At 42.2% G+C, this 229,783-nt stretch carries 230 protein-coding genes and 1 pseudogene (2 of these 231 running past the window's edge); 152 read left to right on the plus strand and 79 right to left on the minus strand.

Annotation, left to right across the window (positions count from 1 at the left end; translation table 11 throughout):
• Positions 1–288, minus strand: partial view of an OmpA family protein gene (locus tag V6R21_RS10825; protein ID WP_334243587.1) — the 5' portion only. It extends 1,767 nt beyond the left edge of the window; 288 of the gene's 2,055 nt are visible here — the first part of the coding sequence; the start codon lies at positions 286–288; its stop codon lies beyond the left edge, outside the window.
• Positions 289–298: 10 nt separating this feature from the next.
• Complete coding sequence (locus tag V6R21_RS10830; protein ID WP_334243588.1) at positions 299–1,426, minus strand: tetratricopeptide repeat protein; 1,128 nt, start codon at positions 1,424–1,426, stop codon at positions 299–301.
• Between the two features lie 210 nt (positions 1,427–1,636).
• Here V6R21_RS10830 and V6R21_RS10835 point away from each other — a divergent pair, with 210 nt between their 5' ends.
• Both V6R21_RS10835 and V6R21_RS10840 read left to right on the plus strand, forming a co-directional pair.
• Positions 1,637–1,975 carry a CidA/LrgA family protein gene (locus V6R21_RS10835; RefSeq protein ID WP_334243590.1) on the plus strand — a complete coding sequence of 113 codons (339 nt, stop codon included), beginning with the start codon at positions 1,637–1,639 and terminating at the stop codon, positions 1,973–1,975.
• A 4-nt stretch (positions 1,976–1,979) separates the two neighbouring features.
• Positions 1,980–2,672, plus strand: coding sequence for an LrgB family protein (locus tag V6R21_RS10840; RefSeq protein ID WP_334243592.1), 693 nt, complete (start codon positions 1,980–1,982; stop codon positions 2,670–2,672).
• Between the two features lie 219 nt (positions 2,673–2,891).
• On the opposite strand, the gene V6R21_RS10845 is transcribed toward V6R21_RS10840, so the two are convergent.
• A complete protein-coding gene (locus V6R21_RS10845; protein WP_334243594.1) occupies positions 2,892–4,265 on the minus strand; it encodes an N-acetylmuramoyl-L-alanine amidase family protein in 1,374 nt (457 codons plus the stop codon).
• A gap of 628 nt (positions 4,266–4,893) precedes the next feature.
• Here V6R21_RS10845 and V6R21_RS10850 point away from each other — a divergent pair.
• From V6R21_RS10850 to V6R21_RS10860, 3 genes are all read left to right on the plus strand, one after another.
• Positions 4,894–5,694, plus strand: coding sequence for a sulfite exporter TauE/SafE family protein (locus V6R21_RS10850; RefSeq protein ID WP_334243596.1), 801 nt, complete (start codon positions 4,894–4,896; stop codon positions 5,692–5,694).
• Between the two features lie 43 nt (positions 5,695–5,737).
• Entirely contained in the window at positions 5,738–7,144 is a 1,407-nt protein-coding gene (locus V6R21_RS10855) for an MBL fold metallo-hydrolase (protein ID WP_334243598.1), read from the plus strand.
• Between the two features lie 131 nt (positions 7,145–7,275).
• Positions 7,276–8,337 carry a flavin monoamine oxidase family protein gene (locus V6R21_RS10860; protein ID WP_334243601.1) on the plus strand — a complete coding sequence of 354 codons (1,062 nt, stop codon included), beginning with the start codon at positions 7,276–7,278 and terminating at the stop codon, positions 8,335–8,337.
• A 55-nt stretch (positions 8,338–8,392) separates the two neighbouring features.
• On the opposite strand, the gene V6R21_RS10865 is transcribed toward V6R21_RS10860, so the two are convergent.
• Together V6R21_RS10865 and V6R21_RS10870 are read right to left on the minus strand one after the other, a co-directional pair.
• Complete coding sequence (locus V6R21_RS10865; protein ID WP_334243602.1) at positions 8,393–9,226, minus strand: thymidylate synthase; 834 nt, start codon at positions 9,224–9,226, stop codon at positions 8,393–8,395.
• Between the two features lie 209 nt (positions 9,227–9,435).
• Positions 9,436–10,542: an IS4 family transposase gene (locus V6R21_RS10870; RefSeq protein WP_334243604.1), complete on the minus strand. Its 1,107-nt coding sequence runs from the start codon at positions 10,540–10,542 to the stop codon at positions 9,436–9,438.
• 169 nt (positions 10,543–10,711) lie between these two features.
• Between V6R21_RS10870 and V6R21_RS10875 the strand changes: the two are divergent.
• The 4 genes and pseudogenes from V6R21_RS10875 to V6R21_RS10890 form a co-directional block, all read left to right on the plus strand.
• Positions 10,712–10,774 (plus strand): annotated as a pseudogene (locus tag V6R21_RS10875) ((4Fe-4S)-binding protein); the annotation flags it as partial.
• Between the two features lie 169 nt (positions 10,775–10,943).
• Positions 10,944–11,027, plus strand: a complete 84-nt coding sequence (locus V6R21_RS10880) for a CDGSH iron-sulfur domain-containing protein (RefSeq protein ID WP_334244922.1) — start codon at positions 10,944–10,946, stop codon at positions 11,025–11,027.
• A gap of 51 nt (positions 11,028–11,078) precedes the next feature.
• The gene (locus V6R21_RS10885) at positions 11,079–11,960 is read left to right on the plus strand and encodes an NAD(P)-dependent oxidoreductase (RefSeq protein ID WP_334244923.1); all 882 of its coding nucleotides are present in this window, start codon (positions 11,079–11,081) and stop codon (positions 11,958–11,960) included.
• A 92-nt stretch (positions 11,961–12,052) separates the two neighbouring features.
• A complete protein-coding gene (locus V6R21_RS10890; RefSeq protein WP_334243606.1) occupies positions 12,053–12,520 on the plus strand; it encodes a hypothetical protein in 468 nt (155 codons plus the stop codon).
• Between the two features lie 167 nt (positions 12,521–12,687).
• Here the strand turns inward: V6R21_RS10890 and V6R21_RS10895 are convergent, their stop codons facing one another.
• From V6R21_RS10895 to V6R21_RS10905, 3 genes are all read right to left on the minus strand, one after another.
• Positions 12,688–13,200 carry a DinB family protein gene (locus V6R21_RS10895; protein WP_334243608.1) on the minus strand — a complete coding sequence of 171 codons (513 nt, stop codon included), beginning with the start codon at positions 13,198–13,200 and terminating at the stop codon, positions 12,688–12,690.
• A gap of 93 nt (positions 13,201–13,293) precedes the next feature.
• Positions 13,294–13,989, minus strand: a complete 696-nt coding sequence (locus tag V6R21_RS10900; protein ID WP_334243610.1) for a LytR/AlgR family response regulator transcription factor — start codon at positions 13,987–13,989, stop codon at positions 13,294–13,296.
• Positions 13,986–14,819, minus strand: a complete 834-nt coding sequence (locus V6R21_RS10905; protein ID WP_334243612.1) for a sensor histidine kinase — start codon at positions 14,817–14,819, stop codon at positions 13,986–13,988. Before V6R21_RS10905 ends, V6R21_RS10900 begins: the two co-directional genes overlap by 4 nt.
• A gap of 222 nt (positions 14,820–15,041) precedes the next feature.
• Here V6R21_RS10905 and V6R21_RS10910 point away from each other — a divergent pair, with 222 nt between their 5' ends.
• Together V6R21_RS10910 and V6R21_RS10915 are read left to right on the plus strand one after the other, a co-directional pair.
• Positions 15,042–16,214, plus strand: a complete 1,173-nt coding sequence (locus V6R21_RS10910) for a metallophosphoesterase (RefSeq protein WP_334243614.1) — start codon at positions 15,042–15,044, stop codon at positions 16,212–16,214.
• Positions 16,215–16,865: 651 nt separating this feature from the next.
• Positions 16,866–17,777, plus strand: coding sequence for a phospholipase A (locus V6R21_RS10915; protein ID WP_334243616.1), 912 nt, complete (start codon positions 16,866–16,868; stop codon positions 17,775–17,777).
• Between the two features lie 62 nt (positions 17,778–17,839).
• Here the strand turns inward: V6R21_RS10915 and V6R21_RS10920 are convergent, their stop codons facing one another.
• The gene (locus V6R21_RS10920; RefSeq protein ID WP_334243619.1) at positions 17,840–18,463 is read right to left on the minus strand and encodes an FEKKY domain-containing protein; all 624 of its coding nucleotides are present in this window, start codon (positions 18,461–18,463) and stop codon (positions 17,840–17,842) included.
• A 1,272-nt stretch (positions 18,464–19,735) separates the two neighbouring features.
• Between V6R21_RS10920 and V6R21_RS10925 the strand changes: the two genes are divergently transcribed.
• Positions 19,736–20,746, plus strand: coding sequence for a radical SAM/SPASM domain-containing protein (locus V6R21_RS10925; protein ID WP_334243621.1), 1,011 nt, complete (start codon positions 19,736–19,738; stop codon positions 20,744–20,746).
• Between the two features lie 2 nt (positions 20,747–20,748).
• On the opposite strand, the gene V6R21_RS10930 is transcribed toward V6R21_RS10925, so the two are convergent.
• The 5 genes from V6R21_RS10930 to V6R21_RS10950 form a co-directional block, all read right to left on the minus strand.
• Positions 20,749–21,387, minus strand: coding sequence for a YceI family protein (locus V6R21_RS10930; protein WP_334243624.1), 639 nt, complete (start codon positions 21,385–21,387; stop codon positions 20,749–20,751).
• Between the two features lie 117 nt (positions 21,388–21,504).
• Positions 21,505–22,782 carry a hypothetical protein gene (locus V6R21_RS10935; RefSeq protein ID WP_334243626.1) on the minus strand — a complete coding sequence of 426 codons (1,278 nt, stop codon included), beginning with the start codon at positions 22,780–22,782 and terminating at the stop codon, positions 21,505–21,507.
• A 163-nt stretch (positions 22,783–22,945) separates the two neighbouring features.
• Positions 22,946–23,497, minus strand: coding sequence for a YceI family protein (locus tag V6R21_RS10940; protein ID WP_334243628.1), 552 nt, complete (start codon positions 23,495–23,497; stop codon positions 22,946–22,948).
• Between the two features lie 181 nt (positions 23,498–23,678).
• Positions 23,679–24,299, minus strand: a complete 621-nt coding sequence (locus V6R21_RS10945; RefSeq protein ID WP_334243630.1) for a transglutaminase-like domain-containing protein — start codon at positions 24,297–24,299, stop codon at positions 23,679–23,681.
• A gap of 113 nt (positions 24,300–24,412) precedes the next feature.
• Complete coding sequence (locus V6R21_RS10950; RefSeq protein WP_334243632.1) at positions 24,413–24,985, minus strand: hypothetical protein; 573 nt, start codon at positions 24,983–24,985, stop codon at positions 24,413–24,415.
• Here V6R21_RS10950 and V6R21_RS10955 point away from each other — a divergent pair.
• Both V6R21_RS10955 and V6R21_RS10960 read left to right on the plus strand, forming a co-directional pair.
• A complete protein-coding gene (locus V6R21_RS10955; RefSeq protein ID WP_334243634.1) occupies positions 24,976–25,293 on the plus strand; it encodes a hypothetical protein in 318 nt (105 codons plus the stop codon). The two genes, V6R21_RS10950 and V6R21_RS10955, sit on opposite strands and share 10 nt — an antisense overlap.
• 16 nt (positions 25,294–25,309) lie before the next feature.
• Positions 25,310–25,510 carry a hypothetical protein gene (locus tag V6R21_RS10960; protein ID WP_334243636.1) on the plus strand — a complete coding sequence of 67 codons (201 nt, stop codon included), beginning with the start codon at positions 25,310–25,312 and terminating at the stop codon, positions 25,508–25,510.
• 491 nt (positions 25,511–26,001) lie between these two features.
• Here V6R21_RS10960 and V6R21_RS10965 read toward each other — a convergent pair whose 3' ends face one another.
• On the minus strand, positions 26,002–26,538 hold the full coding sequence (locus V6R21_RS10965) for a helix-turn-helix domain-containing protein (RefSeq protein WP_334243638.1): 537 nt from the start codon (positions 26,536–26,538) through the stop codon (positions 26,002–26,004).
• A gap of 98 nt (positions 26,539–26,636) precedes the next feature.
• On the opposite strand from V6R21_RS10965, the gene V6R21_RS10970 reads away from it, so the two are divergent.
• The 13 genes from V6R21_RS10970 (at position 26,637) to V6R21_RS11030 (ending at position 34,276) form a co-directional block, all read left to right on the plus strand.
• On the plus strand, positions 26,637–26,885 hold the full coding sequence (locus V6R21_RS10970; RefSeq protein WP_334243640.1) for a hypothetical protein: 249 nt from the start codon (positions 26,637–26,639) through the stop codon (positions 26,883–26,885).
• A 61-nt stretch (positions 26,886–26,946) separates the two neighbouring features.
• The gene (locus tag V6R21_RS10975) at positions 26,947–29,184 is read left to right on the plus strand and encodes a transposase family protein (protein WP_334243643.1); all 2,238 of its coding nucleotides are present in this window, start codon (positions 26,947–26,949) and stop codon (positions 29,182–29,184) included.
• Positions 29,185–29,255: 71 nt separating this feature from the next.
• A complete protein-coding gene (locus V6R21_RS10980) occupies positions 29,256–30,185 on the plus strand; it encodes an ATP-binding protein (RefSeq protein ID WP_334243645.1) in 930 nt (309 codons plus the stop codon).
• A 49-nt stretch (positions 30,186–30,234) separates the two neighbouring features.
• On the plus strand, positions 30,235–30,645 hold the full coding sequence (locus V6R21_RS10985) for a host-nuclease inhibitor Gam family protein (protein ID WP_334243647.1): 411 nt from the start codon (positions 30,235–30,237) through the stop codon (positions 30,643–30,645).
• Positions 30,646–30,697: 52 nt separating this feature from the next.
• Positions 30,698–31,156: a hypothetical protein gene (locus V6R21_RS10990; protein WP_334243649.1), complete on the plus strand. Its 459-nt coding sequence runs from the start codon at positions 30,698–30,700 to the stop codon at positions 31,154–31,156.
• Entirely contained in the window at positions 31,153–31,494 is a 342-nt protein-coding gene (locus V6R21_RS10995) for a hypothetical protein (RefSeq protein WP_334243651.1), read from the plus strand. Before V6R21_RS10990 ends, V6R21_RS10995 begins: the two co-directional genes overlap by 4 nt.
• A 5-nt stretch (positions 31,495–31,499) precedes the next feature.
• Entirely contained in the window at positions 31,500–31,985 is a 486-nt protein-coding gene (locus V6R21_RS11000) for a BRO-N domain-containing protein (protein ID WP_334243654.1), read from the plus strand.
• Between the two features lie 12 nt (positions 31,986–31,997).
• A complete protein-coding gene (locus V6R21_RS11005) occupies positions 31,998–32,276 on the plus strand; it encodes a hypothetical protein (RefSeq protein WP_334243656.1) in 279 nt (92 codons plus the stop codon).
• 105 nt (positions 32,277–32,381) lie between these two features.
• Positions 32,382–32,885: a hypothetical protein gene (locus tag V6R21_RS11010; protein ID WP_334243658.1), complete on the plus strand. Its 504-nt coding sequence runs from the start codon at positions 32,382–32,384 to the stop codon at positions 32,883–32,885.
• Complete coding sequence (locus V6R21_RS11015) at positions 32,879–33,292, plus strand: hypothetical protein (protein ID WP_334243659.1); 414 nt, start codon at positions 32,879–32,881, stop codon at positions 33,290–33,292. The genes V6R21_RS11010 and V6R21_RS11015 overlap by 7 nt, the downstream gene beginning before the upstream one ends.
• A gap of 12 nt (positions 33,293–33,304) precedes the next feature.
• Positions 33,305–33,523 (plus strand): hypothetical protein, encoded by a 219-nt coding sequence (locus V6R21_RS11020; RefSeq protein WP_334243660.1) that lies wholly within the window; start codon positions 33,305–33,307, stop codon positions 33,521–33,523.
• The gene (locus V6R21_RS11025) at positions 33,504–33,881 is read left to right on the plus strand and encodes a hypothetical protein (protein ID WP_334243661.1); all 378 of its coding nucleotides are present in this window, start codon (positions 33,504–33,506) and stop codon (positions 33,879–33,881) included. Before V6R21_RS11020 ends, V6R21_RS11025 begins: the two co-directional genes overlap by 20 nt.
• A gap of 155 nt (positions 33,882–34,036) precedes the next feature.
• Complete coding sequence (locus tag V6R21_RS11030) at positions 34,037–34,276, plus strand: hypothetical protein (RefSeq protein WP_334243662.1); 240 nt, start codon at positions 34,037–34,039, stop codon at positions 34,274–34,276.
• A gap of 74 nt (positions 34,277–34,350) precedes the next feature.
• Here V6R21_RS11030 and V6R21_RS11035 read toward each other — a convergent pair whose 3' ends face one another.
• From V6R21_RS11035 to V6R21_RS11045, 3 genes are read right to left on the minus strand one after another with little or no spacing between them, the layout of a single operon-like run.
• Complete coding sequence (locus V6R21_RS11035) at positions 34,351–34,893, minus strand: hypothetical protein (RefSeq protein ID WP_334243663.1); 543 nt, start codon at positions 34,891–34,893, stop codon at positions 34,351–34,353.
• Positions 34,894–35,424 (minus strand): phage virion morphogenesis protein, encoded by a 531-nt coding sequence (locus V6R21_RS11040; protein WP_334243664.1) that lies wholly within the window; start codon positions 35,422–35,424, stop codon positions 34,894–34,896.
• On the minus strand, positions 35,425–37,317 hold the full coding sequence (locus tag V6R21_RS11045) for a phage tail tape measure protein (protein ID WP_334243665.1): 1,893 nt from the start codon (positions 37,315–37,317) through the stop codon (positions 35,425–35,427).
• A 108-nt stretch (positions 37,318–37,425) separates the two neighbouring features.
• On the opposite strand from V6R21_RS11045, the gene V6R21_RS11050 reads away from it, so the two are divergent.
• Positions 37,426–37,611, plus strand: a complete 186-nt coding sequence (locus tag V6R21_RS11050) for a hypothetical protein (protein WP_334243666.1) — start codon at positions 37,426–37,428, stop codon at positions 37,609–37,611.
• Here the strand turns inward: V6R21_RS11050 and V6R21_RS11055 are convergent.
• The 5 genes from V6R21_RS11055 to V6R21_RS11075 form a co-directional block, all read right to left on the minus strand.
• Positions 37,608–39,545: a phage portal protein family protein gene (locus tag V6R21_RS11055; protein ID WP_334243667.1), complete on the minus strand. Its 1,938-nt coding sequence runs from the start codon at positions 39,543–39,545 to the stop codon at positions 37,608–37,610. The genes V6R21_RS11050 and V6R21_RS11055 overlap by 4 nt on opposite strands.
• Positions 39,546–39,682: 137 nt before the next feature.
• Entirely contained in the window at positions 39,683–40,243 is a 561-nt protein-coding gene (locus V6R21_RS11060; protein WP_334243668.1) for a hypothetical protein, read from the minus strand.
• Positions 40,240–40,539, minus strand: coding sequence for a hypothetical protein (locus V6R21_RS11065; RefSeq protein ID WP_334243669.1), 300 nt, complete (start codon positions 40,537–40,539; stop codon positions 40,240–40,242). The genes V6R21_RS11060 and V6R21_RS11065 overlap by 4 nt, the downstream gene beginning before the upstream one ends.
• Positions 40,540–40,543: 4 nt before the next feature.
• Entirely contained in the window at positions 40,544–42,040 is a 1,497-nt protein-coding gene (gene terL / locus V6R21_RS11070) for a phage terminase large subunit (protein ID WP_334243670.1), read from the minus strand.
• The gene (locus V6R21_RS11075) at positions 42,037–42,480 is read right to left on the minus strand and encodes a hypothetical protein (RefSeq protein ID WP_334243671.1); all 444 of its coding nucleotides are present in this window, start codon (positions 42,478–42,480) and stop codon (positions 42,037–42,039) included. The genes terL and V6R21_RS11075 overlap by 4 nt, the downstream gene beginning before the upstream one ends.
• A gap of 166 nt (positions 42,481–42,646) precedes the next feature.
• On the opposite strand from V6R21_RS11075, the gene V6R21_RS11080 reads away from it, so the two are divergent.
• The 18 genes from V6R21_RS11080 (at position 42,647) to V6R21_RS11165 (ending at position 55,380) form a co-directional block, all read left to right on the plus strand.
• Entirely contained in the window at positions 42,647–43,747 is a 1,101-nt protein-coding gene (locus V6R21_RS11080) for a head maturation protease, ClpP-related (RefSeq protein ID WP_334243672.1), read from the plus strand.
• A 4-nt stretch (positions 43,748–43,751) separates the two neighbouring features.
• Entirely contained in the window at positions 43,752–44,657 is a 906-nt protein-coding gene (locus V6R21_RS11085; RefSeq protein WP_334243673.1) for a phage capsid protein, read from the plus strand.
• Positions 44,657–44,896, plus strand: a complete 240-nt coding sequence (locus V6R21_RS11090) for a hypothetical protein (RefSeq protein WP_334243674.1) — start codon at positions 44,657–44,659, stop codon at positions 44,894–44,896. Before V6R21_RS11085 ends, V6R21_RS11090 begins: the two co-directional genes overlap by 1 nt.
• Positions 44,893–46,134 carry a DUF2586 family protein gene (locus V6R21_RS11095; protein ID WP_334243675.1) on the plus strand — a complete coding sequence of 414 codons (1,242 nt, stop codon included), beginning with the start codon at positions 44,893–44,895 and terminating at the stop codon, positions 46,132–46,134. The genes V6R21_RS11090 and V6R21_RS11095 overlap by 4 nt, the downstream gene beginning before the upstream one ends.
• Positions 46,124–46,552 (plus strand): hypothetical protein, encoded by a 429-nt coding sequence (locus V6R21_RS11100; RefSeq protein ID WP_334243676.1) that lies wholly within the window; start codon positions 46,124–46,126, stop codon positions 46,550–46,552. Before V6R21_RS11095 ends, V6R21_RS11100 begins: the two co-directional genes overlap by 11 nt.
• A 25-nt stretch (positions 46,553–46,577) precedes the next feature.
• Positions 46,578–47,336 carry a DUF6848 family protein gene (locus tag V6R21_RS11105; protein WP_334243677.1) on the plus strand — a complete coding sequence of 253 codons (759 nt, stop codon included), beginning with the start codon at positions 46,578–46,580 and terminating at the stop codon, positions 47,334–47,336.
• A 35-nt stretch (positions 47,337–47,371) separates the two neighbouring features.
• A complete protein-coding gene (locus V6R21_RS11110; RefSeq protein WP_334243678.1) occupies positions 47,372–47,539 on the plus strand; it encodes a hypothetical protein in 168 nt (55 codons plus the stop codon).
• Positions 47,463–48,038 carry a DUF6046 domain-containing protein gene (locus V6R21_RS11115; protein WP_334244924.1) on the plus strand — a complete coding sequence of 192 codons (576 nt, stop codon included), beginning with the start codon at positions 47,463–47,465 and terminating at the stop codon, positions 48,036–48,038. Before V6R21_RS11110 ends, V6R21_RS11115 begins: the two co-directional genes overlap by 77 nt.
• Complete coding sequence (locus tag V6R21_RS11120) at positions 48,035–49,003, plus strand: hypothetical protein (protein WP_334243679.1); 969 nt, start codon at positions 48,035–48,037, stop codon at positions 49,001–49,003. The genes V6R21_RS11115 and V6R21_RS11120 overlap by 4 nt, the downstream gene beginning before the upstream one ends.
• A complete protein-coding gene (locus V6R21_RS11125) occupies positions 49,000–49,509 on the plus strand; it encodes a hypothetical protein (RefSeq protein ID WP_334243680.1) in 510 nt (169 codons plus the stop codon). Before V6R21_RS11120 ends, V6R21_RS11125 begins: the two co-directional genes overlap by 4 nt.
• Complete coding sequence (locus tag V6R21_RS11130; RefSeq protein WP_334243681.1) at positions 49,502–49,804, plus strand: hypothetical protein; 303 nt, start codon at positions 49,502–49,504, stop codon at positions 49,802–49,804. Before V6R21_RS11125 ends, V6R21_RS11130 begins: the two co-directional genes overlap by 8 nt.
• The gene (locus V6R21_RS11135; RefSeq protein WP_334243682.1) at positions 49,791–50,099 is read left to right on the plus strand and encodes a hypothetical protein; all 309 of its coding nucleotides are present in this window, start codon (positions 49,791–49,793) and stop codon (positions 50,097–50,099) included. Before V6R21_RS11130 ends, V6R21_RS11135 begins: the two co-directional genes overlap by 14 nt.
• 32 nt (positions 50,100–50,131) lie before the next feature.
• Positions 50,132–50,452, plus strand: a complete 321-nt coding sequence (locus V6R21_RS11140) for a hypothetical protein (RefSeq protein ID WP_334243683.1) — start codon at positions 50,132–50,134, stop codon at positions 50,450–50,452.
• Positions 50,453–50,528: 76 nt separating this feature from the next.
• Positions 50,529–50,948, plus strand: a complete 420-nt coding sequence (locus V6R21_RS11145) for a DUF5675 family protein (protein ID WP_334243684.1) — start codon at positions 50,529–50,531, stop codon at positions 50,946–50,948.
• Between the two features lie 2 nt (positions 50,949–50,950).
• On the plus strand, positions 50,951–51,778 hold the full coding sequence (locus tag V6R21_RS11150) for a hypothetical protein (RefSeq protein WP_334243685.1): 828 nt from the start codon (positions 50,951–50,953) through the stop codon (positions 51,776–51,778).
• Positions 51,771–52,247: a hypothetical protein gene (locus V6R21_RS11155; protein ID WP_334243686.1), complete on the plus strand. Its 477-nt coding sequence runs from the start codon at positions 51,771–51,773 to the stop codon at positions 52,245–52,247. The genes V6R21_RS11150 and V6R21_RS11155 overlap by 8 nt, the downstream gene beginning before the upstream one ends.
• Entirely contained in the window at positions 52,247–53,236 is a 990-nt protein-coding gene (locus tag V6R21_RS11160; RefSeq protein WP_334243687.1) for a phage tail protein, read from the plus strand. The genes V6R21_RS11155 and V6R21_RS11160 overlap by 1 nt, the downstream gene beginning before the upstream one ends.
• Positions 53,233–55,380 (plus strand): fibronectin type III domain-containing protein, encoded by a 2,148-nt coding sequence (locus tag V6R21_RS11165; protein ID WP_334243688.1) that lies wholly within the window; start codon positions 53,233–53,235, stop codon positions 55,378–55,380. Before V6R21_RS11160 ends, V6R21_RS11165 begins: the two co-directional genes overlap by 4 nt.
• 102 nt (positions 55,381–55,482) lie before the next feature.
• On the opposite strand, the gene V6R21_RS11170 is transcribed toward V6R21_RS11165, so the two are convergent.
• The 13 genes from V6R21_RS11170 to V6R21_RS11230 form a co-directional block, all read right to left on the minus strand.
• Complete coding sequence (locus V6R21_RS11170) at positions 55,483–55,623, minus strand: hypothetical protein (protein ID WP_334243689.1); 141 nt, start codon at positions 55,621–55,623, stop codon at positions 55,483–55,485.
• Positions 55,624–55,694: 71 nt separating this feature from the next.
• Positions 55,695–56,432 carry a helix-turn-helix domain-containing protein gene (locus V6R21_RS11175; RefSeq protein ID WP_334243690.1) on the minus strand — a complete coding sequence of 246 codons (738 nt, stop codon included), beginning with the start codon at positions 56,430–56,432 and terminating at the stop codon, positions 55,695–55,697.
• Positions 56,422–57,687, minus strand: coding sequence for a glycosyltransferase (locus tag V6R21_RS11180; protein WP_334243691.1), 1,266 nt, complete (start codon positions 57,685–57,687; stop codon positions 56,422–56,424). Before V6R21_RS11180 ends, V6R21_RS11175 begins: the two co-directional genes overlap by 11 nt.
• 176 nt (positions 57,688–57,863) lie before the next feature.
• Entirely contained in the window at positions 57,864–58,355 is a 492-nt protein-coding gene (locus tag V6R21_RS11185; RefSeq protein ID WP_334243692.1) for a group I truncated hemoglobin, read from the minus strand.
• Complete coding sequence (locus tag V6R21_RS11190; protein WP_334243693.1) at positions 58,315–58,959, minus strand: OmpA family protein; 645 nt, start codon at positions 58,957–58,959, stop codon at positions 58,315–58,317. The genes V6R21_RS11185 and V6R21_RS11190 overlap by 41 nt, the downstream gene beginning before the upstream one ends.
• Before the next feature lie 45 nt (positions 58,960–59,004).
• Entirely contained in the window at positions 59,005–59,838 is an 834-nt protein-coding gene (locus V6R21_RS11195; RefSeq protein WP_334243694.1) for a tetratricopeptide repeat protein, read from the minus strand.
• A 119-nt stretch (positions 59,839–59,957) separates the two neighbouring features.
• Positions 59,958–60,452 carry an STM3941 family protein gene (locus V6R21_RS11200; protein WP_334243695.1) on the minus strand — a complete coding sequence of 165 codons (495 nt, stop codon included), beginning with the start codon at positions 60,450–60,452 and terminating at the stop codon, positions 59,958–59,960.
• Positions 60,453–60,455: 3 nt separating this feature from the next.
• Complete coding sequence (locus V6R21_RS11205; protein WP_334243696.1) at positions 60,456–61,160, minus strand: hypothetical protein; 705 nt, start codon at positions 61,158–61,160, stop codon at positions 60,456–60,458.
• A gap of 130 nt (positions 61,161–61,290) precedes the next feature.
• Positions 61,291–61,545, minus strand: coding sequence for a hypothetical protein (locus V6R21_RS11210; RefSeq protein ID WP_334243697.1), 255 nt, complete (start codon positions 61,543–61,545; stop codon positions 61,291–61,293).
• 130 nt (positions 61,546–61,675) lie between these two features.
• Positions 61,676–62,167: a hypothetical protein gene (locus V6R21_RS11215; RefSeq protein ID WP_334243698.1), complete on the minus strand. Its 492-nt coding sequence runs from the start codon at positions 62,165–62,167 to the stop codon at positions 61,676–61,678.
• Between the two features lie 87 nt (positions 62,168–62,254).
• A complete protein-coding gene (locus tag V6R21_RS11220; protein WP_334243699.1) occupies positions 62,255–62,932 on the minus strand; it encodes an MBL fold metallo-hydrolase in 678 nt (225 codons plus the stop codon).
• Between the two features lie 41 nt (positions 62,933–62,973).
• Positions 62,974–64,110, minus strand: a complete 1,137-nt coding sequence (locus V6R21_RS11225; RefSeq protein WP_334243700.1) for a hypothetical protein — start codon at positions 64,108–64,110, stop codon at positions 62,974–62,976.
• Positions 64,111–64,180: 70 nt separating this feature from the next.
• Positions 64,181–64,918 carry a DUF2490 domain-containing protein gene (locus tag V6R21_RS11230; RefSeq protein WP_334243701.1) on the minus strand — a complete coding sequence of 246 codons (738 nt, stop codon included), beginning with the start codon at positions 64,916–64,918 and terminating at the stop codon, positions 64,181–64,183.
• A gap of 310 nt (positions 64,919–65,228) precedes the next feature.
• On the opposite strand from V6R21_RS11230, the gene V6R21_RS11235 reads away from it, so the two are divergent.
• Positions 65,229–65,975 carry a class I SAM-dependent methyltransferase gene (locus V6R21_RS11235; protein ID WP_334243702.1) on the plus strand — a complete coding sequence of 249 codons (747 nt, stop codon included), beginning with the start codon at positions 65,229–65,231 and terminating at the stop codon, positions 65,973–65,975.
• 104 nt (positions 65,976–66,079) lie between these two features.
• Positions 66,080–67,780, plus strand: coding sequence for a DUF6909 family protein (locus V6R21_RS11240; protein WP_334243703.1), 1,701 nt, complete (start codon positions 66,080–66,082; stop codon positions 67,778–67,780).
• Positions 67,781–67,859: 79 nt separating this feature from the next.
• On the opposite strand, the gene V6R21_RS11245 is transcribed toward V6R21_RS11240, so the two are convergent.
• Positions 67,860–68,513: an ankyrin repeat domain-containing protein gene (locus V6R21_RS11245; RefSeq protein WP_334243704.1), complete on the minus strand. Its 654-nt coding sequence runs from the start codon at positions 68,511–68,513 to the stop codon at positions 67,860–67,862.
• A gap of 265 nt (positions 68,514–68,778) precedes the next feature.
• Between V6R21_RS11245 and V6R21_RS11250 the strand changes: the two genes are divergently transcribed.
• The 10 genes from V6R21_RS11250 (at position 68,779) to V6R21_RS11295 (ending at position 78,635) form a co-directional block, all read left to right on the plus strand.
• Positions 68,779–68,994, plus strand: coding sequence for a heavy-metal-associated domain-containing protein (locus V6R21_RS11250; protein WP_334243705.1), 216 nt, complete (start codon positions 68,779–68,781; stop codon positions 68,992–68,994).
• 88 nt (positions 68,995–69,082) lie between these two features.
• Positions 69,083–71,257 carry a heavy metal translocating P-type ATPase gene (locus V6R21_RS11255; RefSeq protein ID WP_334243706.1) on the plus strand — a complete coding sequence of 725 codons (2,175 nt, stop codon included), beginning with the start codon at positions 69,083–69,085 and terminating at the stop codon, positions 71,255–71,257.
• A 172-nt stretch (positions 71,258–71,429) separates the two neighbouring features.
• A complete protein-coding gene (locus V6R21_RS11260) occupies positions 71,430–71,591 on the plus strand; it encodes a hypothetical protein (protein WP_334243707.1) in 162 nt (53 codons plus the stop codon).
• 2 nt (positions 71,592–71,593) lie between these two features.
• Positions 71,594–72,295 (plus strand): hypothetical protein, encoded by a 702-nt coding sequence (locus V6R21_RS11265; RefSeq protein ID WP_334243708.1) that lies wholly within the window; start codon positions 71,594–71,596, stop codon positions 72,293–72,295.
• A gap of 1,008 nt (positions 72,296–73,303) precedes the next feature.
• On the plus strand, positions 73,304–73,870 hold the full coding sequence (locus V6R21_RS11270; protein ID WP_334243709.1) for a hypothetical protein: 567 nt from the start codon (positions 73,304–73,306) through the stop codon (positions 73,868–73,870).
• Between the two features lie 940 nt (positions 73,871–74,810).
• Positions 74,811–75,572 (plus strand): hypothetical protein, encoded by a 762-nt coding sequence (locus V6R21_RS11275; RefSeq protein ID WP_334243710.1) that lies wholly within the window; start codon positions 74,811–74,813, stop codon positions 75,570–75,572.
• A 699-nt stretch (positions 75,573–76,271) separates the two neighbouring features.
• Positions 76,272–76,433 (plus strand): hypothetical protein, encoded by a 162-nt coding sequence (locus V6R21_RS11280; protein ID WP_334243711.1) that lies wholly within the window; start codon positions 76,272–76,274, stop codon positions 76,431–76,433.
• A 1-nt stretch (position 76,434) separates the two neighbouring features.
• Positions 76,435–77,136, plus strand: coding sequence for a hypothetical protein (locus tag V6R21_RS11285; protein ID WP_334243712.1), 702 nt, complete (start codon positions 76,435–76,437; stop codon positions 77,134–77,136).
• 212 nt (positions 77,137–77,348) lie between these two features.
• Complete coding sequence (locus V6R21_RS11290; RefSeq protein ID WP_334243713.1) at positions 77,349–77,723, plus strand: winged helix-turn-helix transcriptional regulator; 375 nt, start codon at positions 77,349–77,351, stop codon at positions 77,721–77,723.
• 138 nt (positions 77,724–77,861) lie between these two features.
• Positions 77,862–78,635 carry an MBL fold metallo-hydrolase gene (locus tag V6R21_RS11295; RefSeq protein WP_334243714.1) on the plus strand — a complete coding sequence of 258 codons (774 nt, stop codon included), beginning with the start codon at positions 77,862–77,864 and terminating at the stop codon, positions 78,633–78,635.
• A 67-nt stretch (positions 78,636–78,702) separates the two neighbouring features.
• Here the strand turns inward: V6R21_RS11295 and V6R21_RS11300 are convergent, their stop codons facing one another.
• Both V6R21_RS11300 and V6R21_RS11305 read right to left on the minus strand, forming a co-directional pair.
• Entirely contained in the window at positions 78,703–79,212 is a 510-nt protein-coding gene (locus V6R21_RS11300) for a GNAT family N-acetyltransferase (protein WP_334243715.1), read from the minus strand.
• Between the two features lie 237 nt (positions 79,213–79,449).
• Positions 79,450–81,771, minus strand: a complete 2,322-nt coding sequence (locus V6R21_RS11305) for a glycoside hydrolase family 20 protein (RefSeq protein ID WP_334243716.1) — start codon at positions 81,769–81,771, stop codon at positions 79,450–79,452.
• Between the two features lie 168 nt (positions 81,772–81,939).
• Here V6R21_RS11305 and V6R21_RS11310 point away from each other — a divergent pair, with 168 nt between their 5' ends.
• Positions 81,940–82,092 (plus strand): hypothetical protein, encoded by a 153-nt coding sequence (locus V6R21_RS11310; protein ID WP_334243717.1) that lies wholly within the window; start codon positions 81,940–81,942, stop codon positions 82,090–82,092.
• Positions 82,093–82,116: 24 nt separating this feature from the next.
• Here the strand turns inward: V6R21_RS11310 and V6R21_RS11315 are convergent, their stop codons facing one another.
• Complete coding sequence (locus V6R21_RS11315; protein WP_334243718.1) at positions 82,117–82,743, minus strand: hypothetical protein; 627 nt, start codon at positions 82,741–82,743, stop codon at positions 82,117–82,119.
• Between the two features lie 204 nt (positions 82,744–82,947).
• Between V6R21_RS11315 and V6R21_RS11320 the strand changes: the two genes are divergently transcribed.
• Positions 82,948–83,379, plus strand: a complete 432-nt coding sequence (locus V6R21_RS11320; RefSeq protein ID WP_334243719.1) for a hypothetical protein — start codon at positions 82,948–82,950, stop codon at positions 83,377–83,379.
• A 22-nt stretch (positions 83,380–83,401) separates the two neighbouring features.
• On the opposite strand, the gene V6R21_RS11325 is transcribed toward V6R21_RS11320, so the two are convergent.
• Positions 83,402–85,456, minus strand: coding sequence for a sensor histidine kinase (locus tag V6R21_RS11325; RefSeq protein WP_334243720.1), 2,055 nt, complete (start codon positions 85,454–85,456; stop codon positions 83,402–83,404).
• 150 nt (positions 85,457–85,606) lie between these two features.
• Between V6R21_RS11325 and V6R21_RS11330 the strand changes: the two genes are divergently transcribed.
• The 9 genes from V6R21_RS11330 (at position 85,607) to V6R21_RS11370 (ending at position 98,152) form a co-directional block, all read left to right on the plus strand.
• On the plus strand, positions 85,607–86,347 hold the full coding sequence (locus tag V6R21_RS11330; RefSeq protein WP_334243721.1) for a LytR/AlgR family response regulator transcription factor: 741 nt from the start codon (positions 85,607–85,609) through the stop codon (positions 86,345–86,347).
• 296 nt (positions 86,348–86,643) lie between these two features.
• A complete protein-coding gene (locus V6R21_RS11335) occupies positions 86,644–88,176 on the plus strand; it encodes a sodium/pantothenate symporter (protein ID WP_334243722.1) in 1,533 nt (510 codons plus the stop codon).
• 18 nt (positions 88,177–88,194) lie between these two features.
• A complete protein-coding gene (locus V6R21_RS11340) occupies positions 88,195–89,181 on the plus strand; it encodes an alpha/beta fold hydrolase (RefSeq protein ID WP_334243723.1) in 987 nt (328 codons plus the stop codon).
• Between the two features lie 63 nt (positions 89,182–89,244).
• A complete protein-coding gene (locus V6R21_RS11345; RefSeq protein WP_334243724.1) occupies positions 89,245–91,704 on the plus strand; it encodes a TonB-dependent receptor in 2,460 nt (819 codons plus the stop codon).
• Positions 91,705–91,773: 69 nt separating this feature from the next.
• On the plus strand, positions 91,774–92,517 hold the full coding sequence (fabG, locus tag V6R21_RS11350; protein WP_334243725.1) for a 3-oxoacyl-ACP reductase FabG: 744 nt from the start codon (positions 91,774–91,776) through the stop codon (positions 92,515–92,517).
• A gap of 142 nt (positions 92,518–92,659) precedes the next feature.
• Positions 92,660–93,652 carry a 3-oxoacyl-ACP synthase III family protein gene (locus tag V6R21_RS11355; protein ID WP_334243726.1) on the plus strand — a complete coding sequence of 331 codons (993 nt, stop codon included), beginning with the start codon at positions 92,660–92,662 and terminating at the stop codon, positions 93,650–93,652.
• A gap of 86 nt (positions 93,653–93,738) precedes the next feature.
• Complete coding sequence (locus V6R21_RS11360; protein WP_334243727.1) at positions 93,739–95,259, plus strand: class I adenylate-forming enzyme family protein; 1,521 nt, start codon at positions 93,739–93,741, stop codon at positions 95,257–95,259.
• Complete coding sequence (locus V6R21_RS11365; RefSeq protein WP_334243728.1) at positions 95,252–96,094, plus strand: alpha/beta fold hydrolase; 843 nt, start codon at positions 95,252–95,254, stop codon at positions 96,092–96,094. Before V6R21_RS11360 ends, V6R21_RS11365 begins: the two co-directional genes overlap by 8 nt.
• 99 nt (positions 96,095–96,193) lie before the next feature.
• Positions 96,194–98,152 (plus strand): extracellular catalytic domain type 1 short-chain-length polyhydroxyalkanoate depolymerase, encoded by a 1,959-nt coding sequence (locus V6R21_RS11370; protein WP_334243729.1) that lies wholly within the window; start codon positions 96,194–96,196, stop codon positions 98,150–98,152.
• A gap of 68 nt (positions 98,153–98,220) precedes the next feature.
• Here the strand turns inward: V6R21_RS11370 and V6R21_RS11375 are convergent, their stop codons facing one another.
• Positions 98,221–99,024 (minus strand): DUF3298 and DUF4163 domain-containing protein, encoded by an 804-nt coding sequence (locus V6R21_RS11375; RefSeq protein WP_334243730.1) that lies wholly within the window; start codon positions 99,022–99,024, stop codon positions 98,221–98,223.
• 306 nt (positions 99,025–99,330) lie between these two features.
• Between V6R21_RS11375 and V6R21_RS11380 the strand changes: the two genes are divergently transcribed.
• The 3 genes from V6R21_RS11380 (at position 99,331) to V6R21_RS11390 (ending at position 101,391) form a co-directional block, all read left to right on the plus strand.
• A complete protein-coding gene (locus tag V6R21_RS11380) occupies positions 99,331–99,609 on the plus strand; it encodes an acylphosphatase (RefSeq protein ID WP_334243731.1) in 279 nt (92 codons plus the stop codon).
• Between the two features lie 172 nt (positions 99,610–99,781).
• Complete coding sequence (locus V6R21_RS11385) at positions 99,782–100,810, plus strand: helix-turn-helix transcriptional regulator (RefSeq protein ID WP_334243732.1); 1,029 nt, start codon at positions 99,782–99,784, stop codon at positions 100,808–100,810.
• Positions 100,807–101,391: an acyl carrier protein phosphodiesterase gene (locus V6R21_RS11390; RefSeq protein WP_334243733.1), complete on the plus strand. Its 585-nt coding sequence runs from the start codon at positions 100,807–100,809 to the stop codon at positions 101,389–101,391. Before V6R21_RS11385 ends, V6R21_RS11390 begins: the two co-directional genes overlap by 4 nt.
• 77 nt (positions 101,392–101,468) lie before the next feature.
• On the opposite strand, the gene V6R21_RS11395 is transcribed toward V6R21_RS11390, so the two are convergent.
• Both V6R21_RS11395 and tgt read right to left on the minus strand, forming a co-directional pair.
• On the minus strand, positions 101,469–104,843 hold the full coding sequence (locus V6R21_RS11395) for a hypothetical protein (protein WP_334243734.1): 3,375 nt from the start codon (positions 104,841–104,843) through the stop codon (positions 101,469–101,471).
• Between the two features lie 249 nt (positions 104,844–105,092).
• Entirely contained in the window at positions 105,093–106,223 is a 1,131-nt protein-coding gene (gene tgt / locus V6R21_RS11400; RefSeq protein WP_334243735.1) for a tRNA guanosine(34) transglycosylase Tgt, read from the minus strand.
• A gap of 255 nt (positions 106,224–106,478) precedes the next feature.
• Between tgt and V6R21_RS11405 the strand changes: the two genes are divergently transcribed.
• The gene (locus V6R21_RS11405) at positions 106,479–107,522 is read left to right on the plus strand and encodes a sensor histidine kinase (protein ID WP_334243736.1); all 1,044 of its coding nucleotides are present in this window, start codon (positions 106,479–106,481) and stop codon (positions 107,520–107,522) included.
• Positions 107,523–107,564: 42 nt separating this feature from the next.
• Here the strand turns inward: V6R21_RS11405 and V6R21_RS11410 are convergent, their stop codons facing one another.
• Positions 107,565–109,001 (minus strand): MATE family efflux transporter, encoded by a 1,437-nt coding sequence (locus V6R21_RS11410; RefSeq protein ID WP_334243737.1) that lies wholly within the window; start codon positions 108,999–109,001, stop codon positions 107,565–107,567.
• 185 nt (positions 109,002–109,186) lie between these two features.
• Here V6R21_RS11410 and V6R21_RS11415 point away from each other — a divergent pair, with 185 nt between their 5' ends.
• Positions 109,187–109,714 carry a DUF4385 domain-containing protein gene (locus V6R21_RS11415; RefSeq protein ID WP_334243738.1) on the plus strand — a complete coding sequence of 176 codons (528 nt, stop codon included), beginning with the start codon at positions 109,187–109,189 and terminating at the stop codon, positions 109,712–109,714.
• 48 nt (positions 109,715–109,762) lie between these two features.
• Here V6R21_RS11415 and V6R21_RS11420 read toward each other — a convergent pair whose 3' ends face one another.
• From V6R21_RS11420 to V6R21_RS11430, 3 genes are all read right to left on the minus strand, one after another.
• Positions 109,763–110,983, minus strand: a complete 1,221-nt coding sequence (locus tag V6R21_RS11420; protein WP_334243739.1) for an NAD(P)-dependent oxidoreductase — start codon at positions 110,981–110,983, stop codon at positions 109,763–109,765.
• Positions 110,984–111,052: 69 nt separating this feature from the next.
• Positions 111,053–111,697 carry a leucine-rich repeat domain-containing protein gene (locus V6R21_RS11425; protein WP_334243740.1) on the minus strand — a complete coding sequence of 215 codons (645 nt, stop codon included), beginning with the start codon at positions 111,695–111,697 and terminating at the stop codon, positions 111,053–111,055.
• A gap of 188 nt (positions 111,698–111,885) precedes the next feature.
• On the minus strand, positions 111,886–113,739 hold the full coding sequence (locus V6R21_RS11430; protein ID WP_334243741.1) for an AMP-dependent synthetase/ligase: 1,854 nt from the start codon (positions 113,737–113,739) through the stop codon (positions 111,886–111,888).
• Between the two features lie 863 nt (positions 113,740–114,602).
• On the opposite strand from V6R21_RS11430, the gene V6R21_RS11435 reads away from it, so the two are divergent.
• The 7 genes from V6R21_RS11435 to V6R21_RS11465 all read left to right on the plus strand — a co-directional run bounded on the left by V6R21_RS11435 (position 114,603) and on the right by V6R21_RS11465 (position 132,292).
• Positions 114,603–124,196: an Ig-like domain-containing protein gene (locus tag V6R21_RS11435; protein ID WP_334243742.1), complete on the plus strand. Its 9,594-nt coding sequence runs from the start codon at positions 114,603–114,605 to the stop codon at positions 124,194–124,196.
• 264 nt (positions 124,197–124,460) lie between these two features.
• Positions 124,461–127,499 (plus strand): amidohydrolase family protein, encoded by a 3,039-nt coding sequence (locus V6R21_RS11440; protein WP_334243743.1) that lies wholly within the window; start codon positions 124,461–124,463, stop codon positions 127,497–127,499.
• A gap of 51 nt (positions 127,500–127,550) precedes the next feature.
• Complete coding sequence (locus V6R21_RS11445; protein WP_334243744.1) at positions 127,551–128,867, plus strand: amidohydrolase family protein; 1,317 nt, start codon at positions 127,551–127,553, stop codon at positions 128,865–128,867.
• A gap of 69 nt (positions 128,868–128,936) precedes the next feature.
• A complete protein-coding gene (locus V6R21_RS11450; RefSeq protein ID WP_334243745.1) occupies positions 128,937–129,248 on the plus strand; it encodes a hypothetical protein in 312 nt (103 codons plus the stop codon).
• Between the two features lie 399 nt (positions 129,249–129,647).
• A complete protein-coding gene (locus tag V6R21_RS11455; RefSeq protein WP_334243746.1) occupies positions 129,648–130,013 on the plus strand; it encodes a hypothetical protein in 366 nt (121 codons plus the stop codon).
• A 15-nt stretch (positions 130,014–130,028) separates the two neighbouring features.
• Positions 130,029–130,562, plus strand: coding sequence for an immunity 49 family protein (locus tag V6R21_RS11460; RefSeq protein WP_334244925.1), 534 nt, complete (start codon positions 130,029–130,031; stop codon positions 130,560–130,562).
• Between the two features lie 623 nt (positions 130,563–131,185).
• Positions 131,186–132,292, plus strand: a complete 1,107-nt coding sequence (locus V6R21_RS11465) for a Gfo/Idh/MocA family protein (RefSeq protein WP_334243747.1) — start codon at positions 131,186–131,188, stop codon at positions 132,290–132,292.
• Positions 132,293–132,390: 98 nt separating this feature from the next.
• Here V6R21_RS11465 and V6R21_RS11470 read toward each other — a convergent pair whose 3' ends face one another.
• Positions 132,391–133,380, minus strand: a complete 990-nt coding sequence (locus V6R21_RS11470) for a hypothetical protein (protein WP_334243748.1) — start codon at positions 133,378–133,380, stop codon at positions 132,391–132,393.
• A gap of 477 nt (positions 133,381–133,857) precedes the next feature.
• Between V6R21_RS11470 and V6R21_RS11475 the strand changes: the two genes are divergently transcribed.
• Positions 133,858–135,291 (plus strand): SpoIIE family protein phosphatase, encoded by a 1,434-nt coding sequence (locus tag V6R21_RS11475; RefSeq protein WP_334243749.1) that lies wholly within the window; start codon positions 133,858–133,860, stop codon positions 135,289–135,291.
• A gap of 81 nt (positions 135,292–135,372) precedes the next feature.
• On the opposite strand, the gene V6R21_RS11480 is transcribed toward V6R21_RS11475, so the two are convergent.
• Positions 135,373–135,549: a hypothetical protein gene (locus V6R21_RS11480; RefSeq protein WP_334243750.1), complete on the minus strand. Its 177-nt coding sequence runs from the start codon at positions 135,547–135,549 to the stop codon at positions 135,373–135,375.
• Positions 135,550–135,937: 388 nt separating this feature from the next.
• On the opposite strand from V6R21_RS11480, the gene V6R21_RS11485 reads away from it, so the two are divergent.
• From V6R21_RS11485 to V6R21_RS11535, 11 genes are all read left to right on the plus strand, one after another.
• Positions 135,938–138,916, plus strand: a complete 2,979-nt coding sequence (locus tag V6R21_RS11485; protein WP_334243751.1) for a glycosyl hydrolase family 18 protein — start codon at positions 135,938–135,940, stop codon at positions 138,914–138,916.
• Positions 138,917–139,145: 229 nt separating this feature from the next.
• Complete coding sequence (locus V6R21_RS11490; RefSeq protein WP_334243752.1) at positions 139,146–140,135, plus strand: glucosaminidase domain-containing protein; 990 nt, start codon at positions 139,146–139,148, stop codon at positions 140,133–140,135.
• Positions 140,136–140,201: 66 nt separating this feature from the next.
• Entirely contained in the window at positions 140,202–142,562 is a 2,361-nt protein-coding gene (locus tag V6R21_RS11495; RefSeq protein ID WP_334243754.1) for a glycoside hydrolase family 2 TIM barrel-domain containing protein, read from the plus strand.
• Between the two features lie 463 nt (positions 142,563–143,025).
• Positions 143,026–145,923 (plus strand): SusC/RagA family TonB-linked outer membrane protein, encoded by a 2,898-nt coding sequence (locus tag V6R21_RS11500; protein WP_334243755.1) that lies wholly within the window; start codon positions 143,026–143,028, stop codon positions 145,921–145,923.
• 55 nt (positions 145,924–145,978) lie between these two features.
• Positions 145,979–147,304: a RagB/SusD family nutrient uptake outer membrane protein gene (locus tag V6R21_RS11505; protein ID WP_334243756.1), complete on the plus strand. Its 1,326-nt coding sequence runs from the start codon at positions 145,979–145,981 to the stop codon at positions 147,302–147,304.
• A gap of 432 nt (positions 147,305–147,736) precedes the next feature.
• On the plus strand, positions 147,737–148,789 hold the full coding sequence (locus tag V6R21_RS11510) for a tyrosine-type recombinase/integrase (RefSeq protein ID WP_334243757.1): 1,053 nt from the start codon (positions 147,737–147,739) through the stop codon (positions 148,787–148,789).
• Positions 148,790–148,999: 210 nt separating this feature from the next.
• Entirely contained in the window at positions 149,000–149,566 is a 567-nt protein-coding gene (locus tag V6R21_RS11515) for a hypothetical protein (protein ID WP_334243758.1), read from the plus strand.
• Positions 149,567–149,646: 80 nt separating this feature from the next.
• On the plus strand, positions 149,647–150,087 hold the full coding sequence (locus tag V6R21_RS11520; RefSeq protein WP_334243759.1) for a hypothetical protein: 441 nt from the start codon (positions 149,647–149,649) through the stop codon (positions 150,085–150,087).
• A 266-nt stretch (positions 150,088–150,353) separates the two neighbouring features.
• Positions 150,354–150,764, plus strand: coding sequence for a hypothetical protein (locus tag V6R21_RS11525; protein WP_334243760.1), 411 nt, complete (start codon positions 150,354–150,356; stop codon positions 150,762–150,764).
• A 138-nt stretch (positions 150,765–150,902) separates the two neighbouring features.
• The gene (locus V6R21_RS11530; protein WP_334243761.1) at positions 150,903–151,286 is read left to right on the plus strand and encodes a hypothetical protein; all 384 of its coding nucleotides are present in this window, start codon (positions 150,903–150,905) and stop codon (positions 151,284–151,286) included.
• Between the two features lie 110 nt (positions 151,287–151,396).
• Positions 151,397–152,023, plus strand: coding sequence for a hypothetical protein (locus tag V6R21_RS11535; protein WP_334243762.1), 627 nt, complete (start codon positions 151,397–151,399; stop codon positions 152,021–152,023).
• Between the two features lie 685 nt (positions 152,024–152,708).
• Here V6R21_RS11535 and V6R21_RS11540 read toward each other — a convergent pair.
• Entirely contained in the window at positions 152,709–152,852 is a 144-nt protein-coding gene (locus V6R21_RS11540) for a hypothetical protein (RefSeq protein WP_334243763.1), read from the minus strand.
• Between the two features lie 255 nt (positions 152,853–153,107).
• Here V6R21_RS11540 and V6R21_RS11545 point away from each other — a divergent pair, with 255 nt between their 5' ends.
• The 6 genes from V6R21_RS11545 to V6R21_RS11570 all read left to right on the plus strand — a co-directional run bounded on the left by V6R21_RS11545 (position 153,108) and on the right by V6R21_RS11570 (position 157,640).
• The gene (locus tag V6R21_RS11545; protein WP_334243764.1) at positions 153,108–153,860 is read left to right on the plus strand and encodes a DUF6985 domain-containing protein; all 753 of its coding nucleotides are present in this window, start codon (positions 153,108–153,110) and stop codon (positions 153,858–153,860) included.
• 181 nt (positions 153,861–154,041) lie between these two features.
• The gene (locus tag V6R21_RS11550; RefSeq protein WP_334243765.1) at positions 154,042–154,731 is read left to right on the plus strand and encodes a hypothetical protein; all 690 of its coding nucleotides are present in this window, start codon (positions 154,042–154,044) and stop codon (positions 154,729–154,731) included.
• 141 nt (positions 154,732–154,872) lie between these two features.
• Positions 154,873–155,475, plus strand: a complete 603-nt coding sequence (locus V6R21_RS11555) for a hypothetical protein (RefSeq protein ID WP_334243766.1) — start codon at positions 154,873–154,875, stop codon at positions 155,473–155,475.
• A gap of 78 nt (positions 155,476–155,553) precedes the next feature.
• Positions 155,554–156,045 (plus strand): hypothetical protein, encoded by a 492-nt coding sequence (locus V6R21_RS11560; RefSeq protein WP_334243767.1) that lies wholly within the window; start codon positions 155,554–155,556, stop codon positions 156,043–156,045.
• A 223-nt stretch (positions 156,046–156,268) separates the two neighbouring features.
• Positions 156,269–156,763 (plus strand): hypothetical protein, encoded by a 495-nt coding sequence (locus V6R21_RS11565; protein WP_334243768.1) that lies wholly within the window; start codon positions 156,269–156,271, stop codon positions 156,761–156,763.
• A 724-nt stretch (positions 156,764–157,487) separates the two neighbouring features.
• Positions 157,488–157,640: a hypothetical protein gene (locus V6R21_RS11570; RefSeq protein WP_334243769.1), complete on the plus strand. Its 153-nt coding sequence runs from the start codon at positions 157,488–157,490 to the stop codon at positions 157,638–157,640.
• Between the two features lie 70 nt (positions 157,641–157,710).
• On the opposite strand, the gene V6R21_RS11575 is transcribed toward V6R21_RS11570, so the two are convergent.
• Positions 157,711–158,214, minus strand: a complete 504-nt coding sequence (locus V6R21_RS11575; protein WP_334243770.1) for a hypothetical protein — start codon at positions 158,212–158,214, stop codon at positions 157,711–157,713.
• Positions 158,215–158,483: 269 nt separating this feature from the next.
• On the opposite strand from V6R21_RS11575, the gene V6R21_RS11580 reads away from it, so the two are divergent.
• The 14 genes from V6R21_RS11580 to V6R21_RS11645 all read left to right on the plus strand — a co-directional run bounded on the left by V6R21_RS11580 (position 158,484) and on the right by V6R21_RS11645 (position 166,295).
• Positions 158,484–158,687 (plus strand): hypothetical protein, encoded by a 204-nt coding sequence (locus tag V6R21_RS11580; RefSeq protein ID WP_334243771.1) that lies wholly within the window; start codon positions 158,484–158,486, stop codon positions 158,685–158,687.
• Entirely contained in the window at positions 158,684–158,935 is a 252-nt protein-coding gene (locus tag V6R21_RS11585) for a helix-turn-helix transcriptional regulator (RefSeq protein WP_334243772.1), read from the plus strand. The genes V6R21_RS11580 and V6R21_RS11585 overlap by 4 nt, the downstream gene beginning before the upstream one ends.
• A 24-nt stretch (positions 158,936–158,959) precedes the next feature.
• Positions 158,960–159,235: a hypothetical protein gene (locus V6R21_RS11590; protein ID WP_334243773.1), complete on the plus strand. Its 276-nt coding sequence runs from the start codon at positions 158,960–158,962 to the stop codon at positions 159,233–159,235.
• A gap of 25 nt (positions 159,236–159,260) precedes the next feature.
• The gene (locus tag V6R21_RS11595) at positions 159,261–159,917 is read left to right on the plus strand and encodes a hypothetical protein (RefSeq protein WP_334243774.1); all 657 of its coding nucleotides are present in this window, start codon (positions 159,261–159,263) and stop codon (positions 159,915–159,917) included.
• Positions 159,914–160,849 (plus strand): PD-(D/E)XK nuclease-like domain-containing protein, encoded by a 936-nt coding sequence (locus tag V6R21_RS11600; protein WP_334243775.1) that lies wholly within the window; start codon positions 159,914–159,916, stop codon positions 160,847–160,849. Before V6R21_RS11595 ends, V6R21_RS11600 begins: the two co-directional genes overlap by 4 nt.
• A gap of 143 nt (positions 160,850–160,992) precedes the next feature.
• A complete protein-coding gene (locus V6R21_RS11605; protein ID WP_334243776.1) occupies positions 160,993–161,901 on the plus strand; it encodes a hypothetical protein in 909 nt (302 codons plus the stop codon).
• A 106-nt stretch (positions 161,902–162,007) separates the two neighbouring features.
• On the plus strand, positions 162,008–162,478 hold the full coding sequence (locus V6R21_RS11610) for a P-loop NTPase family protein (protein WP_334244926.1): 471 nt from the start codon (positions 162,008–162,010) through the stop codon (positions 162,476–162,478).
• Positions 162,479–162,490: 12 nt separating this feature from the next.
• Complete coding sequence (locus V6R21_RS11615) at positions 162,491–162,757, plus strand: hypothetical protein (protein ID WP_334243777.1); 267 nt, start codon at positions 162,491–162,493, stop codon at positions 162,755–162,757.
• Positions 162,758–162,778: 21 nt separating this feature from the next.
• A complete protein-coding gene (locus tag V6R21_RS11620; RefSeq protein WP_334243778.1) occupies positions 162,779–163,477 on the plus strand; it encodes a phage regulatory protein/antirepressor Ant in 699 nt (232 codons plus the stop codon).
• A complete protein-coding gene (locus tag V6R21_RS11625; RefSeq protein ID WP_334243779.1) occupies positions 163,464–163,688 on the plus strand; it encodes a hypothetical protein in 225 nt (74 codons plus the stop codon). The genes V6R21_RS11620 and V6R21_RS11625 overlap by 14 nt, the downstream gene beginning before the upstream one ends.
• Positions 163,685–164,407 (plus strand): DNA cytosine methyltransferase, encoded by a 723-nt coding sequence (locus V6R21_RS11630; protein ID WP_334243780.1) that lies wholly within the window; start codon positions 163,685–163,687, stop codon positions 164,405–164,407. The genes V6R21_RS11625 and V6R21_RS11630 overlap by 4 nt, the downstream gene beginning before the upstream one ends.
• Positions 164,407–164,601 (plus strand): hypothetical protein, encoded by a 195-nt coding sequence (locus tag V6R21_RS11635; RefSeq protein WP_334243781.1) that lies wholly within the window; start codon positions 164,407–164,409, stop codon positions 164,599–164,601. Before V6R21_RS11630 ends, V6R21_RS11635 begins: the two co-directional genes overlap by 1 nt.
• Positions 164,602–165,139: 538 nt before the next feature.
• On the plus strand, positions 165,140–165,394 hold the full coding sequence (locus tag V6R21_RS11640; protein ID WP_334243782.1) for a hypothetical protein: 255 nt from the start codon (positions 165,140–165,142) through the stop codon (positions 165,392–165,394).
• A gap of 271 nt (positions 165,395–165,665) precedes the next feature.
• Positions 165,666–166,295 carry a hypothetical protein gene (locus V6R21_RS11645; protein WP_334243783.1) on the plus strand — a complete coding sequence of 210 codons (630 nt, stop codon included), beginning with the start codon at positions 165,666–165,668 and terminating at the stop codon, positions 166,293–166,295.
• 64 nt (positions 166,296–166,359) lie between these two features.
• Here the strand turns inward: V6R21_RS11645 and V6R21_RS11650 are convergent, their stop codons facing one another.
• The 3 genes from V6R21_RS11650 to V6R21_RS11660 form a co-directional block, all read right to left on the minus strand.
• On the minus strand, positions 166,360–166,590 hold the full coding sequence (locus V6R21_RS11650; protein ID WP_334243784.1) for a hypothetical protein: 231 nt from the start codon (positions 166,588–166,590) through the stop codon (positions 166,360–166,362).
• Positions 166,591–166,603: 13 nt separating this feature from the next.
• Positions 166,604–167,011 (minus strand): DUF5675 family protein, encoded by a 408-nt coding sequence (locus tag V6R21_RS11655; RefSeq protein ID WP_334243785.1) that lies wholly within the window; start codon positions 167,009–167,011, stop codon positions 166,604–166,606.
• Positions 167,012–167,190: 179 nt separating this feature from the next.
• On the minus strand, positions 167,191–167,436 hold the full coding sequence (locus tag V6R21_RS11660) for a hypothetical protein (protein WP_334243786.1): 246 nt from the start codon (positions 167,434–167,436) through the stop codon (positions 167,191–167,193).
• A 66-nt stretch (positions 167,437–167,502) separates the two neighbouring features.
• Here V6R21_RS11660 and V6R21_RS11665 point away from each other — a divergent pair, with 66 nt between their 5' ends.
• Positions 167,503–167,742: a hypothetical protein gene (locus V6R21_RS11665; protein WP_334243787.1), complete on the plus strand. Its 240-nt coding sequence runs from the start codon at positions 167,503–167,505 to the stop codon at positions 167,740–167,742.
• Here V6R21_RS11665 and V6R21_RS11670 read toward each other — a convergent pair.
• Genes V6R21_RS11670 through V6R21_RS11705 form a run of 8 tightly spaced genes read right to left on the minus strand, consistent with a single transcriptional unit; the run spans position 167,724 to position 173,908 of the window.
• Positions 167,724–168,161, minus strand: coding sequence for a hypothetical protein (locus V6R21_RS11670; RefSeq protein WP_334243788.1), 438 nt, complete (start codon positions 168,159–168,161; stop codon positions 167,724–167,726). The two genes, V6R21_RS11665 and V6R21_RS11670, sit on opposite strands and share 19 nt — an antisense overlap.
• Positions 168,158–168,718: a phage virion morphogenesis protein gene (locus V6R21_RS11675; RefSeq protein ID WP_334243789.1), complete on the minus strand. Its 561-nt coding sequence runs from the start codon at positions 168,716–168,718 to the stop codon at positions 168,158–168,160. The genes V6R21_RS11670 and V6R21_RS11675 overlap by 4 nt, the downstream gene beginning before the upstream one ends.
• A complete protein-coding gene (locus tag V6R21_RS11680) occupies positions 168,715–168,894 on the minus strand; it encodes a hypothetical protein (protein ID WP_334243790.1) in 180 nt (59 codons plus the stop codon). The genes V6R21_RS11675 and V6R21_RS11680 overlap by 4 nt, the downstream gene beginning before the upstream one ends.
• The gene (locus V6R21_RS11685) at positions 168,879–171,563 is read right to left on the minus strand and encodes a phage portal protein family protein (RefSeq protein ID WP_334243791.1); all 2,685 of its coding nucleotides are present in this window, start codon (positions 171,561–171,563) and stop codon (positions 168,879–168,881) included. Before V6R21_RS11685 ends, V6R21_RS11680 begins: the two co-directional genes overlap by 16 nt.
• The gene (locus tag V6R21_RS11690; protein WP_334243792.1) at positions 171,563–171,778 is read right to left on the minus strand and encodes a phage protein Gp36 family protein; all 216 of its coding nucleotides are present in this window, start codon (positions 171,776–171,778) and stop codon (positions 171,563–171,565) included. Before V6R21_RS11690 ends, V6R21_RS11685 begins: the two co-directional genes overlap by 1 nt.
• A 10-nt stretch (positions 171,779–171,788) precedes the next feature.
• Positions 171,789–171,977 (minus strand): hypothetical protein, encoded by a 189-nt coding sequence (locus tag V6R21_RS11695; RefSeq protein ID WP_334243793.1) that lies wholly within the window; start codon positions 171,975–171,977, stop codon positions 171,789–171,791.
• Positions 171,978–173,402 carry a PBSX family phage terminase large subunit gene (locus V6R21_RS11700; protein WP_334243794.1) on the minus strand — a complete coding sequence of 475 codons (1,425 nt, stop codon included), beginning with the start codon at positions 173,400–173,402 and terminating at the stop codon, positions 171,978–171,980.
• Positions 173,399–173,908: a terminase small subunit gene (locus V6R21_RS11705; RefSeq protein ID WP_334243795.1), complete on the minus strand. Its 510-nt coding sequence runs from the start codon at positions 173,906–173,908 to the stop codon at positions 173,399–173,401. Before V6R21_RS11705 ends, V6R21_RS11700 begins: the two co-directional genes overlap by 4 nt.
• A gap of 191 nt (positions 173,909–174,099) precedes the next feature.
• Here V6R21_RS11705 and V6R21_RS11710 point away from each other — a divergent pair, with 191 nt between their 5' ends.
• The 12 genes from V6R21_RS11710 (at position 174,100) to V6R21_RS11765 (ending at position 187,515) form a co-directional block, all read left to right on the plus strand.
• Positions 174,100–175,029 carry an HK97 family phage prohead protease gene (locus tag V6R21_RS11710; RefSeq protein WP_334243796.1) on the plus strand — a complete coding sequence of 310 codons (930 nt, stop codon included), beginning with the start codon at positions 174,100–174,102 and terminating at the stop codon, positions 175,027–175,029.
• A gap of 7 nt (positions 175,030–175,036) precedes the next feature.
• Positions 175,037–176,005, plus strand: a complete 969-nt coding sequence (locus V6R21_RS11715) for a hypothetical protein (protein ID WP_334243797.1) — start codon at positions 175,037–175,039, stop codon at positions 176,003–176,005.
• A gap of 82 nt (positions 176,006–176,087) precedes the next feature.
• Positions 176,088–176,426: a hypothetical protein gene (locus tag V6R21_RS11720; RefSeq protein ID WP_334243798.1), complete on the plus strand. Its 339-nt coding sequence runs from the start codon at positions 176,088–176,090 to the stop codon at positions 176,424–176,426.
• Complete coding sequence (locus V6R21_RS11725; protein ID WP_334243799.1) at positions 176,426–177,001, plus strand: hypothetical protein; 576 nt, start codon at positions 176,426–176,428, stop codon at positions 176,999–177,001. The genes V6R21_RS11720 and V6R21_RS11725 overlap by 1 nt, the downstream gene beginning before the upstream one ends.
• Before the next feature lie 111 nt (positions 177,002–177,112).
• Positions 177,113–179,767: a phage tail tape measure protein gene (locus V6R21_RS11730; RefSeq protein WP_334243800.1), complete on the plus strand. Its 2,655-nt coding sequence runs from the start codon at positions 177,113–177,115 to the stop codon at positions 179,765–179,767.
• Complete coding sequence (locus V6R21_RS11735; protein WP_334243801.1) at positions 179,764–181,632, plus strand: hypothetical protein; 1,869 nt, start codon at positions 179,764–179,766, stop codon at positions 181,630–181,632. Before V6R21_RS11730 ends, V6R21_RS11735 begins: the two co-directional genes overlap by 4 nt.
• Positions 181,629–182,423 carry a hypothetical protein gene (locus tag V6R21_RS11740; protein ID WP_334243802.1) on the plus strand — a complete coding sequence of 265 codons (795 nt, stop codon included), beginning with the start codon at positions 181,629–181,631 and terminating at the stop codon, positions 182,421–182,423. Before V6R21_RS11735 ends, V6R21_RS11740 begins: the two co-directional genes overlap by 4 nt.
• 19 nt (positions 182,424–182,442) lie before the next feature.
• Positions 182,443–183,291, plus strand: coding sequence for a fibronectin type III domain-containing protein (locus V6R21_RS11745; protein ID WP_334243803.1), 849 nt, complete (start codon positions 182,443–182,445; stop codon positions 183,289–183,291).
• A 77-nt stretch (positions 183,292–183,368) separates the two neighbouring features.
• Positions 183,369–184,334, plus strand: a complete 966-nt coding sequence (locus V6R21_RS11750; protein WP_334243804.1) for a hypothetical protein — start codon at positions 183,369–183,371, stop codon at positions 184,332–184,334.
• A 19-nt stretch (positions 184,335–184,353) separates the two neighbouring features.
• Positions 184,354–186,222, plus strand: coding sequence for a hypothetical protein (locus V6R21_RS11755; RefSeq protein WP_334243805.1), 1,869 nt, complete (start codon positions 184,354–184,356; stop codon positions 186,220–186,222).
• A gap of 231 nt (positions 186,223–186,453) precedes the next feature.
• The gene (locus V6R21_RS11760; RefSeq protein WP_334243806.1) at positions 186,454–186,996 is read left to right on the plus strand and encodes a 1-acyl-sn-glycerol-3-phosphate acyltransferase; all 543 of its coding nucleotides are present in this window, start codon (positions 186,454–186,456) and stop codon (positions 186,994–186,996) included.
• A gap of 321 nt (positions 186,997–187,317) precedes the next feature.
• Entirely contained in the window at positions 187,318–187,515 is a 198-nt protein-coding gene (locus V6R21_RS11765) for a hypothetical protein (RefSeq protein WP_334243807.1), read from the plus strand.
• Positions 187,516–187,585: 70 nt separating this feature from the next.
• Here the strand turns inward: V6R21_RS11765 and V6R21_RS11770 are convergent, their stop codons facing one another.
• The 3 genes from V6R21_RS11770 to V6R21_RS11780 form a co-directional block, all read right to left on the minus strand.
• Positions 187,586–188,290, minus strand: a complete 705-nt coding sequence (locus V6R21_RS11770; RefSeq protein ID WP_334243808.1) for an ATP-binding response regulator — start codon at positions 188,288–188,290, stop codon at positions 187,586–187,588.
• A 397-nt stretch (positions 188,291–188,687) separates the two neighbouring features.
• Positions 188,688–189,788 carry an AI-2E family transporter gene (locus V6R21_RS11775; RefSeq protein ID WP_334243809.1) on the minus strand — a complete coding sequence of 367 codons (1,101 nt, stop codon included), beginning with the start codon at positions 189,786–189,788 and terminating at the stop codon, positions 188,688–188,690.
• 283 nt (positions 189,789–190,071) lie between these two features.
• The gene (locus tag V6R21_RS11780) at positions 190,072–190,383 is read right to left on the minus strand and encodes a DUF3276 family protein (RefSeq protein WP_334243810.1); all 312 of its coding nucleotides are present in this window, start codon (positions 190,381–190,383) and stop codon (positions 190,072–190,074) included.
• Positions 190,384–190,742: 359 nt separating this feature from the next.
• On the opposite strand from V6R21_RS11780, the gene V6R21_RS11785 reads away from it, so the two are divergent.
• The 3 genes from V6R21_RS11785 (at position 190,743) to V6R21_RS11795 (ending at position 193,372) form a co-directional block, all read left to right on the plus strand.
• A complete protein-coding gene (locus tag V6R21_RS11785) occupies positions 190,743–191,510 on the plus strand; it encodes a septal ring lytic transglycosylase RlpA family protein (protein ID WP_334243811.1) in 768 nt (255 codons plus the stop codon).
• A 115-nt stretch (positions 191,511–191,625) separates the two neighbouring features.
• Entirely contained in the window at positions 191,626–192,372 is a 747-nt protein-coding gene (locus V6R21_RS11790) for a septal ring lytic transglycosylase RlpA family protein (protein WP_334243812.1), read from the plus strand.
• A gap of 97 nt (positions 192,373–192,469) precedes the next feature.
• A complete protein-coding gene (locus V6R21_RS11795; RefSeq protein ID WP_334243813.1) occupies positions 192,470–193,372 on the plus strand; it encodes a DUF58 domain-containing protein in 903 nt (300 codons plus the stop codon).
• Positions 193,373–193,417: 45 nt separating this feature from the next.
• Here V6R21_RS11795 and V6R21_RS11800 read toward each other — a convergent pair whose 3' ends face one another.
• Together V6R21_RS11800 and V6R21_RS11805 are read right to left on the minus strand one after the other, a co-directional pair.
• On the minus strand, positions 193,418–194,743 hold the full coding sequence (locus V6R21_RS11800; RefSeq protein ID WP_334243814.1) for an ABC1 kinase family protein: 1,326 nt from the start codon (positions 194,741–194,743) through the stop codon (positions 193,418–193,420).
• 37 nt (positions 194,744–194,780) lie between these two features.
• The gene (locus V6R21_RS11805) at positions 194,781–195,425 is read right to left on the minus strand and encodes a TetR family transcriptional regulator C-terminal domain-containing protein (protein ID WP_334243815.1); all 645 of its coding nucleotides are present in this window, start codon (positions 195,423–195,425) and stop codon (positions 194,781–194,783) included.
• Between the two features lie 542 nt (positions 195,426–195,967).
• On the opposite strand from V6R21_RS11805, the gene hemL reads away from it, so the two are divergent.
• Positions 195,968–197,275, plus strand: a complete 1,308-nt coding sequence (gene hemL / locus V6R21_RS11810) for a glutamate-1-semialdehyde 2,1-aminomutase (RefSeq protein WP_408612991.1) — start codon at positions 195,968–195,970, stop codon at positions 197,273–197,275.
• Positions 197,276–197,446: 171 nt separating this feature from the next.
• On the opposite strand, the gene V6R21_RS11815 is transcribed toward hemL, so the two are convergent.
• The 3 genes from V6R21_RS11815 to V6R21_RS11825 form a co-directional block, all read right to left on the minus strand.
• Complete coding sequence (locus V6R21_RS11815; RefSeq protein WP_456298559.1) at positions 197,447–198,268, minus strand: IS982 family transposase; 822 nt, start codon at positions 198,266–198,268, stop codon at positions 197,447–197,449.
• Positions 198,269–198,334: 66 nt separating this feature from the next.
• Positions 198,335–199,588 (minus strand): TRAP transporter large permease, encoded by a 1,254-nt coding sequence (locus V6R21_RS11820; RefSeq protein WP_334243817.1) that lies wholly within the window; start codon positions 199,586–199,588, stop codon positions 198,335–198,337.
• 39 nt (positions 199,589–199,627) lie between these two features.
• Positions 199,628–200,152 carry a TRAP transporter small permease subunit gene (locus tag V6R21_RS11825; protein ID WP_334243818.1) on the minus strand — a complete coding sequence of 175 codons (525 nt, stop codon included), beginning with the start codon at positions 200,150–200,152 and terminating at the stop codon, positions 199,628–199,630.
• 484 nt (positions 200,153–200,636) lie between these two features.
• Here V6R21_RS11825 and V6R21_RS11830 point away from each other — a divergent pair, with 484 nt between their 5' ends.
• The 9 genes from V6R21_RS11830 (at position 200,637) to V6R21_RS11870 (ending at position 209,275) form a co-directional block, all read left to right on the plus strand.
• A complete protein-coding gene (locus V6R21_RS11830; protein ID WP_334243819.1) occupies positions 200,637–201,374 on the plus strand; it encodes an isoprenyl transferase in 738 nt (245 codons plus the stop codon).
• 142 nt (positions 201,375–201,516) lie between these two features.
• The gene (gene bamA / locus V6R21_RS11835) at positions 201,517–204,093 is read left to right on the plus strand and encodes an outer membrane protein assembly factor BamA (RefSeq protein ID WP_334243820.1); all 2,577 of its coding nucleotides are present in this window, start codon (positions 201,517–201,519) and stop codon (positions 204,091–204,093) included.
• Between the two features lie 269 nt (positions 204,094–204,362).
• Entirely contained in the window at positions 204,363–204,896 is a 534-nt protein-coding gene (locus tag V6R21_RS11840; RefSeq protein ID WP_334243821.1) for an OmpH family outer membrane protein, read from the plus strand.
• A 138-nt stretch (positions 204,897–205,034) separates the two neighbouring features.
• Positions 205,035–205,547, plus strand: coding sequence for an OmpH family outer membrane protein (locus V6R21_RS11845; protein WP_334243822.1), 513 nt, complete (start codon positions 205,035–205,037; stop codon positions 205,545–205,547).
• Positions 205,548–205,595: 48 nt separating this feature from the next.
• Positions 205,596–206,120 carry an OmpH family outer membrane protein gene (locus V6R21_RS11850; protein WP_334243823.1) on the plus strand — a complete coding sequence of 175 codons (525 nt, stop codon included), beginning with the start codon at positions 205,596–205,598 and terminating at the stop codon, positions 206,118–206,120.
• A 100-nt stretch (positions 206,121–206,220) separates the two neighbouring features.
• A complete protein-coding gene (locus V6R21_RS11855; RefSeq protein WP_334243824.1) occupies positions 206,221–207,129 on the plus strand; it encodes a S66 peptidase family protein in 909 nt (302 codons plus the stop codon).
• A 216-nt stretch (positions 207,130–207,345) separates the two neighbouring features.
• Positions 207,346–207,576: a hypothetical protein gene (locus V6R21_RS11860; RefSeq protein WP_334243825.1), complete on the plus strand. Its 231-nt coding sequence runs from the start codon at positions 207,346–207,348 to the stop codon at positions 207,574–207,576.
• 75 nt (positions 207,577–207,651) lie between these two features.
• Positions 207,652–208,449, plus strand: coding sequence for a cyclase family protein (locus tag V6R21_RS11865; RefSeq protein WP_334243826.1), 798 nt, complete (start codon positions 207,652–207,654; stop codon positions 208,447–208,449).
• Between the two features lie 31 nt (positions 208,450–208,480).
• The gene (locus V6R21_RS11870; protein WP_334243827.1) at positions 208,481–209,275 is read left to right on the plus strand and encodes a class I SAM-dependent methyltransferase; all 795 of its coding nucleotides are present in this window, start codon (positions 208,481–208,483) and stop codon (positions 209,273–209,275) included.
• Between the two features lie 106 nt (positions 209,276–209,381).
• Here the strand turns inward: V6R21_RS11870 and V6R21_RS11875 are convergent, their stop codons facing one another.
• Together V6R21_RS11875 and V6R21_RS11880 are read right to left on the minus strand one after the other, a co-directional pair.
• Positions 209,382–209,804, minus strand: a complete 423-nt coding sequence (locus V6R21_RS11875) for an acyl-CoA thioesterase (RefSeq protein ID WP_334243828.1) — start codon at positions 209,802–209,804, stop codon at positions 209,382–209,384.
• A 356-nt stretch (positions 209,805–210,160) separates the two neighbouring features.
• Positions 210,161–211,885, minus strand: a complete 1,725-nt coding sequence (locus V6R21_RS11880) for a serine hydrolase domain-containing protein (protein WP_334243829.1) — start codon at positions 211,883–211,885, stop codon at positions 210,161–210,163.
• Positions 211,886–212,107: 222 nt separating this feature from the next.
• Between V6R21_RS11880 and V6R21_RS11885 the strand changes: the two genes are divergently transcribed.
• On the plus strand, positions 212,108–212,941 hold the full coding sequence (locus tag V6R21_RS11885; RefSeq protein WP_334243830.1) for a copper resistance protein NlpE N-terminal domain-containing protein: 834 nt from the start codon (positions 212,108–212,110) through the stop codon (positions 212,939–212,941).
• A gap of 73 nt (positions 212,942–213,014) precedes the next feature.
• On the opposite strand, the gene V6R21_RS11890 is transcribed toward V6R21_RS11885, so the two are convergent.
• Positions 213,015–213,242, minus strand: a complete 228-nt coding sequence (locus V6R21_RS11890; RefSeq protein WP_334243831.1) for a ferredoxin — start codon at positions 213,240–213,242, stop codon at positions 213,015–213,017.
• A 39-nt stretch (positions 213,243–213,281) separates the two neighbouring features.
• The gene (locus tag V6R21_RS11895; protein WP_334243832.1) at positions 213,282–214,538 is read right to left on the minus strand and encodes a peptidase U32 family protein; all 1,257 of its coding nucleotides are present in this window, start codon (positions 214,536–214,538) and stop codon (positions 213,282–213,284) included.
• Positions 214,539–214,562: 24 nt separating this feature from the next.
• Here V6R21_RS11895 and V6R21_RS11900 point away from each other — a divergent pair, with 24 nt between their 5' ends.
• Positions 214,563–214,709, plus strand: a complete 147-nt coding sequence (locus tag V6R21_RS11900; protein WP_334243833.1) for a hypothetical protein — start codon at positions 214,563–214,565, stop codon at positions 214,707–214,709.
• Between the two features lie 840 nt (positions 214,710–215,549).
• Here V6R21_RS11900 and tnpA read toward each other — a convergent pair.
• Entirely contained in the window at positions 215,550–215,996 is a 447-nt protein-coding gene (gene tnpA, locus V6R21_RS11905) for an IS200/IS605 family transposase (RefSeq protein WP_334243834.1), read from the minus strand.
• A 461-nt stretch (positions 215,997–216,457) separates the two neighbouring features.
• On the opposite strand from tnpA, the gene V6R21_RS11910 reads away from it, so the two are divergent.
• Positions 216,458–216,997, plus strand: coding sequence for a DUF1697 domain-containing protein (locus V6R21_RS11910; protein ID WP_334243835.1), 540 nt, complete (start codon positions 216,458–216,460; stop codon positions 216,995–216,997).
• 57 nt (positions 216,998–217,054) lie between these two features.
• Entirely contained in the window at positions 217,055–218,902 is a 1,848-nt protein-coding gene (locus V6R21_RS11915; RefSeq protein ID WP_334243836.1) for a glycoside hydrolase family 13 protein, read from the plus strand.
• A gap of 475 nt (positions 218,903–219,377) precedes the next feature.
• Here V6R21_RS11915 and V6R21_RS11920 read toward each other — a convergent pair whose 3' ends face one another.
• On the minus strand, positions 219,378–220,187 hold the full coding sequence (locus V6R21_RS11920) for a helix-turn-helix domain-containing protein (protein WP_334243837.1): 810 nt from the start codon (positions 220,185–220,187) through the stop codon (positions 219,378–219,380).
• Positions 220,188–220,392: 205 nt separating this feature from the next.
• Here V6R21_RS11920 and V6R21_RS11925 point away from each other — a divergent pair, with 205 nt between their 5' ends.
• The 8 genes from V6R21_RS11925 to V6R21_RS32415 all read left to right on the plus strand — a co-directional run bounded on the left by V6R21_RS11925 (position 220,393) and on the right by V6R21_RS32415 (position 225,561).
• A complete protein-coding gene (locus V6R21_RS11925) occupies positions 220,393–220,965 on the plus strand; it encodes an AbiU2 domain-containing protein (protein ID WP_334243838.1) in 573 nt (190 codons plus the stop codon).
• A 374-nt stretch (positions 220,966–221,339) separates the two neighbouring features.
• Positions 221,340–221,570, plus strand: coding sequence for a hypothetical protein (locus V6R21_RS11930; RefSeq protein ID WP_334243839.1), 231 nt, complete (start codon positions 221,340–221,342; stop codon positions 221,568–221,570).
• Positions 221,571–221,746: 176 nt separating this feature from the next.
• A complete protein-coding gene (locus V6R21_RS11935; protein ID WP_334243840.1) occupies positions 221,747–222,247 on the plus strand; it encodes a hypothetical protein in 501 nt (166 codons plus the stop codon).
• A gap of 275 nt (positions 222,248–222,522) precedes the next feature.
• Positions 222,523–223,209 (plus strand): hypothetical protein, encoded by a 687-nt coding sequence (locus V6R21_RS11940; protein WP_334243841.1) that lies wholly within the window; start codon positions 222,523–222,525, stop codon positions 223,207–223,209.
• A gap of 203 nt (positions 223,210–223,412) precedes the next feature.
• Positions 223,413–223,853 carry a hypothetical protein gene (locus V6R21_RS11945; RefSeq protein ID WP_334243842.1) on the plus strand — a complete coding sequence of 147 codons (441 nt, stop codon included), beginning with the start codon at positions 223,413–223,415 and terminating at the stop codon, positions 223,851–223,853.
• A gap of 11 nt (positions 223,854–223,864) precedes the next feature.
• Positions 223,865–224,341, plus strand: a complete 477-nt coding sequence (locus V6R21_RS11950; RefSeq protein WP_334243843.1) for a contact-dependent growth inhibition system immunity protein — start codon at positions 223,865–223,867, stop codon at positions 224,339–224,341.
• A 20-nt stretch (positions 224,342–224,361) separates the two neighbouring features.
• Entirely contained in the window at positions 224,362–225,177 is an 816-nt protein-coding gene (locus V6R21_RS11955) for an endonuclease/exonuclease/phosphatase family protein (protein ID WP_334243844.1), read from the plus strand.
• A gap of 174 nt (positions 225,178–225,351) precedes the next feature.
• Positions 225,352–225,561, plus strand: a complete 210-nt coding sequence (locus tag V6R21_RS32415) for a PLDc N-terminal domain-containing protein (RefSeq protein WP_408613016.1) — start codon at positions 225,352–225,354, stop codon at positions 225,559–225,561.
• Between the two features lie 263 nt (positions 225,562–225,824).
• Here the strand turns inward: V6R21_RS32415 and V6R21_RS11960 are convergent, their stop codons facing one another.
• A complete protein-coding gene (locus V6R21_RS11960; RefSeq protein ID WP_334243845.1) occupies positions 225,825–226,331 on the minus strand; it encodes a GNAT family N-acetyltransferase in 507 nt (168 codons plus the stop codon).
• Positions 226,332–226,468: 137 nt separating this feature from the next.
• Between V6R21_RS11960 and V6R21_RS11965 the strand changes: the two genes are divergently transcribed.
• Positions 226,469–229,375 (plus strand): WD40/YVTN/BNR-like repeat-containing protein, encoded by a 2,907-nt coding sequence (locus tag V6R21_RS11965; protein WP_334243846.1) that lies wholly within the window; start codon positions 226,469–226,471, stop codon positions 229,373–229,375.
• A 47-nt stretch (positions 229,376–229,422) separates the two neighbouring features.
• Here the strand turns inward: V6R21_RS11965 and V6R21_RS11970 are convergent, their stop codons facing one another.
• Positions 229,423–229,783 carry the 3' portion of a LexA family protein gene (locus V6R21_RS11970; RefSeq protein WP_334243847.1) on the minus strand. The gene runs 35 nt beyond the window's last position, so 361 of the gene's 396 nt are visible here — the last part of the coding sequence; the start codon falls outside the window, past its right edge; it ends in the stop codon at positions 229,423–229,425.

Raw genomic sequence — 229,783 nt, forward strand, 5'->3', positions numbered from 1 at the left:
GTCAGAAGGAGAAAGCATATAGTAACAAAACCCTAAGTTGAAATGGAGCTCACTGTTATTGGTATTGAACCTTTCTGCTTTTTTGAAATAGCGGATAGCCTCCTTATAGTTTTGCTCGATTTCTATAAGTCCTACAGCTATGTTGATGTTTTTTTGCGCTTCTTTCAGTTTTTCAGCATCCTCAGGGAAGTGGCTTTTGTCAAAGGGTACATTTTGCTGAGCACTTGCACTGCCAATTATGCACAATAAGCCAATAATATATATCAGTATCTGAAATGTCTTTCTCATGAATTGGATGTTAGTTTCCACAGCTTTCCTGTAAATAAATTTCTGCCAGCGTTTCACCTAGTTCTAACGCCTTTTGCCATGAAGTACAGGCTTCTGTCGGTTGTTTCATCAGTTCTTGAATAATACCTTTATTGAGGTAGGCTTTACCGGATTCAGGGGCTAACTGTATAGCTTTGTTAATGTCAGAAAAAGCCGCTTCTAGGTTTTGCAATTGCAAATGTGCAGAAGACCTGTTAAGGTAAAATGCCGCAATACCATCTTCGAGCTGAATTGCTTTTGAAAAGTCGGCTAAAGCAAGCTCATACTCACCTGTACGTTGGTAAGTGATTCCCCTTTGATTGTGTGCTAATGACGTTGCTTTAAGCGCTAATGACTTGTGATAGTCTGCTTGGGCACTGTCATATTGCGTCATGCCAAGAAGCAAATTCCCCCGACTGAGGTAATATTGGTATTGAGTGCTGTCTAGTAAGATAGCCTTTGAAAAATCCTTATAGGCAGTAGCTGAATCAATTAAGGATAAAGCCAATTTACCATGCTCATAATAAGCTGGTGCAAATGTAGAATCATAGGAAGAAGCCAAATCAAAATCTTTTAATGCTTTTGAATTATGGCCTTGTGAAGAATAAATAATACCACGTTGAAAATAAGCTTGGGTATTCTGAGGCGAAAGCATCAGTAAAGTATCCAAACTGGAGAGGGCTTTCTCATTCATACCTGCTTTCTGATATACCAATGCTTTTCCTTGCCAAGGCATAGGCAAAGTGCTATCCAGAGAGATGGCTTTCTCGAAGGCTGTTGAAGCCTTCTGAAGTTGATTGTTTCTAGCCAGTATAAGCCCTTTATTAGCAAAAGCCTCTGCTAGCTCAGGGTCAAGTTTTGTAGCAGAGTCGAGCATAGAAAAAGCGACACGGTCCTGCCCTTTCGTCATTGCAGATAACGATTCTGAAAATATAAGGACAGCTTGCTGCCTTTGGTAAGACTTTACGTACTCTTTGGTTTTATCATCAAGTTGCTCAAGTTTTTGGACTTTTCCGTTTAGCATGACCTGCCCGTCTTCGGTAAAGGTAGGCAGATTGTCCTGTCCAAAACTGATGTTCAGTGTTAAGCTGAAGAGCAGTATAGTAATCAGGTATCTCATATTCAATTGGTCAATCAAAGCTTAGATATAAAGCAAAAATATAATAAAAGCTGATAGAATAGGTCTTTGGGACAATCAAATCCCAATACACCCAGCTGAATGAATAACGAATGGATGGTAAGGGTAGGTATTGTCATGTTTTCCAATTCAAATAATACTTATAATTGACACTATAAATAAATAGCTGAACGCATTTGAATTATTGAATCTATGATCCGAGGGATACTCATTATACTAGCCTTTCTGGAATTAGGAAGTCTTCTCAATGAATGGATAGGAACGGCTGTTCCGGGAAGTGTAATAGGGATGCTACTATTGTTTGTAGCTTTACAAGTTCGGTTGGTTAAGCTGGAACATGTGAAACCAACCGCTGATATTCTGACCCAAAATATGGCGTTGTTTTTTGTGCCTGCTGGTGTAGGGCTGATGAATTACTTTGGTTTCATAGCCGACCATTGGATGGTCATTATTCTGGCATCAGTGATCAGTACAGTAATGGTGTTGGCTACAGTAGGTTTGATTCATCAGAAACTGGAAAAGAAGGATTAACGTTATGATAGAATTTTTTGATAACGAAGTACTGGTATTGGCACTTACCTTGGGTGTCTTTTATTTGTCTCAACAAGTTTATCAGAAACTTAAGTGGGCACTTTTCCACCCTGTTTTATTAAGTGTAGGTATCCTGATTGTAATACTGTTGTTGGCAGATGTGGATTATAGCCTTTACAAGGAGCATAGCCATATGATAGATTTCTTTTTGGCGCCATCTGTTGTGGCATTGGGAGTTGTCTTGTATGAGCAAGTGCACCATGTACGAAAGAATGTCTTGGCGATACTTGTCTCACTCTTTGTTGGCAGTTTTGTAGGGATACTCTCAGCATGCGGAGTTGCATGGTTGTTAGGAGCGGATCAGGTACTGATCGCAACACTTGCCCCTAAGTCTGTCACCACACCAATTGCGATGAGTGTCGTTGAGCAGATAGGTGGGATTCCTTCATTGGTTGCTGTAATTGTTATCGCAGTTGGGATATTGGGAGCCGCCATTGGACCATTTATTCTGAAACTTTTAAATGTTAACAGCAGAATGGCTATTGGACTCGCTTTAGGAGCCTCTGCACATGGTATCGGAACATCAAAAGCATTGGAGTTAGGGGCACTGGAAGGTGCCGTAGGTGGGTTAGCGATTGGTTTAATGGGGGTTATGACGTCTTTTTTGGTACCTCTAATTTATGGTTGGTTCATCTAGATTAAGTTCAACCATTTTCTAAAAAAAGTTAAGAAATTTTTAAACCGAGATTGTCTGTTAAGATTTATTTACTATATTTGTGTCATAGGGAAATCTTTAGCGCCTTGCACTAATTATTTCTTCTGACAATTAATTTTTCATAGCTGGTTGAAAGAATCACAATGGGCAGACTCTCGTCTGCCCTTGTGTTTTTATAACCATTTATATTTTAGGATAGAATTATTTAGCTCCCTCTTGCCCTTCTTTTGAATAACTATTCAGTTTGCCTTCTTGCTCAAAATACTGAAGAATCCCTTTGTAATATGAGTTAGCGACATCTACAATTCTTTTGCTGATGACCCCATTTTGAAGGTCGTTGTTCTTGAGAGCATGAAGCTCCTTTTCATTATCTTGAAGAAGTGGTTCTCCATAGCAAATAGGCGTGTTGATTAGTCTGCAAAGCCTTAGGTTACGGGCATAAACGCCGTCTTCCAGTCTGATGGCTAATTTTTGAAGGTAGAGAGGCTCTTCTGATGGGAGAACAGCAGGTACTTGAAGTTGCTTCTCGAACTGACGCATTACTAAAGCAGAGAGTTCAGCCGATTCTTTTACCTGTTCACTAATAAGGGTTCTTACAAAATCAAATCGGTCACGGGGAAGGCGCAGTTCATATTTTAAAAATGACCCCGGTACGAATACCATCCCAAAGTTACGCTGCGATGGTTTTTTCCATCCATAATTCTTGTCATCTGCATTGAAATGAATAATGACAGTCAGGTCAGGTTTAAAGTAGTTTATTTTTTCTGCCCTAGTCTCAAGGTCTTTGTGGAGAAAGTGATCACGGTATATCTTATACTCAGGAGATCTGCTGAACAGGTGTTTGATCTGGTCACCATTCATGCCTTTTTCTCTCAGTTCAAGCTTTAACTTGCTTTTCTTCCAGTTTTGATACGAAAGGCCATTGGCACCATGGTTAGGTCCATTTCTGGAAATAAACACTTCAGCTCCTTGTTTCTCCAGACTGTCTCTGAGTAGGTAAGCAGTTGAGAGTGTAAGGTCTCCTTCCATCAGTTGGATTTTTTCTCCCTTATGCTGCATTTCAATAAAACGACCTTCCGCTTTAGCCATTCCCATGTCTCCAGCTATATGACCAGGGTCAATAGCAATCCTAATTCCTGAAAGTGGTTTGTTTCGGCTGGTTGGAAGCAGTTGGTGGTTGCGTTTCAGAATCTTGATGGTACTCAGTACGGCAGGAGAAAGCGGAGTTGTCCCTTTCCGTTTGTAAATCTCAAACTGATAGTTGCGGTCTGCAAATTCCAAAAGCTCTTTGAATGCAGGGAGTTCTTCCCAAGACAAATAAAACTCGGGCTTCTGTGCTTCCTTATCCTTTGGAGATGCATACATGGTAATTCCCTCATTGCCGATATGAAAGTAGCCATTAAGTTGGTAGTCCTTTACCAAAAACCTTTTGGCTCTGTTATTATAAAGTTCGACAAGCCTTTCAGTTTCCGGTTGTGGAGGCTGAGCAAGCAGTGGCTTAGCACCGAGCAAATACAATAGTACTAGGCAAGCGGTACGAAGCAACAGAGAGTGTCCGGAGGATTGAACGCTCATTTTTGACATTAGGCTTAAATAAGTTAATTCAATGCAGGTTTAACAGTATTCACCACTATGTTGATACAGGTTAGGTGAATGAACATGATATAAGGATGAAATAATCAACTTCAGTAAAGTTAAAACAAGGCTTTACTTCTTAAAATACAACGTTTTAGCTAGGTATTTATTTGATTAGTACTATTAATAGCAAGATTGTACCAATGCGAATGCAATTATTCATCGAAAATCTCAGCAAGATAACATATCTGTATGATTCTATGGAAGATAAAGACAAAGAATTAAGTTAACTAATATTAATCAAAAGGTTTGCAGTGGCTGGAGCTGGAGTCTTCTTTCTCTTTTTTGTTCTGATAACACTTTGCGATTGCTTTTGATAGTTTACTCCCTGATTAGGTTATAGTTCTGAATTCAATTTGAAAATGAAATATTGGAAAATAAGCACAAATCCCTACTAAATAGCTAGAATATATATACTTAATAGGGTGTAAGTAGTTGTAAAACAAATATTTATATAAAATTGCTAACATGAATATTTGTACATATGTTTGCTTAAGTAGGAATTTTTTAGACGCCTTTAGTGGGTGGATTTTAATCGGAGACGAGCTATTAAAACTAAAAAGCAAGCATGGAAATTTTGGGTTATATAGGCGCCATGTTGATTGGTGTTTCATTGGGTTTGATCGGGGGAGGTGGTTCTATCCTGACAGTGCCTGTTTTGGTTTACCTGATGGGAGTAGATCCTGTATTGGCAACAGCTTATTCATTATTTGTAGTAGGAGGGGCTTCATTAATCGGCTCAATCAACTACATGAAAAAAGGGCTGGTAAGTTATAAAACCGCAATAGTATTTGGTCTGCCTTCGATGTTTGCTGTTTTATTGACAAGGAAGTATTTGGTGCCAGCAATTCCTGAACATATCCTGAAGATAGGTAGTTTTGATCTGAACAAACCAACCATGATGATGCTATTGTTTGCAGTCATGATGCTGTTGGCTTCTGTTTCCATGATACGTAAGTGTAAGCATTGTACTGAAGATGATAACAGAGGACCTATATCTTTCAATTATCCAATGATTTTGGGAGAAGGAGCATTGGTGGGTACGCTTACAGGACTGGTAGGTGCAGGAGGAGGTTTCCTGATTATCCCGGCATTGGTTGTTTTGGCAAGGTTACCAATGAAACTGGCAGTTGGTACCTCTCTGCTGATTATTGCCATCAAGTCACTAATCGGTTTTCTGGGAGACGTGTCGGAGCAAAACATCGAATGGAGCTTTTTGGGAATCTTCACAGCATTGGCAATTGGAGGTATTTTTATTGGTTCAAAGCTTTCATCGCATATCGCTGGAAATGAGCTGAAAAAGGGTTTTGGCTGGTTTGTTGTCCTGATGGGCGTTTGGGTACTGGTAAAAGAAATTGTTCTGAAATGATACCTTTGCAGTAGTTTACACTTGATACTAACATATACAAAAGATGAAACATACAGTAGAGCAACTTTATACAGGATGTCTGGCACAAGGAGCTTATTATATTGAATCAAATGGGGAAGTGGCAGTGATTGACCCGCTAAGGGAAACGGCTCCTTATATCAATATGGCAGAAGAGCGTGGGGCAAAGATCAAATACATCTTTGAGACACACTTTCATGCAGACTTTGTTTCGGGTCACGTTGACCTGGCAAAGAAAACAGGCGCTACCATCGTGTATGGTCCTACTGCAAATCCTGACTATGATGTTCATGTAGCCAAAGATGGTGAAGAATTCAAGGTTGGGGAGTTTACAATCACCGTTTTGCATACGCCGGGACATACACCTGAGTCTTCTACCTACCTGTTGACAGATGCAACGGGTAAGAAAGAAGCGATCTTTACAGGAGATACACTTTTCTTGGGAGATGTAGGGCGTCCGGATTTGGCAATCAAGTCTGACCTGACACAGGAAGATCTGGCAGGGATGCTTTATGATTCTTTGAGAAACAAGATTATGCCGTTGCCGGATGAAATCACGGTTTACCCGGGACACGGAGCAGGCTCTGCTTGCGGAAAAAATATGAGCAAGGATACGGTAGATACTTTGGGTAACCAAAAGAAAACCAACTACGCTTTGCAAGACATGACCAAGGAGCAGTTTATCAAGGAAGTTACAGAAGGTATTTTGCCTCCTCCTCAGTATTTCCCAAAAAATGCGCAACTGAACAAGCACGGTTACGAAAGTTTTGACGAAGTACTGGGCAGAGGTATGACAGCTTTAGCACCTGAAGCATTTGAAAAGACAATGGCTCAGGATAATGTTTTGGTACTGGATACAAGAGCGCCACAAGTTTTCAACAAAAGCTTCGTTCCTAATTCAGTGAATATTGGTTTGGACGGAAAATTTGCGGTTTGGGTGGGTACCCTTATCACAGACCTGAAAACACCAATCCTTCTGGTAACAGATGAAGGTCGTGAAGAGGAAACAGTAAAAAGATTGTCTCGCGTTGGTTACGACAATACGATCGGTTTCTTGAAAGGTGGTGTAGAAGCTTGGAAAGCAAGTGGAAGGTCAACTGAAGAGATTATCTCCATTTCTGCTGAGGAATTGGAAGAAAAAATCAAGGAAGGTGTATCCGTGGTGGATGTCAGAAACCCTAACGAGTTTTCATCATCACACATTGAAAATGCCCAGACTTATCCGCTGGATTACATCAACGATCACCTGAATGAATTGGATAAGGAGAAGACGATCTATCTGCACTGTGCAGGCGGATACCGCTCCATGATTGCGACATCCATTCTGAGAAAACAAGGATATAATAATATCATTGAAGTAGCGGGAGGCTTTGGAGCCATCAAAAAAACAGATATCAAATTGACTGACTTTGTTTGTCCTTCGGGAAAATAAATAAGAAACCTATGTAGGTTAGGATTCAACTAAATAATTGGTAAGACCGGTACAATCACATTTGTGATAGTATCGGTTTTTATCTTTAGGGAGTAGTGCTAATTATAACCATAGGCAAACATTGATATTAAATGCAAAAACTAATCATTATAGGAGCGGGTATCAGTGGACTTTCAGCAGGATATTTCTTGAAACAAAATGGCTTTGGAGATTTCCTGATACTGGAAGCTGCTGATCAAATAGGAGGCAGGGTGAAAACCATTTTCCATGAAGAACTGCCTATTGAGATGGGACCAACTTGGCTTGGATTAAAACACAAGGCATTGGTCAGTTTACTGGAAGTGTTGGAAGTTGATATTTTCCCACAATTTGAAGAGGGCATAGCACAATACGAAATGTCAGTCTCGGCACCCGTACAGTCATTTACACCACCTCCAAATTCTGAACCATCTTACCGGATTGGAGGAGGAACAAGTGGTTTGATTCATAAACTGGTTGAAAAGGTTGGACACGAAAAAATCAAAACTGGCGCAAAAGTGATCAGCATATCTGAGAAAGGGGAAGAGCTGATTTTGCAAACTGAAAAAGGGGAGAAATTTTCAGCTGCAAAAGTAATCGTTACCATTCCTCCACAATTGCTGGTAAATACCGTTAGTTTTGCCCCCGAAATACCTGCCAATACCCGAATGTTATTAGAAAACACCTACACATGGATGAGCCTCTACACAAAAGTGGCAGTAGTGTATGCGGCACCGTTCTGGAAAGCAAAAGGCTTCTCAGGCATGGCGTTCAGTCAGTCAGGACCCATGAATGAGTTGTATGACCATTCAGATGTAAATGGTAAAGGTTTTGCCTTGAAAGGATTCCTTTCTTTGGAGCAGCATTATAAAGAGATGTCCAAAGCAGCAAGGGAAGAGGCAGTCATTCGTCAGTTGGTGAAATTCTTTGGAGAAGAAGCAGCCAATTATACAGCCTATTATGAAATGGATTGGTCAGAAGTACCATTGACCTCGGTACTTGGAAAAGATATGCTGCCATCCAAACATTTGTATGGACACCCATTATATACCCATCCACTATTCAATGGAAAGCTGTTGCTTTCGGGAACAGAGACTGATGCTGAATATGGTGGTTATATGGATGGAGCCGTTCGTGCCGCTAAATTTTCTACAGATTGGTTCCTAAAAAAATAGAGACGCATTCAATACGTCTCTACTTTTTAAAATCTTTCGATTCAATTCTAACACCTTAAATAGAAATCGGTGCCTTAATCGCCGGATGGTGCTCATAACCCACCAACTCAAAATCCTCAAACTTGTAATCAAAAATGGATTCAGGTTTTCTCAGAATTTTCAGTTTTGGCAAAGTCTTCGGTTCTCTTGAAAGCTGCTCTTGTACTTGCTCAAAGTGATTTTTGTAGATGTGTACATCACCGCCAGACCAAATAAAATCACCCACTTCCAAATCACACTGCTGTGCAATCATATGTGTCATCAATGAATAACTCGCAATGTTGAAAGGCAAGCCTAAGAAAGTATCCACGCTGCGTTGTGTCAGCATGCATGACAGTTTGCCTTCCACCACATAAAACTGGATAAATGCGTGGCAAGGAGCCAAAGCCATCTTTCCATTTTTTGCATTGTCAACAGGAGAAACCCCTTCATCAGGCAAGTCTGCAACGTTCCAAGCCGAAACAATAATGCGGCGGCTGTTCGGGCGTGTCTTGATATCCTCAATTACTTTTGCAATCTGATCGATTTCATTTCCGTCAGGTGTTTTCCAATGTCTCCACTGTACGCCATATACAGGACCCAATTCGCCCTCTTCCGTAGCCCACTCATTCCAGATTTTTACCCCATTTTCCTGAAGGTAGCGAACGTTTGTTTCCCCGTTAAGGAACCAAAGCAGCTCATGCACCACAGATTTCCAGTGAATTTTTTTAGTCGTCACAATTGGGAAACCCTCCGAAAGATCGAAGCGCATCATAGCACCGAACAGTGAGCGTGTGCCTGTACCTGTTCTGTCGCCTTTGTCTACACCCGTTTCGTAAGTTTGCTTAAGTAAGTCCAGATATTGTTTCATGTATTTGTATCGTCTGATTTTTTGTCGGACAAAGTTAAATTGATTGAAAAGAATACGAAAAAAATAATCCTAAATTAAGATGGTATTGAATAATTAAAACCGTAACCCAAAAACTATCCGAATCATGAAAGAGTACTCAAACGGCGAGGTGACCATCTTATGGAAACCCGATGTATGCATACACTCAGGCCACTCTACGGTACACTTTTTTATAACCAACTAAAAACCAGTTTTTCAGATGGTGTTTTGGGACTAATTTCCCTCCAAAACTTCTTCCAAAGTCCTTTGATCTCATTACCTACTTGGCGGGATCTCGTACAGAAATGTTCCTGCAACAGATCTTTTCCCTTTCTGAAATAGCTGTTCTCCCTGTAACCGTGGTTCTTTACTTTTATGTTTTGTACTTTTTCATGGAAAGCCACGCCAAATAAGTGACAAACAGCAAAGGCCATACACACCACAGCAAAAAGTCTTTCAAGCCGATCCAATTTGGTCAGGTGAGTGGCTTCCAGGTTGAATCCCCGCCCTTTGAGCGACTGGAAGAACACCTCGATGCTCCACCGTTTTCTATAGCTTGACAGCAAGCCTCTTTTCATCAGGTTTGAGACTACGATCAGGTAGTCCTTTCGCCCGTTTTTATCCTTGGTCATCTGCATGGAAAGAGTCAGGTCCATTCCATAGATCGTTGCTCTTCGGTCAGTACAGCGAAAGCCTTCTTTGCTCCATACCTCTCCTGTTTTCTCCACACCATCGATGTTGATTTTGTGGTGTGATGGAATCCGAACGCAGAAGACAATCCCTTGCATGGTCATAAACCGAAGCCACTTTTTGCCGATAAACTCCCGGTCTGCAATCACTTTCCCGATCCGTTCGGGAGGCACAATCTGAAGTACTTCCTTCAGCAAATCAATACGCTCCTGCTGGTGGCTGTTTCCTTTTTTGTCCAGTAGCCGAAAAGCCAGTGGAAAACCCACGTCATGACTGTAGGCCGTCACTGCCAGAATATTCACTGCCTGCTTTCTGGACTGCCAGTTGGTTCGGTCAATGCAGAGGGTGATCTTTCCGGATGGCAGGCAGGAAAACAACCATGCCATCAGGGCCTGATAATTGAACACAGCTCCTGACATAAAGCGTTTGACTTGCTTGGTCCGAGAAGCTTTTTGTGCCTTGAATGGCAAGTTTTTGGCTATCTGATGAAATTGCACATTTTCATCTTCCACCAAGGCCGTAATTAGCTTGGCTAGTACCTGTTTGCTTGGTTTGCCTTTGACGATTTGGAAACCGCAGAGGATTTCAAGTATATTTGCAGTCAACATAAAGGTAAAGGTCTGGCTTGTGGTTTTGGCGAACGGCAAAGTTAGACCTTTGCTTTTTCTTGCCCCAATCAGCCACTTAAATGACCTGCAAATATCCTGTAATCCAGCATTACACCCTTAACTCACTTTGTTATTAAAACTGTACCGTAGAGTGCACTCAGGCATTTGTGTGAAAGGGCTTCCTAAAGTTTTCCGTCCGAAGGAAAAACCATGGATTGATGTAGAAGCAGCTTCAACTGAAGCATTGATAAGTCAGGTAAAGAAATGCCCTTCTGGCGCATTGTCATACTATTTGAATGATGAATCTGATTCAGAAAGTGAAAAAGAAAAATCATCTGGTGCAGCGATGAAAGTAGAAATGATGGAAAACGGTCCACTGATCGTAAGAGGTAAAAGAAAAAATGGCAGCCCTTTGCCGATGTGGAGCCTCAGGCAACAAGCCTTATTGTGATGGAAGCCATGCAAAAGTTGACTTTAAAGGATAAGCTTGCGTGACATCAATACCGTAATCTGATTTTTAAATTTGAATAATAGCAATAAAGAGAATGAAAGTAACATTTATTGGGCTGGGCATTATGGGAAGCCGCATGGCTGAAAACCTGTTGAAGTTTAAAGTAGACCTGACCGTTTTTAACCGTTCGGCAGCACCAGTCAAAAAGCTGGAAGAAAAAGGTGCCAAGGCAGCCACGTCATATCAGGAAGCTGTAAAAAATGCGGACATTGTATTTACCATGCTGGCAAGACCTGAAGCAGTAGAAGAAGTGATGCTGGAAGAAAATGGCGGATTGTCAAACATGAAAAAAAATGCGTTGTGGGTAGATTGTTCCACCGTGAATCCATCCTTTACAGAAAAGGCAGCAGCGATAGCCCACAAGAAAAATATCCGATTTCTGGATGCACCTGTAGCCGGAACAAAACCTACGGCAGCCAATGCTGAGCTTGTGTTTTTTGTAGGTGGAGCAGAAAAAGACCTGAAAGAAGCAGAATCGCTGCTCAATTTTATGGGCAAGAAAATTATGCACATAGGAGAAACGGGAAAAGGCTCCGCATTCAAGATGCTGGTCAATGCACAACTAGCCCAATCCATGCTGATCTTCGCAGAAACATTGTTGCTTGGTGAAAAAATGGGTATACAAAAAAACTTCCTGTTGGATACACTTCCCAATCTTGCCGTATCCGCACCATTTACCAAGATGAAAGCAGAACTGATTCGGGAGAATGATTATGAAGCACAGTTTCCTCTCGAACTGATGCATAAGGATTTGCACCTTGCCGCACTGACTGCCTATGAAAATGATCAGCCGCTTTATCTAGCTAACCTAGCCAAAGAACTTTTTGGTGATGCAAAAAATGCAGGATTGGGCAGATATGATTTTTCAGCGATCTATCATTTTCTGGAAGGGAAGAGTAAAAAGTAAATGCTCAAATATTTTGAAATTGTAGTGAGGTTAAAAAAATCATCTGGTAATTGACTAGATTAAAGCAATTATCTAATCTAACTCAATGTATAATGATGATAAATGACTTGATATTTTTTCTAATTAAAATCAGTATTATCAAGCCCTCAAAAAAACTTGTAGCTAAATTGAATTCACATGCTGATTTACATAAAATCAAATACTTATCTATAAAAGGGGTTTATGATATTAGATGTCAATGTATTAAGCAATTGGTTATTATAAATCCAGATAATTTATTAGAAGAGATAGCTGTATTTATAGATGATCCAATAATATCTGTTTCAATGATGGCAATTGAAACACTGGAAACTTTAGATGAGAATGGCATATATTCAACAAAAGTGTCAAGAAAAAAGAGATATTGGAAGAACCGATACAAAGTAGAAAAAGGGAAAGAGTCCAAAAGAAAGAACAGGGGGACTAATGAACATTTTAGAGATTATTCAACAGATAGGTTACAAACACGCCTTAATGATCAAATAGGATGGGCAAGCTCTTCAATATCTAATGGGTTCTAGAAATTGAATTATAAGTAGTGGCGTGCATTAAGTAACGTGAACTATGGATTACATCACCCTTTCAGGGATCAATAGTATGGTTTTCATTACGATGGGATTTATCTCATCAAACAATTCAACTAGCCGTAGCATTGTGTAATTAGCTACGGCTAGTAGAGAAAATCTAATTACAAATACCTTTCATTCAGGATATTGATATGATGGTTGATATGACCGATCATAATGTAGCCCAATGCCCTTGCCGTAAACGGATGCGTTACACCATCTCCGACAAACTTGCTTTGATCTTCAGTCAGGTTTTGAAACAGAAAGGCTGAATTTTTTCTTATCACCAGAAATTCTTCCACAAGGCTTTCCATTGTTCTACCTGATACAGCTGCATGGGTGGCATAAAGGTCTTCATCCATGCTGTGCAGAGGTGTTTTGTTGTCACCTCTTGCGCAAACCAATGTACGGTAAGCAAATACTCTTTCTGTATCCGTTATGTGCATCAACACCTCTTTGACCGTCCATTTGCCTGGAGCATATCGGTAATCGTGTTTGTCTGCAGGAATTTCACGGAAAAATTGGGCGGTCAGTTCTGTGTTGAGATCAAGAATGTCCAGATACGGCCCTTCGTCGACAAGATTAATGTAGTGTTGGAAATAAGGATTGTACTCTGACTGTTTTGGTCTGTTCATGAGTTGAGTTTTATAAGCGTATCAAAAAGTACATGGGGCTTGAGCAGAAATTTTTGCTGCCCGTTTTGTGTGATAAAGTTAATTGTAAATCTATTACCCAATCAAATGCATCACTTGTGATTTGTAAGTTTTTCCGATTGGGATTTCAATCTTGTCAACAAGAATGCGGTTACCCTCGATACTTTTGATCTGTTTTTTGGCTACTGCAAAAGATTTATGGATTTGAATCAGGTCAGGGTAGTTGAATGAACGCAATAGCTCAGATATTTTTTCTCTGATGGTAACAATTTCATCTTCCATTACAACCTTGGTGTAATTTCCCGCAGCTTCCACATATAGAATGGCTGACAGATTTACCTGTATATATTTTTTGTTGGTTTTTAACCAAATGGATTGCGTTTCATCTTTTACTTGAGTGTGAGCAATTGGAGTAGTATTGTGAGTCTCCGTAGCTTTGTTGACGGCTTTCAAAAAACGTTCGAACCCAAATGGCTTTAAGAGGTAGTCCACAATATTCAGTTCATATCCTTCCAATGCGTATTCTCTGTAAGCTGTCGTTACGATTATTTTTGGTGGTGCAGGAAGTGTCCTCAATAATTCAAAGCCTTTCAGTTTGGGCAAGTTCAAGTCCAGAAAAATCAGGTCAACACGTTGTTTGTTCAAAAATTCAAGCGCTTCGATGGCATCATAGCATTGCCCTCCCAGTTGCAGGTTGGGTAACATATCACAGTATCCTTTAATAATATCATGTGCCACAGGTTCATCATCGATGATAAGGTACTTGGTCATATAGCTTGCAGTGTCAGTTGAACTTTATAGGTCGAATCTGTTTGTGAAATAATAAATTGATGCCTGTTTGGGTACACCAATTCCAGTCGTCTTTGCAGGTTTTGTAACCCTACGCCTTCTTGCGAAGCGGGCATTTCAGGATCAACGTTGTTTTCAACTTCAAAGTAAACCTGATTGCCGTCGCTTTTGCAAATCATATGGATAAAGGCATCGTGCCTAAGTTGTTCGACACCATGCTTAAATGCATTTTCCACCAGAATAATAAAGAGTAATGGCGTAACCGGAAGATTTTCATTTTCAATGGAGGTTTCAAAAGTTACCTCAATTTTTTTGTGATAGCGTGCTTCGTTCAGCTGTATATAACTTTGAAGATAGGCGATTTCTTCTCCTATCGTAGCCAATTCCCGTTGCCCTTCATAAATGCTGTATCGCATCATTTCAGAAAGTTTGAGAATCATGGTTTTGGCTTTCATATTGTCTTTTTCAATTGAGCCATAAAGATTGTTGAGCACATTAAAGAAAAAGTGTGGGTTTACCTGACTTTGCAGGTGTACCAGTTCCATCCTCATTTTTTCATTCTTTAAATTGAGCAGCGACCGAATCTGTTTGATGAGCCAAGTGATGGAAAAGATGGGTACGAGTATAATCAGCGTAGCATAATAGGAGATCAGCAACATTCCATCTATGGAAAATGGATCGAACGCTATTACGACAGAGTCCTTGTTGGTGGTGATTACCAGAAAGAAAATAATGATGGCCGGTATAGCTAATGATAATATCGCAATTGTTGCCAGCAGTTTTTTGGTGTTTTTATTTAAAGCTAAAATCATATTGCAAGAATAAGGCTTCGTGAAATAGTCTCAAAATAAGTTGACAAACACCCTTGCAGCAGTGATAAAGGTGTTGGACTTTGTGACAAAATACCTTCGTATGCACTTCGTTGCCGTATGTCACAGCCTCTTGTATATGTATCCCAGTTAATTGATTGCTACACACGATCAGGAATACTTTAGCATCAAATAATTTTTCATTTCCCAAAAAATCTTATTTGTATGAAGACTAAAGTTTTAAGATACCTGAAACATATTTTCCTGACTTTACTGGTATTGGGTACAGTTACCATAATGGTAGGATTACAAATGGGTGCGGCAGTCAATTATGGTGATGATCCTGCAAGAATGCATCTTGATAAAGAAGGGCCGTATATTTTTTTTGAGGCAGACAGCCTTATTAGTGTCAATTATATCAAGGGAAATAAAGAAGCGGGCTTTTATGTAAATCGGAATGATTATGAAACCCATGCGATAATGGAAGCCACTTGTTTTTTTCCACTTGACTCCAGCTATTTCAATTTTTCAGTCAAGGCAGAAATTAAAATACCCGCAGCAGTTTATAATGATCACGAACCGATTATTGCCCTCTCTGATATAGAAGGAGGTTACAAAACTTTCCGTGATTTCCTTATTCATAACAAGGTGATTGACCATGATTTGAATTGGACTTTCGGAAAGGGACACCTCGTTTTGGTGGGAGATTTTGTTGACCGTGGCTGGTCAGTGACACAGGTGCTTTGGTTTATTTATAAGCTGGAAACTGCTGCGGAAAAGCATGGGGGAAAAGTGCATTATATTTTGGGTAACCATGAATTGAAAAATATGCAGGGAAGGTACGAAGCAGCATCGCCCAGGTATTTTGCAGCAGCTGCCATTCTAGGCAAGCAGCACCACCAGCTTTACGATTCCAATTCTTTTATTGGAAGATGGATGGCGAGTAAAAATGCCGTTGAAAAAATTAACGGTTACCTGTTTGTGCATGGAGGTATTCATCCAAATGTGGCAAAATATGAGATCAGCCTAGAGGAAATCAACCACAAAGTGAGAAAACACTATTACCATATTTTTTTCCCGAAACCTGAAGAGACAGTTGACCAGCTGCTTATCTCTGACAAAAAAGGTGTCAGCTGGTACAGGGGGTACTTTAAGGAAGACCTGACTACTCCTGAAATAGATAGCATTCTGAAAAGCTTCCATGCAAAATCCATTGTTGTGGGGCACACACTCCAGCCAGAAATAAAGACCTTTTTTGAAGGAAGGGTGGTGGGCATTGATGTCAAGCATCCAAAAGATTACCGAAAAACGTGGCCATTCCAAGATTCGGAAGGCTTGCTGATTGAAGGAAACAAACTTTACAGGTTGTTTAGTGATGGCAGTAGGCTGCCTTTGTAATTATCGGCAGAAATTTTTCCATAGCCCATTTAGGGCGAAAGTTTTATACCGATGTGCTTTTTCTATCGCTGGAAAATTTAGTTCGTATAGACATTTGCCCTGATACATTCGAACTTTGATGATATAACTTACAATAAAAGATGTCGCTCCTAACGGAGCTGAAAAAAAGATGGCAAATAATGACTGGCTACAAAGATGATACTTCTAACGGAGCAAAAAAATAAACAGCTCCATCGAAGCGCAACCTTTGTAGCGCGTCTTTCCTTGTGAAAAAAGCTCCGTAGGAGCGACACCTTCAGGATTCATGGAATGTCTATAAACAGTGACTTCGTTTTTATATCTTGTTTATTTGAAGAGCGTACACCTTATTTTTCAATAAATAATGCTAGAGAAGGATGAATGTAAACGGTTTAGGTTCGCTATTTTCAAGAATTTATCATTGATGATGATTTTTAAAAAGTGAAACCAATTTTCTTGAGAAGGAGTAGTCCTTTACCAAATAAAGTTTTTGAATAAAAAAGCCAAAGATATAAAACAATACTCAAGTAGGTGAAAACCTTGGTGTTGTACAGCTGTAGGAATAATTTAGCAGGAATTGCGTTTTATAAGTCGTCTATAGTAAACATCATACTTTTCAATAAACCATTCTAAATGAGTTATCCTATTGTTGCAAAGATTATCAGGTTAGTCTTTTGCATATTTTTTATTTTAATATCAAGACTTACAGTATTTGCTCAGTTTCAGGAGTTTGATAAGCCGATCTATTCCAGACCACTTAATGAACGGTGGGAGCTTGATTCTGCCAGCCGAAAAGGTGTATTCCGCATTACTTTTTACAAGCCTGTCTATGTTACGGCAGGGCGTTGGTCAAGCAAGCCAAACAGGCAGCCGAGAAGCTTGAATCCAAGCTATGCGCTAGATGAAGAAATCAATTATAAAAGGCTTGAGGCGAAGTTTCAGTTGAGTTTAAAGACAAAATTGCTGCAAGGAATTTTTGGAGACAAAGGCGACTTGTGGGCAGCCTATACACAAGTGGCGCACTGGCAACTTTATAATTCGGATATATCCCGTGCTTTTCGGGAACTGAATTATGAGCCTGAATTGATTTTCAACTATCCTGTTTCGCTGAGGCTTTTTGGTTTTGATATGAAAATGGCTGGCGTAGCCTTTAACCACCAATCAAATGGAAGGGACTTACCGAGGTCACGAAGCTGGAACAGAATTATTTTTCATGCAGCATTGCAAAGAGAAAACTGGCAGGTTTTGGTGCGCCCTTGGATACGGCTGAAAGATGAAGAAGATGAAAATCCTGAGATGGAGCGGTATATCGGAAATGGAGAATTTGTAGTGGCATACAGTAAAAATCACCATCAGGTTTATTCTGTGATCCGGCATCCTTTTGACCGTCTTGAGGGAGGCAGTGCTGAGTTGAATTTTGTTTTTCCAATTGAGGAGCAATTACGTTTCCATATACAATTTTTTGGCGGATACGGCGAAACCTTAATTGACTATAACCACAGGCAGTTTACCATCGGTATAGGGGTTACTTTTATTGATTGGTAGATTTTTTAGATAAAAAAAGCATTCCATAAAGCGAAATGGAATGCTTGATTGCTATTGCACGACTATTTTATGCCAAATGGTTTAATCGGTAAGTCCTTTTGCCATTCGTCTCCATATTTCCTGTTGAGGTAATCAAAGATAGTTTGATTGTTTTTTGAGGTCTCCTTAAGTGTAATGGGATCGATGATACAGTTTTTGATGGTGAAACCAATGCCATACTTTTCCTTGAAACGCTGATATTCCTGTGGGATGGTATTGTTCAGTCCATGTATAATAAAGTCGAGTTCATTGTTTTCAATCTTTTGCTCAATAGCTTTATCTGAAAGCGAATACTTTATAGGTGAGTTGAGAAAGCTATTTCTTCCCTTTTTTTCTATATCCTTCAGACGTATTGTAATTGTATTCTTGTGGGCGGTAATTCTCGCAGGGTAGTAAACATAAGAATCAAAGGTTTCTGAATAGAACCCAAACTGATATCTGCCGCTTTTTGGTAATGTAATGCTAAAACTTTTTTCAGAGGTGAGTTCAATTTTTTGATCAAGTCCAGTCACATAAAATTCTCCTTGTGTAAGTATTTTATCTGTCAGGTTTTCAAAAACAACATGTGCAGTTATTGCTTTATTATTCGCTTTTGCTGCAAAAGCGAATAAAGTAAGTAGAATGAAAGTGATACTTATTTTTTTCATGGATACTAAAGTTAATTTGACACTTTGGTTAAAATATAGAAAAATAATATGAGAAGAAATATTTATGTTTTAAGTCTTAATAAGTGATTTTTTCATTTATTAATGACTTAAAAAGATGTTACATCTTATCCGTTTCAGATTATGAAAATAAAAATGAGATTTTTGGTTACACGTCTTTTATTTATTGTGTTCTCGTTAAGTGCATGTCATAATAAGCAGGAGGTGTTGCTAGGGACATGGTGGGAAAGAGATTTGACAGATGCTAGCCCTCCTAGAGGTTATGAGGGTTTTAAAATCTATCATGATACAATTGAAAGCCTTTATCTTGAATATACTAAATGGATGACAACTTAGGAGGGAAGACAGTTTATTTTACTTAGGAAGAACGTGAACTATGAATTAGTTTCACGATTTATCACGCCCTTTCAGGACTTAAAAAAGTCCTCTCCTTTACGATGGGATAATCGCACTGTGTAACAGTCATTGCTGAAGTATTTAGCTCCCTTCGGGGCAGGTGTAAACCACTGAATAAAAAGTCAATCTTAATCCTTCTGTCGCTATCCCATAAAGCCTTTTCAATGCATAAGTCCCGAAGGGACGAAATATATTAGCGATGGGTAAAACCCATCGTTGGCAGACACTAATTTTTAAGTCCTGAAAGGGCGACATAATCCATCGTTTACATCACGAAATATTTATGATGTTTTCCATCAAATATGAGAGGGTTTGAAAATGAGGAATAAATATTTTACCCATAGAAGAAAAGGGAGCCAAAGATCCGTTTTCCATTCAATAACCACTCTTATTGTTCTGCTTATTAGCATTCTGTTATTCTTAACTAATCAAAGGCAGCAGGAACAAATATATCGTACATACTGTGCTGGGTTTGGATTTGGTGGTAAACAGCTCGTTCTGCTGAATGGAGGTGCCTTCAGGTTTACTTTTTATGGATGCTCTCAAAATGATGGAGTTATAAGTGGTGAATGGTTAATTAGGGATAATGTGCTTGAATTATTTCCTAAAGAGGCAATAGAATTGCTTGAATCCAGAAACTATCTTTCAGACAATAATCTTATACCTGACAATGGCTGTGACAGTTTAGACTCTTATGTAAGGTGCCATTGAATTGGGTTATAGTTGAGTCAGATGGTTCTTATAGATGTTATGATTTTTAGAGATAGTTAAATCACTGTAGTCTTGTAGTTTTACATCTTCATTTTCTCCCTTAACTTGCGTTTCTCTTTTTCACCTTGCTAAACTGAAAACCAAAGGATGAATGACCAACTGAACCTGCTTCGTAAATTGACTGCCCGAAAGCTGCTGAATGCTGCAAAGCTGTATGGCAGTTATTTTTTATCGAGATGGACCAAGAAGAATTTTCATTGGGGATTGCCATTCAGCTTGGCGTTGGAGCCTACTACTTCGTGCAATTTGCGTTGTCCTGAATGTCCGAGTGGGTTGCGTGCGTTTACCCGTCCGACGGGAATGTTGCAGGAAAAACTTTTTAGGGAAGCGATTGATGAGCTGTCTTCTACCTTGCTGTACCTTACTTTTTATTTTCAGGGTGAGCCGTTTCTTAACCCGTCTTTTCTGGAGATGGTGCAGTATGCTTCTTCAAAAAATATTTATACGGCTACTTCCACCAATGCGCATTACCTGAATGATGCGGTGGCTAAAAAAACTGTGGAGTCTGGATTGGATCGCCTGATTATTTCCATTGATGGAACTACGCAGGAGACTTATCAGTCGTACCGGATAGGAGGGAAGTTGGAGAAGGTGATTGAGGGAACAAAAAATATGGTGAAGTGGAAGCAAAAGCTGCAATCAGCTACGCCGCGCCTTGTGTTTCAGTTTTTGGTGGTCAAACCTAATGAGCACCAGCTGGAAGAGGCAAGGCAGTTGGCTAAAGATCTGGGTGTGGATGAAATCACTTTCAAGACAGCACAGATCTATGATTATGAAAATGGTTCGCCACTTATTCCGACGCTTGATAAGTATTCACGTTATGCGAAGCAGAGTGATGGCACTTACCGTATCAAGAACAAACTGGAAAACAGTTGCTGGAAAATGTGGCACTCTTGCGTGATTACCTGGGATGGTAATGTGGTGCCTTGTTGTTTTGATAAGGATGCACACTATCAGTTGGGCAATATGCAAAAGGGTGGTTTTGAGAAAGTATGGAGAAGTGCGCCTTACAACCGCTTCAGAAAGCAGCTGCTGAAAGCACGTAGTGAGATTGATATTTGTAAGAACTGCACAGAAGGGATGAAAATCTTTGGCTGATTTTATTTTGCCTTGAATGCCAACTGTATGTCAATATGTTTCCGAACTTTTACGGCACCAAGCATTTTGGTGGGAGGTGTCAGTCCAAAGTCTGTGATGTCTACAATGGTATGCCCCTTTATCAGTAACTCTGAGTTTCTGTCCTGAATCTTTACGGGTAGCCACACTTCTCTTGTTTGACCGGCAATAGTCAGGTTTGTTTTGAGTTTCCCATTGAACGCAATCTCAGCAGACTCATAGTTATTTTCAAACTTGAGCATTACAAGCTCCATAATCAGGTAGGGAAAATTGTCTGCATCCAGAAGGTCTCTCATATCATTGGTCATCATCTTGTTGTGGCAGTCCAACCTTTTGATTTCCACTTTCAGTTCTGAATCCTTAAAGTCCAGTAGGCCTGCATCCCTGTTGAAGGTGATGACTTCCTTATTATCAGAGGTAGGGTCAATATTATAATCACACTGAAAGTTGTTGACGTTTGTTTCTCCTTTTATATTCAAGTAACATTCATCATCAAAGTGTAGGTCCCAATGTCTTGAGGGAACTTCCTTGGCACTTTGACCACTGACGCTAAACGTGATTAACAATAGAAGTAGGCAGCAGTATTGGACTTTTAGGAAGCAGGCAAGGTGAAGATGTTTCATACTTATGGGATATTGCAAGGCATCAGAAGTAACAGTAAAGTAAATGAAAAAGTATGCAGCACCTCAAGGTGAGGTGCAAACATACTTTCCTACTAAACAGTTAGCTGGACAAAATAGTTAGAAGCCGATAGCTGCTTCAATCATTAACCCGTCAAATTCGCCTTCGCTGTAAAGAGACTCTTCAGGGAAATCCTTGTATTCTTGTTTCACATATTCCACTTTCATCAAGATATTTTTGCTGATGAACCAACCGATATCTGCCTGAACTCTATTGATACGTGTTTCAGGTGCATCATTGACATCGTTCCCCCATACAGTATTGTATCTGCCACCTACATAGAACTGTTCTGTGCCACCAAAACGGTAAATCAGTTCTCCAGCAAGCTGATCATAGCTACCGTCTTTGTCTCCGTCCGCTTTTTTACCGGAAGTGTGTTCATATGTTCCGAAAAACTCCAATCCTACAAATTCAATAAAAGGGTTGATCATGTAGGATGTTACCTCATTGAAACCAGGATTGAAACGTCCAGTAGTGAAATCACTGGCATCATTGGCTAGTACATGGTAATATCTTGCACCACTACGGTCACCACCGTACAAGGTATTTCGGTTGAGACTTGAGTTGTTGTAAATTGAACCTGTGATTCTCAATCTTATCTCATCATCATCATCGTCATTGGCAGGGTCGGTATCAAAACCCAACTTGCCATAGAAGGTAATGTTTTCCTCACTCTGCTTTAGAGCACTACCTCTAAGGCTACCACTGGTAACAGCCACCATTGCCAGAAAACCACTTTGACGGTAATAAACCTCACCACCGATTTCTGTTGTAAAACCATCCATGATCAGGTTACCTACAAATGGGTTGTACATGGCGTTGGCATTATCAGTTCTTCTGAAGTGCGCATCACCATAGTTGATCTCCATATGACCGACCTTAATGGTGATTACATCCATGATATCATCTATCAAACTACTATTTAGAAACTCCATGGCATCCACTTGCAGGTATCCACCTTTTACCCATGCTTCATTGTGGTGTCTAGAAGACAGGTAAGTAACCAAGTTCATACGAACACCCGGTAGGAGGGCTACGTCGAGGTTTAGATTGGCTGTAGCATTGTTAAAGTTGTCTCCAAGCTCAAGCAGCTCATTGACCACTACACCGTCCTGTTCAAAAGGCTTGTTCTCATGATCCAGAGACTGGTACTGAAGCGCAAAGTTACCACCAATTCTTACTCTCACTTTGTCAGGTAAATCATCGTCCTCTTTAGGAGGCTCAAATATATTGACACCGTTTTGGCTGTAAGGTCTGAAATTGCTGATTTGAGGCTGTTGGGCATATGCAGTGAGGGCTATAGTACAGAGCCATAGCAATGTAAATATTCGTTTCATAACTGTTTTGTTTTGAAAAATAGATATTCTGAATAGGTATATCGAGGGGGAGAGACAGCAGTCAAGTTTGCTGCCGCAGCGCATTATCCAGTTAATTGAATAAAATCCTAGATTCTAAAAAGAGAGGAAGACGTAGAAATAATGGTAAGAAAAATGAAATGGTTTATTTGAAAGTCACTTCAAACTGGAGCGTAATATCGTCACCTGTTTTGATGGTACCCATCATGGCTTTGGGAGGGTCTACTCCAAACTCAGTCATTTTGGTAACAAAACTGCCTGCAAAGGTATTTCCATTGACTTTTGAGGAGATTTTGACAGGTTGTGTTTTACCTGCAATAGTCAGGTTTCCACTGATTTCAGCCTGTCCGTTTGAGACCTCTACAGGGGAAGTTAACTCAAAAATGATATTGGGGTTTTTGGATTCCTTTAGTGCCTTGTACGTGTTGTCGTCCATTCCACTTTTACCACTTTTCAGTGACTTTACAGGGATGGTGGCAGTCAGGCTTTCGACAGTTTTAACTTGTCCGCTTTCCATACTACCTGTGGCTTTGATATCAAATTTTTCAGAAACACACTCCCAATCATGAAGTGTTGAAGTTCCTAGAACAGAAGCTTTAGTTTGTGTTACTTGTAAACTTTTAGCGGATTGTGCATGCGATGTTACAATAAAAGGTGCACAAAGAAAAAATAGCAGAATAAGTAATGAGTATTTCATACAGTAATATGCTAAAGTTTTGAAAAGGAAGGGTTATTGTATCAATTGAGGAACAATTCAATATTCAGATTCGTTCAGAATTACTTTCATGTTTTAACAAATGAGAAAATTGAATATCTGAAATAACTGAAAAGGGCAAAGACAGTACTGAAATTTACAATTTCAATACTGCCAAATAATTTTAGTATTGCTTATTTCTAATTGTATTTACATTGTTATTCATTAGGTGACGTATATACTTTTTAAATAGTATATTTTTTAATATTCCCATCTTTTGTTGATGTTTTGAATAAAATGTATCAGGGTTGTCAAATACACCAAAGTCCTGATGGATACCTTTTTCCTGAATAAAGGTATGGCTAAAGTTCCATTCCATTTCAGGGTTTTCGAACTTGTCTGTATAGATACCATAACCACAAAAAGTCGTTTTGCATTCAGGGTTTTGTTCTTGGAGTGCATTCAGGTAAGTCTTGTCTATAATCACACCTTCCAGAAAATACCATTCGTTTTCGATATAAACTTCTACCCAGCTGTGCAGGATATTCTGTGGAGATAACCTGTACCAAATGCCTGTAATAGCGCCTTTCTGCAAAGCCTTGTCTATGGTAAACCCATGTATCCTGTTTGGAATGCCGACTGCCCGTAGCAAAGCCATCAGCAGGGTGGATTTTGTATTGCACTGCCCGTATCCATCTTTCAAAACCTTGGAGGCAGGGATGTCATCCGAAGTATTGTAACCGAATTGTATATCATCTGTAAGGGGCAGAACGAAAGGTACAGGGTAAAATGGGGGAAGGCGCAACCAAAAACAAAGGTAGCCGGGAGCAGCCTCCCCACATTAGATCCACATGACCTTTTGAAATGAGGGGTGAAATTTCCACATCGCCCCTCATTTGATCCCCATTTAAATGATATTTAAAGATCCTTTAATTTATCCATGGCAAGTATAAGTCCAAGACCCTTGCCAGCGAAATCAAGAGCTTTCATATAGTCAAAGGAAACGTTCTTGATTTTTTGATAACAGGAATCAGCAATCCTTTTGGCTCTCTTGCGGTCCAGGCGTTGCATAGATTCTTCAGACAGGTAGTCTTTCATAAGCCTGTTATCTTCCTTATCAAGGAGTTGCATAGCAGCAATAGGATTGTCTGACTCTGAATTTAACACTTCCTCAAGACGATCCATAAACTTAAACTGGCACCACAATAAGGCATAATGAATAGGCGTAAAACGCTCTCCTAGTGCTATATCACCCTTTCTTATAGTGAAATCCCCATCCACAATCATAGGCTCCGTACTGAAGCTGTCCTGATCCTGAACCGCTGTAGCGTGCTGGTAAAGATATTCAACATAATTAGGGTTAAATTTATGACACTCCTCATAGAGGCTGTCTAGACTGGAGCCTATCGTATTCCCATCCTCCAGCTTGGCGACTTTCTCCAGGATATCAAAATATTGTGTTGAATCTAAAGTCTTGTTTAATGAATCCATACACTCAGGTTTTAGTAGTGACAGCAGCTTTTATACTGCTAGTGAAATTCGAGTTCTATTATGATGTAAAAAAAGGTGTTATTCATATCAACAACCTGCCAAGGCACTTATTATTAGCACCTTACTTATGGTTATTTGCCTATTTATTTGTCTTTGAGAGCCTGTTAGTGGGTGTTGTAATCGTTATATCCCTACTCTCAGAGGTTAAGGGAAAGCTGTATAGCAAGTATTGTGATGCGGCATCAGATGTATTGAGAGACCTGGTAATGGCTCTTTTCCTGTTAAAACACTTCCACACCTTACTATAAGCCATCATATTAGACCATGGAAAACATTAAAGTAATCAAAGAGGACAGTAAGTCCGTGATCGTAGAAATCAATAACATCGCTTCTTTGGAAGAGGTGCAGCGATTCTGGAGCCAACAGAAAGCCACCCAGAAGGGGACCGAAGACCTAGAGCAGGAACTTACTAATCTTCTAACAAGGGTTGTGAGAAACAGTATTCAATACCACAATGGTCAATAAACACCTGATCCTGAGTCTTTAATCCTTCTCTGATTTTATTATCAATACCATTTATATTATTGATAATGGTTTTTAAAGCTAAATCCCTAGCTGTATTCACATTATTGTGAAATAAGCTAGGGTTCTTTTTCCAAAGACCTATAGTACTGGCGGTGATAGTGTCTATAATACTTATTATAATTTCTGGGTAACTAACTGATCTGCCTAGTTCTTTACTGACTTTTTCTAAGGAATTCTGAAGTTCAATCATGATTAATTAATTGATTATTAGTTTAATAATTGAATTATAGTGGGCTTAACTTTACACACCTTACTATAAGCCCACACATTAGCCCGGTTAGGGGATACCGATACATTCTCATTTTAGTTTTAGCGAAAAGAAGCAGCTCCCAGGAGCTGCTTTTTTATTAAAGTGTTAACTAAATCTGTACCTTTTGTTTTCTAAATACAATTAACACTTTAGTTAACACTTTTCTTAACACTTTTGACCCCTACTTTTGAAGCATTGATTTTAGCAATTCGATCATCTCATCTTTAGCCTTTAATTGGTTATTACAAGACTCCTTCAACATCTCAATCTGATTCTTATATTGAATATCTATATCAGATATTTTATTCTGAAGGTCGGTGATCTTATTTTGAAGGTTTTCTATCTGAGATTTATACAAAAGTATTTCTGTGTCAGAGTTAAGTTTTTTTCCTTTAGAAAGATCTGCACCTACATTACCAGTGACATTACTAGCTATTGTATTTCCTTCCCCTCTTATTCTGACTTTACTTGAAGACACTTCCTTTTTTAGCATTTCTCCTCTTCCTGTCAGCAACCATTCAGGATTTACTATATCATATTGAGTAATTATACTCGATATCACATCTGCTGCTGGGGAAGTTTTACGTGCTCCAACAATATTTTGCAATGTTTGAGGACTTATCCCAATTGAATTAGCAAAGGATTTCTTAGATAAATCTAATGCTTTTATGATACTAACTATCCTATCGTTTATTTTTTCTTCCTGATTATCAGTCATATAAAAAATATATTTTAAAATACACAACTGCATATTTGATATTCAGTATCACATGTGATACATTTGAAATCGTAAACATGACGTAAACATTCAAATATATGAAAAAACAGGACAAGAACGTCGGTTTGCCCTGTGGTGCCAGGCTTGGCGATGAAACATTTATAGCCGAGACATTAGGATGCAGCAAAACCCTGGTCTCGCTGGTTGCCAAGGGAGAGCGGGCTGACCGCCTGGGTATCATGAAAGAGTGGCGAACCCTGATCGCATACCGTAGCTGGCGAATCAAAGTACATAAAGAAACAAGGAATAGAAAGACGCAAAGAAAGAATGTAAGGGATGCAGTATAATGTAGGAGACATATTGATACAGGAAGGCACCGTTTGGGTTAGTCAGGAAACACTTGAAAAAATGTGTAGCCTGGACAAAACATATCTTGAGTGTAGAGCTAGAGCCATATACAAAAGATCCGTCCCCCCCACCCAGCGTTACCTTTCCGAGCTTCCCGACACCGGCAAGAGCTGGCGATGGGCACGTATCAATGACCGCTTCTACTACGACGAGGCCCGCATCCCAAACCGCAAGCCCACTTACTACCGTTCGCAGCTGCCGCCAAGGGAGGAGCTGGAAAGAATTGCTGAAAAACTGGCGGGCATTTCCCGGGAGGGAGCCGCCAGGCTGGAGCGCCAGCGCAAGCTGCAGGCCAGGGACGAGGTGGTAAAAGCCTACGATGCCTTTATGGATGGCCGCATCAGGGAAGTGGTGAACTTCTTTATGTACCGGAGTGCTGTCAGGACCTTCAATATCCAGAAGTCCTATGAGCTGGCGGAGGCCTGGGGATGGCTGGAGTTCCTTTCCCAGTCCGACAACGTGGAAAAGAAGCTGTATACCCAGTGGGGGTGCAAGTCCCAGAGGGAATTGTTCGAGGTGGCGGCCATCCATCTGGCTGCCCGCAACCTGGAGGGCTTCAAGGCAAGCACCGAGGCCTATATCCGCAAGCGGCTGGTGGACTACAGGAAGGTGGAAGGCGGTGAAAACCGCTACAACTTCGTGGTCAGCGGCAAGTATAACAACGACCACGCCCGCAAGTTCGGGGCCATGGAGCTGGCGCACCCCGTGACCGGGGAGGTGATGGAGTTCGACGTGCACGAGGCCATGGTCTACAGCCTGTGGATGAACTTCAACAAGGCCAACAAGTACACCAAGAAGGATGTGTACGACCAGTACACGGAGCGAATGGCAGCCCTCGGGATTGCCGAGCACGAGCTGGTAAGCATCAGGACGATAGGCAACTACCTCAACAAGTTCGACAACAAGGTGCTGATGGCCAGGCAGCGTCACGGCAAGAAGGAATACGACCGTTACCGCCCCTATGTGCCACGCCATGCGGTGAAATACAGCAACAGCCTCTGGGCCATTGACGGCTCTTCGGGCAAGCTGGCTTACCATACGGTAGACACCACTGGAGGCAGGACCAAGGTAGTCCGCAAGAACATGTATTTCGTCCGTGTGATCGACGTGCACAGCCGGGTGGTGCTGGGCTGGAGCTATGGAGCCAATGAGGACAGCGCCCTGGTAAGGGCAGCCGTGCAGATGGCAGTCAAAAATGCCGGGTACATCCATCCAAAGGTGATTATCTCCGACAACGGCTCGGCCAATACCGGCATGGGCATGAGGGAATGGCTGGGGCTGATCGCCAACCGCTTCACCACGATCACCCCGGGCAACTCCAAGGCCAACCCAGCGGAGATCTCGGTCAAGATGCTCTCCAATCTGGGGCGTAAGTTTGACAACTGGCTAGGGGTCGGCCTAAATGCCAGGGACATCAACAATACCCACAACCCGGACTATGCCCCCCGCAATGAGGAGCTGCCGGATATGTACGAGGTGCTGGAGCAGTTCCGGGCGCTGGTGCAGGAGAACAACAACCAGGTGATGCAGGATGGCAGGACCCGCATGCAGTGGTATGAGGAGGATAAAAACCAGGAGTGCCAGCCGTTTGATGACCAGGTGAAAAGGCTGGTGTTCGGCTTCAACACCATTATTGATATGAGTTACCGCCGCAACGTGATCACGGTCACAAACAGCGGCAAGGACTACTCCTTTGAGCTGCCGAACTACCACGACAACATCCAAACCATTGTGGAGCACAGCGAAAACCCTACAGCACCGAAGTGTAAAATCTACTGGGACGAGTCCGGGGAAATGGCGGACCTGTACAGCCTGGAAGAGGAATACCTCTTCAGCATCGGCAAGCTGCAAAGAGCCGCCGTGATTGAGGAGGAGGCAGCCGACGGGGACCTGAGCGCCCTGGGCAAGCACCTCAGGAACGCCAGTTCCGTCGATGAGCAGGTCAGGTCCTTCGAGCAAGGGCTGAAGGAGGCTGACGAGGCGGTGGGCATCCAGCTTTCGGGCGCCGACCAGGAGCTGCACGCCCGCTATGACTGGTCATTGGGAGATACCAGTCTGGATGGAAAGTACAAGGACACCCACAACCAGGCGGCGGAAGCCCACAGGTTTGGCATCGGGAAGGCCGAGGAGGCAAAGCCTAAGCAGAAGCAGGCAAAACCCAAAAAGGAACCGAAGAAAAACACAAGCAAGAAGATGACCGAAGAGGAGCTAAGGAAGAAGGCCATAGACATGCTCTAGCCCGGGCTTTTGCGCCCTGTACCTTTCACCCTTTTACGTCCCTGATACACCCTAAAACACAATTTGAGAACATGGAACAAGTAATGGAATACACCACCGAGGAAAAGCAGCAGATCATTGACCTGCTCCAGTACAAGCGGGAGCAGTCCAGCCTGGGCAGCGACGCCAAGTTTGCCGTCAGCATCGGGCTGAACAAGGGGGTCTACTCCCAGCTCAAGAACGGCAGGTACACCAACAAGGGCGGCAAGTCGCTGCTCTCGCACCAGAACTGGGTGCGCATCGCCCGCTTCGTGGGCTACAGCCACCACAGCGAGCTGTCCTGGAAGACCGCCCGCACGCAGGTGTTCTCCGTGATCAGCGCGCAGCTCACCTTCTGCCAGCAGCACAGCACCACGGGCATTTTCTGCGACATCGCCGGCATCGGCAAGAGTCATGCGGGCAAGGCCTACGCCGAGCAGAACACCAACGCCTTTTACCTCAACTGCGGGGAGGCGCCCAAGAAGTCGGGCTTCATCAAGCTGCTGGCCCGGACACTGGGTTTTGAGCAGGCGGGCAGCCTGGAGCAGCTTTTCATGGACTGCGTCTACTACCTGAAGACGCTGACCAACCCCATCGTCATCCTGGACGAGGCGGGTGACCTGGAGCAGAGCGCCGTGCTGCTGCTCAAGCGCCTCTACAACGAGCTGGAATTCGCCTGTGGCCTGTACATGTTGGGGGCCGAGGGGCTCAGGAAGAAGATGGACACCGGCGTAAGGCTGAGGAAGAACGGCTACGAGGAGATATTCAGCCGCTTCGGGGGCAAGTACACCAGGCTGATCCCGGAGGGGCACGAAAGGCTGAAGTTCATGAGGGCCATGGCCCGTGACATTGTCGAGGCGCAGGGGATCAAAAACCAGGAGGCCATCAAGAACATCCTGACCATCAGCGCGGGCTTTGACATGCGCCGCATCCGCAAGGAGGTGATGAAGGTGCAGCTGGAGGAACGCCTGAACAGCAACTGAGCATACCATACCTAGTCATAATGTCTAACAATTAAAAACAATCTGAACGATGAACAAGAACAAATTCAACAACCCGGAAACACTGCTGTCGAAACTGGCCCTGATCAGGCTGGAGAAGGAAAGGATCGCCGAGGAGCAGCGCGAGCTGGAGGCCAAGATCCAGGAGTGGGTGGACGCGCACCCGGAGCAGTTTGCGGAAAGCAACACGCTGAACCTGGAGGGCGGCAAGCTGGCCTTGACCACGCAGCGCAAGGTGGAGGTCAGTCCGGACTTCGAGGCGCTGGAGTTTGCCCTGGAGTACCCCGAGCTGGTGGACATCAAGCTGCCGCTGGCCAAGGTGAGCAAGGCCATGTCGCTGGAGAAGGTGGCCGCCGACCTGGAGCAGGCAGGCATCCGCATTGTGGAGAACCCGAAAAAACGCCTGACGATCACGGCCTACCCACCGTCAGACAAGCAGTAAATGTATCACCGGGGGCGGTGGCCAACCCGCTGCCCCCTAACCTGAAAGTGAGATGAACCAAAGGCAAAGGAAATACTTCTACGTGCTGCTCAAGAAGCTGGGGTTGCAGGAGCAGAAGGGGCTGCTGGTGTTGCAGTACACCGAAGGGCGCACCGACAGCACCGCCGCCATGAGCCAGCAGGAGGTCAGCCGCATGCTCGATGACCTGGGCAGACAGGCCGGAAAGCTGCCGGTAACTGGGGAACAGGTATCCGTCAAGCGGATGCGTAGCAAGATCCTGCACCTGGCAGGCGAGAGCGGCTTCGCACCGGAAGGGCAGATCAACTGGGACCTGTTCAACGGCTTTATGGAGCGCCGCAGCTACCTGCAAAAGCCCCTGGGCAAGTACGCATACAAGGAACTTCCCCGGCTGGTGAGCCAGTTCGAGCAGATGGCCGACAACTTCCGGCGCACCCGCTTCAATGCCTACCTGCAAGAAGAACTCAAAAACCTAAAGATCGGCACAAGATGAATCACCAACACTTTACACTCTCGCTCTACCGGCAGGAATGGGACATCCTCCGGGAGGTCATCAGGAAGGCACTGGAAAGCGGCAAACAGGGCCCCCCGCTCCCTTACCTGCTGCTGCGGGAGCTGTCCGGGGCTATCGGGGAGCTGGACACCTCAGGCTACCTGACCACCCTGCAACTGAAGGAGTCCGAGACCGTGGTACTGAAAGACATGGTCCGCGCCGCATGGGGCAGCCATGCCGCCAGCCAGGAGGAAAAGCACTTTATCTGCGCACTCTGGGGAGCACTCGACAGCTGGGTAAGCATCAATATTTTACAACAACTACATAAAACCGCCTAAAAACTATGGAAACAGAACTGGAACTAATGATTGTGGAGATTGACCCGACGCTGACGATACGCATCCACTCCAGCGAGGACATCAACAACTTTGTGGTGACCAACACCGATGCGGCCAGGGCCCTGAAGGTTGACCCCGGCTACCTGCGCAACATCAAGAGCAACAACCTGGACGTGCTCAAGCGGGACAGCGACTGGATCATCTTCCGGATGCCGACCGCCGGGGGCTACCAGCTCACCACCTGCTGGAGCCGACAGGGCATCATCAAGCTGTGCGACTTCTTCTCCCACCCGGAAGCCCGGAAGCTGAAGCAATGGGCCAAGGACTTCACCCATGCGGACCGCAAAAGGAAGGAGCACCACAGCGGGGCCCTGAAGGATGCGCAGATAGAGCTGCTGATGAGGATCGTGAACGGGGAGATGAGCGAGCAGACCCGCAAGGAGGTCATGAAGGCCTTTGAAACACTTAGAGCAATAATCAACAACAACTAATCTAACTCGACAATGGAAAATCTTATGATGAACGAAGAGATGGGCACAACGGTATTGGCCCCAATCAGAAACCGCTACTTCCTTTGCGATTCGGTATATGTGTTCCACAAGGGCATGATCCTGCAAACGCTGGTGTCGGCCATCTTCCTGCTGGACGAGGAGACCGGGCAGGTGGGCTACTCGGTGTATGTGGGCAGGCAGGAGCGCATAGACGTGCCGGAAAGCAGGGTGTTCGGCACCGTGGAGGAGCTTTTTGACAGTATCCCCAAAAAGACCGTCTCCCTCGGGTAGGCAAACGGGCCGGAGCTGCCACCCACCCGGTGGCGGCCCCATTCCGTGGCCCTGTACCTTTCACCCCTAAACACCCTGTATCGGAAACAAAACCTTAAAAATCAAATGCGCATAAACCACGATTACGTCTTCGAGACCAAGAAAGGCAAGGTGTCGGTCAGGGCCACCAGCCTTGTGGAGGCAGCCAAGAGGCTGATGTTCTGTGGCGTAAAAGCCACCCCATACACCCGTACAAAGAGGACCCTCAAGTACAGGCTAAGGCGAAAAGGCCTGACGGGCTACCTGCAACTGGAGTACCACCCCGAGACCGGCAGCCTGGAGCGGTTCTACAGCACCTTCAAAAGGGAAGGGAAACCGCTTGACAAGGTACAGGTCTATACCTTGCTCCAAGTCATCCCCCTCACGGCCGGCAAGGTGGCCGAAATGGAGGAGGACTTCACGGTAACCCATCTCCAGCACCGGTCAGGTGGTAAGGATACCAATCTGGGTGGGGACATGGGAAAACTTCTCGGCAGGCATAAGGCCGGAAGCCCCGCAGAGCCGGCACCGGGAGCCGGAAGGATGCAGGTAAAAAACTACAGCAACATTAAAAGCAACGTACTATGCTAAGAAGGATAATGAATAGAAAAGTGAAGGCAAGGTTTTACTGGTATTCAAGCAGTGCTGAGATTGCCAATTTACTCTTTAATGGGGTGATCCCTGCTGGGACTCCCTGCTACAGCTCCATACGGTGTGCCAGGGACAATAGGAGAATAGGCCTGAACCGCCAAAACGCTATGGTGCTGGAAATGGAGTTTGACCTCTACTTCTGGTTCTGGCTACTCCACTACTTGCCTGCCCGCCTGGAGTCCTGGATAGTAAAGGCAAGGGGGAAAGGCGAGCTGAAGCATCACCTTTGCGGGTCTACCACAAAGGACCACCCTTTCGAGTCGCTGGCCTACTCCTTTGTCAACGGGGAGGGAAGAGTGATACACAGGGTCTTTGCGACAAGACAGGTGACCTATTCCATACCTTAACCCCTATTAACTATGGCACAATACATTGATGAGCATGGTTTTTTGAACGAAATAGACCATGAGTTCACCCCCCAGATAGTTTGCCCCCATTGTGGTTATGAAGATGAGGATGTAGATGAGTATCATGACAATGAGGGAGAGTCCAGGTGTGGCAACTGCAACCGATGGTTTTTATACGAACGGCATTTCTCTTATTCAACATACCACCTAGATGAAACCGACGATGAGTAACCCTAAAGCCATACTGTATTTCACCTTTCTAACCGACAGGGATTACAAACGGATCAAGCCATTGCTAAAGGGGGAGTTTATGCTGCTGAAAACAAGGCGGATCAGGGAAAAGCAGATATGGCTGGAACCAGAAGAGCGAGTCAAGCCGTTTGACTACTACATCAGAATCCCGCTGGACCCATACAAGTGGATCATTGTCTGTGAGGAAAAACCCAAGCTATCTGATTACGAGGTTCAATGGGTTTCAATTAACTTACCGAATCACAGAGAGGTGAACTATGCCTATCATACTCCAGCAGGGATAAAGTTCCTGATAGGGGGCCGAAAGCTAACCACCTATAACCCGATATCAAGGTGAATAATGGAACCCCTTACAGCCCCTTCATGTGGAAATACGATTAATCAAAGCCTCCGGATTGGAGGCTTTTTATTTTGGCATGAATTGTTAAAAAAGTTCCCATCATTTAAAAAAGATAACATTTTTGAGACCTGTACCCTGAAACCATTCACTGTATGAAGTTTTTTGACCTGAAGAAATATGCCATCAAGAAGCGGTTTGATGAAGAGATCAAGAAGATGCCCTACGGGCGTTTTGACAGCCGGAAGGACATCGTGCTGGAAAAATTGCAGTATGAGTTTTTCCTGAGCAAGCGCAGGCTGTCTGATATCCTTTTCTGCGAGGAGATCCTCGAACCGACTGAGAACATGAAGCGGATGCTCTCCTCCTCTTCCCTGTTCAGCAAAGATATATAGCGGATTCCATTTGTATCCATTTGGGTTTTATGTGAAGTTTTGAAAATCCCCCTTGCCTTGCAGGAGGGATTTTTTTATTGCCGCATCACCCGCTTGCCAAGCTCAAGCCCAGCACCGGCGGTTTCGGTCAGGGCCTTCCAGCTGTCGCAGCTCAGGTCGTGCAGGCTGGTGCTGTAGGAGATGATATGGACCGGCACGCCCTCATGGTCACTGTCGAGCTTTCTGCCGACCCCTATCAGGCGGGAGAAAGCGGGGTGGCTGATCCCCTTGACCACTTCATTGACGGCGGCAACCAGCCGCAAATGCTCCAGTGCTTTTTCCATGCGCTGGCTGTCAATAGTCCGGTAGCGGGTACTGCCCAGCTCCTTGCTCTCCAGATGCAGGTTGACCAGTTCCTGGCTGGCGTCCGTGTTCCTTCCCTGCTGCCTGATGGTGGCCTCGGAGAATTCCACAAACACCGCCGGAAGGGGGTAAGCCCTTTCCGACTCCTCGTAGAGGTACTGGTTGTTGAACAGGTCCACGTGCGCCACGTCCTCCAGCCCGTAGGTGGCGAAGATGTCTTTTGCCCTTTGGCTCTTCAGCTCTTCGGCTATTGCCTTGTAGAGTATATCCAGCATTTAAATACGTTTTAATCCTGATTTAATCGTTTCCTCAATCTGCCGCTGTATGCGTTTTCCCAGAAAGGCAGAAGCTCCCATAAACTGCCGTTTGGGGATATTCTGCTTTATGGTTCTGCTGTGCCCGCTTCTCTTGTGCGCCTTGACCTTGCTCCCTCTTCGGGTATGCTCCCTTACCGTTGTACCCTTGATGCGCTGCTGCACCGTTCCCTTAAATCCCTCATTGTGGATTCTTGCATAAGGGACATCGGTGCCTACCGTGACACTGTCACGGCTCTTGCTTACAATACGGATACTGCGGCGGAGCCTTCCGGACTGCACCAGGGTGGTCAGGTTCTTTTTCTTGCCCGTCTTTCCCCATCGGCCCTTCTCATCCTTCTTGGTGGGTTTCCACCGCTGGTAGCCCCGGTCGATAAAGCCCTTCCGCTTGAAGGACTGCTTGTAGAAGCTGACCGCCGTCACACCTACCAGCTGTGGGGTCTTGCGGTAGGCTTTCAGCAGTGCATCCTGTGTCTTTATCCACTCTTTCATCTAGTAAGCTGTTTCTGCATTGCGCACGACACGGGTCAGGAGTTCGCTGAGCTGCGACTCAAGGTCCTCTGCCTCTGCAATGCTGTTTTTCACATGGATGGTAACGTTCTGAGCCAGTGCCCCCAGGTTGACGGTTATGCTCCGTCCTGCACCGCTGCCGCTTCCCCCAAATGAGTTGGAGGCCTCCGGCGTCGGAGGGGTCACGGGCGTTGCGGTTCCACCACCAGCCATCGTGCTGTCGGCTTCCGGGTTGCTGGCCTTTGGGGTATCCGTGGTTTTCACCTGGATAATCTCCTTCTTTCCGGCAAGGTCACTGCTGAAGTCCTTCTTCAGCTTGTCCCAGTTGGCGCTTGCCAGGTCAAAGTCACCCGCCAGCAGGTTGTTGACAATCTCGAAGGCAGTCTTTGCCGCTCCCGTCACGGCCTGTATGCTGGAAAGGATCTTGGATTTCATCCTGTCCCAGGTACTGCCTTCCCCAAAGAGGCGGTCCACCAGTGCCTTGCCGCCAATCTTCTGCCAGAATTCCGAGACCTTTCCCCCCAGCCAATCCCAGAGCTTGCCGATCCCCTTCAGGGCGGAGGTCCACAGCATCCATACCATGTAGAGCTCTTTCGCCACCGCCTTGATGGATTGCATCACGGCCCAGATGGCGACCTTGAGCACAAGCCCTACAGGGGCGATGGCAGCCTTGATGTATTCCCAGGTGATGCGGAACTGCTCGGCATGGGCATTGATAAAGGCCATTGCCTGGTTGATGGTCTGGTAAAAGAGCAGCCGGGCTTTCAGTGTCAGCGTATCAAAGAAGTTTCCTACAGCGGAGAAGGTTCCTGAGAATTTCAACACTTCCTTGTTGATGGCCTCCTCCAGGGCAAGGCGCTGCTTTTGCTTCCGGATGTAAGGATCGTTCATGTCGATAAGCTTGCCCATTTCCAGGTCCATGTTCCGGAGCATGCCGATAAAGCGCTTTCCGGCATCCTCACCGGGACCGGCAAACAGGTTGGCGATGATTTCCTGCTGCGCCTGCAAGTCGGCGTTTTTCATCACGCCACTGATCTGTTGCAGGGCGTCCATTGTCGTCATGGCCCCGCCCTTGATCCTGGCAGACATGGCATTGACATCCACCCCCAGTTTTTGCAGGCTGTCCCTGGTCGCTTTCGGGAGTTCCTTCAGCCGCAGGTTGGCTTCCTTGATGGAGTCTATGGCCTTGTCCTGATAGATCCCCTCCCGGAAGGACTTCACGATCAGGGCCCCCGACTGCTCGGCATTCAGTCCTGCCGCCTTCAGCTGGGTGGAGTATTCCTTGATCCAGTCCAGGTCAGCATTGCCTCCGGTAGCCAGCAGCACATCCTCAATCACCTTGGCGGCCTCCATGCCTGTGATGCCAAATTCCTTTGACATGGCATTGGTAGCCTCCCTGACCTCCTTGGCTTCCTTTCCGAACACCGAGCTGATACCCATCACCTTGGCCGTGAGGTCGTCCAGCTCCTGCCCGGTCACCTGGAAGAGCAGGCGCACCTGGGTTTGCTGCTCCCGGGCTTCCTTGCTCACCTTTACAAGGTGCTGCCCCAGCTTGTAGATACCTGTCACCAGCGTGACCACCGCCGCTGCCGCTGCCAGGTAGGGGTTGGAGAGCATAGGCCCCAACTGGTCCATAAAGGGCACCTTGCTGGAGATGGCCTCATAGAGTTGCATATTCTGAAGGGAAAAGGCTTTCAGCCCCTGGCTGGCCTCCTGTGTTCCGGAGCGGAAGCGGGAGAAGAGCCCCTTCGTCTTGGTTTTCAGGCTTTCGGTAGCGGTTTCCACCTTCCGGAACTGTTTCCGGATGCCGTCCAGCCCTTGTGAAAAGCTGTCCTTGATGTTGAACCGTATGCCTATATCAATTAAACTGCCCATATAAATTTCACTAATGTTAATATTTTAAACAATAACCTTTCTTTGAATCCTTCTATTTTGTTTATATTTTTAGCATGTATTTTAAATTTCATATTTTTTACAATGTTTATGCCTGATGTAAAGTCCAGCAAGGTCACCGTCAAGGGCGACCACAACCAGATTATCACCAATGAACAGCCCGGCAGGCAAGCCCTGATCAAGGACAAGCTTTTTCACCTGATGTTCGCCGTTTCCAACGGCCAGTCCAAAAGCATGACAATCAACAGGATCAAGGAGATCTACGACATGCTTTAAGGTTCAAAGCCCTTGAGCTTAAAGTAAGGGTGACTCTCATCGAAGATCACCTTTTCTTTTCCCACATTCTTTGCAAATAAGGGGTGCACCTTGTCAGGGTAGCGCAGGCGTTCCTTTGGGGTCTTCCGTGCGGTCTGGTTGGGTACCAGCTCCACGTCGCAGCGGCAGCCCCAGCCCAGCGGCGGATAGTTGCTTGTCCAGAACGGGTCGTCTACCGGCAAGGTGATCCCCTCCAGCCTTCGGTGCTCCTCCCTGACCCTGCTGTCATTGACCGTGCTGTAGCGCAGCATGTAGTCCTCCTTGTGCTGCTCGGCTTCCTGCCACCTGGCCGCCATCGTGGCCTGCGCTATGGCCGCATCGTATTCCGTCCGCAGCCAGGTGACATTGTAGGCATGGTGCTTCTCCAGAGCCAGCTCTCTGAAGGCATCCCATTCCCTGAGGCGGCCATCCTGCAACAGCAGGGCATTGATCTCCTGGCAAAGCACAGCCTCCTTGAAGGAGGAGAACAGGTAGACATTCTCCTTGAGTGACTTGAGCATGGTGTGGTCCGGGGAGTCATAATCCAGGTCGACCAGCCTTTTTCCATACCCTTGCTCGACTCCCTTATATAAGGTGTCACCCACCTGGTTTGCCAGTGCCTTGAAGTCCCTGGTCTTCCAGAGTCCCTTGAACCCCCTTTTGAACAGCCTTTCAGCCACCTTTAGAAAGAGTTTAAGCAGTTCAGGATTTCCCTCTGCCATTTGTGGCTCTTGGTGGCCGGTGATGCAACAGCCCGTTTCATGGTAGAGCGCGACCAGCTGTTGCTCCAGTCCGCTCCCCTTACCCTTTCCCGGCTTTTCCACTGGCTTGGGCTCCTCTGCCAGGATGGGGGTGCCATAGGTTTCAGTGATGTATTCCGGATCGATACGGTACTGGGTGGCGATCCACTTGTCCACCTCCAGCTGCGTTCCTGCCAGCTTGAGGCTCTTGGAAGTATCGAAGCGGAAGTGGTTGCCCTCCACAGCATAGCCATGCTTGCCCAGCAGCGGCAGCACGTAGTCGTTGACCATGTATTCTACATAGCGGATATCGGCCTTGTATATTTGTTCCCTGGTGGTGTCGTGCACCTCCGCCTGGCTTCTGGAGGAGCCATCCTCCGTGGTCATGGTCTGCCCCAGCACCCGCTTGGATATTTCCTTGTTCGCCAGCTCGATGGCAGAGGTGAACACCTTCTGCCCATCGGTATTCTTGGACTCATGGATCTCAAACTGTGCATCGAAGGGCAGGATGGCGTACATGGCTTCCCCCATGGCTTCTAGGTATTCCTCCAGCCCATCGAGTACCTGCTTGTCCCGGCTATCGGTCTTGGCAATCCGGTACGGGAAACCGTATACCTCCTGGTAGAGACTGTAGAAGCCTACGGCCTGCTTCTTGAATACCGTGTAGCGGGAGGCCTCCAGGAGCAACCCGGTATGGTCCGTGGTATCGTCCTTCAGGAAAAGGTAGAAGTCATTGTAGGGGGGCTCTGCCAGGAAAAAGCGCTGCTCCCCGTTCACATCTGAGAGTACGGCACATTCCTGCGGGATGGCATGGGCCCGGTCAATGGACTGGACTGCCACCACATGCCCCTTGTCCAAGACAAACTCAATGACCGAGTAACCGTAGTAGATACTCTCGACGACCATGCGGATAATGTCGTGCATCCACTTCTTGTCCAGCTCCTCAAAGAGTGCCTCGTTCTTTTCCCCATTCGCATCAAGGATGTGGAAGGGCGTATTGAGCACCGAGAGCGTTCGGGTATTCAGCACGGTTTGCAGGTGCGTATCGAGAAGGGCGTCCTCATAGATGCGTACCAGCTCCTCCCTTCTGGGGCGGTAGATGTCAATGGCGGCCTGGTGTGCCTTGCGCCATTTCTCGGTATCCATCCGCTCCAGGTAGCGGCTGCGCTGCTGCATTTTCACCCTTTTGGAGGATGGGCGGTTTAGAGCGCTCCTGCTTGATTTTGTGTAATACATATACAAATAGACGTTAGATGCTGATATAATCCGAAATACACCGTTTAACTGCGTTTAAATGGGGGTGTTTCCGGCCATTAATAGTAATGCCTTGCCGTGGAGGGCTTTCCCTTCCTGATCAGGGGCCTTTCTTCCTCCCCTTTCTCATCCAGGAGCCTGGGCCAGTCCACATGTACCTCATCCTTCTGGAGGGAGACAAGAAAATCCCGCGCTTCCTTGTACTGTTCGTACCGGTCTTCCGGCACGGTGCGCTTGGCCACCTTCCCGTAAAGGATGTAAAGGGTGAAGTAAATGCTGTACTCCACCAGGGTAATGTCCCTGGGGTCACCCACCTGCCAGCTTGCCGGGTTGGCTTCCGGACCGGTGGCAGTCTCCGTGAGGCACGTATAGATGTAGGTGTCCCCGTTGCCATCCGTGTAGCTGGCCACATCATCGGGGTAATAGGTCTGTCCATCCGTGAAGGTGAGCACCTGGATAAGCAGCTGTGCCGTATCATACTGCCTGCTGATGATCTTGCGAACCTTCTCCACCGCCATGCGCTCAGCCTTGAGCAGGACGCTCTGCCTTCCTTCGGTGAGCACTTCCAGCTCGTCTGCTTCTACGATGCTTTCGTAGTCCGTGTCTGTCAGGAATCTCATACCTTGCTGATTAGTGTGAAAATGATTTCCGACTCCCTGATAAAGCGCCCCTCGTCCTCGCTGCGGAGCACATTGCAGGCGTGTTTCATGATCAGGCGCTGCAAGTCCTCGGCAGAGTAGAAGTGGTCCGGCATCGAGAGGCTTGCCGTATAGTGCTCGCCCTTGTACTCGAACTGGTAGATAAACCTGAGCTCGTGCAGCTCCCGCTTGCCTGAGGCCTTGAAGAAGCCCCCAAAAATCAGTACTGCCCACACGGTGGCAAAGGTGAGCAGCACTACGATTGTTTCTGTTTCCATTCTCTTAATACGTTTCTATTTTCCTGCGTTTGCCCGTCCTGGGCTTTTGCCTTTCCACATGGTTCCTGCGCATCAGTTCCGAGATGGCGCCATGCAGGCTGTCGGGGGCGTCATCATGCGCCCCGGACCCCTTTTCAAAAGCAAGGGTTTGGTCAATGCTAACAGTGAAGTCCTGGTTCTCCTTATGCTTCTCATTATAGTAGACCATCCCTTTTTCCCAGAAAGGGGAAATCCCCTCTATACGCTCATACTTGTTGGCCTTGGGTTTCCGGTCGGCCACCACGGGCAGGTAGTACCCCCGGCGGTCGCCTTCCTCGTCAAACTCATTGATGAACTTGTCCTGGATGAAGTTGCCTTCCATCATCATGGCGCAGGGAACCTTGCCATGCTGTAAGCGGTCCTCGTACAGGTCATAGCACCACTGCACGGCATTGGTAATGGTGGTCTTGCGCACGAAGGCTTCCAGTATGTGGAATTCACGCCCTTTCTTACCCACCAGGTGGATGGCCTTGTAGTCCCCGTTTTCGGTGTAGGAAAGGTCCCCATACAGGCAAAGGGTGTCGTACTGTCTCAGTTGCAGGGGCTTTTTCCAGCGAATCCAGTCTGCCTGGAACACCGTCCCGTCCTCGATCGGGTTGTTCATGTACTCCCGCTGGAAGGAGCGGTGCGGGATTTCCTCCTGCAAGCGGTCCCAGTACTCCTTGGTGTACTTCTGTGGCCAGTTCACCTTCCCCTCCTTGTCTAGGGCGTTGACCTGCAAGTGGTAGGCATTGGGCAAGGCCTCCAGGATGCCTGCCAGGATGCTCTGCTTGTGGATGCGGTTGTTCACAAGGAGAAACCGCTGGCGCAAGTCCGAGAAGCAGCCCATCAGGTCCTCCAGTATCCATTCCACCGCCTCCCTGACCCTGCGGGGGTTGGCGGAACGCTTCTTTGAGTCGCAGTCATCGACCACGATATAGTCCGGGCGGTGCTGCCGCTTGCGGATACCCCTAGGCGATTGCCCCAGACCGATGCAGGAGAAGTAGGTGCCGTCCTTTGCCTGGAACCTTCCCTCTGACCATTCCCCGGATTGCATCTGTTCTCCAAAGTCATTGATGTAACGCTGGTTGTATTGCAGCTCGGCCTGCACGTCGGATAGCAGCAGCTTGGCCTTTTCCTCGGTTTCCCCCACCAGCAGCATGTAGTTCAGCTCCCCGCTGGCTTTCCAGTAGAGGGGAAAGAACACATCAGCGTGTGTGCTCTTGGCAGCCCCCCGGAAGGCCTCCCAAACGGCGCTGACATACTGCGCCTTCTTCAGCTTGTTGGCCATGCGCTTGTGGAACCAGGCACTTTCCGATTTGACATAGTGCGGAAAGTAGTAGGAACAAAAAGCCGAATAGTCACCCAGCAGGTGCTGTATCCTTCTGCCTTTGTCCTCTTCCGTTTCGTTCAGGTCAATGGGTGTGGCCTCGGCAACCAGCTCGCAGAACTCAATCCACTCGTTGTAATCCTTCCTGTTCATAGTTCCCCGTTCTTGATTTTCTCATCAATGAAAAGCCTCATCCAGTTGTTCATCTTTCCGGCCGCTTCCACATCACGGCTTTGGATAAAGCGGGTCAGCTCCTTGAAAGCCTGGATGTAGTTGGAGGCCAGCAGCTTGTTGCCCCTCAGCTTCTCGATGGAGCTGACCAGCTTGGCGATGGAGTCGGCCTTTTCCACGGCATCCTCCGAGATGGAGACCTTGTGGATCTTCTCCGTCAGGTTGGCAATTACCGCCTCCGAGGTGATGGTGTTGGCCTTCTTGATATTGTCCCAATCATACTTTGCCTTGTTGTTGGTGAAGGTCTTGCGGTCCTTCCACCCGACAATCTTGCAGATTTCCTCCTGTGTCATGTCGGTATGCACATAGAGTTGCAGTGCATAGTTCCTTTTGTCCTGTTCGGTGAGCGCCCCTTTTTCCATCCTTTTTGATACAAAAGAGCCTGAAAATCCAGTCAACTTCAAAAGAACTTCCGCACCCTGCGTAAGGGCGTTGCAAGGGTTGCATAGGGGGAGGCAATGCTGCGAAACCCGGTTTGAAAATACTGCCTCAACCTCATTTGTTTGTAGGGAATTCAACACGTAAGGTATGTTCGAGATAGTAGCAAAATCCAGTCAGAGAGAAGCCGATATCATGCTGCATGGCGATATCATGAAATGGGGCGAGGTGGACCTGAATACGGTCAAGGCAGCGGTTGCGCCTTTGCTGGGCAAGTACAGCACCATTAACCTGCGGATACACTCCCCCGGGGGGTCCGTGTTCGAGGGGTCTGCCATCTACTCTTACCTGAAGAGCCTGCCTGTCAAGGTGAATGCCTATGTGGATGGTATCTCGGCCAGCATGATGACCATTGTGATGCTGGCGGCCGGAAGAGTGGAGGCGGCAAGGAACGCCCGCTTTCTTGTGCATGGCGCTGCCGTGTCACCTGCCGGGAGGGGAACCCCCGCGCAGTACAGGAAAGCGGCCGAAGAGATTGAGAGCATGAACCGTCAGATGGCGGAAATCTATGCCGGGAAGACCGGCAAGGAAGCCTCCTGGGTACTGGAGAACTGGCTGGGGGAAAACGAGGTGCACTTGTCTGCGCAGGAAGCGTTGGAGGCTGGCCTGATTGACGGCATCTACGAAAGCAGACTGATGATGCCCCCGGAAGGAATGGAAGCGGACCGCATGGTCGCATTTTATGATAAGCAGATTTTAGGGAAACCGAAAAGCAAGATGAAACAACAACTAATGGCACTGCTGGCGATGCATGGGATGTCGCTGGACCCGCAGGCCTCGGCAAGCGACGAGGCGTTTATGGGCGCCTTTACCGCCAGGTTCAATGCCCTGGTACAGGCAAAGGAAAAGCTGGAGGCACAGATGAGGGCCTCTGAAGGGGAACAGCTCCTGGGGGAGGCTGTGGCACAGCGAAAGCTGACGGCCAAGCAGGCGGAGAACCTCAAGCCCATGCTGGAGACTTCCGGCATTGAGGCCATCCGCAATTACCTGGCCTGCCTGGAGCCGGTAGCTGTGGTATCGCAGCAACTGCAACGAGAAAAGCAAACGCCAACCTCGCCAAAGGCGCAGGCAGGCAGAGATAACTGGACTTTTGATGACTATCAAAAGAAAGACCCGAAGGCCTTGCTGCACATCAAGGAGCAGGAGCCGGAGAAATACAGTGAATTAGTTCAAGCATACATTAACCAATAAGAGGATGGCTTTAGAAGTAGAAATTTGGGAAAGGGACCTGGCCAGGAACTTCTATCCGGACAACACCTTCATGACGAAGGGCAAGGATATGACAGCGTTTGTGGTCAACGGCAAGACCGTACACTCCCCGCAGGAAGGGGCCGACCCGAACGTGGCGGTCAACAGGGCTACGGTGCCTGCCACCATTTCACAGAGAACCGATGCTGACCTGACCTGGGACCTTTCCGAGCTGACCACCGACCCCACCCTGCTCAGGGATATTGAGGAGATCGAGACCAGCTACGACAAGCGCAACAGCATCATCTCCCAGCACGGCAAGACGCTGAACAAGAAGGCGGCAGGCCTGATCCTGAACAACTGGGCAGCCACGGCAGCGGGAAGGGTGATCACCACTACCGGCGGGGAAAGGGAAGCGACAGCCCCCGCGGCTACCGGCAACAGGAAGGCAGTGGATAACAAGGATATCCTAAAGGCAAAGTCTATCCTGGATCTGGAGGATGTGGATACCGAAGGGCGTTACGCGCTGTTCTCGGCATCCATGTACAATGACCTGCTGGCCAACGATGCCTTTATCGATGCCTCGCGTTTCGGGGCGGCGGTGATCCCTTCCGGGGTGATCGGCCGCATTCACGGTTTCTGGGTATACATGCGCAGCCATGCAATGATTTTCGACACGGCCGGCTCACTGAAAGCCCTGGGGGCCGCAGGAGCTGCGGACGACAAGGAGTCTGTGCTGTTCTGGCATGAGGACTGTGTCAAGTACGCAAAAGGCAACGTGAAGATTTTCCACAATGCCGGGGAGGCAGCCTACTACGGCGACATCTTCTCTGCCATGGCAAGGGCCGGCGGCAAGCACTCCTACACGGACCAGTCCGGTGTTGTTTCTCTCATCCAAGACGCAAGTGTATAATGAAGGCAACCAAGAAAATGATTGATCTGGCGCAGGAGGTCATGCAAGCACAACAGGTGAACCGGGTATGGGTCAACGCGAAGGGACATTACTTCACACAGGAAGACTGGGCCCTGCACTCGGTAGGTGGCGATAAGGACAGGATCGCTTTGATAAAGGCAAAGGAGGAGGTACAGGAGCCACAGGCCCCTGCACCTTCCAAGGAAGAGATAAAGGAAGAAACCCCCGATAGCAAATGATCAAGGGAGTAGAGATAATCAAGGTTACACCATCCCCGTCAGCATCGCTGGCGGAGGTGGCTACCTCAGGGCTGATCGTCGAGGCGGTGGATGTGGCGGGCAAGTTTGAGGCTGGCAACCTCTACCATTTCCTGAGTATCCGTGACGCGCAGGCGGCTGGCTTGAGTGAGGATTATGACCTTTCCAACAGTGTGGTGGTCTACCATCACATCCGTGAGTTTTTCGCGATGGCCGGTGAGGGGGTATCCCTTTATGTGATGCCCGTGGCGAAAGACAGTACCCAGACCGTACTGGCCGGTGAGGGCTACCTCAAGAAACTGGTACAGGATACGGAAGGAAAGGTGTTCCAGGTAGGCATTGCCACCAACCCAACGGTAGATGATGCGATGGTAAACGGGCTGGAGAGTGACCTGGTGGCTGCCATTCCGGTGGCACAGGCAACGGTTGACTGGGCATTCTCGGCCATGTTCCCGACCCGTGTCATTCTGGAAGGGCGCAACTTTACGCCCCCCGTGGCTGCCGTGGAGGACCTTAGGAACCTGACAGATGTGTCGGCTCCCAACGTGTCGGTAGTGGTCGCTCAGGATTATAACCATGCCGCCAGGGATGCAGCCTTCAGCCATTACGCCGCCGTGGGGACAGCCCTGGGGACCATGGCTGCCGCAAGGGTGCATGAGAGCATGGGATGGGTCGAGCAATTCAACCTGACCGATGCGGGCAAGGGCCGTTGGCTTTCCGCCGGGCTCTCCAACCATACGCCAGCCACGGCCATACAGCAGGACTGGGGTGCACTGGATGACAAGGGGTACATCTTTGCCATCAAGTACCCGCACCTGGATGGCTTCCGCTGGAATGGGGACCATACCTGTACCCAGGTGGAGGTAGCCGAGGACGGCACGATGAACGAGAGTCAGCAGCGTTTCGGGCGTACCGCAGACAAGGCGATACGAGCGGTGTATGCAGCCCTGATCCCGAAAGTGAACAGCCCCCAGTTGCTGGATGCCAATGGAAAACTGCCACCTGTCATGGTGGCCTCCTTCAAGGCAGCGGCAGAAAAGGCCATTGACCGCCAGCTGGCAGGCGAGATATCGGCAAGACGCGTGATTGTCGACAAGGACTCTGTGCTGCTGCCGCCCAACCCCGTGCTGAAGGTCTCACTGGAGGTGGTTCCGGTGGGTTCTGCCGATACCATTCAAGTTAGTTTCGCACTCAAAAACAGTTTGAACAATGGCAATTAAGAGAGCTTACGGGTGGAGTGACATCGATACGGAGATACTGGGAACCGTCCCGGTATATATCCAGGAGATCAGTTACAGCAAGGCCCAGGAGAAGAGCAACGGCTATGGACGCGGCTCCTCCCCGAACCGAAGAGGGAGAGGCAACAAGTCTGTGGAGGTGTCCATCACGCTTGGGATGGAAACGGTGGTGGCGATTGAGGACTATATCCGTGGCAAGTACGGGGAAGGCTATGACCTGCTGGACCTGGAGCCGTTTGACATCCCGGTGACCTATGACAATGGGGAGCGGGTGGTGCAGGACATTATCCGGGACTTTGAGTTCACCAGCATTGGACGTGGTGCAGCGCAAGGCGACCAGTTCATTGACCAGGAGCTGCCTGGTGTCGCTTCGGACATTAATTTCAACATAGCCGTTTAACGGCGTTTAAACCCCATATAGACACATGGAAAACACCGAAAAACAACTGGAAGAAAAAGTAAGCCTCACCTCAGAGCAGAAGGAGCACTGCAAACTTTTGTCTTTGAAAGAAAAGGACTATGTAAAACTGCTTGAGGAGTATGGGGAGCTGTTTCTTTTGAAAATCACAGAAGAACGGGAGGATGAGGTAGAGGCTGATATTCATATGCTTGTCAAGAAACCGAACCGGTACCATGTCAACCACTATCTGGTGAAAGCAGAGCAGAAACCGATTGAGGCAGTCACTGTCTTCTTGCGTAGCTGTATGGTAGCCGGTGATGAACGTATCTGTGAGGATGTAGAAAAGTTGATGGCAGCCTTTTCCCCATTGCAGGAAATGATCAATGGGTCTGACCCTATTCTTACCAAGTCGCCCAAACCAGAACCAAGGGTTTTGAAAGCGTTGGATATGGATGCGGAAGAGTTCAACAGCTTGAAAGGGAAGTATGCTGAGAAGGGCATTAACCTGCACCTTGTTGAGGTAGCCACCAATGAGACATTCACCGAGTTCATATCCTTGCTGGTGAAATCACCGAACAAGGATATCATGAATGATTTCCTGAAGAAATCAGAAAGAGTACCAGTAGATGCCATGCGTCAGCTTATCGCAAGATGTGTTGTCCATGGTGACAAGAGAACGGTATTGGAAGACCTTCAACTAACGATCAGGGTTGGAAGGACCATCAACAAGATCGTGACAGGCTACAAAGGTGTCTTGGTCTCTTCGATCAAAAAAAAGGCTTAACCTGGATAGACAAGTGGGATGCCATCATTGAGTACATGTTCAAGGTGGACCCCGCAACCCTATCCGATGACGAATGGGTAACATACATCGCCAAGGCTGAATATATAAAGGAACTGGAAAATGGAGATCAGAACGGACGCACTGAAGGACAGGTTGAAGGCGGCGTTTCAGGACGTGGTGCTGGGACAGGACGCAGGGTTTGACTACCAGCCTGAAGAAGGACCCAAGCTGGGAGCCGTCAGGCAGAGGGAAGTGCGCTACCGTTCCTCCACTTTTGGTACCCCGCTATTCGACCGGATAGCATTGGCAACCTCAGGGGGAAATACCTACAGTTTCCAGACAGACCCCTTACTGGAGCTTCAATACCGGAAAAAGATCACCGAGACCCCTGTCAACGGCAGCGAGTCCGTGGTGGAGATGTCCGGCATGGAAGCCATTGACATCACCATACGTGGGGTGCTGTGGAACCCTGACGGGAACTATCCGGAAAAGGAGCTGAAACGGTTGCTTGGGATGGTCAAGGAAAATGCCGTACTGGATTGCTCCAGCTACCTGCTGTCGTTGCACGGCATCGATAACCTTATCATAAGAAGCCTTAGCCTGCCTGCCCTGGAAGGGTATGAGGACTCTCAGCCCTTTGTGATCAGTGCCCGTTCGATCAAGAGTGCCGAACTGGAGATATTAGAAACAGCACTGCTATGATATATGTATTGAGCTGTGAAATAACAGCGGGGAAATTACGGACCAGGCATGTGGCAAGGGTACAGGTCCGTTCCACCTGGAGAGAGCTGACGGATACGGCAGTGATTGAGTTGCCCCGTAACCTTGACCTGAAGGGAAAGTCCCTAGATGAGGTGGTCAAGCGTGGTGACCGGGTAGACATTTTCTTGGGGTACAATGGTGGCCTCAAGCGTGAGTTCACAGGCTTTGTCAGGAAGGTGGAACGGGATGTGCCCGTCAGGATTTACTGCGAGGATTATGCCTACCTGCTGGACAGGAAGGTGGAGCCCAAGGCGTGGGCAAGTGTCACGCTGGAGGGCTTGGTGACCTACCTTACTGCGGGCTTGGGCATTGCCTCTGAGGTCGTGGATGTCAACCTTGGCAAGGTTCGTCTAGAGAAAGGCAGCATTGCCGATGTGCTGATGCAGGTGCGGGATACTTTTGGGCTGGTGGCCTACTTCCGCCATAACCCGGACAACAACACCAGGCCCACCCTGTTTGTGGGGTTCCCCTATGACCTGGTTACCGACAAGGATACAGCCATACTGCACCGGCAGAGGAATGTAGCCAACAGCTCGGGCCTGAAGTACCAGGGCAAGGAGGATGTGCAGGTGACCATCAGGGCCATTTCCAATGCGGCAGACAAGACTGCCAAAAAAACCGTGGTGGAAGTGGGCAGCGGTCCGGTACGCACCCGCAACTACATGCCGGGGTTGAGCAAGGAGCAGCTCAGGTCACTTGCCACCAAGGAGCTGGATAACCTCAGGGTGGATGGCTTTTCGGGAAGCCTGGAAAGCTTTGGCATTCCCTATATCGCACACGGGGATGCCGTCCGGATTATAGACCAGCAGTATGTGGATGAGGATGCCAGGTACCTGTCCGATGGGGTGGATATTGAATTTTCAGACACCTTCAGGCGGAAGGTGAAAATAGGCAAGAAGTTATGAGGGATGTAAGGAGCCTGCTGGTACAGCTGATCAGGGAGCAGCAACCCGTCACCGTGATTGCCGGGGAGGTGAAGGCCGTGGACAGGACCACCTGTGACGTGCAGCCTTTCGAGAGTGAGGTCCTGTACCAGGACATTATGCTCAACCCCAATGCCTCCGAGGAGTTCCTTGTGACCCCCAAGGTTGGTAGCACGGTGGTAGTACTGCTTTTTCCAGACCAGGTGTCAGGGGTGGTGGTGTCCTTCTCCGAGGTGGAGCAGGTCACCATCAACGCAGAGATAAACCTGGACGGCAATACCAACACGACAGTCAAGGGGCAAGGTCTGGTCAGGGAGCTGGGCAAGCTCAGCAACCGGGTGGACAAGATAATAGAAGCCTTGGGGAAAGCGCCTGTGGCCGCCGGTGATGGCGGAGCCTCCTTCAAGGCCAGTATCGTGTCTTCACTCTCCAGCCTGGAGAGTGAAGACTTTTCAGAAATAGAAAACCAAAGAGTAAGACATGGCTAGAAAAGACATCCTACTGGACGAGGACCATAACCCACAAATCATCAACGGTGACTTTGTGGTGGGTGAAAGCGATGAGCAGCACATAGAACTCCTGATGCAGTCAGCTAAGGGGGACTGGAGGGAATCCCCAGTGCTTGGCGTGGAAGCCATCAACCACCGGGAGGGCAACAGTAAAATCAGTTTGAAAAGGGACATTGAGCGAAATTTGGAACTGGATGGCTACCTAGGGGTGGACATTGACATTCTGGATGATTTCTCAGTGATCATTAACCAGGGGGACAATGGAGCATCTTAGTATGGCGCAACAGTCTGCCTCCCTATTGTCAGATACCAAGAGCCAGCCCTATGTGGTCAGGCTGCTTGTGAGCATGCTGGTCATTCTACTGGCGGGGGTCATTACCGTCAGCAGCATGTTCTATAATTTCTCCACCAGGGCCGTGCAAGTCATCGAGCAGAACTCATCCACGAACAGAAGTCTCATTGGGTTGATAGACAACTACCAGAGCGAAAGCAAGAAGGAGCATAAGGAACTGCTGAAGGGCCAAGCGGAAATGGTCAGGAGAATCGAGGCCCTAGAGAAGGGCCAGTAATTATTTTTAACCGTTTAAACAGTGATTAAACAATGGGAAAACTGTTCACAATTCTTAAAGCCGTACTTCAGTACGCATGGATCATTGACCTGGTGACTTACCTGGTCAAGTCGGGTAAAAACCTGCTGGAACACAAGGAGCCCCTAAAGGCTGCTGCGGACAAGGTCAAGGAGATTTTCGGGGCACTGGAACTGACACCACAGAATATCCCCAAGGTAGTGGAGACGCTGGAGCTAACCGCCGAAGCTGGCGGGGTGGATGAGCTGCACGAATTCCTGACAGAGGCAAAGGCGGCTGGTATCCTGGATAAGCTCAGGGACATTATCGAGCCTGGTGTGAAGGCGGATGTATAAATGGGTTGGGTAGTATTTGCAGTCGTTGTCGCCTTAGGGGCGGCAGCGACTTTTATCAATCTGAAAAAGTATAGAAATGGCTAAAGGACAAATTCAAGGCGTATTGAAGCGCTTTCCGGATGACGGCAGGCAGGTATTGGGGCGCATGCATGTGTACAGGGGAATTGACCAGGTTTTCAGTACCTGTACGCTGGAGCTTTCCGACAAGGGGAATGCCCGAAACATTAGCTGCATTCCAAGGGGTACGTACAAGGTGGTCCCCCGCCATACCGATGCCAGAGGCTGGCACTACGAGATAAGTGGGGTACCGGGCAGGAGCTTGATCCTGATCCACCCTGGTAACTTCCACAGGGATATCCAAGGGTGTGTGCTATTGGGGACAGACTTCATAGACATAGATGGGGATGGGCACAAGGATGTGGTCAGCTCCCGCAGGCAATGTGATGCCCTATGGGATTGTATCGGTGAAAATGAGTGGACATTGCAAATCATCTAGAAATGGCCAGGACACGAAAGGAAATATACGACGAAATAATAGCTGAAAAGAACCGGGTGCAGCAGCTGGATGTGCTCTCTGATGAGAAGCAGATCAAGGAGGCGCTTTCAGAGATGGCAGAGGTACAGAGCGGTAGCAAGGTGGCAGTATGGAGGCTTTGGCTGTATATCGTGTCCTATTGCATATGGCTTCATGAGCAGGTGTTTGATGCGCACAAGGCAGAGGTAAACACTTTGATTGCCTCTGCCAAGGTGCACACTGCCGGGTGGTATGCCGAACGCATGCTGGAGTATCAGCATGGTGATCTGATTCTTTTGCATCCAGATACTAAACAGCCTTACTATGAGGTAGTGGATGAAAGTAAACAGGTAGTGAAAAGTGTGGCGGTCACGGGACGTGGTTATGCGCTTGTGAAGGTAAAGGGCGAAGCTGGTAGGCTCTCGACAGATGAGGCACAAGGCGCAGAGGCTTACCTTCGGGAGATACAGGAGCCGGGGGCGCAATTGGCACTGATCAACCTGGACTCTGATAAGCTTACCCTGTATGCAGACCTGTACTATGAGCCGGAACTGGATAAGGCTACAGTGGAAGCGGCGGTCCGGTCGGCTGTTGAAACCTATATCTCCGGACTGGACTTTAACGGTATTTTGGCAGTATCCGATCTGGTGGATTATGTGAAGGATGTGGCAGGCGTGCGTGACTTTTATATCACAGTGCTGCGTGCCCGCCCGGATATTGGCACCTATGAGGATGTACAGGCACGGTATTACCCAGCTTCTGGCTGGATGGAACTGGAGGACTACAATGTAACCCCTATAGCTGATGTTTGATATTGACTTCTCTCTGATCACTTACAGGCTTTTGCCTTCCTTTTTGCGGAAAGGGACTTTACTTTCTTGGATTTACCTGCTTGTACATAACATCAAGATACTGACGGCTGACTTTAAGCTGTTCCGCTCACAGGTAAAGGATGAGTTGATATGGGGACGCTCCAAACTGGCAGTGGAAACACTCGCTAGGGAGCGGTTCAATAACCAGAACATATTCCTTGTCACCCAGCTGGTGGAACTGGATGAGTTTCTGGTATTCCCGCCTGAATACCGATCACTTACGCCACTTGTGGCTGAAAAGGGCGTGGCCAAAGTCAAGGTCCGTCCACCTGGAGAGGCAATTGACCTGTTCCGTACTCAACTGACTGTACAGGTACCTGTAGCATTGCAGCCGCAGGAAAATGAAATAAAGGTTTTTCTTTCCCGCTATTTGCATGTAGCTGTGATTTATGAAATCGAGTATATCTAATGAAAAAATTCAATACACCTCCAAAGGGAGCAATCTATAATACTGCTGATTTTGAGCACCTGTATAAGTCTGTAAAGGAACTGGCTGATGCGCTTTCAGGGGTACTCACCGAGAGTGCGGCACCTGTCAGGATTACAGGCGTGGAATGGACAGTGAATGTTTCGAATTATAGCTGTACCGAAGGTTGGCTTTTGTATCAGAATACCATTTATAAGGTGGAAGCATTTTCAGGAACTGCCACTGGTGCACAGGTACCTGTATTCAAGCTACAGACCGTAAATGCAGTTCATGAGCCTCATGACCTTTACGAGGGCTTTAATAAGGTAGGTTCATTCTTTCTCTGTACCGAGGAAAAGCTAAAGCCTGAGTTTGGGGCTGCCGGAACGGGATTGTTTGATTATGATGCCATTATCAAGAACCCTGTAAAGCGAAACAGTGATGCCATTGCGGGACTTCAGGGGCTTTTGCCAGGGATGATTGTGGATTACTATGGCAGTCTTTCAAATTTTAATGGTTCTGGTTTGGGTATTGGCGACATGATTGGCTATGCCCTTTGTAATGGACAAACACATGACCTTCCAAGTGGTCAATTCATAACGCCAGACCTCCGAGGTCGCGTGATTATTGGCAAGGGAGACTCTTCACTTGCTGGTGGAAACCCAGAAGCCAACCTGAATGAATATTTTGAAATAGGGAATGTGGGAGGTTTAAGGGAAGTTATCCTTACCATCAACCAAATGCCTGAGCATAATCATAATGTAGGGAATGGGACTGCCAGTGTCGCACAAGGTGACTTTGGTCTGATTCGTAGGTCTGCCACTACTGATACCAATAGTTGGACGGTTGATGCAGTGGATGCAGAAGGAAAAGGAGTTGAGCCTGATGTAATTACAACGCCAAAATCCATTCCAATGCAAGGAGGTGGGCAAGCTCATGAAAACAGGCAGCCTTATATGGTTTTGGGCAAGGTAATAAAGCTACCACTATGAAGCTAAAGAAACGCACCACAGAAGGAATGAACCTTCTGGATATAGTACTAACCGAAGAGGGAAGCGTTGAGGGGATTGTAAATTTCCTTCAGCGCAATCCTGGTATTAATCCCAATGGGATTATTCCCGCAGGTACTGAGATTGTTGTGGATACGGAGGAAGTCCAGAGCCGTAGTGTGGTGGATTATCTCAAAGGGCGTAACCTTCGGGTGAATACTGGAGATATTGAATCACCTGCATCACCTTCAGAACTTATAGCTGTAGCTACTGCTATCGGTGAAATCACCTTAAGCTGGGCAGATAACAGCCAAGGTTTGTATGGCTTTGAGGTATGGCGTAGGCGTAAGGGAGCATTGGAGTTTACGCTAGTGGAGGAAACGGATGTGGCAGAAGTAGGCTATGTTGATACTGGGCTAGGTCATGGGGTGACTTATGAGTATAAGGTGCGTATTCTTGGCTTTGCTGGAGCTGTTGATTATTCAAATGTGGCAGAGGCTACCACTATTTCTGCGGATTTGGTTATCAATGCCTCAAATCCTGTAGGTATCAGTATAGCTGGTACTGGAGAGTGGAGACATGAAGGCGGCGTTTCTTATTTGTTTGCAACTGCTGGGAAGTCTGCTGTTTCAGGTATTTACCTATGTGATGCGGGTGTGTCTGGTGTGGTGGATGTATCAGATGCTGGTTGGACTTCCTTGGTGTACCTCTGTGTCAATAAGGCTACAAATCTTGATTTGCGTGTAGGTGATTGGATTAATCAGGATGGGGTAACTATTGAAGTGGTGAATAGCTATGTGTTTAAAGACCTTTTAAAACCTTTTATAGCACATGTTAAACAGGTCAATGATGTTGCTGCCAATCCTAACAGAACCTTGGATATTGGTATTATCACTACAGACCCAGCGGAAGATGCAGACCTATTGGCTGATATTGACTACTTGATAGCGAATGGCTGGAATGTGAAGATTGTGTATGATAAGCTTCTGTCTTTTAAAGTTTCTGCTAAAACATTTTTGGACACAAGAGGAAGAGTCACAGATAATGCTGGGGAGGATTTGTGGCTAGTGAATGGGCAAGTGTTTGTTAGTGGGTATGTGAATCAAAATGATGTGGTGGAGGTTTATCATACGGAGCCTGCTAGTTTGATGGATGTTATAATCGACAATATTATTTCAGGTAATATTATTCCAACACAGTCATTGTTAAGTGGATCAAAACTATCAGCTAGAAATAGTTTTGCATCAAAGCAAGTATTATTTAATCTTATATATGAGATAGAAGGACTCAACCCTTTAAATGAATTTACTCTCGATATATTAGCGAGTGAAACAATTGACTTATATGAAGATGGTGATATTCTCAAAAGTGAATTGATAGATGCTGTTAAAGTAATTGACAATCTAAATGTAATTTATCCTAAACTTAGAATAGGTCCTGATTCGGGTTTCTCTGGTTTTAATGCTACTGGCTCTGGGGATTATACTGAAAATGAGAATGTAGCTTGGAAAGAAGGAGATTTTGGGGTGTCGTTTGATGGTAATCAGATACTAAATCAGATAAAATACTTTGAAGTGTTTGACGATGGGTTGGTAGGTATATTTATCCGTAACAACCTCAATATGGAAGGCTGGAAAATATGGAGTACACAGAATACTTTCTCTTTTAATGCTGGTAATACCCCAATTTCAACGGCGGATCAAATTGATTTCTCGAATCAAGTTGCTATAAGTCAAGTTATTTACAATAGTATATATGAGTTTAAAGCCCCATTAGGCTCGACTATAAACGTGCTAAATCTGTTAAATGTAGATTCAGGTATACATTTGGATTTGTCAGATTATGTAATATCTCTCAATGCAGGATTTACATTTAGATATTGTAGTGCCGAACAACTCATTTTTTCTGGAGTAGGGAACAGTATAGGCGCGGTTGTGTGTGACTTCAGGGATTCAAAACTTAGAGGTGTGAATGACTGGTCAGGTGTTACATTGAACAACACGACAATCAGATACCAGAATGCTGACAATGGAGGTTTTCCTTTGGAAATCATTGTAGCGGATGGTTCGACGATTGCCGCTCCGCTGGAGAATAAACCACTGAAAATACGGACTGTTGATGGTACAATACTTTATTCTAATTATTAATATAAAAGCCTCCCGGTTATGGAAGGCTTTTATATTTTTGTGTGATTGTGATAAATTCAGGTACAATTCGATTAGAATTGTGAGTACATTTCGTTTTACCGTTTATACATCCCTGACAAAGTTATAGATGCCTTTTACTTTTTCAGCAGGTGACAGTTTTTGCCAACCCTTTTTAAGAATAAGCTGTTGAATAATTTCTGACGAAAAATCAAGGATAGGCGTTTCTTCCAGATATTGTTTCATGTGTATTCTTTTAGTCCTTTAACATGAAGCAAAGTTGGTAAGGTGGTGGATGAAAAAATTGTATAAACTGGCTATAGTTGCTGGATCTTCTTTGGTGAAAAACCAAACTGTTGCTTAAAAGCCTTACTGAAATGTGCGCCATCAGCAAAGCCAAACTCATAAGCAGATGCTGTGATGCTTTGATTTTTTAGGGCTGTAAAGGCAAGCCTTGTCCTTGTCCATATCTGTGCCTTTCTAAAAGAGGTGTTCATGGATTCCTTGAACAAATGCAGGAAACGACTTGGAGACAAGAAACAATGTGCGGCAACTTCCTCCAATGACACCACCCTGTGGCTATGTGCTTCCAGATAATCCATGCCTTTCAGGATTCTTGCATCCAGATGTGTTCCTTCCTGACATTGGCAACCATAATCTGTGATGGTATCTGTAATGCTTTTTGTAAAATGATTGAAGTCCTGATCCGCCAAAAGTTGCAAGGCAATCTCTTTTAGCTGATCAATGATAGGGTCATTCAGTGTCGCTACCTCCGATTCAGAAATAACCTGAAGGTAATGCCCAATCCGTGAAGTGGGGTTCAGCAGCAGCAGCAGATGATTGCCATCACAGTTGAGCTGATGCGATATATTGGATTGTATCACCATTCCGTTGCTGCTGCAAAAACGATCGTTTTCTGTAACCAGAGCCAGTTCACCATGAAGCGGAATACTTAGCTGAATGGCATAATGGCTGTGTGGCTTGTTGTCACTGAAAGTGCCCAAAAACAAACCCCAGTCCTTGCCGATATGTATATGGTTTTGATTACTCGCCATTTTTCCCTTCTACCATTTCAATGATTTCCTGACCAAAATTTTCTGACTGCATCTGTGCAGAGAGTTTTAAGGCATTTTCCTTATAGAATTTGTTTTGCCATAGGTCTAGCACCTTTTCCTGAAACACATTTGCCTTGAGCTTGCTGATGGCAGGACCTTTTGGACCAACTCCTTTCTTTGAAAGGATATCATTCCAAAGAAACTGGTCGATGATATGCGGAATGATCAGGGAAACACATCCGTACTTGACCGCCATATGGCTCGTACCCGAACCACCATGATGGACAACGCCATACATTTTTGGAAATGCCCAGTCATAAGGAATCTGGGAGACGAAATGGATTAAATTCTTGTCGTATGCTTCAGGCTCCACCAGTCCGCCAGCAAAGGTGTTGATGATGGCAGGGATTCCGTTTTTCTGAAGCACATCCAAGATCATCTTCGTTTTTTCAGCAGGATTAGGATTGGTCATGCTACCGAATGTGACCAGCAGGATCTTGTCGTGTTTGCCAACAAAATCTTCAAGCGCTTTGTCAGGTGTCCAGTTAACAGTCTTGTCCCTTTCGTGGTAGCCAAGCACTTTTACATGCTTATCCCAGTAATCGGGTTTTGAAAATAGGGAAGGGGAAATGGTGTAAATGGTTTTCCCATTGAACAGCGCTTGTTTGATTTTTTTCCTGCTTATTCCGTCAGAGATTTTCAGTTGCTTGGCAACACTAAGAATGGTCTGTACAAGACCTAAAGAGGCAATGCTGTAAGTCAATTTGTTGAAGAATGGACCATAGTCACCATCAAATGCTACATGAGCATGCTCTTTTGCATAATGCATGACGTAAGGCATCGGGTAGACAAGGATATTGCAGTCCTTGTTTTTCATACCCCAAAGGATTGGGTAAATCATTTTACCGTTATGGATAATTCTGTCGGGCTTTTCTTCTTCAATCACTTTGTACTGTAATTCAACCAACTCCTTGTTGATATTCTTGTAGCGTGTGGCAAGCTTGATGTAGGCAGCCATTTTTTGTAGCCCCGTTCCACCACCACCTAAGGCAGCTTTACCTTCCTTGCTATCTAGCATTTCAATAAAGGCAGTACCCAGAGAGGTGAATCGGAATCCTGAATCTTCTGCCAGACTTCTGAATTGTGCTGGGAAAAGGCAAATGATATCATGCCCCTGTTTTTGCAGGATTTCACCCAATGCCAGAAAAGGCTCCATATCACCACGTGTTCCAATAGACGCTAAAAGAATCTTCATTCCAAAAAGTTGATCGTTAGTTTCAGTTTGGCAGTCAAGTTAGTGAATTCTGTATTTTGTACAATTCCATGTTATGAGGTCAGGAGATAAAAAGCCCAACCGATTGTTTTGAATCAGTTGGGCGTCAAAGAGTGAACAAGTAAAATATCCTGTCTATAATGGAGGCAATTTAATGACTAGACCCTAATCATCTGCTCTTTTAATGAATAGGCAATTGCCAAAATATCTTTTTTGGTTTCCTCGTCTTTTCCATGTTTGTCCAGCACAGAGAGAATGTCATCTACGACATTCATATATTCTGCTTCACTGATATTCATCCCTCGATGAGCAGTGAGCATATCCTTGCCGGTGTAGGCTTCGGGACCTCCACTGCCTGAAGCCAGAAAAGTAATCAAGTGCAACCTTACTTCTTCAAAGTGAACAGGATCATCCTTCAATGGTAGAAACCTCGCTTTAACAACGGGGTTATTCATATGAGCATCAATGATGTCGTCAACAAGGGCAGTAATACCCTCCAGTTTTCCCAGTCTGTCATAAAGTGATGTGTTGTTATCGGCTTCCATAATAAAACGGTTGTGTTTGAGTATGATAAATGCGAATTGAATTGGAGAAAGCCGTAACCAAAAGTTACAGCTTTCCTTCTTTCGCTTGTTGTTGCATATCTTCATTGGCATAGATGGCCAATTCTACTCTTCTGTTTTTGGCTCTGTTGGCATCGTCATTAGGGTACTTCGGTTGGGTCTCTCCGTACCATTTTTCTGTAATGCGGGACCTGTCTATCCCTTGGCTCACCAGAAAATCACCAACAGCTTTAGCCCTTTTTTCAGAAAGCTGCATGTTGTAATCATCGGCGCCGCTATCATCAGTATGTCCTTCAATCAGGAGATTGGTGTCCTCATATTTCTTGAAAACTTCAGCAGCACTTCTCAGGTCATCCTTGTAGGAGTCACTGATTTCGGCTGAGTTGATTTGGAAGGCAAGGGCCGCATCAAATGTGACATTGATCCCTTCATTCACCCTGTTTACTTCTGCGGTTGGGATCGCCTGCTCAAGTTCTTGAGCTTGCTTATCCATTTTCTTTCCGATAAGGTTACCTGCTGCACCACCTATGGCAGCACCAGCCAAAACACCCCATATGCTTCCTTTAGAAACTGCCGCACCAATTGCGGCACCTCCAGCTGCACCAATGGCAGTTCCTTTTTGCTGTTTATTCATGGATGCACAACCCATGCAAAGTGTAATAGCAAGTGAGAATATGATCAGTTTTTTCATAGCAGATTTTGGTTGTATAAAGTCTAATACCTTAAGTCATTTGATTTACTTACATACCAGTGCCGCAAACATGTCCTTGTCCATCTGGTTCCAACCAAGCTCGTTAGCTTTGGTGATATCGGCACAAACTTGTTCCTTTTCTTCAGGGGTCATCTTTTCTTTCAGTTCTTTGGCCTTGGTCGTGCCATATTTGTCTTGCATGATTCTGAGTCTTGCATTGCTTCGAATTATGTACATGTCGAGATCATTTCGTCCCATGCTTACAGCTTTATCATAGGCTTCAAAGGCTGTGTTATAATCTTTGGCATTCATGTACATATCCCCTCGCTGTATCACAAAATCAGTATTTTCAGGGTCGAGCGAAACAGCCTGATCCAAATACATAAAAGCGGAATCCTGTTCGCCTAACTGACGGTCATACAGTGCAGCCATCAGGGCGTAGTTGGAGGCTCTTTCCTTAGTGTTCTGATTTTTTTCAGTCAATTCAATGACCTTATTCAGAGAACTTTTGGCGCCTTCTGCATCTCCCATTTTACCTAAAGCGGTTGCCTTCTGGAAGTGCGCAACAATACTTCTGTCCTTGGTGAGTTTTAAGGCTTCATCAGCTTGAGCAATGGCATTCTGGTAATCTTCCAGTCCATTATAAGCTTCTGCCATATGTTCTGCACCTTGAATCTTGGCATCTCTTGTTTTACAATCGCCTCTAAACTCCTCAAGCATTGTAAGAGCTTCTTGAAAGGATTTAACTTGGAGTGCAGAATCGGCAGCACTGAGTTTGGTTTTGCACTTCTTGGACATGGTGAATGTTTGCGCCGGTAACAGGGTAGGAAGGGCAATTATCCACAGGAGGATGATGAAAGGTGGGAATTTCTTATTCATGCACGCTGTCGTTTTGTGGTAGAGAAAGGGTACACGGTATGTAAAAGAATGTGAACCCTTTCTACAAATAATCAATCAGGTGCGTGATTTAGTTCAGATTGTGAGCTGTTTCAAAGATTTTATTGATGGAGATTTTTAGCTTTTGCCATCGCACTGATAAAATCTGTTAGTCTTTTTTCATCTACTTTAACTTGTCCCAAAGAAATATTCAATTCCTGAAAGCCTAGTCCTTTGCTGAAATGCGCCATCTTTTGGTACCATTTACCTTTTGATTTGGAAGGCTCAAAAGCTTCATCTATAATAAGGCATATGAATTTTTGTCCATGAACATCGGTTAAGTAGGCATCACAGATTACTTCCCAATTAATAAAACCCTGATTGGTGGTACGGTCATAGATACCAATCTCATTAATAATGATCTGTGGTCTTCGGTCAAAAAGGTGGAACAAGCCAATTGGAAGCCCCAATCCAAATAAGCCAATGTTTAACCATCCTACAATTTTAGGCGCTTCTGTATAGATTAAGAGTATAATGCCCAAGGAAACGAATAATGAACATAAAAGGATCATTTTAAGGGCTTTCCATGGGGATTTGTATAGTTTGAGTTCTTTCATCACTTAAAAATATTCCTCAATAATGAGTTCATTAAGATTATTCTGATTGTTGATATCTATATACTCTTTGTAAAATAGTTTTATTTTCTTGAATACCCTGTCGTATTTTGCATATTCAACACTATTTGAAACTTTAAACCAAATAACAACCTTTCCATTGCTAGCTTGAATTAGCGTGGATAAAGTTGAAAGTATTTTCTCTTCACTATCAGTGTCTTGATTGTAAGAAAGTTTTCCATCTTCGGATAGAGAAATACTCACAAGTTCATACCCCTTAGGTATATTACTGAGTTTCTTTTTGATATCAGTTTTTTCTAATGAATGACAAAGTTGAAAAATAAGATGGAGAGCAATTAGTTTGGAAAATTTATTCTCAAATCCCTTATCCTCAAGATTGCTGTAGATATAATGAGCCTTTTCACTCCTGCGTATGTTAGATTTTAATACAGCCCAAGTTGAAAGAATGTTTTTAGGTGTCTGCTTGAGTTCTTCTTCTGTAAATTCCTCTTTAAGTATTTCAGCTATAGATGCTTTAGCTAATAGTGGAAATGTCTCTTTATCAATTGAGAAGGGTAGTTCACCTAAGTATTCAAGCGTTTCAAAAATAGCATAATAGCTTTTCCCACTTTTATCGTTTAAAGCCCTTAATTTAATAAGGTAGTTTTCAAAAGAAATCAGTTCATGTTTGAACCGTGAAGTAAATGACATACGAAAAGATTTAAGTAAAAAAATTAATCACTTGCTTGAATAAAAACCAAAGTCTGTGACTGTCGGGTAAGTAAATTAATAAATTTATCCAATTGCCTTTCCGTTTTCTCTTCTGACCCTGCCAGTTTTATTAATGCTTCAAATAGCTGTAGGTCTTGTGATGGTGTTTGGTAACTGTAATAATTAGGTCCATTTTCAGTTCTATCAAAGCCAATACGTCTTTTGTATCCATCAGGTCTTCGATGATAGTGACCTTAACACCAATTTTTTTAAATGCAGGAAGTAAAGATTCTTTTAATATTGTTAGTCCTTCGTCCGTTTTGCTGGGTTTAAAATCAAATTGGAAAAGGTTTGTATAGGTACCACCGGTTTTTTTTGAGACCATTTTGACTTTGATTATTGTCTTGAGCCATTGTGAAAGAGTTTAGCCCACTACAAATAATCAGAAGGAGTAAGGAGTTGATCGATTTAAGGAACATGCTGGGTATTGGTGTTAGATAAGAAAAGACCAAAACTTATTTTTTGCTACGGATTGTAGTGCCAATTTTAAGTGAGGCATTTAATACTTCTGTATTGGCTTGTCCCCAGTCATGTCTCACTAGGTTTGGGCCTATATCAAATTGGATAGTGAAGCCTTTTTTTGCTATATATTCATATCCTATAGGTATATAAAGGCCAATTTGCATTTCACTAGAGCTACCAAAAATGGGATTATAATTAATTAATGCAGCTTGGGTTCCAATATACATCGATGAGGTATGGTAGGATCTGTCAGTCACATAAATATTTGTTCCGATATGTCCATCAAGTAGTACACCTAAGCCGAGGTTGAGAGAAGCTCTTTTGTTGATATTGTAATTCAGGTTTACCCCCAAAAATTCAGGACCGAACAACTGAAGAAAAATACTAGTGCTATTATAAACACGAGTAGATTCCTTTTGAGCATAACAATTGGGAGGAATGATGAATAGTATATAGAGAAATAGCGCTTTTAAGAAGTAATGCATGGGTAATAGTGTCTTTAGTTTTTTTCTTTACCGAAGACACTATATAGATGGTTACACTTTCAAGAATTATTTGGGCATCATTAATATTTAAAACTGCATTACATTTTCAGGGTCGGTCAGTTTGCTTTTTATGATATCAAAATCACTGACTGTGAAGTCGGGTTTTCCATGTAGAGGGTATATCTGCAATACAGGGCGACTGATACTGTTCCAAGCCGAACAGAATGAAGGCCAGTCATCATCTGAAATAGGTGGGTGTGAGAACTCTTTACCATCTTTCTCATAGTTGTTCCCAACAGCCGAATCACCCGTGAAAAGTCGTTCGGTTAGGTGCTGATAGATTACAATAGAGCCAGGCGTGTGTCCCGGGATATTATAAATGCTCAGGTTGTACCTTTCATACCATTCTGAAGCTTCCATGATATTTTCCAGTGGCTCTCCCAAATAGTCGTCAGGGTGCGCATATATCGGAGCGTCTATCCAATTGCGGACATCTGTAATTTTGCCAAATGCTTGCTTGATTAGGTCGCTATGGGTCAGAATCATTCCTGTGACGGTGTAACGCTCCATCAGCTTTTCGACGGCTTCCTTGGTAATGTGGTGGACACAGTCAATTAAAACAGCTTCATCCTGATAGGTGATGGCGTAGGATTGTCCATGTCTGTAGTCAGCTTTTGGGATGCGGAACATGTAAAGATTTTCTGTCAATTGAACAGATTCACCTGCTTTGACAGCGTAGATTTTTTCAATGAGTGCGTTCATCATGGTTGTAGTAATTATGCTTGAATATTGTGGTCGAGAATAATTTACTTTTTAACCCATTGAAATAAAAGAAATCCAAGAATTGCTATTAAGAATATTCCACAAGCCACCGCTGAAATAACCATCCAGAACACTTTAGTGATCAGGTTGTCTAACTGGTCAAAGGCATTGGTAATGCTTCTGTTAGCAATGGCGTCAACTTCAGAAAGTATCGCTTTCCGTTCTTCCGTAATTTTATTGAAAATAATTACCCTTTCAGATCTTACCTCTTCAATAAGTAGGACTCTTTCCTGCTGTAGGTCGGCAGTAATGTACCGTCTTTCATTGTCAACAAGGGAAGGGATTCTTTCTGTCACCATTGTAAGCCTGTCAAGGTAGGATTCAAGATGGTCTATTCGGTTGAAGACTTGCGATGTTATGGAGTCACTGGCAACCTGCTCCAAGGATTGCCTGATCAGGTAAGCAGCTTGCCACCTTGCTTGCCTTGGCAATAGGTCAATATATAGGTTTAATCGTTCGGTTAGTTGTTGAAGGGTTTCAGTAGCGCCACTTGCCATTTTTTTCAATCCCATTTTTTCTTTGTCTACATACTTCGACAGAAGTGGAGTAGTGGACATACGGTTGAAGTAAATACTTTGAATGGGGTAATCCTGAGCAAATTTTTTAATGGTTTTGGAAGCTTTGGAGGAGTCACGGTTTTCGGAAAGGGTACTGAATACTTGCATGCTTCTGTTGATAAGGGAGTCGGAGGTGGTGATAGCCAAAGGTTGGTATGGACCAAAAAGCTGGTTGCCTGCTCCGTTTTCAAAGAAATGCTTCATCTGAATGCACAATGCGCTGATATCAAAAAGCCCAATTAAGGGGTCGTTGACTAGCATAGCTCTTTGAGCAGCAGGAATGGCATACATTTTCCATCTTAAGGCATTGTCTTTGACTGTCCAGTCCTCTGAATGCTGCAAAATACTGTCCGCCGACTCTTCAATTAAACCAGCAAAGTCAATCAGGAAAGCATTCATTTGTTGCCTGAGGTCGTAGGATGTGATATCGACAGGCTGTTCCACTTGCTGCATAGAGGCAGATTGCTTGCTTTCCAGTATTTTATCTTCTTTGGCTTTTTGACTTTGCAGGACGCAGGATGAAAAAAATATAACAATGATCAGGTATGCTAGAGTGAGCTTCATAATTGGGGGAGTTAAGGCAAACAGGCATATAAAAAGTAACCTTTCTGTAGTGTGATAAATTCCCTGTGTATTACTCTGAAATACTTTGGTCTTGGAAATCAACTTTATTGATATACCATTTCAACTTGACTTGGAGTACAATGTCAGATGTGTCAAAGTCATCATTGATATCCAGTCGGGAACGCTGGAAGTTAAGCAGGGCTTCCAACTCCCATGAGGGATCCCAGGAGCAGCCCATACCGAAGCCAATGCGCGCCTTGTTTCTTAAAAACTCGTTGAAACTTTTATTGGTGTCAAAGAAGAACTCATAGTTGATTGTTGCATAGTATTTTATATCAGTATTCTGGATGGGAAGGTAAGCTTTTGCTGAAAGCTTATACCGTAACCTGACCTCTGACTCCCATCCATTTTCTTCACCACGACCATTGAGCCAGTAGATCACCCGCTGTTCAACCCTGATGTAATGCGAAATATTAACCCACCAAATGCTTGGCCATTTTATGATTATTCCTTGAAAAGGGCGTAGCTCAAGCTGGTCACGAAGTACATCTGCATTGTTGATAAAGAAAAGCCCAACGCCAGCCCTCAGTTCAAACTTTGGTGAAATACGGTAATTGATTGAGGGGCGTACTGATACCCTGAGCCACGTTCGATCATCCCAAAGTAATCGGAAGCCTGCATCACCATAATACTGGACCTTGTCACTTTTTTCATAGTAGGCAATATAATCCATCCAGAATTGCTGATTGACTTTAAGGTCTTCAACATTTGTGTTGTTCTGAGGAGGAGTGTTCTGTGCAAAAAGCATTTCAGAATTTAGTAAAGCACAGTGCAGGAGGAGGAGAAAACATGCCTTTCGAAACATGGTGTGGCAGGTTATGTTGTCAGTGCCTCAGTAATATGAGAGAGATTGCACAAGAAAAGATATGAACTTAATTTTTCAATAATAATTACTTAAGTCATCCTTAAAAACCTGAATCAGGTTATAATCAGTTTTGGCGATGAGTGTACAATCTCCTAACTTTGCCAGAATTACTTAATCCGTAACGGGTCTGGCTGTCTTCACTTTTGAGGGCAGTCTGAAAGCATTTTTGACAAACATATTTTGTTGACGATAGATGGCAGTATTACCAAACCAACCAGCACTACAGCCCGAAAAGGATGCCATGGGCAAGGCTATTCAAGATTATTTCAAGACAGGGAACAAAGACATTGAAGTGACAGTCTATTCAGACTTCAGTGACCCTGATGTAATTCCAGCTGAACTGCTTTTCAGAATGGATGATGATTTGCCAGAACTGGAACAAGTAGCCATAGAACATTGTGAAGGAGAAGTGCTGGATATTGGCGCAGGCTCCGGTTCACATGCGTTGATGCTCCAGAAGGCAGGTTTTGATGTAACTGCCATGGATGTTTCCCCATTGTCTATTGAGGTGATGCAGCAGCGTGGCGTAAAAAATACGTTGCAGGAAAATATCTTCTACTACAAAGAGAAGCAATATGATACCCTTTTGATGCTGATGAACGGGATCGGTTTGGTTGGTACTTTGGACGGACTCAAGCACTTTTTAGAGCATGTCAAGACCCTACTGAAACCTGGTGGGCAATTGATCTTTGACTCCTCAGACATCATTTACCTTTATCAGGATGATGATGGTTCTTACCTGATTGATATCGCAGGCGAATACTATGGTCAGCTGGAGTATTGGATGGAGTATGGAGAAGCCAAAGGGGACAAGTTTGGCTGGCTTTATGTAAGCTTCCCTGTAATGGAAGAATATGCAAACGAAGCAGGTTTCAATGCAGAAGTACTCTATACGGGAGATCACCACGACTATCTGGCAAGGTTGACTTTGCAGAGCTAATTTGAACGAACACTATTTCCTTTATTTAGGAGTAGATATATAAATATCCAAAGACAATAATATCCTGTTCTGTTACTTGAATTTACGTTCTGATTTTTAAACTTATGGAGCAACAAATACACCTAACCCGCGCCCAAGAATCAAGGGCAGCTATTGAACGCCTCTATGTGGCCATGCGCCACCTTTTTATCAGAGGATATTACAAACCCTCAGGAGCATCCGGAAGAGCACTGATTGAAGAGCTGTTGGCTTTGCGTCCTGAAATCTATGGTTCCATCAATGACCCGAGAAAAGTAGAACTGGATGGACTTGTTTATGTGATAGACCGTTTGCCGAAAGGAATTGAGGCTTGTAGGTTTATTAAGCTTGTATCTGAAGAGGGCTACGAAAATTCAGGCTTTAAGAAGATCATTCCGGCGGCACGTCGTCGTAACTGCTACCGTATAGATCAGGAGCAGATGTTTATCGAGGTGACAAGAGGTCGAAGTGAGATCTATGATATCCTGACACACCTGACTTTCTTGTTCGTAGAAGCTGAAAAGATCAAGAACCACTCCTTGGACGAAAAGGGAGAACCTTTGAGAGAGTGGCTTCGACTGGAAGAGATCGTAACAGGGGAAGTGGCTTTCACCAAGCAGAATGAAGAGATTATCTTCACTTACCTGAGCACCATTCTGGGAAGAACGTATGAGGAGACAAGGGCTGCCCATCAGCGTTTCCAGAAGAATGATGACAAGAACAGTGGCTTGTTCAATATCGTCTACTGGTTGGGTAAGTTGGCTATCGATGAGGAGCAGGAAGGGCTTGCACGTCATATCAGTTTCTCACCTGCGTTGCGCTCACGCATTGGTCACCACATCTATGGTGAAAGATGGGCTAACCGCATCAAGCATTATCTGTTCAAGAATAATATGATTGAGCGTCCATTGCATATCATTAGTGCGAACCTTCACAGTGTGATGAATATGCTATACGGAAAGCCGGCTTTGGGTAAGGAATTTGCCAAGATGGACCTTCTTGAAGTTGTAGAGCAGATAAGTGACGCCAAAAACAGGCACTTGTCTGAAACGGTCAACGTATTTGCCGAAGACTTTGGAATGCATACGCTGAGAGAGAGCTCAGGTACCAATATCGCAGTGCAGGTAGTGGATACTGACAAGATTGACTTTACCAAGCTGGACGAAAGTTCATCTTATGACTTGGCGTATATCAAGGAACAACGTCCTGTCTTGTTGGTAATGGACTATGCATTTGGTGAGCAGGCTTTTGAAGCAATGGATGAGTTGCTAAAACCTTATTCGGAAAATGGTGGACAAGACATCAAATTGAATGTCAAGTCTGTATCGGTCATGGGGAAAGCAGGAATCCTTTATGGTGGTAAAGGTGATATTATGATTCCATCGTCCCATGTTTTTGAAGGTACAGCGGACAATTACCCAATTGACAATGACTTTTCTGTAAAGGACTTCAAGAAGCAGAAAGAACTCGAAGTCTATGAAGGTTCTATGATTACGGTATTGGGTACGTCTTTGCAGAACAAGGATATTCTGGAGTATTTCAAGAGTAGCTCTTGGAATGCCGTAGGTCTGGAAATGGAAGGTGCACACTACCAGAAAGCCATTCAGGGTGCTATGGCTGTCCGTAACAACATCAGCAGGGATGTCAAAATTCGATATGCATACTATGCTTCGGATAACCCACTGATTACGGGAAGTACATTGGCTTCAGGAAGCTTGGGGCTGACAGGGGTAAAACCAACTTACCTGATCACACAGAAAATTCTGGAGAAGATTTTCAATAAGTAAGAAACTTGTGGATTGAACATAAAGAAAGCCCTTCGGACAGACTGTCTGAAGGGCTTCATTGTTTCATTCAAAACCAACGTTATTGGGCACCAGCCTCAAGCAAGGTTTTTTCCATCTCCTTAAAGCCCATTTTGGAGGCATGCTTCAATGGTGTAATACCTGCTTTGTCACTCAGGTTAATATCAGCACCAGCTTCAATCAACAAGGACAGAATCTGTTGGTGAACCTCACCGCCATTGCTCAGGATAATAGTTTCCATAAGAGCAGTCCAACCTAAGTTGTTGACATGGTTGATGTTGATATCAGTATTAAGCAACAGCTTTACTGAGTCCAGAAACCCAAATTCACACGCCGGAATCAGCGGAGTGCCCCCATAGCGGTTGTAAATGGTAAAATCAGGCTTGCCAAACTCAATCATCAGTTTCAACATTTCAAACCTTCCTTTTGCTCCTGCATAAAGTAAAGGGTTGTCCAATGTGCTGTCCTGAATGTTGACATCTGCACCTTTCATGACAAGATGTGTAGCCGATTTTAGGTCATTTTGTTGTACAGCAATAAACAGTGGTGTTCTGCCTTTGATGTCCTGTACGTTCACTTCCGCATTCTCATCCAATAGTCTTTTGACTGAATCATGATCCTTTCGTCTCGTAGCTTGAAGCAGCAAATCGCTTTTGGAAGGGGTTTGAATTGGTTTTGGTTTTTCTTTCAAGGTTGTGAATGATATAGGTAACATTAGTTGATTGGTTAATTAAAATGGATTGTTTGTAAAATAGTACAATATCTACGTCTAATAGAATATAATATTGTAATTATCTTAGTTGCTTAACAAATGTTTGAATTTGTTAAGCAATTCCGTACAAAAAGTAAACCAAGTATGAAAAGGGCTCTAGGATCAAGAAATCAGGATAAATGGTGTTTATTCACGATCTCTTAAGAAGAAATTGCGTCATTTGTGTTATTAAATAATACCAAGAGTTTTGTATAACAAACAGATCAAAATGAAAACACTGAAATTCAAGACCAATATCAATTGTGGAAACTGTATCAAGTCTGTTACACCTACATTGAATGAAGAATTTGCGATTATCAACTGGAGTGTGGATACGGACAATCCTGACAAGGTACTGACGGTTGAAGGAGAAGAAGGAGAACTGACAGCAGAACTGGTAATGGACGCTATCAAGAAAGCAGGTTTCAAGATTGAGAAGGCTTAAATTTATGGCATAAGGGTCAGGACTTTAGGTGTCGAAGTGTACAGTATTATACCTTGTGTCTAATGTCTTGATCCTAATTACTACAGATATGAAAGAGACACTCTCCGTAAATGGTATGACCTGTGCTTCATGTGCCAACATCATTGAGCGGCAACTCAAGAAACAGAAAGGCATTCGGGAAGTGCAGGCAAGCTACGCCAACCATTCGGTGATGGTTGAGTATGATGAGAAGGAAACGGATATAGCGCGATTTTCTCCCTTGTTGGAGCAGTTGGGTTACAGTATTCAGCAAGAGCATGTATCAGTAGCAGATGGCGAGGGAGATGTGATAAAGGGAGCAACGGAAGCAAGACGGAAACTAATTGTAGCAGTCGTTTTTGCATCGATAGTCATGCTGATAGCCATGGGACCTTGGCACGTGCCGTATGCACCTTACCTGATGTTTGGATTGTCGCTACCCGTATTGTTTTATAGTGGCAGGGACTTCTTTGTTTCAGCTTTGAGACATGCACGCCATTTTTCTGCCAATATGGATACGTTGGTAGCATTGGGAACTTCCGTTGCTTTTATATACAGTGCGGTACTGACTTTCTTTCCTGACCTTTTTGAGCATGGGGAAAAAGGAGTTTACTATGAGGCAGCGACCATGATCATTACGCTGATTCTAGTAGGGAAATACTTTGAGGCGAGAGCCAAAAGCAAGACTTCGGCAGCATTGCATGCACTGATGGAACTGGGCGCTAAAATGGCGACAGTGATTAGAAATGGTGAAGAGGTCAAAGTGCCGATAGAAGAGGTCAAGGTAGGAGACCGCCTGATGATTAAGGCAGGAGAGAAGATTCCAGTAGATGGCAGGGTAATCAGGGGGACTTCCACTGTGGATGAAAGCATGATTACAGGCGAGTCGGTTCCTGTTTCTAAAGAAAGGGGAAATACCCTGATTGGTGCTACAATCAACAAGAGCGGTGTCCTGACCATGATCGCAGATAAGGTAGGAAAGGACACGATGCTTTCTCAGATTGTTGGTATGGTCAAACAGGCACAGGGCAGTAAGGCTCCGGTTCAGCATTTGGCAGATAAGGTTTCAGGTGTTTTTGTACCTGTGGTTATTGTAATAGCCGTATTGGCATTTGCCGTTTGGTATTTCCTAGTAGGGACATCATTTACCTTTGCTTTGTCAGTATTGGTATCAGTCCTGATTATATCTTGCCCGTGTGCTTTGGGATTGGCTACCCCGACCGCTGTAATGGTAGGTGTGGGGAAGGCAGCAAGCAGAGGTGTGTTGTTCAAGGATGCTGAAAGCCTTCAGAGACTGAGTGAACTGGATGTGATTGCTTTGGACAAGACAGGCACCATTACAAAAGGTCAGCCTGTCGTTACAAAAGAGGTGTGGAAGGTAGACCTAACACAACATGAAAAAGAAGAAGTATTGCAGGCTGTATTGGCAATCGAGTCACAATCTGATCACCCATTGGCTTATGCCCTGACTACTTACCTTCATGAAAGAGAACTCATCAAACCAGAGGTGGATAAGATAGAAACCTTTGCAGGAAAAGGTATAGCAGCAGAGGTAAGCGGTCACCAGTACAGAGTCGGGAATTACAGGATGCTTGAAGAAGTCGGAATTGCGGTCTCAGATGAGGACTTGTCCAGTAGTGGAACAGTAGTATTGGTTGCAAGAGATGGGATTTATGCTTGTGGTTTTGTTGTAGAAGATGTCCTGAAGGAAGAAGTCAAAGATGTATTGGATGAGTTCAATGCTTCCAAAAAAGAGGTTTGGATGCTGACAGGAGATCAGGAACCAGTAGCCAAGTTTATCGCTGGACAGGCAGGAATAAAACATTACAAGGCTGAACTCTTGCCTGAAGACAAGCTGAAAGTCATTGAAGAACTGCAACTTCAAGGTAAAAAAGTCGGGATGGTAGGTGATGGTATCAATGATGCGCCAGCCTTAGCCAAAGCAGATATAGGTATTGCAATGGGAACAGGAACCGATGTCGCCATGCAAAGTGGTTCAGTCACCTTGGTACATGGGGATTTACAAACCCTTTCGGATGCCGTAACGATCTCCAAACAGACCATGAATACCATCAAGCAGAACCTGTTTTTTGCCTTCTTCTACAATGTGATTGCAATTCCTGTAGCGGCAGGCATACTGTATCCGGCATTTGGCATTTTGCTCAGTCCAATGATTGCGGCAGCTGCCATGTCATTGAGTTCCATCTCAGTGGTAACCAACAGTATCAGAGCAAGGTATGCATAACACATTTAGAAATTGAAAAATCAAAGCGGCAATATACCTTTAAAGTATATTGCCGTTTTTTTGAAATCAATATTGTCGGAGATGGGGAGTGTTTATTTACTTTAGCACAAGTAGCGTATTTCTGCACTCGCTATGCTCCCTTGAAATACTAATACTTGCACCAGTGGGGGTAATGCAAGCTGAAATTAAGAAACTAACCCATGCATTAAAGCAGGAACTGATGGAGCAAAGTGTGAAAGGAACTAAAAATGTCAATGACTTATTTGGAAAGTCTGATGATGAGGATGTTCTGATAAATGCTGTTAAAAGTATTATTGACAGATTCAATCAATAAAAATGAAATACTATAAAATAAGTAAAAAAATACGTTGGGTCGTTATGCATACAGAGCAGGTAGATAACGACTATAAACTAAAAGAAAACTTAGATATACACGGTAATCAAAGTCGTTGGGAGGAGGCACCTGTGATACCGCTGACCTTGATTTATGATAGTTCCCAGGAAGCTCCTTCAGAGCCTGAATTTCAGGATATCTATAATTGGCAACATAACTTGTTGTGGAATATGTGGCCAGAGCCAAGTGGAAATTATTTGGTTATTTCCAAAAGATTTTGGCAAGTATTAAAAACACACACTTTACCAGAGAATTTTATATATGATTCTTTGGTTGCTTATAAAGGGGAAAAAAAACCTTATAAGGTTTTTTTTCCAAAAATGATTGAACCATATTGGTTTTGGGAAAACTTTAATTATAGAAATTCACTTTTCAAAGAATCAAAAAGTTTTAGACCTAATATTGTATATCAATCCAAACTTAGTTTCCAAGACAAGGAAGAAATACTTAAAGTTAATACAAGTAAGTTTCTAGATGAAGATAGAATGATATACCCTGAGAAAGTAATGCTTAATGAACCATGGGATATTTTTGTATTTGGCATTAACTTTTTTATTTCTGAACGTTTAAAAGATGCTTTAGAACAGGCTGGTTGTAATGTAGGGCTAGCCAAATATGAAATAGACTTTGAGGTTATTTCATAATAGGCTTTCTTATTTATAAACAAGGCAGTTTCCATCAAAGGAAGCTGCCTTGTTTATTTCTCATTAGTTTAAGTATCAACTTAACACCGCAGCTAAACGAATGTAGTTGTACGTTACTTGTGCTTAATATTTAAGGGAAGCATAAAATATAAGCCATTGGCTTTCACTCCTAACAGGTCTTAGTATCTCACACTAAGACCTGTTGTTTTTTTAAAACAGCACCAACATTTGCATTAGATACACATTACCGTTAGCTTATATAATAAATAAGTTAATCACTTATAAAGACAAAAAAGAAAGGGAGCTTCGGTTCCCTTTTTTTATGCAGATGCCTATAACTGTTGTAATTGAACAGGATGACATAGCGGGGTAATGTACATTTAGTTAAACACAATAAAGAAGATATAAAGCAAAGTCAAACAGCAAAGAACTTTACTTATCGTTCATTCCATGAATGATTTAAATCGGTAACCCTATATTGTGCTGAAAGTACAATATTCAATAGCAAAGGACTTTAGTCCTTTGTCTTCCCACTAATGCAGAAATTAGCTCAATAAGCGAGTGAAGCGAATGTAGCAGGGTGTTACTTATGCTTAATATTTTACTACTATTAGCAAGAAATTGATTTTTTAATGGGAAGATGAGCGATTAATTATTTTAGGCACAAGTAGCGTATTCTCCACTCGCTATGCTCCCTTGAAATACTAATACTTACGCCAGTGGGGGTATGTCCAAGGTTCAAAGGACCTTGTTAAGGTGGTTAAAAAGAAGCCTACTATTGTTGGTCGTTCAGAATTTATCAATCAAAGCAGTGTTGTAGACTTGAGAAAAATTAAGTCAATTATGACAAGTAAAAAAAATACAAATCAACGATTTACAATTTTTAATTGATAAAAATGGAAGAGTCGTAATTGCAGATCCATTAGATGTTTATGAGAATGTAGCCCCTAACAATAAGAACATTAGGATGATTGACTTATTAATTGAAGTAGTACAAAAAAATAATTAATGGACTTTTTAAAATATAACAAGGAAAGAGTAATTTCAAAAAACATTAGTTTGCTTGAGATTTTATTTAGTGATAAGGTGAAAGACCTGATAAGATGTAGTTTATATAAGGTTGTAATTGGGGAGAACTTTTCAAGTATTGAAGGAGCTTTACTAATAGAGTTATATTCAGGTAGGATTATAGGTTTAAATGGTCAAGATGAATTAAATTCAATTGTCACTTGGTTAGAAAAAAGTGAGAAAGGAGAAGTGAATGAAGACTACTACCTTAATGATAATGAAATCTATCCATATACATTAGCTGAGTATAGTGAAGATTTAAGTAGTATGATAATCAATAAAAAAGCTGCTTTTATTGACGTTGTTTATCAGCAGTATTTTTCGAATTATAAATACATGGAGCTCCCAAATGAAGTGGGGATAATTGTTGGGTTCGAAGAAGGTGGTTTTATGACTTTAACACATTACCTATTTAATCAATCCAATGATTTAGACTTAAAGATTACCTCTAATTATCCAATGATTGATACAAACTTATTTAAAATACAAAGAATATCTCCCCAATAGTTGAGCATTTGCTTAATCGAACTTGACTTCGTCGAGTTTGAAATCGTCTTCAAGGGACTCTGTCCCGAATCGAGCCACAACATAGGGAATAGTAGAGAATATAAAACAAGCCATCGAGTGTGAAAACTTGGTGGTTTGTTCTTTTTAGATACTAAGTCCTATTAGAGCTAACATTTAAGCCATTGGCTTTCACTCCTAACAGGTCTTAGTGTCAAACACTAAGACCTGTTGTTTTTTAAAACAGTACCAACATTTGCATAAGGAACACATTACCATTAGTTTATATATCAAACAAGTCAATCACTTTTAAAGACAAAAAAAGAAAGGGGGCTTCGGTTCCCTTTTTTTATGCAGATACCTATAACTGTTGCAATTGAACAGGATGACATAGCGGGGTAATGTACATTTAGTTAAACACAATAAAGAAGATATAAAGCAAAGTCAAACAGCAAAGAACTTTACTTATCGTTCATTCCATGAATGATTTAAATCGGTAACCCTATATTGTGCTGAAAGTACAATATTCAATAGCAAAGGACTTTAGTCCTTTGTCTTCCCACAAATGCAGATATTAGCTCAATAAGCGAGTGAAGCGAATGTTGCAGGGTGTTACTTATGCTTAATATTTTACTACTATTAGCAAGGGATTGATTCTTTAGGTGAAGAAGAGCTATTAATTATTTTAGGCACAAGTAGCGTATTTCTGCACTCGCTATGCTCCCTTGAAATACTAATACTTACACCAGTGGGGAAAAGAAGTCCACAGGGGTACAGCTAGAAGCCATGATGGTTATGATAAATTTATTGAAAAGTTAATAGATGATGGAACTTTTGATAATATGCAATCAATAACAGATTTAATCGATGATTTAAAAGCGATTTTCAAGGATGAGTATACTTCACCAAAAACAGTAGGAACTATTAATGATATAGACTCATTATGAGATACTTCAAGTTAGAAATTAATTTTATAGAAGGTGTTGTTTCTGACAGTAGAAGGCATGTTTATATAACAGCCTCTGATATCAAAAACAGAGATGAAATTCTTTATCAAAAGTCTACCGATAGCACTGACTTTTATCCCGAAGAGGTAGAGTTTGATCCATTATTAGCTGTTGTAAAGACAGACGATGTAGTGGATGATATTACAACAACCCCCCCAGAGGGAGTTGAAATGGTATTTTCGGATATTATGTATTGGATATATAATGAACCTCATAATGGTAATTTTTATACGGTATCACAAAAGTTCAAGGATACAGTAGATCCATTACAAATACCTGAATTTAAGTTTTATAAATCCAGACTTAAAGTGCGAAATGAATTAAGGGACGATTATTGGGTTTGGCAATACTTGGATCGAGAAGAAAGTAAGGTAGTGGATGCAGAGAAGACAAGATATAGGTATGTTATAGGGTTGCTTTCTAGGCAACAAGAGCCTCTTGGAGAAGACTCTTACTCATTTTCATCTTTTAAGGGGGGACGTGAATTTGGGAAGAATGTTGCAAAACGGGCGAGATTGAAGTATCAAAAGCTTGTTTTACAAAATCATATGAAGGGTTTTGATTTACTTCCTTTACCAAAAGGATCTATGATTACTCTGATATCTGAACGTTTAAAGAATGCAATAGAATCAGCAAACCTTAAAGGCGTTACTATTCAGGAGTTAGATTTTGAAGTGAAATTTTCAGATGATGAATAGCATTCAATACAACCACTTTCCACATTGATTAAGCAAGGAAGCTTCTATTAACTCAATCAGTGTTCGAACCGAATGCAGAAGAGCGTTACTTGTGCTTAAGATTTAGGAGAAGTATAAAGCATAAGCAATTGGCTTTCATCCCTAACAGGTCTTAGTATCTCACACTAAGACCTGTTGTTTTTTAAAGCAGTGCCAACATTTGCATAAGGAACACATTACCATTAGCTTATATAATAAACAAGTCAATCACTTATAAAGACAAAAAAGAAAGGGAGCTTCGGTTCCCTTTTTTTATGCAGATGCCTATAACTGTTGCAATTGAACAGGATGACATAGCGGGTAATGTACATTTAGTTAAACACAACAAAGAAGATTTAAAACCAAGTCAAACAGCAAACAACTTTACTTATCGTCCATTCCATGGAATGATTTAAATCGGTAACCCTATATTGTGCTGAAAGTACAATATTCAATAGCAAAGGACTTTAGTCCTTTGTCTTCCCACAAATGCAGATATTAGCTCAATAAGCGAGTGAAGCGAATGTAGCAGGGTGTTACTTATGCTTAATATTTTACTACTATTAGCAAGGGATTGATTTTTTAGGTGAAGAAGAGCTATTAATTATTTTAGGCACAAGTAGCGTAATTCGGCACTCGCTATGCTCCTTTGAAATACTAATACTTGCACCAGTGGGGGTAATGCAAGCTGAAATTAAGAAACTAACCCATGCATTAAAGCAGGAACTGATGGAGCAAAGTGTGAAAGGAACTAAAAATATCAATGACTTATTTGGCAAGCCTGCTGAGCCTAAAGATATGATAAGAGCAGTTCAAGAAATTGTAGACCAAAACAGTATTTGATATGAAGTATTATGAAATAAGTATGAAAGCCTTATGGGTCGTTATGCATACAGAGCAGGTAGATAACGACTATAAACTAAAAGAAAACTTAGATATACACGGTAATCAAAATCGTTGGGAGGAGGCACCTGTGATACCGCTGACCTTGATTTATGATAGTTCTCAGGAAGCACCTTCAGAGCCTGAATTTCAGGATATCTATAATTGGCAACATAACTTGTTGTGGAATATGTGGCCCGAGCCAAGTGGAAATTATTTGGTTATTTCCAAAAGATTTTGGCAAGTATTAAAAACACACACTTTACCAGAGAATTTTATATATGATTCTTTGGTTGCTTATAAAGGGGGGAAAAAACCTTATAAGGTTTTTTTTCCAAAAATGATTGAACCATATTGGTTTTGGGGAAACTTTAATTATAGAAATTCACTTTTCAAAGAATCAAAAAGTTTTAGACCTAATATTGTATATCAATCCAAACTTAGTTTCCAAGACAAGGAAGAAATACTTAAAGTTAATACAAGTAAGTTTCTAGATGAAGATAGAATGATATACCCTGAGAAAGTAATGCTTAATGAACCATGGGATATTTTTGTATTTGGCATTAACTTTTTTATTTCTGAACGTTTAAAAGATGCTTTAGAACAGGCTGGTTGTAATGTAGGGCTAGCCACATATGAAATAGACTTTGAGGTTATTTCATAATAGGCTTTCTTATTTATAAACAAGGCAGTTTCCATTAAAGGAAGCTGCCTTATTTTTATCTTTATATCTAAAAGATCATATCACACAGCCCTATAAACGTGATACCTAACCTCAGGGCTAGATATAATATTCAGGCAAACAATAAATAAAATGCGGATGTTACTTGATAAGAGAAACAATTAATCAAGGCAATTACGCTTGAACGATCTAGAATGAAAATCCGAAAAGAGTTTACCTGTCCACTGGAAATAGTACATGATATTCTGAAAGGGAAATGGAAGACTGTTATCCTTTGGCAGATTTATATATATGGAAAAGTATCCCTGTCGCAGCTGGAGAAAGATATCAAAGGAATTAGCCAGAAGATGCTGCTGGAGCAACTGAATGAGTTAAGGAAGTTTGGTTTGGTAGACAAGCATACTTTTGAGGGCTATCCTTTGAGGGTGGAGTACTTTATTACGGCAGATAAGGGAAAAAGAATTATTGAAGCATTGGGCATTATGCAGGAAGTAGGGCGTGAGTACCTGATGGAAAGAGCTGCCTGTAATTTGGAAAAGCGTGAACTTTCTAAGGAAATAGAAGATTGAATAAATGTTAAATATTAGAGCGTGATTGAAAAAGGAGTCAATGAAGATACCCACAAAAAAGTAGGTAATTGACAGCTCGGCTTGTTCGCGCTATCATTGTGCATCATTAAAATATTGTTTGACAATAACCTGAGAAAAATGGCACACAAGGCAAGTATTCAACTTTTAAGACATGCAACACTTGTAATCAATATAGCAGGCAAAAAGCTGTTGTTAGACCCTATGTTGGGAGAAAAGGATGCATTTGACCCAATTCCCAATGCAGGCAATGATATGCGCATTCCGATGGTGGATTTGCCGATCAGCAAAGCAGAACTGGAAAAGCTGGTGGATGAGGTAGATGCTGTTTTTATCACTCATACACACCCTGACCATTGGGACCCGATTGCCATGCAGCTGATTCCAAAAGACAAGCCACTATTCTGTCAGGTTCCTGATAAGCAGTTGCTCGAAGGACAGGGCTTTACCACTGTAACCCCTATTGCAGATACAATTGAATGGGAAGGAATTACTATTCACAGAACTGGTGGCGAACACGGTACAGGAGAGTTGGCAAAGTTGATGGGAATTGTATCGGGTTTTGTTTTTGAGTTTGAAGGACAATCCATTTATGTGGCAGGGGATACCATCTGGCATCCTGAGGTGAGCAAGGCACTGGACATTTACCATCCTGATATGACCGTACTGAATATGGGTAGTGCACAGTTTCTGCAAGGTGACCCGATCACGATGTCACACAAAGACCTGATCAAGGTGCATGACTACGCGCCAAACACAAAGATTGTAGCAGTACATCTTGATACGGTCAATCACTGTCTGGAAACACGTGAGGTACTTTCAAAAATACTGAAGGAAAAAGGTTTGGAAGAAGTTGTCACCATCCCTGAAGATGGAGAGGTAGTTTCGTTATAAAGTACGACCAAAGAATTTTCATATAACATCGTGATGACTGCAGCAGTCATCACGATTTTTTTATTGCCTAGAGTTGCTTATAGAAATAAACCGTTGCTTCCAGTTTACCATCTGAGCTTCTGGCAAAGTCAGGAATCTGTCCTGCTTCCTGATAACCGATGTTGCTGTATAGGGTAGAGGCAACATCCCCAAAACGGGTGTCCAGTACAAGCAGCAGCAGACCAAGTTCTTTGGCTGTTTCCTCCATCAGTGCCATCAGTTTTTTGCTGACACCTTTCCCTCTTGATACTGTATGTACCATCAGTTTCTCCACTTCACCACGGTGTGAGCCGTTTGCCTTGTGGCAAAGTGAAAGCTGTACAGCCCCAATCACGGCATCACCTTCCTGTGCAATGAAAAGCTTACGTGATTTGGATTGCAGACCTGCTTCAACACCAGCCCAATAGTCTTTGGCTTCTTGCAAATCAAATGGTGTGATAAACCCGACAGATGCACCACTGTCAACACAGTCTTTAAGGAGTGCTTCAAGGTGAGACTCGTGTCCTTTAATTGAATTGATTTCTTTAATTTCCAGCATAATAGAATATTAGATGTCACACACTTATTTAAAAATAGCTGATGCATCAAAGATATTAATATTCTAACATTTGTTTGAAGAAATAGAATTAATCTATGGGTGGATGATCTTATTCAGAGAGAGGGAAAGATATGAGGAAGTATGCCTTTATGAGGGGGAAATAGGTGGTGTAATATGGATTCAGTTAAATGTTATAAGCAAAGAGGTTCCTGTTGTCGCAGGAACCTCTTTTTTTCACTATTGGACGATAATCTCATCTACAAAAAGGTAAGCGTTTTGTCCGCTTCCTTTATGCCATTCAGGAAGCTTGTCCTGTCTTTCTACCACTACTTTAAGGTAATGGGCAGATACCTTGTCAAAGCTGGCTGTCAGGTCAGTGATCATGTCCTTCTGTTCCTGTGTTGTCTCAGGAAATGTCTCTGAGGCCACTTCCTTATATGCTTTCCCATCATCAGATGTATAAACCTTCAAGGAACGTGCTCCAAAAATCCAGCTGCCTGCCTGCACCAGCGTTCCGACTTTTACTTCAGATATTTCAGTAGGTTGTTTCAGGTCAATTACGGCTTCAAGATCGCCATGCAGGAAACCTACCCAAGCACCACTGCCAAAGTTCATGATACCTCTCAGTCCGTCATTCAAGGCAGGCGTATATTTCTCATATCTGGAAGAAGGCGCTTTCAACAATTGCATCGGCTTGAAGCTGGCTATGTTCAACTGAATCGTTTCTGATTTCACCATGCCTTTCTCTCCATTCAGGAAAGTGGTTGCCTTTAGTGTCACAGGTTTATCGATTGACAGTTTCTCCCCCTTGTATTGTTCACTTTGCTGATTAGGCTCCGAACCATCAAGTGTATAATAAATCGGTTCACTGCTGAATGTCGAAAGGGCTACTTCCACTTTACCTGTCTCAGGGTTTGGAGAAGCTGCTATCTCAGCATCAAAGATATGTTTGGCGTAGTTAAGTCCCATCTGCTCATAATAGCTGATGGCATGCAACAAACGAGGTTTGAAATCCTCAAGGTTACGGTCTTCTTTGGCTGACCACAATACCTCTGAAAGGGCCGCCATTCTTGGCAGGATCATATATTCCACCTGCTCTGAAGATTTCATATACTCCGTCCAGACATTTGCCTGAGCACCTTTTACATATTGTTGTTCTTCTTCCGAAAGTTCTTCAGGAACTGGTTCAAACTCGTAAACTTTGCTGACTGTAGTAAAACCTCCAATTGCCAAAGGTTCCACTTCCTTATCCAAAGACTGGTAATGGTCAAAGTAAACGTGGCTTCCTGGTGTCATGATCACATCGTGTTTCTGACGTGCTGCCTCAATACCACCATGCATACCTCTCCAAGACATAACAGTGGCATTTGGAGCCAGACCGCCTTCAAGAATCTCATCCCATCCGATAATCTGTCTGCCTTTGCTGTTCAGGTATTTTTCAATTCTTCTGATAAAGTAACTTTGTAGTTCATGCTCGTCTTCCAGTCCTTCCGAATTGATTCGAGCCTGACATTTAGGGCAATTTTCCCACGAAGCCTTAGGGCATTCATCACCACCGATGTGGATATACTCACTAGGGAACAGTGCGACAACTTCATCCAGTACATCCTGAAGGAAAAGGAAGGTACTGTCGTTACCCGCACAATATACCTCGTCAAAGATGCCAAAAGTAGTGGCTACATCGTAATGTTCTCCTTTACAACCGAACTGTGGGTAGGCTGCCAGTGCAGCAAGTGAGTGTCCCGGAAGCTCAATCTCAGGGATAACCGTGATAAACCTGTCTTGAGCGTATTGTACAATTTCCTTGATCTCTTCCTGAGTATAGAAGCCACCATAAGGTTGACCATCATACTCATTGCTTCTGCCTGCATGTCCCACAACAGTTTCCTTTCTCTGGCTTCCTACTGAGGTTAGTTTAGGGTATTTCTTGATCTCAATTCTCCATCCTTGATCTTCCGTTAGGTGCCAATGAAAAGTATTCATCTTGTGCATGGCAATCAGGTCAATATAGGTTTTGACAAAGTCGGTGTCAAAGAAGTGTCTGGCCACATCCAAGTGCATGCCTCTGTAACTGAATCGTGGTGAATCCTGAATCTGCATGGCTGAGATCGCTACCTCATTTCCTTTGGCTTTGGCAGGAATAAGTTGTCTCAAAGACTGCACACCATAGAATGTCCCTTTTGCAGATTGACCATTTATCAGTATTCGGTCATTGGAAACCGTCAGCTCATAAGCTTCTGATGCATCCTGATTGGCAGCTGTCAGTACAATGCCGTCATCACTTGGTGTTCCTGCTGCAATTTTAGGAGCAAATCCCAATGCACCCATGATATAGCCTTGCAGCAGTTCAGCAGTTTTCTCCAATACCGGATCACCTTCAGGGTAAATGATAGGTGTATCTTGGTTTAAGACAAACTTGCCTTCTTGGTACTGTATGGATTTGGGTTGGGGTACAATCTCTGCTTTTTGAATGCTTGTAGCATCTTTATCAGAGGAACAAGCAAACACCATTGCCATTAGTGGCAAGCAGCGTAGTAGTTGATGAAAAAGTCTATTCATTTTCTTTACTGTGTAATTGTGTGGATTTAAGATTTTATCTGTCTAATAGTAACAAATTGTTAATATACATCCTCAAAAAATAGCAAAGTCCTATCAATTGTTAAAATGACAATATCACTACAACTTAACGATTCAGTGATTGAGTTATTCAGGTAATTAGCACCGTATATGAACTTCAATTATAGCATAGGGGCAACAATAGGAAAGAGGAACAACTTTATTGACAATCCAAGCTTCTTGGGTTGGGGAATTGATTACCGTAGAATGGTAGGGGAGCAGGTTGTAGTTTTTAAAGAGAAAGCCTCTGTTAATTTCAACTGAATTAACAGAGGCTGCATTGTGAAGTTACAGGATGTTGTTGCTTGTTTTTTTGATTGATAGAGGATTGTAACCTGAATCTACAAGACCAACAATACCATAAACGGTCTCACCAGGCTGAATCGATTTTCCATTTAAAAAATACTGCTCCAGTTCATTCTTGAAGTTTGAGTTAGCACCTGCTGCAATACCCATATTTAATGCAGTTAGACCTGGTCCTAAACCATAACCAATTGAATAGGTGTTAGTATCTCCGTTGGAATTTGAGGTGTATAGTTTGACAGGAGTCAGTAACAGATAAAGAATATGAAGTTCTGTATGCTGGCGAAGCTGTGAATGTACAAACGATGGTTGTAAAATATTCACTTCATTATTGCCAGAGTAAAGTTTTAGGTTTTGACCTACTGTAAGTGTCTCATTTGAATTGTTGACAATTTTGACCGCAACAACTTTTATACCTTTTTTAGCTTCTTTTTTGAAATACTTTTTATTTCCCCTCTCATTTAAAATATCATATTTGTATGAAAAAAGAACCTCATCACTATTTGATTGGTTAGAGTAGTTAAATGAATTTGGGGTAATTGATTTAAAACTTGATGCACAAGATGAAAAAAGGCACGCCGAAAGTGCTAAAAAAATGATTTGTTTTAACATTGAATTATAATCTTTAAAATTTGAAAATGTGCTAATAATGTTCAATTATAATAAAATGTAAATAAGTATTAATTGAATATATTTAGAATTTTTGATTATTCTTAATTCAAAATAGCTGACAATTAATTGGATGTTGATGTAAGTGTCAGGTTTTTAATTATTTGCGTTGTTTTTAAAAAATATGAAAGAATAAATATTAAAAAGATGATTAAAAAGTTATTGGTGGTTTTGTTGGTGCTAATGGCTAATGTTGCGATGGCACAAAAGGTTGATCAGTCTGCTCTGGTCGGCAAGTGGATTGTAAAGGGGACAGGAAGTCCAGTTGAGCAATTACCTCCTGATGTAAAGCAAGTGATGGACATGATGCGGGACGGTTTTATGTATGCTAAGTTTGAGTTCAAGGCTGACGGTAACTTTTCCCTTGAGTTTCAGGAAAGCGCAAGTGATATGATGAAGGAGTTGATTCCTGTAATGTCCAATTCAAAATGGAAATTTGATGGACAAACACAGATGTTAATGATCGGTACAGAAAGTGATCATTATAATCATATGCGCATGTCTGTGATGCAGCAGCAGGGAAAATATTTCTTTGCCTTCAATGATACACCTATCGTGTTGGAAATGGAGAAGCAATAAGAAACTTATTTTTGGGTTTGATCTAGTCAGGACTTAGTTCAAACCCAAAAATACTTCCTTCACCAGTCGTAGATTTAATTTGCAGTTGAGCAGTATGAATCTTCAAAAAATCCCTGCAAAGCATCAGTCCCAATCCAATTCCTTTTTCATCCTTGGTGCCTAGTGTGGTATAATTTCCTTTTGCTTTTTTGATCATTTCAATTTGCTCTTCTGAAAGTCCGACACCTGTGTCCTCAATGCTGATCAAACATTTCTTGTCCTGTAGTTTTACTTGTGCAGTTACTTTTCCATTGCTATCCGTAAACTTGATGGCGTTATTGATCAGGTTTCGAATTACAAAATCAAGCATGCGGTAATCCCCTCTGACTATTATTGGCTTTTCAGGAATACACATCTCAAGTGTGATGCCTTTTTCCTTGGCAGTAGAGCTGTAAAGGGTGTTGTTTTTATCGATCAGTTCCCTGATGTCAAATGTGCTTTCCTCATAGCGGTTTTCCTGCAATTGTGCCCGAGACCATTGCAACAGGTTTTCCAGTAAGTCAGAAAGGTTCTGCAATGACTTGTTGGTTTCGGCAGCAATCTCTTTCATCTCTTCCTGTGATAGGCGGTGACTGTGGTGAAGCAGCAGATTAAGAAAGGAATCAAAGGTGGCCAATGGACTTCTCAGGTCATGTGAGATAATGGAAAATAGCCTGTCCTTTAGTGCATTCAATGCTTTCAGTGACTGTTCTGATTCCTGTAGCTGGGTGACTGCTTCTGCCAGTTCTTTGGTTCTTTCCTCCACCTGCTTTTTAAGCTCCGCTTTTTGTCCGGCAATCAGCTGTTGTTTCTCACGCTCTTTCTCCTTTTCTAGTCTTTCCTTCTCCAGCTTTCTTTCCAATGCTTCCTGCTGAGACCTTTTAAACCTGTCAGCCAAACCCAATGAAAACAGGATTACCTGTGATACAACGCCCACTTGTGTGGAATGACTGATCAGCGAGCTTGCTGGCAGGATAGATACCTCTTGCAGGATCAGCAGTAATGCGCCAACAACAAAAAGGAAATTGGCTACCATAAAATAGATGGCAGGGATATAGCCTTTGCGGTAAACGAGAAACGCTGTCACAATCATGCTGACCAATACAGTAGCACCGATCAATCCAATGGCTTGTGTGGCTTCCTGAAGAAAGTCCCATTTAGTGGTATAGCTGACTATGCCTAACCCGATTGGGATAATGTAGGCAAAAGTGAGCCAGATCAGCGCCTTGTCCCAAGCGGGAAGAAACTCTCTCAGATGCAGGTACTTTCTGGTAAACAGTGTTCTGGCTACACCCGTCAACGGAACGATCAATGTAAAGCTGTGGGCATCCCAGTAAGGAGCCTTGGGCCACAGAAATACAAGATTCAGTCCGTGATAGAACATCATATAAAGACCAATGCCGGCAATGGATAGCACAAAATAGAAATAGCTGATATCCCGAATGGTCAGGAAAATCAGCAGGTTGTAGAGGGCCATTACCAGTATAATTCCGATAAAAAGTGTCTGGATAAACTGCTTGCGGTATTGTGTCAGCTCATAGGTACGGGCAGGTAGTAGTTGTACCTGTGCTTTTTCCTGTTCCAGAATACTCACTTTTGCACTTAGCTTGAGTAAAAGCGTCACCGATGACTGTTCATGGATAAGCAGTGGAATGGCATCTTTCTGTAGGCGGTTGGCATGTAGGCTCAGCTTTCCGGTCTGTTCCAAATGTTCCAGCGAATTAAAGTCCCATGCGTCAATCTCTCCCCATCCTGACAGCTTGAGCGTTTGGTGCAAGGTGGTGTGCGAAGGGTTTGTGATACTGACCATCAGCCAATAATTGACCTTTCTGCTGCTGCTGAAATGCATTAACTGTGGTGCAGTGTCAGCAATTGCCGTCAACTTCTCACGAGCATCTTGGGGCGTCAGCTGTTGCAGTGAATCCTCAAGCAGGATAAATGGAATGTTTTCTTCTGATTGTGTTTCCTCCAATCCTGAAAAGAACAGTAGGTCTGAAGATTGAGCGTGAACAAACTGAAAGCCAAGCAGCAAACAGCATAATCCAAGAATAATGCGCATGAGTTGATAGTGTGTTTAGTGTTGTTGTGTCAGTTAATGGTTTCTGAATATTGGGTGAATAATTATTTGAAAAGTAAAAAATTTTATACAATTACAATAATTCAAAGAATATATTGGACTTAAGAATTGATTTGGAAAGAAACTGAAGTGATGGAAACGGTAAGAATTGCAATTTTAGAAGACAATCTGGTAATGGCTAAAAACCTGACCTTTACATTGGAAGAATTGGGTTATGAAGTAGTCGGGGAATTTAGAAAAGGGGAAGACTTGCTTGAGAAGATAGCGGACTTGGATGTTGATCTCCTTCTGCTGGACGTTGAGCTGCCAGGTACAGTGGACGGCATTCAGACAGCGGCTGTATTGCGCAAAGTATATAAAGGGCCTATCATTTACTTGACCTCCCGAAAGGATGAGGATACTTTTTCAAGGGCAAAACCAACCCTGCCTGCGGCTTATCTTCAGAAGCCATTTGACAAAAATACCTTGCGGTCGAGTATAGAACTGGCAGCATACCATGCACAGCAAGAAGGAAGTGAAACTTCTGAGAGCAGTTTAGGCGAAGTTGAAGAGCTGGATGTAAAGGATGCCATTTTCGTGAAATCCAAAAACAGGCTGATGAAGGTAATCGTAGGGGATATCCTTTATATACAGGCCAATGATATCTATGCAACTGTCGTAACAGCAGAAGGGCAGTACCTTGTGAATTATTCCCTGAAGCATTTGGAACAACAACTGCCAAGCCTTCCATTTTACAGAACACACCGCTCTTTTATTGTGAACCTTGATCGTGTCAGTGGCTTGGAAGATGGACATCTTTTGATAGGAGATAATACCATTCCTGTTGGCAAAACCTATAGGGAAGAACTGATGAAACATTTTAGGGTATTGTGAGATGAGAGACGTAAGTAATTAGACAAGAGTACTAAGGTAAATGCCAAAACTTATATCAGAAGTCTCAAGTCTAATGTCTCAAACCTATTATGCAAAGTCTGATTTCTCTAAGTGTACTTTTTACATCAAAAATATTTCCGTTCACCTGATAAATCACTTCCGTTCACCTTTGAATCTTCTCCATTCACAAGAAAATAATGTTGTGGATAGGTGAAAATTCTACATTGAGACAACAACACATCGAAAGAATTGTCGGGTAAAGCCGACACTTAACCAGATAAACAACTTAGGTGAATATGGAAATGGCAGGATGGATATGCATACTTGGCTACATGGCTGTGCTCATGTTTTTTGTAATCAGAGGAGCTCGTAAAACGACTTCCATGACAGATTTTGCTGTAGGCAGCATGATTTTTTCTCCTACTGCGGTTGGACTTTCATTGGCAGCATCCATTACCAGTGCGGCAACCTTTATCATCAATCCAGGCTTTGTAGCCTACTACGGAATTAGCGGGGTGATTTCAATGGCTCTGGCGCTACCGTTTGGCGCACTGCTTTCTTTGGTCGTGCTGACAAAAGGTTTCCGTAAGGCAGGTGTCAAGATGAAATCACTGACCATTGCCCAATGGATAGGAGAGCGATACAAAAGTAAGCGCTATGCCACGTTCTTTGCTTTCCTATCTATGTTGCTGATTACATTCGTGGTGCTGATTTGCGTGGGACTAACCAAAGTCATCGCCAGTACGCTACAACTGGATGAATTATCCGTACTGATCAGTATTGTAGTATTTGTATTCGGTTATGTGATGTTTGGCGGGGCTAATTCAATGGTTTATACCAATATGGTACAGGCAATCCTGATGATTGTGGTGGCTGTGGTATTAATAGCTTCCGGTTATGAATACTTCTTTAGCGAAGGAGGAATTTTAGGAAAACTGAAAGAAATAGATGTACAGCTTGCCGAGCCTCTGAACCCATCCAGCCCGTTATTCAGAGATTATTTTGAGATCATATTCTGTCAGGTCGTTGTGGGTATTGCAGTGGTTTGTCAGCCACATATTATAACCAAGTCATTGTTGCTGAAGAAGGAAAGCGATGTAAATAAATACCTGTTGACAGGGGTGGTAACGGAGATCTTGTTCTTCAGCGTAGTGATTGCAGGGCTTTATGCCAGAATAGCTTTCCCTGACCTGACTTTGGATGGACAAGCCATTCCATTGGATGGCGTACTGACAACTTATGTGGTGACCATCTTACCTGTATCTGTAGGGTTACTGGTGGTGTTGGGATTGATTTCGGCAGGGCTTTCCACCTTGGAAGGACTAATCCAGACTGTTTCCTCAACCATAACCCAAGATATATTGAATCCAATGATGGGGGAGAAATTCAGGAAGAATGAGAAAAAGCAGATTATGACCAATAGACTGGTGATTGTAGGGTTGGGCGTATTGTCAATTTTCCTCTCCTATGAGCAGCTGGTTAACCCGAACCTGAGTGTGGGCATCTTTGCACAGAATGGCGTTTACGCCTACTTCTCTGCAGCCTTTATTCCGGTGCTTTTCGGACTGTTCCTGCCGAAGGTAAGGACGGTGGTTCCAGTAATAAGTTCGCTGACAGCATTGGTGGTACACTTTGGAGTGTACTACGGAGGAATTACACCTTATATGCAAGGAGCAATCAGGAATCCGGGTATTGCGGCTGCATTGGCTATTCTGTCAGCCTTATTGGTAGCTGTGGTAGTCCACTTCTCGTTAGGTGCTAAAGAAAAAGAAGCTGAAACCATTGAGGAAACAAACTCAGCACAACTAAAAGAAACCCAATTGAACTAACTAAAACCAATTCAACACATGAAAACGAAAGGTTATTGGATGATTCTGCTGACACTGTTGTGGATGGGCGCTTGCCAATCCGAAACACAACAGCAACAGTCAGAAAAGCTTGAAGCTAACACTGAAATTTCAGCACCTGATTTTTCATCAAAATTTACCATCAAGCATATTAATCTTCCTTCGGGAAATGAGTTGGCGTATGTAGATGAAGGTACTGGCAGTACCACTTTGCTGATGATACATGGCTTGGGAGGTAACCTGAAACATTGGGAAACCAATATCAAAAGCTTGAAGGAAAACTTCCGTTGTATCGCTATTGACTTGCCTGGTTATGGCAACTCACCTTTTGTGGAAAGTGAAGCAAATGCAGTGACTTTCTATGCAGACCTGATCAATGAATTAAAGCAGGAACTGGGGCTTGAAAATACAGTGATAATCGGTCACTCGATGGGAGGACAGGTAGCAATCCATTCGGTACTGAATGCACCTGAAAACTTCCAGAAAATGGTACTGGTTTCACCTGCGGGTTTGGAGACTTTCTCTTCTGTAGAAGCGATGGGCATAAAAAGTTTTGCAACGGCTGCTTACTATCAGCAGCAAGGTGAAAAGGATATTAAAACAGCTTTTGCCTTGAACTTCCATCAGCAACCTGAAGTTGCTGAGTCGTGGATTGCAGAAAGAATAGCGATGAAAGAGGAAGAAGGTTTTGACGCATACTGCAAGACAGTTGAGAGAGGAGTTACCGGTATGTTAGAAGCTCCTGTGGCTGAAAGACTGGCAGAACTGAAAGTACCTGTATTGGTAACTTTTGGTCAGGATGACAAGCTAATTCCTAACCGAATATTGCATAAGGACATGACCGTACAGCAGGTTGCTGAAAAAGCGTCTGCGATACCAAACCACCAGATTGAACTGATACCTGAGGTTGGGCATATGCCACATGTAGAAAAGCCACAGGTATTTGAAGAACTACTAAAGCATTTTCTCGAAAGCGCTGAAATCTAGGCTTTCGGACCAATAAATGACAAACCCAATTGCACAAATAAACACTTACAAAAAAGAATGAAAATGAAGAAGCTACTATCTACACTCTTGCTGCTGTGCATGACGGCATTGGCTGTTATGGCACAGGACAAAGCATCTCTTAAAGGCGCTATCAAGGATAAGCTGTCGGGACAGCCACTGATTGGGGCGACAGTAATGTTAAATGAAATCAACAAGGGAACAGTTACCAATAGCAGTGGTATGTTCCAGTTGGCAGAGCTTCCGGCAGGAGACTACACCCTGAATGTGAGTTTTGTAGGTTTTGAAACCATTTCACAGAAAGTAAGCCTGAAGGCTGGTGAAGTGAAAACATTGGACTTTGGTCTGAGTGAGTCAGCGCTGATGAGTGACGAAGTGGTTATCTCAGGTACAAGAAAAGCTGAAAAAATTACAGAGACACCTGCAACCATCGAAGTAATTGGTGCTGAGCAGTTGGCAGAGTTGCCATCTTTTAACCCTGGTGAATTGCTTGCCCGCCAAAAAGGGGTAGACTACTTCCGTGCGGGTGTTGTCGGTACTGGTATCAACGTTCGTGGATTCAACAGTAACTTCAATGCCAAAAACCTTCAGGTGACAGATGGCAGATTCTCTTCACTGATTGCAACAGGTCTACCTCTAGGCCCATTGAATACAGTAGTGAAGGAAGATATTGAAAGAATGGAATTGGTATTGGGACCAAATGCGGCGCTCTTCGGTCCGAATGCTCACAACGGCTTGATCAACACGATTACCAAAGACCCTAGAAAACACGAGGGAACAACGATTGCGATCAATGCAGGAAACCAGAAAATGTTCTCCACAAGATTGCGCCATGCTGAAAAGGTAAGTGACAAGTTTGCTTACAAGGTGACTGGTGAGTACTCAAGAGGTGAAGAGTTTGAGTATATTGACTCTGTATACTTGGCACCGAATAACCCAGTTGAAGAGCTTGACCTAGACCGTGACTTTGAGTTTTTCCGTGGAGAAGCAGCTATGATCTACTCACCTGTTGAGGACATGGATATTACAATGGCATACGGAGGAAGTAACAGTACTTATCTGGCTCCTACCAACGTAGGTCGTAACCAAATTGTGGACTGGCAAGTGCATTACCTACAAGGTAAATTCTCCTACAAAGGTTTCTTCGCACAAATCTACCATACGATCAGTAAGACTCAAGATACATATTCCATCAGTGATTATACCAAACAGTATTATGGAGCGATCGGAGCAGGTATGAATGAGCAGGAAGCAAGAGTTTATGCCAAAGACCCATCAAGAGGAGCTTTGTTCATTGATGACTCAAAACGTTGGAATGCTGAAATGCAATACAGCAAAAACCTGTTCGGAGTAGACGTTACAGTAGGTGCTCAATGGCAGCGTGATATGGCTAACTCACACGGTACTTACCTGTTGGACAAGAATGAAAAAGACTATATCACAATTGATCAGATTGGCGCTTATGCACAAGCAGAAAAGAAATTTGCAGGAGGGTTGAAACTGGTGGGGGCCTTGAGAGCAGATAATCACGAAGTATATGGCTTTAACCTGTTGCCTAAGGTGGGTGCAGTTCAGACAATTGGCGATCACAACTTCCGCTTGACTTATGGTAAAGGTATTGCAGCACCAACCATCCTGAACATGTATGGTAACCTGTTTGGTGGTCTGATATTGGGTAATGCCGAAGGATTTACAATGGTACCAGGTGAAGATGGCAGTGTTCAGACAATCGAGAAACAAAGAGTGGAGCAACTTCAAACAATTGAATTGGGCTACAAAGGTCAGCCAGTGAAAAGCAAGCTGTTTATCGATGCCAATGCTTATTACAATATCTCAAAAGACTTCTTAAGCCCTGTAACAGTAATCGGTGTAGCTGACAAGATGGGTGATCAGAAAGTGACGGATGTACAGTCAAACCCTGCTTTGGGAGGATTGGTTGCTACTTATGTCAACTTTGGTGAGTTCAATACTTACGGTGCTGATTTGGGTATCAACTATTACTTCAGTGATCAGCTGAGTGCTACGCTGAATTACTCATACTTCGGGTATAAAATTGATGAGAACAATCTAGAAAATGACTTCAATAAAGACGGTGTAGTAAACAAGCTGGACCTATTAGTGAATGCACCTAAAAACAAGGCTTCACTAGGTTTGAACTATAGTGGTAGCAAGTTCTTCGGATCGGTATTCACTCGTTGGGTAGAGAAATATGATTACTTCTCAAGCTACCAGATTGCAGCTGAAACACAGGATCTGGTTTACCGTGGCGTACCAGTAGTAGAAAATGCAAGAAGTGCCAACGCCTTCAACTACGGTCCACTTGGTGGGTTTGTAACGATGGATGTTAGCTTAGGTTACCACATCAACGAGATCTTCACAGTATCAGGTATGGTGACAAATGTGTTTGATCAGGAGTTGAGAGAGTTTACAGCAGCTCCTCCAACAGGTAGACTGATGTCACTGGAGTTGAAAGTGAATTTGCCTTCTTTCACAAAAGCAGATTAGTAGTAATAAATAAACCATCGAGGGGTGAGGCTGCAATGCCTCATTCCTTCATTTTAACCGAATAAAAAAATGAAACGACTAGCAGGAAAAACAGCAATCATCACAGGTGGTGCAGCAGGTATTGGCAAGACAGCGAGTTTGATGTTTGCCCGTGAAGGAGCTTCCGTAGCCATTTGGGACTTGAATGAGGAAAAGGGACTGGAGACGGTTCAGATGATTGAGGAGACAGGTGGAAGAGCGATGTTCCAAAAAGTGAATACCGCTGACTATAACAGTGTACAGTCCGCTGTAAGCAAAGTGATCCAAGAGTATGACCAGATTGACATTCTGGTAAACAATGCAGGCATCACAAGAGATGCATCACTGAAGAAAATGACACCTGACCAATGGCAGCAGGTAATTGATGTAAACCTGACAGGCGTATTTAACTGTACAAAACTGGTGGCAGACCATATGGTCGAAAAAGGTAAGGGACGTATTATCAGTACTTCTTCAGTGGTAGGTCTGTACGGAAACTTTGGACAAACCAACTATGTGGCGACCAAGTCTGGTGTAATTGGTATGACCAAGGTTTGGGCTCGTGAACTGGGACGTAAAGGGATCACCTGTAATGCAGTTGCTCCTGGGTTTATCGAGACGGAGATGACCAAACAGATTCCTGAAAACGTGATTGATGGCATCAAGGCAAAAATCCCAATGGGACATATGGGTAAGCCTGAAGACATTGCAAATGCCTATTTATTCCTGGCTTCTGATGAGGCTAAATATATCAATGGTACTGTCCTAAGCGTGGATGGCGGTATGGTTGGCTAATGACCAAGATCAGGCACGGTTCGCCGTGTCTTCCCTTTATTTTTTCAGATGACTTTATTATTCGCGGACAGGATACACATGCAAGTGAAAAATCTATTGTCTAGCATCTGGTATCTAACATCTTATATTTTACTTCTACAAAATGAGAAATGCAATCATACTATCCTCAGGTATGTATGTGCCTGAGCAAATTGTGTCCAATCAATACTTCAATGACTTACTGGGAGAGGATGTCGATACATGGCTAAGAGAAAATGTACAGATTCACGAAAGACGCTGGTGTACAAAAGAGGAGTCTGTCGCAGACCTTTGTGTCAAGGCAGCCGAGCAGATTCTGGAAAGAGCCAATGTAAAAGCAGAAGAATTGGATCTGCTGATTATCGCAACGGATACGCCTGAATATATATCTCCATCCACTGCTGCCAAGGTGCAGGACAGGATAGGAGCAAAAGACTCTGGCACTTTTGATGTGAATACGGCATGTGCAGGATTTGTAACTGCCCTTGACATTGCCAGCAAATATATCCGCTCTGATGAGCAGTACAATAAGGTGCTGGTAATAGGCGCCTATGCCATGAGCAAATACCTCAATTTGCAGGATAAGAAAACAGTAACCCTGTTTGCAGATGGTGCTTCCGGTGTACTGTTAAGTGCAGATACTTCTGATTCAGGAAGAGGATTTTTGGGTGGTGAACTGACAACTAAGGGAGAATACGCTGACTGGATGGGCATTTACGGTGGCGCAACCAAGACTCCAACTTCTTTAGAGATGGTGGAAAGAGGCGATCACCAACTGAAGTTTGTCAAGAAATTCCCTTCTGAATTGAACCCTGAGATGTGGACACAGATGGCACTTAACCTTTGCAAAAAGTTGGAGGTGCAGCCACATGAGGTAGCCCATATTTTCCTGACGCAGATCAATATCAACAGCATCCATGCTACAATGGATCGTTTGGGTTTACCGATGGACAAAACTACTACTGTAATGCATCACTACGGTTATACAGGTTCAGCTTGTATTCCAATGGCTTTTGATCAGGCTTTGCAGGAAGGGAAGGTGAAGGAAGGCGATCTGGTGTTCTTTATCGGGTCTGGTGGAGGACTTTCATTCGGAAGTGCGGCTTTTAGGCTGTAAGAATAAATGACAATCGAACCAAGGGTTCCCATGTGGAGGAACTCTTGGTTGAGATAATTTTTGACCTTGGATAGAAATAACTGAACATGGTAACAAAGGACTGGAGTTCGAAATGGGCAACTTTCAGCGGCAATAAAGTGGCGGTTAGGGAAGCCGACTCAAAGCGGGAGATCACTTACAGTGATTTGGACAGAAGAAGCCGGTTGTTGGCTTTGGCTCTTCAGCGGAAAGGGTTGAAAAAGGGGGATCGGGTAGCTGTTCTGGCGGAGTTTTGTTTGGAGTATGTCTTGCTGTTTGCTGTAGCCCAAAAGATAGGAATTATTCTCGTACCGCTTAATTACCGCCTTTCGGGAAGGGAATTGAACTACATGCTGGAGAATTCAAAGCCAGCATTGGTTATTACCGATTTTGCATATCAACACCTTGTAGAGATACAGCCAGACTATCAGTCTGTACCATTGAAATTATTGATTCAGGACTTACCTAATCTGGAAGATGATTTTCAGCAGTGGGGAAATGAGTTGGTGAAGGCAGACATTTCGGATGCTGACCCTGTATTTATACTATATACTTCTGGAACGACAGGTTTTCCGAAAGGAGCGATTTATACACATGGTATGATGTTCTGGAACAGTGTCAATACGCAGTTGCGGTTAGCACTCACTTCAGAAGACCATACAGTGGTTTGTATGCCACCTTTCCATACTGGAGGCTGGAATGTACTGCTCACTCCGTTGCTGATGCATGGCGCCACTATTACACTGATGCCTAAGTTTGATGCGGATAATATTCTCTCTGAACTGGAAGGGCAACAGGCGACCATTTTTATGGCGGTACCGACCATGCTCAAGATGATGGCGGACAGTCCTTTGTTTGATCAGGTGAAACTGGAAGCGCTAAGGTACTTTGTAGTGGGTGGAGAGGCAATGCCTATTCCTCTGATTGAAAAGTGGGCTACCAAAAATATACCTGTCCGTCAAGGTTTTGGACTGACAGAAACAGGCCCTAATATCACCTCTCTTCATCAGGATGATGCGATTCGTAAGAAAGGCTCAATTGGAATTCCTAATTTCTATGTGGAAATCATGTTGGCAGACGAGCAAGGAAAAGAAGTGATGGAAGGAGAAGTTGGGGAATTGCTGATCAGAGGACCAATCGTCACGCCGGGATATTGGCAAAATGAAGAGGCTACTGCAAAGTCATTTTTCGGGGAGTGGTTCCGTACAGGTGACTTGCTGAAACAAGACAGGGAAGGGTTCCTTTTTGTGATGGATCGTATCAAGCATATGTACATTTCTGGAGGTGAGAATGTTTATCCTGCCGAAGTGGAGCACATCTTTAGGGAAATAGAGGGAATAAAGGAAGTGGCAATTGTTGGAGTGCCTGACAAGAAATGGGGAGAAACAGGTTTGGCTTTTGTGGTTAGAAATAAGGAACTGAATGTAGAGGACGTGTTGAAAGCCTGTAAGGGGAAGCTTGCTAAATTCAAGTTACCAAAGCATATCCATTTTGTTGAGTACCTGCCTAAAGGCGATACCGGCAAACTGGATCGCAAGCAACTAAAACAAATGGCATTGGAACAGCTAGCCGAATTGGAAAATGTATAGGTGGTGGAAATATCAGGGACATCGGATAGCTTACCTTGATAATGGAGGGAAAGGCGAGACCATTATTTTCCTGCACGGTATGGGAAGCAACAGTCTGGCTTGGCAGTATGCAATAGCTGAACTGGAAGACTTCCGCTGTATTGCGCTGGATTTGCCAGGTTATGGTAAGTCGGAATGGATACCGACAGATGACCTCTTTGGCTGTTACAGGTCACTTCTAAAAGATTTTATTCTTCAGACTGGATTGAGAAAAGTCACGTTGGCAGGGCACTCCATGGGGGGACAACTTGCCCTGCTAGCAGCTTTTGATCTTCCGGAAAAAGTAGAAAGGCTTATCCTGTCAGCACCAGCAGGTCTGGAAACATTTACGGCTCAAGAGTCGGAAATGCTGAAAGCGGCTTTCTCTGTTGAAAATGTCTGTAACTGGGACGTGGAAGAGGTCCAACAGCATACCTTGAAAAACTTCTATTTTGCTTCTTCAGAAGCAGTACAAAAAGTAGTGGAAGAGCGAATAGCAAGGATGCAAAAGGACGGTTATGTGGAGTTTTGCAAGGCTGTGTCCTATGCTGTAAAAGGGATGTTGGAGCATCCAGTTGCCACAATGCTTCCAAAGCTGAGCATTCCTGTATTACTCTTTTTCGGTAAACAGGACGGGTATATTCCCAACACATTATTACACCCTTCTCTTACAACTGCACTATTGGTAGAAAAGACTGCTGAGACTATTAGCAACTGCCAATTCAAAATGATAGACCAGTGTGGACACTTTCCACACTTGGAACACCCTGAAGTTTTCTGTAAAGCTTTAGAAGAATGGATGGCTGTTACAGCTTGACCTACCTGCAAACTTCTCTCAATAATGAATGTTCCGTAGCCCTGTAAGCTGTACAGGGTTACATCTCCATATTCACCTTTCACCCTAATCGATAAACACATGAACCGATTGAACCACTCGCTACTGTTGGTCGTAAGTATGCTGTTTCTGTATACTACTGCCAACGCTCAACTCACCCAAGTATCAAGTTTCGGGTCTAATCCCGGAAACCTCACGATGTATTACCATGCACCTTCTGGAATTGGAAGTAACGTAGCTGTTGTAGTCGTTATGCATGGTTGTTCCCAAACGGCATCAGGATATGCAGCAGAAAGTGGATGGAACGTTTTGGCAGATACCTATGGCTTTTATGTCGTCTACCCTGAGCAGAAATCAGCCAATAACTCCTCCACCTGTTTTAACTGGTTTGAAACTGGAGATATCGCCAGAGGGCAAGGAGAAGCACTTTCCATCAAGAATATGGTAACCTATATGGTGAATACGTTTGGTGTAGATTCAGATAGGGCTTTTGTGACAGGGTTTTCAGCAGGAGGTGGTATGACCAATGTGATGTTGGCAGCTTATCCAGATGTGTTTGCTTCAGGAGCTGTGATGGCAGGGATTCCGTACAAGTCAGGAACAGGACTGACAGGTGCTTTTCAAGCCATGAATCCCGGCAACGATAAAACTCCGCTGCAATGGGGGAATCTGGTAAGAAATGCTTCATCGAATAGTGGTGACTGGCCTACAGTCGCGGTTTTTCATGGGACAAGTGACTATACTGTCAATTCCATGAACCTGTTGGAAACTGTAGAACAGTGGGTAAATGTACATGACCAAACGATTCAAAGTGCAAGTCAGGTAATAGCGAGTAGCAGTCAAAATGATTTCAATGGAGCAACTGGAGTAACCAGAAAAGGATATTCAGTTGGTGGGCAGGAGATAGTGGTAAGCTATAGTATCTCAGGAATGGGGCATGCGATTTCCATTGATCCGGGAAGTGGTACAGGACAGGGCGGACAAACAGGCAGCTATGCTGTCGACAAGGATTTATATTCATCCTATTGGGCTGCAGTTTTCTTTGGATTGACAGGAGCTGTTACGCCACCACCAACTGCCGATTTGAATGTTCCAACTGGTGTAACAGCTATAGCTACATCTTCATCTGCCATTGATATTAGTTGGACAGATACCAATACAGATGAGGCTGGCTACGTTGTGGAACGAGCATCAAGCAGTGGCGGGCCGTTTTCAGAGATAACCTCATTGGCTGCCAATACTGTAAGTTATACAGATGAAGGGTTAACTGCCGAGACGACCTATTACTATCGGGTTGCAGCTGAGGATGCTGATGGCGAAAAAGTATATGGAACGGTGGTCAGTGCAACAACTGACTCTGATGGAAATGGAGGTGGATCTACTACTGAAACATATGCCATTGAGCAGTTACTCGGACCTTACTTTTTTGCTCAGTTGGCAACATCAGATTGCGGACAGTCTTTTACGACAATATCAGCAGGGACATTGGAGAGTATTGAAGTGAAACTTAAATCAGCCATCAGCAATACAACGCTCAAGATTTTCAGTGGAAGTACGATATCTGGTACGCCAATTTACACCCAAACGGGGGTGAGTGCAGGTAGTGGATTGCAGACTATCACCCTTACAGCTCCGCCAGCCTTGGATGCCAATTCCAGTTATACCTTTTTTCTGGAAAATGCTTCTTTAGGTGTGAATTATACCAATGTATATAGTGGGGGTAGCTTCTTTTGTGACAATGTCAACTATGCCTATTATGATGCTTATTTTGTAATTAGTATTGCAGAAGCAAGTGGCGCAAGGTGGGCAGCTCAAACTATAAAGCCTCAAGTAGATTGGTACTTGGATAGTAAGCATGTATTAAGGTTTGGAGCTGAAAGTAGTGGTGTATTGACCTTGATTGGTCTGGATGGGAAGATGCTAATGAGAAAACCGGTTTCATCTGATAAGATCACAGTCCCGAATATTGTCCAAGGATTAGTGATTGGTATTTGGGAAACAGATAGTGGTGTGCAACGGAAAAAGCTTTTATTCAGGTAGAGGTAAAAACTGAAAGTAAAAACTCCGACATTTTGTAAGATGTCGGAGTTTTTTTGTTTGTCACAAACTTATTTGAGGATTTCCTGTAGCTCATACTCAGGAATGAAGAATACAATTTTGCCCTCAGAGTATGGCGCGATCTCATATGGATTGTAAAGGAATACAAGGTTTCCTTTTTCAAAAGTAAAGTTATTAGGCAACCTAAATTTACTGTCATCAAACCAGTATCCTGCTGACTTAAGGTCGTCATTATTGCCAAGGTTACGGCTGTCTCTAAAGTACTGTTCTGCTTTTTGGAGCAATAGCTCACGGTTATGTGCAGGAATCAGCTCCTCCAAAGTGATGATGGTTCCAGTGGCAGGGTCAAAGTTTCTGTAGATCACATACTGAATACCATGTACTCCTCCTGTAAACTCATAATAGTTGAATTCAAGAGACAACATAGCCTCATCATTGTTGATCACTTCTATATGAGTAGCTGCCTGATAGGGAGCAGAAAGCTTCGTTTTTACATAAGCATCTTTGTATGACTGAATAAAGGCTTCCATGCTTTCTTCAGGAGTGGCACGGTTGTATGATTCAGACATACTTAGGTGGTTTGTGATAAAAGTATTTAGTGTATCACGAATAGCTTTGTTTCCCCCAGTGGTAAAATGTGGGTAAGTGAAACTGATAAAAGAAGTGTTGTTGTCTCCTTCCAGCTCTTCATTTACATAAGACTTTTCCTGCTTTTCAGTAGTGAAATGGAGTTTGTTATTAATGGATTGGGCCTTGATTAACTCTGTTTGCTGTTCTTCACTTTTTGTGGGTTGCTGACAACTGAATAATGAAAAAGCCATCAGCAGGAACATGATTTGGAAAATATGCTTCATTGTTGGTCGATAGGTTTTATGTCATTATCCCTTCAGTAAAATGGGAGCTGGTGAATAAAATTGTTTGCGTAATAAATGTGAAATGAAAATCCAATTACCTGATGCAAACAAATATATGTGATATCTTATACTAGATTCACTAAAGTCTTGTTTGAAAAGGATTTTTTTAAGCTTTTTTAGTATTCAGCGGTTATTTATACCCAATGATTAAAATCCTTAAAAGTCAGTAAGTTCTACTATTGGAAGAAGTGTATAATGACTTATCAAATAAGTAATAACTAACAATTTTATACCCAAAAAACAGCTATGGAAAGACATTTGAATATCACTGTCACAGGGAATGTACAAGGGGTTGCCTATAGAGCATACACCCAGAAAAAAGCTACAGAACTAGGATTGAAAGGTTTTGTTCGCAATTTGGAAGATGGTTCGGTTTATCTGGAAATAGAAGGAGAGCAGTTACCGCTTGCAAAGATGCTTTCATGGTGCCAAAAAGGTTCACCAACTGCAAAAGTAACCAGTATGCAGGTCAAGATGGGACCTCTGAAAGGTTACCAACAATTTGATATTGATGGGATGAGATAATAAGAAATGTGCATTAGATGACATTTTTCTGTCTCAAAATTATAAATAAGGACGGATGTTCTCTATTTTTAAACCTTCGGGAAAACAGATTCCCGAGGGTTTTGTTTTTATAATGCTGAGGGAGATTTCCTCGGCAGTATCGTAGATTTTTTTAGCGGTAAAAATTGAAGGTATGCCTACTCAGGAAGTTGTAAGAAGCAGCAAGTTGTCTCTGTTGCGTTATATGCTGATCGACAGTATGATTCGAAGTAAGTTTAAACCATTCCCGACCAAGCAGGAAATATTGGATGCCTGTGAGGAACGCTTCGGAGTACGTTCTATCTCTACAATTGAAAAAGACCTCAATGCAATGCGCTTTGAGTTTGATGCGCCCATCGAATACAGCAAAAAAAGTAAAGGGTATTACTATAGTGACCCTAGTTTTAAGCTGTTGGGAATGAACTTTTCGAAAGAGAATCTGGAAGCGTTGCAGTTTGTTGGAATGTTGCTGGAAGGCTTCAGGGATCTGCCTGTGTTCAATGAGTTTTCAGATGCAGTGGATAAGGTATTGGATGGTGTGGAAATTACGAGGCAAGCCAACGACAGTGAAAGACCATTCGGAAATTTTATTCAAATTGATAAGTCAGGTTATATAAAAGGAAGTGATATTCTGGCGAACCTGATCAGGATTGTCAAGGAAAAAGGTGTTGTTCGTATTGGTTATCAGAAATTCGGGTCAGAGGAATGGAAACATTATACTGTCCATGCATACCTTCTGAAAGAATACAAGGACCTTTGGTACCTGACAGGTTTTGTTGAAGAGCGCAATGAAGTCAGGACCTTTGGTGTAGATAGGATTACCACAGTGGAAGAATTGAATAAGGGGCGGATCGAGGAGTCTGAAGTGAATTTTGATCCTGACAATTTCTTTAGGTACTGTTTAGGAGTGACTGCATTGGCCGAAGAACCTCAGGAGATCATGTTGTCTTTTACCCCTCAGATGGGAAATTATATCAAGACTTCGCCCGTACATCATACACAGGAAATCGTTCAGGATGATGAAGATGTGTGTGTGGTAAGGCTGAAGTTGGTCAACAACCATGAGTTGAGAAATTGGATTTTAGGTTTTGGTGCTTCAGTAAAAGTATTGAAACCTGAAAAATTGAAAGAGCAGATCAAGGAAGAAATACTTCAATCGATGCTGCATTACGACAAAGCATGAATTTTTTAGCACATATATATCTCTCTGCACAAGACGAGGATGAGATGGTAGGTAACTTTATGGGAGATTTTGTGAAGGGAAGAGACTTTGCTACCTATCCTGAAGCCATATCAAGGGGTATTCGTCTTCATAGACAAATTGATACCTTTACTGACCAGCATCCTGTATTTAGACAGAGTACAGCACTTTTAAGACCTTATAGTGGTAAGTATGCAGGTGTTTTGGCTGATGTATATTATGACCACTTTTTGGCTGCTAACTGGGAAAGTTTTTATAACCTTCCCTTACTTGATTTCTCTCTCCATTTCTATCAGAATATGGAACGGAATTACCAATACTTACCTGAGCGTGTCAAGGGCTTCTTTCCGAATATGCGAAGTAATAACTGGCTGGTTCATTATGGAGAAATGTGGGGAATAGAGCGATCGCTACAGGGCATTGACAACAGAACGAATGGCAAATCAAAATTGGGAGAGGGAGCTACTTGGTTAAGAGATCACTATGAGGAGCTGAAAGCACACTTTATGTTATTTATGCCAGAAGTTAGAAGTTTTGTAGAAGAGACAAGAGAAAACCTTTAATTGGGTTTTGAACAATATGTGTATAAAAAAGCCACTGATCTGTAATTGATCAGTGGCTTTCTTTTATTTCTATCTGATTAGAAGTCATGTCCTATTGTTAGGTAATACTTAGGTTTGTCACGACGGAAACCATCTTCAATGGCCCATGCCGCATCAAACTTCAGGTAATACCCCAATAGAGTTGAACGAGCTCCTGCACCGTGTCCCATTAGGAATGGTTCACTGAAGTTTTTGACAGTAGCCTTAAATGAACCACTTTCAATTACTTCGGTATTCAGATCGTTGTTTTCATCAAATGGACTGCCGTTAGACCATGCTGTACCAATATCAAAGAAAGCTGTAAACTGAAGGTTTCGGAAGAAGTTTGACTTCACTGTTTTCTTAGTAAAGAACTTCACAATTGGTAACCTGATTTCAGTATTCAGTAACATGTAGTTTTGCCCGTCCAGCTTGTTGTAGTTAAAGCCTCTAAGCGGTGCCGCAAACCTTGTAAATAACAGCTTACTGAGATCTTGAGCTTCTTCATTGATTGCTGTTCCACGAGGGTCTCTGTCGATACTGTTGAACATCCAGTTGTCCATACCACCTAAGCGGTAACGAGGCGTATTGCTACCAATAAAAGCACCGCCACTTAGTCTTGTTGCCCATGTCAGCGATCGGAAAATCTTTTGGTAATGGCGGATATCCACAGAAAGGTTAGCAAAGCTTTCAGCCAGTTCAGATAAGCCCATGTAGTTTTCTAACCTTACTTTTGCACGTGTACCTCGCATCATGTTTTGTCCAATCACGAAGCTATTGTCATAAACAAATTCTGCATTAAACCCTGAGTAAATTCTTACCACATCGGAAGTAGAGATGGCAGACAAGCTCATATCAGTAAATCGGGTATTCAATACAAATGGAGATACTGATAATCTGCTTCGAATTGTCAATGGGTACGAAACGCCCAGTTCCAGCATATTCAAGGCATACTTATGTTGGTATGCTGGGGTTTCTATATTGAGTGTACTTCTTTCAAATTTAGCTCTGTAGTCAAAGCGTTTTGGCAAGTACTCATATTCAATGTAAAAGCTAGCGTCATTCAAGTCCAAGGCACCAAACAAACCAGCATTGATCTTGTGGTTTTCAAGGATGTCGGTCATGTGTGGCTCAAGCAAGAGTCCCCAACCCCTTAGTGGGTCAATACGGAGTGTCGAGGTCATTTCCTCAACAGTGAATCGCTCCTTATACTCAATAGGCCTAGAGTAAAGAGGTTCTTCTCCTATCTCTTCTTGACGGGCTTGCAGTTTCTGCTTATAGCGTTCGAGGAAGCTTTTTCGCTTATTTTGAGAGAATGTGTCAAACTTGTAATTGTCAGTGTCAACTTCTTGCTCCTCAGGTTTCTTCTCAGCAATTTCTTCATCAGGATCCTCTTCAGGTAAGATCAAATCCTCTTTATTTTCAGTGTCAAGACTGTCGATTGTCTGAGTTTGTTGCCCTGTACTGTCATTTTCTGTGAGTTTTTTTAACTCTTCCTCCAAGCGCTTTTGCTCCTCTTCTTCCTGCTTCTTGCGTTCATTGGCAATACGGATACGTTCCTCGGCTTCTTTTTTCCTTAATTCTTCCAACTCTTTCTGCTTGCGGATTGCCTGAAGTTGTCTAACGTCCAGTATCTCCTGTCTAAATGTTTTTGGTGTAAACTTGGAAGTCTTGGCAGTGAAATCATCGTAATAGATATTTTCCTTGCCGTCCTCAAACATGACATAGACCATCTTGTCATCACGGATATGGTAATCTTTGATGGAATATTTGAAATCAGTCAACTGTGTAAAGACTGTATCCTCTAGGTTGAAATCGTATAACTCTGTAATACCTTTCTGAGAGCTGAGGAAAGTGAATTCCTCATTATTGAGAGGTATGGGTCTTGTTTCCTTACCAATATTGTTGGTCAAACGAGTTAACACTTCAGGGTCTTCCTTCTTATACATAAAGATATTGAAGTCTTCAGTGATATCGTGTGGATCAGCATCTATGACTTTGGTAGAGTCTACCGTTCTGTTAGAACTGAATACAATGTCCTTGTTATTAGGCATAAATGATGGTGTAAGGTCATCATAAATGTCCTTGGTGATCTGCCATGTTCTTCGTCTTTTCAGATCGTGGACAAAGATATCGCTTTGACCTCGTCTCTCTGCACTGATCGCTAGCTTGTTACCATCTGGAGCAACACTGAAGTCATTGATGTGTTCAAACTGGAATTCGATTTTCTTGGAAACATAACGGAAGAATTCCCAGAGTCCCCACTTTGAAGTATCATAAATCCACATGTAGTTTTTCCCTTTTGTCTGAGAGAAAACGACAAGGTCTTTATTGTCAATCCATCCCACAATAGGGGTGTCATAATCTATCTGTTGATTTACTACACGATATCCGCCTTTAAGAATGGTTTTAGTCTTACCTGTGATCATGTTACGGATTTTAACCTTGTATTTACCGTCGTCATTCTCTGTGTATGCAGCCCAAATTCCATCAGGGCTAAGGGATATCTTATTGTAGACCTTCTCTTTTCTGTTTTTCCGGATTACAGTAGCATCTTCAGGTAAAGTGTAGGAGTCTTCCACCTTCTTGTACTGATCTCTGTAGAACTTTTCCCAATCATTGATAAAGCTATTGTAGTCAATGCCCAACGTGTTTTCGATACTGACTTTTTCATCTCTAACAATACGGGTCAGGTTCAGTACACTGGATACATTGGCTTTACCATACTTTTCAGCCATGTAATTCCATATGGATTGTCCTACACGGCTAGCTTCCTGCCCTTCGAGGTAGCGAATTTTACCGACTTTCGGATTACGGCTAAAGAAGTCACGCATATAGTCATCCATCTCCTGAGACCATCCTTCGGCCATATACAGTGAGGCCCCTGACATAAACCAATCCGGAAGGTTGAGCAAGTAGCTATTTTTGAGCATATCCTTCAGGCTTCCTCCATACATCATCTCAAAAATAAAGGCATCAGAAATGCCGAGTGTCAACTCTTCCTGAAACTCATATTTATTACCGTTAAAGGCGATCTCCACTTCAGGGCGAATAAAGCGTGTCTGACCACTGGCAATATATCCTTGGAAATAAATACCAATGTTACTTTGCTGTAAGTCCTGAATGGAATTGTAAATAAGAAGCTTGGTCTTGTAATAAGGGGAGAAACCTACCAGTTCGGTGATACGTTTGAACTCTTCTTCTACGTATTCAGCCGTTAACTTGGCAACAGTATAACCGTTGTCATAGTAATAGATTTCAAAATGGGGAGATTCGATGTATCGCCATTCAAATTTCTTGAACTGAAGTCGGTTCTTTCCATACTTGTATGGATGAAAGAATGACTGGGATTGTCCTATCGCTTGGATAGAGGTAAACAATCCTAGTAATAATATAAGTAGAAACTTGTACTTTTTGCAGAGTATGTTAGTCATAGAGCAGCTCAAATTTCAGCCATTTTTGAGTCGAAAGGATCGCTATCTTCCATATGCAGAAGCTATATAAAGCTAGCGTAAGGTTGTGTAATATACAAAAGGGTTTTGGTTAAAAACTATTGTATAATGATAAGATAGGAAAAAAATCTAAGTAAAAAATACTAGTGTACTGGTAATAATTTAATTAGGGTTCTGAAGGTCAGGGAAGTGTAGGCTTTCACCTAACCTTCAGGTGTACCCGTAAGCGGATTATAACCTTTGCATCAGTTTTTTGACCATGATATCTTTCCACTCTCTGAAGTCTCCTTCAATGATATGTTTTCGGGCTTCTTTTACAAGCCACAGATAAAATGTAAGGTTGTGTACACTTGCTATTTGTGCTGCAAGTAACTCTTGGGCACGCATCAGGTGTCTAAGGTAAGCCTTTGAATAAAATGTACTTACATATCCTCCCAATTCCTCATCTATTGGTGAGAAATCACGCTCCCATTTTTGGTTTTTGATATTGATGATACCTTGGGTGGTAAACAGTTGACCGTGGCGAGCCTGTCTTGTAGGCATTACGCAGTCAAACATATCGATTCCCAACCCAATTCCTTCAAGAATATTGGCAGGCGTACCAACTCCCATCAGGTATCTTGGTTTGTCTTTTGGAAGAATGTCTGTTACAAGATCAGTCATCTCGTACATATCTTCAGCTGGTTCACCCACTGAAAGTCCACCAATGGCATTGCCTTCACGCTCAAAGCTGGCGATGGTTTCTGCCGATTGGATACGAAGATCCTTGAATGTACTTCCCTGTACAATTGGGAATAGGGTCTGGCTGTACCCATATTTGTCTTCTGTTGAATCAAAACGGTCTACGCAACGCTTAAGCCAACGATGGGTACGCTCCATAGAAGTCTTAGCATATTGGTGGTCACATGGATAAGGAGTGCACTCATCAAAAGCCATAATGATATCCGCACCGATGGTACGCTGAATGTCCATGATGTTTTCAGGTGTGAAAACGTGTTTTGAACCGTCAATATGAGATTTAAAGACAACGCCTTCTTCCTTGATTTTCCTGTTGTTTGACAAAGAGAAAACCTGATACCCGCCACTGTCAGTAAGGATAGGTTTATCCCAGCCATTGAATTTATGCAGACCGCCAGCTTGTTCTATTGTTTCCAGTCCCGGACGCAAGTACAGGTGGTAAGTGTTTCCCAGAATAATCTCAGCTTTGACATCTTCTTTCAGCTCACGTTGGTGAACCGCCTTAACGGTACCTTGTGTACCGACAGGCATAAAGATAGGTGTCTGTATTTTACCGTGGTCAGTAGTGATTTCGCCCACCCTTGCTTTGGATTGGGCATCTGTATATTGAAGTTCAAATTTCATCTGTTCAGAAAATTTATGTATTGAAGGAATCCTGATACAAACCAAAAATTCCCATTGGCTGAAAGCCAGTCAAAAACGTGCAAATTTACGAAAAAAAATTGTGAAGCGAAGTCTATAAATATTTGTGAGGTAAAATGTACGTTCTCAATCTTTTTATTACGTGGGAGAGGAAATGCCAGACTCTTAAGACACAGTTAGGGAATGGATGATTACATTTTGAGGGTATGCTTAAATTTAACCACAATCCCATTTGTCATGAATTTATACAGATACCTATCACAGTTTAGTCTTATGAAACGCTTTTCTACCAAGTTTTTGGTGATTGCGTTTTTTGGAACCCATATACCCCTTATCGGTATTATTGTTTACCTGTCTTTTGCCGAAACCCCTTCCCAGACGTCCATTCTCCTGACTACTTTAGGGTTGACTTTGATTGCGACAGCCATGACTTTGTATTTGCAGCATGAACTGTTGGCTCCAATCTACCTATCTCAAAAAGCCTTGGAAGAATATGTTGAATCAAGGATATTACCTGAGCTGCCTAATGACTTGCCAGATGAGGTAGGAGTACTGATGCAAAAAATCAATATTGCTTTGGGTACACTTGATGATATGTATAAGGAAAAGGACGATATGATGGCATTGTTGTCTCATGATTTAAGGTCTCCCTTGAATAGAGTCTTGAGTTTGGTTGACTTGATCACACTCACTAAGGATGAAGAAAAAATGCCGGAGTTTCTAGAGATGATCAAGTCTGCATGTACACAGCAACTTGATCTGCTTCATCATACACTTATGCTTATGAAAGAAGACCATACTACTTCTTTAGAAAAAGTGGAAGATATTTCATTGGATGAAGTGATCAATTATTTGGAGACTTCATTTTCACAGCAGATTGATTTCAAGAAGTTGAAAATCAATAAAGATTATGATACTTCAATGATGATTAAGGGAGACAGGTATTTAATGTGCGAAGTTCTTCAGAATCTGCTTAATAATGCGATTAAGTTTTCACCTTATGGAAAAGAGATAACAGTCAAAGGTGTAAATGAGGAAGCCAAATGTTTGGTGTCTGTTGAAGATGAAGGGATCGGTTTTGATGATCGAATTGCAGCAAAACTTTTTGACCGATTTACCTCTGTTGGAAGAAAGGGGACAGCAGGGGAAGAATCCAACGGTATTGGGTTGCACTTGAGCCGTAAGATTATCATGAAACACAAAGGAACCTTGACAGCTTATAGCAAAGGAGAAAACAAAGGCTCCAAGTTTACCATTGAGTTGCCTACTTGGAATAATTAATTTAAAAGCCCTGTAACAAGTTCGTTACAGGGCTTTAATTTTTTAAAGATGGTCTACAAGGTTTCTGACCCATTTGCCTGACTGCATACGCCAAGAGACCACAATAATTCTGAGAATTTCTTCTATTGAAACGGCTATATAGACCAAGTAAACAGGTAGGTTAAATACGAATGCAGCCAACAATCCGATGGGAATTGAAAATACCCAAGTACTGAAGAGTCCTAGTCTGGTTGTAAACTTGGTGTCGCCTCCGCTACGAAGTACCCCCCCTCCAATAATCATATTTGAAACCTTTATAGGAAACAGTACTGAAAAGATAATACATATGGTTCTGGCATAAGAGGCTGCTTCCGGAGGTACATTATAGGCATCTATATATTTCCATGAAGTAATTGCAATGACAAATGCCAATGGAATAGTAATGATAAGTCCTGTTGAAACAATTTTTTTAGCAGAAGCCATCCCATAACGTAACTTTCCGGCGCCAAGCTGCTGTCCTATCAGAATCGCTGCTGCGGCACTCAAACCTGTGAAAAACCCAATGGTCAAAGCTTGTAATGGAAAAGTCATTGTAATGGCAGCAACCTCACTGGTACCCATTCTGCCATAAATAAACATGTAAGCAGATTCTCCAACAGCCCAAGAGAAGTCGCCGAGCATCAAGGGGAGACTGACTAGCAAGATGGGTTTCAATATGGACCAAGGTACGCTGGTAAGCTGTTTGAAAGAAAAGCTTCCTGTCAGTTTTCTTCGGTAGACAATTGCTAAAAGGACGATCGCTTCAAAAAACTGAGAGATAACCGTAGCGATGGCAGCGCCTTTTAATCCCTCTATTGCAGAAGGGACACTTCCCATAAACGTAATTGTATTCTCTTGCCAATAAGGATATCCTGCTACTCCGAAGATCAAAATGTAATTCAAAATTGTATTGAGAATGACCTTCGCAATACCAATTTTCATGATCAGTTTTGCAAAACCAGTACTTCTAAGAACTGCTCCATAAATTACAGATAACATAAGGGGCAAAAAGCCAATTGCGTTGATGACCTGATATAAAACCCCTTGTTCTATCACATCCTGATCTACGGTAAAAAGGTGCATCAATTGGGATGGGAAAAACACACAAACCACTCCTGCTAGCAAAGTGATGCCTCCTCCCAGCAGTAGCATGCTGCCCACTACTTGAGCAATTTTGCTGTAATCCTTTTTACCCCAGAATTGAGCAACGTATACACTGCCACCACCTGCCATTGCCATCAGTACAAAGGTGTAAATAAAGATTGGTCTCAAACCTAACCCTACGGCTGCAATGGTTTGTTCCCCTAGCTGTCCTACCATAATCTGATCAATCATATTTAGGGATGATTGAAGCAGACTTTGCATAGAAATGGGAAGTGCAACATGCAATAAATCCTTAAAAAAGGACTTGTGTTTGAATAGTTGCTGAGGTTTTCTGGCAATAGCCATTGTGTTTTTCATAAACCCTTAAATCAAAATCAAGCCGCAAATATACTGAGCGTATTCAAATGGCATGTTGAAATAGGGTGAATTTTGAATAATATTTTGGACTACCTTTTATCTTAACAAACCTGTTAGGGGAATTATCTTTTGGAATCAGCTTTTTATAAGAAAAGAATGTTATGTGATTAAAAATGGGCATTGCTATGGCAAGAAACGCATTCAACTATCAGCTGGACTTTGAGCATACTAACTTTAGAAAACATCCTGAGTTGTATAGAATTGGAATAGGAGAACAAGGGGTGTTATTGGTACAGCCATACAAAAGTGAACTGCTACCGCATTGGCGTTTTAAGACAGAGGAAGCTGCAAAAGTATCAGCTGAGAAAATCTATAGCATGTTTGAGGTATACCTTCAGGCAAATGACTTTGTGGGTGCTGATATGGCTAGAAAATTTTTGCAGATGGGTTTTACAAGGGCTAGGCGTTACGCCAATCATAAAAGTGGTAAAAAGTACCGTGATTCAGCTGATGACAAAACAGAAGGATTGTCTTATCCTTACTCAAGTGGAAGCAAGAATAAAGGCAATGAGATATTACCAACAGAAACGGATGCATTGACCAATGAAAAAGCAAGGGCAGCTGCCGTATTTAAACACTTTTGGTGTAAGGCAAAAGACCATACTGAATACCAAAAACAAAAGGAAGCTTTTAAGGCTAAATACTACCAATAAAGATAAAGGGACCATCATTTGCATGAAAAGTCCCTTTACTGTTAAAGCTTAATTCTTGAAGACAAAGTCTTCCATATAATCAAATTTCTTGGTCAGCTCACCTCCACTGGCAATGGTAGCATTACAGATAATTCCATGAGGGTCACTGTTGAGCAGGAGTGGAATGATCTCCTCCAAAAGTGACTGACCAAATCCTTCTGAGGCATCTTTTGGAAGTTCACAAGGTAGGTTGTCTACCGCCATTACCGTGATGTTGTCTGGATCAGAAAAAGCAGGAGCTTCTTCTCCAGTTATCCTATTATAGTCATAGATAGGGTCAGCGATGGTACTTGGTCTGAGCGTAGACGGAATCGGGTCTGCGATATCACAGCTGATGTCTGCTATCAGGCGGATACGGAAGTCTGCTGCTTTTGCTTGCTCTTGAGTAAAGAAAACAGGAGAAGTATTGTCCCAGAAGTGTCCAGCAATAAACAAGTCTGTATTACGGTAAAAGCGTTGGAAGTTTGATTCATACTCTTCACCATGGTTGTAAAAGTGGCTGTACTCAAATGGTTTCCCGTCTTTGTGTTTTACATAGTCTTCCGCATCAATCCAGCAATATACAGGCTCGTCAAATGTTTTGTTGAGATATTCCTCTACCTCCACTTTACGTAATGATAAGGCCTCCAATATTTCATTGGCTCCTTTGGCTACCCTTCCACTACCAGTCAAGAGAATCTTGATAGGAGATAGTTCTACTTTTTCTAACTCATGTAGCATTTCCTGCATGTCATCACATTGATTTGCAGGCTTGAGTTCATAAGCTTTTTCTCTTTTGCCATATGCCAGAATACCATTATAGGCTCCTACAATACCTGCATACCTTCCAAATCCCAATACTCTATTTCCCTGTGGATATGTAAGGCACTCATAGTCCGTAAGGCTAATCTGCTTATCAATAATTGCCTTGATCAAAGGCTGGTTATATGGCTGAAGCTTATGGGTATGTGAGAAGAAGAAATATTGCTTCTCAGGCATCAATTGGGAGATAGGTACTTCCTTGACACCAAAAAGAATATCGCAGTCAGAGAGATCTTCTTTCATCTCTATGCCCTTAGCTTCGTATTCTTCATCCGAAAAACACCTGATTGGACTGGGCTGTACAAATAGTTCAGCAGCTGGATATAAGTCTTTGATCTGTTTACACTGTTCTGGAGTAAACGGAACACGTTTGTCTGGCGGGTTTTTGCCCTCCCTGATAATGCCAATGCGATGTGTCTTGTTGTTCATTCAGTAAAAAGGGGTTTGTGTTTATAGTTAGTGTATCTATTAATGGATATTGAATTTAATTGAAAACATTTAGTCTTCAATGATAAGCTTGCAGTCAGGGTGAGATTTTCTGAAAGCATTGATTTCCTGTTGGCTGACAGTTTCCTGACTGATATAGAGTTCTTCCAGATTGCTAAGTTCATACAGCATCATCAAAGAGTCTATGCTTGTTTCACGTAAATCTAGCTTTTTGAGTGTATGTTGGTTACGTAATGGTGCCAACTCACTGATGTCCGTGTCTTTTGCCGAGAATTCTTCCAGTTGCATAGAGGAAAGTGGCATCAGCTCATCAATATAAGTATGGTCAATATGAAGGACCCTAATACTGTTATTCAGCATGAGGCTTTCAAGTGAATCTATTGGTGTATGGCTGATATACAGCTCTTCCAAAAGAGGGAAATACATCAAGGGAAAAAGGGTGTCAATATCCGCATTCTGAAGGTAAATACGTCTCAACTGAAGCAAGTTGTGAAGAAACATGGTATCAGGCCAAAGTGGAGCTGATATTTCATCACCAAAAATGGATACGTATGCCTCCAGTGGAGAAGTATTGGCTTTTTGGGCAAATGCCTTTTGAATTGTATTGCTGTCTGTCTGTTCTTCCTGAAACCTGAGACTAACCATCAGGTTTGTCTTCCATTCATCTGGTAGTTTGCGCCAATCAGTGCTTTTCATATAGTAATTCGTTTAGTCATTTGTGGCCTAATATTTTTGCGACGCAAAAAACGATGCAAAATGTCAATGCAAGATACGACAGTGGAAGAGTTGGTGCAAGTAGTAAAAGTAGGCTGTTGCCATAATAAAAGGGTATCCCAACAGTAGCTGGAATACCCTTTTGTTTTAATTATAGTCAGATAACTTGCCTAGTTTGGACTTTCAACTGATTGTCCTTCGTATATCTGATCGATCAAATCCTGATGCTTTTTCAAGATAATACGGCGCTTGGGTTTCATGGTAGGTGTAAGCTCGGCTTCACTGCCATCAGTCTTCTCTGCTTCCCATGTAGCCCCAACCAGTGCAAATTTCTTGATCTGTTCGATATGACTGAACTCGGGGTTATACATATCTATAATTTTTTGGTAATACTCCAATACTTCAGTCTTTTGAATGACTTCACCTAAAGTGGTCCATTGGATATTTTTATGGTCACACCAGTCTTTCAAGGCTTCTTCTGCCGGAACGATCAGTGCAGAAACAAATTTGCGCTGTTCACCTACAACCATGATTTGTTCAATGAGAAAATCTTCTTTGAACCTATTCTCGATTGGAGCTGGAGCCACATATTTACCTCCGGATGTTTTCAGAAGCTCTTTCTTACGGTCTGTGATTTTCAGGAACTGCATGCCATTTCTTTCCACCAGTTTGCCTATGTCTCCAGTTTTGAACCAAACATCACCATCGATCTCAACCATTACTTTGGCTGTTTCCTCAGGTTTCATGTAATATCCTTTCATGATATTAGGTCCTTTGGCGAGTAGCTCTCCCTCACCTTCAGCATAATTGCCATCGCTGCTGTCAATTCTTAATTCCACATTACTTAGTGCAGGTCCAATTGTTCCTAATAAAGCACCATTTTTCTCGAAACGTCCAATAGCCAAACCTGGAGAAGTTTCTGTAAGTCCATAGCCTTCTCGGATAGGAATACCCGCAGCGGAAAATACCTGTGCAATTTTCATAGGCAAAGGAGCTGCACCAGAAATAATGCCTTTCACATTTCCTCCAAGTGCTGCACGCCATTTACTGAAAATCAGTTTATCAGCAATAGCCCACTTAATGCCCTCAATAAAACCGTACTGCTTGTCATACTCAAAGCTTTTGGTCAGGTTTAATGCCCAGAAAAACAACGTGCGCTTGATACCTGTGAGGTCAAGACCTTTATTGTAGATCTTTTCATATACCTTTTCCAGCAGGCGAGGCACTGATGTAAAGAAGTGTGGTTTCACTGCTTGAATATCGCCATCCTCACCTCCAAGGTTATCCGTGCCAACATAATGTACATTGACGCCATTGGCAATATAGAAGTAAGTGGTTGTGCGTTCAAATATGTGGCATAGTGGAAGGAAACTCAATGTACGGTCGCCAGGTTCCAAAGGTGTGATGTCTCTTACATCCATCACATTGACCAATATATTATGGTGTGTCAGCATAACCCCTTTAGGGTTACCGGTAGTACCAGAAGTATAGATGATGGTAGCTAGGTCATCTGCTTTTACAGCATCTCGAAGTTGCTCCAGTTCACTGTTGAGCTCATTGGTGAAAATGTCTTTCCAGAACTTGCAGCCTTTACGTTCGTCAAAGACGAAGACTTCCTGAATGGAAGCTACATTCTGCTGTGCCAACGTTACCTTTTCGTAGAGATCAGCACCACCCACAAAACAGAACTTCACCTCTGTTTCATTGAAAATATACTCATATTCTCTTGGGCTAATAGTTGGGTATACAGGGACACTGATAGCTCCAATCTGTTGGATGGCCATATCCATCATCACCCATTCAGGTCGGTTCTGATAGGCCGCAATTGCAATTCGGTCACCAGGCTTTACGCCTAACTTCAGTAAACCTCTGCCGGCGTGGTTAATAATTTCCACGGCTTCTTCTGTACTGAAGTGTACCCAATTGCCTTTGTTTCTGTATCCAAATGCTTTGGATTGAGGGAAATTCTTTAATTGGAAATAAAGCAAATCAAAGAGACGGGTCGCTTCTTGGATGTTTTTCATTGTTTCCGAGTTAGTTGTTTTAATAGGATTTAGTTTTGCGAATTTGCATAAACTACAATAATAACAAGGCGCTTTCTAGCAGATTAGTGTATGTATGCATGTTTTTACCTTGTTATTCTTTTAAACTGTACTGAAAAACAAATATATACTCGTTCTCCAGTAAATAATGATGTTGATTATTGGATCTTAAATTATTGTTATTTAGAGAGTATATCTGAAAAAAACAATCTAAAGAGCTATAATATTTGGATTATAGTTGTTTTGGTGTGCTAGATCGAAAGTACGTATTCATTTAATGGGGTGTTTTTACTACAGGTAGGTTAATGTTACTGCATAAAAAATCAGCCAGATAAGCATTTCAGTTCTATAGGTAGATTCTACTATTGATGATACTTACTGTAGTATCATTAAGACTATTTGAAGTAATTATATGGATGAGGGACTTGTTGTTTTTTGTATAAAAATACTAAACTGATTAATAATTTGATATTGAGTGTGTTGTTTTTTTAAAATACTGTAACCGATTCATATATAATGATTATGTAGTCAGAAAAGGCTATTTAAGTTATGATCAATAGTTAATTATATTTAAATTTATTGAATTATTAATGGGAGGTGCTATAGGTTGCTAATGAGTTGTTTGTAGCCTTATATCTACCCTTGAATAGATTTAAAGGTGATTTTTAAACTAGAAAATCAAATTTTTATTAACCTTAATTTTTAACTCACGTAAAAATGAAATATCAATATTAAGATCGATGTAAAACTATTTTTTGTTTAAACATCGAGATTCTTTTCGTATTTAATTATTCAATTTTTTTAGACAAGCCTAAAGTTTAAACTAAAATCAAAAACCATTTTTTATGTACCGGAATTTTATCTCCAAGCTTATTGGGTTAACCCTGATAGGATTGCTTATGTGTGCACATTCGTGGGCACAATGGCCTACAAGTGTTTCCTTTGCTGATGTAAATGAACATACCATTAGGGTAAAACTAAAAGCTGAATCATTAGCTAAATTTGATAGTAAAATAGCAAGAAAGTCAGCTACAGGTGTTGTAGAGTTTGGTAGGTCTGATGTTGATAACCTGAATAAGCAATTCAGTGTGAAAAACTGGACAAGAGTATTTCCTTACTCTGCAAAATTTGAAGATCGCCACCAAAAACATGGTCTACACTTATGGTATGAATTAAAGTTTGAAGGAGATGTTTCTTCAATTGAAGTGGCAAAAGCTTACAAACAGATTTCAGATTTTAGTATCGTAAAACCTGTTTTAAAGAAAAGCCTTCCTAAAGAGCAATTTCAAAAAGTAGAAAAGACAACAGCATCAACTTCTTCTGTTTTTAATGACCCTATGTTGCCCTATCAGTGGCATTACAATAATACAGGTCAGTCTGGTGGTACAGCAGGTGCCGATATTAACTTATTTGAAGCTTGGTCTCAGTCATACGGTTCATCAAATGTAATTGTAGCGATTACTGACGGAGGGGTAGATGTGAATCACGAGGACCTGAAAGATAACCTATGGGTTAATGAGGCAGAACTAAATGGAGTAGATGGAGTAGATGATGATGGTAACGGTTATGTTGATGATATACATGGGGTCAATTTTGCTCTCAATACTGGTAATATTGAACCGGATAATCACGGTTCACATGTGGCAGGAACTATTGCAGCTGTCAACAACAATGGTATTGGTGTTTCAGGAGTTGCTGGTGGTAGTGGTCAGGGCGATGGTGTACGCGTCATGTCTTGTGAGACATTTACCAATTACGGTAATACAGGTTTTGCCCAATCCTACATTTATGCAGCGGATAACGGCGCTGTTATCTCACAAAACAGTTGGGGCTATACCTCTCCTGGTTATTATGAGCAGGAGGTTTTGGATGCTATTGACTATTTTATTGAAGAGGCTGGTAATTATGCAGGAAGCCCAATGAAAGGTGGTATTGTGATCTTTGCAGCTGGAAACGATGGTAGAGATGACAGTTACTATCCAGGTTATTACGAACCCGTATTTTCAGTAGCGTCTACTAACCATAATGATGTAAAGTCGTGGTACAGTAATTATGGAACATGGGTTGAGGCTTCTGCTCCAGGTGGAGAAACCAACTCAGTAAGTAATCAAGGAGTACTCAGTACACTTGCGTATAATTCTTATGGTTATTACCAAGGTACTTCAATGGCATGTCCACATATGTCAGGTATTGCAGCTTTGGTGATTTCTAAAGCAAATGGAAATATTACCAATCAGGAGCTATGGGATATTCTGGTAGAATCGACTGATAATATTGAAGCCTTAAACCCAACTTATCAAGGAAAGCTTGGTAGTGGTAGGATTGATGCCAAATTGGCATTGGATAAGGTGTCTAGTGTAGGAAATCTAACATTTCAGCCTGGTTCCTTGACCTTTAATCTTAAACAAGGAGAGACGACAAGTCAAGTATTGAAATTGGTTAATACTTCATCTGATGAGATTGATTTTTCGTTGACATCAGCTAATGCATGGGTAACACTAGATGTGACAGATGGGACAGTAGCGGCTGGTAGCGTAACCAATATTGAAGTAATGATTAATGCTACAGGTTTAACGTCAGGAGTCTATGAAAGTCATATTTCGATAGAAGCAAACGGTGGCAGTATTATACCTGTAAGGCTGGATCTATTAGGAGATCCTAATCTGATTCAACCTTCAAATATTGATTATGGAACTGTCTATGTAGGAATGGATAAAACCATGTATGTAGAAGTGATTAATAGTCAATATGGGATTTTAGAAATCTCAGATATAACTGTAGATAATGCGGACTTTACCATCACCAATACGAGTCTGACTTTACCTCCTTATGGGAATGATTTTATTGAAGTGAAGTTCTCACCTTCAGTAGGAGGGAGCCGTACAGGTATGATGACTATAGTATCTAATGACCCGGATACTTCGCAAATGACAGTGAACCTAACAGGTATTGGTAATGCGAATACACCTCCTACAGCTTCCCTTTCAGTTACAGAAATTCAGGTTAATCAGCTTGAGGCTGGAGCGGATACTGTTACGATGACATTAACGAATACGGGAGGTGAGTTATTGAACTATAGTTTTGGGTATTATGATCCTAATATATCTGTTAATCAGTTGTCAAGGGTAGGGCGGTTTACAAATTACGAACCACAAAAGGGTGAAGAGTCTGTCCAAAAAGGTTTTCCTGTGCAGTATGGCTATGGTAATGATGGTCAACTAAATGGATACAGATGGGTAGATAGCAACGAAAATGTTGGATTTAATTATGAATGGAATGATATATCAACTACGGGTTCTGCTAGAAGTATGTCAGATGATAGTTATTTCCAGCTTAACTTGAATAATTTTTCATTCCCATATTATGGACAGAATTATTCCAGTGTATATATCTGTAGCAATGGCTTTTTAAATTTTCAGTCAGGTTATTCCAATACTGGAGGAAGTGCTTTGCCTAATATGGGTACTCCGAATACAGTAATTGCACCATATTGGGTAGATCTACTTTACACGACTGTTTACTATCAAGAATTTGCTGACCGATTGGTAATACAGTACAACTCTAAATATTTTTCAGATACTTCTCTGGATGCCATTTTTCAGGTAGTACTTTATGCTGACGGTAATATTAAGTTTTTCTATAATAAAATAGATCGTCCAACATCTGGAACAGTAGGGATAGAGAATGAAGATGGTTCGAAGGGGATGACGGTTGTTTACAACAACACTTACCTGCAGAATGGTTTGGGAGTACTGATTACTCAAGATGATTTGATTACGTCAGTGACGCCAGGTGCTGGAACCTTGTCGGTAGGGGAAAGTACAACGGTAGCATTAGCCTACAATACAATCAACACATTTGAATTAGGAGGATATAGTGAACGAATTATTCAGCTATATTCTAATGATCCTGTAAATGAAACTCGGAATATTCCATTTTTGGTAAAGTATGGAGGTGTATTTTTAAATGCATCACCAGAAGAAATAAAGACACAAGCATTTTTAGGATATTCGTTTGAGGATTCTGTTTTACTGGAAAATACTGGTTATGCAGATATCAGTATTACAAATATTGCAACGGATATTACAGGGTTGATATTTGACCAGACAAGCTTTACACTTGGAGACAAAGAGCGTAAGGCTATAATCATGTCTTTGGATCCTCAGACACTAGGTACATTGACTGGAAATATTACTTTCAATACAAGTGATACAACACAGGCAACTGTTACGATTCCAGTAACCATTGAGGTTGTTAATGCACCATCAGGAGAGGTGTCCGTTGATTCTCTTTCAATGACACTTTATCAAGGACAGGTAGACTCACTAACTTTTGAGTTGACTAACCTTTCTTCTACAGCTAATCTAGTATACGAAGTTTCAGTGCATGAACTTGGGACTCTGGAAAATATTAAGACACTGGTTTCTAGATACGAAATACAGAGGGTGAAGAAAGAAAGTGATCACAAGTCTTTCGTTGTTGAACAGTATCATGTGGATAAACCACAAACTGTTTTTGTTAATCCAGCTTCAACTTCAGGAATGCACGTAGCAGTTTTGGCTGCGGACTTTGATGGAAACAGGCAATATTTTACGGAGAGATTACAAGAGTTTAGTGACTTTGAATCTGTGTCACATTTTGATTTGTCAACTTGGACGCCAGATCTTGAAGCGCTAATGCTTTTTGATGCAGTACTTGTTTATAGTGCTGATAATTTTAACGATAGAGAGGCATTGGGTGACGTATTGGCTGACTACTATGATTTAGGGGGAGGTGTTGTGACGGGCTTGTATGAGATGATAACAAGTAGTGATTATCCAGAGGTGACAATCGGTGGTAGATGGGAGAATGAAAATTACTATTTGTATGAGAGAGGTAATTACCAAAGAGTCGGAGCTAGTTTGGATATGAGCTTTGATGCTACTCACCCAGTAATGCAGGGAGTAGGACCTTTTACTTTATATACATCTCCTGGTACTGGAGCAACGAATGGTGCTGAGGTGTTGGCTTCTTTTGATAATGGTTTACCAGCAGTGTTGGTTAAAGACAGATTAGTATCTTTAGGTATATATCCATTGGATATTAGTTGGTTTAGTGAAGGAATACAGTTGGTGATAAATGCGCTTCACTATAGTGGGAAAGATAAAAAATGGTTATCAGTACTTCCTAAATCTGGTACAGTTTCTCCTACTGTATCAAATGAATTGAACGCAATTTTCAATGGATCAGCATTAGCACCAGGGATCTATGAGTTAGAGGCAAAAATAGCGACCAATATACCGGATGTTCAGTCATTTAGTCTACCAGTAAAAATGACTGTGGATGCAGCACCTGTTATGCTAGTATCTACACCATATTTTGAGAACTTTGGATCACAATACGTTGATAGTATATATGTAAAGGCTATATCAATTAAGAACTTAGGTGGTGCATATTTAGATGTGAATCTCTCAACTACTTTGGAGGATTTCTATTTGGAACAAACTGCGATAAGTGTAGCTCCTTATACTGAAAGATATGTCAATGTATATTTCCAACCAAGAAGTGAAGGGCGGAAGGATGCTTTATTGGAAATCACTAGTAATGCTTACAATCTTTCATCCTTATCATTGAATATGTTTGGCAGTGGGGTTGCCAACAGTTCTTATTCTGTAGATAAATCTTCTATTGATTTAGAAATGACTATAGGAGATGCAGAAACTGAGCAATTGGTTCTCAAAAACAATGGACAAAGTGAAGTAGACTATGTTCTGAATGTTGTAGGAAAAAATGCGGTTGTAAATACAGCTGAAGGAAATGAACCTATTATTGTGAAAAATAATGAGGGGCAAATTATCCTGATGAAGAGGGAGGTATCTAATAAATCTCCTATGTATGTCGATTATGGTTTTGACTTACTAGTGTTGACTACAGCTCCGTATGAGTATCAGACCTACATCTGGGAAGATCTTTGGCAAGCAGGTGATTTCAAAACGATGAGTATTGAAAGAATAAATAATTACATTCCTCCACTTAGTACCATACAGAAATATGATGCAGTATTATTATTTGGATATGGAAGTAACAGTATTTATTCAAAAACAGAGTTAGGAAATTATCTTTACCAATATGTGCAAGAAGGAGGAAATGTAGTAACAGCCAGTGATTATAATAGTGGATATACCTATAGTGTATTGGGAGGTGCTTGGGAAACAAATGGTTACAATCTATATGAGCCTGCATCTTTCAATAGTCCAGGAATTCAAGGGTTAGGAGAAGTGGTTGTAACAGATCACCCTATTATGGAGGAAGTAGATACATTGTTAAGTACCTATAATACCAGAAGACAAAATATTTCAACCTTAATAACAGGTACTTCAGTAGTGGCAAGATGGGCAGATAACCTACCTCTTGTACTGGAGAAAGAAATAGATGGACATCGCTTGATACACCTTAATTTTATGCCAGGCACTGGTGTATGGGACGAAAGTACAACTGATGGCACTAGAATGTTGGCTAATGCTATTAAGTACGTTAACGTTGCGAATGGTGGTACAGATGTAGATTGGTTGTCTGCAAGTTCATATGAAGGAACGCTAGCTGTGGGAGACTCGGCTTTGATAGACCTTACATTCAGTGCCGACACGTTGGCAGAAGGCTTGTACAATGCAGATATCAAATACTATACTTATGATCAAGATGTATATAGATACAAAGGTTCGATACCTGTTTCGTTAAACTTACTGGGTACACCGAATTTAGAAACAGTATCCCAAGTTGACTTCGGTAATCTGTTGAAGACGCATGAGACTAGCCAGAAACTGACTTTGAAAAATACAGGTAATGGTAAGCTGATATTGGACTCTCTTCAAATATCTAATGACTCCTTAGTGACTGTAAAAGGTTTTGCAGATGGAATGTTGTTGGAAGTCGGCGCTGAAAAGGTGATTACAGTAAATTACAATGCCGTTGAGACAGGAATGGTTTCGGAGTATCTCAAGATTTTCAGTAATGACCCTGATAGTGTATGGGAAGTGGCATTAACAGCCATCGTATTACCTGTAGGTGAGCTGGCGCCAATTGATACAACAGATGTGAGTGTGGCTTACGGTGAGACAACGACTTTTACTCTTCCAATTGTTAACCAAGGAGAAGCAAGTACAGAAGTTTATTTCAGTAGGTATTATGCTGAGGAAAAGCTGTCGGCATTACAGACTAAAAATAACGTTTCACCAATTCAATTTGGTAATGTTCCTGTAAAAGGTGAAAAAGATGAAAGAGTAGGGCATGTTGTTCAGAACGGTATGGGTAGTGACAATTTTGGTTACACCTTTATAGACAGTGACGAGGAAGGTGGGCCTGCTTTTGTCTGGACGGATATTACCACGGATGGTACACGATTGACATTGGGAGATGATCAGGCGGCAATGGTTTCACTACCATGGGAATTTGAATTGTATGGGTTTAGATATGACAAAGTTTATGTTTCTTCTAATGGTTATCTGACGTTCAACGAAAATCAGGGTATTTCTCCTATTAACCAGCAGCTTCCTTCAACTACAGCACCAAACAATGTGATAGCAGGTTTTTGGAAAGACTTGAACCCATCAACAGGATCGGTGCACTATAAGCAGTTGGAAGATAGGATAATTGTTCAATATACAGATGTAGCGGACTTTGAAGGAACTGGTTTATTCACGTTCCAAATTGTACTTGTCAAGAATGGAAATATTGAATTCAAATATCTCCAGATGAGTGGGAATACAACCGATGCGACTGTAGGTATAGAAAATGAAAATGGAACAGAAGGACTGCAAACAGCATTCAATACCATCTACATTCACAATGAAATGGCAGTGATGGTATTTGCACCTCACAGCTTGGTAAGTCCTGAAGTATCACATTTTACATTGGCTGCTGGGGATTCTGCTGAAGTGATGTTTACAGTAGATGCTACATCATCAGTAGTCGCTGGGCAGTATATGGAAAGCTTAGGACTTTCAACCAATAACTTAACTCAGGATGTAACTGTGCCAGTAAGGGTGACTGTGACAGGAGGAGAACCTAACTTAAAGATGTATGAAGAAAGGTTGACATTTGATGAAACCTTTGTGGGCAATACTTCTATTATTCCTGTTGCTATTTACAATACAGGTACTGGTTACATGGATATGCCTCAGGTACAGGCTATGTCAGACGACTACTTTGTGGTTTTCTCAGATGATGTATCGAGTTTACAGGGTATGAAGAAAGAGGCACTGCTTGAGTTGGATAGTATTGTTACGGTAGCACCTAAAAATTGGAAAAGAGGTGCGGTGGTATTTGCGCCATTATCTGAAGGTACTCTATCTGATACTTTAACCTTTGAGAATGCTATAGGACAAACACATCAAATAGCAGTATCAGGGGTAGGAGTAATGCCAACCATAGTCTTGAGAACAGATACTAACCTGCTGACAGATACATTGGCTGTTAATACAACTGCTACGAAATCATTCGTGGTGACCAATGAAGGAGATAGTCCATTGAACTATTCACTAAGTGTCAGAAAATCGGAATTTATAGAGTTGCATCTGCCTCCAGCAGAAAGAGACGCTACACCTAATTCGAATATCTCTCATCAAGTAGGAAGAGTGCCAGCAGGTATGTTGGGACAAAATATAACTTCGGAGCCAAGTAAATATTTTGAAACATCAGAAGAAGTGGCTTATGGCTTTGTGTATGACTATAATGCTGATAGAGAATACTTAGGAGAGTTTGCATTAGCCAATCCAAATGATGTAAGAGAAATTACTGGATCAAAAGGTATTGGAAGTGGTTTCCATAATGCTGGAGCATATATTCTGGATTTTACTTCTCCATACTTTATTGAAATAACAAATAATGGTGAAGTGATTAAAACGGTTGTGTCAACAGGTGAAGTCATCTTCTTAGGCAATGTAAGCGTCGCTGCAACAGGTATGACTTATGATATCACAACAGGCATATGTTATATAGTTTCCCAAACAGGTCTTTATACCTTTAATCCAAATACTTTGGAGACACAGTATATAGGCTTAGTTAATAATAACTATATCATGATAGATGTGGCAATTGCAGGAGATGGAAAACTTTATGCTTTTGAAATTGTAAATGATATTTTCCTTGAGATTGATAAGGAAACCGCAGAGGCGACAGAAATAGGATATATCGGATTCAATTCAAATTATGGACAAGGTATGGGTTACGACCCTGTATCAGATAAACTATTTATGGCAGTTTATGATATTGGAAGTGGTACTCATCAGTTGAGAGTGGTAGATACGCAAACAGGAAATACAGCATTCGTAGATTACATTGGAGAGAATGGTCAAGGAAAGCAGTTCGGTTGGATCGATTTTGTAATTGATGGACTAACATACCTTTCATTTGATCCGAAATCAGGTTCAATTGCACCAGGTGCTTCTGAAAATATCACAGTCAGTTTTGATGCAACAGATCTATTGAATGGAGACTATAAAGCTGACATTGTGATTAGTAGTAATGATCAGGTAAATCCTATTCAAACTGTTAAGACTGTTCTGCAAGTATATGGCAATGAAGCTGAACTTATGTTGAGCGATAGTCTACTTGATTTTGGCCACGTTCATATTGAGCAAGGAAGTGAAAAGACTTTCTTTATCGAAAATACCGGAAAGGCATCCGTAATGATAGACTCAATTCAAGTAAGCAATCATGAAAATGTATTCACAGTTTCTGTAATGGATAGTCTGGTGAGTATAGGAGATACGCTGTCAGTGAAGGTTGGTTTTAATCCTGAATACTCAATCTCTTATGAGGAAACCTTGACCATCTACTCAGCTTATGGTACACAGGAAGTCAGTTTGTTTGGTACAGGTTATGGCGTGAATACAGCACCAGAGATTGTAGGAGATGTAGCGAATTTGTCAATCGACTTAGCTCAGGGAAGTGTGGTATTCGGTTACGAAGGTGTCTTCAAAGACCCTGATCTGGATGAGTTGACGTATGAAGTAGTTGTGGCAGATACAGAGATTGTAAACCTTAGAGAGGTTACTTCAACGTCGATTTATGTAGATCCACTGTTAGTGGGTAGTACAACGTTGACAATCACAGTTAGTGATGGTGACAAAACATCTACTGTAGACGTATTTGTAGAGGTTTATGACAGTACACCATTGGGTATTGATAATGAAATTTCAAAGTCACTCAATGTTGTTGCATACCCGAACCCTACAGCTGGACTGTCCACTGTAGAGTTTACGTTGATCCAGAAGATGAATATTACGCTGGAAGTGATTAATACAGGTGGTATAAAGGTTCAGACTTACCAATTGGGTGATATTAACGCAGGAACACATCAATATGATGTAGACCTTTCAAATCTACCGAGCGGTATCTACTTGTATAAAATAATGAATAATGGTACTTCACTGAAGACGGTTAAGGTGATGGTACAGTAAGCGTTTGAAAATAATAGGGAGATATTCCCACTCAAATGAGCAAGAAGAGGCATAGGATTGATTTCCTATGTCTCTTTTTTTTAGGGTAACTGGGATCAATTAATTGCTTTGTGGTCTTTGTTAATATTTGGTTTATATTTACATATATGATTTTTATTTTAATTTTTTAGACTTATTAAAGTTGATTCATCTGTATTATTATAAATAATCAAAAGGTGTTGAGCTTTTTGATGTAATCATTCAATTATTTAAAACATCTATTCCATGATCAAACGACTATCGTTGCTGGGTGCGCTTTTGGCTTTGCTGATACAGTGTGCCTTTGCACAGGTGACTAAGCCTGTCAATGGCGTGGTGGACAACAGGGCTGAAGCCTATGCTTTCACCAATGCAACCATCTTTGTGGACTACCAAACAAAGCTGGAGAGTAGTACACTCGTTATCCGTAATGGCAAAGTGGAGGCTGTAGGGCAGAGTGTACTGATTCCTGCAGATGCTACGGTTATTGACCTGAAAGGCAAATTCATTTATCCATCTTTTATTGATATGCACACCCATTATGGACTTGCTGAGCCTAAAAAAGGTGGAGGAAGTTTCTTTGGAGGAGAGCAAATTCAATCAAAGAAAGAAGGGGCATACAACGCCAATGAGTCTGTAAAGGCAGAGTTTGCGGCATCTGAACTGTTCAAGCAAGATAGCAAGGAAGCGGAAGCTTTGCGTAAGCAGGGTTTTGGTACTGTATTGTCTTTTCAGGCAGATGGTGTGGTAAGAGGTACTTCCTCATTGGTAACACTGGCTGACGACAATGAAAACCTGATCATGCTGAACAAGAAAGCAGCAGCCCACTATGCCTTTGATAAGGGAACTTCCCGTCAGATGTACCCTGTATCTGTCATGGGTTATGCGGCTTTGCTTCGCCAGACCTATATGGATGCTGCCTGGTACAAGGAAAGTGGATACAAGGAATTCAAGGACCTTTCGCTGGAAGCATTCAACGCACAGCAGGGGATTCCTCAGATTTTTGATGCCAATGACCTGATGAATACCCTGAGAGCTGACAAGATTGGGGACGAGTTTGGGGTGCAGTATATCATCAAGGGTGATGGTAGCGAGTACCAGCGCATGGCAGATATCAAGGCGACCAATGCTCCGCTTGTTGTGCCGGTTGATTTTCCTGAAGCATATGATGTAGACGATCCGTATGAGGCAATGATGGTAACAGTAGGCAAGATGAAGCATTGGGAGATGGCGCCAACTAACCTTAGCATGTTGGAGAATAACGGCATTACCTTCGCTATCACAGCAGATGGCTTGAAGAAGAAGGATGACTTCCTGAAAAATATCCGCAAGGCTATCCAATATGGTTTGAGTGAGCAAAGTGCACTGAAGGCAATGACCTTGACGCCTGCTCAATTGCTGAAAGCAGATGGCGAAATTGGTAGTCTTGCAAAAGGTAAGGTGGCCAACTTCCTGATTGCTTCGGGTAATATCTTCGAAAAGGATACAGACCTGTATGACAACTGGGTACAAGGTAAACGCTATAAACTGAAGGAGTGGATTGATACGGATTTCAGTGGTGTATACGCATTGGAAGTAGCGGATGCGAAATATATGTTGGAAGTAAGCGGAAAACCGGAGAAACCGTCTTTCAAGATTGTGATCAACGACAGTACGGAGATCAAGGTGGATGGTTCTTTTGAAGAAGCATTGGTGTCTTTGCGTTTTCAGCAGGATACGGCAAAAGCTTCCAAAGGAATGGATATCCGTTTGTCGGGCTGGGTAAAAGATCAGGTAATGAAAGGAGAAGGACAGTTGCCTGATGGCAGCTGGGTGCGCTGGTCTGCCAAGTATGAGAAATCATTGGAAGAGAAAGAGAAGAAAGAAAAGGACAAGAAAGAAGAGAAGGCACCTGAACTGGGTAAGGTGATGTTTCCGTTTGTGGCTTTCGGAAATGAGGCTGTACCCACACAGCAGACGATCATCTTTACCAATGCAACAGTATGGACCAACGAGTCTGAGGGGATTATGGAAAATACGGATGTGATGGTGAAAGACGGAAAGATTGCAAAAATCGGTCAGGGACTGAAAGAGCGTGATGCCGTGTATGTGGATGCAACAGGCAAGCACCTGACAAGTGGTATCATCGATGAGCACTCACACATTGCGCTTTCAGCTGTTAATGATGTGGACAAGATGTCTTCCATGGTGAGAATGGCGGATGCGGTTGATCCAACCAATATCAATATCTACCGTCAGTTGGCAGGTGGCGTGACAGCCGCACAGCTATTGCACGGTTCTGCAAACCCTGTGGGCGGTCAGTCAGCATTGGTGAAACTGAGATGGGGTAAGTCGGCAGAGGAAATGCTGATCTCAGGAGCGGACAAGTACATCAAATTTGCCTTGGGTGAAAACGTGAAGCGTTCTGCTTGGAGTAGCTCTCACCGTTATCCGCAAACAAGAATGGGTGTGGAGCAGGTGTATATGGATGGCTTCACAAGAGCTAAGGCTTATGACGAAGAGTGGAAGGCTTACAATGCACTTCCTGCAAAGGTAAAGGCAAAAACAGCAGCCCCTCGTCGTGATTTGCAGCTGGAGGCATTGGCAGAAATCCTGAATGGTGAACGCTTTATCTCATGCCACTCTTATGTACAGTCAGAGATCAATATGCTGATGAAAGTGGCAGAGAAATTCGGTTTCCGTGTCAATACTTTTACCCACATTCTGGAAGGTTACAAGGTGGCAGACAAGATGCATGAGCACGGTGTAGGCGCTTCCACTTTTGCAGACTGGTGGGCTTACAAGTTTGAGGTGTATGAGGCAATCCCTTACAACGCGGCACTGATGACGCAGCAGGGCGTAACAACAGCCATCAACTCGGATGATGCTGAAATGGCAAGACGCCTGAATCAAGAGGCCGCTAAAGTAGTAAAGTACGGTGGCTTGTCAGAAGAGGAAGTATGGAAAATGGTTACCCTGAATCCTGCCAAGCTGTTGCATCTGGATGACAGAATGGGTAGCGTAAAAGTAGGAAAGGATGCCGATTTGGTACTTTGGACAGACAATCCGCTGTCAATCTATGCCAAGGCTGAAAAGACATTGGTGGATGGCGTAGTGTATTACGATATGGAACAGGATCTGGCAAAACGTGAGGCAATCAGACAGGAGAAGGCTAGAATCACCATGAAAATGAAGGCAGAGAAGAAAGCTGGAGCGCCAACCCGTAAGCCAACTCCTACTCAACTGCATGATTGGCACTGTACAGATATCATGTTCAATGAAGCATCTGCACAGCATGGTCATTAGTATGGGGATGAATTCAAAGTCTTATATCTTAAATCTCAGATTTGTATTAATATGAATAAAATCATCAAATATATATTGCCACTGTTTGTCACTTGTTGGGCAGGTAGTGCAATGGCGCAGGTGCCTACGCCCGCCCCAAAACAGGATACCCCAATCTTGGTAAAAGGAGCCACAGTCCATACAGGTGCTGGAACCGTAATCGAGAATGGGGCAGTAGCCTTTGAAGACGGTAAAATTACCTATGTGGGCAGTGCCGACGGCTTTACCATGACAGGAAGCTTTAAGGAAGTGGATGCTGCCGGTCAGCATGTGTACCCTGGGCTTATCCTGCCTACAACAGACCTTGGTCTGGTGGAGATCGGTCAGGTCAGTGCTTCCAAAGACGAAAGGGAGGAAGGAAGCATTAACCCTGAGGTAAGGGCTTTGGTAGCCTACAATACAGATTCTCATTTGCCGCCAACTATCCGCTCCAATGGTATTCTGATGGCGCAGATTGCACCACAAGGAGGGCTTTTCTCAGGAACGTCATCTATCGTGCAGTTGGATGCTTGGAACTGGGAAGATGCAGCTTACTCAGTGGATGAAGGAATCCATTTGAACTGGCCTAGCAGGTACCTGTCTCCACGTTGGTGGATGGGTGAAACAGATGTAAGAGTCAACAAAAAGTATAACGAGTTGACAGAAGAAGTGGAGAAAACCCTGCGCGATGCGGCAGCCTATGCACAGGCTTCCTCTCCTGAAGAAGTGAATATCAAATTGGAAGCATTACGTGGTTTGTTTGATGGCAGCAAGACACTTTACATGCATGCAGATATTGCCAAAAGTATTTTGCAAGGATTGCAGCTAGCGGAAGAACTTAACGTGAAGCGTGTGGTACTGGTGGGAGGCGCACAGGCTTGGTACCTGAAGGATTACCTGAAGGAAAATAACATCCCTGTAATCCTGAGTAACATTCACCGATTGCCTTCTGTAAATGATGAGGATGTGGACTTGCCTTACCGATTGGCTGCCATGCTGCAACAGGAAGGCGTATTGGTTGGACTGGGTTATAGAGAAGAAGCCATGAAAACCCGAAACCTGCCATTCTTTGCTGGTACGGCTGCTGCCTATGGCATGGACAAGGAAGAAGCCTTGAAAATGATTACTTCCAATACCGCCAAGATTCTGGGTGTGGCAGACAAGACAGGTTCACTGGAAGTGGGCAAGGACGCTACCCTGATCATCTCGCAAGGCGATCTGCTGGATATGAGAACCAGCAATGTAACACAGGCTTTTATCCAAGGAAGAGACATTGACCTGAACAACAAGCATAAGATGCTTTACCAAAAGTTCAAGGGCAAGTATGAGTCAACTGAAAAGGTAAACTGATTTTTTTATAAATTTAAAGACCGCAGCAAGAAGTTGCGGTCTATTTTTTTCATTAAAACCTGAAAAATAATGAGAACCCTACTGACAATTTTTTTTGTGTCACTCATCGCTGTTAGCTGTAAAACAGTAGAAAAGAATCAACCCAATATCGAATCAGCATTTATCACAGATGGGAATAACTACTCCCTGATGGATGCCCAACAGTCCAAAACTATAGTAGAGGCCTACTACAGCAATCAAAAAATGAATGAAACAGCAAGAGTCCTTTATAAGGGTGCTATTTACCCAATCGCCTCTTTGGATAGCCTTATTTCTTTACAGAAAACCCCATCTTTTGACATAATTAAGGTGAAATCTTTGATACATTACCAAAAGAAGTGAAGGAGGTGATTAGGGTTAATTAGAAATATTTATTGTAAACGAAGAATTAAACCGCAGCAAGAAGCTGCGGTCTATAACTGGTCTTAGTGTCTCACTAAGACCTTTTATTTTTTGAAGTGTCTTGCTTCAGTGAGTGGGACACTCACAATTTAATAGGTCGTAGCGGATGTTCAATGCTGTCAACTTAAGCAAAAGTGTAGAAACAGAGCCTTGCTCTGTTCTTGCGAAGTACCACGAAACACATACCCGTGGGACATTTGTGACACGATTGAACACGGCAAGGCCGTGTTCCTACAGTGGTTCGTGTTGTTAAGTTGACAGCATTGAGCGGGTGCTACCACCAGTAAGGCTTTAATAGCAGCGGAAGACTATAGGGTATTGAAATACAAAATTCGAAATATGAATAGACTAGAGAGTCATCTAAAATTAGATGAAAAATTCATGGCGATGTTAGAGGTGCGTGCCAATTCAGTAAAAGAAGCTAAATTTATCGGATGGCTTAAAAAGGTATATGATTCGGATAAAGTAAATTTTGCTTTAGCTAGCAATTATATGATCGAAACATTCATCTTCTCATGTATGGCGGAGGAGCCTGAGGAAGACTACTTCAAGTGGCTGCTTTATGCCCGTGACCTGGGAATCCTGCATCTGCAAAGAGTGACCTATCTTAACCGGGAAGTCAATGTACAGGTAGGAGACCGGATGGTAACCATGCAAGGGAAAATAGACAGGGAAGATATTGACTGTGATTACTGGGAAGCTTGATGGAATCTCTGCGTTATTACCCGTTACCGCAAAGGAGTGGATCAGCTGAATGAAATGCCACTGGAGCTGCACAAGAACTCTGTCATTCATGAGGATGCCATCAGCCTGGTGATGGTCAAGCTGCTGCGTGAGATGCTTAGCCATGATATGTCTGGTCAGTTTGCCCTGCTGCAAGAAGCCAAGCAAACTATCAAGGAGCATATCGGGGAGATGGACAAGTTCAGGGAGGAATATATCCTTTGGAACGACCTGCCGCTGCTCAACGTCTATGCCATGATCTTCGGCAGAGATGAGGAAGGTTACAATAAGGAACTGGCAGAAGCCTTGGAATTGCACAAGGAGTATTGGTCGCAAGAAGTAACACACGACAATGGGCACGTTGAACTCCGCCATCGAGACTGGAAAGGTTGGATAGCTTGGCGATTGGTGGCAGCTGCTTGCATAGCCCGTTCCAACGGGTTGATGACCAAGATTCAAACGCCTTATTTACCTGAGTGGTTATTGGCAGGAGACTTTGAAGGGTTGCCGACTACTGTTGAAGTTGAATGATTTTAACTGGCCTTTGAAAGATATTACGTCCAGTATCCTCTCAATTATATTTTGCTTACACACTAAACGGAAATGAATATATTTTTTAAGGTATTGAAGACAGCATTTCTAGGCCTGATGTTTTTTATCAACTTTTCTATACTGACACCCTATTTTCTGGAGTAAAAGCCGGAAGCTTATGACAACGCGGCTGGCTCTTTACCCTGTTTTTTGAAATATCTTCCGATACAGGTTATATGCCTGAGCCATCCTTCTATAATTTTTTGAATACAATAATGACCGGATTGGTATTGGGCGGTGTTTTCTCACATTACCTGATCTGGAAAAAAAGAAGGGCGCATTTAGGTCTTGAGTAAGGAATATGGACTTACTAGTTTAATTTAAATTCTAGTCCAAGATTAACTTTGTAAAGTGTTGAACCAGTTGGTCTTCCTGAAGGAGATTGAATTGATATACCAAAACCGGAGCATATTTGATACTGATATTTTCCTAAGGAGACTAAAGCTATTCCTGATGGACTAAAATATAATCCATCAAAGCGTAAGGTGTTTCTGGTTTCATACCATAAATTTACCTTACGCTTTTTTATACCAGAAGAATTACTAAACAATAAACTAACTGAGATGAAAAGAATAACAGCACTCTTAGGAATCATGCTGATGTTGACGTGGAATGCATTTGCACAGGAAAAGCCCTTGAAGGTTGGGGTAATCGGGTTGACACATACCCATGTACATGGCATTTTTGGGAGTGAAGGCAGGGGAGATATCGAGATTGTCGGGATTGTAGAACCGAATAAGGAACTGGCGCAGCGTTATGCCAATATGTATAAGTTCTCGTTGGAAAAAGTCTACAACTCTATGGGTGAGCTGATTGAGGCAAAGCATCCTGAAGCAGTGACGGCATTCGGAACCATCTATGACCACCTGAAGATTGTGGAGACTTGTGCGCCATTAGGTATTCATGTGACGGTGGAAAAACCATTGGCGGTAAGTATGGATCATGCAAGGAAAATGGAAGCGTTAGCCAAAAAACATAATATCCAATTGCTGACCAACTATGAAACAACTTGGTACCCATCTAACCAGAAAGCCTATGAGTTGGTCAATCAGGACAAGGTAATTGGTGATATCAGAAAAGTAATCGTTCGGGATGGACACAAAGGCCCTAAAAAGATTGGCGTAGACTCTGAGTTTCTGGAATGGCTGACAGACCCTGAGCTGAATGGCGGAGGAGCTATCACAGACTTTGGTTGCTATGGTGCCAACCTGATGACGTGGCTGATGAAAGGCAAGAAGCCGAATAGTGTAACAGCTATTACACAACAGCTTCAGGCAGAAAACAATCCAAAGGTAGATGATGAAGCGATTATCATCTTGCAGTATGACAGTGCCGTGGCATTGATACAGGCTTCTTGGAACTGGCCAATCGGCAGGAAAGATATGGAGATTTATGGCCTGAAGGGCGTCGTGTATGCAGACAACAAAAAAGATGTGCGTGTCCGCATCTCGGAAGGGTATGACGGTTTTACAGAAGATGCCCAAACATTGGAAGAAAGAAAAGCCCCTTATGATGATCCTTTCTCCTTCTTGGCGGCAGTTATAAATAATGAGATAAAGTTACAGCCTTTCGATCTGTCATCACTGGAAAACAATATGGTGGTAGTGGAGATATTGGATGCAGCCATCAGAAGTGCGAAGTCAAACAAGACGATTGAGTTGAAACACTAAAGGAAGTTGGTGATATCACCAGTTCGTAAATAAAAAGAGGTTCATTCAGTTTTTCACTGTTTGAACCTCTTTTAGTTTAGCGGTTAACTATTTGATTTTTAATTAATATTAATCGTATCCTTTTCGTAAAGGGATTCATTAAATAAAATAGACATATCCTGTACTTCGTTTCCATTTTCGGCTCCAGTAAACTCTCCAAGGTCATTAGTTGGAATTTCAGGAATATTGATATTTAAATACATATAGCTAAGGGTAAAGCTATTGAAATTGTTTTCATAATTCAGAATGCTGCTGGTGGCATCACTTGGAGACTTGTAAAGTACCTGTAGTCCATATAGGTAGTCTCGGGTTGCTAAAAGTTGATCAGCCGGCATCTCATCAATGTTAAAGGTAATAGAGTCATTTGAACCATTGAACCGAAGATAAACATCCCCTAAAAGATTTGCATTTATAGGAGCACTATGAATGTTTAGATCAAATAACCTAGGTCCAAACAGTGCAATATAAAATGTTACTGTGTCGGCAGGAGGAGTGATGTCCCCACTTGCATATCCAAACATCCAGTTGAGGGTATGTTTCCCAAAGGAAAATGAAGGAAGGTATTGGGTGTCATTCAGGATGGTGGTTGTACTTTTCACTGTAGCTTCATCACTCATTGAGTTAGTGATATTAATGACCTCAGTGATTAGATTATCATTCTGAGCAGCCAGAACTTCCTCATTTGAAAGCATATAGTTTGCCTTGAAATTTAGTTCGTAGGTTTTTAGAGGTGCCAATGAAATATTGATTGTGCCATTCTGTACAATATATTCGTAATCGTAATAAGCATAGTTGATTCTTTGGTAATCGCCATCGCCCACTTTTTCCAACACTTCAATTAGGTAGACAAGGTCTTCGAAATCAGGAATATTCTTATTGGCAATTTTATAATTACTCTGCTCTTGTTGGTACTCCTCCAATAGTGCTCCAACATTTAAAGAAATCATCGTTTCCGCATTGTTAATTTGGTCCTTTTCATCGTATTGATCACAACTAATAAATAGTAAGGTCACGATAGTACAGATAATGAGGTTTACTTTGTAGTCCATTTTGGGTGTTAGGGTTAAATAAAAAGGGTCTTTTATTCAGAATTTCAATTCTCGCTAAATATATTAAAAAGGGTTGATTTTGTGAAAGTTAACTGCGTAAAAAAAGATGCTAAAAAAGTGGATAACATTGTGTTTTAAATTTTGGAGGGGTAAAAAGTACAGAATTAGAATGTTCTGACCATAAAGTTTGAGATGAAAAGAAGCTTTGTTTGTCAGCTATAGAATAACACTAGGTACTTTGAATGGTTAGCTGATTTTTATATAGAATCTAAATATTAATAGTGTACACTTCTACTTTAGGTTTAATTAATTGTGATGTAAGTGTTACTATATGAATCACTTGTGTATCTTTGGTGAAATGATTATTGTTATGTTTTTATAATCGGATTATGGAATGTTATATGCTTTCATTTTTTAGTGCAGAATCCTTTTTGGGTACGTAAATGTAGCTTTAAACTAACTGACGACTTTCTTTCAATGGCAACATATATTAATACCAACTCATTTGAGCGTAAAGTGCTCAACTTTTCTGCTATTACAACCAGTTTCTTTTCTGCCTTGGCCATTATCTATGACCTACTTTATGGGGAGGGAAATATAGTGGTCTTTATGTTTACTTTTAATGCGATTTGCAATTTCACATTTGTACTGACAGCAAAAGGACAGTTGAGTGAAAAAACCGTAATCGGCTTTTTTATCTTTAATGGAATCTTTGCCCTATACGCTTGGTATGCTTTCGGAAATATCGAAAACCTATGCAATATGTGTGGTCTCCTGATGGCAACACAAGTCAGGGTTGTACTCAATCACAATGTCAAAGTAGTCAATGTACTTTCCATCTCATTCGCCATTCTGCTGACATTCCTCCATATCATAGCTATCGTCTATCCATCCTATATCCCGACTGTCAACAGGGAACTGGTATTCTTTAACCTTGGAGGTATGTTTGTGACCTATACCTTTATCACATTGGCAATCAAACACTATAGCCAAAAGGTAATGGAAGAGCGGAAGACTGTCCAGCAACAGCAAGAAGAATTGGCAGTACAGAACGAAGAACTACAGGTAAATAATGAGGAGCTGATTTCCAATCAGGAGGAGATTTCAGCACAACGGGAGAAGATAGGACGTCAGCATAATGAGTTGCAGAGAGCCAACAATGATCTGCTGAATTCAATCAACTATGCCAACCATATCCAGACTGCGTTGTTCAGCTCTTCCATTGAGAAGCTTGACCGTGAAAAAAGTTTTGTGATCAATATGCCAAAGGATATCGTCTCAGGAGATTTCTGTTTTGTCAGGGAGGTAGGTAACGTGACTTATATTGTGCAGGGAGACTGTACCGGTCATGGAGTGCCGGGTGCTATCCTGACCGTCATTGCAACAGAAATTCTGGATAAGGTGATTGTGGATAAGAAAAACTGGTCACCAAAGGAAATCCTGACCGAACTGGATAATGAGATGGAAAAGCGGTTAAGGCAAAAGGGCAGGATGAACCTTGATGGTTTAGAAGCCGGTATTCTGGCGATTGACAATAAGGTGCATGTGGCTTTGTATGCAGGTGCCAAAAGACCTTTGATCTACTGGAACTCAGATGGCCGTTCATTTGAAATAGTAAAAGGCACCAAGAAAGCGGTAGGTAATGTGATGAATGTGGAGAATGAGTATAGGGAGCATATATTTAAGGTGAGGTCAGGAGACAGGTTCTATTTATTTACGGATGGTTACGTGGATCAGTTTGGTGGAAAGAACAATAAGAAGTACTCATCCAAAAGGTTTTTAAAGACCATTACAGAACTTTCAGATACTGGTATTCTGGAGCAGGCAGAAATACTGACAGATGAATTCAATAACTGGAAAGGAAACAAGCGGCAGATTGATGATGTAATGGTTTTGGGTATTGAGGTTTGATAGAGGGTTGTTTTGGTAAAGAATGATAAGGCAGCCTCCATAGGTGGAAGCTGCCTCGCTTTACTTTGAATCAAGATAAAGCTATTCTACCACTACTTCTTCACAGCTGCTGTAAGAAACCTTATAGCTTGCTATATTACCGTTATCATATATAATGGAAACTTCTTCAGGGTAACCATATTCATTATATTGATAATTGTAGTTGGTGTAATAATAGATTTCTTCATCTTCAAAACCTGTATAAGTATACTTGATCAAATTATTGATTCCACTAGGTAGGCCAACTAATATCCAACGTAGTGCAACTTCTTCATAGAGTGAGTAGAATGGACTTTTTTTATTACCATATACAAACTCTTCAATACTATTTATTCAAAACAAGCAATTTCACCCGTTGTAAGCGAGTTCATTTTATTATAACCCATAATTGGAGACTAGTACCCCTTTCCTTTTTAATAACAATGTATATTTAGGTGGTTTGTGAAAGTGTTGTACCCCTTTTTGAAAAGGTGACTAATCGTTGTACCCCCAATTGTAGCCGTTTGTTTTTTGGCTTGAAAGCCCTCAAACTGTAATATGAGCATAGAAATTTGAATTTTTCCTCTACATGGACAGTGATTGCTGCTGTACCCCAACCAACAATTTTATGCAAGACATATTACAAAGACTACTATTCTCAAAGACTGTACTTCGTCGCCTAAGGCAAGTAGGTTTGCTTGGCTACTTTCTATGCTTAAATGTTGCATTCTCATTGGCTGCTGACTGCTCAGGTGTGGCAGAATACCAGACTTATCCGAGCATTTATATGACAGGTGATAAGGTGGTTTACAATGGCAACCTATATGAGTGTCTGACGGATAACCTTTACAATGTTACACCAGGTACGGCAGATCATTGGTGGTCGCCTCTGGGGGCATGTGACGGTGGCGGTGGAGAAAATGTAGACCCAACCGTATCTTTTGTGTCACCTCAGGACAATGCCTTGATTGAGCAGGAAGCACTTTCAGCGGTTGCGATTGAAGTAGCTGCTGCTGACGCTGACGGTACTGTCGATGCTGTTTCAATTACAGTGGACGGACAGTCATTCTCAGGGACTACCGCCTCATGGACACCATCTGCCTATGGTACTTTTGCCATCACTTCCACAGTAACGGACAATGAAGGGGCTACAGGAACAGCCTCCGTTTCCGTTACCATTTCGCAAACAGTCGATACACCTCCAGTGGTGGCTTTTGTAAGTCCATCAGCTGACCTGACGGTTACGCAGGAAACTTTTGAAGAGATAACGGTGTCGATTTCTGCCACTGACGATGGGACGGTCACTTCATCGCAGATTGATATTGCAGGCACAGTAACCAGTGGAACAACAGCTTCCTTCACACCAACAGCTTATGGTGATTATGTGGTGACAGCTTCTGCTACCGATGATGCTAACCAGACTACTATAGTATCGATTACGATCACAGTAGCAGAACCAAGTGCTTCGACTTGTTCATATGCTTCATGGAGTGCGTCCACTACTTATGTGGGAAATGATATTGTAGAGTACAATGGTTTGACTTACAAGGCGGCTTGGGCACCAGCAGTAGGGGCAGAGCCAACGGTAGATGACGTTTGGAAACTGGAAGGCTCATGTGGAGCATTGGATTGTACCCAATATCCTGAGTGGAAAGCTAGCGTAACTTATCAGGAAAATGGTATGCTGGTTACTTATAATGATAAGGTTTACAAGCTGCTGAACTACTGGTCTGTAGGACAGGTGCCTTCAGATACACCAGCTAGCTGGCAGGAATTTGCAGATTGCGGCGGAACGGGTGGTGGCACAGGTGGTCAGGACGCTGAACCGTCTGTAAGTTTTACCTCGCCTACTACCACTACTTTTGTAATGCCCACCTTCTCATCCATTGCAATTGCTGTTTCGGCAACAGACCATAATGGGGTTGTCTCTGATGTGACGTTGGCTGTGGGCGGACAGACTTTTGCTTCCAGTACTGCTTCATGGACACCATCGGCATACGGAACCTTTACTATCACGGCTACGGCAACCAATGAGATCGGTTCTACAGTGGAAACATTTGATGTAACGATTGTGGCTGAAAGTGGTGGAAGTGATATCAATGCTGATGGCTCCATTGTACTGACTGGACCTTTTGCACCTACACCGAATACATCTAACCAGCGTATTGTTGGTTATATCCCAACTTGGAGAGATACCGAAACCCTTGATTTCAGTAAAGTGACACATGTGAACGTTGCGTTCCTGTTGTTTGATCAGAAGGAAGGGGCTGCCTATTCTGATAGCGACTTTTCGAGTGGCGCATTCCATCCAGTACATTATGCTACCTTGGATTCTATGCTGCCGGGTATTGTAGAGCGTGCACACAACCAAGGGGCAACAGTTTCCATTGCATTGGGTGGTGCTACAGACTTCGCCTTCCTTTGGCTGATGGAACATTATCAGGACAATCCTGCCATGATCGAGACGATTGCCAATCAGGTAGTGGACTATGTAAATCTATATAACCTTGATGGTGTTGACCTTGATCTGGAATGTTGGTGGCAGGATGCTTCCATTGCAGGTACTTCTGAGCAAGGTGGACGTACAAGAGGTCAGGATGCATGGGGTGGCGATGTAGACCAAGGGGCGCACCCTGCTGGTTATGGCATGACTTTACTGGCTAAAAAGCTTCGTGCAAAAATGCCGAACAAGTTACTTTCAGCAGCCGTATTTGCTACGCCTTGGTATGCCAATAACTATGACGCTGATGCTGCCGAGTACCTCGACTGGGTAGGTATTATGTCCTATGATTTTACTGGTTCTTGGGATACTTCACCAAAAGGTCCTCATTCAGCTCTGTACGAAGTCAACAACTCCCTTTACCAAGGAGCAAGTGACAGCAACCCGATTTACTCAATCGAGACAGCGATGCGTTACTGGAGCGGTGATTGGTCAACATGGCAAGGTTCAGGACAGCAGGTATCAAAAGACAAGCTGGTGATTGGGGTACCATTCTATGGCTATGACCTGAATACTAAAAAGTCACAGGCAGGACAGTCAGGCAATGGTTACCATTTTATCACTTATGCCGAAATATTGGCAGATTATCCTAATGCGGATACTTCTTATGACCCGAATGACCCGAACAATCAGGGTGGATTGGTCAGTGAGGATGGTAAGCTGATCTTCTTTGATACACCGAAGATGGTGAAGGCTAAGGTAGAATATGCCAAGGCGCAAGGTACTCAGGGAACGATGATTTGGGAGCTGACTTACGACACGGCTGATCCTGCGAAGAGTTTGCTGGTGGCTATGAACGAGGCGAACAGCAATGCCCGCATTGCGGGAGTGCCATTGTTGGAACAGTCTGCTATTGAAACGGTATTTTATCCAAACCCATTTAAGCAGCAGATAAGCCTTCAGTTTAACCTGAAAAAGAATGGCAATATCGCAGTGCAGGTGTATAACCTTCAAGGCAAGGTGGTGAAAGAAATCATCGAAACAAGGGAGAAAGGAAGTCAGGTATTGGAGCTGGATGCCTCAGACTTGCCGGAAGGGATTTACCTGATCAAGGCAAAGACAGATCAGTTTAGTATCACAAAGAAAATGCTTAAAGGACGTCAATAATAGGCATTGTCACGAATAGATTTGTAGGTGAAAGGAACTTTTAAAATTCACGATACAAATCTGTTCGTGATGAACATTAATAAATAACTATCTGAATACAATCAATCAAAACCTAATTGGAGGTAGGCTACCAGTCTGCCTCCTTTTTTTGTGTCAAATGTTGGTTCATCAATTCAAATCCACCTTTTTTGAGGGAAATTTGATAGGAACAGCTATTTACTTGTAAAGGATGAAATGGAAAGCTTTTTTGTATCTGATATTGCCGTTTTTTTGCTCGGTCACTTATGCTCAGAAAGGGGTTGGACTTTATGTACAGCATCCTGAAAGAGCCGTTAAAGGAGAGACGGTATATTTCAATATATATGCAGGGGATAAGGTGAGTTCGGTTAAGGTATTGGCGAAAGACGGATCATTGGGCGTGCTTAAGGTCGAAGCAGTACCTGCTGCCTTCAGCTTTCAGTTTAACTATGAGGGCGTAAAGGAGTTGACGTTTATTTCCTTGGACAAGAATGGAATCGCATTAAGCGAATTGGAAAGCGGATTGACTGTTTTGCCTCAAGTTACTTCAGTATCGTTCCCACCTACACCAGTTGAGGATGAGGAGAAGGGAAGAAACGATAATGCCTATCTGGCAGCGACCACTAAAGTTTCAAAGTCAGAAAAGGAGACTTTTGTTCAATCTCTCAAGCCAATAGCCCAAACGTTGGGAAAGGAATATAATGTGCCTCCAAGTGCATTGCTCGGTATTGCTGCTTTGGAAAGCGGGTACGGAACTACCCGAACCGCTTACTTTGCCAACAACCTGATGGGTATCAAGAAATGGGGTATTCAACCTACGAATGCCTATCAGCTAAAAGGTCAGCCTGATGAGGATGAAGGGAATGTAAAGGTACTTAGGCATACAGTTTCTGGACAACTGATCTTTGATGAGGAAAACAGGAAAGATAACTGGTACCAGAAGTTTGAATCAAAGGAGGCTTGCCTTCGCTTTTTTGTGGAAATTATCCTCTTGAATCAGGATGGTTCCCGTTGGCGTGAATACAGGCAGGTAGTAACAAAGTACCAAACCAATTGGCGTAATGAGTTGGACAAGCGTTCAGCCTCAAGGAAATTTGTGTTTGAGTTGGGAGAAAAAGGTTATAACCATTTGGGAGGAAATACATACCTGAACAGGGTAGGAAGAGTTATGGATGAATTGAACCTTTACAGGTTTGATTAAAGTTTTAGAGGTAGTCCTTCACATTTGAATTTCAAAACCGCCGCATAACATAAATGACCTACAGGTATGAAGTTTTTTCGCCTTGCTTCACAGTATCATTTTCTACTTTTTTTGACGATATGGACTTTTCTTAGTGCATGTCAAGAGAAGAAAAACCTGCCATCTCCTGTTTCAAATTTTAATCAAGGATGGGAGTTTGTCAAAGCTAATGATACTAGCTGGGTAGCTGTGACAGTACCTCATACACCTAAGGTTGAACCGCTTGTGGTGAATGACCAGTGGCAGGGCGCATGTACTTACCGTAAGCGTTTCAGTTTGAAGAAAATACCAAACGAAAAAGTCTGGTTGGAGTTTGAGGGAGTGATGAACAATGCGACAGTGTCTTTGAATGGAACAGAATTAATAAAGCACAAAGGAGGTTACTTACCTTTTGTCGTTGATTTGACAAAACAGCTGAAGGAAGGGGAGAATGAGTTGGTGGTCAAAGTTTTGAATGTAGATGACCCGACCATTCCACCTGGGAAACCATTGAGAAAGTTAGATTTTAATTTCTATGGCGGTATTTACAGGGATGTTAACCTGATTAGAAAAAAGAAATGTTATATCACACATCCGGTAGTTGCAGAAAAAACTGCAAGTGGAGGCATTCTGATACATTTTGATACGATAACTAATGAGGTCGCTAATGGAAGTCTACAGGTTCATATTCGGAATGAGTTCGATAGTGAGCGGGATATTTATATAGAAGCCAGTTTGACGGATGAGCAGGGGAAACGAAAGAAGTTCAAGGCTGAAGAAATTGAGTTGTCGGCAGGGGAAGACAAAGAGATCATTGTAGACCTGACGGTGAAAAAACCGATGTTGTGGAGTCCTGCTGATCCCAACCTTTATGATCTGAAGGTAATGCTGGAAGTGGATGGTGACTTGGTGGAGGTAATGGAAAAGCGTATTGGAATCAGGAAGATAAACCTGACAGAGAAAGGGTTTCTGCTCAATGATAAAGAGATTTTTATGAGTGGTACCAACCGACATCAGGAGTATCCATATGTTGGGTACGCTATCTCGAATGAAGCAAACTGGAGAGATGCAGTCAAGATCAAGAATGCAGGTTTTGACTTTGTCCGCTTGTCCCATTATCCGCAGGACGAATCTTTTCTGGATGCCTGTGATGAATTGGGGATTATCGTAATGGATGCGATTCCCGGATGGCAGTTTTTCAAGAAAGGAGAATTTACTGACAACGCTATTCAAGATATAAGGGATATGGTTCGTAGAGACAGGAACCACCCTTCAATTTTCTTTTGGGAAGTATCCCTGAATGAATCGGAAATGTCAGAAGCATTTATGGAACGAGCCAATAAGGTGTTGAACGAAGAACTGCCTTTCAATGATACCTACAGTGCTGGCTGGCTGGATCATCCTGCTTATGACTTGTTTATTCCAGCAAGGCAACACGGTGAATTCCCTTTTTATTGGAACGGGTATAAGGATGGAAAACGGAGCGTCTTTATCTCAGAATATGGAGACTGGGAATATTATGCACAAAACGCGGGGTTTAACCAGACTGCATTTGAAGGTTTGAAAGAAGAAGAACGTACAAGCCGACAGTTGAGGGAAGCTGGTGAAGTCAGGCTCAAGCAGCAGGCGCTTAACTTTCAGGAAGCTGCCAACTCCAATTTGAAGGGAAAAGGAATGGGGACCATCGGAATGTCAAATTGGTTGATGTTTGATTATAACCGTGGCTATGCAGATGACCTTGAGACTTCAGGAGTGAGTGATATATTTCGACTACCCAAGTTTGCCTATTATTTCTATAAGAGTCAGCGACCCGCAGATGTGGATATTAAACATAGTCTAGCCGAAAAAGGACCTATGTTAAAGATTGCCAGTTTTTGGAATAACAAAAGTGATTCTATTGTGAGGGTGTTTTCCAATTGTGAAGAGGTAGAGCTTTACCATAATGGGAAGTTTATTGCCCGAAAAAAGCCTGAAATAAATGAGCTGAATGACAGGCTGATTTCTCCTCCATTTGACTTCAACTTAGGAAAGTACATTCATGGAGTTATTGTAGCCAATGGATATATAGATGGAGAAAAAGTGATACAAGAGGAGATCAATACCGCTGGGCTTGTAACAGATCTGGATGTGAGTATTGATTACTCAGGTATTCCACTTTCTACAGAAGACCCCGATATTGTGTTTGTGTATGCTAAGGGGGTGGATGAATATGGTTACTTCAATGAGCGGTTTGATGAAGAAGTAACTTTCGAGTTGGAAGGGAAGGGGGAGCTTATTGGTAATAACCCTGTAAAGGCAAAAGCAGGCATAGCGACAATATTGTACAAATCCGTTCCAGGCGATACAACTTTTAATATTAGCGCCAAGAGTAAATGGATGTATGGTACACTGAAAGAAATTGACCATTAGTGTATTATAACATCGCTTTTAAGCCTCATGTGATTCAATTGCATGAGGCTTTTTTGTGTACAAACAATTGCGTTAGCTGCAAGGTGGAAAGTTGTATTATTGTATGGTTTATAAAATATCGGGTATGTGTTTAAGTTCGGATTTATGTATCGAATTTAAACTTCTGTTTAAAATTAAATTTCGATAAACTTGCATTTTTTACATATAAAATATTTTCTTTTTAATATTTATTCGATAAACTAGAAACCACTTTTTGTTTAGAACATAACTAACGGTGCTACTGAACACTAAGGTGGATAACTAATTACCAACCCTAGATCAATATTGAAGGAAGCTCACATTGAAAAACAACCAATTCAACATAGGCTCAATCAATTTAGGCCGGAACATACTTGCAAGACGTTTCCGAGTCGGGTCAATGGGGATACTAGCTGTATCTTTTTACCTTAATTCAAATTATTACATGAAAAAAATTCAACTGATTCTATTGCTACTAACAATGGTGCCGACAATGCTATTCGCTCAGGAGCGCAGCATTTCGGGTACTGTAACTTCTGGGCTGGAGCAAGAGCCTCTTCCGGGTGTGTCTGTCATTATTGAAGGAAGCGCTCAAGGAACCGTAACAGACTTGGAAGGAAAGTTTAAACTGAATGCCAAGCAGGGGGATGTTTTGGTATTCAAGTTTGTGGGGTACAAGATCCAGACACAAACTGTTGGACCTAATAATTCTTTTGACATTTCGCTTGAAGAAGATGTAACCAGTCTGGATGAGGTAGTGGTTTCTGGTTTGGCATCCAGTATCAAGCGTTCCAATCTGGCAAATGCTGTAGGTACTGTAGATGCAGCCCAACTTGCCGGAACAACCAGCCAACCAACCATGGATGGTGCTCTGTATGGTAAAATCACGGGTGTGAATATCACGGCAAGTTCTGGTGCGCCAGGTGGTGGTATGGGTATTCGTTTGAGAGGTGTCTCCTCTATCAAGGGTAACAACCAGCCGTTATTTATTATCGATGGTATTTATTTGAACAATGCAGAAATCCCAAGTGGTTTGAGGTTCGCATCTGGTGCAAATAGAGGTAATGAGGAAAACTCTGCTAACCGTATTGCAGACCTTGACCCAACAGATATTGAATCGATTGAGGTACTGAAAGGAGCTTCAGCTGCTGCCATTTATGGTACAAGAGCGAATGCGGGTGTAATCATTATTACAACTAAGAAAGGTAAAGCAGGTAAAACCAAAATCAATTTTAGCCAAGATGTAGGTGTCAATACCATTCAGCGCTATATGGGTGTAAGGAACTTCACTGAGGAATCAGTAAGAGCAACTTATGGTGACGCTGAAGTTGAAAAGTTTAAGGCGGCACAGGCTGCTGGCAAAATCTATAACTATGAGGAAGAGCTGTACGGTGAAAAAGGGCTGATCACCAATACAAAATTGAGCCTTTCTGGAGGCAATGATAAAACAAGCTTTTTCATTGCCGGTTCGATGAGAGATGAAGAAGGTATTGTGAAAAATACTGGATTTGAAAGAAACTCTTTGAGAGCAAATATCAACCATCAGCTAAGTGATGCCATCAAGTTGGGTTTGAGTACCAACTATGTCAATACTTTTACAAGAAGAGGTACAACAGGTAACGAAAATGAGGGAGGTCTTTCATATGGATACAACCTTGCCTTTACAAGACCTTGGGCAGAGCTTCATCCTGATGAGAATGGGAATTACCCAGCTAACCCCAACTTTGCAGGTAACATGCTTTTTGTAAGAGATAAAGTAAAAAATGAGGACCGTGTCAACCGTATCATGCAAGGTGCTAACCTTGAGATTAAGTTGTTGCAGAATAGTACTACCTCAATGAAAGCGAAATTGAATGGAGGTTTGGATTTCTTTATGAATGAGACGTATGTCTATGTTCCTGAGGATCATGGGCCGCAAATCGGTACAAAAAATGGCTTTGTAGGTGTAGGTAAAAACAAGTTCAGAAACCTGAACTACCAAGCATTTATGGTATTCGATAAGTTCCTGATGGACAATAAGCTGAGTTTGAGTACGCAAGCGGGTATCTCTTATCTGAACTTTAACAGAGATCTGGTATACAACCAAACCACGCAGCTGATCCCAGGGCAGGAGAACCTGACTCATGGTGGAGCAAAGGACATTATCCAGACACAGGAAGTGGAAGAGGAGTTTGGTATCGTATTGCAGGAAGAAGTGAATTACGATGACAAGATCATTGGTACGTTAGGTGTTAGAATGGATAAGTCAAGCCTCAATGGTGACCCTAATGAGTATTATCCGTTCTTGAAAACATCACTGGCTGTAAACATTGCCAACTTTGACTTTTGGTCAGTGGATGCCATGAATGTGCTGAAGGTACGTGGTGCTTACGGTGAGACAGGTACAAGTGCAGGTTACGGTTCGCTGTTTACGCCACTTGTGTCTACCGTAATTGACGGTATGCCTGGTACTGTAATCCGAGGAAACAGAGGTACTCCTGACCTGATTCCTGAGACCTCATCAGAGATGGAATTCGGATTAGATATGGCGTGGCTTGATAACCGTATCAGCTTGGAAGCATCCTATTATAGCCGTGATGTAAATGACCTGCTTTTTGACCGTGCATTGGAGTCGTCATCAGGTTATACTTCACAGGTAATCAATGATGCAGATATCAATAACCAAGGTATTGAGTTGGGCTTGACAGTGGATGCTGTAAATAAAGAAAACTTCAGATGGGTGTCTACAACCAATTTCTGGAAAAATAAATCAAAAGTAACCAGACTGGGTGTTCCTTCATTCCCGCCTCCAGGCAATGGCTTTGGTCTTGGACTAGGTACATTCTATATGGAAGAAGGAGCTTCTGTAACGCAGTTGGCACAGTCAGTTGATGGCGAAGTAGTGAAAGTAGGTGATGCAGAGCCGGACTTCCAGATGTCATTCACTAACAATATTACCTTCCTTAAAAACTTTGACTTCTCTTTCCTTGTGCATTGGAAACAAGGTGGTGAAAACCTGAACCTGACAAAGCTCCTGACAGACCTTGGTGGTACTACTGTTGATCTGGATACTGAAGCAGGTCAGAACAGGTCATCATTTATTGAACCGGCAGGGTATGTAAGGTTAAGAGAGGTAGCCTTGTACTACAGAATTCCTAAGACGGCACTTTCAGGCGTTTTCGGCGATACCGTTGAGCGTGTAAAACTGGGTGTGTCAGGTAGAAACCTTTGGACAAAAACAGACTACTCGGGTTATGACCCTGAAGTTTCTGTAAACGGTAGTAACGTGATTTCAAGTGGTTTGGATGTGACTCCATTCCCAAGTTCAAAGCAACTGTACTTCCACTTGAATGTTGCATTCTAAGCAATTGGAAAGAGCCGTTGATTTAAAGTTTTTAAACCTAAATTGGAAAATACTGATGTTAAGAAAATATATAACGATTGGCCTGATGGCTGGGGCTTTGATTGCTTTTCAAAGCTGTACAATTGATGAAGCAGTTGACTTGAATAACCCAAGTGTAAACGATGTCCTGAGTGATCCTACAGTAGCTGAGTTGAATAACTTGGTAGTAGGAGTGATGGCAAGCATGAGAGAAGATGTGGGAGTGCATGTTACTGCGATGGGAACTATTGCCAGAGAGTTCTACATCTTTGATGCTGACCCAAGAAATACGGAAGATTTGCTTGGAAAAGATGGTGTGAGCTTGGATAACAACTCTTTCTACAGCACTGCAAGTTTTGCTAGCAGGTATCAGGTAGTCAAGTTGGCGAATATCATTTTGGAAGCAGTAGAGGAGGCAACAGTACTTTCAGAAGAGCAAAAGAATGGCTATAGAGGCTTTGCCAATACAGTGAAAGCGCATGAGCTGCTAATGGTATTGAACCAGTTATATGATAACGGAATCAGAATTGATGTATCAGACCCTCTTAACCTAGGAGGTTTTGTCACTAGAGCTGAAGCCGAGAAGCATATTGCAGACCTGTTGGATACAGGAGCTACCCAACTGACTAGTGCAGGTAGTGATTTTGCTTTTACCCTGACATCAGGTTATGCAGGTTTTGATAAGCCTGCAACTTTCAGAACGTTCAATAGGGCAGTGGCAGCTAGAGTGGCATTGTACAGAGGTGAGTATGATGACGTACTCAATATCATGGATGAGTCATTTATGGATATGTCAGCTGACTTGTCTATTGGGCCCAAACACGTGTTCAGTACACAAGGTGGTGATATGCTGAACCCATTATTCAAAGTTCCTGGACAGAATGGAGACCAGATTGTGGTTCATGAGAGCTTTGTAGAAGATGCAGAGATGGGTGATATGAGAGTGGCCAAGAAAACCATTCTTAGAACGGATCCTACAGTGCAGGATAACCTGACAGGTTCATATTCTACAGCATTGTTTACATCAGCAACAGCACCAATGGACATTATCCGTAATGAAGAACTTCTCTTAATCAAGGCAGAGGCATATATTCAATTGAGTATGTTTGATGAGGCAATTGAGTTGATTGATGTTGTACGGACAAAAGCGGGCTTAACTCAGTATAGTGGTGAGAAGACCAAAGATGCCATGGTAGACCAGATTTTGTACGAAAGAAGATATTCGCTGTGGGGAGAATACGGCCACCGTATGATCGACTTAAGAAGATATGGAAAGCTCAATAGCAATGAATTGCCATTGGATAGGGCGAAAGACCAAATCTTTACACAATTCCCAATTCCTTTAACAGAGAACCAAGGGTAATAGTTGATCCAATTGTTACTGAGCGGACATCAAGGAATTACCCTTGGTGTCCGTTTTTTATTTGTAACCAATTAACTGCCATTCACTTTCAGGATTTCACTTAAAAGACCTTATATTTGAAGTCTGTCAAAAGCAAAATTCGAACTAACTAATATGAATTGATAAGTTAAAAGCAGTAGCCAATAGCACACTGCACTATTTTAACTACACAAAATCTCATCATTCTACAGCTCATTGTTGAACTATGAAATAACAGAAACTTATGAACAAAGTATCCTCTATACCCCTCCATTAACATAACCTCCTTTTTTAATATCCTAAGAGCTTATTTTGCCTTGTTTAATTTTACTATATTATACACAATTGGGACTAATTTTATACGGGGACGTCCCTAATATGTCCCTATTTTTTTGACAACTAACAGTGTATAATATGAGTGTTAAAGTAAGATTGAAGAAGATCTCAGGTGGAAGGTCTCACCTTTACTTGGATATTTCAAAAGATGGCTACAGAAAAAAAGACTATCTGAAGCTGTACACTTTTGACAACCCGAAAGACCAGGAAGAACGTAGGCACAACAAGCAGGTGAAGGAGCTGGCCAGACAGTACGCACTTGACAGGGAGCGGCAGATGGTCACCGTGCAGCGGGGTGGTGTCATTGAGTCGAATATGACATTTGATAAAGTATACCAGCTTCGCATTTCCTTTGTCAGCAACCAGAATACCCTTAACAACTACCAGTACATGTTTGAGGCAGCGCAGCGTCTTGGTATAGACAAGATAAGTATTAGTCATATAGACCGCTATACCTGTGAGCGACTGATGAAGCTGTTGTCTGAAAGCCTGAAGGAGAGCACAGCAAACGAGCGATACAACAAGTTCAGTACTGTGATGAATTATGCAGTAAAGGAAGGAATCATAGGCTCAAATCCTGCCACTTTTATAGAGAAGAAAAAGGTCGAGGAAAAGGATATCAGATACCTTGAAGAGTCCGAGCTGAAGCAACTTGCTTCGGTTAAGCCAGATGGGGAAGAGGTAGAAGTAATGAGGGCGTTCTTGTTCAGTTGCTACACTGGATTAAGAATCAGTGATATCAGGCGACTGGATTGGAGCATGATTGAAGGGGACAGACTTACAATGGTACAGAAGAAAACAACAGATAGAGTTTACCTGCCTTTGAACAGTACAGCATTAAGACTACTAGGGGAGCGTAAGCATGGAAAAGTGTTTTCGGATAATCTTACTACATCACGGATTGATTGGCATTTAAAGAAACTTGCAACAAAGGCAGGTCTCTCCAAATCAATCAGTTTTCATGTTGCCCGTCATACTTTTGCAACTTGGTTAATCACACGTGGGGTTGATATCTATACGGTTCAGCAATTGATGGGACATAAAAATATAAATTCAACTATGAGATATGCGAAAGTGATTAGTGAGAAGAAAAGACAGAGTGTTGAGAGGTTACCAGATATATTACAGTAGATACTGTTTAGATATTAAATCTTTTTGAAACTTATTATAGAATTTAAATATATGTTATGATGAAAATTTGAACAAAATCAAGAATCCACTAGATTAAAGTAGTTTTTGACACAGTGCATATATCAACCATGGTGCTTTTACCCCCTGATTTTACGGAATATATATCACTGTGCACTATATACAATTGTTAGCTATCAATAGAACAAAATTATGGGAGTAAACCTAATTGCTATTTTCCCTTACACTCAATTGAATGAAAAGTTGGATGAGCTGATTGGAAAAATTGAGAAACAAGAGTATTATTCCATAAAAGAATATTATGAAGCAACTCTATCCGAAGGGTTTCCCGAATTACCTGATTTTGGTTCACAATGGTATCTTGACGATATAAAAATAAGAGAACGACCAAAGTTACCTGACATTAATGCTGCTATTGAATTGTCTAAAGGCTTAGTTATGCGGTTCGGAGAAAGTGGTTTTGAAATATGGAGTTTGATAAGAGCTTTTTTAGCGATAAAATTTTATCCAAAAATTGGACAAAAACTATGTGAAGTTTATAAAGAAATTGGAAATGAATTTGGAGCAAATGAATGTTGGATTATGGGCGACGATAATCCAATATACCATTCCTTTTTAAAAGGTCAGGATTTTGCAACCATAGCCAGAGAAGTTTCCGAAAAAAATGAATTAAATGAACTTTATAGAGAAATAAATGAAGGAGAATACGCTGGTAGCTATGAAATTAAAGGATACTATAAATTGAAAATAAGAGAATAGCTAACAATTTGTATAGTTCATATGCTCCCTGCGGGAAGCAAACGAACCATACAAGAGGCGTTGTGCTTAATAGAAGACGAATGACAAAGGTATTAAAGTTTATAACTGTTGGACTCTGGATTTTAATCCTAATAATTTGGATTGGAGATTTGTGGGTTGGTATTCCAACAGACGTTTCTGACGATGTTACTCGAGGAATCGTTGAACCAATGCGAACAGACATGGACAATGCGATTCAAACAAGAAGAATAATATCGGTTCTTATTTTAATTCCTGCCTTGACTGTTTTCGGATTGATAATTTATGGTATACAAAAAAAGAAAAATCACCTGTTTTATATCGGAATGACATTGACTATTATACCAATACTAACAATTGGAATACTTGGTCTGATTCAAGAATCTGAAATGCCATACAAAAATGTAGTACTGTTGATTCTCTGTACTCCTCTAATATTTGGACTGATAAAAGGACTAAAAGAAATACACGAATACAGAAAATTAAAACTTGAAAATAAATAAAACTATGCACAACACTGTATATAGCAAATAGGGCGTTCTGTGGTTAACGAAAGTTTAAACCTATTTACAAACACCACCAAATCGTTGATTTGGCTCAGTACAAACTTGATACTTTATCTGGATCTTGTGCCCTACTTGCCATATACTAATCATTATATTTAATTCCTTACCAATAATTTATATAGAAATTGAATTTTTATGAACTAACCGCACTAAGAGATAAAGATGCTATTGTATTACAAGCTAGTAAGATTAATGGCTTTACTATGTACAAGACGTTATTCGAACAGTCTAAAATCCTAGATGAAACTCCTCTTAAAGTTATTAAAGGTTATATAGAATATGATATAGTTGAAATTTATGGAGTAGGATCTCATTTTTTAATAAGTAATAGGGTTCTTGAAATACTTCGAAGGAATGAAATAAAAGGATACAGTATTTTAGAGCCATTATGTGATGAATTAAAAGGTAGTTATTATTGGTTTATAGTTAATGGAAAAGCAGGGCCAATTATTAATAACATCGATAACTCAAAAAAACTTGAATTTGACATAAATACGTGGGATGGGTCAGATTTCTTTAACCTAGACGGCACCCTCTTGAATGTTTGCACTGACAAGGTTGCTGAAATTCTTGAAAATGAAAACATTTCAAATATTGAGATAAGGCTTTTATAGTTGATTTCTTCATTCATCGAATAATTAAAAGAAAAACATAACATCGGTTATAGGTGCATTTCGAGACGTTACGGTCGACTAGACCTTTGCCGGCACACATGCACTATAGTTTAGTCATTGTAGTTAAATAAATGAGTTTTGAATGTTACCAAGAATACTTTAACAATAGCATTGTTTGTGCTATTTATTTCAGCTAATAAGCCTGTTAATATTCAAGGTTGTTATTCTGGAGGATATTTTGATACTAGTTACCTATATCAATTTATTGATGGTGAATTTAAATTGTCAGTAGTCGGACATGGAGGACCTTATAATGTAAAGGGGTTTTATGAAGTTGTAGCAGATACATTAGTCTTGTTCAAAGTAGAAAATAGAAGAGTAAGAGGAAGAGAAAAAATGCTTATAGATGGAGATTCATGTATCATAGATCTAAGAACTTATCGGGATTTTTGTAAAATTGAATTAGATCAAGATTCTACTTTTACGGAGCACTCTTCTAGAAAACGAAAAATAAAAAAATAACTACAACATCGGTTATAGGTGCATTTCGAGACGTTACGGTCGAGCCGACCTTTGCCAGAACACACACACTATACTAGGTGTTATAGATAAACAAGAATAGAGAATATTAAATGGCTAACAAGGTTATTAAAATATTACTAATTGGATTAATTGTCTTACTTATAGCCTTCTTAGGCTTCAAGTATAGCTGGCGGCTATTTGATGATAAAGACGAATTGATAACATTTTCACTTAGAGTAGAAAATACAAAAAATATTCCTGACAGCTTAATGGATATCTACACTACAGTTTATCCACATCATATCAATAAATCAACAATACAAGAAATAGTAATTGGATACGGTAGTAATATATTAGCTGGTGTTGTAAAAGATTACGATAATTGTTTTTGCGACGAGATAATTCGTGATGAACTATTTGGATATAAAAAATACCCAAAAGCTCTTATTAGAAGATTTCAGTCATTACGCCTGTCGTTTGGACTCGAATCTCTTGTAGAAGAAAATAAGTGCTTAAATTACTATCTAATAAAGGAATACGAAGAAGTAAATCGTAATAATTCAAGTTATGCTTATACATGGGCAAATAAAACGATATTCGAACTTACAAAGTTAGAATTTATTGAATTTTTGGCTATAAGAAATGCACCTAGGTATTATAACAAATTTCTTAACAAGGATAATTATAACCGAAGTATGAACTTCATTGAAAATAAAATAAAAAATGCCAGCCTATAATCGAGTAGACGCCGTGAGCCATAAGCTTACAGTATTTCTCCTCAATAATATAATACTACCATAAGTCTTATACGAAAATTTCAGAGCTAGACCCTTAGGGTTTGGCTTTTTTGTTTTATGATATGGTCTTGAAATATCACATCCGTTTCCAACCTACCCAGTAGAACTTTACTTCCTGACTGATAACACATGTGTGGTCAAATTACCAAGTGCTTTATAGTGGAAAGAAATTAACTTCTAAAATTCTAATTTGATAACTGTCTGTAATTTAGTGATAAAGGAAAAATGCAATCTTAAATACACACATATGTACAATGAACAATTTGAATAAAATCAAGAATCGATTAGATTAAAAGACTTTTTGATACAGTGCGAATATCAACCATGATGCTTTTACCCCCTGATTTTACGGGCTATATACCACTGTGCACTATATTCAATTGTTATAAGCTATTCGGAAAGTCCTGCGTTTTGGTGGAGAGGTGGCTAGCAAGGAGGTAAGTAATGGCATCCGCAAAGTGGTTTTTAAGTAAAATATACAACTTAGCTTTTTCTGTGCCAGACCCAAAGGGTTTGGTTTTTTACTTTCCGCCTGAATCCTTGAGAAAACGTGTTTTCGGAAAGCGGAAGGTAGCAGGTAAAAAAAGCTGATAACCTGTCAGCGTATGCAGAAAAGCTAACGCAATTAAAGGACAAAAACCACCTTACGCCGATAAATGAATAGCATCTCCTTAGCAGAAGAGTAGCTCCAAAACTGGTTTCGTGCCGGCTTGTACATTGGAGAAACGGCCGATAGTTTAGCCAAAGCCTCAAACACTATCCGTTTCATTTTTTAATACTCCCTTCTAGCGTAAAGAAAAAGCCGGATCGAACAAAGTAGCAGGAGCAGGAATTCCCGACGGTACCTGTTTTACTTTCACACACTGTGCCTCACCAAAGAAACGCTGTAAAACAGCTTATAACATGTGCTATCAGTTTATTAAATCTTGGATTAGTACTATATTGAGAAGGATCAAGCTTGAACAAACGATAGCTTGGTGTTGTGTGTAACATTTAGAAATCAATACTAATAGGCTCTTTAAACATGGAAAAATTCACTTTTGTTGGTGATTGGGAGTTCAAACTTAAACTAGATTTACTGTCGAGTGATCAAATCGATTGTAGAATAAATGATGTTAAGGACGAAAACCCAAATCCTGAAATAGAACAGATCAACTCAGTTAACTATCTAATTTCAAATCAAGGTGAAATATTGACAGGGATTTGTCAAGCTCTTAAAGAAAAATTCATCCCTACATTTAACTCGTTAGTTGATGATGATCAAGAGCAAATCCCAACAAATCAGAACGATAAAGAACTTTACGATAAGGAATTATACCCCGGAAGAATTATTATTTCGAATATATATAAAGACAACTATGCATATGTACTGCTTTCGTTTGGTTCTACACAAATAGACCCAGAACATGGCATTAGTTTTATTTTTCACAAGAACAGATACGTTGGATCTGATGACGATTTTAAGGAAGCACATGAAGAATTAGGATTTAATTACAAAAAAATCCTTCAAGATATAAGTGCTAAAAATCAAGCTCAATTCGATAATAAGGATTACAACTTTCATGAACCTAAATCAGAAAGTGTCACTTTAAAACCATGGCAAATACAGGAGAATAGAATTTACCCTTATAGGCTTCTTCAAACTAACCAACCCGAAAAATTCATTGATTTCATGGAAAACAAAGGGATTCATTTAGAGTTAGATATTTCATCTTTGAAAAACGTTGCCGAAAATCAAGGTCTTAAAAAAGTATCTGATTTTTTAGAAAACATGTAAAATACACACAACAAGGGCTATGATACCATGTCGTGTCAGTGGGTTACGGTAGGTTTGTGGTTACTTACAAGCCCCGCGAATTCAAAGAATTCGCTACTTAGATAAACGAAACAGAATACGAACTTAAACACGCCACGGTGCATAGCCAGAGCGTTGCCTACAATACAAAAGATCGAAACAGATGAAATATTTTTTAGCTTTAATACCAGTTTTGTTATTCATTTCTTGCATGAATAGCTCAAATAATAAGGACGAACAGAAAATAGTTAAATCAGTTGCAGAACCTGTAAAAAGTACTAATGAAAAAGTTGAAGTCAATTCATTAGAAAATGAAGAGATTTCCTTAGAATCTTGGGCAGATTTAATTAAAAATGCTCCAGAAAATAGTAAATCAGAGTTTTATTTAAAGGATTTTAAAATTGGAAATTTAATTTGTCTGGATTCTACGAAATTTGGAGAAGAAATTCGTAGAATTTATTTATTAGAATCTTCATATTTATTAAGTGTAAAACCCAATATTGGAAAATTCTATCCATGCATAATTTATGGACAACAATATGACTGTGATCAAATTACAAATTTTTTAGCTTTAACAATGATTGACTCTACTTTTAAATCTTTAGGTCAAATTGAATTTATTTCAGGATTTGGAAACGATTGGGAAGGCAGTTGGGATTATAGGGGCATAATCAGGGATTCTACATTATTAATAAAGCGCATTGACGATGTTGAATGTTTGGATGAAGAAGGAAATCCAATTGAAGGCTATTCTCATCTTGAAATTGATGAAAAGTATAAATTAAATATAGATGGTAGTATTCAGAATATAAGTAATGATACCATAAACAAAAAGTACTGTAGGCAACAATAAATATACGTAATGCGGGGTGATTTTGTGAATTTGAACATTAAAGCATTTAATAAACAATGTATCGGTTTGACAGTGGAGTGCCTTGAAATCCCGAACTACGCATATTCGAGCCGTTGTAAATCATAAAACTAAATACCAAATATGAAAAAATTTGTGGTTAATAAAGTTTTAAAAGGAAGCGCTTACTCATCCTATTCAATTGTTTATTCTCCTTTGATTATAGGAGTATTATTATTTTTCTTTCAGGGAGTTGTTTTTAAACAGAGTAGTAAGTTTCCTTTGATTGTTCATTTTTTTCCTTTTCCTTTTTTACTATTTCAAGTTATATGGATGGAGACTGTATCAGATGAATTACTATTTAAAGTTAAAGATTATTCGTCCTTAAAAGTTAGTCGGATGAAAAAACTGTTTAAAATATCAAAGTGGGCTTTATTAGTATTGTCGATTCAGATAAGTCTGATTTTTTTGTTAATGACAGGAGGTGCAATGACTAATTTAAATCAAAATCCAGTAATAAAATACCTATTAATATTTGTGTTCATAACTCTAATATTACTGATGCTACTATCCTATTATACTTTTTACTCAGGGAGTAGATATATAGGAAAGTTGCTGTCTGAAATAGAATCATCCTTTTATGATATTCCTTCTAAAAATACACGAATTCATTTAACATCTGTAAAAGGACTTTTTCCATGGGGATATATAAAAACACATGAACGGATTAAACGAATAATAGAATAAAAAGACTTACAACATCACCTAAAAAGTATTGAAACGCTTTTTAGCCAAACCCTTAGCTGTAATTAGTATAATATACAAATGAATAAAATTGTTTTAATATTTCTTTTTGCTTGCATATCATGTCAAAAAAAAGATAGTCTTGCCCATAATGAATATGGAGATTCAATAATTAAAAGTTCTGAAAAATTTTCTATTGAAAAGAATTTGTTATTAAGACTAGAGCCAATTGAATTTAATGGAGATACTCTGCAAAAAGGGGAGACTAGAAAAATTAATATTTCTCTTGAAAATGGTGATATGCTAGAAGAATTAGCAAATTATGAAAATCTTAGTTTAGATGTTCAAATTAAAACAGGAAATAATTGTTGTAGACAAATTAAGAACAATATATATGAATATGAATTGATAAATAATCATTCAGCTGATATTTATGTTGTAGGTAATAAGGATACAGACGCTTCTTTGGAAAAGAAAGAGTTAAGCTTTGAAATCACTTATCATTTTGAAAATAAAAAAGGTAATTCATATGATACAACAATGATGACGTATTATGAATATTATGTGAAATGAAAACATAGCTAACAAAGGCTGAAAAAGCATAGCGTTATTGATGAAATTGCTAGGTTGTTGCGTGTAAGAAAGCCCGTCACAGATTGAAAAAAATTCAAAATACTTGTGGCTATTTAGCAGACGGAAGGTAAGTTCTTTGAAATGCTTTTTAGTCGAGTCGTTTACTGTATACCGAGCATTATTGACATTATTAATGAATCCTACAAAATGGTTACTCGAATACATGAATCCGTATCTTGACATGATACCTGATCGGTTCAAGGAGAAAGAGATTCAAGGTGATTACTCATCAGCAACGATAAGCATTTCACATCCAGTTGAGATAGAAAGTAAACTGAGAATAGATAGCAAAAAGGGAATCATTTTAATTCAGTACAAGGAAATCACTACAACCTATCACTGCAATATTTTTAACTATAGAAAGCAAATATCAAAAGTGTGGGAGGATACAGTAAGATTGATTCACGTTGATAAAACAGAATTAAAAAAAACTACTTTAAGTGTTAATCAATATGTGTTGACTTTCTGTGAACCAAGTACAGGCATCATTCTGGAAATTGAAACAATGAAAAGGAGAATTGGCTGGGGCGAAATTTATAAAGTCTTCCCAACCAAAGAAAGTGCAATTAAATATGCTGAATTGTTAATTCGTAACAGAGACATCGAATGTACGCTTCTAGATAGTCAATATCAATACTTGCAGAGCATTGCAAGATAGTAGAAGTACTATCGCCAACAATATATATAAATCATGCAAGTGGAATTCCATTCAGGAGTTGTCAAGTCTAGATAACTCTAACAATCTTATAAATATCTTGAAATCGAAAATTCCCAAAGAAGGTGAAGATAAGGGTGATGCAGTTTTCTTTAGTTCAACAGGTGAAATGATTGAAAAGAACATTTGATCTCAATGAACTACGTGAAACAGAACATGAACTTTTCTGGTGTGCACTAGAGAAGGGTTGGGAGAAATTATCTAATCAAGGTTCAGACTATTCAACACTTAACCCTGACAGATTACAGGAACTACTTAATTTGGATAAATGAAATAGGGAATCCTAGTGATATCAATTTTTGGACTTTTACAGGTTCAGTCTTGTTCAAATTGTAGGGACAAAGTATTCAGTGTAATTGTCGAGCAACATTCTATTGTCCTATTTGAGCATGGGAATGAATTGGAGTTCCTTTATCAGGAACATTAGCAGGTATATAAAGATAAGCTATTCTGAGCCACCCCTTAAAGGGGTGGCTTTTCCATTGTCATTAATGTTAAAAAAATAAACAATTCGTGTTTTAATCTACCTTTTAGTCGATTTTGTAAGGTTTTTATCTTGTTTTGTCGAATTTTACATCTGAAAATGTTTAAAATATTGACATTTTATTTAGGTGTTTGTACTTTGCTAATGCTTAATCTTGTATCAATTCTATTTTTTTAACCAATAATGAGTAAAATAAGCCCTAAAGAGATTGACCAGCTGTTCCATGATTATATCGGTACTCGAGAATTTGAAGGACAGACACCAAAAGCAAGGCAAGCTGCCTTTTTGATGTACCAGAACAATAGGAACAAAGCGAGAAAACCTAAAGCAAAGTAATATGTTGTCTGTCAAGAAATGAAAAAGCCCCTCATCACTGAAGGGCTTTTCTTATATATTAATGTCTCTTCTAAGAGCTTTTCTCCTTCAGTAGCTCTATAATCATTTCCTTGTCTTGTATGGTCTTCTTGAGGTACTTGTTTTCTTCTTCAAGGCTTTTAGCTTCCGATTCTAGTAGCTTTACTTTGAATCTCAGTTCTCCAAGCTCTTCCTCTTTTTTTACACACTCCTCACAAGCTCCTACTTTCCTTGGCTGGATAGACAGCCCACTTCTTACCATTTCCCCAATACCAGTTGCCAACCATTCTGGATTATAGTTAGGGTACTGCTCCAGGATAGGTTTCATAAACTCAGCAGGGAGGAAGTCCTCTTTTGAGTTCAATGCATCTGTAACATCTTGAGCTTCCTTTCCTATTTTCTTGGCAAACATCATGATAGTGATGTTCTCATTGGATAGAAGCTGATCTATGCTATTCTTATACACTGGAAGGTTTGCTATCTCAGGAGGGTTCTTGAGCATATTGCCTTGACCTGTAAGGAGCCAATTTGCATCATACTGTGGAAAATTATCCATTATATTTTGAAGCCACTTTGCTTGTATGTCTGAATTGTTCCTTAAAGCTTTGCTGATCATACCTTGGCTACAGCCAATTTTCTGCTCAAAAGATCTTGCGCTTATCCCCTCATTTTCAATGAGTTTACCTATTCTGTTTATAATCATATGAAAAAAAACGTGAACAATTATCCACGAAAATTTGATGATGTGGATAATTATTTCCAAATTTGTAATGAAGTAAGCGCAATACAAGCGCATGAAGTAAAACGGTAAACGAATGTAAAACTATGGCTGTAATTATCAAAGAAAAACCTGACACGAGGCTTAACCTGACAGTAGCTAGAAGTTTCCATGAAATGGTCAAGGAAAAGGCTAAGGCAAGAAACCTTACAATGACCGATTACATCTATGAACTGGTTGTGACGGATAACCGTCCGCCAAGGTGTTCTAAGCTATCAACATCACAAATTACAGAAACATCCCAATCATGATAGACGAGAGATGCATGACAGCTCCACAGTTGGCCGAGGCATTAGGTCGAAGTGTGGGGAGTGTCTACCAATTAAAGCATAAGGGAGTAATTCCTTTTTACACAGCAGGTGGTCCAAAGCAAACAAGGTACGACCTAGAAGAAGTCAAGACAGCTTTATCCAATCATTACAGACAGTACAGGGGAGAGTGTATATCTGAGATGAGGGCAGAGGCTGAGTTTCAAAACCGCAAAAGACAAATGCAGTAGTATAACACTGTAGAAAATCACTTTATGATAGTCACAACCGTCGAACTGACCGCAAGCATTTGCGGAGCAGAATGGGATCTTATTGCCGATTGTGTAATAGAACATGGCGAGCCTGAAGTAACCTATTATGCTGATGGTTCAGGACATCCCGGATGTGGTCCCGATATAACAATTGAGATGCTGAAAGGTCGTCCGGTGTGGCTACCTGAGGGCATGATGATGAACATTACAGGACTGGCTCAAAGGTGTGGCACACTGGAGGAGCTGGAACATACAATCCTTGAGGAATACCTCGACTAAGCTGAAATACTAAACCCAATCACTGATGGACTACTACGACGAAAAAGATAACAGGGCATTACGCATGTTTTCTGTCATCCCGCTTATGCTGGTGCTGGCAGGCATCGCATACTATTTACTATTCACATTCACAGATTTAATCTTTTTAAATATGAAAGAGCAAAACAACACCCCAGAGCAAAAGAATGAGCTGCAAGAAATTAGAAGTGAAGCTAATCAAGTAGCAGCTACCAAAATCAATTTGGATAATCAGGTAAAGGCAGACCTGACCAATGCAGATGATGTACTGCAAACCATGCAGGACGCTGAAGCCGCACCGCTCAATATGTCGGGTGACGTCTGGAACCCAACCTCAATGAATGAGTCAAGACGCCTGATGTTTATGGGCCATGACTTCTGCACCTTCGAGTCCAAATACGGAAACAAGGATGTACTGACACTTCCCTATGTACAGTTTGCGGAAGCCTATGTGGACAGCACACAGAAGACCCAGATCAGAATTGTTTCCACAGCAAGGGCAAGCATTGTCAACTTCTTTCTGCAATACAACAAGAAGGCGAATACTATCACTGGCTACAGGCAACCCCAAAAGTCCGCATGGCTTGTGACCTATCAAGGCGTCATAGTCAAGGGTGACAAGAATATCCACAACTACAGCATTAACCCACTTGTAATCAAATGACACAAAAACAAGACTATTACAGCATCAAAGACAGGGTGAGCAATAGCTCCCTGTCTTACCTGAAACAAAGCCCGATGCACTTCAAGGCATTCCTTGATGGTGATCTGGACAAGGATACTAACCCTATGAACTTTGGCAGATACCTGCATGAGAAAGTGCTGGAGCCCCATAAGGTGGACAAGCGATGGGCGGTAAAGCAGGATGGCAGGACAAAGGTTGGCAAGGCAGCAAACGCTGAAGCCTTGGAAGCTGGCTTGCAGCTGATCAGTCAGGATGAAGCCGACAAGGCTAAGGATTTGGCTGAGTCACTCAGTAAATGTGATACACTGGATTACCATCTCAACTTTTTCAGGAAAGATACACTACTGGAGCATGAAATCTTCTTTGAGATGGAAGGTGTGCCCTGCAAGTCCAAGCTGGATATGGTGGTGAAAGGGAAGTTTGTACTAGACCTCAAGACTGCTGCCAGCGCCAAGCCTGAAGAGTTCAAGCGTAAAGCCACATTCGCCTATGATTATGACCGTCAGGCAGCATTTTACAAGGCTGCTGCTGAAGCTGCAGGACTGTGGGAAGAGGGAATGAAATTCTATTTCCTCGCAGTGGAAAAAGAGCCGCCTTATGCCTGGTCATTGATTGAGGTGGATGATACCATCCTCAAACGTGGCGAGCGAAAGTACAAGGAGCTGCTGGAACTTTACAAGGAATGCAAAGCGAAGAATGAGTGGCCCGGTTACGGTGCTGACCTGTGGGAAGATGAGACTGAAAGAGAAATGACGTTTGAGGCTACTCCCGTAAGTGCTGCGGATATTTCTATGAGTGAGATGATGCAGATGTTAGGCATGCCTCAAAAATCGAATAACGTAGCGTACACGAAGCCCCGTTATCGCCTATCCAAAAAATTAGGAGAATGGGCAGCTACTCCCATCAGCTAAGGTAACCATCTCCCCTTCATTTCGAGAGGTCAGGTCGTTAGCTGTAAATCGAAAAATCGCAATCTGTAACAAAAACAATGGGGCAAATAGGTTCCCGAGTCTACCTGCCCCATAGATCATTAAATTCTAACTGGATAACTGATATGTGTGTCAATCGAGTTCCCAAGAATGGCAATTACACCATTCTGGACAATTTATTCATCTATGATCAAAACCTATCCTATAAGGAAGTAGGGATTCTGGTGTATTGCCTTTCACGCCCGAACGACTGGGTGTTCTCCATCAAGGAGATTGCCAGCCACTCAAGGGACGGCATAGACGCAGTAAGGACGGGCATTGCCAACCTTGTGAAATTCGGCTATGCCAAGAAGGTCAAGAAGCGTGATGCGAACGGGCAGTACACCCGAGAATCATGGGACTTCAATGAAAGACCTGCGTTGGATTTGCCATGTATGGATAATCCACATATGGATAAGCCAAGTATGGATAATCCTGAATTGGAAAATCCTACGCAGGAAAATCCAACCCTACTAAATACTGATATACTAAATACTGAAAGTATAGAGAGAGAAGAGCGCGCGCGAGTGAAATCCGATTTTCCAAAAGCAAACAGGGTCCCTCTCTCTTCAAGCCAAAACCCTCTGCCGAAAAAGTCTACCCCCCAGTTGCGCAGCACCCCCCTTCAGGATGCCAGCTACTCTGTGGACGGTCAGCCGGTGGAAGACATCGTGGCCTACTTCAAGGACAAGTACAACCTGCTGCATCACCGACTTTCCGACAGGTGCGAAGGAGACATTGGACGGGACAAGGCATTGGCAGCATTTGCAGAGGACAGGTTGCAAAAGAGCTGGAAGGATGACAACCACCTGAGGGCAGACATCAATCGCTTCATCGATCATTTCAAATTCGACAAACATGAAACAGCTAAGAGATCTGGCAGCACTGCAGCATGCAAAGGCAATGCTTGGCAAACAGAGGAAGAGTACTGGAGCAAGCGAAACAGGCAAGCCAAGCCAAGAGGCATCAGGGCCATTAACGGCTCAGCAGGTTAAAGAAAGGGAAAGGCAGTATGCCCGAAAGTGCTGGTGGAACATGTGCCTTGAAGCTGAAAAGCTGTATGGGCAACTGGATGACTGGACAAAGGAGCTCTATGGCATGATGACCGCCTACAGTCTTGGGTATAAAACCCTCTGTGAGCAGTACAGTATCGACCCCAGCAAAGGACTGCTGCTGTCAGGAGCGCCAGGTATCGGCAAGACCAGTGTCATGAAGCACTTCCGGCAGCGTTTCAACGGCTTCAATGCCAAGCTCTACTACTGCCACGATATCCGGATGGAAGCCATGTCCAATGACAGCTTCACGGAGGGTTACCGAAAAAAGCAACACATGATCTTTGATGACTTTGGCTTGGAAGGCGAAATAAAGCGGTATGGCAACACGATCATGCCCATGAACGACATCATCTACTTCCGACATCGAGTGTTCAAGGAAAACGGCTTTAAAAGTCATTTCACCACCAACCTCTCCATGGAGGAAATCAGGGAACGGTATGACTTCAGAATGGTAGACCGCCTGAGTGAAATGGTCAACATCGTACCACTGGACCAAACAGAATCTTACAGGAAATAACCCACAAAACCGATGATCACACGCAAGATCGAAATACAGGAAAAAGACCTCTTTGTCAAAAGGACCTTCTGGAACAATGAGATCAGAGGCAGAGCCTACTACTACGTGGTAGCAATTGACAAGGAGCTAGTGACCTGCCGCAATACAGTCACAGGACTGAGCCGGGAGTTTTTCCGGGATAGCCTAGAAAAACAAAAGAATGGACTCAAGCGGGTTGGTGGAAAGAAGCTTACGGAAATCCTTTTGGGTCACTGGGAAGAAGCAGTGGCAAATGTTTAAACCTTCAATCAAAAAGTAACGATGCAACTACAACAAATCAATCACGAACAAAAGATGTCAAGCCGTGAGATTGCGGAACTGACAGGTAAACAGCATAAGGATGTCATGAAAGCCATCCGAAATATGGAGCCTGCATGGCAAAAAATCAACGGGCGCAAATTTGCGCTCGGGTCCTATGCCGATGCTCAAGGTCAAAGAAGACCAGAATATCAGCTCAACAAAACCGAGTCCCTTTATGTGGCAACCAAGTTCAATGATGAGGCTAGAGCCCATCTGGTACTGAGATGGGAACAGCTGGAGCGGAAAGCACAACCTGCCAATCTATCCAGATATGAGATCCTGAAGCTGGCCATGCAGGCAGAAGAGGAAAAACAGCTACTACAGACAGAAGTCAAATTGCTCAGCCCAAAGGCTGACTACCATGACAAGGTTTTGCAATCCAAGTCAACCTACGTCACAACCCAGATAGCCAAGGAACTAGGCATGTCAGCTGTGACCCTAAACAGGAAGCTACATGACTTGGAGATTCAGCACAAGAGCAATGGCACATGGGTGCTTTATGCCAAGTACCAGAACAGAGGCTACACCAAAACCACGACTACAGTCATACAACGCTCCAATGGTGAGAATGAAACCCGCATGACCACCGTCTGGACAGAGAAAGGCAGGAAGTTTATTCACGCACTGTTCGCTCAAGCAAACCTCTATGCGCAAGGCTGACACCTCAACACTCCTGACAGACCTTGCCTTGGCTGAAATGCTTGAGGTAGTCAACCCAGCTACAGGCGAGGTCAACACAGGAACATGGAAACACTTCAGAAACGCTTATATCAAAAACAACTGGAACCTGTACAATGCCTTTGTCATGCTTATGATCGAGCGGAAAAATACAGGGTGCATCAGGTTTCAGGAAAAGACCTATCAGAAATGACACATGGAAGCTTATTCTCAGGAATTGGAGGGTTTGAACTTGGGGCGATGCTGGCAGGCATCAGGACAGTATGGAGTTGTGAAATAGAACCTTTTCAAAGAGCAGTACTCAAAGAAAGATTTAACTCAACAAAGCAATACGATGACATCACAAAACTTAGCTACCCGGAAAAAGTCGACATCATCAGCGGAGGATTTCCTTGCCAGGACATCTCAATTGCTGGAAAAGGTAAAGGAATTACAGGAAAACGTAGTGGACTATGGTCCGAAATGTATCGCATTATTGGGGAAGTACGACCCAAGTACGTCATCATTGAGAACAGTCCAATGCTCACTGTTCGGGGATTCGAACGAGTGCTTGCGGACCTTTCCAAAATCGGGTATGATGCGGAATGGCAATGTCTATCAGGTACAACATTTGGAATTCAACAGGGTAGGCAACGAATCTATTGTATTGCCTACTCCAGTGAAGAGCTGTCAGAATGCAGCAGCAAAACACAGGTATTTCGGAAGTTCAACGTATCGGGGCAATTATCACGAATATATCCGGGATGGAAAAACAGACGGGATATACCCCAACCCCGTACCTATGGAAAGTCTAATGACCTTCCCAATCAACTGGACAGAGTTGGCTCACTCGGAAATGCAGTGATGCCCGTTGTGGCATGGTACCTATTCTTTTGCATAACAATGCACCATAAAATGAAAACCAATAACTGATGAGAACATTCCTATTCGAAACATCAAAAGGCGAAATACTTGAATTCCCCGCCAACAATCTTGAGCAAGCAGAAAACAGAGTCAAGGCATTGAAGATTGAAGCCAAATACAAGGCTTACAAAAGAAAGACTGTCCCATTCTATGCGGATTGGGAAGACACAAAGAGTAAGAGACACAGATCAATTAAAAACTAGATAGATATAACCATGAAAAAATCAGGCTTTCAATTAAGATTAGATAACGCAATGGAAACGCATAGAAAAAAACATAAAGAAAGGATTAAAAAGAACTATTCGAATAGGATGTGTATAACTGGAATTCTTAGTGGGATATCAGTGCTAATTTCTCTGTTAATGGTGTTTGGCTATTGTCGGTGTGTGTACAAGTTTGTCAATTGTGACTTTGAACCAAGCTATAAAGCTGAAGTCCTCTATGGTATTGGTAGTGTCACTGGCTTAGGGGCTATAATCGGATACTTTGATATTGAAGATAAATAGCTGTGGCTCGAAACAGATCATAAATCTACAACTATATCTAACCGGGCAGGTTTCTCACCTGCCCATTAAACAAAACGCAGATGGGTGAAATCAAGCCAGAATTGCTTCACGGAAAATTTTAAGAAGCAATTAAAGAGATGTTCAAATATGAATCATTTGAAGTAGTAGTTGTACAATATGAATCAATGATGATAGTTTAATAAATGTATACTTTTTTAAGAGGAAATAGAAAGTGATGACTGATGTAAGACCATTTAAGAATTCCCACTATCACAATGTAATTAAACCAGCTTTTGCACGAATCAAGGAATTAGGTTGGGAGTATCATTATAAACCATGGTTAGAAGAGCGACATTGTGCGTTGAAACATGGAGTAATGTTAGAAGCTGATACTGTTCCTGAACTTTGTGAGAAGGTTGAGAACTTTGTCCCAATAGCTGAAAGAACAGAGTTAATTGAGAAGGGAAACAACTTTAACGAACCATTTTAAATGAATAGCCCCACCATATAAAGTGGGGCTTTTTTATTTCAATGATTTGGATTATTTCTATATTAGAAGTGTTTTTATACAATTTTTTATCTAAATCATTTTTATGTTCAATCTACCCATGATCACTATCCCCGCAGAGAAGTGTCCTGAAGTGTATTTTTGACTCAGAGGAGATTAATAAAATATTGTGAGGTTCATTCTCCCTCAAGACTTATGATTTATTTTATTAGTAAATTTAGTCTAACATCAACTATTTAGCTAAACCCAAACAATGATTACAGAAACAGAACTAAAGAACAAATACCACTCAAAAGAGGAGTTAGAAGCTCTAAAGCTACAAGCCGAAATTGATGAAATCAAAAAGCCTTTTTATAAGAAGGCTACCTTTTTGTCACTTATTTCATCCACTTTATTTGCTGCCCTCACAATTATTTCAACAATCGTATATAATAATTCTACTCAGAAAAAAGAGGTTGAAGCTAAGCTTTTGGAGTTGACAACAAAGCAACTAGAGTTAAAAGAAGACTCACTTGAAACTAAAATAGCTATACTTGAAAAGGAGTACGCTCATAAAAGACAAGAGCTCGAAAATAGTTATTTGAAGAAAGAGGAAGAGTTAAAAGTGGAATACTTTAAAAAATTGAAGGATATCGAATATACACTAGCAGATATACAAAAAGATTATCTAAATAATTACACTGATGGGTTTGTTTCAACTTATGTAGATAAGAGGATCACAACTCAAGGAGTATTGGATAATTATCTACCAAAAGATAAACAGCTCGGTTTTAAGAAATGGTTAAAGGGTGCTATAGGATACTCAATTAAGAGGTCTAATGAAAGAGCTTTTGAACAACTTAAAAAAAGAGTTGATTTAGAAGAGTTTAAATTAAAACAGTAAAAACATAGTACAGACCCCGGCAAAACCGGGGCTTTTTTATGCTTCAATACAAACCCATTATCAATCAATTCTTAGATTCTAGCATCTTCTCAAACATATGCTGAATCTGCTTATCTTTTTCCTGATTGCGCTTATCAAGTCTAATTACTGCAAGAATAAGGGCTGTATCCAACGTCAATTTTCCTACAAAAGCGGTTAATCCTTCAAACTCTGCTACTGGCACTTGCAATAGGTCCATATTGGCAAACAGCGGAACAGAGAGTAGCATCATCTTACTTACGATTGTGTTATTCATAGCTGGTTACTTTTTAAATGATTTGTAGTTGCCATTCTTGCTGACCAATACTGTCCCATAGAGTTTTGCAGGTTTTAGTGGAGTTGGCAACGTCTTTCCTGTTGTCTCGGTTAATATCCACATGCTTATCACCCAGCAGCACACAGCCTTGGATATGGGTGTAGTAGTTGCCCGGATGGATCAGGATAAAGGTACGTCCAGGTACTCCCGTGATTTCAAAGTGCCAGCCTCGTTTCTCTGTTTTTCGTGGAGTTACTGTGTAAGTGCCCCTCGGAATGCAGCTGATGTTTCTTTGGTTGCTCTTGTCTGACAACTCCAGTGTACAGGCTTCCATCAGTTGGTCAATGCCATTGTAAACATGTAGACGGCCAAGTGTCTGTACACCATCATCTTGCAAGCGTGTAAGTATCCCTTTGATCATTTTGTATAATTGCTTAGTCGTTTGAAAGAATTTATAAATAAAAAAAGCTATATTTAGAAAGGACATAACGATTAAACATATACGCTATGAGTCGTGGAAAATTCATAGGTAAAAACTCATTTTGATTGATAGGGACAACACCTTCTGCACTTTGTAGTAAGGTGTTTTTTTTTGCTCTATTAGCTACCAATCAGCAGCTGGTATTGCTCAGGTGTGATCTTGCCCAATACCAATGCAATGGCAGCCAGAGCGGTGACTACAGTTGTAATCAGCTGTACCCAGTCCGTCTGACCTTCCTTGGTCAAGCCTTTGGAGCTTCGTACAACATCAGGAACTACAACAGATAGGAGCGGTAACCCACCCATTACACCGTTGCCGAATGAGATCAGCGCTTTGCCGAACTTCGTCTCTTTAAATGGTTTCATTATAAAACTGTTTAAACGATTAAGAAAATATATTAACTTTAAGGTGTACTAAAACATGATTTTTTTATGTCTGCAACAGTAAGAAGAAACAATACCCTTCGCCGTTATGAGCGTATCTGTCAGTTTATCAACAGCAAGTATCAGGAGCGTGCCGATCGGTACCGCCATTTGCGTACCCATATCAATATCCGCTACGATGATATCTTGCAGGATGCTGCTGTGGAGTTTGACCTTTCATTCAATACCATCTACAAGATTTACCGTAACAGGCCTGAAGGTGGCTATCTTCAGCAACAAACTGCATAGGTTACCCTGTAGCGAGACTGCATGGTTCTGACCTTTCCAACTTGCCTTATGTCAGAATCACCAATCCGCTCCAACATCATTCCTGAGTGGGAGAGAAGTTTCCACAGCTCGTCTGAAAGGTCATCCACATCAAAGCCATCCTCATGGTTGAAAGTGTTGCCCTCAAGGCGATCCATATACGAGTACTTATATTCGTCATGTGAAATATGGAATATCACCTCGGCTTTGGCTTTCTGCCCGCAACTGCTTTGGTTCTCGTATCCTGTATCGGCAAACTGTACTGCAATCCATGGGAAGGATGCCGTATTCTCATCGGTGTCCTCCTCAAATTGCCGCTTGTAGCGTGACACCCTTTTGATGGCAGGCATGCCTGAGATAATGGTTTCTGCCAGTGTCTTGAATAATTGTTTTCTGCTCATCTGAATACTGCGCTTATACGGTTGATATAATGCTGTCTCATTTCCCTGAGTAATTCCTCAGACTTTCCGATAAACTGCCGCTGTGGTATCTTGATCGGGTGTGGCTTGGTAAATCCCGAAGCGTTGGCAGCATTGACCTTTCGCATCCAAGCCAGTCTTGTATCACCTTTTTTGTCTGTCAGTATCTTGTAAGGTGTTCCACCGGGATGGGAAATGGTATCCCCCTCATTGTGGGCCTTGGCATAGCGGCGGTCTGTACCGATGGTAAAACCGTCTATTCCCACTTTCAATATTCTGACAGACCGGCGGAGGTCACCAGACTGAACCAATAAACCACGGCTTTTGCTTCTGACCTTCTCCCTTGAAGAACCAGATTTAAATAGGCGTGAACGCTGCCCATCATTTTTCCTTTCAGGCCACGGCTTACCGTCCCATGCTTCCTTCTTGAAAGCATCAAGAGTATAGTCCAGTGCTATCTCTGCCAGTTCTTCGGGCAGTCTCCTGAGTACGTTTTCCAGATTGGAGCGAAGCTTATCAATTTTGTTTTTGTGACTCATGCAATTGTGTCAATGTCTGGATCAGTATCCTGCTTAGGTTTGCTGCCATCCAGAATAAACTCGATTTCCAAATCGGAAAGGTTTGTGGTGTGCTTTAGCCACAGCTTTTCCTCTTCCCTTGTCAGTTGCTCGTTTTTCTCAACCTTGGCCCTGATTTTTTCTAGTTTCTTATCCATCCTTTTGCTTTTAGTAGTTTGGTGATTTCTTCCGCTATAGGAGCAAAGTCCTCTTCGCTCCACTGGTATGGGATTGTTTTCTCCGCCTGCACCCTGACCATATCAAGGAAGCGTTGCTCCCCACTTACCTGGGCAATATACTGGCTGTAAGCCCTTGCCCAAATTTCATCTTTACTGATCAGGTAACGAAGGTGTTTACGCATATTCCCATAAATAGGCTCACCATTCAACACCCCACTGTTAAGCGATTCCTTCAGTGACTTGATGGCTTTGCTGTTATCAACAGCCGTAAAGAAGTCTTTCATCAGGTTGCCAGTCCTGTTGCCAGTCTCAAACCTGTTTTTGCTTCCCAATGCCTGATAGTCCAAGAAGTGCCCGATCTCATGCCATATGGTCAACTCCTTGTGGTCACCTGTGGTATTGATCTTTATCTCTATTGGTGTTCCGTTGATATAGTGACGGAAATAACCATAGGCATTCATGCGACTGGTTCCCTTGAATGGTATCTGATCCAGCACCCCATCACCATGGATGCTGTCCAGTACCCGAAGAGCCTCCTTGTATTCCTTGTTGATGTTTCGGCTTACACTTGAGAATGCAGAAGAAACAGGAGTACCCATCGGTTTAGGTGAAGGTGTACCCTTGGCAGCGAGTTGCTTGCCTTTCTTCTTTATTTCCCCAGCTTCCTTTGCCGGTACATTGGAATAGTATGGATGATTGTCAGGGAATACCACACCATCTTTTGCAGGATTGAATCGGAACATTGTTTGATTGTTCGTTGCCAGCTCTCCTGCCTTCATGGCATCCGCAGAGTTGGAAAGTGTTCCGGCACGTTCCTTCATCACCTTTCTTACATCACATCGGCAAGCCCATCCGTTTGGCGGGAAGTACTTGCCCCAGAATGGGTCATCCATTTCCAATGTGATATTATCCAGTCTGGCATGCTGTGGCCTTACCCTTCCGTCTCCAACAGTCTCATACCTCAGTACATGGGTGTCCTTGTCCTTGTAGAACTGCATCCACTTGCTTGACATTCGGCTGGTAGCTACAGCATTGTTGTACTCGGCACGCAGGTAATTCTTGTTGTACTGACCATGAACGGCCTCCACCGCATCACGGAAGACGTTGAATGGGCGTTTCTCTCCAGTATCAGGATCCATCAGCATACCACTGACCTCCTTTAGCTGGTGGTAGGTCTTAAATCCGGAAAACACAAAAACATTCTCCTTCAGGCTTTCCAGCATCTTGAAGTCCGGGCTGTTGTACTCCACTGAGTCAAGGCTTTTGCCATACCCTTCCTGCACCCCTTCCCAAAGCAGTCCGGCTGTTCGGGAAACCATTGCCTGAGGAAATGGGATATCAGCCCCGGCATAGATCAGCCTTGCAATACTGAGCAGGTCAGAAAGTAACTTGTCTGTTTCTTCTGACAGGTCAAAGGTTTCAACAGCAGTCGCATCCATTCCCCCCAGTGCCATGTGCAGCTGAGGGGCTACCGAAAAAAAACGCATATTCTCTTTCTTGCCTTCCTGTGTCTTCTCTTTCTGGTCTTCCGCTTCCCTTGCCTGCTCAGGTCTTTTTTCCTCATCCAGCAAGGCAGAGAACACAAAGCGTAAACCCTTGAAGTTATAAGGTCCTTGCCTTTCGGTCAGGAAAGGCAGTATCCTGTCCGTGATCTCAAATGAGAGGTTGCGCATCCTTTCCATCTTGTAGGCACTGCTGGTGTTCTCATGTACCTTGGCTTCTGCATATCCGCTTCCGGCTTGGCTTGAGCTGGTGCCAGTCTGTCCTGAGATGCCCCATGAAATTTCCTCATTGCAAGCTTCCCGGATATTCATATAGATCTCATGCGGCTTGGAGCGGGAATCGTAGATCAGGTTGACATCGTCATCAACATCGATTGTCAGGACCTTATTGCTTCCTGAATTGGCCACCTTGTCAATGAATTTATTCTCCTCCTCATCATCCGCGCCATCCAGCTTGCCAACTGTCCAAGGCATGGCAAACTGCTCACTGTGCTGTGCCATATCTCGCCTTGCATTCAGTTTCCAGATTGATTCACGGGCAATGTTCTCCAGCAGTCCAAGGTTATCCACTTCCCCAAACTCAAGCACATTCAGGCTAAATGGCTCCTCACGGTAAGGTATCCCAAAAGTTGGGTTGTTCGGGTCAAAAAGCACCATACCTGTTTGCGGGTTGACTGACCAGCGTGGTGCAGCCTTTACCCTTTCCACCTCCCCATTGTCTTGCCAGAAGAAGTCAAGCACTGTCACGCCCCAGAACTCTGTGCGGAGAACCTCCCGCATAGTGGAAAAGAACCAGGCGTTCTTCAGCTGGTTGGTCTTTTTCTTGTTGACATTGCCCTTCTCATCCACCAGTACAAAAGGCTCTTCCAATATCTTGGCAACCGTGGTACGCAACTCGGCTGAAACCTTATTGTCCTTGACGGTTTGAAGGTAGAGTTTGTACAGTTCCGACCGGTTGAAATACGGTGGCTGGTTGGCGATATTGATGGCATCTTCCAGCTTCTGCACTTCCATGTTTGCCCTGTATTCACGGGGCGAGGAATAGACGTGCTTCCTTTTCTTCTGCTCTTCAGTCGGGTGGTCAGATGTGGGCTGTTCAGCCCGCTGTGACCTTCCAAAAAAGCCTTTTATGGTATCGAGTATCATTAGTGACTGCGTTTAGTGTTTGCCGTTAACTTGAACCTGGTGCGGGGTGTTTCCATGTCTTCCTCCAATGCCCTTGGCAGCATAAGCCCGATCTTTCCCTCTGCCACTTTTTCCAGATATGCGAGGGTGTTGTTGTAGTCGTAAAGGATATCCTCAGGCATTATTGGCGCTTTCTTGTGAAGTCGGTACAGCACGATATTGATGCAGTGTTCCATGATGTCGGGGTCACGGTCTGTGCCGGTTGCCGAGAAGATGGCATCCCACATCAAACTTCTGGTGGATGTAGTTCTTTACCTTGGCAATGGCAGCTGTCTCTGCCATGTCCAATACCAGCGGGTCCTCATCAATAAGGTGCTGCAGGTTGACACCCTTGATCAGGTGCCTATAGTCGTTCTCTGTTAAGAATGTAGCCATCTATCGTCCTTTTCTGTACTTGTTGTATTCGGTCTCAAAGTAGCGGCACAGGAAATAGTCCATGGCATCGGTACAGTGCCCGTATTTCTCATACCTGACTCCTGTGGTGGGATCTGTCACCATCTCTTTCATCTTCCTGCCATCCGGTGCCTGCTTCACGTATTTCACGTCCTCTATGGATTTCTTGCAGTGGTCTGCAATCACCACCTCAATGCCTTCGTATTCCTCAAAGAATATCCTGTTGATAAACTCGCCCCTCATCACCACTGATGGGTTGGCTTTCGGTACCCTGACCTGAGGGCTGTACTGTTTCAAATCCCGCTTGAGCACCCTGTAAAGGTTGTAGCCCTTTTCCAGCTTGGCATCGGATTTCCGGCTGGTGGAATCCCCATAAAGGAACATGCCTGCCTGATGGTTCTTGTACTTGGACTTGATGTCCATCACCACATGGGCAAAGCTGTTATTTGGAGACTCAGGGCATATCTCATCAATCTGCCAAGCCCTTTTACCTTCTGCCTGCCATACCGTACAGGTAGGGTGTGGGTTCACGTTCTCATCAAAGGAGAGGTGCAGTGGCAATGCTGGATTGTAATCAACCTTTCCAGTGTGAAGGTTTGTCCTGAAATGGCGGTAGAATTCCGCTCCAGTATCCAGCTTACCCCAGTCGCCCAAGGCATAGATATTATAGTAGTTGCGGTCAAATTTCTTGTCCCGCTCAAAGTCCTTTACCGTGTGCTCGTCATAGAAACCATGTTCCCCATCCGGATGCCCCACCACCCAGTAGTTGTCCAGGTAAGTGGTCTTGATCAGCAGCATATCCCCATCAACATTGATACGCTTGAAGCTCTCCTCCGAAAGTTCGCTGTACTCAACCCCTTCTATGTGTTTGGGTTGTTCAATCCACTGCTCGTTATCCAGTACATGTTTCTTGATCCAGTGGCCTTCATCAATCGGGTTCCATAGGCCAACAATCTGCTGACCGGGCATTCCCCTCAGACGTTTCCTTGTCTGCTTGAAATCCTCATAATCAAACTGGGTCATCTCTTCAAGCAGCACCCTCTTGAAGGAGGAAATCCCCTTGATCTTTTCCGAGTCATCTAAGCCTCGGAAACGAATCAGCCCATTGCTTTTGCTCTCAATCTGTCTCCGGATAATCCTATAAAGCGGATCCAGCTCCCAGTCACTGATGACCTTCTTGAAGTCAGCATAAATAGAGTCGTCAATATCAGTACTGAACTTCCTGACTACCATCGATCGGTTACCCTCAGTCAGAGCCTCGACCACAAAACGTTGAACTATGCTATAGGTCTTGGCAGCAGAGGAACCGCCATAGATGAAAACAAACCTGATGGACGGATCCTTGAATGCTGCATCGATATGCCAGTAGAGCGGATTGAATAAGTGCCTGTCAAAGTTTACCGTCATTTATAGTTTACCGTTATCTCCCCATCATTGATTGAAATCTCCTGCTTGTCTGGTTCATTGAAGCCCAATTGCTTGTTTAGCATTTCCAGCGCCTTGAGCTTGTTGTACATCTCGTAATTAACCTCCTCTATCAGGTGGAGACCATCCTTGTCAAACTTATTGTTAACCCTGATAGCAGAAATGGCAGCCTTCTCATCTTCAGTGAGGTCTTCCCAGTCCTTCAATTCCCGCCAGTCCTTCCGCAGGTTGGCAGGTGAAGCAAAAGCAATCTTCTTCAGCTCCAGTGCCACCTTCAATGCAGAGAGTCCTGCCTGTTTGGCAATGTCTGTCCTGAGCTCGTTGAGCACTTCCTGTATTTCAGGTTTTTTCAGGTTCTCATTGCCCATGCTGTAGGCTGTGCGCTCACTATACCCCGCTGCGATTGCTGCACGGGTGGCGTTCCAGTCAATGATGTACTCCTCACAGAACCTGCGTTGCTTGTCGGAGAGCTTCTTCTTCTTAGCCATAGTTTCGGTACCTGATAAAACCTGAATTCTTGTCTTAGCCCAAAACTCAGCATTTATCATTGGCTATGCGAAGTGAGTTTTCCTAATCGCTCAAATATTTAACTAATAGCTCATTATTTGATCAATTAGGAAAACACGGTTTGCACCCCCTTCACAGTTTCGGTTGATTTGTTTTCAAAAGAATCTGCTGTATGGAAAAGAAAAGATTCAAGGTTGCTGACTCAGGTCTGAACCGGAAGAAAATGAGGGTAATGGTGGAAGGTATCAGGACTGGAAACTTCTTGATGAATCCGGTGATGCTATTGAACCACAAACGCGATGAGGTAATTGGGCATTGGGAGGATTTGGAAGTCGTGAATGGGGAAATGTTTGCAACGCCCGTTTTTGCGTCAACAAAAAGGGCAAAGGAAATAGCTCAACTGGTAGAAGACAAAGCATTGCGAGCAGCTTCTATTGGTGTTGATCCTATTGATTTTACCAGTAACCCAGCTTATATCCTTCCAGGGCAAAAGCTCAAGACGCTGAAAGAAAGTGAACTAATGGAGATATCCATTGTCACTATCCCAGCAATTGCAGGCGCGGTCAGGGTATTCTCAGCAGATGGTGAGGCTTTGGATATTCCAGAAATAGAAATAAACCATCAGAACAATATGGACATCTCAAAATTCAATATCGCACTCGGTCTTGCCGAGAACGCCACAGAAGCGGACGCCTTGCAAGCAATTGAGGCACTTAAAGTAGACAAGAGCAGTGAAACGCTGTCTGCCATTGCTACCAAGTTCAGCCTTGAACAGGTCAGTGAGGAAAGTATCAGTTCACTGCTAGTTGGTGCGGCTGGTTCTGCTGCTGAAGAGTTTGCTGTTTCACTTGGCTTGGAGAAAACAGCCACTGAGGAAGAGGTAAATGCAAAGATCGAAACCTTCAAGGCATTGGAGAGCAAGAACACAGAACTGGAGCAGAAGCTTAACGGCTACAATGCTCAGGTAACCTCCTTGCTGGAGAAAAGCCAGCAGTACCAGGCTGACAAAAACAAGGCAGAAGGCGAGGAAAAGGAAGGAGAACCTGAAGCGGTTACCTTCTCGCAGAAGCTGGCAAAAAAAGTTATGAATTTCTCAAACTAAGTAAGATATGCCGATTACAATTAGTAATACCAACTATGCTGGCGATGCGTTGATGAACTTCCTCACGCTTGCCACAACGACCTTTTCCACGATGGAAAAAGGGCTGATGGCCGTGGAGGGCGGCATCAAGAAAGAGCGTGAAATTCCAACCTTGAAAGTGGAAGGATTTATCCAGGCTCATCAGGAAACCCCAACCCATTCAGGTTCCATTGATGTGGATGCCCGCAAGCTGACCCCAAAGGACTTTATGGGGTATTTGGAGTTTAACCCTCGCAAGTTTGAAAGCCACTGGATGGCGGTGCAGATGAATCCCAAGCTTTTGGATGCTGAGCTTCCTGTAACAGCGGAGTCAGCCATCATCCAGAAGGTGATTGAGGAGAATAGTGCGTACATGGATCTTGCTGTTTGGCAAGGAAAGTATGATGCTTTGGCTGTTACCGATGCCATTACCAATGGTCTGGCACCGGGAGCCAACAACCTGATCTTTATGGATGGGTTCCTCACCAAGATGCTGGCAGATGCGGCTGTAACCAAGATCGCTACGCCTGTAGTGCTGACTGAGGCTAATATCTTCGACAAGTTTGCCGAAGTGAAGAAAGCCAGAAGATTGGCGCTGAAAAGCAACAAGAGAGGGCGTTACCTGATCAACCCGAACACTGCCGAAATCTACGAGAATGCACAGCAGGCACAAGGGTACAAAGGTGCCAACGTGACCGATGCAGGCAAGATGACCTATGGTGGAAAGCCAGTGGAAGTGATTGATGGTCTGCCTGATGACACCATCCTATTTACGCCATGCGGCAACACCATTGGTTCCAACCTGTGGCTTGGTGTCAATGACATTGATGAGGAAACCTACCTGAAGTTGATGCAAAAGCAAAACAACTCAGAGTTGTGGTTCCTGAAGATGCTTTTCAAGATGGATGTGAACTACGCATTTGGTGAAGACGCGGTGCTTTACACCACCTTCTCCTGATCTGTGGATTTTCTAAGCAAACAGTGGGGAGGGTGATAGCTCCCCGCTTTTTTATTTATCACCCCAAATCAATACAAGTAAGATGGCTACATCAAGTAAAACACAGGCAAAAACTGCAACCAAAACAACTAATGCAAAAGAGGTTGCTGAAAAAGAAGCAGTAGTGGTTGAGGCAAAAGAGCAGGAAGTGGAAGAAACGGAAGAGGTGGATGAAATGGAAGAAACAGAACAGACAAGGGAAGCAGTTTTCAAGGCACTTACTGAAGACCAGAAAGAACAGATTGAACTGCTGGCAGAGAAAGGCATTACCCAACTGCACTTTAGGCTGAAAGGTAAAAAAGTGGAGTGGTTTACCAGCCTTGAGCACGCCAAGCAGGTGGCGAAGAGAAACTTTATCACCATTAGCCTGGAAGAGGAATAATGAAACTTCACCCACAGACTAGGAAAAAGGTCCTGCTGGTGGAGGGTGTCACGGTGGAAGGTCAGAAAGTGTATCGCTTTGCCGATGCGGCAGACCTGCCCGAGACAAGGCGGATGTTCTTTTCGGACTTCTACCGTGACATGCAAAACGGGCTGAACCCAGAGGAGCTAGCCAATTACATGGATGCCATTGTGCAGGCGGCAAGTGTGCATGACTTTGGCAAGGTGGTGCAGCTCTCCCAGATGGTCAAGGACATCTCCCTGAACTGCCGGAGCACGGACAGCCTCTACCGGATGGCATCGCTGTTCTATTTCACATTGGAGGAGGATATCTCGGATTACGACTTCACCATTGCCGAAGAGAAGATCAAGGCATTCAAGCAGGTGCCGGCATCCGATTTTTTTTTGCCACACCTCTTAAAGCACTTGGACATGTATCAGAGTTCATCGCTGGAAGTTATCCAGCGTTCTTTGAAAGTGTCGGAGGCGAAGGCGATGGCCTACAGGGAGTTGTACCTCCGTCTGACAGGTGGGCGGGAACCTGGTACCGCCATGAGGAAAAACTCTTCCGGATGACCGGAGGGGACCACACCAGAATCAGGGAAATCAAGCTGATGAGTGCCGAAAGGTACTGGCACTACATGCAGCTGACAAGGGACGCACAGGAAGAAAAGAAACGATAGTTAGGTGGCAGTAAAGGAAACATTCAATCTCGAATTTGCGGAGTACAAGCAGTTCCTGAAAGTCCTTGAGGATGTCAGTCAGGAACTGGGAGTGGTACAGAAAGACCTCGATCAGGTCAAGCAGAACGCCAAGCAATCCGGGCAGGAAGCCAAGAACAGCTTTTCAGGAATCAAGGGTTCCGGTGATGAGCTGCTGGGCAACCTCGGTCAGGTGGGTGGCAAGATGCTTGACCTGAAAGGCGCTGCCCTGCAGTTTGGGAAAGTGAACATGTTTGCCGCTGCCGTGACTGGAGCTGTATTGCTTGGCCGTGAACTCCAGCAGCTGGCAAGCCAGTACAGGGCACTTGGCAAGGATGTACAGTTCTTCACTGGTGCACAGGGCAGTGAGCTGATCAAGCAAACGGCACAGGTAAAGGCATTGTCTGACACCTACGGCAAGGACTTCAAGGAAACGCTGCGCTCCATCAATGCACAGGCTAAAAACTTCAAAATATCCTTTGAGGAAGCTTTTGTCACAGTCAGGCGTGGTTTTGAAAACGGGGCGGATGTGACGGATGAATACCTGAAGCGGATTGAGGAGTATGCCCCGCAGTTTGCCAATGCAGGGTTTGCGCTCAATGACCTGATCAGCATTGCCCAAACCGAGGCACAGGAAGGGGTTTGGGATGATAAGCTGCTGGATTCTGTGAAAGAGATTCAGCTCTCTCTTTTGGAGCTTACCGATGTGCAGCAAAAGGCACTGGCCCCATTGGGTCAGGACTTCACAGACAGGCTTTTTGCAGGACTTCGATCGGGTACCATCTCCGTGAAGGAAGCCATGAGTTTGCTTAACAAGCAAATCAAGGACACCAACCTGTCAGTAGACCAGTTGCAGACCCTGACGGCTGATATTGGCAAAGGTGCGACTGAGGACATTGGCGGACTGGTTCGGGTACTGGATCTGGTGGAACAGTCCAGCAAGAATGCCAATGAACAGATGGGTTACACCACTGACGAGACAAAAGACTTGACAGATGCTACCATCGACTTGGAAACTGCCACTGCTGAGCTTGCCAAGGAACTGGGCTTTTTGGATGACTGGGCCAAAGCCACAGAAACCATGTGGACAAATTTCAAGACATGGGGAGTGGAGGCATTCACGGAGCTGATCAAACAGGCAAAACGTTGGAGACTGGTCACTTTTGGCGATGCTGAAGACAAGGAAAGGCTCAAGCAAATGGAGTTGCAGGACCGGAAGGAGCAACTGGAGAAGCTGACCTATCTGGAATTGCAGCAGCAGAAGATGCTTTCTGACCAAAAAGCGGATATCCAGTATAAGCGTGGAGACAGGAAAATGGAGGAACGGTTCCGGAAAGAAGCGGAAGAGTATGCAGCCGAGATCGAGAAGCGCAAGAAAGCAAGTGATGACTACTATGCGGCAGAAGCAGACAGGAAACTAAGGGATGATGCAGCCAAGAAGAAAAAGTATGAGGAAGAATTAGCCAAGATACAGGCTGAAAGAGCTAAAAAAGCCGCTGAAGACACCGCCAAAGCCAAAGCAGACGCTGATAAGAAAGCAGCTGAAGAAGCAAAGAAACGGCTAGCAGAATATAACAAGGCGACACAGGAAGCGCAGCTGGAATACTACGAGCAGGAACTGGAAGCCAAGCGGGCATACCTGAATGGGGAGATTGAACTGGAAGAACTCCAAAATGAAATCATTGCCGGCATTAGGCTTTCCAGAGCTGAAAAGCTGGCAGAGATCGCAGAGGAATACGGACAGGCGGATGGAAGTGAAAAGCTTGAGGTAATGGAGGCGGAATTGGAATTGACTGAAGCGCAAATGGAAGTTGATGAGGAACGGGCAGAACGTAAGCAAAAGCTATTGGAGCAGAAAAAGGAGTTGCAGGAGGAATTGAATGAAATCAATGAGGCAACAACTGAAGGGTTCCTGAATTCAGCAGAGGCACTGGCAGAGATTGTAACCAATGGGGAAGATGCAGCAAACGCTATAGGTGCATTTTCACAGGCATATCAGGCATATGCCCAGATCAAGGAAGCCTTTGACCAAAGGGAAATCATTCTCTCACAGTTGAAGGCTGTCCAGAAAAAGAAAGAGGCAGCTGCTGCTGGTGCTGCGACAACAGCTAAGACAGGAGAAGCAGTGGCAGAACAGGCAAAATTAAAATTCCCATACAATTTGGTAGCGATTGCAGCCACAGTGGGAGCGGTATTTTCAGCCTTGGCATCTGTGGCATCCTTAAGAGGGTTCAATGATGGTGGATTCACAGGTTCTGATACACTCTTCAGGGATAGCAATGGTCACGATGTGGTAGGCACGGTTCACAAGGATGAGTTTGTGTTCACCTCTGAAAAGACCCGCAAGCTGTTGCCTGCCTTTGAGGCCATCCATACCGGAAAGGTCAGCGATGAGGCAGTAATGTCACTGGTAACAGGAGAGGAAGCTGCCCGGAACAGGCAACAGGAATATATGGTAGCCGTCAGCAGCGGCAACACCAATGTCACGATTGACAACAGGGACACCGCCAAGGCAATAGAGAAAGGATTCCAAAGTCTTCCTTCCATGCTGGTACTGCCGGACAGGGACAGGATGTGGACAGCACTTTCCTACAAGAACAGCAAGCAGGTAAAGATGAACGCCAAACACAGGTTGACATGATGGATTTTACACTGACATATGATGGGGTAACCCAAACCGTGGAAGACCCTCGTGGCTGGGATGAGCTGGTGATCTCCCTTGAAAGGGACAAGAGCACCCATGGCGTTTTCTACTCCTTTCTGGAAACGGAACTGGGCTTTATCGGTCAGGGCAGGAAGTTTTTGCGCAATGCCCTCAACTCGGAAGGAATCGATGCTCAGGTGATGCTGGAGATCAAAGAAGATGGCTCCATACTCTATGACGGACTGGTGGACTTTTCTGATTACAACGATGATGGAACTTTTCTGGAAGTGAGCGTGGAAGAGTCCGGGGTCAGGCAGATGCTGAAAGCAAGGTTCAAGGATAAAGTCCAAATTCCAGAAAGTTATGCTAAGGATATTGAGTTGCACTCAAGGGAAATTATGCTGACAACTCAATTTAACTGTAGTGAACTTGATGTAAATAATGTCAGCCCACTTTATGGCTTTGCCAAATTGAGTATTGTATCCAGAGAGTTTGAAACACAACAGGAAGACCTAGCACCAACATTTATCTTCTGCATGGATGAGGCAGATGAAGGAGAATGGATATTCAAGTTTCGGATCACTGATATGGTATGTAGAAACAGTGCCAGAATGAGTATTCTGTATTACGGAGATGGTGCTTCTCCAACAGATACTTTTCCTGTTTTCGAAGACATTTCAAACCAAACTATCTCTGAGTTTAAGCAGGATGTGTCATTGACAATGGAATACTCCAAGTATGTTTTGATATCAGTCACTGAAGTAACAAACTGGAGTGAATTTGAGCTGACAGTTCAGCAGTCAAATACTACCGAATCACCATCAATAGGAAAGGTGATTTCGATTCACGATGCAATGGAGGGCGTATGTGACCAGATATTCGAACAGGTGGGCAAGTTTACCTCTACTGCATTGGGGACTGCTGGGAGCTATGAGGGGTATGGCCTGCTTTCAGGTTTTATGGTCAGGAATTTCCCGCTTGCGGACAAGCCTTTCCAGACCTCGCTCAAGGACCTTTATGAGGGAGCTGCCGCTGTATTCTGCCTTGGATTGGGGCTGGATGGGGACAAGGTGGTGGTGGAAAAGATGCGCCACTTCTATGACAAGTACACCACCGCCCTGACACTGGACTATGTCAGCGTGAAAGAGGAAGTGATTGCAGAAAGGTACTGGAGCAATGTCAAGGTTGGTTACCAGAAATATTATGAGGAAGACATTGCCAATGCCAACAACCCGATCTGTGGGGAGCTGGAGTATACCACCCAGCTGCTGGCCATAGAAAATGAGCTGGAACTCAGGAGCAAGTTTGTAGCTGACCAGTACATGCTGGAAGTGACCCGCAGGAAACCATACGCTGACACCACCACCAGCTCAAGCAAGCACGACAAGGAGACCTTTATTGTCCATTATTACCAGGGTGGTGACGGCAAGTTCTATTCTGTGGCAGGCCATCCGGATGGAAGGCTGGTGGACAAGGTGCTTTCACCTGAAACGCTCTACAACTTCAGCATTATCCCATGGGAAAACCTGAGAAGGTGGCTGGACTTTATCAAGTCGGCATACCTGAACCGAAGCAAGAACATCAGGCTGATTTCCCATGAGGGCAATATCGAGATGCGGGAAGACCTGCTGGTCAAGACCAAGACCGACCAGCCGATGTTCCCGTATAATGCAATCTTCCAGCCGGTACGCTATACGGTGGAAAGCCCGATGAACCGAAGCCAGCTTTCACAGGTGGTGGCAGGCAAGTACGGGGTGGTCAGGTTTTCTGAAAGCAACCAGGATCACAAGGAGGGCTTTATCGAGAAGGTGAAGTTTGATGCAGGAAAAGGAATGGCCACCCTACAACTGATTGGTCTATGAAAATATTCAAGGGAAATGCATTGAGGTTCAGGACACGGGACAGCGGTGAGAAGCTGTATGTGGAAGAGGCGCAGTATGACGTGCTGCATGCCTGGTACGAACAGCCTTGGATGCAGGGAAAGGATGTGTTTATCGCAGCGGGCTTTTTCCCTGAATCCGAGACGGAAAACTTCTATGCCTATCTGGTGGACAGTGACTATACGGTACTGGAGGGTAAGGCCTTGGCTGCCGGGGTGGACTACAGCCTTTTCACCAAGGGGGATTACCTCACCATCAACGAGGAAGGAACGGTGGTGATCACCAAGGACAGTTACGGGATTGGAGCAACTGCAGTGAACTGGGTGGCGGAAAGCGAACCCATCACCTTCTCGGAGCCCGACCTGCTGGAGGTGACCTATTACAATGACCCGATTCCATCGAATCCCTACAGCGTGATGCCATACTACTTTGACAATTCTGCCAACCAGTTCCAGAGCAGGGTTTACATTCCCGCAAGGCTTGTCAATGCGGATATGGGAGAGGAAACGGAAAGCTACACCGACAGCAAGGGCAACCTGCTGAACGTGAAAACCGGCACATGGAACCAGCTTACCCTGCAGACAAGACCCATGCCGGCATGGATGCACGACAAGCTGCAGATAGCCATGATGCACAATGTCTTTGTGATTGACGGGGTGCAGTATGTCAGGCAAGGCAGCTACAGCCGCAAGCATGAGGATGACAACTATTCGCTGTTCACCGCTGAGGTCGAGCTCAGGGTGGCAGACAGTTACCTGGAAATAAAGTATTAACCATAAACCTTTTAATTAAATGGCAATTATCACAAAATACACCTCCTCTTCCGGCTTTGTGGGAGCCAATCAGGCATGCGGTCTGTCCCACGGAAAGATTGCATTCCTGGTGGTCGTGCAAGGGGATGCCAAAGCGTGGGACATGGCGGATGCCGCACTGTGGAAGACCAAGATGGAGGATGGCACGATCAAGACCATCTTCAAGTGCCGTGGCAACTTGGCGGCAGGTTCCACCTCCACCAAGCAGGCATCAGGCACAAGGTCTGACCAGAACACGGGAACGGCTTTCTCCCATCCGGTCATCATTGACAACTATGAGAACGCTATGGGGATCCTGAACCAGATCTGCCAGCCATGCGCCAATTATGGGGCCATACTGGTATTCAAGGACTATACCGCTGCCGTGATCCTGGACAACACCGATGACCAGAACTTCCTGCCGGTGCGCTACGATTTCAACGGCCAGTCGGAAGGTTCCGAAACCTCGACAAGGGAGGCATCAGGCACCGTGAACTGGACAGCCCTGCACAAGGAGTTCTACACCAAGGTACCTTCAGAGGTATTCCTGAGCCCAACGGCTCCTTCAGGTCTGGTATCCGCCAATGAGGATGCAGACAGTTTTGATGTGACCTTTGATGCCGTGGCTGGAGCAACCCAGTACCGTCTGGATGTGGCCACTGACTTGGCATTCACCAGCAAGGTGGTTGGTTTTGATGACAAGGTCATCACTTCTTCGGGAGGCGTAACCGAAACCACCACGGTGGATGGCCTTGCCGCTTCCACCAGCTACTTTGTGAGGGTGAGGGCTGTCAACGGGGCAGGCACTTCTGCCAATTCGAAAATCATTCAGGTATTGACCACTGCCTAACCAGCTATGATGTAGCCTGTAAGCCGTCTCGCCTCCTGGCAGGCGGCTTTTTTTCTTTGCCAAAATAAGACGATACCATGCCTAAGATTATACAAGGAAAACCGCAGAGTGCCCAGCATGACGGAAAGTGTGAAGCGCTCAGGGCCAAGATTACCCATATTGCCATTGTCAGTCCCGATGCAGTCCTGCGGGATCCGATCGAGCCGGAAAACATGTACCTCGACCGGGAATCCACCGATGTGCTGGAGATCATGGAGGTGGCGGGAGAGCTGACCAGCAACCCCTTTGAGATCGGGAAAAAAATTGCCTACGGAGAGTTTGTCTGTGAGTTCTCGCTCAACCTGGAGGCGGACTACACCAACCTGATCAACTACCTGAACTATACCCGTGAGCAGTTCAGTGCCGTATTTGTCACGCAGGACAAGACCGCCTACTTCTTTGGGGAGGACACTGCCTACCAGCCCATGAACTTCAAGCTCAGGAAAGCCATTCCAAGGGGCAATGCGGAACTGGGGGAAATACAGGGAACGATCACCTGCAATGCCTTTTCCTGCTCCATCCAGAAAGGGGTGAAACTGGCAAGCTTCAATGTCACCACACCTGACCTGATTGTCAAGGCACAGTACCCGGAAAACCTTGTGATGGAGGGAGGTAACAACCTTTTGGTGCAGAAAGGGGAACTGACCTATATCTATGCCATGGATGGCAAAAATACGGTTACGGCCTTGCGTTTCAATGAGGCTTTGGTGGAAGGGGATGTGCTGCTGGACGACAGCTGGACAGGCCTTCAGGCAGTGGAGCTGAAGAACGGAAACGACCTGAACCTGACATTGGGTAGCTTTATCCGGAAAGCAGGTTTTACCCTTGACATGACCAATGCCATCCTGCAAAAGGACAAGCTGCTTTCGGTATTGCAGCAGCTCAATACCATTGGCAGTGACCTCACTTTTACGGGGCGTACCTTTAAGATTGGGGTATTGGTGAGTGATTTTGGGTTTGAGTCTTCAGCGCAAGGCTTTCCGCTTATTCCTGGAGGAGCCTGATCAATCCTGCATTGACCTGATGGAAAAGCTAGGCGGAGAGAACTATGACGGAAACGGGGAAGGCTGGACCATTACCACCACCACTTTTGGTCTTGTGAAAGTGAAGATGAAAGAAGGGTATTTTGATCTACGGAACCGTTTCTCTCAGAATGCAGGGGAAGGGCTGATCATTGTCCGGGGACCATACAACAATGTATTTATCAATGCCACCAATATGGAGTCATATTATGGGCTGGAAGGGTCGATTGTGGAGTTTTACCATACGGATCCTGAGAGTCTGGTGGCGTTGGACATGTCAAGACTGAGTATCTATAATGTAGCGTTTACTGATGCGGCAAATACTTCTACAGCCACTTATGACCTTTCACTTAACCGAATAGCGGCAGTCTATCTTGACGTGTTCAATGAGCTGTTGCAGGAAGCTGGCAGTCAGATGACCATCAAGCTATGGAGCCACTGGTTTTACCTGAGCTTCTTTGGGGATGACAACTATATCGAGCAGGTACTGAAAAACCCACTACGGGAAAGGCTGCAATGTGCCAATGTCTTTTTTGAAAAGGATGCTGGATATCAAAGCGACCAAGGGGCATCAAGCAGTATTACCCGATATGCTATTAATGATGATGGTGATATGATGGTATTGGCGGTAGCCAGTGTAAATGATGATCCTAATAACTATCAGGATATAAGCATCAACAACTCAGAATTTGGCAATGATGCCATCAAGGGGACATTTAAAGCATTGTATGCAAGGTTTGGAGACTTTTTCACTATCAATGATCAAACAAATCTGGAGGAAATCATCTTCAAGGAGTCAATTATTGGAGATGAGGTAAATGGCGGAAGACAGTTTATAGCCAACAATAATGCGAATTTACGCCTGATAGACGGTAGTGACTCAAAGTTATCTGTACTTCAGGGCAATGCCTATTTCAGGTTATGGTACAATCCTAAACTGGAAAGGATCTCATTTGCAGATACAGCACTGGTAAGGTTCTATGCAAGGGACAATGATGTATTGCAGGAGATTGATATGCCTATCAATTACACAGATGATCGTACTATAGAGCTGAGAATCAACAACCACCCATTACTGGAGAAGGTGAAATCAATACAAACTACCTATGCAGGTGGGTACCAAAACAACAATGGTGTATGTATTGTATCCAACAATCCATTACTGGCAACCATTGGTAATACAGTTGGTACGGCTGACTTTAGTGGGCTTGATTTTGATGTGGATATCAGTGATCCTTCAGATACTGGATACCCTCAGTTTAGCCTTTCGCAAATGGCTTGTGATACTTTGCTATTCTCTAACACTACCAACTTGGGTAAAGGTGACTTTGTGATTTCTTATTTGCCTAACCTTACAGGGGTACTGGACCTGTCAAACGTCAGGATACATAACGAGTTTGGCAATGGGTACCTCTATCTTTTTGAGTTGCCATTGGTGACTGGCGTAACACCATTCAAGGCAGGTAGTTACTCAGTAAGGTCTCAGATCCTGTTCAGGAATATGGACTCCATGCCTGATAACTTTGATTATGATTTTGCCAATGTCGAGTTCGGCTTCAGGAGTTACAATTTCTTTTTCAATATAGAGGGTAAAATAAGGAACATGCTTAATGTGAATGGAGAGCTGAGAAGACTCAACTACAGGGGAAATGGCATGAGTGGTGTCTTGGATTGGTCAGGTTGTCAGTGGGTGTCCCGCTATAACGATGATGGGAACTCCAATGCAAACTATATCATTACGGAAGGGGATTTGGAAATAACGGTAGCAGATACCAGCGATGTTGTTGCCGATGACTTTACCGTAATCAAAAACAGTGGCGGTACCTTTACTGTCAAGAATGTAAGTGGAACGACACTGGTCGCTATATAAGACAAGAAAGCCTCCCATAATCGGGAGGTTTTTTTGTTTCATTGATAGATCATTGTTGCAGAGTGTTGATTTTTCTCATCAAAATCCCTTTTTTGGTAGGCTCATTTCTACAACACTGAAAACACAAGTAGAAGTAACCTATTAAACGACATGTCCCTGATATGTCCCTAACTAAATTAAAAACAGCGTTATCGATATTGTAAAGGCTGTTTTTTGACAAACTATAAACTTATGAACAAACTATTTGTCTATCTTTTTAAGAAAGCAGGTTGGAAAGTAGAGGGGAACTTGCCTAAGAAAGAAAAAAAGTACTTGATTGTTGTTGCACCCCACACAAGTATGTTGGATTTTTTTGTAGGAATCCCAACCAGAATTATCGCAGGTTTTAGAGTGCACTTTTTAGTAAAGAAAGAAATGTTTTACTGGCCAGTGGGTTCGGTATTGAAAAGTTTGGGAGGTCATCCTGTAGATCGAGTCCAAAAGGGCGGTTTAGTTGATCAGGTAGTAGATATGTATAATCAGCATGAAGAGTTTGCAATTGCTGTTACTCCTGAAGGTACCCGTGACTATAACCCAAAGTGGAAGACAGGCTTTTATTATATAGCGACTAAAGCCAATATACCTATTGTACCACTAGGAATGGACTTTAGCCGAAAAACGGTTTTTATAGGTAAGCCTCTATATACAACGGGCAAAATGGATCGTGATATGGAAGTTTTGAAGTCTTTTTTCAGGCCATTGCGAGGTAGACATCCAGAAAAAGGTGTTATCTAGAAATTAAATGTTAAAAAAACATAAAATAGTAGTAAACTGGTCAGGTGTGAAATATATCCTGATATGAGCATAATAATTAGTTTTTTTATAGAGTATGCATCTGTGAAAAGTCGTGTACACAATACCTCTAGTTAAAATAAATACTAGAGGTATTTTTTTATGCTGATTGTTTTTGAAATAGTAAAAGCATGTGAAAATTAGCGTTTTTGAGATATAGCATGTGATTAATAGATTCGGTTATTAGTAGAACCAAAATACACAAATAAAGAACCAAGACACACACTTGCTCTTTAACCTTAACCGATAAACACTTTAATGGTCATGACAAAAATTCTGAGAGGAAAATGGCCCCTAATCATGCGGGAGCTTAAATGCAGATTCCCAGAGCTATCAGAGGAAGATTTGGTAGCAGGTAATGAAAATGTTGAAGTACTTAAACTTGTACTTGGTGTTAAGCTAGAAATGTCGGATATTGAGGTAGAGGATTTGATAGAAGAGATTACATCCAAGTCCTTTTAAGACAGAAAGAAAACTATAGTAACCCAAAAACAAAGCGCCATGCAGTGATTGCATGGCGCTTATTTTTTTATCAGACATTTTCAGACATGGCATTTGATAAGACTAGGTTGATTTCTTTGGTTACTCCATCCAGATCATCAGCTGACTCTTTGAGCTTATCGAGTAACTCCCTATTATTATCCCCACTTCGTTCAATCAAGTCTACCAATCCAAGTATTCTGCATAGAGGCGCTCTCAGTTTATGTGAGTTCATGTAACAGTATTTGTCCAGTGCTTCATTCTTGGTAGAAAGGATCTGTCTCAAATTGTTAATCTCTTCATAAGTTTGAGGATCCATAATGCCTTTGTGGTTTTCCATATTAGTATGGACCTCTTCAATGATTTCGGTTAAATCTTGTCTGATGTGGCTTACTCTTTCAAGTCTTACCTCTATTGCTTCTATCAGCTCATCATAATCAAAAGGCTTTGTGATATAGTCATCTGCACTGAGGTTCATCCCGATTCTTATATCTTGTCTTTCAACCTTGGCTGTCAGAAAAATAAATGGAGTTGCTTGTAGGGTTTTGTCACTTCGGATGAATTTGAGTACATCATATCCATCTACATTGGGCATCATGACATCGCATAGGATTAAGTCAGGTACTTGAGTGGTCGCTCTGGTGATGCCATCAGCACCATCCACAGCAGTTTCAACGTCATAGCCAGTGATTTCAAGCATTTCAGCTATACTGTCACGAAGTCCTTTTTCATCTTCAATAACAAGTATTTTTTTCATAGTAATAAATTAGTCAGTACAAAAGATTCATAGAATTAAGTAAAAAGGTGGTTGGGTTGGCTTTGTGGAGAAGCTTGCGATGTAAACTTCAGTTAAAAGGACTTACGGGGAAATCACTGGGTAGAGAGTGTTAATATTCATAGGTTTTAATGGTTTAGGTTGTGTTGTCATTTATTATTTTGTCTATAAACACAGTAAATGGCTAAGACATATTTATTTGTATTACGATAATTGGAAAAAGCTATAGGTTGATAAATATGTAAATGTTTGCTAACAAAAATCTAGGCAAAAGCTTCCATAAAAGCAATAGGATTACATGTGAAAACCCTTCTCTAACATTGTTGAGAAGGTGTATTTTCACCATAAACATCATGTAACATTAGGTTAGGGCAATAAGCTAATCCCTAAAGATCTGATATTGTTTATACCCTTTGTAAAATTCTCCTAGTATAACACGGATAATTGTAAAAGTTGGAATTGCGAGAATCATACCAAGAATATTGGCAATAGCAGCCCCTACAAAAACAGCTAGGAAGATGACAAGTGGGTGGGTTTTCACACTTTTGGAGAAAATCATAGGTTGTAAGAAGAGGTTATCCGTTAGCTGTACTACAGCAAAAACAGATACAATCTTGATCGTCAGGATCAGGTAGTCTTCGGGATTTAATAGACCCGCATTGGTCGAAAGTCCTACAAAAAGTCCAAATACACCTCCCAAAAGAGGACCTAGAAAAGGAATAAGGTTGGCTATGGCAGCAAATACAGCGATCGTGACTGCATACTCTACACCTGCAATTAACAATCCTAGTGAGGCAATGGAGAAAATACTGACCATTTGAACAAAAAGGCCAAGAAGGTAATTGGATAACAGGTTTTCAGTTTTACTGACAGCTGAAATCGATACCTCAAAATACTTGTTAGGGATGAGGGAAATAAAGTATTTTTTGAAATTGCCAGGTTCATACAGGAAGAAGAAAGTAATGAACATCACGGCAATTAAGCCCACAAAAATATTACCTGTAAACTGAAGTAAACTATTGATAAAAGTTGGAATGCGTTCAGGTAATTCACTGATTTTAGAGAAGATACTGTCTTTCAGGAAGCCCTCTGATTGTACCGTAAGTTGATTGTCTATCATAAACCTTTCAAATGAGGCAAGAGGGACTTCAATACTTCTGAGAAGGTTTGTGAAATCTATATTTGAGATCACTTTAATCTGCTCTGATACCAGTGGTGCAAACAGGTACACAAACAGTGCAATCATGCCAAAAAGCAGTAGGAATGATATCAGAATGGAAAGCCCTCTGGGCATGCGCAATCCAAAAAACTGAATATTAGCAAAATAGTTGGTTGGCGTTCGCAGTATGGCAGAAAGTACAAGTGCGATCAGAAGGTAGGCAAGAATATCTCTTAAATACCATCCAACGACAATCAATCCGATACTCCATAGCGTAAAGTTGAGTACTCTTCGGTCGAAAAAGAACTTTCTTTCGTTCACAGTTGAAAAATTTTAGTAGGGTCGGTTTAAGGGTGTTGGTTCTCAATGGTAAATTGCACTGTAAGCCAAGTGGAGATTTAAGTGTGCAATTCTTTGACCAAGTTGAAAACACGATTTCCTCTTTTCAATTTAGTGAAAAAGAGGAATGCCTCAATAGTTATCTATGGTGAAGTCTGTTTACTTTATTGGAATTAGGGGCTGTTTTGGGTAGCATCTATTCCAAAGACAAAAACCCTCACCTATCAAAGGCAAGGGTTATTTGAATAATTTCTTGCGAGTAATACTACTCCCAGCTTAATTCATCATCAAGGTCATTGTCCTCAATGCGGGCGTAGTCATAGTCAGGCATAAGCTCTTCTTTAACATGATCCACACACTCGTTTAGTGCTTCCACAAACTTGTTGAAGTCTTCCTTGTAAAGGAAAATCTTGTGTTTCTCATAATAATGGCCTTCGTCTTTGTAGCGCTTTTTACTCTCAGTAATCGTGAGATAATAGTCATTTGAGCGCGTTGCTTTCACATCAAAAAAGTACGTTCTTTTACCAGCGCGTACTCTTTTTGAGTAGATCTCTTCTCTTCCTTTATTCTCTTCCACAGTCCTTAATGGTTAATTCAACAGGGATAAAAATATAACAATTAAGAATATAAAAAAACACTTTAAAAAAAAATCGAAAATTGGTTTTTAACAGCGTACATAACCGCCTAACGATACCGAAAGATTAATAATTATATTGATAATCGCAAAATTTATTAGTTTTGAGGTAGCTCTGACCAACTTTTAAGTGTGCGAAAATGGCTTCTATAACAGATTTAAGAAGCATTTTTGGAAAATGTAAAATTTATTTTTTTGGACATTGTTTTTGACCGTGTTTAAGCAGGCTTAGTAGACCAATTAGCCAAATTGTCACTTGAGGAGTGAGCGAGTTTTTTTAGGAGAATAAGAATTAGCTAGAGATGAACCATAGATTTATGTACACGATTCGGGGGATGCTTGTGCTTTGCTGTATGCTAAGCATTCAGTTGCTGAGTGCACAAGTAATCAGAAAGGTGGGATACAAAGAGACAGGTAAAGCATCTTTTTATCCGGGAGACAGAAATGGAGCCATTACAGCAAGTGGCGAACCATACGATATGTATGCTATGACAGCTGCTCATAAGTATATAGCTTTCAATTGTATGGTGAAAGTGAGAAATATTGATAATGGGAGAGAAATTTTGGTAAGGGTTAACGATCGTGCGTATACGGACTCCCGAATTATCGACCTGACTTACAAGGCTGCCGAAAAGCTTGAGATACTAGGGACTGGAACAGCCAATGTAGCGATTGAAATTGTATCTCTAACCCCTTCAGAAAACCAAAGTACGGAAGTGGCCTCTGATGTTGACTTGCCGGATAGTGATCATGCCATTGTATTTGATGAAGCTTATACGATGAGGTTTGTAGAAGTTGGAACCTATAATCTAAAAGGAGATAAGGTTATTGCAAAGGGATATGGTTTGCAAATCGACGCCTGTACTGATATAAGCTGTGCGCTTAACACCGCAAGTAAATTCAATGAGATGCTCTTTAGAGATATTTTTATTCAAACAGGTTGGGCTAATGGTCAAAAGGTTTACAGGGTGCTTTTGGGTGCTTTTGAAAATACAGACCAAGCTATAAACCTTAAGGAGTTTTTAAATTGCAACGAAATTGGCGCTTTTGTAAAGCGACATTATCAGTAGTGTTTAGAATCTTTATATTTTTTTAAGTGATTGATTCACTGTTTGTTCACTTTTTAATAATAGGCGGTATGGTGTTTGGAAAGGCTGCTTATATAATAACTAAATTAACAAGCTTATGAAACTGAGAGCTGTTTGTAGAGTGTTTGGCTTTACAAAAGTATTGATATTGGGGATGCTGCTGGTGACCAATTGGGCAGTAGGACAGAAATATAAGGTGGGGTACACTGAAAAGGGGAAGGCTTCATATTATGCGGAGAAGTTTCATGGCAGACTAACGGCAAGTGGAGAAAAATATAATATGTATGCCAATACTTGTGCACACCGAAAACTTCCTTTCGGGACTATATTGAAAGTGACCAATTTGGGTAATGGTAAGTGGATTACAGTGAAAGTAAACGATAGGGGGCCTTTCAAGAGCAATAGGATTCTGGACCTGTCAAAAGGGGCTGCTGCTAAAATTGACATGATTAAAGCAGGAATCGGAAATGTCAAAATTGAAATAATCAGTATGAAAGGAAGTGGAGGTACTACAGGTACTGAAACTACTGTAGTAGCTGAAAATGATAAGAAATCTCCAATCAGAAGTGTTGGCACCTATAGTGTTTGGGGAACTTCCAAAAAGGTAGTGGCAGATTATGGTGTACAGATCGCATCTTACACCAACTCTGAAAGTGCGGCCAAGGAAGGTAAGAGAGCTATTAAGTTAGGGCTGGATGATATTTATATCCAATCAGGCTGGTTGAATGGGAAGAAGTGCTATCGTGTATTGTACGGGGCTTTTTCTAAAAGTCAAGCACGAAAGGAAATCCGCACAGTGAAAAAGAAAGGATATAAAGGCGCTTTTTTGAAAAAACATTTATAATTTCTGAATTGAAGGAAATGGTGAACGCGATAGCTGTAAACATTGACTGGTAAACTGTTTTTCAAATCGGCTGAATAACCCTTATAACCAATCATACATGGACTTTAATAAGATAAAAGAATACGGAAACCTTGAACTGCTTGCTCGACAGATGGTGGAAGGTTTTATTACAGGATTGCATAAGTCTCCTTATCATGGCTTTTCTGTAGAGTTTGCAGAGCACAGCTTGTATAACTTGGGGGAAAGTACCAAACATATTGATTGGAAGGTTTATGCACGTACCGATAGGCTGTATACTAAGAAGTATGAGGAAGAGACAAATCTCCGTGCCATGATTTTGTTGGATACATCATCTTCGATGTATTATCCGATGGAAGACTACGGTAAGATTAACTTCAGTGCAGTAGCGGCAGCGGCAATGGCTTATATGTTGCAGAAGCAAAGAGATGCAGTTGGGCTTTGTACATTTTCTGATGAGATCGAAATGTTAACTCAGGTAAGGTCTACGCCAAAGCATTTGCATAACCTGTACCTGACACTGAACCAGCTATTGGAATCTCAGCCTAAGAAACAGAAAAAATCACATGTGGCAGAAGTAATTCATCAGGTGGCAGATCAGATTCATAAACGTTCGTTGGTGATTATTTTCAGTGACATGATGGAGAATAATGATAACCATGATGAGATGTTTGCCGCATTACAGCACTTGAAGCATAATAACCATGAAGTGCTGCTATTTCATGTGATGGATAGCGAGACAGAATTGGATTTTGACTTTCCTGAGCGACCAACCATTTTTGTAGATGTTGAAACGGGTCAGGAAGAGAAGGCACAACCTGCACAGGTTCGGGAGTATTACCAAAACATTATTCAGGAGAAGTTCTATGATATCAAAGTAAAGTGTGGGCAGTTCAAGATTGACTTTATTGAGGCTGACTGCAGAAAGAATATAGATCAGATTCTCTTGCCATATTTGATAAAGAGAGGGAAGATGAAGTAAAAAGAAAGGCTTCTGTAACAGTATTACAGAAGCCTTTTTTGTTTATCAGGCTTTTTCGCTGAAGTATGCAGATTTGGTGCAAATATTCGCTTTCAACTGATTGAGGATTGAATACAAACCAAAATAGGTTCTGTTCAGGTAAAGACCATGTTTGACACCTCTTGGTTTTTTGGCTTCCTTCAATGGTTTGATGCGGGATGACTTTTCACCAAAAGCAAATATCTCTTCAAAATATTCATCCTGACCAAAATCAAACGAGTCCTTATGAAAAGGTCTACCCAGCAATTGGATCATCTGCTTGAAAGTATCTTCCAATAGTTGCTTGTCTTCATCAGAGTCATCAGGATGAATGAATCGCAGAGTGTAGAAAGTCTCCAGCATTTTCTGTCTGTCCTCTCGAAGGGTTGGGTCCATCAATACAAAGTATTGCTGATAAAAGTCTTCGGGAAGAACTTTGACACAGCCAAAATCAATGATTCCCAATACACCATCAGCTCCCATGATAAAGTTGCCTGGATGAGGATCTGCATGTACTTCCCTCAGTTCATGGATCTGGAAGTCATAGAAGTCCCACAAAGCTTGACCTACCTTGTTTCTGATTTCCTGTGAAGGATTGGTCTGAAGGAACTTATCAAGGTGTGTGCCCTCTAACCAATCCATGGTAAGAATCTTTGTAGAGGAGTATTCAGGATAATATTTCGGAAACCTAATATTAGGAATGTGGGCACATGCTTGTGTTAGGCTGATGGAGCGTTTCAGCTCTAAATCATAACGTGTTTCATCCAAAAGCATGCTTTCAACCTCTTCCATATACAGGTCTACCTCTTTCTCATTAAGTCCAGCGATTTTTACAGCAAATGGCTTGACCATCTTAAGGTCTGCACTGACACTTTCAGCTACGCCAGGATACTGTACTTTTACAGCCAATGTTTTCCCGTCTTTTTCAGCCTTATGTACTTGCCCGATAGATGCTGCGTTGACCGCCTCCGTAGTGAAAGAATCAAAGATATCAGTAGGGGACTTGTCAAAGTGCTTCCGGAAAGTCTTAACCACAAGAGGATAAGAAAGCGGTGGTGCGGAGTATTGTGCCATCCTAAACTTATCAGAGTAAGCAGTAGGAAGCATGTTTTTATCCATACTCATCATTTGTGCTACCTTGAGAGCACTGCCTTTCAGTTCACTGAGTGCATCATAGATGTCTCGGGCATTATCCTGATGCAACTCTTCACGATCCGTATTGGGGTCGACTAGCTTCTTGGCGTAATGTTTTACATAATTGGCCCCCACCTTTACACCAGTTTGCATAAACCGTGAAGCTCGCTGAACCTTGGATGCGGGAATGCTATTTTGGGCTTTATTCTTTTCGCTCATAGTGGTATGGGTAAGGTTGTAATGAACTTACAACCGATTATTTTTTCTGTATAAGGAATTTGACAAAGTCAACTGCTGAATCAAAGACATTGTTGCTGATAAGGTCAAAAGATAAGTGAACAGCCTTTTCGATAGCAGTATCAGTCTGTTCAAATTCTTTGGAATCATCTTCAATCCAAAATTTCAGGACAAAGAGTAATTGTACCCACATGGCTTCAGGGTAGCGGTCTCCAATAAAAGGCCTGTCTACCAATTCGCCGGACGTAATGCCCAGTCCTGATAGTTCATTAGCAAAAGACATGAACTTTTCTTTAAACACCTTTAATGTCTCCGGAGTTCTGAAAGACCTGTCTGCTCCTTTCTTAAGAGAGTACACCACAAAGCTTCGTTGTTTCTTCAGTTCTTCGATCAGTGTAAAGTAGAATGACAATAACTTTTCACGAGTTGAATATTGCTCATAGATTTCCTCGTTTTTGACCTTTTCCAAGGTGTCTTCGATGATTCTGCCCCATATTTCCTGCTCAATAGCTCTGAAAGAAGCGTAGTGCTGATAGAATGTAACTTCCTCTTCCTGCATATCATCCATAAACAAAAAGACAGATGCAGGAGGGTGGTTATGGGTCAGGACATATCGCATATATGCCTTCTCGATTTTTTTTTCAGTTTTTTCAGATTTTTCCATGAAAACAGAACTTCTTTTAAATTTTTATGTTATCTTCAGTATGAAGTTTGTTTGTTAGTTTAGTTTATTAAAGTGGAAAGGGACCTCTGAAATTCAGAGGTTTCTTTTTTTATTTATACGCTATTATGCTTTTTATACGCATTGTTACGAAATAGTTCTATATTTTATTAAAATATTAGTATGTATTTTTTACTTCTCGGCAACGTATGAAGAACAAGATATGAGACCTTTCTGTTTTTAATTAATCTCTTACTTATCAATTACAGTTTAGCGTTTTTGTTTTGTCATTTTTCTTAAGAAAACAGAATGCTTTCACTTTTTACTGACAATGATTTTTTGCCTGCTTAAACTCACTTAGCACATGAAGCCCAATAAGTGCTACGTGTAACAAAACTTAATGTTTCCCATACTTTTATTCTCAATTATATATTTGCCTATAACTTTTTGTATTTTTGCCTTATTCCATACAGGAGGTAGACTTGTCTGAATAGGGTCCTGCACTTAGGTAAAATCCTATTCCTGCCATACTTGTGTAACCATAAATGATCAATACTTTGAATACAGATAACAGCAAATCACTTTTCGAGAGAGCTCAGCATTCTATTCCGGGTGGTGTGAACTCTCCAGTAAGAGCTTTCAAGTCAGTAGGAGGTACACCGCTTTTTATCAAAAAAGCAAAAGGTGCATATGTATACGATGAGGATGGAAACAGTTATGTTGAACTGATTAACTCATGGGGCCCAATGATTTTGGGACATGCCCATCCAGAAATCGAGGCAGCTGTTAGAGATGCTATTGGGAACTCTTTGTCGTTTGGTGCTCCAACTTCCCGTGAGATTGAAATTGCTGAACTGATTGTTTCAATGGTTCCTTCCATTGAAAAGGTCAGAATGGTGAACTCGGGAACAGAGGCTACTATGTCAGCTATCCGTGTAGCAAGAGGCTATACAGGTCGCAATAAATTTATCAAGATTGAAGGTTGTTATCATGGTCATGGAGATTCTTTCCTGATTGCAGCAGGTAGTGGAGCAGTTACAATGGGTGCTCCTGATAGCCCAGGTGTAACACCAGGTACCGCTCAGGATACATTGTTGGCTCCTTATAATGATCTGGAAGCCATTGAAAAGTTACTTGATGCGAACCCTAATGAAGTTGCAGCGATTATAGTTGAACCTGTAGCAGGTAATATGGGCTGTGTATTGCCTAAAGAAGGCTATCTGCAAGGGTTGCGTGACCTATGTGACAAACATGGTGTTGTCCTGATATTTGATGAGGTGATGACAGGGTTCCGTCTGTCAAAAGGTGGAGCACAAGAGTATTTTGGCGTAACTCCTGATATGTCCACTTTAGGTAAAATTATCGGTGGTGGTATGCCAGTAGGTGCTTATGGCGGTAAGAAGGAAATTATGGAGTATGTGTCTCCTGAAGGACCAGTTTACCAAGCAGGTACATTGTCTGGAAATCCAATTTCGATGGCAGCAGGACTTACAATGTTGAATATCCTGAATACGCAACCTGAAGTTTACCAAAAACTGGAAGAAACAGGTAAGCGTATTAGAAAAGGGTTTGAAGAGGGACTAGAAAAACTAGGCTTGAATTACACGATCAACAGTGTAGGGTCAATGATTACTTTGTTCTTTACAGATAGCGAAGTGAACAACTTTGAGGATGCAAAGAAATCTGATACAGCCTTGTTCGGTAAGTACTTCCACGGAATGTTGGAGAAAGGTATCTACTTAGGTCCATCTCAGTTTGAAAGCCTTTTCTTGTCTACAGCTTTGAGTGATGAAGACATCGACAAGATCATCGAAGCGAACTATGAGGTCTTGAAGAAAATTCATAACCTATAAGGTATCGTATAAGTTATAATTGAAAAGCCCCCATACTGCTCTTGTAGTATGGGGGCTTTTAGGGTCTTTATTTTCCAAGAGAAGGAAGCCATGTAACAAGCTCAGGAAAGAATATAATCGCTAGTAATAGCCCCAATTGAATAAGAATAATTCAAGTTGCGTTTGATTTTCCTACCAAGCGACATTTTCGATTGTATAGGCAAAAATGAATAAGAAAATTTTAATGATGAAACCCTGTGGCGTGACAGCATGAATATGCTTAGGGAACTTGGCTGTAATACCACTGAATGTGGTTTCCACCCTCTTCCTCAAGACCTTCTTGATAAAGGCTTGCCAAGGCTCATCCTTTCGTTTTGCATTCGATTTCCGGTCGGCCAAAATGCGAATGTTTTCGCATTCGGCATAAAGGTCTTCCAGATCGTAATCGGTGAAGGCGGCATCCCCATACAGGGAACTTCCTTCCGGAATTTCAAGGTTCATGGATTGAAACCCCGTTATATCATGGACTGAACCCGCCATAAGAAAATACTGGACAGGAATGCCCGAAGATGTGGTAATTAACATCACCTTGAATCCATAGAAGTACTCCCTCTTGGAGGAATTATAGCCTCTGTAGGGTTCACCTCGCAGGATTCTGCATCGGGGGATACGGATATTCCGGCAGACAGCTACAGGAAAACTGTCTATGAGGTAATCCCCGCTAGTGTTGAGCTCCATCAGGGTTTTGCCCAATGCCGAGAAGATAAATAAGATCGTCTCAAACAAACCGTGAAGCCTGCGATTGAACCCGGACTTATCAATGGGCTTAAAGCCATGATGCGCTTTCAGGTACTCCAGAGATTGTACCATGTTGCCACCGAAATGGGCACATGCCAGCAGGGCCGAGGTAATGATCTGGCTGTCGGACATCCGACGCTGTCTAGGCTCTTTGAGCTTAGTTGCTTTCAGGTAATCATCTACAAAACAGTAGATGCATACGGTATTTTCATTGATGGTTGCCATTGGACAGGTGTGTTTGGTGCTCTTCATCCTAAACAACACCTTCCATGGTAACCTGATTTATAAAGTGCAACTTGAGTTAAGAATAAAAGGGATGATACCTCGGTATAAATGTCCAGTGGTTATACTGTCAGGAGCAACGCCTTTTAGGTAAAAAAGTGAGAAACCAAAAGGTGGTGTCAGAAATGAAGTTTGCAGATTAAGGGAAACAAGGATTGCAATCCAAAGAAGGTTCATGTCATAGGCAACAAATACGGGCGTAACCACAGGTAAGAAAATAAAGATGATCTCAATGAAGTCTATAAAAAAGCCTGCGATAAATATACCTATCATTACCACTGCTAAAAAACTGTAAGGGGAAAGGTTTGCTTGTTCGATTAACTGAATTAAGATAGTATCACCGCCAACTCCCCTGAAAACAAGACCAAAGGCAGTTGCTCCAACCAATATGATAAAGACCATGCTGGTTAAGTGTGTAGTTTCCTGCATAACGCCTTTCACTACCTGTAATGTGAGCTTCTTTTCAATGGCAGTTAGAATAGTCGCAACCAAAGCACCAACTCCTGCGGCTTCAGTTGGAGAGGCAATTCCCGTAAAGATGGATCCCAAGACGGCTAGCACCAAAAGGAATGGGAGAATGAAAGTTCTGATCAGTTTACCCAACATTTTGCCTTCTCTAAACTCTTGCAGTTCTTCAGGAGGAACAGGTGGTGCATATGAAGGGTTTACAATGGCAGTTCCAATCGCAAATGCAGTATATAGTATGACCAAGATAACACCTGGGACGATAGCAGCTAAAAAGAGGTCTCCCACAGAGATATTCATGACACTGCCTAACAGGATAAGGACAATACTAGGAGGTATAATTTGCCCGAGTGTTCCTGAAGAAGCGATTACTCCCGTTGCCAACTCTGGCTTGTAGCCACGTTTAAGCATGGCAGGCAAGCTTAGTAAACCCATCGTAACCACTGTCGCCCCAACTATTCCTGTAGAAGCTGCAAGCATAGCCCCCACCAGAATGACTGCTACAGCCAATCCACCTTTTATCCTACCCATCAATAAAGACATGGTATGTAATAGCCTTTCTGCTATGCCAGACTTTTCTAGCATCACACCCATATATACAAATAGGGGTACAGCCAAGAGTATCTGATTACTCATGGTACCAAATATCCTCAAAGGCAGCAGGTAGAATAAGTCGGTACCGAAAACGAAATAGCCAAAAATAAGAGAAACCCCCGCTAAGGTAAAGGCTACAGGGAACCCTAGCAGAAGAAGTATAAATAAGGTGATGAACAGTAGTAGCGCAATCATGTTTGTCAGTTTGAGTGGTTTGTTCAGTTCAGAAATGGGTTAAGCACATCGCTTTTCGTCAAGAATGCAAAGTAGAGATGAGCAAAATAGTGATACCCCTTGAAGAAGGAGCAGGAAAAAGCCTACAAAGATGCTCCCTTTAATCAGGAACCTGGCAGGAAGGCCTCCAGGGTCAGTAGAACCTTCATTGATTAGATATGCCATTTTTATATATGGAATACTGGCATCCATTACTAAAAGGCAGAAAGGTAACAAAAGTAGTATGCTGCCCAATAAATTGACCCATGCTTTGGCTTTTTGAGAAAATCGAGCATAAAAGACATCAACCCTGACATGCCTGTCTTTTTGTAAGGTGTATCCAGCACCCAATAGAAAAATTAGGGAAAAGACATGCCATTCCAATTCTGGTAGGGCAGCGCTGGCTTGTTTGAACAAGTGGCGGGCAGCTACATCAATACAGATTAGAATAACTAGTATAGTGGTAAGCCATGAAACTGATCGACCTATGGTGAGGTTAATTCTGTCTATGTTTTTTACAACTTTTGAAAGTAACGTTGTCAGCATTGTGTTTTATTCTTTTTGGGTAGTGTGTACAGTGCACTCCTTTTTAGGAGCGTTTTGGTAAAGGTTGTTCTATCGTAAAACTTTCTTTGGGTAGAAGAAAGAGGTAGTAAATCTACAAAATGTAGTTAAATGTTCTTAAAAAAATTATATACGTATTAAAAAGCAATTCTACACAAATCCATTTTTATATTTTGCAGACAATTGATGAGGATAGTTTTCGACCAATTGAAAAATGAGCGAAGAACCTGCTATGAAATTTTGTGATTTGACCGTCCGTTTACAGAGTTATATTTTAGGACACTGCTCAAGCAGTTAAGCTTTTTCATTTTCTCAATCCCCGAACTGATTTTGTTATCATAATATAATATCAGTATTTTCGCAGATTGTTAACAGAAGACAGATTAACTGTCATACCGTGAAAAGCGGTTCGTGTTTCTGAAATAGGAAGCCTGTAGGATTGACTTAAAAAATATTAAGAGAATAAATGAAAGAGAAGCTTGATCTGACTAACATTCCGAGACATATCGCTGTGATAATGGACGGCAACGGAAGATGGGCAAAGCAGAAGGGTGCAGCGCGTGTGTTTGGACATAAAAATGCGATCAAAGCAGTCAGAGAAGTGACCGAAGGCGCTGCTGAATTAGGAGTTGAATACCTTACTTTGTATGCTTTTTCCACTGAAAACTGGAATAGGCCCAAATTGGAGGTGACTGCACTGATGCAGCTGCTGATCAAAACAATTCGCAAGGAAACTGAAACCCTGATCAAAAACAATGTAAAGCTTGCGGCCATTGGCAACCTTGAGATGTTACCTGGTGAATGTCAGAAAGAACTTCAAGAGGCAATGGAAATCACCTCAAGCAATACAGGAATGACTCTAGTGTTGGCACTTAGCTACAGTGGTAGATGGGATATTACACAGGCTGTAAAAGCACTGTGTCAGGATGTCAAAGATGGTGTCCTTGACCCTGAAATGATCACTTCAGAACTAGTAGCTCAACACTTGAATACGACTGGAATTCCAGACCCTGAGTTGCTTATTAGAACCAGTGGAGAACTTAGAATTAGTAATTTCCTGTTGTGGCAATTGGCTTATACAGAGCTCTTTTTTACGGAAACACTTTGGCCGGACTTCAGGAAGGAAACCCTCTATGAAGCCTTGCTGAGTTACCAATTGAGAGAAAGACGCTTCGGGAAGACCAGTGAGCAACTGGTAAAATAGATGATGTGAAGTTTGTAGCCTGTCTAAATTGCTAGAGGTCTTCAACAAACGTATGAATTTAAGAAACTTGTAACAGCCTATACCTTGCTGGTTTTAGGAAGCTTACAGGACTGTATGTGAAAAGTTAACAGCAGATAAACGCATGAATTTTCCGCATTTAAAAGTCTCCACACAGCTGATAGCGTTGATAAGTACGCTAGTGTTAGGGACTTCTTTTTCAGCTTTTGCGCAGTTTGGAACAAACTACAGTACGCAAACAAATAAGTACAATATAGACTACAGTACACCTATTGAGTACAATATTGCTGGCATCAATGTAGTTGGGGCAAACTTCAACGACAAAAATGCGCTTATCAACATCTCCGGCTTGAAGGTAGGAGAGAAAATCATGATTCCGGGTGATGATATTACCAAGGCAATTAAGAAGCTTTGGAGGCTCGGTATTGTTGGTGATGTAAAGATCAATGTATCTGAAATCACTGGCAATGATGTTTATCTGGAAATTGAGCTGAAAGAACGTCCTAAGCTTTCGAGATACTATTTTGAAGGAATCAAGAAGGGACAGGCTTCGACATTAAGTGATAAAGTTTCTTTGGTGAAAGGACGTATCGTAACTGATGCGATGTTGAAGAACACAACAAACATTATCAAGAAGCATTACGCAGAAAAAGGCTTTAAAAATACTGACGTAAAAATCGTTAAGGAACAAGATCCTGTACTTTCAAATGCTGTTCAACTTAGAATTGAAGTGAACAAGAATGAGAAAGTAAAGATCAATGATATTGAGCTGACTGGTGTTGAGGAGTTAAGCGAGAAAAAAGTGCTTCGTAAAATGAAGAAGACGAAGGAGAAACGTTTCGGCAGAATTTTCACTCCTTCTAAATTCATTGCAGAAGAATACGATAACGATAAGAAAAGTGTAATCAGTTACTATAACGAACAAGGTTACAGAAACGCGGAGATCGTTAGGGATTCCGTTTACGATGTCAATGAAAAATTGGTAAACATCGAAATGGATATTGAGGAAGGTCAGAAATTCTTCTATAGAGATATCACTTGGACTGGTAACTATAAATATACCAATGAGCAGTTGGGTAGAGTGTTGGCAATTAAGAAGGGAGATGTTTACAACCCTGATGAATTGAACAAGCGTCTGACGTTTAACCCGAACGGTACAGATATCTCAGCTCTTTATATGAATGATGGTTACCTGTTCTTTAATATTACGCCAGTTGAAGTGTTGGTGGAAGGCGATTCCATTGATATTGAAATGAGAGTATACGAAGGAGAGCAGGCATATATTGATAATATTATCATCAATGGTAATACCAAGACGAGTGACCACGTAATTATGCGTGAGATCCGTACGACACCAGGTGAGAAATTTAGCCGTGCAGACTTGATCCGTACACAACGAGAGTTGGCAACATTAGGTTACTTTGACCCTGAGCAGATCGGAATCAACCCAGTGCCAAATATGGCGAAGGGTACCGTGGATATTCAGTATGACTTGGTGGAAAAACCAAATGACCAGATTGAACTCTCTGGTGGTTGGGGTGGTTACTACGGATTCGTAGGTACACTTGGTCTGGTCTTCAATAACTTCTCATTGAAGAACATTCCTGACATGAGTACTTGGAAGCCTCTGCCTTCAGGTGATGGACAACGTCTTTCACTTCGTGTACAGGCGAACGGTAGACAGTTCCAGACTTACTCGGTCAGCTTTACAGAGCCTTGGTTGGGCGGTCGTAAGCCAAACTCATTGACGGTGAGCTACAGCTTCTCAAAACAGCGTCAAGGATCGAGTATTTATAGCCCTAATAACTTTACAGGGTCAATGGGTATCCACTCTGCATCCGTTGGTTTGGGTAGAAGATTGAAATGGCCTGATGATTACTTTATCATGAACAACTCAATTAACTTCCAGAACTACCGTTTGGATAACTTCTATACGACAGGTTTCTTGGATTACCCAACTGGTAACTCATATAGCTTTACATTCAATACAACAATTGCACGAAGTAGTGTTGACAACCCTACTTACCCAAGAAGTGGTTCATCAGTATCGTTACAAGTAGCGTTAACACCTCCATACTCTTTGCTTTCCAACAAGGACTTTTCAGCGGAGGATGTTTCAACGGATGATAGATACAAGTGGGTAGAGTATCATAAATACATGTTTGATAATGCTTGGTATCAAACTATCGTAGGAGAAAAACTGGTATTGGCAACAAGGATTCACATGGGCTTTATTGCTTCTTATAATAAGGACAAAGGTTTGGGACCATTTGAGAGATTTATCTTGGGTGGTGACGGTCTGACCTCTAACAGTTACCTTTTAGGTACAGAGAACATTGGTTTGAGAGGTTATGAAAACAACTCGATTGTACCTTATGAGGTCATTAACGGTAGTCCTCAGCCGGGTTCTGGTGGTGTAGTTTACAACAAGTATGTGATGGAACTTCGCTATCCTGTTTCCTTGAACCCTGCGGCAACAATCTATTTATTAGGTTTTGCTGAAGGAGGTAACAACTGGGGGACGTTTGATGAGTTCAACCCATTTGACCTTAAGAGATCAGCTGGTTTAGGTGCCAGAATCTTTATGCCGGCATTTGGTATGCTAGGTATTGACTGGGCATATGGATTTGATGATGTGGTGGGTAGCCCTAATGCAGGCGGTAGCCAGTTCCACTTCACGATCGGACAGCAGATCAGATAAGATACATGACAATATTTTAAGCAAAAACCCGAAGGAGTATTACACTTCTTCGGGTTTTGAGTAATAGGCATTTTGTAATATCTGCATTTTGGGAGATGACTTCCGATTGGAGGTAAATTTGTACTCAAAATGTTAAGTATGTATAAAATAATAGCTAAAATAGGCCAGTGTTTGTCATATTTTGAGAAATGCCTTACTTAGTCTTCTCAAAATAACGACACTTGCACTAGGCTAACATTTTTGACCTAACTACTAAACTCTAAAATAAAATGAGAAAGGCAGTACTGTTACTGATCGCGCTGGCAGCCGCCCTAACAGCCCAAGCTCAGCGGTTCGGTTATATCGACTCACAGGTTATCATTGAACAGATGCCAGAGTACAAAGAGGCAGAGGATAATTTGAGAAAACTCTCTGATGAGTGGACGAGGGATTTGAAAAAGATGAGAGACGAGGTTGAAGACCTCGAAATTGGCTACAAAACAGAAGAGCTTTTGCTGACCCAAGACATGAAAGAGGAAAGGCAAAAGGAAATCAGAGGGAAGAGAGAAGAAATAAGACGCTACCAGGCTAACCACTTCGGCTATGAAGGGCTTCTGTTTATCAAACGAAAGGAAATGATCAAACCTATTCAGGATAAGATAGCAAAGGCTGCCACCAAAGTAGCAAAATCGAAACGTCTACAGTTTCTTTTTGACAAAGCGAGTGATCTGACGATGATTTACTCAGACCCAAGACACAATTACACGGATTTTGTTTTGGAAGAACTTGGCTTAGGAGACCCGTCCGATACGCCAAAGAAATAAAGGGTAGTTACAATTTGAGAGTGATTACCAATGTGTTATTAAAACAATGACGATAAATTCACTTGTATAGCATAATGCAGGGTGATTATTTCGTAAATTTGGATTTTATTGAGCGATAATATTGAAAATACAAGACTAATGAAAAAGCTTATTTTTAGCCTACTAGCACTGTTGGCAATTGGGTTTACCACTACTGCCGCTCAGGCTCAAACACAGAAAGTAGCATATGTGATAGAGGATAGCATCATGAGAGCTTTACCTCAGTTCAAAACACAGCAAAAGATTATTGAGTCTTATGCAAAACAGTTTAAGACACAGATAGACAGCAAGCAACAAGCTATGCAACAGAAGTACCAGTTCCTTCTGCAAAATCAGAACAGCATGTCTCCTCAAGAGCAGCAAGAGAAACAGGAAGAGTTGCAAACTATGCAAAATGAAGTGATCGAGTTGCAGCAGAGAGCACAGCAAGGCGTTGCCAAGAAGAATCAAGAACTGATGCAGCCATTGGTTGATAAGATTACTAAAGGGATTGAGGAAGTAGCCAAAGCAGAAGGATACAATGTTGTGATGCCTAAGAGCACATTTATCTTTAGTGGAGGTGGTGCTGACATCACAGGAAAAGTGATTGAGAAAGTGAAAGCGATGAAGTAATCGCAACCATTCAAAATTGATTTAAGGACACAATAACAGAACAATAAAATGAAAACTAAATTTTTTATCGCATTCTTCATCGGCCTGTTTGCTACAGTGCTGTTCAGCGGAGTAAATAACACTTACGCTCAAGGTAAACCATTTGCTTACGCTGATATTGACAGTGTAGTACAAGCGCTTCCTGAGTTTGAGACTAAGATGAAAGAGTTGGAGAGCTACCAAAAACAATTGGTTACTTCAATGCAAACTCAACAGAAAGACCTTGAGGCGAAATATGCTGACTTCCAAAAGAACCAACCAAACTGGTTGCCTGAAATCGTAAGACAAAAGGCTCAGGAGATTGAGTTACTTCAGAAAAACCTGCAGGAGTTCCAGCAGACTTCACAAGTAAACTTCTCTAAAAGACAGCAAGATGCTTTGATGCCTTTGCAAGATAAAGCAATGAAAGGTATCGAGGATGTAGCGAAAGAAATGGGTTACCAATACGTAATTCCTTCTCAAATGCTGCTATATAGCGATGGTGCTGATGATATCACTGGCAAAGTTATCCAGAAGCTTGGTGGCAAGCAGTAATGGACTCTATGATATAATGAAAACCAGCCTATATAGGCTGGTTTTTTTGTTTCTATATTTTATTATGAAAGCTCATTGAGAAACTGTAACCAAAAGAACTATGTATAAAAAACCTGACTATCTAAAAGCTGGCGATAAAGTAATGGTATTGTCACCTGCTGGTGCTCCAAACCATAAAAGTGTCAATGAAGGAATCGGGATCCTTAAAGGATGGGGTCTAGAGGTTATACTAGCCCAAAACACGCTAAACAATTATGGGTCATTGGCAGGCAAAGACGAAGAGAGGATTGCTGACTTACAACTAGCATTGGATGATACCAGTATCAAAGCCATTATTTGCTCAAGGGGAGGCTATGGCACTACCCGAATAGTGGATGCACTGGACTGGACTACCTTCGAGCAATCTCCCAAATGGCTTGTAGGTTACTCTGATATTACCACGATGCATATGCAGCTCTATAAGCTGGGCTATCAGAGCATACACGGTAGTATGGTAATTCATTATAGCCTACCTCATGCAGCGTCATCAGGTGAATCACTCAGGCAAGTGCTATTCGGGGAGAAGCCACCTGTTATTACAGCTCCTGCACATCAGTTCAACCGCAAGGGAGAAGCAGAAGGAAGTATCATCGGTGGTAATTTAGCATTGCTGGCTTCCCAAATCGGTACACCTGCAGATCTGGATTATACAGATAAGATTCTTTTTATAGAAGAAATAGGGGAGTACCTCTACAACTTTGATCGTATGTTGGTTCAGATGAAGAGAAGTGGAAAGCTGGAAAAACTGAGAGGTTTGGTGATCGGTCAGTTGACAGACATGAAAACTAATGAAGGAAATGAGTTTCCGATGTCGGCTTTGGAAATAATTGAAGAGAAGCTTTCGGAATATGATTATCCTGTGGGCTATGGATTTGATATTGGACACGATTATCCGAACTGGCCAGTGATATGCGGTGGGAATGCTGTTTTAAAAGTGACTGACGATGGAGCAACATTAATACAGTTATAATGGAAATTGCACTATTCGTTGAGTGGGAAATATTGTGTTAGTTTGATAAAAAAAAATTGATGATGGAAAGCGAAATATTTTAGCTGGCAACAAAGAAAACACTCAAATATTATTTGTAGGTTTGTCCTCTGTTTCAGATACTTATTGTATTTTTTCTTGCTAAAATATAATAAAGCAAATATAAACTAGATCCATCATCAATTTTAGCTAACTGATATGAGTTTCAACTTAATTCCCTTCAAGACGAAACATCAGATTGTTTTTGAAAGGGCGGAATTTATTGCTGACTCTGATGACGAGTTTTATTACAGGCAACTGTTCCTATGGGTAGACTTATTTATTGAGGTGCTCTATGACAGGGATGCGGAAACTATCGTTGCCATCAGAGAGGCAGGTAATACTGAGATGCTTTATCCCTTCTGTGAAGATGTTGATCTGAACGTCTAACAGGTGGGACTTTTTTAAGGCAGCATGCTATTTTTTTGTAGTTTTAGTCAATTGTTACTGACTAACTCAATACATATGAATAAAGCTGCTGCTCTTCTACATGTTATTTGTTCCTTTCTTTTGCTGATGGGATGTCAGCAAAAGGGTGAACTTTCTTTCCCATCCAACTGGGTGGACCTTTCTCACAGTTATGACAGTACAACCCTTTATTGGCCTACCTCGCCTGTATTCAAAATGGATACAGTGTTTGAGGGACAGACCGATAAGGGTTATTACTATTCAGCCTACCAGTTTTGTACAGCAGAGCATGGCGGTACGCATATGGATGCGCCTGTGCATTTTGCTGAAGGTAAGCAGGAAGTTGATCAGGTGCCGCTTAAAACGCTGACAGGAGAAGGAGTGGTCGTGGACCTTGCTTCTATAGTCAATGGAAATGCGGATTACCTGATTACAGCCAAGGACCTTCAACAGTGGTTTGACCTTAAGAAAATTGATCCCTCAGGTAAAATCATCCTGATGCATACAGGGTTTGGGAAGTTTTGGCCTGATGCAAAGAAGTATCTGGGAACAGATATGAGGGGAGATGAGGCTGTACCACAACTGCACTTTCCTGGGTTGTCAGAAGATGGAGCAAATTGGGCAGTAGAAAAGAAAGTCAAATCAATAGGCTTGGACACCCCAAGTATTGACTATGGACAGTCAACAGACTTTATGGCACATCGTGTGCTGTTTGCGGCCAACATTCCCGCCTTTGAGAACCTTGCCAATTTGGATAAGCTGGTAGACCATCAGGTATGGGTGGTGGCTTTGCCTATGAAACTGAAAGGAGGAAGCGGTGCACCATTGAGGATTATAGCAGCCGTTCATCAATAGCTAAATCATTGAAATTCTATTTTTTACAGATATGGATAACAAAGAGTATTTTGAAATAAACAAGAAGAACTGGAATGAGCGTGTACAAGCGCATATGGATTCAGACTTCTATGATATGAAAGCTTTCGAGGCGGGAGCGACGTCATTGAAAGAAATTGAACTGGATATATTGGGAGATATCAGTGGTAAGCGAGTTTTACACCTTCAGTGTCACTTCGGGCAGGATGCCCTTTCGCTGGCTCGAATGGGAGCTGATGTAACTGGTATAGACCTGTCAGATAAGGCTATCGAAAAGGCAAGGGAAATTGCCTCCAAACTGAATGTTGAGGCGGAGTTTGTTTGCTGTAATGTATTGGAGATAGACCAACACCTCACAGGAGAATATGATATCATCTTTACGACTTATGGTGTTGTGGGTTGGTTACCGGAACTGACCAAGTGGGCAAAGCTTATCCATCAATTCCTCAAGCCGCAAGGCAGGTTTCTGCTAGTGGAATTCCACCCTGTTGTTTGGATGCACGATGATGACTTCAAGCAAATTGCTTATTCTTATTTTAACAAGGAAGCCATTATTGAGACCAGTGAAGGTTCTTATGCTGATAAGGACACAAGTCATAACTATGAGTCTGTAGGTTGGAACCACGACTTATCAGAAGTGTTTACAGCCTTGCTTCAAGCAGGTTTGCAGATAAAGTTATTCAAGGAGTATGATTTCTCGCCCTATAACTGTTTTAACAATACTGTTCCTGCTGAAAAAGGCTTTCAGATAAAAGGTCTTGAAGGAAAACTGCCAATGGTATACGCTGTTGAGGCAACAAAGCTGTAACCTGAGTTGATGTAGAAAAGAAAAGCCTGCTTTGTAATCCGAGGCAGGCTTTTTTGATAAATTTTATGAGGTCTAGAATGACCCCATGTTTCCAATCTATTGTCTATTACCTAAACAATTCATAGCGGATATCGTCAGGAATGGCCGAAGGTCGTTGCGTACGGGTGTTGACGGTTACGACTTTGATCTTGCCATCCAAAACTTTTTGATCAGTCCCTTTCAGAAAAATCTGTTGCAGGAAAATAATCGTACAGCGGTTGATTTCTGCTACCGATGTCTCGATTCTGAGTACCTGACCGAGTTGAGCCTGATACTTGTAGTTCAGGTCATAACTGGCGATCAGTATACCAAGCCCTCCTTGCCTTGCCATCCTGATAGCATCACAGTTTTCAAAGTGTGCCCATCTGGCTTCTTCAAGAAACTCCAGATAACGCATGTTGTTTACATGGTGGTAGCTGTCAAGGTGATACTGACGGACGAGGATTTCCTTGGTAGTAATTCTTGGTTCGATTGCTGTTGGAGAGTACATAGGGATTTCGTTTTTAGGTAAAAACAATGTCAGCTTGTAATGAAGTGAAAAGCCATTAGGCTTTCCAGCTTCATTTTGCAGGTTACTTGGTTACATGATATTGAAGTATCAAGATAGTATCGGGGCTTTAACGCAAATTGAACAGGCGGGAAACAAATTGCTTTTGCCTTTAACTTCTTGCCTATAGTTTAATTTATAATATCTATTGATATACAGCAATTTAGGGTAAGAATGACACTTAGCATTTTTTCTAAAAAATTTTGAAGAATGCTCTAAAATGAGCCTATAAGGGACTTTTTTTTGTGAAATTTTTTTTCAGAAGGTTGAATAATAACCCGAATATGGTGTGAAAATGATTATTGTTTGATCAGGTCAAAGCCGGCAAGCCTGATCATGGGCTTGTTTTGGTAGGATTCAAGTGGTACAGTTTCTCCCAATAGGTCTCCGCCAGCACCTTCCACTATTGCCTGCTGATTGTTGATGGGTCTCAGTACAATCTGAAATGTAGGAATTGTCGGGTAGATGGTCGTTCCTTCTCCAATCAGTAGTCCGTCTTTCAGATACATTTTATAGGAAGTCAGAAATTCATAAGCTCCTTCAAAATCCCTGACCTTGTAGGTGCCGACTGTAGCCTTCCACTCTTTGGGTATATCAACTTCCTTGATACGTTTACCTGCAAGTTTCCATTTACCGAAATCATGGTATATAAGATAGTCCTCTCCGTGATAGGGTTTGATTTTCAGTTCAAGAATCTTAGCGCCCATTTTCCTTAGTACTATCGTGCTGTCATTGTACAATGTTCCAGACAATGTTTTTTGCTCTGCCCATAAGTGAGCTTTCATCTTGGAGTGATTTTTTTGCTTTATCTCGATGACCCCTATCGGAGTGGCAAACCTTCCTTGAAACTGTTTTCCGATAGCAGCGTTGGTGGAAATCTTTTTTCTATCAGGTTTAGGGGCAGCCTTTTTTTCCAATGATTTTAGTTCCAACATATGGTCAACAGCCTTGTAGAGAATTTTCATACCTGTATCAGGTTTGTAGGTGTTGCTGAGTATGGCAACCCCAAAGTCTTGTTCAGGAAAGAAAATAATCCCAGCAATACACGGAAGCTGGTCCCCGAAATGATAGGTGGTAGTATAATCATAGTATTTACCCAGAAACCAACCCAACCCATGTTGGTGGTCCAATCCCAAGGGGAAGTTTTTGGTCTGGTCAGTCAGCATTTCTTTTACCAGTTGTTCTGACAGAAAACGGTTTGGACTAGCCTGTCCTTTGTTGAGGTATACCTGAAGCAGTTTGGACAAGTCATGGACAGACGCCTTAATCCCATCGGCAGGAAGTGTTCTGGTGGTAAATATCTTGGTTTCCTTGCCTTTTTTATCATACCCTTTGGTCAGGTTGGGGATTTGGCTGTAAGGATAAGCTGTAGCTGTTTCCATCCCTATTGGAAGGAAGACTTCTTTGGCTACAAATTCTTCATAACTTATACCCGATACATTTTCTATCAGGCAACCTAGCAGTGCCATTCCCCAGTCCGAATATTGGTACAGGGTTTTGGGAGGCGCGATAAGGTATTCTTCTTTGCCTTCCTCAATTAAGCCACAAAATGGTTCAGGATGGTCGGTATGGTTCTTCAGCGCCCTAACCCTAGGAATACCGGCAAAGTGTGTCAGCAAATCCCTTGGAGTGAAACTGATCTGATCATCAAAGTGCTTTTGCATGTCGAAATCAGGGACATATTGCGTGTAAGGAGCGTCAAGGTCTACTTTTCCCTCTTGTACCAGCCTCATCACAACAGATGCTGTTATTATTTTACTGACAGACCCAATAGGATATACAGTATTGGCAGAAGCTTTTATCTGGTTGGTTTTGTCAGCCATACCAAATCCTTTCTCCCAAAGGAGACTATCCTTACTGACAATTGCGATACTTAAGCCCGCAATGTCTTTTTTCTTGACCTGCTTTGCAATGTACTTGGAAAGGGATGTGAAATCTTGGGCAGGCAGAGTAGTGGCTATAAAAAGCAGGGGCACTAGGGAGATATATTTTATTGGGTGAAACTTTACAGGTAGATGTGGCATATCAAAAGAAGGTTGTTTAGGTGAATATCAATTTTTATGGTTAGAAAATTCATGTGCTGTTTTAGTTATGATGAAATTTCCTCTCAGTATAGGATGTTATTAGGTCGGTAAAGGATAGTGTCGGATACTATTAAATTGTCTTAAAATAAGAAACGATTGCTTTTTAGGAACGTATGTTGCCCATATACGATCAAGATTTATAATTAAATAACCAGATGGACTATGAAGAAAAAACAACTTTTTGCATTAATCGGAGCTGCAATGATCACATTTGCTTCTTGTCAGAATAAGGGAGAAACAAAAGAAGACCAATCAGCGCAGCAGCATACAACAATGGCTGAAAGCAACAAAGTAGCAGATGCCGCTCACAACAGTGCCAATGCATTGGATTGGAATGGTACCTATGAGGGCGTGATTCCATGTGCAGACTGCGAAGGCATAGAGATTTCATTGGTGTTGAATAATGATGAGACCTATTTGTTAACCACCAAGTACCTAGGTAAGGCAGACGATATTTTCCGGTCATCAGGTAAGTTTGTTTGGAATGAAATGGGCTCTATCGTGACGTTGGAAGGAGTGGAAGCTCCGAACCAGTATTTTGTGGGAGAGAATGCACTATTCAAATTGGATAAGGAAGGTAATAGGGTAATTGGAGACCTAGCCTCTAAGTACATGCTCAGTAAGAAGATGGGAGATGTTGTTGTACAGGAAGGCTTGCTTGAGACAAAGTGGAAACTTGTAGAACTTGCAGGGCAGCCACTGACGGATGAAAAGGAAGGTGATATTCCTTTTCTGATGTTAATGAAAGAAGACAGCAGGCTTAGTGCTTTTGCAGGGTGTAACAACATTATGGGAGCGTATGAGCTTTCAGAAGGAAACCGTATTACCTTTTCCCAAATGGCTTCTACCCAAAAGGCTTGTCCGGATATGGAAGTGGAGAAAAACTTTGTAAAAGCATTGGAAATGGCCGATAACTTTACCCTAAAGGACGGAACACTATCCCTGAACAGAGCAAGAATGGCACCTCTGGCAAGATTTGAAAAAGTGGAAGAATAATCGCAATACCATATAGTCAGAAGATAAAAAGGCAACCCAATATGGGTTGCCTTTAACAACAACTGTAATAAGATCAGTGCTCCCTGACCTGTATAATATTGACCGGACAAGCTTCTGCCGCCCGCTTGTTGGCTTCCAGTTCGTCTTCATTGACCTTGACGTTCCAGAACCCCTTTTTATCTACTGCACCGAGCAATACACTTTTGCCATCCTTCTTGGACATGCGCCACCTTTCGGGCGCAAGCTCCACACAATAGTTGCAGCCGATGCATTTATTTCTTTGTTGAATAATGGTGACCATACGCTAACCAATCATAGAAAGTGATGCTAATGATATTTTTTATTGTGCAACAGCCTCACTGTCTACAATCTTGTACAGCTTATCAGAAGGCCTGATCTGCGTGTCAAGCTTGATCGTAAATTTATCGCCCTTTACAGCAACTTCTTTTTTACCATCATCGTTGACATGCATTTCCTCAATTACGGTTTCCACCACACCTGTGGTAGGGCCTGTAATCAGGATATGGTCACCTGCCTTTAGCTTTTGGGTCTCCATTGTAAACTCAGCAACACCCAATTTGCTGTAGTAGTGACTGCCTCTGCCCAAGAATACTTTTTTCTTGGTCGCAACAGATCCAGGCTGAGAAGTCCACTCACCCAATTTTTGTCCTAAGTAATAGCCACTCCAGAAGCCACGGTTATAAACTTCTGTCAGGCGCTCCATCCAATTGGCAACCTTTTCTTTGGAGTAGGTTTTATCCAGACAACTGTCAATTGCCTCACGGTAGCACTGCGTAACAGTCTTGACATAGTCTGCACCTTTTCCACGTCCCTCAATCTTCAGGACTTTAACCCCCGAATCAATTACCTGATCAAGAAAATCAATAGTACAGAGGTCTTTTGGAGACATGATAAACTCATTGTCAATTTCAAGCTCGTAACCCTCTTCAATATCTATGACCTTATATTGACGACGGCAATTCTGGATACAAGCGCCACGGTTGGCAGAAGCATTGTGCGTATGTAAGCTCATATAGCACTTGCCCGAAACAGCTACGCATAAGGCACCGTGTCCGAACAGCTCTATTTCTATCAGATTCCCTGAAGGACCCTTTATCTGTTCCCTTTCAATGGCATCCGTAATTTTCTTTACCTGCAAAAGGCTTAACTCCCTCGACAAAACCATTACATCAGCAAAGTGACTGAAAAAACGAACCGTCTCAATGTTGGTGATATTGCTTTGGGTAGAGATATGTACCTCAACACCTTTCGTAAATGCGTAGGAAATAACAGCCTGGTCAGCCGCAATAATGGCTGTGATACCCGCTTCTTTTACCCTGTCCACGATCACTTTCATCAACGATAGGTCATGGTCATAGATAATGGTATTCAGTGTCAGATAGGTTCTGACATCCTGTTCGCCACAGATACGGGCAATTTCCTCCAGATCATCAATTGTAAAATTCATGGTAGCCCTTGCCCGCATGTTCAATTGCTCCACACCAAAGTACACAGAATCAGCACCACCCTGAATGGCTGCCATCAACGCCTCAAAATTTCCCGCAGGGGACATCAGTTCAATCTTGCTGTCACGCATGGTTTTATAGCTGTTGGATTTCGTATGAGAATTATGATAATATTTCAGCTTGCAAAAATAGCAGGTATGGCATTAGTGGGAGATGAAGAATGGTCAATAGGTTTTGGTGATCGTGGTCACCGGCCATTTGGTGTCGGTGTAAGCCTATGGAAAAAGAACCCTCACCTATAGACAGGATAAATCCCGCCTCTTGGAGATACCATCCCTTCGGGATTTGTGAATGTATCAACCCAGAAATGGTTATATCCTAAAGAGGCGTATTTTAATCCGTCAAAAGAACCTGTTGTGACAGAACTCACCAATAGACGGTATAAATCCCGCCTCTTGGAGATACCATCCCTTCGGGATTTGTGAATATATAAACCCTGAAAGGGTTATATCCTAAAGAGGCGGATTTCAATCCGTCATAATAGGACACCGAAATATGGTATGGATTGATAGCATGCTATAATTACCCATGGGGCGGCTTATACTTATTTGATTATGAGGATTTGGTTGGTTTTTCAATAATTACCTTTTATGATTTTTTTATTGAGGAACAAAAGAGAAGGTATAGCAGGTATTGATTAGAAAGGTGATACAGTAGGGGTATTTATAATTTAAGCCATTAAGATGCGAGCATTGTATAGTTTTTCAGAATCAATCCCGAAGGGACATAACAAAAATAGCCTTGGATAACATCCAAGGTTAGTTCAGTCTCCAACACCAGACGAGTTGAATCTTTGAAAGGCAGACAACACCATGCGTAAATTTAACTCCTTTGGAGTTGGGTTCTTATGGTATTGATTAGACCCCAGATTTTCATCTGGGGCTATTATTCTTAAATCCCTTTGGGATTTTTTTGTATGATAACCACCGTTTCCAAAGGAAACAAACAATAATAGCCACAGGCGTAAGCCTGTGGCACATTGTTCCATGCCTTCCCAACCCCGATAGGGGTTGAATGGGTGATGCCGATTATTTTGTACAACTTAATACATCCAGATTGTATGGTCAATGTACGCTATGGATTTACCCCATATATTTTTCATCATAGGTCACTCCATGTTCATTCAGTAAGGAGATTAATTCCTCTTTGAAATCCACATGCTTATGATGCTCTTTTTGTCTCTTGATATATTGAACCAATTTTTCTTTTTGATTTTCTGAACAGGTAAAAGCACCATATCCATTCTGCCATCCTCTAAAATTTGGGAATACATTTTCGGTTTTATTCCAATGATTGGTCGCTAGTTTAATGTCTTTAATCAAATCAGCAAGCCTTTCATTTGGGTGAAGGTGTGTTAGGATGTGTAAGTGATCTTCTGTGCCGTTGATCTGATAAAGTGTACATTGCTTCTTATTTAGAATCCCCCATATATAACGGAAAAGAGATTCATGGTGACAGAAGCTAAGCGTCTTTTCACGATTCTTAGTGGAAAATACAATGTGGTAGATAATTTGGGTATAGGTTGACATCGGTGTCGTCTTTTTTAGTTCAACTCCTACGGAGTTGGGTTCTTATGGTATTGATTAGACCCCAGATTTTCATCTGGGGCTATTATTCTTAAATCCCTTTGGGATTTTTTTGTATGATAACCACCGTTTCCAAAGGAAACAAACAATAATGCTGCACGAGTAACAGGTGGATGTAAGCCTATGGAAAAAGAACCTGTTGTGACAGAACTCACCAATAGACGGTATAAATCCCGCCTCTTGGAGATACCATCCCTTCGGGATTTGTGAATGTATCAACCCTGAAAGGGTTATATCCTAAAGAGGCGGATTTTAATCCGTCAAAAGAACCTGTCGTGACAGAACTTCATCTATAGACGGTATAAATCAACAAAACCTTCCCGACCCCCTGAACGAGATGAATTTTTTTCACCTATCTTCCTATCTTGAAAATTGAAAACAATCCTGAAACTGAATTTTTTAAAATGAAAAACTATATCTCCATTCTTCGTGGTATTAATGTGAGTGGTCAGAAAAAGATCAAGATGGCAGACCTTAAAAAGCATATCGAAAATCTGGGTTACGAACAGGTTTCCACTTATATCCAGAGTGGTAATATCCTGTTTGAATCTGAGGTGACTGATATCTCCCTGCTGGAAACCTCCATTGCAGACATGATTAAGAAGGAGTACGAATTTGAGGTGCCTGTTTTGGTGCTGGAAAAAGAAACCTTGCAAAATGTCGTAGCAGACAATCCTTTCCTTTCTGACCCCAATATTGATATTGACAAACTGCATGTTACGTTTCTGGCAAAAAAGCCTGTACCTGAAAAAGTAGCTGCTTTAAAGGAACTTGATTTTGGCGATGATCAGTTTCAGGTAGTAGGGAAGTGTGTTTACCTCTATTGTCCGAATGGTTACGGCAGAACAAAGCTTACCAATAATTTCTTTGAAAATAAACTGAAGGTGATAGCTACTACCCGAAACTGGAAAACGGTAAATAACTTATTGGAGATGGTGGAGTAGTATTGGTTATCAGTACAGGTTTGCTACATGATTTTTTGAAACCCTAAAAAAGAGGAGATGAAAAAGATACTACTGATTTCACTATTGCTGCTTGGTATTAAGATGGGATTCGCTCAAAGCATCGAAAGAATTGACCCACAAAACTGGTGGGTTGGAATGAAGTACAACACCATTACCCTGCTGGTATACGGTAAAGACATTGCAGGCTTGCAGCCAAGCCTTTCTTACGAAGGAGTAGAATTGATGGAAACCCAAACGGTAGAGAACAAGAACTACCTTTTTGTGACCATCAGAATTGATGCGGCAGCCAAGCCGGGAAATGTGAAACTCAAATTCAGCAGGAGTAAAAAAGTAGTCCTGACAAAAGACTTCCCCCTGCTGCAACGTGAAAACGACAGTGCAAGTCGCAAGGGTTTTTCACAGAAAGATGCCATCTACCTGATTTTTCCTGACAGGTTTGCCAATGGAGATGAAAGCAACGATGAGATAGCTTCCCTCAATGAAAAAACAATAGACAGGAAAGATGAGAACGCAAGGCATGGTGGAGATATTAAAGGGATCATTGACCACCTGGATTATGTAGCCTCCCTTGGCTTTACACAAATTTGGTGTACACCACTGATTGAAAATAACCAACCCAAATATTCCTATCACGGTTATGCTGCCACCGATTTCTATCAGATCGACCCACGCTTTGGTACCAATGAAATGTACAAGGAGCTTTCAATGGAAGCCAAAAAAAGGGGGATAGGTATGATATGGGATGTGGTACTGAATCATTGTGGTGCGGAATATTACTTTATAAAAGATATGCCCGAAAAAGACTGGGTGAATTTTCATGGGACAAGGACCCGTACCAATCATATGAAGTCTACACTGACCGATATTTATGCGACTGAAATTGACAAGAAAGAATATGTGGACGGTTGGTTTGATGACCATATGGCAGACCTAAACCAACGCAATCCGCTAGTGGCCAGTTACCTGATTCAGAATAACATCTGGTGGATTGAGTATGCAGGACTTTCAGGTCTTAGGGAAGATACTTTTTCCTATGCTGATAAAGATTTTCTGGCAACATGGACAAAAACCATCTTGGAAGAATACCCCAATCTAAATATCGTAGGAGAGGAGCTGACCAGCAATGTGGCGCAGGTAGCTTACTGGCAAATCGATAAAAAAAATGAGGACGGTTATAGGTGCTACCTGCCTACACTGATGGATTTTTCCCTAACAGAAAAGATTATCTCAAGCCTGAACAATACTGACCAATGGTTTTCTACTTGGAGAGACACTTACCAAAGTGTGGCACAGGATTACCTCTTTCCGCATCCTTATGACCAAATGATTATGCCGGACAACCACGATCTGGACAGGTTTTATTCAAGGCTCAAAAAAGACTTTGATAACTGGAAGCTTGGTATCGCCATGTATATGACCATGCGTGGAATACCGCAGTTTTATTACGGGACAGAAGTGCTGATGACCAACGAGAAGGCAGGCAGTGACGGACAGCGAAGAGGGGACTTTTATGGTGGATGGAAAGGTGATACAAAAAATGCCTTTACGGGAGCAGGCTTGACTGAAAAGGAAAAAGAAGCACAGCAATATTTTTCAAGGCTGCTGAACTGGCGAAAGAACAATACCGCTGTAACAGATGGAAAATTCAAGCATTATGCACCGCAGAAAAATGACGTCTATATTTATTTCCGATATACTGACAATGAAAAAGTAATGGTGTTGCTGAATAAAAACAGTGAAGCCGTTACGTTGGACTTGAAAAGGTATTCAGAAATGATAGACAGCTCATTCAAGGCAAAAGATATTGTCTCAGGAAAAGAGATGGAGGTAGCAGGTACTTTGACCATTCCGGCAAAAACTGCCATGATTTTGGAAGTGAAATAACATGAACGGTGGATAAGGAAGATACCTGAACCATAAAGTATATAACAAAAGATGTCGCGCCTAACGGAGCTGAGCGTAAAGGGAGATGGTATTTGGCGACAAAGGTGAAGCGCCTACAGCGCAATAAAAAGTGTATAGCTCTATAGGAACGAAATATTTGTAGCGATTCTCTATGTACGATGTCCAGCTCCGTAGGAGCGACACCTTCAGAGTATCGTCATGATTTAATGGATCGGGGTTTTTAGAGAAATCTTTTTATTTAAAAACCATTGGCATAATGCTCCACTTATTTTTTGACTTGGAATAATAGCCCGAAAAAATTAGCCAAAAATATTCAGGCAAAATTTACTACGGAATCACACAAGCCATACAGGAGCAGATGCAACACACCTGTCAGCAGCAGCTACAAAAAAATCGGCACTGTTCAGATGCCGATTTTTTTGTTTGAATTTGGACTGAGAAAAAGGGTCATTTTCTAAATGAGCCTTCGTGACCGACCTTTGATGTACCATCCAAATAAAAGTACTTTTGGAATGGTTGGTTTATGCCAGAGCCATTTTTTATCCATAGGTAAGCCACATCCCAAAAGATGGGAGTTGATAAAGGAAACAATCGGTACCAATGTATTTTGATGTAGCAATTGAACAGGTCTTGGTTGTGATCCTACAGCTATTAGCTTATGCTGCCTATCACTACTTGATCTTTTTAGTTTCCTCAATTTTCTCAATCGCCTTGAAGCATATAACCTGATGCCTTTCTGCAAAACACTATCTCCCAAACCGGTTGGCTTTGGTTCATACAGGAAAATGCCCAAGAAATACCGCTTCGCATTCTCACGGTACATTTGCCACCAGTCTCGCTGGCGCATGGCATTGCGGTGCTGTATTTTTAATTGCTGTCCGAATGACACAAACCTTCTACGGTATTTTCTCAAGTCCCAATACCAATGGGTAATCCGTCCCCTTCGGCTTTTCCATCGCTGAAACTTCAATGGTATATGCCGATACCTTTTACAGTACCTGTTTTTGATAGGTGAATTGCCACCCTTCGGCATCACCTTGTCTTCACGGTTGCGGTAAGATTTAACCCCACCGATTACCTTCCGTAAAAACGCCTTCTTTTCAGCCTTGTCTGCACAGTAGCTACCGTCTTGCTCCCCGTTTCTGTCCAATTCCCTTTTAACTGTAGAACGGTGTACCCCCAACGCACGGGCAATGGCCGCCAGTGATTGGGCAGTAGTCAGCATCTGCTGTATCTGTCTTCTATGTCCGTAATGGAGTATCAAGATCGGGGAGTGTTTTTGGTTGACAGATTTTAGGTAAAAAAGAGAAGAGTTAAAAATAATGGGAGCAGGTTAGGTGTAAGAAAATAGTGTGGATTAATTAAACATGATTCACACGATATGAAATTGAGGGTGTGGTTTTGTACGATATTTAGAATGGTGTAGATTAAGATATGCATTACATTTCAATTGTTGAACATAGAATTATATGATATCATTAAAAGAATTTGAAGAGGAAATTAGAGAAAGAGAAAACCTTTTAAGGCATATTTTGATTCATAAAAGAGATTATGAATTCTTAAGAAGTCCTGAGAGTGAGAGGCTTATTAGATTGTTTTCCAGTGCGCCTTTATTTATACGATCAAGAGATGCAATTTTTAAAATTCTTTGCATTGAAGTTCATATATTATTCTCCGATCTGAAAACGGATAAACTTAAGTTGACTCAATTGTTAGAAAAGATAAAAGACTGTAGAGAAAAAGCAGAATGGAAAGATAAGCTCTCAAAGTCTGACATTAAATCGATAGCTAAATTGATTAATGAGGGACTTGAAAATGATGTAATTAAGGATCTCAGACGTTATAGAAATAAATACCTTGCACATGTTGATATTGATAGAATCGACATTACGTTTTTTGTTACTCATTTTTATCGATTAATTGAGATTGCATTAGAAATAGTGAATTTATTAAGGTATAAAATTTTAGAGGAGCAATTTTCATTAGAAATATATTTACCTGCTGAAGATTTTGCCAGTATAAAAAACTGGGCAACAGTTTAGCGTACTTTGCTTCTTTATTGAGCGGTTAATTACAGAAGTAATTCATTTACCGTAAATTATAGGTCCATGTCTAAGGTGCCTGTAATATGTTTATATATGATTGAACAGAGCCTAGCTCAGTTCCTACAGTGGTTCAAATTGTTATGTTGACAGCATGGAAGATGCCGCACCTACGGCGCTTGTTTTACAAGAAAAGAGGTACTACAAAGGTCTCGCTCCGATGGAGCTATTCACTTTAAGCTCCGTTAGGAGCGGCATCTTTGAATAATCAACCAAAGCTCGGGTCTATAGGAGCTGTTTTCTTATTTATAAAACACCATTCACGTTAATAATTACTGTACTCGTTTTACACTCTTTACTTTAACCTCAAAAATATGTTTAAGAAAGCATACCCCAATTTAGCATGGTGGGTGGAGAACCAAGGCTGGATAGAGATTGGAGAGGACCTTCAAAGTGACAGTTGGATCAGAATATTGGATGAAGGGGGGATGTGTTGGGAGGATGAAGGCTCCAGCAGTCTGGATGAGGCATTGTTAGAGGCAGACAAATGGTTAGCTGAAGAAATTGAGGACAGATTTAAGAAGGTACCTCCAAAAAAGTATTGAGAAGCTTTATTCAAAGTCTCTCTGATTCATTGTGGGTTTCTATAATCCGAATAGGAATGTATTGTATATAATAAGGAATAACAGGTGTTGTGTTTGAGCTTGTTTGCAATGTTATTAGTTGTGGTTTATATTCTGTTATTAGCTTTTAACTATTAACCTAACCACATTTTACTGTTATGGCGTTAATACAAGATCTATTGCCCAATGAACAGTTTGCTGATAACTTTAAGACAGCAGAAGATGTTCAGAACAGTCTTAAATCTTTTGAGAAGATGTTTCTGGACTACAATGACAGTGTAGCATCTTATGAGAAAAACAAGTTTAACCGACTTGACCGTTTTGAGGACTATCAGGAAGAGCTAGCTGAAAAGTCCAGTATTTTACCGAGTACTGAGGCTGCACTAACACAAGCACAAGTTGACGGTAATCAGGATATTATCTCACGTTGGAATACGGAGGTAAATGACCTGAAAGAACGTATTGCTTATCTGGAAAAGCAGTTGGCAAAGAACTCCGTGGGAGAGCGTTTTTCAGATATGTTTAAGGCTGCGTATGCAGAAGAAATTGCTGAAGGTGTAAAAGAAAGAGGTAATGCTGTACTGGATTGGGTTGAGGGTGGAAGTACAGGTATAACAGGCACATTTACTTTTTTGAAAAGAACAGTGACCATCAATTAATATTGAGCTTTTAGTCCTGTGGAATTTACTTTGGAAGAGGTACAGTAATATGTGCCTCTTTTTTTGTTTGAAAAGCTTATGATGTGAGAAAGTAGGTAGTTTGTTTTGAGTTTGTTATGGATGGGGTAAAAGTGAAGTGACAGGAGAGATAGTTAATTATAAATACATGTACCGACCCTCTTTATCGTTGTTCTTATAAATGGCGTAAGTTGAACTTACTTAATTATATTTGCGCGTTAATTGTCACTTTTTTATAACTAAACAACCGGCTAGATATGAAAAAACTACTTTTTGTATCACTGATTTTAATGTCCCACTCTTTGCTTGCCTTGGATATAAAGGGAGAGTGGTTCCGTTTTAAGGAGGGAGAAATTGAAAAAATTACCATAACGGAAGAGGTTTTCAGGATTGCTACACTTGACACCAATTACAGTGAGCTTTCAGCAAAAGAGTTCAGGATCGAAAGTGTTATCAAAAGAAAGAAGGAAAATGCATTGCTACTTTTTATTCGAAAGGAGGACCGTAAAACAGGTTTTGGTTGCCTTAGGCTTCTCAATATAAATAAGGGAGTGTCTCTGGAGTTTGGTACACACCAAGTGATCTATGATAAAGATATGGATGTGTTGATCCAGAAGGCAACCAAAAGGGCTTTGCCTAAAAACGGTTTCCTTTTTTTCTCAAATGAAACGATAGAAGGTTTTAAAAGTAAAAAGAGTTTGTCAGATCTGTCTAAGGAGGAGTTTATGGAATTTGGAGAGACTTATTGTGCGCTTATAGCTGATAGGATTACTGACTTTGATAATTCTTACTCCCCTTTGGAGCTGATGGGAAATACATTTATAACAGTGCTTTTTGAGATGAATTACAATCCTGTGTATGATAATATATTTATGGAGGTGGATAAGGTTACAGAGAAGTATGATGCCAGTGAGGCGATAAACTTCAATAGGTGCGGGCAGTAAACTTATCGACCCATTTTGATGATAGGCTCAAGCATTTACTTATGGAAGTATAAACTTTATAAGTGAGTGCTTGAGCTTTTTTATTGCAAGGAAATAATGCCTAATTTTTATGCTGTTTATCAGGTTGTACTGGTTTTTTCGGGGCGTTTGTCAAGTAGATCAAAAACAGGCTACGCTATTGTTTATATAACAGCATGTAAAATATGTTCTCTTATGAATTGAAAATGGGGGAAGGGTTAGGAAGCCTTCTTTTTAAGATGTCAGAAAAAGAAATCGTAAAAGTTTTAGGCCCACCAGCAAGCAAGGAAAAGGATCTTTATAAAAAAGGTACAGAAGAAGTAAGGAGGTTATTTTACCCTAATATGGGTTTAATGGTTTCATTTGGTAAGTGGGAGGGAGAAGTAACTCCTATTCATTTCTTTACCGAAAAACTGGTGTATCAAGGTGATGCTTTACACAAGCTCAACCAATATCAGGTCAAAAACTATATGATCGGTTTACATGCTAAACTCAATCTGGAATATTTGGAAGAACACCATGAAGAGCTAGAAGGAGAGGTACAACTGTTCTATCCAAATGTGGGGCTAACCTTTTGGTTTGATGGTATGTGTATAAATGATATTTGCGTCAGTTATGTGGAGTAAAAAAACGGCTTATGAAAAACTCATTACAGACTTACCTCGGGGCATGGGCAGGAGTAATCCCATCTAAAGACAATTCCTCCTCTATAGAACAAAGGGCATACAGGCTTTATTATCTGGGTTTGGAGTCATTCGATTATGATGACATTCGCTTTATGATTGGTCAGCGATTGGGATTAAAACTATTAGTTCCAATTGCGATTGATTTATTGGAAAAAGAGCCATTGCTTGAAGCTAACTATTATGAAGGGGATTTATTAAGTGCCGTTTTAAAGCTGCCTGAAAACTTTTGGAATTATCAGCCAATGCTTAAGGATCGGGTCTCTACCCTACTTGAAAGTAACATGATTTTAATAGAACAATCATTAGATTTAAGAATGGAAGCCGATAGAGAGTTGAAGAAATTAGTAGAGGAGTTTAAAGAGAAATTATCTTTTAAAGAAGGCTTTATTAGAAAGCTATTATTTTCATCAAGCTATTTTTATTCTTAACAAATTAATCAATAAATAACATGAAACTTAAACTAACATTTTTTCTGATAGCTATACTTTTCTGTAATGTAGCATGGAGTCAAATTCAGGTTGATAGTAGCAAGGTAGTACGTGTGCTATCCTTTAATATCTTGCATGGCGCCACGACAAAGGGAGATTTTAATTTGGATGTAATCGCAAATGTCATCAAAGAAGCAAAGCCTGATTTTGTAGCAATGCAGGAGGTGGATTTTAAAACGAATAGGGCTAAGAAATACGACTTGGTAACAGAATTGGGTTGGAGAACAAAGATGATCCCGCTTTTTGCTAGAGCCATGAGTTATGATGGAGGGGAGTATGGTGAAGGGGTTCTGTCAAGGTATACTTTTCTGAGTACACGAAATATTGCATTGCCTAACCTTCCTGACAGTGAACCCCGAGCAGCTTTGGAGGTAGTAACTGCCTTGACAGCTCAAGATACCATTACATTTATCGGTACGCACCTTGACCATTTGAATGTTGAAACAGACAGGGTAGCGCAAGCCAAAAAGATAAATGAGGTTTTTGCTTCCTCTAAATATCCTTCGATTCTGGCAGGGGATCTAAATGCGATTCCAGGCAGTACACCTATTAATATTTTGGAGGAGCAGTGGGCAGCTTCTTATGATAAGGATAATATTGCATACACTTTCCCTTCTGATAAACCTTCTGAAAAGTTGGATTATGTGATGTTTTATCCAAAAAACAGATGGAGAGTACTTGAAACCAAAGTGATTCAAAATACTATTGCTTCAGACCATTGTGCGTATTTGGTTGTGTTGGAATTGCTCGATAAGGAACCAGAGGTAGAATATTGATTTTTTAATGGATAGAGGCTGTTTTGAGTTTTAAGTTTATTATATTTTACCTATTGTTTAACTCAAAATTTTTTTACTATGAAATTGAATGTAAATAAAAGGGATTTGAAGTTTTTCTCAACTAATGTTGATAGGTAATAGATGTTTAATATAAAGTGAATTATGGATAACTTTATGAATATTGTATTTGTTGCTTTTATCTCAATATTATGGGTTGGGACTATTATTGATTTATTCAAGTCAAGATCTGAAGGAAGAGCAATCAGTATTGTTTGGGTGTTTGTGATTCTGTTTTTTCCAATCTTAGGGTCGGTTTTTTACTTTAAAATGAAGAGGAGACCTTTGAGGTATAAGGAAAAGAGATTTCAACCTAAGTTCAATTGATCCTATTTGTAATGATCTATTTTAGCTCAGCTGCTGATTTACCTTAATGAAAGGTGTAAATATAGAGTAGCTGAGTTTTTTTGTGTCTAATTTTACTTACAGGAGAAAGCGTAATAGACACTTGCGTCAGAATGGAACAAAACCAGTCAAATGGAAAAAACTGGTAATTAAGGTAGGTCAAGAATAAATGTGTATAAACCAGATAGGTCTTAGTATGGAAGTGCGTACTAAGACCTTTTTAGTTTATCATTTTTGAGGGGTGTTTATTGATTGAAATCTTTCTTTAATAGTGCGTAGACTAGAGAGTCCTCAAATTTCCCATTTTTTAAATAATGCTCTTTGAGATGTCCTTCTTTGGTGAAGCCATGCTTTTCAACAAGTTTGACTGAAGGGGCATTTTCAGGGCCTACAAAAGCTTCAATTCTGTGTAGCTCCATCTTCTCAAAACCATAGGCAATAATCTGTTGTAAGGCTTCAGACATATACCCTTTGTTTTTGGCACTTTCATCTGATAGTGCATATCCAATTTCAGCCCTGTTATGATCGATATACCAAGTGTGGAATCCACAGGAGCCTATCACCTTATCGGTGCTTTTGTCTATCAGTAAAAAGTTTAGGAATGATCTGTTGTGTGTACTTAACCCTCCCTCATACTTCTTCTTTTCTTTGGTCAACTCTGTGGTGTTGGGAATGCCCAAAAAAGTCATCAGTTGTATGTCCGTAAAGTGCGCAAAGATGAAGTCGTAAGTAGCTTGTGTTAGTTTTCTCAATCTGAGTCTTTCAGTGTCTATGTAGTCAAATCTCATATTAGTAATCTGAAAAATGCGTCTTTGAAAAATAGTTAGTCTGCTAAAGTGAAAATTTTTTATAAATTAAAGCAAATTTAAACTTCAAAAAATCATATATAATGAGAAGTATCTTACTAACATATGCTGGTTTGGGGCTATTGACCAGCTCTCAGCTGTTTGCCCAGACGGCTACCAATTCAATTGACAGACAAAAAGGTTATGACACAAGGCTGCAACTGACTGAGCAGTCTATAGCCAAGAAACTGGAAGCTACCAACATCGGTCCGACAGTAATGAGTGGAAGAGTGGTAGACCTTGCAGTTGACCCTAAAAACCCTAATCATTTCTACGCAGTATTTGCTTCTGGAGGACTTTGGGAGACATTCAATAATGGAGCAACATTTTCTCCACTTTTTCAGGATCAGGCAGTAATGACCATTGGAGATATTGCGGTCGACTGGAAAAGCGGTACTATCTGGCTAGGTTCAGGGGAGAGTAACTCAAGCCGTTCTTCTTATGCGGGTAATGGTGTCTATAAAAGTACAGACGGAGGGCTAACATGGGAGCACCTTGGTTTGGAAGACTCCCATCATATTGGCAGGGTAGTAGTACACCCCACAAATCCTGCTATTGCTTGGGTTGCTTCAATGGGACACCTGTACTCTGGTAATTCTGAAAGAGGAATATACCTGACGACAGATGGAGGAAAGACATGGAAACAAACTTTGTTTGTAGATGAGAATACCAGTGCTGTTGATTTGGTACAGGACCCTCAGCATGCAGATGTGTTGTATGCTGCCATGTGGGAACGTGAGCGTAAGGCTTGGAATTTTAAGGGCAATGGTGAAGGCTCTGGTATCTATAAGTCGATAGATGGAGGAAAAACATGGGAGAAAATTTCATCAGGCAAGAATGGTTTTCCTTCTGATGCTGGTGTGGGACGTATAGGTTTGGCTGTATCTTACCAGAACAGTAATAAGGTATACGCCTTGCTAGATAACCAGAACAGGAGAGAGGTAAAGAAAGGAAAGGAAGAGAAAGTTGTGACAAAAGAAGGCTTGAGGAAAATGTCTTCCAAGGCATTCTTAAAGTTGTCAGATGATGAAATCAACGCCTTTTTGGATCGTCACAATTTTCCGAACAAGTATGAGGCGACGATGATTAAGGAGAAAGTCGTAGCTGAGGAGATTGTGCCTGCTGCTTTGGTGGATTATTTGGAAGATGCCAATGCTATGTTGTTTGATACGCCTGTAAAAGGCGCTGAACTGTACGTTTCGGAAGATGGAGGCAAGACATGGAACAAGACACATGAAGGTTATATAGATGATTTGTATTACAGCTATGGCTATTACTTTGGTAATATGTGTGTATCTCCTCATGATGATGATAAGGTGTATATCATGGGTGTGCCGATCCTGAAATCTGCTGATGGAGGCAAGACATGGAAGAATATTCATCACAGTAATACACACGCAGACCATCATGCGCTTTGGATCAACTCTGAATTGGAAGGGCACTTGGTACTAGGTAACGACGGTGGTGTCAATATCAGTTATGATGATGGGGAAAACTGGACAAAGTGTAACACGCTGCCTGTTGGTCAGTTTTATTCAGTGGCTGTAGACAATGAAAGAATTTACAATGTATATGGTGGCTTGCAGGATAATGGAGTCTGGTTTGGCCCTCATAATTATAAATACTCTACAGGCTGGCAGCAGGAAGGTGAGTACGCTTACAAAGGAATAATGGGGGGGGACGGTATGCAGGTGCAGATTGACCCTAGAGATAACAGGACTGTTTATACAGGTTATCAGTTTGGCAATTACTACCGCATTGATAAGGAAAGCGGAAGTTCCAAGTATATTACTCCTAAGCATGAGTTGGGCGAACGTCCTTTGCGTTTTAACTGGCAGACGCCTATCCATCTTTCCAAGCACAACCCTGATGTACTGTATATGGGTTCTCACCGATTCCACCGCTCATTGGACAAAGGTGAAAATTGGGAAGCACTTTCTGATGACCTGACGCAAGGTGGTAAAAAGGGCAATGTACCTTACGGTACCCTTACTTCCATTGACGAATCACCACTTCGTTTTGGTTTGGTGTATGTAGGTTCAGATGATGGATTGGTACATGTCAGTAAGGACGGTGGATACACTTGGCAAAACATCTCTTTGGGACTTGATAAGAATCAATGGGTGAGTCGTGTGGAAGCATCCAACCATAGCAAGTCAAGGGTATATGTAGCATTGAACGGTTACCGTTTTGATAACTTTGAGCCAATGCTGTATGTGTCTGAGAACTTTGGTTCCTCTTGGAAAAACATTGGGGCTAACTTTCCAAAAGAGCCGATCAATGTCGTGCTGGAAGATCCCATCAAGGAGAATATCCTGTATATTGGAACAGACCACGCCGTATATGTTAGCCTTGACAGGGGTGAAAGCTTTATGTTGCTGGATGAGAATATGCCACGTGTAGCCATACATGACTTAGCTTTTCAGAAGGAAGCCAAAGACTTGGTGATCGGTACACACGGACGTTCAATTTACAGAATGAATGTCAAGCACCTTCAGGAGCTTGATCAGGTACAGGAAGAAACGGTACATGTATTTGCCGTCAATGAGCAGACCTATAGCAAGCGTTGGGGCAAGTCAAGAGGTTGGAGTCAATGGTTTGGTATCTGGGAGCCAACAGTTTCAGTTCCAGTTTATGCCAAGAGTGCTGGTGAAGGATTTTTGACGGTAATGGATGAAACAGGCAAAACACTTGTCAATAAGGAAGTAGTACTGGCGAAAGGTTTGCAATACATTGATTATGGATTGACTTACACAAGTAGTGAAAGCAGCGAGCTTTCGGCATCTGTGAAGAAAGAGGAAACAGCGGAAGAAGCAACAAAAGATGTTTACCTCTCTGCAGGTAAGTACACGATCAAGGTAGAAATGGAGGGCAAGGCAAGTGAAACAGTGCTTGTCATCAAGGAAGCCAAGAAAAAAGAGGGAAGGAAGCCGATGAAAAAGATTCCTTAAGCATTTTTGAATAATGAGCCATCCCATTGTTTTGTGGGGTGGCTCAATTATTTTTTGAACAGTTGGTGGTGCCTGATACTGAACGTGACCACTCCCCATATCCTGAAGTCCATTCCTTCTGTAATTTCTACAGCCTTGTAGCCGGGGTTTTCAGCTTTCAGCCAGATTCTTGATTCTTTCCGCCAAAGCCTTTTCACTGTAAACTCTCCATTTAAGCAGCCAAGAATAACATGGTTATGTCGGGCTTCTATAGATCGGTCTACTACCAGTAAGTCACCATCAAATATGCCAGCCCCCATCATGGATTCTCCTTTTACCCTGACAATAAATGTGGCTGGTCTGTTTTGTACGAGGTAGTCATCCAGCCGAATATCATCTTCCTGAAAGTCATCTGCAGGTGAAGGAAAA

Origin of the sequence: Limibacter armeniacum, from assembly GCF_036880985.1 — a bacterium.
GTDB classification, from domain to species: Bacteria; Bacteroidota; Bacteroidia; order Cytophagales; family Flammeovirgaceae; genus Limibacter; species Limibacter armeniacum.

Excerpts from the sequence above, each read along its gene's own strand:
- V6R21_RS10830 (WP_334243588.1), bottom strand. The coding sequence starts at position 1,426 with ATGAGATACCTGATTACTATACTGCTCTTCAGCTTAACACTGAACATC.
- V6R21_RS10835 (WP_334243590.1), top strand. The coding sequence starts at position 1,637 with ATGATCCGAGGGATACTCATTATACTAGCCTTTCTGGAATTAGGAAGT.
- V6R21_RS10840 (WP_334243592.1), top strand. The coding sequence starts at position 1,980 with ATGATAGAATTTTTTGATAACGAAGTACTGGTATTGGCACTTACCTTG.
- V6R21_RS10845 (WP_334243594.1), bottom strand. The coding sequence starts at position 4,265 with ATGAGCGTTCAATCCTCCGGACACTCTCTGTTGCTTCGTACCGCTTGC.
- V6R21_RS10850 (WP_334243596.1), top strand. The coding sequence starts at position 4,894 with ATGGAAATTTTGGGTTATATAGGCGCCATGTTGATTGGTGTTTCATTG.
- V6R21_RS10855 (WP_334243598.1), top strand. The coding sequence starts at position 5,738 with ATGAAACATACAGTAGAGCAACTTTATACAGGATGTCTGGCACAAGGA.
- V6R21_RS10860 (WP_334243601.1), top strand. The coding sequence starts at position 7,276 with ATGCAAAAACTAATCATTATAGGAGCGGGTATCAGTGGACTTTCAGCA.
- V6R21_RS10865 (WP_334243602.1), bottom strand. The coding sequence starts at position 9,226 with ATGAAACAATATCTGGACTTACTTAAGCAAACTTACGAAACGGGTGTA.
- V6R21_RS10870 (WP_334243604.1), bottom strand. The coding sequence starts at position 10,542 with ATGTTGACTGCAAATATACTTGAAATCCTCTGCGGTTTCCAAATCGTC.
- V6R21_RS10880 (WP_334244922.1), top strand. The coding sequence starts at position 10,944 with ATGGCAGCCCTTTGCCGATGTGGAGCCTCAGGCAACAAGCCTTATTGT.
- V6R21_RS10890 (WP_334243606.1), top strand. The coding sequence starts at position 12,053 with ATGATGATAAATGACTTGATATTTTTTCTAATTAAAATCAGTATTATC.
- V6R21_RS10895 (WP_334243608.1), bottom strand. The coding sequence starts at position 13,200 with ATGAACAGACCAAAACAGTCAGAGTACAATCCTTATTTCCAACACTAC.
- V6R21_RS10900 (WP_334243610.1), bottom strand. The coding sequence starts at position 13,989 with ATGACCAAGTACCTTATCATCGATGATGAACCTGTGGCACATGATATT.
- V6R21_RS10905 (WP_334243612.1), bottom strand. The coding sequence starts at position 14,819 with ATGATTTTAGCTTTAAATAAAAACACCAAAAAACTGCTGGCAACAATT.
- V6R21_RS10910 (WP_334243614.1), top strand. The coding sequence starts at position 15,042 with ATGAAGACTAAAGTTTTAAGATACCTGAAACATATTTTCCTGACTTTA.
- V6R21_RS10915 (WP_334243616.1), top strand. The coding sequence starts at position 16,866 with ATGAGTTATCCTATTGTTGCAAAGATTATCAGGTTAGTCTTTTGCATA.
- V6R21_RS10920 (WP_334243619.1), bottom strand. The coding sequence starts at position 18,463 with ATGAAAAAAATAAGTATCACTTTCATTCTACTTACTTTATTCGCTTTT.
- V6R21_RS10925 (WP_334243621.1), top strand. The coding sequence starts at position 19,736 with ATGAATGACCAACTGAACCTGCTTCGTAAATTGACTGCCCGAAAGCTG.
- V6R21_RS10930 (WP_334243624.1), bottom strand. The coding sequence starts at position 21,387 with ATGAAACATCTTCACCTTGCCTGCTTCCTAAAAGTCCAATACTGCTGC.
- V6R21_RS10935 (WP_334243626.1), bottom strand. The coding sequence starts at position 22,782 with ATGAAACGAATATTTACATTGCTATGGCTCTGTACTATAGCCCTCACT.
- V6R21_RS10940 (WP_334243628.1), bottom strand. The coding sequence starts at position 23,497 with ATGAAATACTCATTACTTATTCTGCTATTTTTTCTTTGTGCACCTTTT.
- V6R21_RS10955 (WP_334243634.1), top strand. The coding sequence starts at position 24,976 with ATGAATCCATACACTCAGGTTTTAGTAGTGACAGCAGCTTTTATACTG.
- V6R21_RS10950 (WP_334243632.1), bottom strand. The coding sequence starts at position 24,985 with ATGGATTCATTAAACAAGACTTTAGATTCAACACAATATTTTGATATC.
- V6R21_RS10960 (WP_334243636.1), top strand. The coding sequence starts at position 25,310 with ATGGAAAACATTAAAGTAATCAAAGAGGACAGTAAGTCCGTGATCGTA.
- V6R21_RS10965 (WP_334243638.1), bottom strand. The coding sequence starts at position 26,538 with ATGACTGATAATCAGGAAGAAAAAATAAACGATAGGATAGTTAGTATC.
- V6R21_RS10970 (WP_334243640.1), top strand. The coding sequence starts at position 26,637 with ATGAAAAAACAGGACAAGAACGTCGGTTTGCCCTGTGGTGCCAGGCTT.
- V6R21_RS10975 (WP_334243643.1), top strand. The coding sequence starts at position 26,947 with ATGTGTAGCCTGGACAAAACATATCTTGAGTGTAGAGCTAGAGCCATA.
- V6R21_RS10980 (WP_334243645.1), top strand. The coding sequence starts at position 29,256 with ATGGAACAAGTAATGGAATACACCACCGAGGAAAAGCAGCAGATCATT.
- V6R21_RS10985 (WP_334243647.1), top strand. The coding sequence starts at position 30,235 with ATGAACAAGAACAAATTCAACAACCCGGAAACACTGCTGTCGAAACTG.
- V6R21_RS10990 (WP_334243649.1), top strand. The coding sequence starts at position 30,698 with ATGAACCAAAGGCAAAGGAAATACTTCTACGTGCTGCTCAAGAAGCTG.
- V6R21_RS10995 (WP_334243651.1), top strand. The coding sequence starts at position 31,153 with ATGAATCACCAACACTTTACACTCTCGCTCTACCGGCAGGAATGGGAC.
- V6R21_RS11000 (WP_334243654.1), top strand. The coding sequence starts at position 31,500 with ATGGAAACAGAACTGGAACTAATGATTGTGGAGATTGACCCGACGCTG.
- V6R21_RS11005 (WP_334243656.1), top strand. The coding sequence starts at position 31,998 with ATGGAAAATCTTATGATGAACGAAGAGATGGGCACAACGGTATTGGCC.
- V6R21_RS11010 (WP_334243658.1), top strand. The coding sequence starts at position 32,382 with ATGCGCATAAACCACGATTACGTCTTCGAGACCAAGAAAGGCAAGGTG.
- V6R21_RS11015 (WP_334243659.1), top strand. The coding sequence starts at position 32,879 with ATGCTAAGAAGGATAATGAATAGAAAAGTGAAGGCAAGGTTTTACTGG.
- V6R21_RS11020 (WP_334243660.1), top strand. The coding sequence starts at position 33,305 with ATGGCACAATACATTGATGAGCATGGTTTTTTGAACGAAATAGACCAT.
- V6R21_RS11025 (WP_334243661.1), top strand. The coding sequence starts at position 33,504 with ATGAAACCGACGATGAGTAACCCTAAAGCCATACTGTATTTCACCTTT.
- V6R21_RS11030 (WP_334243662.1), top strand. The coding sequence starts at position 34,037 with ATGAAGTTTTTTGACCTGAAGAAATATGCCATCAAGAAGCGGTTTGAT.
- V6R21_RS11035 (WP_334243663.1), bottom strand. The coding sequence starts at position 34,893 with ATGCTGGATATACTCTACAAGGCAATAGCCGAAGAGCTGAAGAGCCAA.
- V6R21_RS11040 (WP_334243664.1), bottom strand. The coding sequence starts at position 35,424 with ATGAAAGAGTGGATAAAGACACAGGATGCACTGCTGAAAGCCTACCGC.
- V6R21_RS11045 (WP_334243665.1), bottom strand. The coding sequence starts at position 37,317 with ATGGGCAGTTTAATTGATATAGGCATACGGTTCAACATCAAGGACAGC.
- V6R21_RS11050 (WP_334243666.1), top strand. The coding sequence starts at position 37,426 with ATGCCTGATGTAAAGTCCAGCAAGGTCACCGTCAAGGGCGACCACAAC.
- V6R21_RS11055 (WP_334243667.1), bottom strand. The coding sequence starts at position 39,545 with ATGCAGCAGCGCAGCCGCTACCTGGAGCGGATGGATACCGAGAAATGG.
- V6R21_RS11060 (WP_334243668.1), bottom strand. The coding sequence starts at position 40,243 with ATGAGATTCCTGACAGACACGGACTACGAAAGCATCGTAGAAGCAGAC.
- V6R21_RS11065 (WP_334243669.1), bottom strand. The coding sequence starts at position 40,539 with ATGGAAACAGAAACAATCGTAGTGCTGCTCACCTTTGCCACCGTGTGG.
- terL (WP_334243670.1), bottom strand. The coding sequence starts at position 42,040 with ATGAACAGGAAGGATTACAACGAGTGGATTGAGTTCTGCGAGCTGGTT.
- V6R21_RS11075 (WP_334243671.1), bottom strand. The coding sequence starts at position 42,480 with ATGGAAAAAGGGGCGCTCACCGAACAGGACAAAAGGAACTATGCACTG.
- V6R21_RS11080 (WP_334243672.1), top strand. The coding sequence starts at position 42,647 with ATGTTCGAGATAGTAGCAAAATCCAGTCAGAGAGAAGCCGATATCATG.
- V6R21_RS11085 (WP_334243673.1), top strand. The coding sequence starts at position 43,752 with ATGGCTTTAGAAGTAGAAATTTGGGAAAGGGACCTGGCCAGGAACTTC.
- V6R21_RS11090 (WP_334243674.1), top strand. The coding sequence starts at position 44,657 with ATGAAGGCAACCAAGAAAATGATTGATCTGGCGCAGGAGGTCATGCAA.
- V6R21_RS11095 (WP_334243675.1), top strand. The coding sequence starts at position 44,893 with ATGATCAAGGGAGTAGAGATAATCAAGGTTACACCATCCCCGTCAGCA.
- V6R21_RS11100 (WP_334243676.1), top strand. The coding sequence starts at position 46,124 with ATGGCAATTAAGAGAGCTTACGGGTGGAGTGACATCGATACGGAGATA.
- V6R21_RS11105 (WP_334243677.1), top strand. The coding sequence starts at position 46,578 with ATGGAAAACACCGAAAAACAACTGGAAGAAAAAGTAAGCCTCACCTCA.
- V6R21_RS11110 (WP_334243678.1), top strand. The coding sequence starts at position 47,372 with ATGTTCAAGGTGGACCCCGCAACCCTATCCGATGACGAATGGGTAACA.
- V6R21_RS11120 (WP_334243679.1), top strand. The coding sequence starts at position 48,035 with ATGATATATGTATTGAGCTGTGAAATAACAGCGGGGAAATTACGGACC.
- V6R21_RS11125 (WP_334243680.1), top strand. The coding sequence starts at position 49,000 with ATGAGGGATGTAAGGAGCCTGCTGGTACAGCTGATCAGGGAGCAGCAA.
- V6R21_RS11130 (WP_334243681.1), top strand. The coding sequence starts at position 49,502 with ATGGCTAGAAAAGACATCCTACTGGACGAGGACCATAACCCACAAATC.
- V6R21_RS11135 (WP_334243682.1), top strand. The coding sequence starts at position 49,791 with ATGGAGCATCTTAGTATGGCGCAACAGTCTGCCTCCCTATTGTCAGAT.
- V6R21_RS11140 (WP_334243683.1), top strand. The coding sequence starts at position 50,132 with ATGGGAAAACTGTTCACAATTCTTAAAGCCGTACTTCAGTACGCATGG.
- V6R21_RS11145 (WP_334243684.1), top strand. The coding sequence starts at position 50,529 with ATGGCTAAAGGACAAATTCAAGGCGTATTGAAGCGCTTTCCGGATGAC.
- V6R21_RS11150 (WP_334243685.1), top strand. The coding sequence starts at position 50,951 with ATGGCCAGGACACGAAAGGAAATATACGACGAAATAATAGCTGAAAAG.
- V6R21_RS11155 (WP_334243686.1), top strand. The coding sequence starts at position 51,771 with ATGTTTGATATTGACTTCTCTCTGATCACTTACAGGCTTTTGCCTTCC.
- V6R21_RS11160 (WP_334243687.1), top strand. The coding sequence starts at position 52,247 with ATGAAAAAATTCAATACACCTCCAAAGGGAGCAATCTATAATACTGCT.
- V6R21_RS11165 (WP_334243688.1), top strand. The coding sequence starts at position 53,233 with ATGAAGCTAAAGAAACGCACCACAGAAGGAATGAACCTTCTGGATATA.
- V6R21_RS11170 (WP_334243689.1), bottom strand. The coding sequence starts at position 55,623 with ATGAAACAATATCTGGAAGAAACGCCTATCCTTGATTTTTCGTCAGAA.
- V6R21_RS11175 (WP_334243690.1), bottom strand. The coding sequence starts at position 56,432 with ATGGCGAGTAATCAAAACCATATACATATCGGCAAGGACTGGGGTTTG.
- V6R21_RS11180 (WP_334243691.1), bottom strand. The coding sequence starts at position 57,687 with ATGAAGATTCTTTTAGCGTCTATTGGAACACGTGGTGATATGGAGCCT.
- V6R21_RS11185 (WP_334243692.1), bottom strand. The coding sequence starts at position 58,355 with ATGAAGATATGCAACAACAAGCGAAAGAAGGAAAGCTGTAACTTTTGG.
- V6R21_RS11190 (WP_334243693.1), bottom strand. The coding sequence starts at position 58,959 with ATGAAAAAACTGATCATATTCTCACTTGCTATTACACTTTGCATGGGT.
- V6R21_RS11195 (WP_334243694.1), bottom strand. The coding sequence starts at position 59,838 with ATGAATAAGAAATTCCCACCTTTCATCATCCTCCTGTGGATAATTGCC.
- V6R21_RS11200 (WP_334243695.1), bottom strand. The coding sequence starts at position 60,452 with ATGAAAGAACTCAAACTATACAAATCCCCATGGAAAGCCCTTAAAATG.
- V6R21_RS11205 (WP_334243696.1), bottom strand. The coding sequence starts at position 61,160 with ATGTCATTTACTTCACGGTTCAAACATGAACTGATTTCTTTTGAAAAC.
- V6R21_RS11210 (WP_334243697.1), bottom strand. The coding sequence starts at position 61,545 with ATGGTCTCAAAAAAAACCGGTGGTACCTATACAAACCTTTTCCAATTT.
- V6R21_RS11215 (WP_334243698.1), bottom strand. The coding sequence starts at position 62,167 with ATGCATTACTTCTTAAAAGCGCTATTTCTCTATATACTATTCATCATT.
- V6R21_RS11220 (WP_334243699.1), bottom strand. The coding sequence starts at position 62,932 with ATGATGAACGCACTCATTGAAAAAATCTACGCTGTCAAAGCAGGTGAA.
- V6R21_RS11225 (WP_334243700.1), bottom strand. The coding sequence starts at position 64,110 with ATGAAGCTCACTCTAGCATACCTGATCATTGTTATATTTTTTTCATCC.
- V6R21_RS11230 (WP_334243701.1), bottom strand. The coding sequence starts at position 64,918 with ATGCTTTTTGCACAGAACACTCCTCCTCAGAACAACACAAATGTTGAA.
- V6R21_RS11235 (WP_334243702.1), top strand. The coding sequence starts at position 65,229 with ATGGCAGTATTACCAAACCAACCAGCACTACAGCCCGAAAAGGATGCC.
- V6R21_RS11240 (WP_334243703.1), top strand. The coding sequence starts at position 66,080 with ATGGAGCAACAAATACACCTAACCCGCGCCCAAGAATCAAGGGCAGCT.
- V6R21_RS11245 (WP_334243704.1), bottom strand. The coding sequence starts at position 68,513 with ATGTTACCTATATCATTCACAACCTTGAAAGAAAAACCAAAACCAATT.
- V6R21_RS11250 (WP_334243705.1), top strand. The coding sequence starts at position 68,779 with ATGAAAACACTGAAATTCAAGACCAATATCAATTGTGGAAACTGTATC.
- V6R21_RS11255 (WP_334243706.1), top strand. The coding sequence starts at position 69,083 with ATGAAAGAGACACTCTCCGTAAATGGTATGACCTGTGCTTCATGTGCC.
- V6R21_RS11260 (WP_334243707.1), top strand. The coding sequence starts at position 71,430 with ATGCAAGCTGAAATTAAGAAACTAACCCATGCATTAAAGCAGGAACTG.
- V6R21_RS11265 (WP_334243708.1), top strand. The coding sequence starts at position 71,594 with ATGAAATACTATAAAATAAGTAAAAAAATACGTTGGGTCGTTATGCAT.
- V6R21_RS11270 (WP_334243709.1), top strand. The coding sequence starts at position 73,304 with ATGGACTTTTTAAAATATAACAAGGAAAGAGTAATTTCAAAAAACATT.
- V6R21_RS11275 (WP_334243710.1), top strand. The coding sequence starts at position 74,811 with ATGAGATACTTCAAGTTAGAAATTAATTTTATAGAAGGTGTTGTTTCT.
- V6R21_RS11280 (WP_334243711.1), top strand. The coding sequence starts at position 76,272 with ATGCAAGCTGAAATTAAGAAACTAACCCATGCATTAAAGCAGGAACTG.
- V6R21_RS11285 (WP_334243712.1), top strand. The coding sequence starts at position 76,435 with ATGAAGTATTATGAAATAAGTATGAAAGCCTTATGGGTCGTTATGCAT.
- V6R21_RS11290 (WP_334243713.1), top strand. The coding sequence starts at position 77,349 with ATGAAAATCCGAAAAGAGTTTACCTGTCCACTGGAAATAGTACATGAT.
- V6R21_RS11295 (WP_334243714.1), top strand. The coding sequence starts at position 77,862 with ATGGCACACAAGGCAAGTATTCAACTTTTAAGACATGCAACACTTGTA.
- V6R21_RS11300 (WP_334243715.1), bottom strand. The coding sequence starts at position 79,212 with ATGCTGGAAATTAAAGAAATCAATTCAATTAAAGGACACGAGTCTCAC.
- V6R21_RS11305 (WP_334243716.1), bottom strand. The coding sequence starts at position 81,771 with ATGAATAGACTTTTTCATCAACTACTACGCTGCTTGCCACTAATGGCA.
- V6R21_RS11310 (WP_334243717.1), top strand. The coding sequence starts at position 81,940 with ATGAACTTCAATTATAGCATAGGGGCAACAATAGGAAAGAGGAACAAC.
- V6R21_RS11315 (WP_334243718.1), bottom strand. The coding sequence starts at position 82,743 with ATGTTAAAACAAATCATTTTTTTAGCACTTTCGGCGTGCCTTTTTTCA.
- V6R21_RS11320 (WP_334243719.1), top strand. The coding sequence starts at position 82,948 with ATGATTAAAAAGTTATTGGTGGTTTTGTTGGTGCTAATGGCTAATGTT.
- V6R21_RS11325 (WP_334243720.1), bottom strand. The coding sequence starts at position 85,456 with ATGCGCATTATTCTTGGATTATGCTGTTTGCTGCTTGGCTTTCAGTTT.
- V6R21_RS11330 (WP_334243721.1), top strand. The coding sequence starts at position 85,607 with ATGGAAACGGTAAGAATTGCAATTTTAGAAGACAATCTGGTAATGGCT.
- V6R21_RS11335 (WP_334243722.1), top strand. The coding sequence starts at position 86,644 with ATGGAAATGGCAGGATGGATATGCATACTTGGCTACATGGCTGTGCTC.
- V6R21_RS11340 (WP_334243723.1), top strand. The coding sequence starts at position 88,195 with ATGAAAACGAAAGGTTATTGGATGATTCTGCTGACACTGTTGTGGATG.
- V6R21_RS11345 (WP_334243724.1), top strand. The coding sequence starts at position 89,245 with ATGAAGAAGCTACTATCTACACTCTTGCTGCTGTGCATGACGGCATTG.
- fabG (WP_334243725.1), top strand. The coding sequence starts at position 91,774 with ATGAAACGACTAGCAGGAAAAACAGCAATCATCACAGGTGGTGCAGCA.
- V6R21_RS11355 (WP_334243726.1), top strand. The coding sequence starts at position 92,660 with ATGAGAAATGCAATCATACTATCCTCAGGTATGTATGTGCCTGAGCAA.
- V6R21_RS11360 (WP_334243727.1), top strand. The coding sequence starts at position 93,739 with ATGGTAACAAAGGACTGGAGTTCGAAATGGGCAACTTTCAGCGGCAAT.
- V6R21_RS11365 (WP_334243728.1), top strand. The coding sequence starts at position 95,252 with ATGTATAGGTGGTGGAAATATCAGGGACATCGGATAGCTTACCTTGAT.
- V6R21_RS11370 (WP_334243729.1), top strand. The coding sequence starts at position 96,194 with ATGAACCGATTGAACCACTCGCTACTGTTGGTCGTAAGTATGCTGTTT.
- V6R21_RS11375 (WP_334243730.1), bottom strand. The coding sequence starts at position 99,024 with ATGAAGCATATTTTCCAAATCATGTTCCTGCTGATGGCTTTTTCATTA.
- V6R21_RS11380 (WP_334243731.1), top strand. The coding sequence starts at position 99,331 with ATGGAAAGACATTTGAATATCACTGTCACAGGGAATGTACAAGGGGTT.
- V6R21_RS11385 (WP_334243732.1), top strand. The coding sequence starts at position 99,782 with ATGCCTACTCAGGAAGTTGTAAGAAGCAGCAAGTTGTCTCTGTTGCGT.
- V6R21_RS11390 (WP_334243733.1), top strand. The coding sequence starts at position 100,807 with ATGAATTTTTTAGCACATATATATCTCTCTGCACAAGACGAGGATGAG.
- V6R21_RS11395 (WP_334243734.1), bottom strand. The coding sequence starts at position 104,843 with ATGACTAACATACTCTGCAAAAAGTACAAGTTTCTACTTATATTATTA.
- tgt (WP_334243735.1), bottom strand. The coding sequence starts at position 106,223 with ATGAAATTTGAACTTCAATATACAGATGCCCAATCCAAAGCAAGGGTG.
- V6R21_RS11405 (WP_334243736.1), top strand. The coding sequence starts at position 106,479 with ATGAATTTATACAGATACCTATCACAGTTTAGTCTTATGAAACGCTTT.
- V6R21_RS11410 (WP_334243737.1), bottom strand. The coding sequence starts at position 109,001 with ATGAAAAACACAATGGCTATTGCCAGAAAACCTCAGCAACTATTCAAA.
- V6R21_RS11415 (WP_334243738.1), top strand. The coding sequence starts at position 109,187 with ATGGCAAGAAACGCATTCAACTATCAGCTGGACTTTGAGCATACTAAC.
- V6R21_RS11420 (WP_334243739.1), bottom strand. The coding sequence starts at position 110,983 with ATGAACAACAAGACACATCGCATTGGCATTATCAGGGAGGGCAAAAAC.
- V6R21_RS11425 (WP_334243740.1), bottom strand. The coding sequence starts at position 111,697 with ATGAAAAGCACTGATTGGCGCAAACTACCAGATGAATGGAAGACAAAC.
- V6R21_RS11430 (WP_334243741.1), bottom strand. The coding sequence starts at position 113,739 with ATGAAAAACATCCAAGAAGCGACCCGTCTCTTTGATTTGCTTTATTTC.
- V6R21_RS11435 (WP_334243742.1), top strand. The coding sequence starts at position 114,603 with ATGTACCGGAATTTTATCTCCAAGCTTATTGGGTTAACCCTGATAGGA.
- V6R21_RS11440 (WP_334243743.1), top strand. The coding sequence starts at position 124,461 with ATGATCAAACGACTATCGTTGCTGGGTGCGCTTTTGGCTTTGCTGATA.
- V6R21_RS11445 (WP_334243744.1), top strand. The coding sequence starts at position 127,551 with ATGAATAAAATCATCAAATATATATTGCCACTGTTTGTCACTTGTTGG.
- V6R21_RS11450 (WP_334243745.1), top strand. The coding sequence starts at position 128,937 with ATGAGAACCCTACTGACAATTTTTTTTGTGTCACTCATCGCTGTTAGC.
- V6R21_RS11455 (WP_334243746.1), top strand. The coding sequence starts at position 129,648 with ATGAATAGACTAGAGAGTCATCTAAAATTAGATGAAAAATTCATGGCG.
- V6R21_RS11465 (WP_334243747.1), top strand. The coding sequence starts at position 131,186 with ATGAAAAGAATAACAGCACTCTTAGGAATCATGCTGATGTTGACGTGG.
- V6R21_RS11470 (WP_334243748.1), bottom strand. The coding sequence starts at position 133,380 with ATGGACTACAAAGTAAACCTCATTATCTGTACTATCGTGACCTTACTA.
- V6R21_RS11475 (WP_334243749.1), top strand. The coding sequence starts at position 133,858 with ATGGCAACATATATTAATACCAACTCATTTGAGCGTAAAGTGCTCAAC.
- V6R21_RS11485 (WP_334243751.1), top strand. The coding sequence starts at position 135,938 with ATGCAAGACATATTACAAAGACTACTATTCTCAAAGACTGTACTTCGT.
- V6R21_RS11490 (WP_334243752.1), top strand. The coding sequence starts at position 139,146 with ATGAAATGGAAAGCTTTTTTGTATCTGATATTGCCGTTTTTTTGCTCG.
- V6R21_RS11495 (WP_334243754.1), top strand. The coding sequence starts at position 140,202 with ATGAAGTTTTTTCGCCTTGCTTCACAGTATCATTTTCTACTTTTTTTG.
- V6R21_RS11500 (WP_334243755.1), top strand. The coding sequence starts at position 143,026 with ATGAAAAAAATTCAACTGATTCTATTGCTACTAACAATGGTGCCGACA.
- V6R21_RS11505 (WP_334243756.1), top strand. The coding sequence starts at position 145,979 with ATGTTAAGAAAATATATAACGATTGGCCTGATGGCTGGGGCTTTGATT.
- V6R21_RS11510 (WP_334243757.1), top strand. The coding sequence starts at position 147,737 with ATGAGTGTTAAAGTAAGATTGAAGAAGATCTCAGGTGGAAGGTCTCAC.
- V6R21_RS11515 (WP_334243758.1), top strand. The coding sequence starts at position 149,000 with ATGGGAGTAAACCTAATTGCTATTTTCCCTTACACTCAATTGAATGAA.
- V6R21_RS11520 (WP_334243759.1), top strand. The coding sequence starts at position 149,647 with ATGACAAAGGTATTAAAGTTTATAACTGTTGGACTCTGGATTTTAATC.
- V6R21_RS11525 (WP_334243760.1), top strand. The coding sequence starts at position 150,354 with ATGTACAAGACGTTATTCGAACAGTCTAAAATCCTAGATGAAACTCCT.
- V6R21_RS11535 (WP_334243762.1), top strand. The coding sequence starts at position 151,397 with ATGGCTAACAAGGTTATTAAAATATTACTAATTGGATTAATTGTCTTA.
- V6R21_RS11540 (WP_334243763.1), bottom strand. The coding sequence starts at position 152,852 with ATGAAACGGATAGTGTTTGAGGCTTTGGCTAAACTATCGGCCGTTTCT.
- V6R21_RS11545 (WP_334243764.1), top strand. The coding sequence starts at position 153,108 with ATGGAAAAATTCACTTTTGTTGGTGATTGGGAGTTCAAACTTAAACTA.
- V6R21_RS11550 (WP_334243765.1), top strand. The coding sequence starts at position 154,042 with ATGAAATATTTTTTAGCTTTAATACCAGTTTTGTTATTCATTTCTTGC.
- V6R21_RS11555 (WP_334243766.1), top strand. The coding sequence starts at position 154,873 with ATGAAAAAATTTGTGGTTAATAAAGTTTTAAAAGGAAGCGCTTACTCA.
- V6R21_RS11560 (WP_334243767.1), top strand. The coding sequence starts at position 155,554 with ATGAATAAAATTGTTTTAATATTTCTTTTTGCTTGCATATCATGTCAA.
- V6R21_RS11565 (WP_334243768.1), top strand. The coding sequence starts at position 156,269 with ATGAATCCGTATCTTGACATGATACCTGATCGGTTCAAGGAGAAAGAG.
- V6R21_RS11570 (WP_334243769.1), top strand. The coding sequence starts at position 157,488 with ATGAGTAAAATAAGCCCTAAAGAGATTGACCAGCTGTTCCATGATTAT.
- V6R21_RS11575 (WP_334243770.1), bottom strand. The coding sequence starts at position 158,214 with ATGGATAATTTTCCACAGTATGATGCAAATTGGCTCCTTACAGGTCAA.
- V6R21_RS11580 (WP_334243771.1), top strand. The coding sequence starts at position 158,484 with ATGGCTGTAATTATCAAAGAAAAACCTGACACGAGGCTTAACCTGACA.
- V6R21_RS11585 (WP_334243772.1), top strand. The coding sequence starts at position 158,684 with ATGATAGACGAGAGATGCATGACAGCTCCACAGTTGGCCGAGGCATTA.
- V6R21_RS11590 (WP_334243773.1), top strand. The coding sequence starts at position 158,960 with ATGATAGTCACAACCGTCGAACTGACCGCAAGCATTTGCGGAGCAGAA.
- V6R21_RS11595 (WP_334243774.1), top strand. The coding sequence starts at position 159,261 with ATGGACTACTACGACGAAAAAGATAACAGGGCATTACGCATGTTTTCT.
- V6R21_RS11600 (WP_334243775.1), top strand. The coding sequence starts at position 159,914 with ATGACACAAAAACAAGACTATTACAGCATCAAAGACAGGGTGAGCAAT.
- V6R21_RS11605 (WP_334243776.1), top strand. The coding sequence starts at position 160,993 with ATGTGTGTCAATCGAGTTCCCAAGAATGGCAATTACACCATTCTGGAC.
- V6R21_RS11610 (WP_334244926.1), top strand. The coding sequence starts at position 162,008 with ATGACCGCCTACAGTCTTGGGTATAAAACCCTCTGTGAGCAGTACAGT.
- V6R21_RS11615 (WP_334243777.1), top strand. The coding sequence starts at position 162,491 with ATGATCACACGCAAGATCGAAATACAGGAAAAAGACCTCTTTGTCAAA.
- V6R21_RS11620 (WP_334243778.1), top strand. The coding sequence starts at position 162,779 with ATGCAACTACAACAAATCAATCACGAACAAAAGATGTCAAGCCGTGAG.
- V6R21_RS11625 (WP_334243779.1), top strand. The coding sequence starts at position 163,464 with ATGCGCAAGGCTGACACCTCAACACTCCTGACAGACCTTGCCTTGGCT.
- V6R21_RS11630 (WP_334243780.1), top strand. The coding sequence starts at position 163,685 with ATGACACATGGAAGCTTATTCTCAGGAATTGGAGGGTTTGAACTTGGG.
- V6R21_RS11635 (WP_334243781.1), top strand. The coding sequence starts at position 164,407 with ATGAGAACATTCCTATTCGAAACATCAAAAGGCGAAATACTTGAATTC.
- V6R21_RS11640 (WP_334243782.1), top strand. The coding sequence starts at position 165,140 with ATGACTGATGTAAGACCATTTAAGAATTCCCACTATCACAATGTAATT.
- V6R21_RS11645 (WP_334243783.1), top strand. The coding sequence starts at position 165,666 with ATGATTACAGAAACAGAACTAAAGAACAAATACCACTCAAAAGAGGAG.
- V6R21_RS11650 (WP_334243784.1), bottom strand. The coding sequence starts at position 166,590 with ATGAATAACACAATCGTAAGTAAGATGATGCTACTCTCTGTTCCGCTG.
- V6R21_RS11655 (WP_334243785.1), bottom strand. The coding sequence starts at position 167,011 with ATGATCAAAGGGATACTTACACGCTTGCAAGATGATGGTGTACAGACA.
- V6R21_RS11660 (WP_334243786.1), bottom strand. The coding sequence starts at position 167,436 with ATGAAACCATTTAAAGAGACGAAGTTCGGCAAAGCGCTGATCTCATTC.
- V6R21_RS11665 (WP_334243787.1), top strand. The coding sequence starts at position 167,503 with ATGTCTGCAACAGTAAGAAGAAACAATACCCTTCGCCGTTATGAGCGT.
- V6R21_RS11670 (WP_334243788.1), bottom strand. The coding sequence starts at position 168,161 with ATGAGCAGAAAACAATTATTCAAGACACTGGCAGAAACCATTATCTCA.
- V6R21_RS11675 (WP_334243789.1), bottom strand. The coding sequence starts at position 168,718 with ATGAGTCACAAAAACAAAATTGATAAGCTTCGCTCCAATCTGGAAAAC.
- V6R21_RS11680 (WP_334243790.1), bottom strand. The coding sequence starts at position 168,894 with ATGGATAAGAAACTAGAAAAAATCAGGGCCAAGGTTGAGAAAAACGAG.
- V6R21_RS11685 (WP_334243791.1), bottom strand. The coding sequence starts at position 171,563 with ATGATACTCGATACCATAAAAGGCTTTTTTGGAAGGTCACAGCGGGCT.
- V6R21_RS11690 (WP_334243792.1), bottom strand. The coding sequence starts at position 171,778 with ATGGAACACTGCATCAATATCGTGCTGTACCGACTTCACAAGAAAGCG.
- V6R21_RS11695 (WP_334243793.1), bottom strand. The coding sequence starts at position 171,977 with ATGGCTACATTCTTAACAGAGAACGACTATAGGCACCTGATCAAGGGT.
- V6R21_RS11700 (WP_334243794.1), bottom strand. The coding sequence starts at position 173,402 with ATGACGGTAAACTTTGACAGGCACTTATTCAATCCGCTCTACTGGCAT.
- V6R21_RS11705 (WP_334243795.1), bottom strand. The coding sequence starts at position 173,908 with ATGGCTAAGAAGAAGAAGCTCTCCGACAAGCAACGCAGGTTCTGTGAG.
- V6R21_RS11710 (WP_334243796.1), top strand. The coding sequence starts at position 174,100 with ATGGAAAAGAAAAGATTCAAGGTTGCTGACTCAGGTCTGAACCGGAAG.
- V6R21_RS11715 (WP_334243797.1), top strand. The coding sequence starts at position 175,037 with ATGCCGATTACAATTAGTAATACCAACTATGCTGGCGATGCGTTGATG.
- V6R21_RS11720 (WP_334243798.1), top strand. The coding sequence starts at position 176,088 with ATGGCTACATCAAGTAAAACACAGGCAAAAACTGCAACCAAAACAACT.
- V6R21_RS11725 (WP_334243799.1), top strand. The coding sequence starts at position 176,426 with ATGAAACTTCACCCACAGACTAGGAAAAAGGTCCTGCTGGTGGAGGGT.
- V6R21_RS11735 (WP_334243801.1), top strand. The coding sequence starts at position 179,764 with ATGATGGATTTTACACTGACATATGATGGGGTAACCCAAACCGTGGAA.
- V6R21_RS11740 (WP_334243802.1), top strand. The coding sequence starts at position 181,629 with ATGAAAATATTCAAGGGAAATGCATTGAGGTTCAGGACACGGGACAGC.
- V6R21_RS11745 (WP_334243803.1), top strand. The coding sequence starts at position 182,443 with ATGGCAATTATCACAAAATACACCTCCTCTTCCGGCTTTGTGGGAGCC.
- V6R21_RS11750 (WP_334243804.1), top strand. The coding sequence starts at position 183,369 with ATGCCTAAGATTATACAAGGAAAACCGCAGAGTGCCCAGCATGACGGA.
- V6R21_RS11755 (WP_334243805.1), top strand. The coding sequence starts at position 184,354 with ATGGAAAAGCTAGGCGGAGAGAACTATGACGGAAACGGGGAAGGCTGG.
- V6R21_RS11760 (WP_334243806.1), top strand. The coding sequence starts at position 186,454 with ATGAACAAACTATTTGTCTATCTTTTTAAGAAAGCAGGTTGGAAAGTA.
- V6R21_RS11765 (WP_334243807.1), top strand. The coding sequence starts at position 187,318 with ATGACAAAAATTCTGAGAGGAAAATGGCCCCTAATCATGCGGGAGCTT.
- V6R21_RS11770 (WP_334243808.1), bottom strand. The coding sequence starts at position 188,290 with ATGAAAAAAATACTTGTTATTGAAGATGAAAAAGGACTTCGTGACAGT.
- V6R21_RS11785 (WP_334243811.1), top strand. The coding sequence starts at position 190,743 with ATGAACCATAGATTTATGTACACGATTCGGGGGATGCTTGTGCTTTGC.
- V6R21_RS11790 (WP_334243812.1), top strand. The coding sequence starts at position 191,626 with ATGAAACTGAGAGCTGTTTGTAGAGTGTTTGGCTTTACAAAAGTATTG.
- V6R21_RS11795 (WP_334243813.1), top strand. The coding sequence starts at position 192,470 with ATGGACTTTAATAAGATAAAAGAATACGGAAACCTTGAACTGCTTGCT.
- V6R21_RS11800 (WP_334243814.1), bottom strand. The coding sequence starts at position 194,743 with ATGAGCGAAAAGAATAAAGCCCAAAATAGCATTCCCGCATCCAAGGTT.
- V6R21_RS11805 (WP_334243815.1), bottom strand. The coding sequence starts at position 195,425 with ATGGAAAAATCTGAAAAAACTGAAAAAAAAATCGAGAAGGCATATATG.
- hemL (WP_408612991.1), top strand. The coding sequence starts at position 195,968 with ATGATCAATACTTTGAATACAGATAACAGCAAATCACTTTTCGAGAGA.
- V6R21_RS11820 (WP_334243817.1), bottom strand. The coding sequence starts at position 199,588 with ATGATTGCGCTACTACTGTTCATCACCTTATTTATACTTCTTCTGCTA.
- V6R21_RS11825 (WP_334243818.1), bottom strand. The coding sequence starts at position 200,152 with ATGCTGACAACGTTACTTTCAAAAGTTGTAAAAAACATAGACAGAATT.
- V6R21_RS11830 (WP_334243819.1), top strand. The coding sequence starts at position 200,637 with ATGAAAGAGAAGCTTGATCTGACTAACATTCCGAGACATATCGCTGTG.
- bamA (WP_334243820.1), top strand. The coding sequence starts at position 201,517 with ATGAATTTTCCGCATTTAAAAGTCTCCACACAGCTGATAGCGTTGATA.
- V6R21_RS11840 (WP_334243821.1), top strand. The coding sequence starts at position 204,363 with ATGAGAAAGGCAGTACTGTTACTGATCGCGCTGGCAGCCGCCCTAACA.
- V6R21_RS11845 (WP_334243822.1), top strand. The coding sequence starts at position 205,035 with ATGAAAAAGCTTATTTTTAGCCTACTAGCACTGTTGGCAATTGGGTTT.
- V6R21_RS11850 (WP_334243823.1), top strand. The coding sequence starts at position 205,596 with ATGAAAACTAAATTTTTTATCGCATTCTTCATCGGCCTGTTTGCTACA.
- V6R21_RS11855 (WP_334243824.1), top strand. The coding sequence starts at position 206,221 with ATGTATAAAAAACCTGACTATCTAAAAGCTGGCGATAAAGTAATGGTA.
- V6R21_RS11860 (WP_334243825.1), top strand. The coding sequence starts at position 207,346 with ATGAGTTTCAACTTAATTCCCTTCAAGACGAAACATCAGATTGTTTTT.
- V6R21_RS11865 (WP_334243826.1), top strand. The coding sequence starts at position 207,652 with ATGAATAAAGCTGCTGCTCTTCTACATGTTATTTGTTCCTTTCTTTTG.
- V6R21_RS11870 (WP_334243827.1), top strand. The coding sequence starts at position 208,481 with ATGGATAACAAAGAGTATTTTGAAATAAACAAGAAGAACTGGAATGAG.
- V6R21_RS11875 (WP_334243828.1), bottom strand. The coding sequence starts at position 209,804 with ATGTACTCTCCAACAGCAATCGAACCAAGAATTACTACCAAGGAAATC.
- V6R21_RS11880 (WP_334243829.1), bottom strand. The coding sequence starts at position 211,885 with ATGCCACATCTACCTGTAAAGTTTCACCCAATAAAATATATCTCCCTA.
- V6R21_RS11885 (WP_334243830.1), top strand. The coding sequence starts at position 212,108 with ATGAAGAAAAAACAACTTTTTGCATTAATCGGAGCTGCAATGATCACA.
- V6R21_RS11890 (WP_334243831.1), bottom strand. The coding sequence starts at position 213,242 with ATGGTCACCATTATTCAACAAAGAAATAAATGCATCGGCTGCAACTAT.
- V6R21_RS11895 (WP_334243832.1), bottom strand. The coding sequence starts at position 214,538 with ATGCGTGACAGCAAGATTGAACTGATGTCCCCTGCGGGAAATTTTGAG.
- V6R21_RS11900 (WP_334243833.1), top strand. The coding sequence starts at position 214,563 with ATGAGAATTATGATAATATTTCAGCTTGCAAAAATAGCAGGTATGGCA.
- tnpA (WP_334243834.1), bottom strand. The coding sequence starts at position 215,996 with ATGTCAACCTATACCCAAATTATCTACCACATTGTATTTTCCACTAAG.
- V6R21_RS11910 (WP_334243835.1), top strand. The coding sequence starts at position 216,458 with ATGAAAAACTATATCTCCATTCTTCGTGGTATTAATGTGAGTGGTCAG.
- V6R21_RS11915 (WP_334243836.1), top strand. The coding sequence starts at position 217,055 with ATGAAAAAGATACTACTGATTTCACTATTGCTGCTTGGTATTAAGATG.
- V6R21_RS11925 (WP_334243838.1), top strand. The coding sequence starts at position 220,393 with ATGATATCATTAAAAGAATTTGAAGAGGAAATTAGAGAAAGAGAAAAC.
- V6R21_RS11930 (WP_334243839.1), top strand. The coding sequence starts at position 221,340 with ATGTTTAAGAAAGCATACCCCAATTTAGCATGGTGGGTGGAGAACCAA.
- V6R21_RS11935 (WP_334243840.1), top strand. The coding sequence starts at position 221,747 with ATGGCGTTAATACAAGATCTATTGCCCAATGAACAGTTTGCTGATAAC.
- V6R21_RS11940 (WP_334243841.1), top strand. The coding sequence starts at position 222,523 with ATGAAAAAACTACTTTTTGTATCACTGATTTTAATGTCCCACTCTTTG.
- V6R21_RS11945 (WP_334243842.1), top strand. The coding sequence starts at position 223,413 with ATGTTCTCTTATGAATTGAAAATGGGGGAAGGGTTAGGAAGCCTTCTT.
- V6R21_RS11950 (WP_334243843.1), top strand. The coding sequence starts at position 223,865 with ATGAAAAACTCATTACAGACTTACCTCGGGGCATGGGCAGGAGTAATC.
- V6R21_RS11955 (WP_334243844.1), top strand. The coding sequence starts at position 224,362 with ATGAAACTTAAACTAACATTTTTTCTGATAGCTATACTTTTCTGTAAT.
- V6R21_RS32415 (WP_408613016.1), top strand. The coding sequence starts at position 225,352 with ATGAATATTGTATTTGTTGCTTTTATCTCAATATTATGGGTTGGGACT.
- V6R21_RS11965 (WP_334243846.1), top strand. The coding sequence starts at position 226,469 with ATGAGAAGTATCTTACTAACATATGCTGGTTTGGGGCTATTGACCAGC.